Source organism: Enterococcus sp. AMC1623, assembly GCF_058216495.1.
The window spans coordinates 245,687-476,372 of record NZ_CM177096.1 but is presented as its reverse complement, the minus strand read 5'-3'; the positions used below and the strand labels follow the sequence as shown (position 1 = coordinate 476,372).

The following is a 230,686-nucleotide window of genomic DNA, read 5'->3' as shown; positions in this document are numbered from 1 at the left end:
GACTTTCCAATCGACCCTTCCAAATTCCGTTGTTGCTTTATGCAAATGTTCTTTTATTCTCCGTTGGTTACTATCTCTACCTATACTACACTGACTTCTATTTATATTTAACAGGCGTTCGTAGTGGGATTTTAGTATTTATTATTTGTATGAGCATCATTTGGATTCCTTCCATTAAGCGTGATGAATTTGCTTTTTCTCGTAGTTTTATGGTCTTTGTAAAGGCTCAATTTGTAGCCATACTCTTTTCACTCGTTTTAATGCTTGGGCTGTACGCAATTGTTGGCGCATATAGCTTTCTGATTCAAACAGTTGATTACACTATTTACGCCCACATTGGTGCACTGACATGGTTTGGTTTCTTCACATTGTATTTCTTATCGTTAATTCCCCATTTTCCAACTAATATTGAATCAGCTGATGATAATTATTTACGAGCAGCTATGGTTCCAAGATTCTTAGAAATTCTGCTTTCTTATATTGTCATCCCAATTATTATCGCATATACCTTGATTCTATTGCTTTATATTATACAAAATATCACCGGAGATTTTTGGAATAACAGTCTCTTAGAACCGCTTTTAGTTAGTTATGTTGTAGCTGGTTGGTTTACTTTATTCTTAATTGATACTCTCGAAAACAAAACGGTACGATTATTTAAGAAATTATTCCCGCCTCTGCTATTTATCGTAACAGCTTTACAAGGAGCCTCTTCATTTATTAAGTTCCAGCAACTAGGTATTACGGATGGTCGCTATTTTATTTTATTGTTCGTTATTTTTTCAACACTTTCAAGTTTGATTTATTTATTTTGGCATAGAAAAATGTCATGGATTCCTGGTCTATTGATTTTTTTATCCATCATTTCAATTTTACCGTACATCGATGCTGTTTCGATTGGAACGTATAGTCAAACTCAACAACTCGAAACAACACTCAATCGAAATGATATGTTAGCAAATAATACGATTCAACCCAATAGCAAGTTATCAACAGCTGATAAAAAACGAATTGTTGAAAGTTATAACTATTTACAAAAAGTTGACGAGTTAGATAAATTACCTTATTTTGATACAAATTATTTAAGTAGTCGTGAATTCGCAGAAGTTTTTGGATTTGATCGTTATTCTTTAGATACCCCTACACCTAACCAAGGTTATCCGCAAGCAAAAAATGTTTATATCGATATGGATCAAGAACAAGGTCTGCAATTGGATGTATCAAACGCTAATTTATTTTTACCATTCTCTGTTTACGATGGTAAAATTGCACAAGCAGGTGATACCAATGAGTTGACGATCACCTATCAAGATCAAGAGTATCAATTAGTTTGGGAAGAAGATGCCGAGAAGAAATTAACCTTGGTACTTAAAGATCAAGAACAAACATTAGCTTCTTATGATTTGCGCTTCTTACGTGAAATCGAAAAATTGAATGTTTCCAATGAAAATGTCACCTTGCCACCAGAAGAATTAACGTTCAGTGAACAATTTGATAATTTGACATTAACCTTATATGTAACCCGTTTATTTGTAGAAGAAGAACGAAATATTGACGGTGATTTTTATCTACTACTTTCGTTTACTCAATAAAGATAACTTCGCAAGAACTCTTTCTTGCGAAGTTTTTCTATTTCAAAAGGAGAGGAACTATGTTTAACATTGCTCGTATTTTTGAACGTCATCAGTTGTTCATCACTGACTATTATGAAATTTCCTCAGGCTTCTCAAACACAAAAAAATATCTATTAACTAGTGGGGATAAAAAATATTTATTAAAAATTTATCCTCTAGCTAAATTTGAACGTTTGCAACAGCAACAAGTTTTCTTGAAACAACATCAAAAAAATCATGTACATTGTCAGACACCTATTTTTTGCGATACGTTTGAACGTGAACAACTCTGTTACTTCATTTTCAACTATCTTTCGGGAATTACGTTAGCAGAACTTCTTCCGACAGTCACTCGAACGAAACAATATGAATTAGGTATTCAAGCAGGTCGAGAACTAAAGAAAATTCATTTACTCCCCTCGCCTGAATTTGATTGGTATCAAACACGTTACCAAAAATATCAACTGAAGAAAAAGCAATGCGCGGCATTAAATTTACATTTTTATCATCAAAAAGAAATCGAAACCTTTATCGAAGAAAATTTTTATTTGTTAAAAAATAGCACGATATGTTTTCAACACGATGATTTCCACCCACAAAATTTGCTTTATCATCAACAAAAAGTTTTTGTTCTAGATTTTGATTCATTCGATTGGGGTGATCCATGGGAAGAATTTTTTAAGCTTCCCAAATATACAACGCCGGTTAGCGTTGCCTTTGCTACAGGACAACTCATAGGCTATTTCGATGGACACATTCCACAAAACTTTTGGAAAAAATATCACTTATTTGTAGCATTAAATTGTCACGCCAGTCAGCTTGGTGGGTATCACTTTGGAAATTGTGTCGCCGTCCAAGAGCGAACCAAATACATTATCCAAACACATTCTTTTTCTGATGATCCTCCTGCATGGTTTCAACGAAACAACACCAATTAGTTTCTACTAATTGGTGTTGTTTTATTTTATCCATTTTTTTGTTACAAAATATGCCCAAACAATTTGACCGATTAATGAAAAAATAAAAGATACCCCCACAATGATTAATACAATTTCTTTTATTTCTTCCGTTAACGTAAGTTCAATTCCTTCTAGTTTTTGTATTTCTAGAAAGAAAACACTTAAAACCAAACTGACCAATACAATACAAACAATAATAAAAAGCGCTCCCATTCCACTCCTCCCTTCATTTCTTTTATTCTAACAAGTTTTCTAACAAGAAGAAATAAAAAAAATGAAAAATACCGATTCAATTAAAATCTTATTTTTTTGCTTTTTCTTCTTTACAAACCGAACAAATATTCGTATAATATAAATACAAACATTCGTTCGTATTTATTGAAGAGGTGAGAAAAAAATGAAAGCAATCCGTCGTTTTGGTTTAATGTTAACAATTCTCTTAATTGGTATTATTATTGGTAATTTTGGTATGTTAACAGCAATTTTAATTGTATGTCCTCTCTTTACTTTTTGGTTAATTCTTTGGGATGATAAAAAATTCCGTCAAGCTGAACGCAAACACTATCAAGAGCAAGAAGAATACTATTCTTCTGAATATTATCATTATGAATAAAAATAGCGTAAGAGCATCTCTTACGCTATTTTTATTAGTATTCCATTAATGTTAAAATGTCATAACCTTCAATTTTATCGCGCCCATGTAAATCCATCAACTCAATTAAGAACGCACAACCAACTACTACGCCTCCTAATTTTTCGATTAATTCAATCGTTGCTTTAATTGTTCCACCAGTTGCTAAAAGATCATCGCAAATCAAGACACGTTGTCCAGGTTTGATTGCATCTGCATGTAGCGTTAAAGTATCGCTACCATATTCTAAATCGTAGGACACTTCAATCGTTTCGCGAGGCAATTTCCCAGGTTTACGTACTGGAGCAAAACCGACACCTAATTCATAAGCTACCGGACAACCGACGATAAATCCACGGGCTTCTGGTCCTACGACCATGTCAATTTGTTGCTCTTTTGCATAGTCAACAATTTCTTTAGTCGCTGCTCGATAGGCATCTCCATCAGCCATTAAGGGTGAGATATCTCGGAAAATAATTCCTTTTGATGGATAGTCTGGAATGCTGGCAATGTAATCTTTTAAATTCATATTTTTTCCTCCTAGATTGATAGCCAATCTTTTAATGTTGTTAAATCACTCAATAATAAAAATTCTTCTATTTTAATTTGTTTGGCTCGTTCTTGATAGATAAGACTTTCTGTCAATGCGTGATTGACAGGATGATCAACTTTACGCATAACGCCATCCGTTATTGCAACAAAACCCAATTCAGAAAACACTTGAATCATAAAAACAAGTAATTTTTGAGGGATTTTTAAATAATCGGCTACAATTGACAATTTGTAACGAACATCCACTTTATCTTGCGCTGCAATAAACTTGAATAGCCGAGCATACTGATCACGTGAGCCTAAGCCATCTAAATATGCTTCATCTTCTGCTTGACACAAAATATACACTCGAGAGACTTGTAGGTCATTCACCGTTTCTTTCATCAGAGGTAATTCAGTTGGACAATCTAAAAAAACGACTTGTTCCACTTCAGATTGAACAGGTGTGTCATCAGTAATGACGGTTACACTTTGATGAAGTTTCTTTTCCCATTTTTTAGCTGTCTTTTCAGAAAAGCTAATAAACAAAGTAGGTTCAGTAAACTGTAATGCTTGTTGATATTTTTTGGCACGATAATCAAATACTTGTAAGGCATTAATTTGATAGTCTTCTAACATTAATTGAGGAATTCGTTTACCATTCCACTCATTAATCGATAGTTGCCCCACTACGTTTAAATCATCGCTTCGAAATTCTAATGCTTGTGCTCCGAAGCCAAAACCAACACCATCTAACTGATTAATTGTATCTGTTAAAGTAAATTTTAAATGCTGGTTATTAGCACCAATTGTTCGACTATTGCTAACTGCAACTTTTTCAAATAAGAAATTCGGCAGTGGATTATCCATTCCAAAAGGCGCTAATAATTTCAATGATTCAATAAACTCAACAGAAACTTCTTCAACTGCCAATTTAGAATCAATTGTCAAACTCACGCCACCTGTTAATTGATGTTCCTCCATATAGCGATTCATTTGTTCTTGTAAAATTGCAATATTATCAATTTCTAAGCTCAATCCAACCGCTGCATGATGCCCACCAAAACTAGTCATCCATTGACGCATCCCATTAAGCATTTCATATAGATTTACTGATTCCACGCTACGTCCAGAACCTTTAGCAATACCGTCTTCTTTTTTTGTTAAGACAATTGTTGGTTTTCCAGTTGCTCGTAAAATTTTCCCAGCAACAATTCCCAATACACCCTCATGCCAATTTTCCCCAGCAATTAGGTGAAGCTTATCTTCTGGTCGTATCATAGCCATTGCTTCTTCTGTAATGACTTCTACTAAATCTTTCCGACGTGTATTAATTCGATCTAGACGCCCTGCTAATTCTTCCGCTTCCTCATCATCAAACGTGGTCATTAAAGTTACGGCAGGATTAGGGTCTTCTAAGCGACCAATGGCATTCAATCTGGGACCAATTGAAAAACCAATGCTCGTCTCATCTAATTTATCGGCTGAAACACCACTGATCTCTAATAGTTTCTCTAACCCAATCCGTTCAGTCTGTCTCATAGATTGCAAACCAAATGAAACCAATGTACGATTTTCATCAGTCAAAGAAACCATATCAGCAATTGTCCCAATCGACACTAAATCTAAAAATTCAATGGGAACTTCTTCTAATAATGCACAGGCAACTTTAAATGAGACACCGACACCCGCTAAATCACCAAATGGGTAAGCGCCTTCTGGATGTCGTGGATGAATAACGGCATAAGCTTCGGGCAACTCATCCGGTAATTCATGATGATCCGTCACGATAACATCTACTCCTTGGCTGTTTGCATAAGCAATTGCTTCGTGTCCAGAAACGCCATTATCCACTGTAACAATCAATTGGATACCCTCTGCTATTTTTTGTTCATAAACTGCTTGATTTGGTCCATAACCATCCTTGAATCGATTTGGTAAATAAAACTCAACGTCAGCACCTAAATTTTCTAACGTCTCTTTCATAATTGTCGTACTAGTAATTCCATCTGCATCATAATCGCCATAGACTAGAATACGTTCTTCATTGACAATCGCTTGCTGAATTCGTTCAACTGCCTTTTCCATCTCATAAAAAAGAAATGGATCATGCAATTGTTCTAAGGAAGGCGTTAAAAATGTTTCTAAGGATTCAGCAGTTTGCAAACCACGATTCCAAAAAAGTTGTCCCAACGAACGAGGGATTTTCTTTTCTTCTAATACTTGGATAAATGTTTCGGGCAATGCTTTTTCTGAAGGTAATTGCCATTGAAAACTTGCTTGTTTCACCTAATCACTCCTAACCAAGTTATAATATCACACGCTAATAACAAAAAGAAGTACTATGCTGTAAATAAAGGGCTTTGTTTAACTTTTTTAATTTAAAAAGTACCAAGAAAAAACAAAAAATACCACTGATATAGTATTCAATTGGTACTCAAAATTAGGCAAGCATACATAAGTTTTTTAGAGTAAAAAAACGTATCTTAATGGTTAAATAAACTTTTAAACAACATAAAAATCAACTGATTTGATTGGCTATTTTATAATATTGTCAGATCGTAATGGTAAGTTACATTACCGTGAAGTGCTGTCTCTCCTACTACAAATTTTCTGTTTTCTCTCTTACATAATTTTTATTTATATAGGTGATGATCATTTTTTTATATCCAATGATACCAACAACTATTGTTATAGTGGGAAAAATAAGATCATATATAGTTGTTTCATTAAATCTTAGTACTGGTGAAATGACTAATAAAATTATATTTCTTTAAAATAAGAATCCAATTTTATAACCTTAATAAATTTCAGTATTCCTTATTAAGTTATTAATTTAGAAGCAGAAAAAGGTTTGGATAAATAAAACCCTTGTTGTAAACAAATTACATTATCTAGTAAATATTTATGAATGTTAATATTCTCTACACCTTCAACAACAAAATCTATTCCTAATTTATTCGCAATTTCACTCCAGAAATTAATCAAACAGGATATATCCTTTTGAGGTAATTTTTCCAATGAAATATATGAAAATTTAATCATATCTATTTTATCTAATAGTGGTCGAATATTCTTAAATGAATAGATTCCTGTACTAACATCATCCAATGCAACCGAAAACTGCATTTTTTTTATTTCTATAATTTTATCTGTCAAAAATATATCCAGTTTACACGCAATAGAAGGCTTCGTATCGTCTTCTGTAATCTCAATCAGGATACGATTACTATAATGTTGTAAATTCTTAAACATTAAGAATGTTTCCGTATAAAACAATTGCTGAGGATGAATATTGATACTAATACTTATTTCGCTGTTTAATTCAAGTAATGACAAAATTTTATTTTTGTACCATTGTAGTAACTGAGTATGCTGTTTTTTACATTTAATAATTTGATGGAAAATTTCTATGGGGAAAGTATTTTTTTCTGTACTTCTTAATAATAATTCATAACAAACAACTTTTCGATTTTCTTTCTCAATTTTAAATATTGGTTGCATATCAAAGTATAATATAGAAAATATCGACGATAAATTTTTGTCTTTTAAATTAGTCATTCCATCTTCTCCTCTATGTTTTCTTATAATTTTTGCAACAAATCTATTTTAACATTAAAATAATTACATACTTGTCATAAATAACAAGAAAAAAATACTAGAAAGAGTGATACTATGTTTTTACATCTTTTTTATGTAGCAATTTATTCGATATTAGTTATAAGTTTACTAATATCATACGATATCTTTATAAAAAATTTTAAAAAATTAAACTTATATTTTACCTTTAAAGTTCTTATTGGAAGTGTACTTTTTATTTCTCAAGTGTATTTTATTATATCCTTCTCGCTCAATAGCATAGGTTATATCGCATATGAATATTCAATCCCAATATTTATTTATTATTTTGGTTCATTAAAAGAAAAATTCTTTTTAATTGTACTAGTTCCAATTATTTTAATTACTTTCTTTTACTTAATAGATATTAATAATCTAACGGCTACTCTGTATGTTATCGGTTTAAATAGTTTAATTTTAACCATTGTATATCTTTTAAAAAATTATTTTCACAAAAAAAATAATCATAATTTATTTTATATATTTTCTGTTCTGATAACCCTTTTATCCCCAATCATCAACTCTCTTATATTTTTCAAACGAGAAGTAAGTATTGGAGATTCTATATCCTTAAGTGTAGGTGCAGTAGCTATTATTGTTCTTTGGAAATATTATATTCATAATCAAACAAAATTTTTAGAAAATATTAATACAAAAATCATTGAACGAAACTACGATGAATTAACTCAATTGAAAAATCTTAGAAGTCTCAATGAAGATATCTTAAAACTGGCTTCTAATGAAAATCAAGATTTAGTATTCGCTATGATTGATATAGATTATTTCAAAAAAATAAATGATCAATATGGGCATCAGATAGGTAATAAATCGTTGATTTTCTTTTCAAATAAACTCATTTCCTTCCTTTACCAGCATATGAATTCTTATTTAGTTGAAGTTTATCGTTACGGAGGAGAAGAATTTTTAGTTATCTTTAAGGAAAATAATGTAGATTCTGTAAAAGAAGTTTTAGAAGACTTTCAGTTAGTTTTAGGTGAAGAAAATATGTATTTAGAAAATGCAAAGAAACTCATATTTTCTTTTTCAGCAGGAATATCAGAAGTTAAACTAAGCTCAGATATTTCAGAAGTAATTAATCAAGCTGATAAAGCTCTTTACAAAGCAAAACAAGAAGGTCGAGGACGGGTTTTCGTTTATTGAAATTTAAACTGTCGTGTAAAATTTTTTAATGCTAAGTATCCTATGCTGATACTTTAAATATGCAATTAGTAAAAATAACTGTATATATCTGCAATGGTTAAATAACAAGATTAATTGATATGGGGATATGATATAAATAATAATAGTTTTACATTATAAAAGATTACATGAAACTTGTTAGCCAAGAAAACCTAATTCAAAAGTTTAACCAACTAAAACTATACTTTTGTAATAATAATAACCTCCTATTTGCAAGAGGTAAAAAAAGAAAGTTCTAGATAAACAACGGGGGACTGCACTAAATTTATATCTAGGCTCTTTTTTGCACAGTATGATATTATTACATCGTATTTTTTTATGATTTAGCAACTTATATATTTTTATTTAGTTTCGAAAATAAAACAATACCAAAATAGTATATCCGTAATTTATTAGGTTAATTTGTAAATATAAGTAATAAGATTTATTACGTTTAGGACAAAATTGGTGATAGCGTAAAATATCTTGTGTAAATAGATATTTAGGGTAGAAAAAAAGAAAGTCCATTCTGTAAAATTAAAGTTACCACAACCGAAATTTTATAGGAGGACTTTCTCATGCCCAATTTTACTACAGAAATTATGGAAACACTAATCAATAAAGGTGATTTAGATGAATTATTTCGATGTCATTTAGAATTAGCTGTTAATTCATTATTGCAGGCTGAATTAACAGCTTTTCTTGATTATGAAAAATATGATCGTGCTGGGTTCAATTCAGGTAATTCCCGTAATGGGAATTATTCACGTTCATTCAGAACAGAGTATGGAGAATTAAATTTGGTGATTCCTAGAGATAGAAATGGTAAGTTTTCTCAACAAACTTTACCTGCTTATAAAAGAACCAATGACTCTTTAGAAACCACTATTATTCAGCTATTTCAAAAAGGAATTACTATGTCTGAAATCTCTGAATTGATTGAAAAAATGTACGGGCATCACTATACGCCACAAACCATTTCAAATATGACTAAAATAGTTTCTGAAGATATTATTGCCTTTAAAGAAAGGTCCCTAGAATCCAGATACTCTGTCATTTTTATGGATGCTACTCACATTCCTTTAAAAAGACAAACTGTTTCAAAAGAAGCAGTTTATATTGTAATTGGCATTCGATTAGATGGAACCAAAGAGGTTCTTGGGTTTAGTCTTGCTCCAACTGAATCTGCTTATGTTTGGAAAGAGATTCTTCAAGACCTAAAATACCGTGGTTTAAAAGAGGTTTTATTAGTCGTAACTGATGGTTTAAGTGGCATTAACGATAGTATTCATAGTGTTTATCCAAATGCTCAATTTCAACAATGTTGTGTCCATATATCTAGAAATATCGCTCATAAGGTTCGTGTTAGTGATCGACAAGAAATTTGTAGCGATTTCAAATTAGTTTATCAAGCAAGTTCAAAAGAAGAAGCAAATAATCAAATAAGGTTTATGATAGATAAATGGAAAAAGCAGTATCCACGAGTGGTTAAATTGCTCATGAATCCTGCTATATTAACCTTTTATAATTTTCCTCCGTCAATCAGAAGAACTATTTATTCAACTAATTTGATTGAAGGTTTTAACAAACAATTAAAGAAATATACCAAAAGAAAAGAGCAATTTCCTAATGAAGAATCTCTGGAGAGATTTCTAGTATCTCAATTCAACAACTATAATCAAAAGTTTCTATGCCGAGTTCATAAAGGTTTTAAAGAAATACATGATACATTAGAATCAATGTTTTAACTTGATCAACAGAATGGGCTTTTCCATTTACACATAATTCTTGACGCAACCAAATTGGTTTTTATTCTATTAATTAATATATAATTATTTTGTTAAAAAATAGTGTAATCAAAGTATCTATAGCCCACATTTGTTTTGAAACATATGATTGCTTAGCTTGATATTATTTTCTAACTATTTTTTATTTAAGGAATTTTTTATGAAGAAGACAGTTATTATATTATTGTCCATCGCAGAGACTGGCACTTCTTTGCAACCAAGTACCAATAATGTTATTACAAGTGGAAAAATGTCGCTTCTAAGATGATTAACAGCAAGATATATAAATCAATATATGTTTAAAACTGAAACAGGAAACGTTGATCTTATGGTTATAACTCATTTTTCAAGATCTACAGGACAAGGACCTGTCACTGTAAATAAAGTAGAAGTTAAGTATACAAATACTTCGAATGGAACACCTTATTTTTCATCTCTTTTCTTAGACAAAAGAGATGGTAGTAAAATGGTAGTCACTTAAAAAAAAAATTAAACTACTGATGTATCAACATCGCCCACAACCAAGTTATTCTATAATACAACAACGCTAGTAAAAAAAAGTTATCATATTCAAAAAGGTTGCGTATCTACAACTCTTAAAATAATTAACAATACTTACATTTTATAGTTCAGGTCTTAGTTATTCGAATGATATGACTTCATAATAACTGTATGTTACACTGATAAAAATGTTTATTTTATGTATGAAGGGAGATTTTTAATGAGCATTGACATTAAAATGTTGGCAATGATTTTTGCAATCAATTTTGTCTATGTCACATTAAGTACAATTCGCTTACTACTAACAATGAAAGGCTATCGCTTCATTGCCCCTGTCGTAAGTATGTTTGAAATTATTATTTATGTGGTGGGTTTATCTCTAGTATTAGATAGTTTAGACAATCCGATTAATTTAATTGTCTATGCGTTAGGTTTTGCAATTGGGATTGGCGTAGGGATTAAGATTGAAGATAAAATGGCATTGGGCTACACGATGGTCACTGCTATTTTACCAAGCACTTCAAAGGAAGAAGATACCTTACCAAGTATTTTACGAAGCGAAGGATACGGTGTGACAGTTAGTTATGGGGAAGGTTTGGAAGGTCCCCGAATGGTCTTAGAAATTCTTTCTCCGCGTAATAAAGAGAAACAACTTTATCAAAAAATTAAAGAAGTTGAAAGTCGCGCCTTCATTATCAGCTATGAACCAAAACAAATTTCTGGTGGTTTTTGGACAAAAAAAGTGCATCGCCGCATGAAAAAATCACCTCAAAAAAACAATCCCCTTTAATAAAAAGAGGGTTGTTTTTTTTATTGGTTTTGTGATTCTTGCGTTTCTTCTGGTAAGGTCGGTTCGACTTCATTTGGATAAACCGTTTGTGTTGCTTCAAATTCAGCTAATTTATTATTATACTCACGTTCAAGTTCTTCTTTTTTTTGTGCAGTTTTTGCTTCGATATTTTTATTCAAATCGTCAATTTCGTGTTTTAATTGCTTAATCTCACGGCGCTGTTGCCACATAGTTCCAGTTGTAACTAAAGAGATAATAATTGCGCCTAAAAAAGCTGAACCGATAATCACAATAATTAAGGGTGCCGATAAAGTAGAGAAACCAAAATTTATCGGTACTGGCATATTATTTAATACTGCAAAAATGACAATAACTAAAGTTAAGATTAAACCAATAATAATGCGCCACTGATTTTTCATATGTTTCCCTCCTTATTTCTTATTAAACAAGCCACCTGCTAAATAGTCTCCCACATGAGGAAACAGTTGATAAAAGCGTGCTGCAACTTCCATTGCTACAGGACGATTGATTTCGCGTTTTGGTCGTAGCATTTGTTTAACAATAGTTTTGGCTAATTTTTGGGCATCTAAAATCATGGAACTAACATTTTCTAAATAATCGCCTGATGGATCGGCTTTATCAAAAAATTCGGTTGCAATCGGTCCTGGATTCACTGTCGTTACAAAAATATTAAAAGGTTTTAATTCCAAACGCAGGGCATTTGAAAACCCTAATACTGCAAACTTTGTTGCGGAATAAACTGCTGATTTAGGCGTTGCCATCTTTCCTGCCATAGAAGCGATGTTGATAATATGTCCGGATTGTTGGTCTAACATTTCAATGGCGATTTTTTGCGTCAATAACATCATGCCTAAAACATTTACTTCAAACATATTTCGTGTAACTTCCATATCAAAAGAAACAAACTCTTCAAATTGGCCAAAACCAGCATTATTAACTAGAACATCAACGGTACCGACCTCTTCTTTTAGTTTTTCCATCAAACTTTCGATGTTATCCGGATTGGCAACATCTACTTGAAAAGCATAGGCTTCTTTTTGACTAATTTCCATACAGCGTTCTTTCACTTGCCCAATTAAATTAATGCGACGAGCACAAACAACAACAATAGCTCCTTGTTTAGCTGCCTCGTAACAAATTTGCTCTCCTAAGCCTGTAGATGCCCCTGTTACTAAAACGACTTTATTCTCTAAACTCATGATTACGCCTCTCTTTCTTTAAAAGGAATTGGCAAAATATAAAAATCTTTCGCTACTCGGACATGCGGGAAAATTTCTTCTGCTTCTGCTTTTAAATCCAACACATCATTTGCTAAGTAGCGTGCGCTAATATGCGTTAACATTAATTTGCCAACATTTGCTTCTTTGGCAACTGTTGCCGCTTGTTGGGTTGTAGAATGATAGTGCGCTTTCGCCATATTCATTTCATCTTTTTTATACGTACTTTCATGAACAAGCACATCTGCCTCTCGTGCTAACTCAATGGAATGTTGCGTGAAACGTGTATCCCCTAAAATTGTTACAACACGACCTTTTTTAGGCTCCCCCACAAATTGTTTGCCATCAAGAATCGTGCCATCTGGTAACGTAACTACTTCACCACGTTTGATTTTCCCATAAATTGGCCCAGGTTTAATACCTAAATCATTTAATTTATCGACTTGTAATTCTCCTTGATGATCAGCTTCCACCATTCGAAAACCGTAACTATCGATACCATGATCTAATTTTTTACAAGAAACTTCAAACTGATCATCTTTAAACACAATACCTTCTTTCACCTCAATAAAATGAAGCGGATAACCTAAACGTGTTTTAGAAATTTTTAATGCCGTTCTTACAAACTGCTCGGTTCCTTCTGGTCCATAAATTTCCAATGGACTTAATGGCTCATCGCCTCCTTGAAATGAACGACTACTAATTAAGCCAGGTAGCCCAAAAATATGATCTCCATGTAAATGCGTAATAAAAATTTTTTTGATTTTTCGAGGGCGAATCGTTGTATGCAGAATTTGCATTTGAGTACCTTCACCACAGTCAAATAACCACACTTCATTCCGCTCTTCCAGTAATTTTAAAGCAATACTTGTTACATTTCGGTGCTTTGCTGGCACACCAGCACCAGTTCCTAAAAATTCTAGTTCCATAGTTACCCTTACTTTCTTTTGTTTTCTCGCTCAACTGGAACGAATTAGTCATTGGAATGTTTTTCTTCCCAAATTTTTTGAGCGTTTTCTTTTGTTGCTGCTGCTTCTACTTCTTGCGCCTTTTTAATTTCCATTTCTACTTCATCTAAATCAAATCGTGAAATTTCACCGCTTAATTCATACATCACAATGTTATTTAATGGACGATTGTCTTCTTCATCGGCAATTAAAATTAATCCGGTATCCCCTTCGCCAATCTTATTGCCAACAAATTCAAAGATAGTCTGCGCGACACGAATTTCTTGCGCATCTTTAGAAGCACCAAAGAGACTACCACCAAACCAGCCCAACATCATTCCCAATGGACCACCTAAAATACCAACTAACATTCCAATTAGTCCTCCTTTAGATGTTTTATTTGTACCTGTGAAATCTAGAAAATCCTCTACTTTAAATTGATGGTCGCCCTCACTTGAATGGGTAATAACCGCCATTTGCTCACCTACAATTTCTTTCCCAAGATGTAATTTTTTGATTTCTGAAAAAGCTTGATATGCTTGTGAACTGATTTCAAAATTTAATACAATCACTCGTTTTGTCATGATGATTTCCTCACTTTCTATTTTTATTAATTGTATCAATAATTTAAACGTTTGGAAACGAATTATACCTTGAATCCTAAAAAAAGAAACTAGCTGAAAAAGCTAGTTTCCATTGTTTTATTCCACAAATTCGAATTCAAATTCACCAATACGAACAATATCACCATCTTTGGCTCCACGTGCACGCAACGCTTCATCAACGCCCATACCACGTAATTGACGTGCAAAACGCATAACTGTTTCATCATGATCGAAGTTAGTCATCTTGAATAGTTTTTCTAATTTCTCACCAGACAAGACCCAAGTTGCATCGGCATCACGATCAATTGAAAAGGCTGGTTCATCTGAAACAAATCCATATTGCACCACATCTTCTTCAATTTCTTCTTCATATAACGGAAACTCAGGTGTAACGTCTAGTAAATCTGCAGTAGCACTTAATAAAGGTTCTAAGCCTTGACGAGTGACCCCAGAAATTGGAAAGACGGGAATTGGATCAGCAAATTCATCTTCTTGTTCCTTCGCTAATTCTGCTTTGAATTTTTTCAAATTCTCTTCTGCATCAGGCATATCCATTTTATTAGCGACGATAATTTGCGGACGTTCTAATAAACGTAAGTTATGAGACGCTAATTCGTTATTAATCGCCACATAATCTTCATAGGGATCTCTGCCTTCCATACCACTCATATCAATCACATGCAAAATAACACGTGTACGCTCAATATGACGTAAGAATTGCGTGCCTAATCCCACACCTTGAGAAGCACCTTCAATTAAACCTGGCAAGTCTGCCGCAACAAAACTGCGACCATCAGGCATATTTACCATCCCTAAATTAGGAACTAAAGTGGTGAAATGATACGCACCGATTTTAGGACGTGCAGCTGAAATAACAGAAAGTAAGGTAGATTTACCGACAGACGGAAAACCAACTAATCCAACATCTGCTAAAACTTTCAACTCTAATTCAATCTTGCGTTCTTGTCCGGGTTCACCATTTTCAGCCATTTCTGGCGCTGGATTGCGCGGTGTTGCAAAACGAGTATTTCCGCGACCGCCACGACCACCATGAGCGACTACTAAGGTTTGTCCATGTTCTAACAAATCTCCTAATAATGCGCCTGTCTCAGCATCGCGAACGGTTGTCCCTTCAGGAACTTTTACATACATATCTTCTGAACCGCGACCGTGCATGCCTTTACTCATTCCATTTTCACCAGGTTGTGCTTTAAAATGACGATTAAAACGAAAATCCATTAATGTACGTAATCCTTCATCAACTACTAATACAACATTTCCTCCGCGTCCACCATCACCGCCGGCAGGTCCACCATCTGGAACATATTTCTCTCTTCTAAATGCAACCATTCCGTCTCCACCTTTACCAGCTTTTACGTCGATGGTTACTTGATCTAAAAACATGGACATGTAATTTTGTCCTCCATTCTATTTACTCATACTCTTGTGTATCAAAGCCTTTATTATTGTACCTAGCTAACAGCCGTTTGTCTATCTTTTCGCTACGTTTCTTTCGTTTCATTCATTTTTTTCTAAAAAATCATGAACTTTCTCTTTATATAACTTTTTATTGGTAGAAAATGCTTTAGCATGACCAGCATCAGGAACAATCCATTTTTCTTTTGGTGCATTGGTTGCTTGATAGACGGTATCTAACATTGAAAATGGTACAAATTTATCGGCGTCACCGTGAATAAATAAAATTGGACGAGTATTTTTCGCCAATTGTTTGGTAGCATCGCCTTCACCAAAGAAATAGCCTGCTCTCATCTTCGTCATTAAGCTTGTTGCCGGTATTAATGGGAATGCAGGCAAATTGAACATATCTTTTAATTGATACGCTAATTCGGCATTAATTGATGAATAACCGCAATCTTCAATAATCGATACGACATTTTTAGGTAATTCTTCTCCACTGACCATCATCACCGTAGCAGCGCCCATACTTAATCCATAGAGCGTAATGGTTTCATCCTCGCCATTTTCTGCAAGAACGCGATCAATCCATTGTAAATAATCTTTTCTTTCGTGCCAGCCAAAGCCAATGTAATGACCTTCGCTTTCTCCATGACCACGTGCATCAGGAACTAATACATTGTACCCAAAGTCGTGATACATTTTAGCATATTCACTCATTGTCTCTGCATTGCCCATATAACCATGAGCAATAATCGCTGTCTTATGGTTATTTTTTTCAGCAGGAATATAAATAGCAGATAATTTCAAGCCATCTTGTGCATCCAGTGACCAACGTGTTCGATTTTTTTCATCAGAATACCAGCGTTTCGCTTCTTCCGTTTCCACTTTACTTGTTCCAGGTGTTTCATTATCTAAAAAATCTTTTTCTGAAGGAACAACTGCATAATTGTAAAAATAATTTGCTGCCCAACCCAAACCAACAACTGCTACTATTGCAAGTATTCCCGCTATCCATACAAAAATTTTCATACCTGACCTCCTCTATCCTACAAGAGTACAGTATAAAGAAAAAGACGCATTTCAACAACCATTTACATATTGCTTGAACTCTGTTATTTTTCTATAAAAAAAATCTCGCAAAAATGCGAGATTTAACGATTTATTTTACTTCGCTTAATTTAAAGTTTGACCATGGTTTCAAGAAATCCAACAAGAACAACTCATCTTCTGAAATATGACCAACCACATTGACGCGTCCATCATTTTTCATTTCTTTCAATGCAATTTGTGTTTCGCCTTTATATTGTCCATATTTTTCATTATCAATTAAAACATCGCCACGAACGATATCGCGTGTCGTGTGTGCTGGAAATTCCTTATCTTTATAATAAACACGTGTCATAGTTGAACGTAACATATATTCTGAACGATCGCCACGATAACTGTGTAAATTATCAAATAAACAAATGCGTTCATTTTCAGTAATCTCGTCTTCAACAACCACTTTTAATGTTGGATATGGAGCATAAAAAGCATCTGCCATCGCTTTTAACTCACCTTCTGAAGCATACGCATTCCCTACTAAAATATCATCTATTAAACCAGTTAACATTAAATGTTTCACTTGAGTTGCAATTTCTAATTCACGATGGTCTTCTAATGAGCATAACCCATCTTGTGTCGGCCAAGGACCAAACGTTGCTGCACTTGAATTGACAAACGCCATTGTATTTAAGTTATATTGACGAAATTGTTCAGAGCATGCAACAAAATGATTGTAACCTAATCCTGAATAGCGATGTGGATAAAAATTATGTGAACCTAATAAATTTTCTATGTTTGGTGAGTAAGACATAATGTTATCTACATATTTTGTCCCCCCACTCATATTAATTTCAATTTTAATATTATAAGGATTACGTGTCATACGTGCTTCTTCGGCTCCTGTAAAGCCAATATCTAAACGTACGCCATACGCACCCATTTCATGGAAAAATGATAGGTCATCATACGAAATTTCTAGTTGCTCAAATAAGCTAGGGTTAATATCAACCATGACTTCCATCTCTAAGCTATTTGCATAATCGACAACTTTTTTAAATTCTGCGAGTACTTTTTCTTTGTCGTCCGTAATTTGTAGCAAACTTGTAAATACACGTTTAAAGCCATATTTATGTGCTAAATCTAAATATGCTTGATCTTTCTCAAATGTTGAACGTTCTGGATAAATCGAAACACCTAACTTTCCCATTATTGAAAATCCTCCTAAAAATAAAAAACATTTTTTGTATCCTCTAACATTATAATTGCTCTAGACCAAAAATGCAAACCCTTTCTCGTTCTTCTATTTTTAAATTTACTATAGAAAAACTAGGAAAAAAAATAGTTATTTGTTATGATAAACAAGACGTTATAAGAAAGGAATTCCACTATGAAAAATAAAAAACGTGTACTTTTATTTACAACATTCGCTAGCATCGCTTTATTAGCAGCTTGCAATAGTACTACCGCAACAAAAGACTCGACAGCTGCATCTTCCACAACAACGGAAACATCCGTTGATTTGAATCAATTAGATTTACCGCAATTAGATAAAGAAGTCAAAGAAAATGAAGACTTGGTTGAATTAGTCACTACAGAAGGAAAAATAAAAATTAAATTATTCCCTGAATATGCACCAAAAGCAGTTGAGAACTTTATGACTCATGCCAAAGATGGTTACTACGACGGAACTGTCTTCCATCGTGTCATGGAAGACTTCATGATTCAAGGTGGCGACCCTGAAGGTACAGGTATGGGTGGTGAAAGTATCTGGGGAGACGGTTTTGAAGTAGAAATTTCTCCTAACCTTTACCATATTCGTGGCGCCTTATCTATGGCCCGAGCACAAGCACTAGATAGCCAAGGCAGTCAATTCTTTATCGTACAAAATGATCAAGATATGTCTGATGGCCTAGCTATTCAATTTACGCCAGAAAAAATCATAGATGCTTATAAAAACGGAGGGACTCCTAGCTTAGACAGCAACTATACAGTTTTTGGTCAAGTCATTGATGGCATGGATGTTGTTGATAAAATTGCCAAGGCAGAAGTTGAAGCCGGTGAAACAGGTGAAGAATCTACTCCGGTCAAACCAGTCAAAGTTGAAAAAATTAATATCTTACAAGAAGCAAAATAAAAAAATAGAGAAATTCCATTGACGGAATTTCTCTATTTTTATTTTATTGGCGTTGTTCTCCAACTATGAAAGTAAATTCACATTCAGCAACTTTCTTGCCTTCTACTGTAGCAATCGCATCTGCGGTACCTACTGAACCTTTTACTTTAGTAATTTCAAAAGATAATTTAATCGTATCTCCTGGAACAACTTTTTGGCGGAATTTCGCTTTGTTAATGCCTCCAATGTAAGCTGTACGTCCTAAAAACTCTTCTGATTTCAAAATTAAAATTGAACCAGCTTGAGCTAAAGTTTCTAAAATCAATGCGCCAGGCATTACAGGATTACCAGGAAAATGTCCTTGGAAGAAATCTTCGTTAATGGTTACATTTTTTGTAGCAATAATTTTTTTACCAGGATCAATTGAATCTACATAGTCTATATAAATAATTGGATAACGATTAGGAATTAACTCCATCACTTCTACTTCAGTTAATAATTTTTCCATTTTGAGTCCTCATTTCCTTTTTTCAAAATTTTAGTTATTTTGATTATCAAAGTATCATATTTTCAGTAATTTGGCAACTTTAGAATTAATTCAGTAAATTTAGTTTGACAATCAAACAATTTTATCTAATAATAAGTAATCATGGTGTAATGATGCCATGAATTGAAATGGAATGTATTTATTATGTATTTATTATAAGGAGTGGAATTATGAGTTTCTTAACTGGTAAAAAAATTGTCGTAATGGGCGTCGCAAATAAACGTAGTATCGCTTGGGGTTGTGCTCAAGCATTACGTGACCAAGGTGCAGAAGTAATCTACACTTATCAAAACGACCGTATGAAAAAACCTTTGGAAAAATTATTAGAAGGCGGCGAATTTCTAGTTGAATTAGATGTTGCCAGTGATGAAAGTATCGCTAAGGCATTTGATGAAATTAAAGAATATGCTGGCGAAATCCACGGTGTTGTTCATGCAGTTGCGTATGCTAACAAAGAAGATTTACAAGGTGATGTAACAGATATCTCCCGTCAAGGTTATTCTTTAGCACAAGATATCAGCAGCTATTCATTAATCGCTGTTACTCACTACGCAAAACCAATTTTAGCTGAAAATAGCGGAATCGTTACCTTAACTTATTTAGGTGCTGAACGTGCAGTACCAAATTACAACATGATGGGTATTGCTAAGGCAGCTTTAGAAGCAGCTGTTCGTTATTTAGCTGCTGAGCTTTCACCACAAAAAATTCGTGTGAATGCTATTTCTGCAGGTGCAATTAAAACATTAGCAGTAACAGGCGTTAAAGATTATCAAAAACTAATCCAATTATCTGAAGACCGCACACCCGATCATGTAGGTGTAACGATTGAAGAAGTTGGAAATGTTTGTGCCTTTTTAGTGAGTCCTCTATCTGCTGGAATTATTGGTGAAACAATTTTCGTTGATAAAGGCGTGCATTTATCTTAATTTTTTATTTATCCTAAATTAATTCATTCCTTTTTTGACTATCCCTTGTTACAATAAAGAACAGTAACATTGGAGGGATGCTCGTGTATTTTCTTTTAGGAACCGTTGGGACAGCAGATTCAACGGTAGATTCATCTGATATAAGTATCATTGAACCTGCTGCTCAACAATTAAATGCAATTCAACGGTGGTGGCTCAGTCTTAATTGGGAAGCTATTACAGGACTAATCATTCAAAAAGCAATTACCATTCTTTTTATTATTGTCTTGTTTAGTATTTTAGTTCGTGTAGCTGACTTTTTAGTTGACCGTACCTTCACCTCTTACAGTAAAAAGAAAACTAATGAAGTTCGAATGACGACGTTACATACTTTGATTCGAAACGTTATTCATTACACATTAGGTTTCTTCTTTATTTATGCGCTATTATCGACCATCGGTATTCCAGTTGGTTCATTGCTCGCTGGGGCCGGAATTGCTGGTTTGGCAATTGGTCTTGGTGCACAAGGTTTTATGAATGATATTATCACAGGTTTTTTCATTATTACCGAACAACAAATTGATGTTGGTGATTATATTAAGTTAAATGATTTAGCAATCGAAGGAACAGTTACCTCTGTTGGTCTACGTACATTACAGTTGCAATCTTCAGACGGGACGGTTCATTTTGTTCCCAACCGTAACATAACAACCATCAGCAATACGTCTCGTGCAAATATGCGCGTATTAGTAGATGTACGGATTGATCCATCAGAAGATATAGTTGGTATCCAAGCTGCAATCGAACGCGCCAATCAACAAATTGTTCAAAAATATACAGAAGTTATTCAAACACCTCCTGTGATTTTTGGTATTGTTGATTTAGGCAACAGCAACTATGCCATTCGTACAACAATGTATGTCAGCAATGGTCGTCAACATAAAATTCAAGAAGAGTTATTAAGTGCTTCTATTCATGAAGTATCACAAGCGGGATTTACGATTCCAAATTCACCAGTAGTTGCAGCTAAATAAAAAAGAGAGAAAAGGTACCGACCCCCGAAAGTTAGAGTAATAAATCTAACTTTCGGGGGTATTTTTATGGCTAAATATAGTGAAGAATTTAAAATAAAGCTTGTTACGGAGTATTTGGATGGAAATATTGGTTATAAATTATTGGCGAAGAAATACAATATGCCTTCTGCAACACCATTACAAAATTGGGTAAGAGCTTATAAAACACAAGGGATGGAGGGATTAAAACGAAGAAAAAGGAAGGAAGTATATCCTGTTCAATTTAAATTAAATACGATACAATTTATGTTAGACACAGGTGCTTCTTATCAGGAAACGACTGAACAATTCGGATTAAATAATCCTTCATTAATTTATCGTTGGATGAAAGATTTTAATTCTCAAGGGATAGAAGGCTTGAAACCAAAATCAAAGGAGCGACCTTCTATGACTAAGAAACTAAATAAACAAACGAAAAAGGAAGAAAACAAGTTCACACGTGAAACGGAGTTAGAACGAGAGAATGAACTACTGAGATTAGAAATTGCCTATTTAAAAAAGCTGAGAGCTTTTCGGGAAAATCCGAATGTCTTACTCGAAAAGCGCAAGCAAAATGGGCATTCGAACTTAAAGAAGAAGGGTTCCGATTAAAGGATATTATCCTAGTTGTGGGAATTCCCGAAGCAACCTATCACTATCATGTCAAGAACTTCGGAAAAGAAGATCTGGATATCGAACTAAAAGAACGCATTACTCACCTATTTAAGGCGTTTTATGAACGTTATGGATATAAACGGATTACAGACGAGTTAAAGAAATTAGGATACTGTATTAATCATAAAAAGGTGTATCGCATTATGCGAGAGCTAGGATTAAAGTGTGTAAAATTCATGCGAAAATCCCGTAAATACAATTCATATAAAGGAACTACTGGAAAAATAGTGAAGAATCGATTGTCACGTCGGTTTAGTACACCTATCCCATTTCAGAAACTAGTAACTGACATTACGGAATTCAAATGTCTAGGGGAAGAAAAGTTGTATTTAAACCCTATTCTTGACCTATATAATGGAGAAGTGATTGCGTTTGGAATTAAGAAACGCCCAACATTAGATTTAGTCATGGAGCCACTAAATGAAACAATAGAGATAATAAAGAATCACGCAACCTACCGTACAACTATCCATTCGGATCAAGGTTGGCATTACCAACATAATAAATGGGTAAAAACATTAAATAAAAACAATGTATTCCAGAGTATGTCACGTAAAGCAACGTGTGCAGACAATGCTTCGATGGAGAATTTCTTTGGCATATTAAAACAAGAAATGTATTATGGAGAGAAACTAGTCAGTTATGAAGAATTAAAACGACGAATTAAAGAATACATCTACTGGTATAACCACGTACGATCAAAAGTAAAATTGGCTGGACTGAGTCCGGTCGAATACCGAATTCAATCCAGCCAATCAGCTGCATAATAAAAACTCTAACTTTTAGGGGTCGCCACCAAATCAACAATGATTTTCTCTCTTTTTTTAACTAATTAATTTTTCTTTTACAGTTTCTTTCATACTAACTGTGTATCGTTTTTCTAATTCATGAACTAAATGATTCACGGCTTTTAAGATTTCTTTTCTAGTTATAATTCCTTCAAACACGTTGTCTTCACTCACAACAGGCAAAAAAGAACCTTGTACTAGTAAATGTAAAATATCTTCTAAATCATCTTTATTTTGAATTCTAGGCACATTTACTTCCATGACATCTGCCACAGTTAACCCTTCTAATTGATCTGTGTCGAATCCTGTTAATCCCATCATTTTGTCTATTATGTTTGCTAAACTGATTAAGCCAACTAAATGATCTTCTGAATCCAAGACTGGAATCTTTGCATAACCGACTTTAGATAACACTAGTAATGCGTGTTCTAAAGGATGGCTATATAATACGGTCGCTACATTATCAGCAGGCACAAGAAAAGTTTCTTGATTCTCCATCAACAAAGCTTCAGTGTATTTACCAATCAAATGAATACCTCCATTTCGCTATTACATTACTCCTTATTTTACCTCAAAATACAAAAAGAAAGCGAGAAAATCGCTTTCTTTAAAAATTTATAACTTTTATTTTTTAAAGACAAAAGATAGTTCTGAAACAGCTTGAAATTCACGGTCATAATATTGAACGTAATAGGCTTCAGGCGTACTATCGATAATCGCATAACTTTTTACTTGAATCGGTCCTCGAGGTTGTGAAATGCTTCCAGGATTTAAAAATAGACGTTGCCCTACTTTTTCACAACCAATTTGGTGCGTATGCCCAAACAAAACGACTGATGCATCGACTGCTTGTGCTTCTAAGCCTAAATGAGTAATACCAAAACGCACATCTGATAAATGACCATGTGTCATATATACTCGATCAACACCTGTATCTACTAGTTGGCTTTTTTTATACTTAGGGTCATAGTCACAATTACCAGTAACTACATAAGCCTGCTGCCATAATTCATCATCTACGGGTAACTCAGAATCGCCACAATGGAATATATAATCTACTTTTCCCTGGTAATGGGCAAAGAGATCTGCTAAAATTTTACGATCTCCATGGTTATCACTAACTACTAAATATTTCAAATTAACCCTCTCCTTCTAACCATTCTTTCCATTGCAACTGTAATTTTTCAATTGCTTGTCCACGATGACTATTTTTATTTTTTTCTTCACTAGAAATTTCAGCAGCTGTTTTATCAGTTTTATCAACAATAAATAATGGGTCATAGCCAAAACCATTTTCGCCTCTAGGAATACGGCCAATTCGACCTGGCCATTCAGCTTCAACAACTAGGCTCTCTCTTTTAGGTGCCGCTAATACTAACGTACAATGAAATTGTGCTGTTCGTTCTTCATCAGGAATATCGGTTAATTCATATAATAATTTAGCATTATTTGACGCATCGCTTTTGTGTTCACCAGCAAAGCGTGCAGAATAGATCCCTGGCATCCCTCCTAAAGCATCAACTTTCAAACCAGAATCATCTGCTAAAACTGGACATTGTAAAATATTCGCAATTGTTTCAGCTTTCAACCGGGCGTTTTCTTCAAAGGTACTCCCTGTTTCCGCAACGTCTGGTAAGTCTGGAAAATCTTTTAGCGTTTTAATTTGATAACCTTCTTTAGCAAACATTTCAGCAAATTCTTTCGCTTTCCCTAAATTGCCTGTCGCAATCATAATCGTTTTGTCTACAATTCGAGCGCGATTTTCTTCGTTTGCATAAAGAGTATTTTTTTGTGCAGCAATCAATTCTTCAATTGCGGTTTTTCCATAAACCAGCATCTCATTTAATTGTTCACCATCGAAAGTAGCTTCTTCACCTGTTCCTTGGATTTCAACAAAACGGCCAGATTCTGTCATGACTAAATTCATATCCACTTGTGCAGCACTATCTTCTACATAATCTAAGTCCACTGCGCAAGTTTCATCAGGTAAAATTCCGACACTAATTGCGGCTAGATGTTCTTTAATCGGGTCTTCTTTTAAAGCGTTTGTTTGTAATAATTTATTAACAGCTAAACGTAATGCCACAAAAGCACCTGTAATGCTTGCTGTTCGGGTTCCTCCATCCGCTTGCACAACGTCACAATCGACTACAATGCTACGTTCTCCCAATTTTTCTAAATCGATGACAGCACGTAATGAACGTCCAATAAGACGTTGAATTTCCATCGTACGTCCAGTTAACTTTCCTTTTGAACTTTCACGACGATTTCTTGAATTCGTTGCACGTGGCAACATACTATATTCTGCTGTTACCCAACCTGTTCCTGTATTTCGTAAAAATGGTGGTACCGATTCTTCAATTGTTGCTGAGCAGATTACTTCTGTATCACCAAACGAAATGACTACAGAACCTTCTGGATGTTTGTAAACATGCGTTTTAATTGTAATAGGACGCAAACGTTGCGGTCCTCTGCCATCGTGTCGCATTTATTCTGTTCCTCCTAATTCAATATGTTGTGAATAAACATTTGCTGATTTTAACCATTCTTTAGCAATACCATCAAACATGATTGTAGAACCTGTTGTATAAAATGAAAATTCGGGTTGTGAATTGACATTGGTATTTGCAATATCAAAATAATCTAATAACATACTTACTTCACCAATCGTTTCTGCCCCTGAATCAATCAGTTTGACATTACTGCCCATAATATTTTGAATAATTGGACGTAGTAAAGGATAATGTGTACAGCCTAAAATCAATGTATCTAATTTTTTATGGTGTAAAGGCAGTAGCGTCTCTGCGACAATTTTTTTAGCTACCGAAGATTGAAATTGATTGCTTTCAACAATCGGTACAAATTTAGGACAAGCGAGGCTAGTAACTGATGCTTCTGGAACTTTCGTTTTAATGGCTTGTTCATAAGAACTACTTTTAATAGTTCCCACTGTTCCAATAATCCCAATGTTACGATTTTTTGTTGCTTTTACAGCTGCTCTTGTCCCCGGTAAAATAACGCCCACTACCGGAATATCCAATTGCGCTTTAATCTCTTCTAAAGCAACAGCGGTTGCCGTATTACATGCAATAACAAGCATTTTTATATTTTTTTCCAATAAAAATTTAGTCATTTGCCATGTATATTCTACGACTTGTTTTGCAGGACGAGGACCATACGGACAACGAGCAGTATCTCCTAGATAAATAATATTCTCATTTGGTAACTGCTTCATTGCTTCTTTGACGACTGTTAATCCTCCAACGCCCGAGTCAATAAAGCCAATAGGTTGTGTATTTGTCATTTCTTTCCATCCTTTGTTTCTCTTAGACAGAGTCTGTTTCTTTATTTTGTACTTTTTTGACTTTTTTTTCAAGTTTTCTCTTCGAAAAGCAAAAATAACCCGCCCAATGAGCGGATTATTTTTTAATAGTTATATTTTCTAGTTTCCAAATATTTAGATAACAAGGACAATACATAACAAATAGCAAAATAGCTTAAAGTCATTGCCACAAACATTGGAATAACATAATTCGTATTTTGTCCATAAATGATTCGTGCGTGATGTGTCAATTCAGGAAGTGAAATAATGACAGCTAAAGATGTATCTTTCACTAATGAAATTAATTGACTCACGATTGCTGGAATCATTGAACGAAAAGCTTGTGGTAATACAATGGTACGCATCGTTTCAACATAAGTTAAGCCTGTTGAAAGCCCCGCTTCCATTTGGCCTTTTGGTACTGCATTTAGCCCTGCACGGAAAATTTCTGATAACATTGCTGATTCAAAAATCGTTAAAGCAACGACAGCTGACCAAAAAATGTTAAAGCGAATCCCAATTTGTGGTAAAGCAAAATACGTAAAGAAGATAATTAACAGTAATGGTAAATTACGAATAATGTCCACAAGTACACCTAAAACTCTGGAAAAGAATGGGATATTGGCAAAACGCAATGTCCCCATTAACCCACCAATTAAAAAACTAAACACAATCGATAGCACGGAAACCGCAACGGTAATCTGTAAGCCATCTAATAAAAATCGTAAATTTACGAATGAAAATGCACCGATAAAATCCATTGTTGTCTCCTTTCTATCCTCTTACTGCCCAGCGTTTTTCTAAATAAGCCATTAAATATGATAGTGGCAATGTTAAAATCAAATAAAAAATCCCTACAATAATATATGTTTCAAACGTAATAAAGGTGGCATTGGCTACTAAATCTCCTTGATACATCAAGTCTAAGCCCGCTACCATTGCTAGAATAGAAGAATTTTTTATTAAATTGATAAATTGACCACCTAATGGAGGAATAACAATCTTGAAGGCTTGTGGCAATACGATATAACGCATCGTTTCACTGTAAGTAAAACCAGATGATAAACCTGCTTCCATTTGGCCTTTTGGTACGGTTTGGATTCCGGAACGAACCGTTTCAGCAATAAAGGCTGACGTATAAATCGTTAAACCAATGGTACCTGCTTGAAAACCATCAAATGGCATGCCGTATAATGGCAGCACTACATAGAAAAACATCACAATAATTAATAATGGAATATTTCTAAAAAACTCAACATAAGCTTTTGCTAAATTGCGAATAATTTTATTTTCAGATAACTGAAAAATCGCCATTAATGTTCCGATTATTAAACTAAAAATTAACGCGAGTACACTAGAAAGGATCGTATATTTAAATCCTTCAAAAAACAAATCTGCATTTGCTTGAAACAACTCAATCATCGTATCCCCTCCTATTTCACTTTTCCAGTATCGTCATTTGGGAACCATTTTTCATAAATTTCATCATATGTTCCGTCTTCATGCATTTCTTCTAAGGCATCGTTCACTGCTTGAAGGAAATTTTCTTGTCCTTTGTTAATGGCAATTCCGTAAGGTTCTTCTGTAAATGTTCCACCAACTAATTCATAATCAGGATTTTCACTGGACATCCCTAACAAAATCGCATTGTCTGTTGTCATGGCATCGCCTTGACCAGCTTGTAATGCGGTAAATGCTTCAGCATAGTTTTCTAATTCTAAAATATTGGCATTCGGTGAAGCTTTGCGAATATTCACCGCCGAAGTTGATCCTTTCACTGCTAATACCGTAGTTGTTTCATCTAAAGAATCCACACTGGTAATAGAGCTACCTTTTTTGACCAATAATGATTGGCCGGCATCAAAATAAACATCTGAAAAGTCTACTTGTTTTTTACGTTCTTCTGAAATTGTCATTGTTGCGATAATGGCGTCTATATTCCCATTTTTTAATAACGGAATTCGTGTTTTAGAGGTTACTTCAACAAAAGTTGCACGACCATCACGACCTAAAATCTTATCCGTAATTGCTTTAGCAATATCAATATCAAAACCTTTCACTTCACGAGAAGGAATATCCATTAAACCAAATAAGCGAGTATCATTTTTTACGCCCCAAATAATTTCATTTGATTCTTTACTTGTTTCCAAAATATCCAAGTCGGCAACATTCCCTGACTTACAGCCAGATAAACTAAAGACTGCCGCTACTAGAACTAGTAAGGAAAAAAAAGTTTTTTTAATCATCGCTTTTCCTCCTAATGGTTAATTACTTTACTAATAAATTGTTGCGCACGTTCCTCTTGTGGATTTTCAAAGAATTCTTTGACATTACGACTATCCTCTAACACTTGTCCGTCAGCCATAAAAATAACACGATCTGCTACTTCTCGCGCAAAGCCCATCTCATGTGTAACAACGATCATTGACATGCCTTCATGTGCAATTTTTTTCATAACATCCAATACATCTCCAATCATTTCTGGGTCAAGTGCGGATGTAGGTTCATCAAATAGCAACATTTCAGGTTGCATCGCTAATCCTCGTGCAATTGCTACACGTTGCTGTTGTCCTCCTGAAAGCATTGATGGATAGGAATCTTTTTTATCTAACATCCCTACACGATCTAAGATTTTTTCAGCACGCTCTGTTGCTTCAGTTTCATGTAACTTTAAGACTTTAATTGGTGCCAACGTAATATTTTCTAACACCGTTTTATTAGGATAAAGATTAAAATGTTGGAAAACCATTCCAATGTTACGACGAATTTCAGTTAATTTTGTTTCTTTACTACGAATATCTTTATCATTAATTAAAAGATTTCCCGAAGAAATTGTTTCTAAGCCATTAATTGTACGTAACATCGTGCTTTTTCCAGAGCCTGATGGTCCGATAACTACGACAACTTCCCCTTTTTCGAATTCCAAATTAATGTTTTTCAACGCATGAAATTTTCCGTAGTATTTCTCAACGTTTTTAAATTCAATCATTGACATTCTTTCACGCTCCTATATTTAGTATGATGAGCCTACTTTAATTATGGGCTAATAAATATTATAAGCTTGAAATTTCAATTTTGTAAAGTTTTTTATAAGAAAAGCATGGATCTTTGTAAAATTCAGGATTTTTCTTACATTGACATGTGAGAAAAATCCAATAAAATCCTAAAGATTCTCGTCATAAATCATTGTTTATTTTCTCGAAAAAAGGTAAGATGACTTAGAGACTATAAAAAGAAAAGGTGAAGAATTTGAATACTATCCTTACAGGGGATCGCCCAACTGGTCGTTTACATCTTGGACATTATGTTGGTTCATTAAAAACGCGCGTTGAGATGCAAGCTGATCCAACCAATAAATTATATGTAATGATTGCAGACGTTCAAGCATTAACGGATAATGCAAAAACACCCGAAAAAGTATCTTCAAATATTTTAGAAGTTGCTTTAGACTATCTAGCAGTTGGTTTAGATCCAGCGAAAACAACACTTTTTATCCAATCACAAATCCCACAAATTGCTGAATTAACCATGTTTTATTTGAATTTGGTAAGTGTTGCTCGTGTACGACGTAACCCAACAGTCAAAACAGAAATCGAGCAAAAAAACTTTGGTGAAGGTGTTCCAACTGGCTTTTTTATCTATCCAGTATCTCAAGCAGCAGATATTACGGCTTTTAAAGCAAATTTAGTTCCTGTTGGTGAAGACCAAAAACCAATGTTAGAACAAACGCAAGAAATTGTGCATAGTTTTAACTCTACTTATAGTGATGTTTTAGTTCAACCAAAAGGTGTCTTCCCACCAAAAGGTATGGGGCGTTTACCTGGGATTGATGGAAACGGAAAAATGAGTAAGTCTTTAGGTAACGGGATTTATTTATCTGATACAGCTGATGTTGTTCAAAAGAAAGTGATGAGTATGTACACTGATCCAAATCATATTCACGTACAAGACCCTGGTCAAGTGGAAGGAAACATGGTGTTTACTTATCTAGATGTTTTTGGTAAGGATAAAGAATATATCCAAGAATTAAAAGACCATTACCGTCGTGGTGGTTTAGGTGATGTCAAAATTAAACGTTACTTAATCGAGGTTTTAGAAGAAGAATTAGCACCCATTCGTGCACGTCGCGAAGAGTTTGCTAAGGATCCTGCCGCTGTCATGGAAATTCTACGACAAGGTAGCGCTCAAGCAGAACAAGTTGCTGCTCAAACATTAGCAGAAGTAAAAACTGCTATGGGTATTAATTACTTTGGTTAACTCAAAAAAGGAAACGACACAAACGGTCGTTTCCTTTTTATTTGGATTCAATCCCCTTATCTAAGGTAACAATTTCATCTACTAATGCTAAATCATTGTCCTTGTGGGTAACCATTATGACAATTTTTTGAGGGAATAATGTCTTGACTTCATTCATTAGCAGTTTCTCTGTTTGACTATCTAAGGCAGAAGTTGCTTCATCTAATAAAATAACCTCGACGTTTGAAAAAAACAAACGAGCAAATGCTAGTCGTTGCTTTTCTCCACCAGATAAATTTATCCCATTAGCACCAATTTTTGTCGTTAATTTATCTGGCAGCTTTTGATAGAACGCTGTCAATTGACATTTTGCTAAAACGTCTTCAATTTCTTGTTCATCAACTAGCCGATCTAATACAATATTTTCTCGTAACGTTCCTTCAAAAATTGGTGCTTCTTGCGATAAATAAAAAACTCGCTCATAAATAGAAGCGATATTGCATTTGGCTAGCACCCAATGATTAATTTTTACCATCCCTTCTGTTGGTTGAAATAAACCTAATAATAGTTTAAGAACGGTAGACTTTCCTGAGCCACTCTTTCCAATCAATCCATAGATTTTATTTTTTTCAAATCGCATTGAAATATCTGACAGCAAGCTTTTTTCGCCAATTGAGAAAGAAACATTTTCCAAAGAAAGAGCGTGAATTTCTTCCTGCCAAACGTCTGCCTTTGTTAATTTTGGATCATCTTTCTCTCTCAGAATTGCAAGTAAGCGAGAATAAGCTAATTTATCCAAGCGATATTGTACAAACAACACATTAAAAATCGCAATCGGTTGATAAATTTTATCCATATAAGCTAATAAAGCAATAAAACTCCCCATCGTTAACGATAGTTTTTGGGTAAAAAACAAAACAACCACCACTATTTTTAGCAACACCACACTGATTGCAAAACACGTAAAAAAAGATTCGTGGATTAATGCCATTTTAGTTGTGACATTGGTTGCTTTTTCAGCGGTTTCCTTATAAGCTGCTATTTCTTTAGGGTACTTTCGATTGATTCGAAAGACTAACAAATCAGTGATACCTCTGACTAACTTCGTATTCAATTCCTCTTCAAATGTTAGAGTTGATTCTTTTAAAGCTTGGAGTAATTTTAACAATAGTTTGGTAAATAAAAAGATCACCAGATATCCTAATAAAATAAAAGGAATTAATTTTTTATCAATAAAGGTGATAAAAAATAGGGTAAATACAATTTCTGGTAACAATTCTCTAAATAACTGACAATAAAATTGTAAATAAATCGTGCGTCCTGCCGTGGCTCCGACCTCGATTTTTTGTAGTAATTCTCCAGAACTATATTGTAAATACGTTAAATAATCGATGATAGACATTTTTTCCAAAGCTTGTTGCTTTAAAAAATAGAAAATCCCTTGCTGCAATTGATTAAACGGATATTCCGAAAGATAAGCCATTAATGGACTCAAAAATAATGTACTTGCATAACCGACCATTAACAACAATGGCTGTGCTAATACTCGATCAACTAATTGTTGTAGAAAATAGACATTACTTGCTTGGCAGAAAGCCACACCAATGCCTAACAGAATATACAAACTGAATTTTTTTTGAAATGTTTTAATAATTTTTTTATTCACAGCGATATCTCCTCATTATTAAAATTCATAATGACGATATAGCTGAAATACGATAGGAAAGCATACTCGATATAGGGCCTATCAAATCAGCTATATCGAGTAGTTACCTCGGAACTTTCTCATCGGATTCACTTCCTTATGTTTACTTATTAAACAAATCATACCATATTGCATTCTTTAAATAAAAAAATCAGCAATCTGGATAAGAATGCTGATTTTTAATAATTAGCGAATTACCGCTTCAAATTTTTCTGTTAAAGCTTTTGTTACTTTTTCCATTGCTCGATTAATTTCTTCATCAGTTAATGTCGCTTCTGGATTCACAAAAGTTAAGCTATATGCCAATGATTTGTGACCTGCTTCAATATTTTTTCCTTGATAAACGTCGAAAAGTTCCACATTTGTTAAGAACTTACCAGCAGCTTGATTGATTTCTTGAACAATTTCTTGATTAGAAATTTCTTCTTTCACTAATAGCGCAATATCTCTAGAAACTGCTGGGAATTTAGATACTGGTTGATAAATTAATTTGCCTGCATCATTTGCTAATAACGCTTCTAAATTTAATTCAGCAACATAGGTTTCTGGAACATCATAGGCTTTTGCCACAGAAGGATGAACTTGACCGATAAAACCGATTTTTGCTTCACCCAAATAAATTGTAGCTGTGCGACCTGGATGCATCTCTTTCATGGCACTTGTTTTTTCATATCTGATAACATCTTCTACTGATAACATTGCAAATAGATTATCTAACACACCTTTTGCATGATAAAAATCAACTTTTTCGCCTTTTCCTTGCCAATCTTTCGTTGTCCATTCACCAGATAAAGCAAAAGCGATATGTGTTTCTTCAATCGGTAAAGCTGTTGTCGTATCTTCATTTCGATAGAAAACGTGACCTACCTCGTATAGAGCCAATTGCGTATTTTTACGTGCCACATTATATGCAACATCATCTAATAAACCGCTAATTAGATTTAAGCGTAATACAGAACGATCCTCTGTCATTGGCCAATCCAAGCGAGTTGGTTGACTTTCTTTTAACATAAATTGCTTTGATTTTGTTTCTGTAGTTAATGCATAGCTGATTGCTTCACTTAAACCGTTACCTTCAAATAAACTACGAACCTTACGCGTTAAACGTTGCTCACGTGTCAACGCCCCTGCAACAGTTTCACCACTTGGTAACGTTGATGGTAAATTATTGTAGCCATAGATACGCGCTACTTCTTCAATAATATCCGCTTCAATTGAAATATCCCAACGACGTGGAGGAACAACAACAATATAATTCTCATCCTTTTCGCTATAGGCAAAACCTAATGCTTCAAAAATATCACTTACTTGAGCGACTGTTAGCTTAGTCCCCAAGTAGTTGTTAATGCGTGATAATGTGATTGCCACTTCCACATCCTCAGCGATTACTTCAGAACCCTTCACTGCACCATTTAATACTTCTCCACCAGCAAGACTCGCAATCATTGCGGCTGCTACATCACAGGCTTGGTCAACAGTTGCTTTGTTGATACCTTTTTCAAAACGTGAAGAAGACTCGCTACGCAAATTAAATTGTTTTGATGTACGACGAACAGATAATGGATCAAATAAAGCCGCTTCTAATGCCACTGTCGTTGTTTGATTGTCAATTTCTGAATCTAATCCACCCATCACACCAGCTAAAGCTACTGGCACTTGACCATTTGTAATAACAATGTTTTCTTTGGTTAATTGCCGAGTAACGCCATCTAATGTTACCAATTCTTCTTTTTCATGCGCACGGCGAACAAGAATTTCTTGACTCCCTAATTTAGCGTAATCAAATGCATGTAATGGTTGACCAAATAATAACAAGATATAGTTTGTTACATCAACAACGTTATTGATTGGGCGAATACCCGCGTTCATCAATACATTTTGTAGCCATTGTGGACTTGGAGCAATTTTTACATTTTCAATAACACGAATTTGATAAGACGGCGCATCTGTTGTGTCTTCAACTTTAACAGAAATTTTTTCGTGAGCTGGTTGTGCGACTTCATGTAACTCTTCATCTTTGAAGTTTGGCACTTGATTGTAAATCGCTCCAACTTCATAAGCAACACCACGCATACTTAACGCATCTGCACGGTTTGGTGTAATAGATAATTCAATAATCGCATCATCCATATTTAAATATGGAAAGACCTCTTCACCAGGAATTGCATCTTCTGGTAAATATTGAATCCCTTCTGAATATTCTTTAGGAATGACACTATCCGAATAACCAATTTCTTCTAATGAACAAATCATGCCATTAGATACTTGGCCACGCATTTTTCCTTTTTTAATTTTTACATTGCCAGCAATACGTGAATTTGGTAAAGCAACAATTACTTTAATGCCTGCTTTAACATTTGGTGCACCACACACAATTTGTGAGAGCTCCTCTTCGCCGATATTGACTTGACAGATGTGTAAATGATCGGAGTCTGGGTGATCGACACATTCTACTACTTCACCAACAACGATTTTTTTTAATCCTTCTGCTGGCACTTCTACTGCTTCAACTTCGATTCCGGTTACAGACATTTTATCTGCTAGTTCTTGTGCTGAAACCATTGATAAATCGAGATATTCATTTAACCATTTATATGAAACTAACATTTGTTTTATTCCCCCTTGAACTGACGAATGAATCGCGTATCATTTTGATAGAAGTTACGAATATCATTGACACCATAACGTAACATTGCAATTCGATCAGGCCCTAATCCAAAAGCAAAACCTGAATATTTTTCTGAATCAATGCCAGACATTTCTAGAACGTTCGGATGTACCATACCAGCACCTAATATTTCAATCCAGCCAGTATGTTTGCAGACATTACAGCCTTTACCACCACATTTAAAACAACTTACATCTACTTCAACAGAAGGTTCTGTAAATGGGAAGTAGCTTGGACGTAAGCGAATTTCGCGTTCTGCACCAAACATTCTTTGCATCAAGGCTTCTAATGTTCCTTTTAAATCTCCCATTGTTACATGTTCATCAATGACTAATCCTTCAATTTGATGGAACTGATGACTATGTGTGGCATCATCTGTATCACGACGGAAAACTTTCCCTGGTGAAATCATGCGTAATGGACCTTTTGAAAAATCATGTTGTTCCATGGTACGTGCTTGCACAGGTGAAGTATGCGTACGAATTAAAATTTCATCAGTAATATAAAACGTATCTTGCATATCACGAGCTGGATGATCTTTTGGTAAATTCATTCGCTCAAAATTATAATGGTCCTGCTCGACTTCAAATCCTTCAATCACTTGATAACCCATTCCTACAAAGATATCTTCAATTTCTTCCATAATTTGCGTTAACACATGACGCGTCCCTTGTACCATTTGTTTTCCTGGTAAAGTCACGTCAATGCTTTCTTCTGCTAAAGCTCTATTCATAGCAGCTTCTTCAAGGGCAACTTTTTTCTCTTCAATTTTGCCAGTTAATGCATCACGAATTTCGTTTGCAAAACTCCCGATTTTTGGGCGTTCTTCAGCCGAAAGATCTTTCATTCCACGTAGAACTTCTGTAATGGGGCCTTTTTTCCCCAATGTTTCCACTCGAATTTGATTTAAATGATTTAAATCTTCTACTGCTTCAATTTTTTCAATTGTTGCTGTTTTTAATGCTTCCAGTTTTTCCTGTAAAGACATTTTATTGCCTCCTTTAAATATAGTAATTCAAGAAATTTGGTGTCGTTACGAGCGAACAAAAAGAGACCTCGCTCCCAAAAAAGGAACGAGGTCTCGTGTTACCATCCTACTTCGCGTAAAATAACGCGCACTCAATTCATTAACGATAATGACTACCGGCTTAGTTTTTTCACTAAGCAAGCTCCGGAAGTGAATTTCATTTTTCGAATACAGTCATTGCTTTCAGTCTATGGCAAATCTCCCTGGTCTGTTTCATCCAAATTACTCGTTTCCATCTTCGCTTATTACGTATCCAATTGTTTTTTAGTTTACTAGATATTGAAATAGAAATCAACTACATTCTTCTTCAGTTACCCAATCATGGCTCCAATGTTTTACGGATTCCAAGGCATTTGCTAAGGCAACACCTTTTTCGGTTAATTGGTATAAGCTGTCCGCTTTATCTACAATACATTCTCGTTCCAATTCTCGCAAACGCTCTGTTAAGACACGATCGCTTAACATTGGAATTTTTTTTGCAAGATCGACAAATCGTTGTTCACCATCTTGAAGTAACACATCAATGATTAAGCCATTCCACTTTTTCCCTAGAATTGAAAAAGCTTTTTCAAATTTTGGACAAAGTGTATAGTTTGTTTTACTTGTTTCCATCATTGGCACTCACCTCTTCTCAACATATTATACCACAATGCAGGTGATTTTTACTGTTTCCAGAACTTATAAGTTTTTCATAGGCAAAATTGTTTGACCATTTAACAATACCAGATAGGTTTCAGTAACAGGTTTTTTTAGCGATTGTTGTAATGCTTCTTTATATAATCGTAATTGTCCTTGATATTGCTGTTGAATTTTCTCTTCATTATTTGCGTACACTGCATCTGTTTTGAAATCGTACAATATAATATAATCGTCTAATTCAATGTACCCATCAATGATCCCATGTACCAATAGTTCAGCACCGGGTTCTTCAAAATCTAAAAATACTGTCTGAGCATCTTTTAACATCGAAAATGGTTGTTCGCGATGAACGTTGTTAGCATGCTGAACTAAAGACTTTCCTAAATTAGTTTGATAAAACCAGACAATAGCATCAATATCAATTTTTTCTGCCACAGCTTTTTCTAAATAATTGTTTGTCACTAATTCAGTCAACTTATCTTGAATGCTCTCTTTGGTTGGTATTGCTGTTAAAGGTAATAGCTGCAGTAGCGTATGCGTCGCACTGCCAATTGCTGTTGGTTCAATTTTTTCTTTTTGCAAAAATTTGGGCTTAGCTAGTTCATCCGAAGCATAGCGGAAATGTTGTTTACGGCTTTGTTCAAACGTACTCTCCCAATCTAATTTGGCAATATCCTGTTCATCGGGATCATTATAGATTCGCTTCATCTCAGATACAGATTGATAGCTTGTTGTCATTGTTGATTTTTCTAAAGGATACGTAAATGCGAGACGACGTTGAAATTCGGCTGTTTCTTCACTCGCTTGTATCGCTAATTGCTCTGGTTTAATTGGTTCTGCCAAAACTTTGGGTAGTTGCTCCAAAAGCTCTGCTTGGTTCCACCAGTGAATTTGGAAGTTCGCATCATGACGGACAGTTCGAACGGCATCAATGTTGTCATAAACTTTTTGCATATCAGGATGCCGCATTAAGGTTAAGCCAATCCAGTTCATCAAGTTGCCTTTCCCACTTAAACGTAAAGATGAATCAAGAACTAGATTTTCTTGGGTTAAGGCTCGACTCCAATTCTTAAAAGCATCTTCTTTCGTTTTATAAGAACCAACTAGATACAATTTTTGCTCCGCACGAGTAAAGGCAACATACAATTTACGCATTTCTTCTGACAATGCTTTTTGAATTCGTACTTGCTTAATTGCTTGGTAAGGTAACGTATCAAAACGAATCCGTTCTTCATTGATAAACTGAATACCTGCACCTAATCGTTCCTCAAAAATATACCAGGAATTAAAATCTTGATAATTAAATTGCTTCGTTGTATCCAATAAGAAAACAATCGGAAACTCTAATCCTTTACTGGCATGAACCGTCATTACTCTCACAGCATCTTCAGTTGAAATAGCTAAAGGTTCTGCTAAATCTTTGTCTTTTTCCTGCATTTTTTCAATAAATCGGATAAATTGATATAACCCTCTGAAACTACTTTGTTCATAACTTTCTGCGCGGTTAGCTAAAGCAACTAAATTAGCATAACGTTGACGTCCAGATGGCAATCCAATCACATAATCCAGATAGGCCGTCTCTTCATAAATTGACCAAATAAGTTCTGAAAGTGAACGGCGACGTGCCATTTCACGCCAGACATCCAATTGTGCAAGAAATTTTTGGACTTGTTGCGCTAATTCAGTGTCTTTTACTGCATACAATTGCACAGCTTCTAGATAGTCTCCATTTTTTTTCATTAAACGGATTTCCGCTAATTCTTCTTCATTTAAACCTACAATTGGCGACCTTAAAACAGCGACTAGCGGAATATCTTGATACGGATTGTCAATAATTTGCAAAAGGGCAATCATTGTTTGGACTTCCGTCGCTTGAAAATAATTTTGAGCATCATTTACTTCTAATGGAATATCAAATTTTTTAAAAATATCCATGATAACTAAATTATTTTTACGAGTTGGGGTTAACAATACAATATCCTTATAGCTAACAGGGCGCTTAGCTTTCATTTTTTTATCGTAAATTTCAAATTGTTGCTGAATTAATTCTTTGACTTTTAAGGCAACAAGATGTAATTCACCTTCTGTTTTATCATCCACAACATCTGCGTCTTCTTCAACACCTTTTTCAAATAACAACAGCTCTGTTTGAAATTGGTTGCTTTCTGGAAACGCTGGGAAACCAGGAATCAATTTTGCCGCATCATCATAAGGAATTTGTCCTACTTCTTCATCCATTAATTGTTGGAAAACTAAATTTGTAAACTGCAACACCTCTGAACGTGAGCGGAAATTTTCAGCTAAAATGATACGACGTCCACCCTCGGCTTTTTCAAAAGCCAAATATTTATCAATAAATAAAGTTGGATCAGCTAAGCGAAAAGCATAGATGGATTGTTTGACATCCCCTACCATGAACATATTTCCTTGAGTATCGTCAGGTTCACGTACCCAGTATAAAATAGCTTCTTGTAGACGATTGACATCTTGGTATTCATCTACTAATACTTCTTCAAATTTTTGTCGATAATAAGCTGATGCCTCGCTACCTTGGCCTTCACCTCGTAAAATCGCCAAAGTAAAATGCTCTAAATCATTAAAATCTAATACACCTTTATCCAATTTTCTTTGCTGGAAATTTTCCATAAAACGTTGAGTTAAATTGCCCATTTCTTCCACAATTGGACGTGCTTGTTCCATTAATGCCAACATTTCTTCTGGCGCATACGCAAAAAATTGTTTAACCGATTCTACTAATTCTTTGGCTGTTTGTCGTTGAATTTTTACTGGTTCTGATAATTCTTTTTGTTCTTCTTTACGAAACGCAGGATAACGCCCAAACGACAAGCCTTCAATTTGTGCATAGGCTAAATCTAAGGTATCTTCTTGAAAATAACTTAATAACCGTTGTGCTTGTGCTAATTCATCAGCTACTAATGTTGCAGCTTTTTCAATAAGTGCATCAATTTGCGCAAGTTGTAACCCAATTTCTAAACGCTGAATTGCCGCTTCTAAAGTATGAATAATCGCAGGTTTTAATTGACTTTTATACAGCTGATTTTGTGTTAAACCATCTTCTGTTTGATAATTGTCTGCTAAATTTGTCAACCATTTTGTTGGATTTGGGTTTGCACGAGCAAATGTATAGAGTGACATCACTAGATCAGTCACACCTTCATCTGAACGATCACTTGAAAAGTTTTCCGTCAACCGATAAAATGATTCATCTTTTGCTTCATAACAAGCATCACGCAATTCTTCCCATACCTCTTCTTTTAATAAAATGCTTTCCGTTTCATCTGTCAACATTCGAAACACTGGATCTAAATCAATTAAAAAATAAAAACGGCGAATAACCGTTAAACAAAATGCATGTAACGTAGAAATATTCGCCATAGGTAACAGTGTCAATTGTCTGACAAAATGTTTTCTTTTTTCGCTGTCACTTTCTTTATTTACAGCGTCTTGTAAGGCTACTTGAATACGTTCTTTCATTTCTCTAGCAGCTGCTTCAGTAAAAGTAACAATCAATAACTCATCGATATTGCTCCCGCTTTTTAATTTTTCAATCACTCGGCGAACTAACACAGTGGTTTTACCTGACCCTGCTGAAGCAGAAATCAATAGATTATCCCCTTTATCAAAAATGGATTGCCATTGCGTATCGGTAAAAGTTTCGTTGCTAGGTTTCAAAGGGATCTTAATCATTTTCTTCCTCCCTCATTCGTTCAATAATTTCTTCTTTTGACAATTGTTTCATACGATGATACTCATTTTCTTGTAACATCACATCAAACGTGCAAATACTGCGAAACGGGCAATGCTGACATGCACGTTTTTTATCTTTCATTTTATAAGATGGATTTAACGCAATTTCTCCTGAAAGAATTCGATTACCACCATCAATCATTTTTTTTCGATTATGTTGAATCAGATAATTGATTTCTTCTTCTGTATAAAATTTGTCTTTACTTTGAGTAATTTTTTGGATTGTTTCATTTTTATCTTTACGAATTGGAAATAATGCTGAGTTTTTTGATTTCGTTAATGTCTCATCATAGATTGGAAAAACTTCTGCATCGTCAACAAATAAGCCATCATATTTGTATTGCTTTAATCGTTCGTCATCGGTAGCTTTTTGATGATCCATGACTGGATTATGCACATGGAAATAATAGGCTCCGGCAATTTTAGCGTCGTCTCTACCAATTAATTCTACCGCATCAGTTAAAGCAACATCTAAATACGTCACTAATTGCATCGCCAATCCATAATATGCTTCCGTTAAATCAAATTCACGACTGCTAGATTTATAATCCACAACAGATAACCATGGTTGTCCGTCAACAATCGCTGTATCAATTCGATCAATTTTTCCTCGTAAATGTAATTGTCCGCCAGAATTCAACGGTAATTGTAACCCAGGAATTCCACGTTTCCCTGCAATTTGACCAAATAATACTTCGGTTTGTACAGGAGACAATTGTGTTTTTTCTCCCTGCTTATGCAACGCCCAGGTCACACGTTGAATTGTTTTGCTTAATTGATGACGAATAAAATTCATTCGTGCAGAACGATTCAACAAATTGTAACGAATTTCTCCAAAAATTTCTTTTAACACATGATCCACAAAATGATCCCGTTCTGTGGCAGTCAGTTGACTTAGTGAAATATTTTCTTCAATTAAAACAGTTAAAAAACGATCTAATGCATCATGGAAAAATTCTCCTGTAATAGCCGGATTTAATCCGTAAATATCTCGTTCATTCAAACGTAAACCATAATCAACAAAATAGCGATATTCACATTGATAAAAAGTCTCCATGCGTGAAATTGAACTATGAATTTCTGTCCCATACAAAGCAAGTGCCGTTTCTTGCGGTAAAGAAACTGGGACATTGCGATGACTTTGACTAGCAAATACCCGTTCTGCTAATTGTTTATTCTCACCACGTAATTGTTTTTCCATCCAACGCCAAACATTTGGTAAATTGATTTTTACGTCTTGCGTTTGACGATATAAGCTATTTAATTGGCGAATTAAACTTCGATACGTTCCAACATAATACGCTGGATTGCTTTCTAACGTTAAACTTTGTCGGTTTTGTAACTCAATTCCTGTCCCCTCAACTAAACGAACCAAATAAGGAGACATTTTAATATTCTGTTGCGTATCATGATTAGCTGCGTACGTCATATAGAGCTTATCAGAAGCCGATAACAATACATTATATGCAACAAAAGGTTCATTTCGTAACGTCTCACCTACATGGTCGCGTAAATATTGATCTTCTTTTAACACAGCATTTAGCTGAGCCCGTTCTTCGCTCGAAAGTAAGGTTTTATTTTCAATTTTTCTAGGAAACGTAGTCTCATCCAGACCGATGGCAAACGTAATTTTAGCTTGCATGGGTCTTGCCAAATCTAACGGATTAATTTTTACTTGATCAATCGCTGTAGGAATTTTACCAAATGTCAAATTAGCTAATCCACTAGATAAAATTTCTTCAAACAAGTCAAAATTAAACGCATCTTCACCATAAATTTCAGAGAATTCATCTAATAAATCCATTAAAGATGACCATGTTTGCTCATGATTACGAGCTTGTTCAAGGTGACCCCGTTCAATTTCTTGATTGCGCCAATGGATGAGTTGTTCCTCAATCCCCTGTTGAATTAAAAATTGATAAAAAATCTCAAGCGCTTCATATGTTGTTTTAGCAGCTTTAATTTTTTTAAAGAAAGCTGCAATATCACGACGAAAAGCTCGGCGAATTTGATTTGTTTGCTCTTCAACCGAGACTGTGTCTGCTAATTGTTTCTCTTCAAAATTGTATTCAATTAACTGCCAGTCCTCCGCTTTCAACCAATCATTCCCTTGGAAGTGATGGGATAACGCCTTATTTTCAGTAATGTCTACAGCATGACGAAATTGGTTTCGTGCTTGCTGCCAGTCTTCACTTCCTACTCGCATCTCTTGAGGAATATACAGTTCTGTTCGTAAAAATCGAAAAATATCAGACAAACGATAATAATACTTATCCAAAGCAAACAATGCATGAATAAACTCTACTAAGGGATGTTGCTCCATTTTACGGTCTTCATCTAAATAATACGGTATTGCTAATTCATCAAAAACAATAGGAATTAATGAATAATAAATCTCTGGGTTTAATGTGACTAATTGGATATCACGATAACGAATCGGTTGAGGACTCTCTGCTGAAGCAGCAACTAATCGGCGAATCTCCACTCCGATTTGGCGCAGTTCTTCTTCAGGCGTTTCTGCTTTCCAAATTTCTAAAAAACTTTTTAAAGTTTTTTTGCTTGTAATAATTATTTCATTTGTTCGCCAATAATTTTCTATTACTGAGTAACCAGTCGCTTCTTCTAATAAAGTAGCTTTTTTATCAAACAGCACTGGTATTTGATACATTTGAGCAAAGTTTTTTAAAAGACTATACGTTTGTTGTGCTTCAAAAAACAAGTCCATTGCGTCTGATTCTTTATGGACATTATCAATATATATATCTACACAAAGATGACTTTGTTGCATTAACACTTGTAATAATGCTTGTTCTTGTGCTGAAAAATTTGCAAAGCCACTAACGATAAAAAGACTTTTCTTTAAATTAGGCAAGTCTGTATTTGAAGAGAATTCACCACTATGAGTTAAATAGCGTGTTAACATCGGTATCGGCTGTTCAATTTGTAGTTGGCGCTGAAGCAATTCTTCTTCATAAACAGTAAAAATTAATTGAACTTCTTTCATTTTCAATTCAAAATCTGTATTCTCACTACCAAATTGTAACTCTTCTGCATGAATATTCCCTAATTGAAATTCTTTATATAACTCAATTAATTGCGAAATAAATCCAGACTTATTAATTTCCCCTCGAAAAATCGTCAATTGCTCTGTCAATGATTCTAATACCTTCCGCATAATCATTGCAGAGCCAACTTCAGAAATCATTGTCCCACCAAACTGACCAGTCCGTTGTAAGAAATACCATGCTAATCGATTAAAACTATAGACTTGTCCACGAATAGAAGTAAATTCTTCTACATGTTGTTGTCTCTTCAATTGTGAAAGTAATTCTTGTTCACGTTCAAATTTATTATAGTTAGGCACTAGAAAAAAAACATCTTGTTGCGGATTAGCTAACCATTCACTTGCAATATCAATAATTGCTTGCTGATGATTGGTATTGCCACCGCCTGTTATAAATTGCAAGCTCAAGTGAGTCCCTCCTTTGTTCTATTGATAGTATTGTAACTATTGTAACAATTATTCTTAAGATATTGTATATAAACAAACTTGTTTCTCATTAAATTATACTTTATCATATTTTAACATACATCTCTTTTTAATCAAACATACGTTCGCTAATATACTAATAAATAAATTTTTTTATAAAAAGTTTAAGCAAATTTATTTACTAACTTTTAGTAAGATGATATAGTAACTCTTGTAATTAAGAAAACAAAGGTGGAATATAACATGACAAACTTTTTAAACGCATTACAAAATCGTCGTTCAATCTATGCAATCGGACGTAACGTTTCTTTATCTGAAACAGAAATTGAAGAATTAATCAAAGACGCTGTAAAAGCTAGCCCAAGTGCTTTTAACGCTCAATCAACACGTGCAGTTATTTTATTTGGTGACGCACATGAAAAATTATGGGATTTAACAGAAGCTGCTTTAGAACCATTAACTCCAGCAGAAGCTTTTGAAGGAACAAAACAAAAATTAGCTAGCTTCAAAGCTGGTTTCGGTACAGTTTTATTCTTCTACAATCAAGATACAGTAACAAACTTACAAGAACAATTTGCTTTATATGCTGATAACTTCCCAGTATGGGCAGAACAATCAAACGGAATTGCTACTGCAAATACTTGGACAGCATTAGCAGAAGCTGGTATTGGCGCTAGTCTTCAACATTACAATCCAGTAATTGATGAAGCTGTTGCAAAAGAATGGAACATTCCTGCTAACTGGAAATTACGTTCTCAATTAGTATTCGGTTCAAAAGAAGCTGAAGCTGGTGAAAAAGAATATTTAGCTGACGAAGAACGTTTCCGCGTTTTTAAATAATAATAAAAAGAGCTAGTGGTGATAGACCGCTAGCTCTTTTCATCTTGCGTAATAACGTCAATAGGTGTCCCCTCTTTTAAATTCTTCTTTAAAAAATTCGCAATTTCTTCGATTGAAGCACTAAATTTCATTAAAGGTCCTCGTAATCCTCGCTTAAAAAAATTAATCCGTACCACTTTTTCTTTAGTATCTTGAAATAAAACAACCCGATCAATTTCTGTAAATTTAATTCCTCGATTATCTAGTGAGTGAGTAACAAAACGATCTTCTGTCATTCCGCGTCCATTAATCAAATAACTCAAAATCAATAAAGCAGCAAATAACCCTCTAATTTTTTCGTCAAGTGTTTCTGCAAAAAATTGCGAAACAGCAATAAATCCTGCAACTGCTAATGGTGCCACAATTGAAAATATGGACTTACGCTTTGCTACAAATACTAATTCTTTTTTCAATAAAAATAAATAAGCATATAATATTATGGTAAAAGCACCAAATAATCCTGTAAATATATCCATTATATTCTCCTAGTCTTTTCTTTTAGTTTAACAGAGGTTAAGAAACTCTACCAAATGAATTTCCTTAATTTTAGCAAATAATTTTCTATTTTAACAAAACTTCGCTAAAATAAAGAAAACAAAGAAAATGAGGTGGCATTATGAATAAAATTATTCAACAGTTTCAAAGATATGCCTTATTACGTAGCGTGCTTTATATTTTAACGGGTGGATTCGCCATTATGTATCCAAAGCAATTCACTCAAGGCATCATTTATTTAGTCGCGGGTTATATCGCAATTTTAGGAATAAGTAATCTTTGGAATGCCTATCAAGAAAAACGACGTTCAGGATATGTTGGTTTTGAGATGATTGTTGGCGTGTTGTTTTTAGTAGCCGCAGCAGCTGTATTGGCTCTTGCTAAACCAATTTTTACCATTCTGACTGTTTTCTTAGGAATTTTGATAGTTCTAAACGGTCTTTTACGAATTGTTCAAGGATTTAATTTGAAAAGTCTAAACCAAGGTTACTGGCCATGGCTCTTATATGGTGCATTGTTAGTCGTGGGTGGATTATTATTAATGTTTAATGCAGTTGCTAGCATTATGACTCTTTTTGGCAGCCTGTTAATTTTTATGGGTATCTCCGAAATTATTGGTTATATCCAGATCAAACGGAATCTATCTTAAAAACAACATTGAAATAATGTGGAAATTTTCTAATAAATATAGTATATTTAGCTTACATCATAAACACAGGAGGTTATTTCATGAAAAAAATTTATCAAGAACAATCACATCCTAATGATGTCCCTGTGATTTTTTCTTATGATGCTGCTGGCCAAATCACTGGTAAACTTTCAGTGAATGAATGGAAAAAGCAAAAACAACAGGCAAAATTACTTGAAGAATTAGAAATTAAACTGTATCGTGAAGCTATTACGTATTATAGCAATAATGAGCTAGAAAAAGCTGAAGATTTATTGCTGTATTTAATTGCTTGTACAGATTACACTCATTATGAATACGTTGAACGATTAGCTAATATTTACCGTAAGCAACAACGCTTTACTAAAGAAAAAGATTTGTTAATTATTACGCGTAAAAATCTTGGTTCTGTTGAATTTTCTGAAGGTATTGTCCGACGAATCAATAAACGTATGAAAAAATTAGATGAAACTTCTTTTTCTGGATTACCTATTTTTAACTAAACGAGAAACACATATCTCTATGGTATGTGTTTTTTTACGCTTTTTTTTAAAAAAATACCTTATTTGTTTATTAAAGAAAGCGTTTTATGTTAAGATTTAAGTAACTTATTTACATGTCACATTTTAGGAGGGAGACGATGAAGAAAAAAGTAACTGGCGGCTTTTCATTAAGCCCCCCATTAAAAGCATTGAAAAAGAAATTAGAAATCCAGCAACAAACTGTTTCTGTCTTTGAACCCAATATGGTTTTTATACCTCTATCTCAACATATTGGTGCCCCTGCTCAACCAATTGTTAGCCCTGGCGATTACGTTAAACAAGGGCAAGTCATTGGTGAATCTGATGCGTTTGTATCTGCAAAGGTTCATGCTAGTATATCTGGTACAGTCTTAGATATTACCGAATGGCCGAATCAAAATAACCAGACCACGCAAACCATTGTCATTGAAAATGATTTTAACTATGACAATGATTTCCTTTCAACCCCTTTTTCTTGGGAAGAAGCTTCGAATGATTTAATTAAGAAAAAAATTCAACAAGCTGGCATCGCAGGTAAAGGCGGTGCAACGTTCCCAACACATGTCAAATTTGCAATCGATGATAACAAAAAAATTGATACATTAATTTTAAATGGTGCAGAATGTGAGCCCTTTTTAAGTAGCGATGCTTTATTAATGGAACAAGCTGCTTCAAAAATTATTGAAGGTGCTCTAATTGCCCGTAAATTACTTCATGATCCTTTAATTATTATTGGAATTGAAGACGATAAACCTCTTGCTATTGCTGCTATGAAAAAAACAACCACCTCTTATCCTTTTATTCAAGTCAAAGTATTACCAACTGTTTATCCAACAGGAGGAGAAAAACAATTAGTCGAAGTTCTTTTAGACAGAGAAGTCCCTTTAGGAAAATTAACTGCTGACATTGGCGTCGTCTTAATGAACGTTGCCACTAGCTTTGCACTATATGAGGCAGTTTGCTGGAATAAACCGTTAATTAACCGCTACACTACGGTGACTGGAGACGTTCAACAGCCACAGGTTATTCAAAGTCCAATTGGCACCTTAACTGGTGAATTAATTGATTTTGCAGGTGGCTTCCAAGGCGCACCTAGTAAAGTTATTCTAGGTGGACCAATGATGGGTAGAACAGTGACTACTTTACGCGTGCCAACAACCAAGGGGAGCAACGGCATTTTGGTTTTTAATGAAGACAATGACTGGTTATTCACTGAAAACCCTTGTATTCGTTGTAACAAATGCGTGGAGGCTTGTCCGATGCGCCTGATGCCTTTGAGTATTGATCAATATTTTAGAGCCGGTGACTATGACAAATGTGATGAATTATTAGCAGAAGCCTGCATCAGTTGTGGCGCCTGTACGTTTGTTTGTCCTGCTAGGCGTAACTTGGCGGCTACTATTACTGAAGCAAAAAATAAAGTTAGCGCCTTGAAAAAGGAGGCGTTGCAAAATGCCTGATTATTATCAAGAATCTGAAAGTGAAAAGCTTTTTCAACAAACATCAAAATTTCCAAAAACCCAACCAAATCCGCATATCCGCGGAAATCAAGAAACTCAAACTATCATGTTAATGGTTATTTTAGCTCTATTGCCCGCTATCTTGTTCTCTGGATATCTTTTTGGTTGGACTGTCTATTTAAATTATTTACTCGCCATGTTGACAGGTATTTGTGTCGAATTTCTTTGGTTTAAATGGATTAAGCGTAGGTATCAATGGGATTATAGTGCCGTTTTAACAGCTTTATTACTCGGAATGAATTTGCCCCCTTCTGCTCCATGGTATTTTCCAATCATTGGCACGACTTTTGCCATTATCGTTATTAAAGAATTTTTTGGAGGATTAGGGTACAACTTTATCAACCCAGCATTAGGAGGACGAGCTTTTTTAGTGGCTCTTTTCTATCAACAAATGTTCACAATTAGTTGGCCTGATCCGCCGTTTAATAAACTTTCACCACAACCATTCGATCCCACAATTGATACCTTGTCAGGAGCAACTCCTTTAGCCGTTATGCGAGCTGGGGAAACCCTTTCTTTAGACGAACTAAATGCAGCCTTCTTTGGTTTTATCGGAGGCCGCGCAGGAGAAACAAGTGCATTTCTTCTTTTATTAGGTGGCATTTTTCTAATATACAAAAAAATTATTGGTTTTCACATTCCATTGATTGTTTTAGGGACGATTGGACTTGGCGCATTTATTTTAGGGCCTACTGGTTTATTTACTGGTTCTTGGCAAAATATCATCGGACATATCATCAGTGGTGGCGCCATTTTAGGAGCATTTTTTATGGCAACCGACTATGCTTCGACCCCATCAACCAAAATGGGCGAAATAATCTTTGCTTTTGGCGTAGGTCTCCTAGTAGTTGTTTTCAGATTCTTTGGATTGACGAATGAAGGCGTCAGTTATGGTATCTTAATTATGAACTGTTTTACGCCAGCAATTGATCGCCTACTGCGTTTACGTGTATTAGGTGAAGGAAAACAAAGTCCCTTTAATTTAAAAATAAATGCGTAAGGAGGGTTGTTAGATGATTATTGCTAACCGTTTAGTTTTTTTTCTTGCAGTGTTAATCACTTTTTATGTTTGTGAAAAATATCCATCAACTATGCAAAAGAAACAGCCTCTTATTATTAAGCGTATCCTTTACATCGCAAGTTTAATTAGTTTCAGCTATATAATTAGTGGTATTCTTTTTGAGACCTTCATTCCTTATATACACTATGGTAATACACCAATTACACAGTCAATTACTGTCGCAAGCTTTAGTTTAATCATCACCTATCTAAGCTTTTTTGCCCCTAAACATCAAAAATTTTTGAATACTGAGTTAAAGAAAATGATGATTGTTGTGCAACTATTATTATCCCTTTCAACCTTTACACTCATCGATCCACACTATTTAATTAAGGAAGTCATTATTTACGGCTGTATGTATTTGTTTTTTGTTGTTTGTTTTGCAGGTGTTAAAGATCGAATGAGTATTGCGCCTATTCCGGAATTTATTAAAGGATTACCGCTTGATTTGTTGACCCTCTTTTTATTTTTATTAAGTTTTTCATTCCTAAATGGAGTCTTTTTCGATCAACTATTTTAAAAAAAAGGAACGTCAATAGCTGACGTTCCTTTTCGTTTATTTTATAAATGCACGTACGATATAAAAAATTCCAGTTAACATTAAGTAGAAACCTACTAAAAATGATAAAGTTAGCATTGAAACAATTGGATCAAAAAATAAAGAAATTCCAATAAAAATTCCAATAATATTTAAAATCAGAGAAAACCAATAATAAGCCGTACTTACTAAACGCACTTCATTTAATGTGACTAAATTACGTATTGAATCAATCACAAACCATAACGCAAAGACGTAAGCAAGAGCCATTACTCCTACATACAGGTTAAACATTAAAACAATTCCCAAAATCACCTCTAAAATTCCTAAAGTTAATAAAGCTGTTGCCTTAAACCCTGTGAATTGTTTTACTCTGTTGCGGATAAAAATGCTAGTAAGACCATTAATAATTGCTGTAATAGCTAAATAAATAACAAGTGCTTTTAGGCTACTACCTGGGTTTTGGAAAGCCATTAATGAGACAATAACAAATATAATCCCTAAAATTAAGCTACTCCAATCAAAATGTTTTTCTTCATACATCATGCTTCGCTCCTTAAAATTAATAGTTAAAAAGAAGAATCTCTCTCCTTTTCTATCCTACTATTTTTTTGTTTTTTTGGTCAAAGCATATCCAAAGAAGTTAAAATGCTATAAGATTTTAATTCGCTTTTCTAATAATAAGGTAGTTTAAAAAAAACGATTAATCACTGGAAATGTCCATTTTTTGGTAAATGTTTGCGGTACATACTGGGTTTCATAGCTTCCTTCTTGATTTTCCGCATATAAGGTTTGACTTGCTAGATAATGGCTGACGGTTCCTTGATAAATTAATTGAGGGTTTAAAGAAGCAACTAAATCATCTGGTGTAACGAGATAAATTGGTTTATGAAATTCTACCCTGCCACTCTCTTGTAAAATATAGGCTAAAAATTGTGAACAAAAAAAGGCGTTCTCGCGTTCCCACTCTTGACGTAACGCAATTCCTATTAAACCTATAAAATTATAACGATAATCAGTTCGGTTTAGTTCAAATTCCGTGATCTTTTCTTGCATCCGTTCAAAGTGTTCTTCAGACATTTCTAAATGATACACCTGACAACGGGAACGTAAGAAAAAATCCTGATATAAATTTTCCTTAACAAAACCACCCTTAAATGGATTATTAACTTTTTCACGACCAAAACTGTAAACATTATCTAATTGTTTATCTAAAGCAATAGATGAATGATTGTAATTTTTTCTAGTAAATATTTTAATGCAGTTAGTCAATACTGTTCCAGTATCTGTTAATACAATATATACACTTTTCATTTCGTTTCTCCTTCTCAACAAAAAAAGGCTTGTGCCCTTCTGCACTTCATTATAGCACATAAAAACAGCTTTTCTCATACTTTTCTCATAAGACTAAAGACTGATTTTAAAGAAAAAAGAGACTGTGACATCAGCCTCTTTCATAGTATCTATAGATGACTCTGCAATCCCGTAGGTTCTCGGCGTAAATCCATCGTCACTCAGTTGATATAGTTCAGATATTTTTTACTTGTGTCATTCCTCTTTTGAAAGGTTTATTCAATTTCCATGCCAAGGACTTTATTAATTCTTTCTCATTTTCAGTGATTTTTTCATTGCTATAAATCGATTGTTCATAATGAGAAGTTAATAATACGAATTCACCATTTAAGCCTGAGAATGCTTCTTCGGCTTGTTCTGCATATTGTTGCAATGGTTGTTCTTTAGGACGTGGAAGTTGTCTCTCTAATTTAGCTAATAGTAATGGGTACGTTTTTAAAAGCGGTTGCTTACTTATCCTCAATAATAATAAGATAAGTACATAAAAATGCCAATACCAAATCGTAATCAACACGATAGCTAACAATAACCATTTTAGCCAATTCCAAATCGGTCCAAAACGAAATGCTTGGTTATTTTGTTCAGCTTCGACAGACTCTACAGTCGTTTCTTGTTCGCTACTTGTAGAAATGCTTGTTGAAGACTCACTTGTTTCTATACTTTCTGAACTCGTCGTTTCAGTTGTTTCTACCAATTCTTCTGTCAAAGGCTGACTAAAAGAAGGCGTGGGTTCAAATGGTAACCAGCCATAACCTTCGAAATACACTTCTACCCAAGAATGAGCATCTTGATTTCGAACAGTATAGGTCTGGTAAGTTTCATTGGTTTCTGTTACGGTTCCTGGAGCGAATCCTTTCACCCAACGAGTAGGAATTCCCACGCTTCTCAGTAAAACAGACATTGCTGTTGAAAAGTTATCACAATAACCAACTTGCGAGTCAAATAAGAAATGATCCACATAATCTTGATTTTCTGGTGGGACCTTTGCATCTAATTTTGAATATCGGAAGTCAGACGAGGTTTTTAAATACTCTTGAACAGCCATTACTTTGTCAAACATCGTTTCTTGATTAGCAACCAACTCATTCGCTAAATCACGAACTCTTTGGGGTAACTGTTCGGGTAATTGCAAATAGTCAATCGTATTCGTTGGTAAACTTATGGAAACTTCAGATAACTCTGCTGCAGAGTAATTTAAATCTTGCCAATCAATACGTACACTGTTACCTAATAAATCGACACGATCACTTTCCTCATACAGATAAAAAGTTGTTTGCCCTGAAGTTAATTGAATTTGTTTTTCTCCATAAGGTAACGGCAAATATTGATTATTATTACGATTCTGAAAAGTTAGATTAATCGTTTCATTTTCAGCCAATTCTCCTTGATAATCACGTGCCGAGACGGCTATTTCGGAAGCATATAATAAACTTTGACGAGTTACGTTTTCTTCAGATGGCTCCCAGCCTTTTCCTGTATAGATATTTTTACTATCTACTCGCCAATAATGTGCCTGCTGTTGATCTGCTTCAAATAAAATCGTTCGATCATCTAGTAAGGGACCGCCTAATGACGTGTCATCTTCACTAAATCCAGTCCGTGATAAACCATTTCCCGGACCATTTCCTTGTCCATTTTGTTCAAAATAACGATAAAATCCTTGCTCATTCAATTGATTTCTAATGGAAGAACTCACTTCTAGCAAACGATTCTCTAATTGAGTTTTAGGAAGCGTTACAGCACTCAAAAATAGAAGACCAATCACCATTGTTCCAAGAATGATTGCTTGACGGTCTTTTAAATAAACAACAAGCCGAAAGAATAATGCGTTACATAAAACGAACAAAATAACTAGACTTAAATCTAAATGATTGTAGATAACTAAGAGTAATAAATACCCTACGACAATTAGCGTACTCAAATAAATACGCATATACTCAATTTGCAATTCAATTAGTAAAATCATCAATAATAAAATGATGGTTAATGCAATGGCTGGTGGAATAAAAGAAATTTCACCGCTAGAAAATCCCAAATAATTTTCTTTTAAGGTTTGTACAAAAAGGCTAACCCATTCTTTAGAAAAAGTCTGTCCAAGTGGCATAAAAAGATATGCTGCACCACTTCCAGCTAGACAATACACAGGAAACTTTAACCAACGATAAGGAATAATTCCCGCAATCAAACAAAACAGTCCTACTATCATGCCCGCTAATGGATAATTACCTAAGCGATAAATCGATAAGAACTGAATAAAAAAAAGAAAAAAAGTAATAAATGTTAGCAACATGGGGACCAGTTTTTCTTTTAGCTGCTGAATCATAAGGCCACCTCAATTCCTAACGTTTTCATTAACTCTTTATAAGTATAGACAGTAACTTGATTATCTTGTTGCAAGGAAGCAATTTGTTGTTCTAAATCCTCAGAATATTTGGGTGTAAAAAGAAAAATTCTCTTTTGATGAAAATCTGGCAAAGATTGAGATGCTTTTAACGGCTGAATCAGTGCATATTGCCTTAAGTCATTTTCAGCAAAAGCATCTGATTTTTTTCCTAACAATACGGCTGGTATTTGAGGAAATTGTCGCTGCAAGGAATAGAATACACTCAACATCTCTTCAAAATAAAAACTATCTTGTCCATAAAAGATAAAAATCCATTCAGAAGTTTGAAATTGTTGATATTCTCGATAAATTAATTCCTGTTGACGGCTTGATGCCTTCCAATCAATTTGTTTCAAAGCATCTCCTGCTCTATAAGGACGATAATTTTTCACCGTAAAACTTGGTTCACCATAAGAACTCCGTTGCAATATCTGTTGGAAATAAGAAATGGCTGTTTCGGCTGAATTTGAAAACTCTGGTAACACAAAACTTGTCATGTTCAATTCGAGAGTTTTCTTTTTTTGAAACCAACCAAAAAAATCTCGACTGATTACTTGAACAGGCAGTTTTTGATAATATCCTCGTTGTTCAGGTGACCAACTAACCTGCACGTTTTTTTGAGTATTAAAAAAATAAAAGAAAATAGACTGTTTAAAAAAGACACTAGATATTTCGGTTTGAAATAAAATTAATGGATATTGTCTTCGTTTGGTGATTTCTAACGTAAGTTCTGCCTGTTCTCCTAGATGTATCATAAGTTGTTCACTAGTAGTTAATTGTAACCTTCGTAAAGAGCCTAATATGCTTATCAATTCAATAAGGATAAGTAAGCTAGCAAATAACAACAAAGTCCAGCCCGTTTCATTGGTAAAAATCAACGCATAAATCACAATGAAAAAATAAGCCAAACTTAACATCAACGCATTACCCCAGTTTTTGATTTGTTTCATTCACTCACCTCCGAATAGGTACCGGAACACGTTCAATAATTTGCTGTAATATCGCGATTCTTTCTTCTTCACTGTTTCGATTTTTTAATTGAATGCGATGACCAAAAACAGCTGGTAAAATCTTTTGCAAGTCTTCAGGAATGACATATTGCCGGCCTTCCGTTAAGGCATATGCTTTCGCTCCACGAATAAAAGCGACACTTCCTCGCGGGCTAACTCCTAATGTCACACCTTGATGATTACGACTCGCTTGAATTAATTGCAACGCATATTTTGCAACATTTTCTTGAATGAAAACAGTATCGACTAATGCTTTCAAGTCATCCACTTCTTGTTCTGTCAAAATACGACGGATATTCGGCTCTTGCTGTTTACCAGTCATTAAAGTTAACTCATCTTGAAAAGACGGATAACCTATTTTTAAACGAAATAAAAAGCGATCAAGTTGCGCTTCGGGTAATGGATAAGTTCCCTCATATTCAATCGGATTTTGAGTCGCTAAAACAAAAAAATGGGGCGACAAAGTATACGTTTGATTATCAATGGTCACTTTTCCTTCTGACATTGCTTCTAATAAAGCGGCTTGTGTACGTGGACTGGTGCGATTAATTTCATCAGCTAACAAAACTGTAGTAAAAATAGGGCCTTGGCGAAACTCAAACTGATTGGTTTGGCTATTAAAAATAGAGACCCCTAAAATATCACTGGGAAATAAATCAGGAGTAAATTGAATTCGAGAAAATTTCCCATGAATAGCCTGAGCTAAGGTTTTAATCATTAATGTTTTTCCTACTCCTGGAATATCTTCAAATAAAACATGTCCACCAGCTAATAAAGAAGCGATGGTTAATTGGATAACTTCTCGTTTCCCTAAGATAACCTTTTCAACCTCGGCAATTAATTCAGGTATTTTTTTCGTTAATTCTTCGCTCATCTTCTTCCTCCTTTTAACTAAACTTAATGATTTCTGAATTTTCTTGCTATTTTTTATAAAAAATGAGAGAAAAATCAGGACGATTTCTCTCTCGTTTTTTTACAAACCGATTTCGCTGCGTACAATATCCGCAATCTTATCGACATAATAATTTACTTTTTCATCTGTTGGCGCTTCAGCCATGACACGCAATAATGGTTCTGTTCCTGAAGGTCGAACCAAAATACGACCTTCGCCATTCATTTCTGCTTCGGCTTCATCAATGACTGCTTTGATTGCAGGGACGTCCATCGCACCATTTTTATTTGAGACACGAATATTCACTAATTTTTGTGGATAAATGGTGACTTCATCAGCTAATTCTGATAGTTTTTTGCCTGTTTGTTTCATGATACTCAATAATTGAATCCCAGATAACATCCCATCACCTGTCGTATTAAAGTCCAAGAAGACCATATGTCCAGATTGTTCGCCACCGAAGTTGTAATCATTTTTACGCATTTCTTCGACAACATAACGATCTCCAACTTGTGTAATGACATCTTTTAAGCCGATTTCTTCGACTGCTTTATGGAAACCTAAGTTACTCATGACAGTTGTGACAATCGTGTCTTGTTTTAATCGTTTTTGTTGTGCCAAATATTTCGCACAAATATACATGATTTTATCTCCGTCTACGATTTGGCCACGTTCATCTACTGCAATGATGCGATCACCGTCACCGTCAAATGCTAAACCAGCATCTGCGCCTTTTTCCACAACAAATTCTGCAAGTTTCTCTGGATGCGTAGAGCCAACGCCATCATTGATATTTAATCCATTTGGTGATGTGCCCATTGTATAGAAATCTGTTTCTAAATCAGCGAACAAACGGTTGACAGAAGTTGCAGTTGCTCCGTTAGCCGCATCGATACAAACAGTTAAGCCAGATAAATCGCCACTAATTGTTTGTTGCAAAAATTGTGAATATTTCAATAAGCCTTCTGGAAATTCTTCTACCGTTCCTAAGCCTTCTGCTGAAGGACGTGGTAAAGTGTCTTCCGCTGCATCTAACAACGCTTCAATTTCCGCTTCTTGTTCATCGACTAATTTAAACCCGTCATTTCCAAAGAATTTAATCCCATTGTCTTGTGCTGGATTGTGGGAAGCTGAAATCATAACTCCGGCACTAGCTTTTTGAATACGAGTTAAATACGCTACGCCTGGTGTTGAAATAACTCCCAATTGGAATACTTCAATCCCAACTGACAAGAGTCCTGCCACTAAAGCACTCTCTAATAGTTGTCCAGAAATACGCGTGTCACGTCCTACAAGAACACGAGGACGTTGATCACCTGTTTCGTGTTGACTTAATACATAACCGCCACAACGTCCTAATTTAAATGCTAACTCTGGTGTTAATTCTTTATTGGCTTCGCCGCGAACACCATCCGTACCAAAATATTTTCCCATAATTATTGTTCCTCTCCCATTGTCTCTTGTTCTTCAATTACTGAAGATGATTCTCGAGTACTTTCTTCTATTGTTTCTTCACTAAAATTTGAAGTCATTTCCGGTTCGTTTGAAGAAATTATTGCTTCAGTAGATGGCACTGATTCATCAGAAGTTTGCGGTACAGACTGTTCCACTTCTGTAGTTTCTTCTTGGCTATCTTCAGTTTCTGTAGTGACACTCGATGAATTTGTTGAACTACTTTCTTCTGTAAATACCGGTGAGATTTCTACCGTCACTTGTTTCGGTGTTGCTACAACGCCTTCTTCAGTTGGAATAGTCACTACTTTCTTTGTACTTTTTTCCACATCAGATACATCTACAGGAACACCAATACTTTCAATTGTATCTAACAGCTCTTGTGATCCAGAAATTATTGCTTGTGTAGGGTTTACTAAAAAATCAAAATGTGAAATGCCTGTTGGTGGCGTTCCTTGTTGGGCAGCATATAAACTAACCGATTTTTCTGGCACAGATACTTGTAAACTAACATCTACTGTTTGAGGGTTAATCTCTGTTTGTAAAATTTCACCATTCTTATCTACAGCATAAACTGCCGCTTGAATAGTTTGATTATTCGTTGCATCTTCTAACGCATCTACATCAGCTACAATTTTGGCAATATCTTTCAGTGTTTGTTCACCCGTCGTTACAGTTACTTCACTTGGCTCAGAAACTATTTTATCTAATTGAAAGCCATCTTGCAAATTTTCTTCTGAATAATTGATTTCAACAGGAAATTTTTTCGTGACTTTCTTTTCGATTGTGACTGTAAAAATTCTAGATTCAATTTTACCTGTCACACTATTACTCATATCTTGGATTTCCAATAAGACATCATGTGTTCCAACATCTAAATCTGTTAAGTCAGCTACTACGCGAAAATTTCGTGTATCATCGTTTTTTTCAGCATTGAGTTGTACGCGATTCACACTAGACAGTTTCACATCGACAGTTGGCTGATATCCTTGAATAAAATATTTGTCTGAATCATAGATTGTTTGGATTGGTACATCAGTCACCGTCTCTTCATAAGCGCTAGGTGTAATTAAACTGCTTTGAAGGCTCGATCCATTAGCATTAAAAAATAATACTAAGCTAAACAACAAAGCTAACAACCCATACATGATGTTGCTTTTTCTCTGCTTAGTAAACATCACTTGCCTCCTTTATTCAATCTGTTCAATTCATCTAAAATTGTCTGAAAAATATTTTTCTTTTCTTTTGGTTTTTCTTCCAAGATAAAAGCTTCATTTAACATTTTTAAATAGTCTTCTTGACTTAAATCTGAATATAGTCGGTTATTCAAAGTAATACTCACATTTCCAGTCTCTTCCGAAACAATAATTGTTAACGCATCACTGACTTCAGAAACACCCAATGCTGCTCGATGTCTTGTACCAAATTCTTTTGGCAATAATACACTGTCTGACAGTGGCAAATACGCACATGAAACAGAAATTTTCCCATCACGTATAATGACCGCCCCATCATGCAGAGGTGTATTCGGGATAAAAATATTTATCAATAATTCACCTGTAATATCTGCATCTAACGGAATTCCCGTTTCGATATATTCTTCTAATCCTGTATTACGTTCAATCGTAATTAATGCCCCAATTTTTCGTTTTGACATATACTGAATTGCTTTATCAAAAGCTTTAATCATCTCTTCATCTTTATTGCTTTCATTTTTTGAAGGTGTAAAGAAAGTCGTCCGACCTAAATGTTCCAATCCTCGTCGAATTTCTGGTTGAAAAATAACAATTGCCGCAATCACTCCATAAGTGATTACTTGATCCATCAACCACGACAACGTGTGTAATCCAATCAATTCAGCTAAGAACCGAATTGCGATAAACATCGCTACTCCTTTAAATAATTGAATAGCTTTCGTCCCACGCACCAGTTGGATTAATTTATATACAATATACCAAACAACAATAATGTCTAATACATTTATTAAAAAAGGTAATGAAAATACATCAATAGATAACAATTGTCTCCAATATTCTAAGTTAAATAATTCGCCAATATTAAGTTTCATACTAACAGCCTTCCTTTATTCTAAGACTCGTTCTTCTATTAGTATAGCATAGGTTTTTTTCTGGTGGCGACAAAAAAAGCTCTTCTTTGAAAATTTTTGAAAACTTTCCGAGTAAATTCAAAACAGACGACTTTTCAATCACACAAAAATTCGTTACACTATACTTCAAAGGGAGGAATTTCCATGGATATTTCAGTGATTAAAGCGAATAAAACCAACAAAGACAATGGTATTTTTATTGGTGATTTGGCACCTAAACAATTATTAGAATTTATTAATGTTCGTTGCCCGTATTGTAAAAAATGGTTTGAAGAATCTCGTGAACTTTTAAATGAAGCAGTGAATGCCAACAAAATACAACGGATTATTAAATTAATCGACCGACCAAAAGAATCACTTCAACGAGGAAATGTGATGCATCGTTTCGTAACAACAGACCATGCGCAACAAACGCTGGCAGATTTAACGAAAATTTTTGCTACCCAAGCACAATGGGGAAATTTATCTTTAGAAGAAGTTGCTGAATTTGCTAAAAATGAGCTTCATTTATCCGAACATAATCATTTAGAATATGCTCAAAAATTAGTTGAAGAAACAGAACAAGCAACGATCAAATTTGTTCCTACAATTGTTATCGGCGACCATATTTTTGATGAAAATATTGATCAAGAGACCCTAATAGGTTATATCGATTAAATAGTTTAACTAACTGAAACGCCCCTCAAAATTAACTTTTGAGGGGCGTTTCAAAGCTACTTCATTCTTTTAATTTGTATCCTCACGTAAGCGATCCGCAAATTCATTAATTTTACGAATCCGATGATTAATGCCAGATTTAGAAATCACACCTGAAGGAATCATCTCACCTAATTCTTTAAGGCTCACTTCAGGGTGTTCCAAACGTAGTTCAGCAATTTCTTGCAATTTTTCCGGTAACGATTGTAATCCAACACGATCCTCAATATATTGAATATTTTCGATTTGTTTTGATGCCGCATCAATAGTTTTGTTCATATTTGCTGTCTCACAATTCACTAACCGATTGACTGAATTACGCATATCTCTAACAATACGAACATCTTCAAATTTTAGCATCGAATTTGTAGCACCAATTAATGTTAAGAAATCAGCAATATGTTCGGCTCCTTTCAGATACGAAATATATCCATTACGTCTTTCTAGCGTACGTGCATTTAAACCATAATAATTTAACATACTACAAATATCTTGATTGTGTTCTTCATAAATCGAATAAATCTCTAAATGGTAACGACTTGTCTCTGGATTATTAATAGAACCAGACGCCATAAATGCGCCCCTTAAATATGAGCGCATTTTTTGAGCATTCCCCATAATTTCTCCTGAAACATGACTATGAAACATTAATCCGTCCATTATTCCTAAATCATCTAAAACAGCTCTTGTTTCTTGTTTCAAACGAACGATATAGACGTTATTTTTCTTTAATTTCATTTTTCGACGAACCAATAACTCACTACGCACATCATAGTGATCTTTGAGTAGAGAATAAATTCGACGAGCAATCGCAGCATTTTCTGTTTGAACATTCAAAATAATTTGTTGGTTTGATAAACTAATCGAACCATTCATACGAATCAACGCTGCTAATTCAGCTCTTGCATGTTCGCGATGAACTTCTAAACTCGTCAGTTCTTTTTTTACATCTGCTGCAAAAGACATCTTATCCTTCTCCTCTCTCTAATTTTTTATTTTTGCGCCATACACAATTCGCAGTAGCTCTTGTACGACTTTTTCTCCATCATGAAATACACCATTATCTCTTAATTCTAAAAAATCAGTAGAGACAACACGGCAATTTTCTTCGCGTAGCCCATTAAAATCATGCTTCACTTGTACTAAATACTCATCGTACGTTTCTGTATCCATGTATCCTTCTGGTACAGGCTCGGTATTTACTAGGACAGTATCAACAAAAGGAGCTTTTAAATGTTGATGCAACACTCGCACGTGATCGGCATCTGTAAAATGTTCTGTCTCTCCTTTTTGCGTCATGATATTACAAATATAGACCGTCTCCGCAGTCGTTTTAAGAATAGCTCGGCCGATTTCAGAAATCATTAAATTCGGTAAAATACTGGTAAACAAACTACCTGGACCTAACACAATCATATCCGCTTCCAAGATAGATGTAACAACTTTACGTGCTGCTTTAGGTTCATCATCATTTGCATGATTACGAACATAAACATGGTCGATTGTTTTACGATCTACAGCAATCTTAGATTCACCTACAGCAGTGGTACCATCTTTAAACACAGCATGTAAGACAAGCGGTTCATCAGAAGAAGGATAAACTCGCGCATCAACATGCATCATTTTCGTTAATAGTTGAACGGCTTCATACGTACTGCCACGCATTTCAGACATTGCGGCTATAATCAAATTTCCCAAAGCGTGATTGGCCAGAAATTTATCTTCTTTGTTAAAACGATATTGAAAAATATCCGAATATAGTTTGGGCATGTCTGATAAAGCTACCAAAACGTTTCGTAAATCGCCCGGTGGTGTCATGGTAGTTACTGAATCACGTAATTGGCCACTACTTCCACCATCATCAGCTACAGTCACAACTGCTGTAATATCTACACCTTGATTGCGCAAACTCTTTAAGATTACCGGTAAACCAGTACCACCACCAACTACAACAATCTTCGGTTTTCTGATACGGTAAGTTTTCATTTTCATGAGCGATTCACCGTTTCTTTTCGTTTATCTTTATCGCGATGCGTGATATTTACTTTATATTCTTCAGATAGAGCTTTTCCAACACGTTCGGTTAAAGCTACAGAACGATGTTGTCCTCCTGTACAGCCAATAGCAATCGTTAAACTGCTTTTTCCTTCTTTCACATATCCAGGCATAATAGTTTTCAATAAACTCAAAAATTGTTGATAAAACGCTTCTGTTTCATCAAAAGACATTACATATTCATACACTGGTGTATCCATTCCTGTTAATGGGCGTAACTCACTAATGTAATGCGGGTTAGGTAGAAAACGGACATCCATCGCGATATCAGCATCGATTGGTAAGCCATATTTAAACCCAAACGAAACCATTTCAATCCGGAACCCATGATCTTGAGAATGACGAAATTCTTGATTGATTTTCTCACGTAATTGACGTGGTGTTAAATTTGTTGTATCGATAACAATAGAGGCGCGTGTCTTTAGATCCTCTAAGATGGCACGTTCTTTACGAATACCTTCTGTAACTAAACCATCCATCGCAAGTGGATGCGTACGTCGGGTTTCTTTATAACGTGAGACTAATTCATTATCTGAAGCATCTAAAAATAATACGCGCGTATCAATAAAAGCGGTATTTTCAATATCTATTAACATACTTTGAATTTCTTCAAAGAATGAACGTGAGCGTAAATCAACAACTAAAGCAATTTTCGTCACTTTTCCAGATTCTTTAATTAATTCCCAGAATTTAGGGATTAAGCTTGGAGGCATATTATCAATACAGAAATACCCCATATCTTCGAAACTTTGGATTGCGACGGTTTTTCCAGCACCACTCATTCCTGTAATAATAACTAATTCTAAACTTTCTACCATCGTTTTTTGCTCCTCTCATCTATTGCATATATGTGCAATTCAATGTTTACATTCCATTATATCATTCCGGGCGTATCATTGCGAATTTTTATTATTTTATTCACAGAAAAAAAGCCATCTAGAATTTCTTCTGATCGCTTTTTTTCTATTTGAACGGATAGAACTTATAGGTGGAATTTCATTAAGAAGATTCCAACTGTCTTTAATTCTAACCAACCTCTACTACTGTAGCAAGCTTTTTATTAGAATTTTCTATAAATTTAACCTTTTTCTAAAACCGTCTGCAAATATTTTCCTGTATAGCTTTCTTTCACTTGGGCAATTTCTTCAGGTGTTCCTGTTGCTAAAATGGTTCCTCCACCCTCACCACCTTCTGGACCTAAATCAATGACATGGTCCGCAGACTTAATAACATCCAAGTTGTGTTCAATGACTAAAATAGTATTTCCTGCATCTACTAAGCGTTCTAATACTTTTAATAGACGAGCAATATCATCAGAATGGAGACCAGTTGTTGGTTCATCTAAGATATAAAAACTCTTGCCACTTGATTTCTTATGAAGTTCACTGGCCAATTTCATTCGTTGGGCTTCACCACCAGATAAAGTGGTGGCGGGTTGTCCTAAAGTCACATAACCTAAACCAACATCAACAATGGTTTGAAGTTTACGATGAATTTTTGGAATGTGCTTGAAGAATTCAACTGCATCTTCCACCGTCATATCTAAGATTTCAGAAATATTTTTTCCTTTATAATGGACTTCTAGTGTTTCTGAATTATAACGTTTCCCATGGCATACTTCACATGGAACGTATACATCAGGTAAGAAATGCATTTCAATCTTGATAATTCCATCACCTTTACAAGCTTCACAGCGACCACCTTTTACATTAAAACTAAAGCGTCCTTTTTTATAACCACGAATCTTGGCTTCGTTAGTTTGTGCAAATAAATCACGGATATCATCAAATACACTTGTATATGTTGCAGGATTACTACGTGGCGTACGACCAATCGGACTTTGGTCAATATCAATAATCTTTTCAATACTTTCATAACCAGTCATTTTCTTGAATTTACCTGGTTTATTTGAATTTCGATTAATTTTTTGTGCAAGTGCTTTTTTCAAAATTTCATTGACTAAAGTCGATTTTCCCGAACCAGAAACACCGGTCACAGCGACAAATTGACCCAATGGAAATTCAACAGACACATTTTTAAGATTATTTTCTGAAGCGCCTGTAATTTTAATAGCTTGGCCGTTCGATGGACGACGCTCTGCTGGAACAGGAATTTTTCTATCTCCAGATAAATATTGTCCAGTCAGTGAATTAGGATTAGCCGCAACTTCTGCAGGGGTACCTGCTGCGACAATTTCTCCACCTGCATGACCAGCTCCAGGTCCGACATCAATTAAGTAATCAGCGGCCCGCATTGTATCCTCATCATGTTCTACGACAATTAATGTATTCCCTAAATCACGCATTTTTCTTAAAGAATCTAATAAACGATCATTATCACGTTGATGCAATCCAATGGAAGGTTCATCAAGAATGTATAAAACACCTGATAGATTAGAGCCAATTTGCGTAGCTAAACGAATCCGTTGCGCTTCTCCCCCAGACAACGTTCCTGCCGAGCGACTTAAGGTTAAATAATCCAACCCGACATTTTGGAGAAAGCTTAAACGATCATCAATCTCTTTAACAATTGGACGGGCAATCATCGATTCTTGCGTACTTAACTCCAGCCCTTCCACAAAAGACACAGCTTTATTAATTGCTAATTCGCTAATTTCACCAATATGCTTTCCATTTACTTTAACTGATAATGCCTGTGGATTTAAACGATACCCTTGACATGATTTACACGTAAGCTCGGTCATATATAAGCGCATCTGATCTCGAGTAAAATCACTATTTGTTTCATGATAACGGCGTTTGATATTCGTTAAGACCCCTTCAAAGGGAACTTCGACATCGCGAACACCGCCAAAATCATTTTCATAATGGAAATGAAATAATTCTCCGTTTGAACCATTTAAAATAATATCACGCTGTTCTTCAGGTAATTCTTCAAACGGTGTATCCATATCAATGGAAAATTCTAAACAAGCCTGTTCTAGCATTTGTGGATAATATTGCGAACTAATTGGGTTCCAAGGGACTAATGCACCTTCGCGTAATGTCTTTGTCTGATCAGGAACAACTAGATCAATATCCACTTCCAACTTAATTCCTAGCCCATCACATTCGGCACATGCGCCAAATGGAGCATTGAATGAGAACAAGCGTGGTTCTAATTCCCCCACTGTAAATCCGCAATAAGGACAAGAATAGTGCTCACTAAATAATAATTCCTCGTGCCCGATAACATCGACAATTGCATAGCCTTCTGCCAGACGTAATGCGGCTTCAAAAGAATCGAATAAACGCGAGCGAATGCCTTCTTTCACTACAATTCGGTCAATAATAATCGCAATATCATGTTTTTTATTTTTTTCAAGTTCAGGTGCTTCAGAAATATCATACACTTCGCCATCGACACGAATACGTACATACCCTTCGCGTTGAATCGTCTCAAATACGCGTTTATGTTGCCCTTTTTTTTGAGTAATGATTGGTGCTAAAATTTGAATTTTACTGCGATCAGGTAACTCCAAAACTTGATCCACCATTTGTTCAACAGATTGACTGGTAATCTCTGTGTGATCATTCGGACAAATTGGATGCCCAATTCGTGCATATAAAAGACGTAAATAATCATTAATTTCGGTCACCGTTCCGACGGTAGAACGAGGATTTTTACTGGTCGTTTTTTGATCAATTGAAATTGCTGGACTTAAGCCATCAATGCTATCCACATCTGGTTTATCCATTTGACCTAAAAATTGACGCGCATAAGCAGAAAGGCTTTCAACATAACGTCGTTGACCTTCTGCATAAAGCGTATCAAATGCTAAAGAACTTTTCCCAGAACCTGATAATCCAGTTACTACAACTAATTGGTCACGTGGAATAGTGACATCAATATTTTTTAAATTATGCGCACGTGCGCCATGAATCACGATTTTATCGTTCGCCATAACTTGCCTCCTGTTAAACTAAGCTTTCAACTCTAATATAGTATCGCGTAAAGTCGCGGCTTTTTCAAAGTCCAACGCTTTCGCAGCTTCTTTCATTTCTTTTTCTAATTTCAATAATAATAATTCTTTTTCTTCTTTTGATAAGTCTTCATATGAATTCACATCATAATCGGCGACTTCTTCAGCAACTTTCGAAATAGAAATCAAATCGCGAATTTCTTTAATAATCGTTTTTGGTACAATTCCATGTTCAACATTGTATGCTTCTTGAATGCTTCGACGACGAGATGTCTCATCAATTGCTCGTTGCATTGAATCAGTCATCTTATCTGCATACATAATTACTTTCCCTTCTGCATTTCTTGCCGCACGCCCAATGGTTTGAACTAATGAACGCTCGCTTCGTAGAAATCCTTCTTTGTCTGCGTCCAAAATGGCTACTAACGAAACCTCTGGAACATCCAAACCTTCACGTAGTAAGTTAATGCCAACTAAGACATCAAATTCTCCCAAACGCAAGTCACGGATAATTTCTGTACGTTCTAATGTTTTAATATCGCTATGCAGATATTTAACCTTAATGCCTAATTCTTTGAAATAGTCTGTTAAATCTTCAGACATTTTCTTCGTTAAAGTTGTGACAAACACCCGTTCATTTTTTTCTACACGTTCATTAATTTCACCAACCAAATCATCAATTTGTCCCATAATTGGTCGAACTTCAATGACGGGATCTAATAAACCAGTAGGACGAATAATTTGTTGAACAACACTATCTGTCTGTTCATGCTCGTAAGGTCCTGGAGTTGCTGAAACATAAATAATTTGATTGACATGTTTTTCAAATTCTTCTAGGCGCAACGGACGGTTATCCAAAGCCGATGGCAAACGAAAACCGTAATCCACCAACATTTGCTTTCTGGCACGGTCGCCATTGTACATGCCCCTAATTTGCGGCATTGTTACATGCGATTCGTCAATCACAATAAGATAATCATCAGGGAAGAAATCGATTAATGTGTACGGTGGTTCGCCTTCTTTTCGTCCATCCATATGGCGAGAATAGTTTTCAATTCCTGAAGTATAGCCCATTTCTCGCAACATCTCTATGTCGTAATTTGTTCGTTGTTCTAAACGTTGTGCTTCTAACAGCTGATTATTTTCTTTTAAAATTGCCAATCTCATATCTAATTCTTTTTGAATAGACGCAATGGCATGTTCCATATGTTCGCTGTCAGTTAAAAAGTGTGTTGCTGGGAAAATCGATACATGTTCAGTTTCTCCTAAAATTTCTCCAGTTAAAGCATCTACTTCACGGATCCGATCAATTTCATCTCCAAAAAATTCTACACGTAATGCTCGTTCATCACGTGATGCTGGGAAAATTTCCACGACATCTCCTCTTACACGAAAACGACCACGTTGAAAATCGATATCATTTCTTTCAAATTGAATATCAATTAGCGAACGTAAGATTTCATCACGACTAACTTCCATCCCCACACGTAAAGAAACGACTTGTTTTTGATATTCCATAGGTGAACCCAAACCAAAAATACACGACACTGAAGCAACAACTATCACATCATTGCGTTCTAATAATGCACTCGTTGCAGAATGTCGTAATTTATCTATTTCATCATTAATACTTGAATCTTTTTCGATATAAGTGTCACTTGAAGGAACATACGCTTCTGGTTGATAATAATCATAGTAACTAACAAAATATTCTACTGCATTGTTTGGAAAAAATTCCTTAAACTCTCCATATAATTGTCCTGCTAAAGTTTTATTGTGAGCAATAATCAAAGTAGGTTTATTGACATTTTGAATAACATTCGAAATGGTGTATGTTTTTCCTGTACCAGTCGCACCTAACAAAATTTGTGCTTTTTTATTTGCTTGTACCCCTTCTGTCAATTCTCTAATTGCTTCTGGCTGATCTCCTGCAGGTTGATATTTGGAGACTAATTCAAAATGATGAGTAGTATCTCTTTCAATCATAAAATGCATGCCCTCTTTCTTCTTTAAAGGGTCTTAAATATAAAGACCGTCTACTTTTATTATTTTAACACAGCGAACATACTTTCGCTATTTTTTATAACTTTTCAATAAAAAAAGAATGATATGCGATTATTTCTAACATTGTGTGTTAGAAGAAAAGATTTTTTTCGCAAATTTCGGCTATTTTCTTGCCTACTATAAAAGCTTTGATATATAATTTTGTAATATCTGACACTTAGGAGGAATTATTTAATATGAAAAGAAAAACTCTATTCATTTCATTATTTTCGTTTATGATGACGTTATTCTTTTTTTCAAGCGCGACAACACTCGCTGCTGAAAAAACTTATAAAATAGGGACGGATGTCACATTTGCACCTTTTGAATTTCAAAACGAAAAAAATGAATACGTTGGGATCGACATCGATTTGTTGAACGCTATCGCTGATGATCAAGATTTTGACGTTGACTTGCGCCCTCTTGGGTTCGATTCATCTGTACAAGGAGTTCAATCAAATCAACTGGATGCCATGATTGCTGGAATGAGTATTACCGACGAACGCAAAAAAAGTTTTGATTTCTCAGATCCATATTTTGACAGTGGAATCCAAATGGCTGTAAAAGCTGATGACGACGAAACCACTTCTTTGGATGATTTAAAAGGTAAAACGGTCGGTGCCAAAGTTGGGACAGAAAGTGCAACTTTTTTAGAAGACAACAAAGATAAATATGAGTTTGATGTCAAAAACTAGGATGATGCAACTGGTTTATATGGTGCTGTTAAAAATGGAACTGTCGTGGCAATCTTTGATGACTTTCCTGTTTTAGGATATGCAATCAATCAAGGGGAACAACTAAAATTAGTTGGTGAACCCCAAAAAGGAAATTCTTACGGTTTTGCTGTTAAAAAAGGTGAAAATAAAGAATTGCTAGAAAAATTCAATGCTGGTTTAAAGAAAATGAAAGAATCTGGTGAATACGACAAAATTGTCGCTAAATACATCACTTCTGGTAGCGAAGAAACAGATGCTGGTGAGATGAAAAAAGTCGAACCTAAAAAAGATTTATATGTCATTGCGAGTGATTCAGCCTTTGCTCCATTTGAATTCCAAGATGAAAATAATCAATACATTGGAATCGATGTTGATTTATTAAATCGCGCTGCTGAATTGCAAGGATTTAACATTCGTTTTAACCACATCGGTTTCTCTGGAGCTGTCCAGGCAGTCGAAGGTAATCAAGCTGACGCCATGATTGCTGGCATGTCTATCACAGAGCAACGAAAAGAATCATTTGATTTCTCAGAGCCTTACTTTGAAAGTGGTATTCAATTAGCGGTTAAAACCGGAACAACAGATATTACTGCTTATGAAGATTTAGATGGCAAAACGGTTGGTGCTAAAGTTGGTACGGAAAGTGCTGATTTCTTAGAAAAAAATAAAGATAAATACGGCTATAATCTTAAATATTACGATGCCGCAGACCAATTATATGACGCTGTTCGTGTAGGTGCAATTGACGCTTTGATGGATGATTACCCAGTAATTGGTTACGCCATTGCTCAAGGACAAGAATTAGAAACGCCAATTGATCGTGAATCTGGTGGTGAATATGGATTTGCAGTTAAAAAGGGACAAAATCCTGAATTATTAGAAATGTTCAACGAGGCCTTAGCTGAAATGAAACGTACCGGCGAATATGATGAAATTGTTTCTCGCTACATTCAAGATGGCAAAAAAGCTGAAAGTAGTGTGAACGAATCAACATTCACTGGTTTAATTAAAAACAACTATAAAGTCTTACTAACAGGACTTGGCAAAACAATTGCTTTAGCATTGATTTCTTTTGCTTTAGCATTAGTCGTAGGTGTAATTTTTGGACTATTTAGTGTAGCACCAATTAAAGGTCTACGTGTCTTCGCTTCAATCTATGTCGATATTATTCGTGGTATTCCAATGATGGTATTAGCATTCTTTATCTTCTTTGGATTATCTGATGCAATTGGCGTTACAATTCCCGACTTTGCAGCGGGAGTAATTACCTTAACGCTCAATGCAAGTGCCTATATTGCCGAAATTGTTCGTGGTGGTATTAATGCCGTGCCTAAAGGGCAAATGGAAGCTTCCCGAAGCTTAGGACTTTCTTATCTACGTACGATGCAAAAAATAATTTTACCACAAGCAATTCACATTATGATTCCTTCTTTCGTGAACCAATTTGTTATCTCATTAAAAGATACGACAATCATTTCTGTTATCGGTGTGGTGGAATTATTACAAACGGGTAAAATTATTGTGGCAAGAACTATGCAAAGTACGTATGTTTACTTAATTATTGCTATTATGTACTTGATTGTGATTACTGCTTTAACGAAATTTGCCAAAGTGTTAGAAAAGAAGGTGAACTAAGATGAAAGAAAAAATTCTTGTTGAAAATCTCGTAAAAAAATATGGAGATAATACTGTTTTAAATAATGTCAGCACTTCAATTAAAGAGGGTGACGTCGTTTGTATCATCGGTCCTTCTGGTTCTGGTAAATCTACATTCTTACGTTGTTTAAACCGCTTAGAAGAGCCTACAAGCGGCGATATCATCATTGATGGTGCACATTTAATGGATAAAACAACTAATATTAACCAAGTACGTCAACATATCGGAATGGTATTCCAACATTTTAACTTATTTCCTCATCTTTCTGTCCTAGAAAATATTGTTTTAGCTCCTATGGATTTGAAAGGCGCTTCAAAAAAAGAAGCGGAAGAACAAGCTACTAAATTACTCGAAACAGTGGGCTTAGCAGATAAGAAAAATATGTATCCAGATAATTTATCAGGTGGTCAAAAACAACGTGTGGCGATTGCTCGTGCATTGGCAATGAATCCTGATATTATGTTGTTTGATGAACCAACTTCAGCACTTGATCCAGAAATGGTTGGCGATGTACTAAACGTTATGAAAAAATTAGCCAAACAAGGAATGACGATGGTCATCGTTACGCATGAAATGGGATTTGCTAAAGAAGTAGCCAATCGAGTAATGTTTATTGATGGCGGTAACTTCCTAGAAGATGGTTCTCCAGAACAACTCTTCAATCATCCTCAACATGAACGTACCAAAGATTTCTTAGATAAAGTATTAAACATCTAAAAAAAGAGACTGTAATATAAAGAAAACAAGATAAAAATATCCGAATGATATAGAAAATACACTGCCTGTTAAAAGGTTAGTAATTCACTCTATATCATTCGGATATTTTACTGTTAATGAGTCTTATATTATTGTCTCTTTTTTTCTATCTTAAAATCTCGATTAAATCTTTTTTAGCAGCTTCAGAAGCAGGCATTACAGAAAAAACAATACCTATTCCACTAGACACCCCTACAGCTAACGCTATTGTAAAGAAATCAATGGAAACTGAAACATCGATTAAAGAACCAATCAGATAGGCACAAGCAATACCAATGACATATCCAATAATTCCGCCTACTAAGGTCAAAGTTACTCCTTCTAGAAGAAACTGCAAACGAATAGAATTGCGAGTCGCTCCTAAAGCTCGTCGAATACCAATTTCTTTGGTTCGTTCAGAAACTGAAATATACATCATATTCATTACTCCTACACCAGCAATTAATAACGATATCCCTGCTACACAGGAAATAAATAAAGTAATCGTTCCTAATATTTGGCTGATACCATCCGTTAACATAGCAGTATCAAAAACTATATATTCCCCAAAGTCTTTCATCGTCCCTTTTTCTTCTAAGCGTTTAATTACATCAGTGGTTACAGTTGCTGGTGTAGCATCTTGTTCTAAAGTAACTACTAAGGTTGAACTAGAAGAATCATTTGCAAAGTAACGTTCATAAACTTTCTCTGGAATAGAAATATTACTCTCAGGCATCGAAAACATACTTTCCATTTCGTTTCCTTGATAAATTCCTACAATTTGAAATAAATGGCCTTCAATTTCAAATCCACGTTCTAATGCATTTTCAACTGTTTGATATAAATCTTTAGCGGTTACTGAATCAATAACTACCACATTATTTTCTATATCATTATCATAAGTAGTTAACGCTCTTCCAATAAGTATTTCCTGTACCGATTTTTTTACTAAAGAAATTTGCTTGGTTTGTTTTTTATCTGCAATACTGATTTCTTTATAAATTGTCCCCTCAGTTTTAGGATAAGTAACCGTCTTGACTCCAGTTACTTGGCCAATAACTTCTCGGTCTGTATCGTTAAAAAAATTAACGTTACTTGTATATAAACTTTCATTTTTTGGAGTAAAATTCACTTGAATTTCAATTGCATCAGAATCTCCACTATTTAAATTTTTAATCGTATCTTTCTCAAAGCCACGACCGATTGCTAAAATGGTAATGACTGCAGCGATACCGATAATAATTCCAAACATTGTTAGTAGGCTGCGTTTACGATTTTTAAAAACAGAACGAATCGATGTCCGCCAATTCACATAAATATTCATCGATTCAACTCCTTATCTTCCATAATGGCACCATCTCGAATTTGAATTAAACGTGTGCAGTACGGAATCATCTCTGGATCATGCGTAACTAAAATAATCGTAGCCTTTTTTTCTTGATTTAGTTGGACAAAAAGTTTCATAATTTCTTCTGAAGTATGTGTATCTAAAGCCCCAGTTGGTTCGTCAGCAATAATAAATTTAGGTTCATTAATTACCGCACGAGCAATTGCCACTCGTTGTTGTTGTCCCCCTGATAATTGCTTAGGATATTTAGTTGCTTTGTCTGTTAATCCTACCATTTCCAAGGCTGCTAAAACTTTTTGTTTTGTTTGATGGAAACTATAACCATTATAAAGCAATGGTAATTCGACATTTTCATATACCGTATTATTTTCAATCAAACTAAAGTTTTGAAAGACAAAGCCTACTGTTTGGTTACGTATTTTTGAAAGAGCGTCATCTGACCAAGTAATAAAAGATTCTCCTTCAAATAAATACTCTCCTTCGAAAGATTTATCGATAAAGCCCAATAAGTTAATCAATGTGGATTTTCCTGAACCAGAAGGTCCCATAATCGCAATCATTTCACCTGATTCAATGCGTAAATTAATATCTTTAAGAACTTGTAGACTCTCTTCTTCACTTTGATAATATTTATTGATATGCTGTAAGTCAATCATCTATTTCACCGTCACTTCTTGACCATCACTTAGTTTATTATCAGGATTTTCAATAATTTTTTCTTTTTCAGATAACCCTTTCTTTACAACGACAAAACTATCTTTTTTTTCGATTGAAACGGGGGTCTTATGTGCTTTACCGTGTTTAACAACAAAAACGGATACTTGTTCTTCATCGGTTACTAAAGCACTTTCGGGAATACGCAATTCATCTATCGGCAATATAATTTGGCAATTATACCCATATTGAATATTTTCAGCTGGTTTGACAGTAAAAGTATATGTCGCAATACTCGTCTGAGTTGCTTCAGATGAATCAGGTAGAGGATTAATTTTTGTAATTGTTCCATCAATTTTTGTATTGTCATTTGTTAATTGGATTGTGATTGGTGTATCTTTTTGCAAACGATTATAGTCATATTCTGTAACTTTGGCCTCAACAACCGTCTCTTTACTAATCACTTGTATCAACGGAACAGCAGGATTCGCCTCTCCTTTCATGTCTATCGTCACAATTCCATCACCTTTAGCAAAAACATTAGTAATCATCTTATTTTGGGTACTTTCAATACTTTCATTCGCACTATTCGCATCTAAATAAGCAGAATCCAATGCTTGTTGTGCTTGTAAAATAACATCATCTTGTGCCGATAAAGCTTCCGTATATTGCTCTTTTTTTACTTGTTCTTCTTGACGAATTGCTTGTCCTTCAGGTGTACTGTTATCAGCATTGTCAAACTGTGTAGAAGCCGTATATAGCTTGTCTTGAATTTCTTGTTTTTTCACATAGGCATTATCCAAATTTTGCTGTGCCGTTTGGATAGAAAAGTTTAATTTTTCTAAACTTTGTTCTTGTTCATCAATCTGCTCTTGAACAGCTTTATTTTCATATGCCATAACAGCCGTATTGGCTTTAATTTCTTGACCATTTTGGACTAAAATATCTGATATATCACCTTTTGATTGATCATAATAAAAAGCCTCTGTGGTGGCAGGTGTAACAACACCTTTAAAGATTAGTGGATTAGCCTTTGCAAGAGTTACAACTTGATATGAATCTTCTTTTGCTTGTGTTGGACGACTATAGATATATGCCATAACAATGACTAAAATCGCAACGATAGCTGCTGCTATGCTTACTATAATTTGTTTCTTTTTACTTAATTTTTTACGTTTTTCCTTCTTCATATTTCCTCCTCGGTGTCTGCTTTAAATAAATAAATCAAGGTTAAAATTGCTGGTAAAGCTAGCAAAATTTGAACGACTAAGGTTATGATAGTCATCATTTGAGTCATTTCACCTAAATCAACTGAAGGAGTAAATAACAGAGAATAAACAATGCCCACTACAGCCCAACCTAGATATAAATAATACGGTGTTTTAGATGCTAAAGTTCTTCTTTTTAACTTCTGATTATTTAAAAAAAGTAACACGACAATAGCAATTGAAATCACTACATCAATCGATGCATACACTTTAGATTGCAAACTATTAGCTTGTTCATATAGTTGTGACGCTTGTGGACCTAGTAGTTGTTCATTATATAATGAGGGATCGGGATTTAAAGCTGTAGGTAAACTAAACAAAGTAATGATTAAAAAAATACTACATAACACTAATAAGACCATATTCCAAGTTTTAGCCTTTTTTAAATTTCTAACAGTTTCCATAAATTTGCTCCTTTTAATTTATTTGATAGAGAACAATTGTAAGTTAAAAAAATCACAATTATAACTAATTATTCTTTTATCTTTAATTATAGTGTACCACATTACTTTATTTATCAACCTTTCAAAAATGTTAGTTTGTTTAAAAAAATATTCTAAGCGTTATAAAAAACTTGAAATGACGCTCACTTCATCAATCAAATCATATAGATTAATTTCAGATTAGCTACAGAGACTTTTTCTCTATAAAAAATAGTAGAAAATCTATTTTTAAGATAGATTTTCTACTACTAAAATTATTTATTTTTTCTTTCCAAACGCATCTTTCATTTTATCAAAAAAGCCTTCTGGTTGTTGTTCTGTTGTTTTTTGACCACTTACTTCAGCGAATTGACGTAACGCGTCTTTTTGACTTTCATTTAAGTTTCTCGGCGTAATCAATTTCACTGTTACTTGTTGGTCACCATTGCCATTACCACGTAGACGTGGAGCACCTTTACCGCGTAGACGGAATTTAGTACCTGTTTGTGTACCAGCAGGAATTTTTAGTTTAACTTCGCCATGAACAGTTGGTACGTTAACTTCGTCACCTAATGCAGCTTGGACAAAGTTTAGCGGTAATTCATAATAAATTTCCGCACCATCACGATCAAAAATATCACTTTCTTCTACATAGAAAATAACATATAAATCACCGTAAGGACCACCATTTGTACCAGCTTCACCTTGACCAGCTAAACGCATTTGTTGCCCATTTTCTACTCCAGCAGGAACATTTACTTTCACACTGTGCGTTTTCTTTTCATGTCCAGTGCCATGACAAGTTTCACAAACATCTTTGATTTCTTTACCAGTACCATGACAAACATCACAGGTTTGACGACTCATTACTCGACCAAGTGGTGTTTGACGTTCCACATTGATTGTACCTGAGCCATGACATTTATGACATGTTTCAGGTTGGGTTCCTGGTTTCGCGCCATTTCCACCACATGTATGACATGTTTCATCACGTTTGTATTGAATATCTTTTTCTACGCCGAAGATTGCTTCTTCAAAGCTTAGGTTAATTGAATATTGTAAATCTTCTCCTTGTCGAGGGGCATTAGGATTTACTGTACGGCCTCCTCCACCAAAAAATGATTCAAATATATCTTCAAAACCACCAAATCCACCAGCACTTGAGAAGCCGCCATTAAATCCGCCGAAACCACCAGCTCCACCACCATAGTTTGGATCTGTACCGGCATGTCCATATTGATCATAGGCTGCACGTTTTTGTGGGTCGCTTAAAATTTCATATGCTTCTGAAACTTCTTTAAATTTCGTTTCTGCATCTGCTTCTTTATTAATATCTGGATGGTATTTTTTGGAAAGCTTACGATACGCTTTTTTAATTTCGTCGTCCGAAGCCCCTTTTTGTAAACCTAAGACTTCGTAATAATCACGTTTTGTTGCCATTGGCTTCCCTCCGTTTTCTTGCTTTTAACAGTCTTTCGTATTTTATCATAAATCCGAAAGAAGGAACATCCTTTTGAAAAAATCCTTTGAAAAAATGTTTATTTTCATCTCTTCAATCCAGAAGAAAAAGCCAAAGCGGATGACTTTGGCTTTTCACAAGTAACGAGGTTAGTCGTTATCTACTTCTTCAAAATCGGCATCAACCACATCATCTGCGCCACCTTGAGCAGCATTAGGATCTTGTTGTGCTTGTTGTTGAGCGGCTTGTTCATACAATTTAACTGTTAAGTTTTGTACGATTTCATTCAACGCATCACGTTTTGTTTTCATTTCTTCAATGTTGTTCGCTTCAACAGCTGCTTTTAATTCATCACGTGCATCTTCAGCTTTTTTCACTTCGTCGGCATCTACTTTACCTTCTAGCTCTTTCAATGTTTTATCAACAGTGAATAGTAAAGCATCTACATCATTACGTAAATCAACTTCTTCTTTACGAGCTTTATCTGCTTCTGCATTTGCTTCTGCATCTTTCACCATACGTTCGATTTCATCATCTGATAAACCTGAAGAAGATTTAATCGTAATAGTTTGTTCTTTTTGAGTTCCTAAATCTTTCGCAGAAACATTTACAATACCGTTTTTGTCGATATCAAAAGTTACTTCGATTTGAGGAATTCCACGTGGTGCTGGTGGAATATCCGTTAATTGGAATCTTCCAAGTGTTTTGTTATCTGCAGCCATTGGACGTTCACCTTGTAATACATGAATGTCTACGGCTGGTTGATTATCAGCTGCTGTTGAGAATACTTGAGATTTGCTTGTTGGGATTGTTGTATTACGATCAATTAATTTTGTAAATACGCCACCCATTGTTTCAATACCTAATGAAAGTGGTGTTACATCAAGTAATACGACATCTTTAACATCACCAGTGATAACCCCACCTTGAATCGCAGCACCCATTGCTACTACTTCATCAGGGTTTACTGATTTGTTAGGTTCTTTGCTAGTTTCTTTACGGACAGCTTCTACAACTGCAGGAATACGTGTAGAACCACCAACCAAGATAACTTCATCAATTTCAGATTGAGAAATACCAGCATCTTTTAATGCTTGACGTACAGGAACTTTTGTACGTTCTACTAAATCTGCAGTTAATTCATCAAATTTTGCACGAGTTAATGTTAATTCTAAGTGTAATGGACCAGCATCGCCAGCTGTAATAAATGGTAAGCTAATTTGTGTACTTGTTACACCTGATAAATCTTTTTTCGCTTTTTCAGCGGCATCTTTCAAACGTTGAACAGCCATTTTATCTTTACTTAAGTCAATGCCGTTTTCTTTTTTGAATTCTGCTACCATATAATCGATGATTTTGTTATCAAAGTCATCTCCACCTAGGTTATTATCACCAGCTGTTGATAATACATCAAAGACACCGTCGCCTAATTCAAGGATAGATACGTCAAATGTACCACCACCAAGGTCAAATACTAATACCTTTTCGTCACGGTCAGTTTTATCTAAACCATAAGCTAAGGCTGCTGCAGTTGGTTCGTTAACAATACGTTCAACTTCTAAACCAGCAATTTTACCAGCGTCTTTAGTTGCTTGACGTTGTGAGTCATTGAAGTAAGCAGGTACAGTGATAACTGCTTTTTCAACTTTTTCACCTAAATAATCTTCTGCAAAACCTTTGATGTATTGTAAGATCATTGCTGAGATTTCTTGTGGTGTATATGTTTTACCTTCTACTTCTACTTTATAACCAGCTTCACCAATATGACGTTTGATTGATGAAATTGTGTTAGGATTTGTCACTGCTTGACGTTTAGCTACTTCACCGACTTGAATTTCACCATTTTTGAAAGAGACTACAGATGGTGTTGTACGATTACCTTCTGGATTTGTAATAATTTTAGCTTCTCCGCCTTCTAATACAGAAACAGCTGAGTTTGTTGTACCTAAGTCAATACCAATAATTTTGCTCATATTAAAGATCTCCTTTGTGTATTCAATTCAATTAAATTATCAAATTTTATTATTGTGCCACAACAACCATACTTGCACGTAAAACGCGATCATGTAGTTTATAGCCTTTTTGTAAGACTTCTACAATCGTATCTGACGGATAGTCATCTGATGCAGGCACAGTTTGTACAGCTTGATGTAGATTTGGATCAAAAGCAACTCCAGTAGCTGGAATTTCTTCAATACCTTCTTCTTTCAAAGCTTGGCGTAAACTTTCTAATACCATTTCCACACCTTTTTTCAAACTGATACTTTGTTCATCAGTTACTTCCGCGTTCATCGCACGTTCTAGATTGTCAATGGCAGGTAATAATTTTTTACCTAAATCTTGTGAACGATATTTTTGTAACAATTCTCTTTCGTTGCGATTACGGTTCGTAATATTTGCGATTTCAGCGCGCGCACGTAAGAATTTGTCTTCAGTTTCTTCTAATTGTTTTTTCAGTTCATCGGCTTCAGAAACAACTTCTGTTTCCTCTGTCGATTCTTCTTCGTTTGTTTCCATTACTTCTTCAATAATTTCTTCAGAAGTTTTTTCTTGTTCTGACAATGGACTAACTTCCCTTCTATTTGAAATCATGCTATTGATTAACTAGCTAATTATCCGAATCTAACGACCGGTAATAATTAACCAACGTTAAAGCTAATTCCTGGCGAAATACATCGACTAAACCAAACATTTTCGAATAAGGCATACTCGTAGGCCCTAATAAAGCAATGGTTCCTTTTCCGTGTCCTTCAATGTCATAACTTGCCTGAATCATACTCATATTATTCAATAGGTTGTCCCCAAGTTCGGAGCCAATTCGAATTTGAATGGCGCCATCGCGTGGTGCTAACAATTGGTTTAAGTTTTCTGAATTCTTCATAAATGAATACATTGACTTAAATTGTTCCACGTCTTGGTTGTGTTCGAAGTTCAATAAATTCATCCGTCCACCGACAAAAACCTTCTCTTCAAAAATATGATTTAACATGCCATCAAATAAATCCAGAACACCATCAGTCGTTTGAAAATATTTATGCAGAATCATCGGAATTTCAGTTCGTAAACGATGATAAACATTCATCAGGGGTTGCCCAATCAATTTATCATTAATGATACGAACCATTTTTTCAAGGTCATCACTACTTAAATTTTTCGGAATTGAAAAGACTTGACTTTCCACATTTCCTTTGTCTGTGACAATAATTGCAATGACTTGGCGATTGTTTAAAGGAACAATTCGAAAACCCGTTAGCCTTCGATCCTTTACATCTGGTCCAAGCGACAATGCCGTATAACTTGTCAAGGTAGATAAAATATTGGCAGACTGTTGAATAATTTCATTAATCTCGTGAAATTCTTTGCCAAAAGACTGCCTAATCAGTGCAACATCTTCGTTACCTACTTTCGAAGGTGTCAATAGGTGATCGACATAATACCGATAACCAGTCATCGAAGGAACTCGACCAGAAGAAGAATGTGTTTTAGCAAGTAATCCATAATCTTCAAGCGTCTTCATCTCATTACGAATCGTCGCTGAACTTGCTTCGATGCCATCCTCCATTAATTTTTTCGAGCCAACTGGCTGGCCTAAATTTGTATAATTTTGGATGATCAGACGCAAGATATTTTCTTGTCTTTCTGTTAACAAATTTATCACCTCTTGATTAGCACTCTTGTCTATCAAGTGCTAACTACATGTATAAATATATCATATTTAAAATAGAAGTCAAGAAGAAACTCTCAAAAATTAGCACTCTTCTAGACAGAGTGCTAATTTTCTTTTTGACTAAATTAAAGACTTCTACATATCGCCTCTTATATAAAATATGGTACACTGTTTTTCGAATACAATCGATCACAGAACCTGTGATACTGGAGGAAACACATTTATGTTTGAAGAAACACCCCAAGTTAAAAATACATCGGCATATATCCATATTCCCTTTTGCGAACACATTTGCTACTATTGTGATTTCAATAAAGTTTTTTTAGAAGGGCAACCTGTGGACGAATACATTCAACTACTTTTAAAAGAAATTGAACTAACGTTGCAAGTCCATCCTACCGATCAATCTGAAACAATTTACATTGGAGGTGGGACGCCCACTTCTTTATCTGCCACACAATTAGATGTTTTATTAACCGGTATTCATCACTTGTTGCCAACCAACACAACGAAAGAGTTTACGGTTGAAGCTAATCCAGGTGATTTAACTGAAGAAAAATTACAAGTCATGAAACATCATGGTGTCAATCGTTTATCTATGGGTGTGCAGACCTTTAACAATCGTTTATTAAAAAAGATTGGTCGTAAACATACGGCAGAAGATGTGTATGAAACAATTCGCGTTCTTGAAAAAAATCAGTTTGATAATGTCAGCATTGATTTGATCTACGCTTTACCTGGACAAACGTTGGAAGATTTTCGCGATACGCTACATCGCGCCATTGAATTGGGTTTGCCTCACTACTCAATGTATTCATTGATTTTAGAAAATAAAACTCAATTTATGAACTGGGTACGACAAGGCCGCTTAGAACTCCCTTCACAAGAAGTTGAAAGTCAAATGTTTGAAGAAGCGATCGAAGCCATGGAAAAATCTGGTCATCGTCAATATGAAGTCAGTAACTTTGCTGCTGTAGGCAAAGAATCACAGCATAATCTCGTGTATTGGAATAATGAAAATTATTATGGTTTCGGTGCAGGTGCCAGTGGCTATTTGAAAAATGAGCGCTATAAAAACTTTGGACCGATTCAACATTATTTACGCCCTTTACGCGACAACCAATTACCAATTGTTGAAACAGAGCTGTTAACTAAAGAAAATCAAATTGAAGAAGAGATGTTTTTGGGACTGAGAAAATTAGAAGGTATTTCTCAAAAATATTTTGCTGAGAAATTTAATGTTTCATTTATGGATGTCTACGGTAAAATTTTACCTGAATTAATAGAAAAAAATTGGCTGGTGGTCAATAATGATCGCATACAATTGACGCAGCAAGGCCTTTTCATTGGAAATGAAGTTTTTGAAAAATTTTTACTACCTAAGTAACTGACTGAAAAAAGGATTTCTTTTTCAATTAATTTTTGCTAGAATGTAGCTTATCATGGCTCTACAAAGGGGAAAACAGATGATTACAACTATTTTTTTTGATTTAGATGATACATTATTGTGGGATAAACAAAGTATTAAAACTGCCTTTCAAGAAACTTGTAAAACAGTTGCCACAATTGATTCAAAAGTATTAGAGAACGCGGTTAGAGAAGAAGCAACAAAATTATATCAAAGCTACCCTACGTATGCTTTCACGCAAATGATTGGTATTAATCCTTTTGAAGGGTTATGGGGAACCTTCGATGATCCTGGAGAAGAATTTCAACAAATGCATCAATTAATCCATACCTATCAAGTGGACGCTTGGACAAATGGTTTAAAAGCTTGTGGTATTGAGGATTTAGCTTTAGGAAAACAATTGGCGCAACAATTTATTGTAGAGCGTAAAAAACATCCGTTCGTCTATTCAGATACTTTTACGGTATTAGACCAATTAAAAGAGAAATACCAACTTGTATTAGTGACAAATGGCTCACCTTCTTTGCAACGAACAAAGCTAGCAATTACACCCGAAATTGCGCCTTATTTTGCGCATATTATTATTTCAGGTGAAGTTGGGGTTGGTAAACCCGATCCTAAAATTTTTGAATTTGCACTTGAGACAGCCAATGCATCCCCAGAGCAATCAATTATGATAGGCGATAATTTAATGACAGATATTTTAGGCTCGAATCGTGCGAACATGTCAAATATTTGGATTAATCATCACCAACAAACACCAGCTGCTGTGCAACCTACTTATGAAGTTACTTCATTAAAAGAAATTTTACCGATAATTGAACAAGTGTAACATAAATAAAAACAAGAGAAAAATATCCGAACGATTTAGAATGAGTAGCGCTAATCCTGCTAGACTACAGGAGCACACTCTCTCGTTCGGATATTTTATTGTTAAATAGACCAATTTCATCACTTTTTTTGCTTATACTATAAAAAAGAATTAAGAAAAAGCATCTCTTAGGCTCCCAATTTATCTAATTGCTTAATTATCCAGTATAGTATACTTAGTAGGAGGTGTTTTTTATCTTAAAACGAACTTTTTATTTTCTCTGTATAGTCGCTTTATTGTTTTTTACACGGGCTTTTTGGTTTGAGTTGTTTACGGAAGGAACACAGCTTGTGCAACATTCTGTTTCTCAATTGATAACAAATGAGGAATCAACACCCCCACCTTTAGAATTATCCCAACCCGAATCTCAAACTTTTTCAGTTGGTAATATTGAAATTGGAGACAGCCAACAAGAGGTCGAAGCCATGTACGGTACTGCTCTTAATCAAACACAAAATGAATATGGCACCCAATGGGCAAGCTATCATCAAAATTATCAAAATTTTATGATGGTTGCATATGACCAAGACAATATTGTTCGAGGGTTGTTTACCAATCAAGAATTACTTGCTTCCACTCTGGATATTCAAATGGGGACTACTAAACAAACCATCCGTGATTTGCTGGGAGAACCAGAAGAGTCTATTCGTAAAGGACTCTATAATTATCTAATCAACAGTGAAGGTGAATATGATGTGTATCAAATAGACAATAATTTCATTACCTTCTTTTATGATTTGCATGATGGTGACAAACTCACTGCTATTCAAATTATTGAACAGCAATTAGAATTAAATAAAAATTATCTTTATGCAAGTCAAACAACTGAACTACAAACTGGTTTCGAGAGACAATTATTTGATTTGACGAATGCTTCTCGTGTTAAACGAGGATTATCTGTTTTAAATTGGTCGGATCAAGCGCAAGAAACTGGACGCAAACATAGCAAAGACATGGCTGATAATAATTATTTTGACCATATGAATCTACAAGGACAATCTCCCTTCGATCGTATGAATGAGGATCAAATTTCTTATACATTAGCTGGCGAAAATCTGGCGTATGGTCAAGCAAGCAGTATCTTTGCGCATCAAGGCTTATTAAATTCAGAAGGTCATCGTAAAAATATTTTAAATAATGGCTTTGAAAAGCTAGGCATTGGCGTTTCTTTTAACGAAGAGAATCAGCCTTATTTTACAGAATTGTTCTACAAATAAAAAAACAAGTCTTTTACTTTATTCAAAGTAAAGGCTTATTTTTTTGAGTTAGCTGATTTAGCGCATTATTACACTTCGTAAAATTCTGCAATTCTTTTATTTTCAGAATTTTCTATATTATTAATGTTCATTTTTTGTTATGATAATTAATAGTTATAGGAGGTGGGGGAAATTGAAAACGTTTTGGTTAGGTATAAATATTTTATGGTCTATTCTATTTGTTGTTGCAATTGGATATATTTTCTTTCAAAAAACAGACACTTTTGATACAATCCAAACAATTGAACTTCGACTAATTTCGTTCATTCTTATTTTTGTCCTCTTTCTGTTTGTTTTTCTTTGCCAACTTACTTGGGGGGTCAGTCTTAAAAAACAACAGAAAAAACGAAAGAAGGATTGATACGCTGTAATTAGCAATCAATCCTTCTTCTTAATTTAAGTCAAAATAAGTGCGTGTGTCGCATTCATCTTGTTTTAATTGTTTAATTAAATTTTCAGCTCCATCAAAAGCAACTTGGCCTCGTAAAAAATGATTCCAACGCACAGAGACTTGTTCACCGTAGATATCTTCTTTAAAGTCTAAAATGTATACTTCAACTGTTAATTGTCGCCCTTTTTCAAAGGTATCATTATGTCCGATTGAGCCCATTGATGGATACCAGGTATCACCAACTTTCAATTCCGTTACATAAACACCTTCTTTAGGTAAACGAGTGGTACTTTTGGTTTTAATATTAGCAGTTGGAAAACCCAATGTTCGTCCACGGGCATCACCATGTACAACGGTTCCATCAATTTCATAGACATAACCTAATAATTCTGTCACTTCTTCCATATGTCCAGCGTCTAAGTTTTCACGAATACGTGTTGAACTAATTTTACGATCCGCTAAACTCTCTTTAGGAACTGTTAGAATCTCAAAGCGTCCTTTAGCATAATCTGCTAAACAAGACATATTCGCAACATCTTTTGGTCCGTACGTATAATCAAACCCCGCAACAACACAAGCAGCATTTAAGTCAACCATATATTGGTCCACGAAATCTTGTGGTTTTAAATTAGCAAATGCTGAAGTAAACTCCACAATATACAAATAATCGACTTGTTGTTGTTCCATTAGTCGTTTCTTTTGATCCAAGCTTGTTAAGTAACGCATTAATTCTGGTTGGACTTTTTGAAAAACAATAGATGGATGTTGGTTGAAGGTCATTACGGCTAATTTTAAGCCTTTTTCATCGGCAATTTTTTTTCCTTCTTGAATAACTTTTTGATGACCTTGATGAACACCGTCAAAAAAGCCCATGACTAAAACTACATCATCTTTTGGAATCATCGCTTTTTCATAAGGATGACGAATTTCAATTACTTTCATTCTGCTTTTGCTCCTCACTCTGTTTGTAATACTTTTAATGGTTTCACAATTCCTTTTTGCTTTTCATGCGGCTGATATAAGCAAACCACTTTGGCATGATAAAAAACTGCGAAAGGTTCCTTAGGCAAGTCAGTAAAGCCAAATTCTTGGTACGGCAAACGCATCCCATTTTTGACTTTATTCCATAACTCTTCCGTAATATCAATCCGTTGAAAATCTTTCACACCAAATTCAATTGGCAATAAAATTTGTTCGATGCTTTCGTTTTCCATCGCCTCTGCTACTTGTGCTAAGGTGACAGCCTGCTCTTTGGTAAAACCACCACTGGCTGTACGCGTCAAATCAGACATATGGGCAGGCACGCCTAATGCTTTTCCAGTATCTACTGCTAACGTGCGGACATAGGTTCCCTTACCACAAACTACACGGAACCGCCAAGATTGCGTTTTTTCAACTTCATCCCATATAGGTTCAGTTGTCCGTTCAAAAAGATCGATTTGAGCTTTACGTTTGGGACGTTCGACTGTTTCCCCATTTCTTGCATATTCATATAATCGTTTCCCATTAACTTTCACTGCTGAATACATCGGTGGGATTTGCGTAATCTCTCCAGTCAATTGTTGCATTGCTTTGTCAATTTGTTCATTAGAAAAAGGCACATCAACCGCTTGTTTTTCAACAATTTCACCAGAAACATCTTCTGTCGTTGTACTATATCCAAGCGTAATTTCACCTTCATAAATTTTTCCTGAATCACTGAGAAATTCAATAACTTTGGTCCCTTTGCCAATACAAATTGGCAAAACACCATCTACATCTGGGTCTAATGTTCCACCATGTCCTACTTTTTTTGTATGTAAAATTTTTCTTAATTTAAATACACAGTCATGACTTGTCATACCGCGTTCTTTCCATAGGGGTAAAATGCCGTTCATGGATACACCTCAATTTATTTTTTAGCCTCAATTATTATAACATATCGTTCTTCACTTGCGCATTATACAATTTCTTTCAAACAAAAAACGGAAACGAAACAATCCTGTCTCGTTTCCGTTTCGACTAGTCTTTGTTTAAATTACGAATCATTTCGTCAATTTTATTGCCATACACGACAGATTCATCTAATTCAAAGATTAATTCAGGTGTTTTATAAAGCGACAACTCATGACCTAATTCACGACGAATTAAACCTGTTGCTTTTTCTAAACCACTTTGCGCTTTTTGCTTATCTGAAGCTAAGTCAGATAAAATACTGTAATAAATCGTTGCTTGTTGTAAGTCTCCGGTCACATGAACATCTGTAATAGTGACGTCTTGCACACGAGGATCACGAACTTTTCTTCTCAAGATTTGATTAACTTCTTTCAAAATTTCTTGAGCAACTCTACGATCACGATAATTGGCCATTGAGAGACCTCCTATTTTCTAACGTAATTAATTATTTTGCTTTAATTTCTTCCATAACGAATCCTTCGATTACGTCATCTACTTTGATGTCGTTGAATTTATCAATCATCGCTCCACATTCAAAGCCTAATTTTACTTCTTTGGCATCATCTTTAAAACGTTTCAAGCTAGCTAGTTCACCTTCGTAGATAACAATATTATCACGAATCACACGAACACCACTATCACGACGGATAAAGCCTTCTGTTACGTAACAACCAGCAATTGTACCAATTTTAGAAACTTTATACGTTTCACGAACGACCATTTGACCTGTAATTTTTTCTTCAAATTCAGGATCAAGCATCCCTTTCATCGCTGTTTCAATTTCTTCAATTGCTTTGTAAATAATACGGTGTAAGCGAATGTCTACTGATTCCGCATCAGCTTGTTGTTTCGCTTGTGGCGTTGGACGTACATTAAATCCAATGATAATCGCATTACTTGCTGCAGCTAAAGTGACATCACTTTCATTCACCGCACCAACTGCTGAATGGACAATATTTACACGAACGCCTTCCACATCAATTTTCTTCAATGAAGCAGCTAAAGCTTCGGCAGAACCTTGAACGTCAGCTTTAATAATAACATTCACGTCTTTTAATTCGCCTTCTTTTAGGCTTTCAAATAAATTGTCTAATGTGACACGAGAACTTGATGCACGTTGTTCCACTAACGCACGTTTCGCACGTTCTTCACCGGCTGCACGAGCTGTTTTCTCATCTTCAAAGACAACAAAACGGTCACCTGCTTGAGGTACATCATTTAATCCTGTAATTTCAACTGGAGTTGCTGGACCAGCAGTTTTATCACGACGGCCTAAGTCATTCGTCATCACACGGACACGACCATACGTATTACCGACAACGATAGGATCTCCTACGTGTAGCGTACCTTGTTGTACTAATAAAGTCGCTACAGGACCTTTTCCTTTGTCTAAACGAGCTTCGATTACTGTACCGATTGCGCGTTGAGTTGGATCAGCTTTCAAATCTTCTACTTCCGCAACTAATAGAATCATTTCTAATAATTCTTCAATATTTTGTCCAAATTTTGCTGAGATTTCAACAAAAATTGTATCGCCACCCCATGCTTCAGGAATTAATTCATATTCACTTAATTCTTGCATCACATGTTGTGGATTAGCTGCTGGCTTATCGATTTTATTTACAGCAACAATAATTGGAACGTTCGCTGCTTTCGCATGGTTAATTGCTTCAATTGTTTGAGGCATTACACCATCATCTGCTGCGACAACTAAAATCGTAATATCTGTAATACTTGCTCCACGTGCACGCATGCTTGTAAACGCCGCATGTCCTGGAGTATCCAAGAAAGTAATTGGTTTATTATCAATATCAATTTGGTACGCACCGATATGTTGGGTAATACCGCCTGCTTCGCCACTTGTTACACTAACACGTGAATGACGTAATGTATCAAGTAATGTTGTTTTACCATGGTCAACGTGCCCCATGATGGTTACAACTGGTGGACGAGACACAAGATTTTCTTCTTTTAACTCTTCTGGTTCAAAGAATTTATCGATATCTGCAATATCCACTTGAACTTTTTCTTGTGGGTCAATGCCGTAATCTGTCGCTAACAACTCAATTGTATCTTTATCTAATGGTTGGTTTTGGTTAACCATAACGCCCATCATAAAGAGTTTTTTGATAATTTCAGCTGGTTCACGATAGATTTTTTTCGCAATATCTGCTACGTTCATGCCATCTGTATATTCTAAAACTTCTGGTAATTCACGGAACTTACGTGCCGGCACTGCAGGTTTATTGGATTGAGGATGTTGTTTTCCTTTTTTCCCTTTTTTATTAAATTTATTACGGTTTTGATTGCCACCAAAACTGTTACGATTATTGAAGTTATTGTTACGGTTACGATTTTGGTTATTGTTTTGCCCTTGTCCTGTATTTGAACGGTTTTGATTATTGCTTTGTCCTTGTGCAGTAGTTGAGCGATTTTGATGATTATTTTGACCTTGTGCTGGACGAGTTTGGTTGTTTTGGCCTTGAGTTGGACGGTTTTGATTTTGTCCTTGTGTCGGGCGATTTTGATTTTGTCCTTGTGTCGGACGGTTTTGATTGTTAGTGCGTTGCCCTTGATTATTTGAACGATTTTGGTTTCCACTTTGATTTTGACGGTTTTGGAAGTTAGGATTATTTCTTTGCGATTGGAATTTCTTATCGCCTTGTGCGTTATTTTGTTGGTTTACTGGTTTTTGGGATGCTGGTTTATTTGGTCTTGCTGCACCTCCGCCTAATGTTTGACGTAATTTTTTCTCCTCACTATCTGAGATTACTCCCATGTGATTTTTCACGTCAAAGCCTAGTGATTGTGCTTTATCGACAATCTCTTTACTTGATTTGTTAATTTCTTTTGCAAGTTCGTATACTCTTTTTTTCCCCATGCAATCACCTTCCTAACCTAATATTAATTCCTCGATTCTCTTGGCAAATCCACTATCCAGAATGCCAACCACCATACGGTCTTTACCGATAGCTTGGCTCAGTTCATTTGAGTTGAAATGGTCAAGACAAGGAACTTGATAAAAAGAACTTTTGTCCTTTACTTTCTTCTGTGTATTCTTACCAGCATCATGGGCGATTAAAACAAGTTTCGCTTTTTGCGATTTCACTTCTGTAATCGTCATTTCTTCACCGGTTACCAGTTTACCAGCACGCATTGCTAGTCCTAACATATTGAGCGCTTTTTGTCTATTCATTGCCAAACAACTCTCGACGCGCTTTTTGGTGTGTTACATAATCTAATAATTCTTGATAAAATTCATCCGTCAGTTTGGCTTCTAACACACGGTCTAAAATGCGTTTATCCCATGCAAGTTGCGCTTCACTTGGTTCAATGGCAATATACGCACCACGACCTGGTTTTTTACCAGTTGGATCAATTGAAACTTCGCCTTCTTTTGAGCGGGCAATTCGCAACAATTCTTTTTTGGGAAACATATCACCTGATACAACTGATTTTCTCAAAGGAATTTTTCTTTTTTTCATTAGAATCCCTCCAGATGTTATTCGTCTACTGATGTTGCGTCGTCATTTAAAATAACTTCTGCTTCATCAATAGTTGCATCAATTTCTTCTACAATTTCTTCATTGTCTAGTTGTGCATAAAAATCTTTCATGTCTGATTCTGACTTAATGTCAATTTTATAGCCAGTTAATTTAGCAGCTAAACGTGCATTTTGTCCACGTTTACCAATTGCTAACGATAATTGATAATCTGGCACTACAACGGTACATGCTTTTGGATTTTCTGCATCAAAAATAACATCACTTACTTCTGCTGGATTTAACGCATTTGCAATGAAAACAGCTGGATCTTCATTCCATTCTACGATATCCATATTTTCGCCTTTTAATTCGTTAACAAGGGCTTGTACACGTTGTCCTTTGGGTCCCACACAAGTACCTACTGGATCAATATTTGCATCATGTGAACGAACAGCAATTTTTGAACGATCGCCTGCTTCACGAGCAATGCTGACAATCTCTACAATACCATCATACACTTCTGGCACTTCTTGTTCAAATAAACGACGTAATAAATCTGGATGACTACGACTTACAAAGACTTGTGGACCTTTTGAAGTATTTTCAACACGTGAAACGTAGACTTTGATACGATCATGTGGTTGATAAAATTCATTAACCATTTGATCTTGTTTTGATAAAACAGCTTCAATTTTTCCAAGATTTACATAAATATAACGATTGTCTTGGCGTTCAACAATTCCTTGCATAATGTCTTTTTCATATGCACTGAATTCAGTGTAGATGATGTTACGTTCTGCTTCACGTACACGTTGTAAAATAACTTGTTTTGCTGTTTGTGCGGCAATACGTCCAAAGTCTTTTGGTGTTACTTCAAAACGGATTCTGTCACCGATTTCGTAAGCAGGATTAATTGTGATGGCTTCTTTTAAAGAGACTTCTAATTGAGAGTCCATAACTTCTTCAGAAACTTCTTTGACCGCATAGACGTGAATATTTCCCTTTTTTTGGTCAAATTCCACTTCTACATTTTGTGATTGTCCGTAATGACGTTTATAAGCAGAAATCAATGCTGCTTCTAATGCTTCAATAACAATTTCTTTAGAAACTCCCTTTTCAGCTTCTAAAGCATCTAATGCGTTCAACATTTCTTTACTCATTGTCTTTGATTCCTCCGTGTTTAAAATTGAATAGCTAGACGAGCTTTCGCAATATTTTTGCGATCAACAGTAATTTCTTTTTCTCTTGTTTTAATTCTAATTTTTAGAATAAGTTCAGCATTATCATAGGATTGTAAAAATCCTTCATATTGTTTTTCTCCATCTAATGGTTGGTAAAGAGAGAGATGGATGTATTCACCCAATGCTCGTTGATAATCTGCTTCTTTCTTCAATGGACGTTCTGCTCCTGGAGAAGAAACTTCTAAAAAGTATGCTTGAGGAATAGGATCAGGATCAATGCTGTCTAACTTTTCGCTCAAATGCTCACTGACAAAGGCACACTCTTCAATATCGATGCCACCTTCTTTGTCAATGAAGACACGAAGAAACCAATTCTTGCCTTCTTTCACAAATTCTACTTCTACTAACTCAAAATTTTGTTCCTCTAAAATAGGGGTTACTAACTCGGTTACAGTTTCCACCACAGTACTCAAAATTTATCGCCTCCTTTATTTCAATGAATGAAATTTGCTTCATTCCATAAAAAGAGTGAGGGAAAAAATCGCCCTCACTCACCTCTACTATCATTACGTTTATGAATATAACATAACTTTGGTATAAATTCAAGTTTCGCGCGCTATAGTAGTCATTTGTTCCCATAGCGTAGCGAATAGTCTTGGTATCCATGCTTGTGTTTCAAAATCCATCGGTGCTTGATTTGGAAAAAATTGCAGCATTCGATAAATATATACACCTACAATTAAGCTAAGGACACTACTCCAAAATAATTTAGAATGATATATTTTTGAAATCAATGAATACTTTTGAAAGATGACGATTCCAAAAACGATCGGAACTAACCAGAATAGCGGATGATAATAAAAAGCTTCTTCAAAATTTCCTGAAAGAACGTGTAGACATGCTCGTGTCATCCCACAACCTGGACAAGGCAATCCTGTCATCCATTTAAAAATACACATTAATAATCGGTCCATTCGTCATCTGAAGACTGAAAAGGTGTTTCTTCTATTGGAGGTTCTTCTGCAACTTCTGCACGCTCCCATAAAAGATTTAAATCAGATTGAATAATCGCCATATTAATGATACTAAAACCAACAACACTACATAATAGAAATAGCCATTTGTTATCAGCCATTACTTGATACCCTGTTTCATGTTGAGCGGTCATCATTAAATTATTGATGCGATACCACCAATAAAGCGTGTAAAAACCACATGTTAATAATGTAAAAACCACAGCTAATCCTGGACTTAAACGATAATCCTCTGTATATTCTGTTAATTCTTTGGTTACTTGATACATCCATACAAAGAAATAAATACCGCATGTGATTAAAGTTAATACAACTACCAGTAATACTGAACGCTCGCGTCCAAGAAGACGTCTATTTTGCATAATTTCTCTCCTTTGTTTGTCTCAACTTAGTATACAATGAAATAAACAAATTGATAAGAAAATATGGGGATTTTTAAATAAAATTAGTTTTATTTAACCATTCAGAACCATTTTTCATCATTCTCTTTTTAAAAGCAAAAAATTTCTATGCTCTATAAACTACTAGTTATTGAAGCAACTTCATTATTCCTTCTTTTATTACTGAAAAATCTTTTTCAGTTAAATTAGCATTTATTAACATACCTTTTTGGGTGGTTTCCGTAGACAACGTAATATCCGCAATTTTTTCCTCAGAAACAAAAACAATCTGTGCCATATTCAACATTTTATGTTCAATCGTCTTTTTCATTAACTGAATCTCTATTTTTGGCAAACTAGACTTTAAATACATTTGGATAATTGGAAAAAGTTTTTCTTTTGAAGCATATTGCAATGTCCATTCTAAAAAAATTTGCTTGTATTTCTTAGTATCTAATAGAGTATATTGAGAAACAAATGCTTCCCACATTTTTTCAAACTCAATCCAAAAATAAGGATAGATTTCTTGCACTTTCGCTTCATCAAAGATTGAAAAAACGGCTTTTACTTTTTCAGAAGTCGGAACAATTTGATCGAGTATAGATAATTTATACATTTGCAAATAGAGATTTTCCTTTTCTTTCGGCATCATTTGTCGAACACGATTTTCATAAAAAAGAAGCCATTTTCGAGCACTATCAGAAAAAGAATTTTGATGTATCTTTTCAAAATTTAATTCTGGTTCAAATTCAACTAAATCTAATACATACATAACAATCAATATAAACTCCCAAGTATCCAAAGACAATTCACTATCGGGTAAGACAATTGAAGTAAAGTTTTCAGACACGTTTGATTCAATCGGTTTTCCTAATTGATCAGATTGTTGATTGATGAACAGCCAGATACCCAGAATTTCCATATGTTCATTGTCGGTAAAAATATAGAAAGCTTCACAAATTTGCTGACCTAATTTCAGATATTTTTCTGAATCAATCCATTGTATAGAAGATAATTTTCGATGAACAGTATAAAGAAACATAAAAAAGAAGACGCGAATTTGCTTTTCATTACCGACAACGGTAACTTTTGTGCCAATTTTCAAATGAATTTGATAATCAGTCAATGCATCATTTATTTTCTTAATTATGCGACGTAAAGTAGACATGCTAACTGCATGTCTTTGGCAGAAGTCTGACGTAAGGAACGAACGGTGCAAAATTAATTGTTGATAGATATGATACACAATATTTTTAGTATAAAGTTCTTCAAAATAACAATCAAAATTGGTTCCTTTTCGTAATAAATAACTTCCATAACGAGTGCCTATATTTAATTGCATTTGTTCTGGCGAATAGAGTTCTGAAATACTTTCAGCAATTTCTTTTAGATATTTTCGAACCGTTTGACTAGTTAGTGATTGTATATAATCTGAAATATCTTTACTTGACACGCCTTCTTCTTGTTTGTCTAGAAAATAGAGTAATTCTTTTTTTAAAAGTATTTCCTTAGAGAATCCAAACATACACTTCCTCCTCAGTTTGTGTATTCCGTAAGTTAATCTTAGCGAAACCAAACATAAATTTCCTCCTCAATTTTCAGCATTCTATAAATCAATTTATGACTAATTTGAAATACTCGTATCTTTCAGTTATGTCTTAATAACATTTATCCCATAGAAACGACTACTCACTCTTGGAGCTTGGATTATTTTTCAACTTAAATCTATAAATCTGATGTGCAATCATGCCTATACTAACTATTAGAAAAATACCAATTCCTACGGCTATGATAATTTGCTCCCAAAATCGTTGACGATTTCCTGCTTCTTGTTCTTTTTGAACGTTTGCTGTATAAGGAACACGCTCACCAGTGACTAACAAACGATGTGAATTAATCATGTAGGGCGTACAGGTTACTAAAGTTACTAAGTCTTTCTCAGCAACTAGTTGTAGTAAAGAGGTTTCATGCGGTTCCACTACTTGAATATCCCTCACCTCATAAGCTAATGTTTGATTTAAAATGTCTATTAAAAAGAGGTCGCCCTTTTTTAATTTAGGAAGATTGGTGAATAGTTCTCTTTCCGGCAATCCTCGATGAGCAGTAATGACTGCGTGGGTTCCATCTCCACCCACAGGATAACTCGTCCCATCTAATACAGTGGCACCTTTTTCCAACAATAATGGCGTGGTTGTATCAAATAAAGACAATTCAACGGCCAATTTTGGAATGTTAATTTTTCCGATAAAATGTTGCTGATAATATTGCTCATCTGCTTTTTGGGAAGGAGATTCACTAAAAGGATCGGCACCTGGTGCAAGGCCTTCCGTTTTCAAACGCTCGTTTTCGACTTCTAGTCGTTGGCGTTCTGCTGCCACATTTTTTTCTTTTGTTAAATAATATGTCATTTGTTGTTGGTCTAAAAAATTGTTTAATGCGTTAACATAAAATGGATAGGTCATAACCATGACTCCCGTACAAAATAAGCAGATAACAGCAATACGAGAAAACAACTGTCGCTTTGATTTTTTCATTTTCGTTTTCCTTCCTCTATCCAATAGCAAGTAGTATCAGCTCGCTTATCCTTTCGAATAATCGAACGACTTCTCAATAGGAATTGCTTCTCTTTTAAACGAAATATATACCCTTTAATTTTGGGCTGCTCTCGGTTTGCAGGCGTTACCCAATAGCAACCGCCACGAATTTGAGAAAAACATACCTTGCCATCTTGATTACTGGTTGTTATGGCAATCTGTTTGTGTCGTTTCGATAAAATAAATCGTTGTCCCACCAATGGTTCTCCATTTTTAAGGTAGATAAATTGAAAATCATAACGATATTTTCCGCTTTGATAATAAACAAATTTGCGCCACATCCAATAAGCAATGGAAACTAAAACTACTGGAATAGCCAACATGAATAACCAAAATCGCTGATAGTGGTACTTTTCTGTTTGCTCTTTTTCTTTTTCCATGACTTCTTCTATATAAGGAATCCGATGAGCCGTGACTAATAAGCGATGCGTATTCACCATATAAGGTGTGCAAGTCACCAACGTTACTAAATCTTTCCCTTCCTTAATTTTCAAATCCTCTAATTCATGTGGTAGTACTGTGTTAAACTGCTCAATTTGATAGGCTAATTTTTCTCCAGCAACGTCAAGATAGAACACATCATCTTGTTGTAACTTTTCTAAATCAGTAAATAATAATTTATTGGGTAAACCGCTATGACCAGTAATTACCGAGTGGGTATCACTTCCACCAATTGGTAAAGAAGTTCCTTGTAAAACTGTCGCTCCTTTTTCTAACAACAGTGAATTGGTTTCATCAAACAACGGGAGACTAACATGGATTTTAGGAATATAGATGGCGCCAATTGTATGGTCTGAAAAATATTGGCGATCAGGATTCGGCGTATTGCCAATAGATTCTTCAAAAGGATCCTCCACTAAGCCCATTCCTGGAATATTGGTCGTTTGTTTATTAGTCCGAAGTACGTCATTTTGTTGCTTCATTTTCGATAAATGTTCTTCTCGTTCAGTCAGTAATTGTTCTTGATTTTCGCGATGCATTTTTTCAATCGTCTTCTGGTCATAATAGTTATTAATAGCGTCTACTACGAAGGGATAACTAAAAGTCACTGCACCAGTTAGAAATAATAACGCCATCAGTAGTTTCAATAAAAGATTTATTCGTTCGTTTTTCAAGTTTTGATCCATCATTAGCTCCTTTTCTCTAAATAAAAAGGTAACTCCGAAAAGGTACCGACCCCCGAAAGTTAGAGTAATAAATCTAACTTTCGGGGGTATTTTTATGGCTAAATATAGTGAAGAATTTAAAATAAAGCTTGTTACGGAGTATTTGGATGGAAATATTGGTTATAAATTATTGGCGAAGAAATACAATATGCCTTCTGCAACACCATTACAAAATTGGGTAAGAGCTTATAAAACACAAGGGATGGAGGGATTAAAACGAAGAAAAAGGAAGGAAGTATATCCTGTTCAATTTAAATTAAATACGATACAATTTATGTTAGACACAGGTGCTTCTTATCAGGAAACGACTGAACAATTCGGATTAAATAATCCTTCATTAATTTATCGTTGGATGAAAGATTTTAATTCTCAAGGGATAGAAGGCTTGAAACCAAAATCAAAGGAGCGACCTTCTATGACTAAGAAACTAAATAAACAAACGAAAAAGGAAGAAAACAAGTTCACACGTGAAACGGAGTTAGAACGAGAGAATGAACTACTGAGATTAGAAATTGCCTATTTAAAAAAGCTGAGAGCTTTTCGGGAAAATCCGAATGTCTTACTCGAAAAGCGCAAGCAAAATGGGCATTCGAACTTAAAGAAGAAGGGTTCCGATTAAAGGATATTATCCTAGTTGTGGGAATTCCCGAAGCAACCTATCACTATCATGTCAAGAACTTCGGAAAAGAAGATCTGGATATCGAACTAAAAGAACGCATTACTCACCTATTTAAGGCGTTTTATGAACGTTATGGATATAAACGGATTACAGACGAGTTAAAGAAATTAGGATACTGTATTAATCATAAAAAGGTGTATCGCATTATGCGAGAGCTAGGATTAAAGTGTGTAAAATTCATGCGAAAATCCCGTAAATACAATTCATATAAAGGAACTACTGGAAAAATAGTGAAGAATCGATTGTCACGTCGGTTTAGTACACCTATCCCATTTCAGAAACTAGTAACTGACATTACGGAATTCAAATGTCTAGGGGAAGAAAAGTTGTATTTAAACCCTATTCTTGACCTATATAATGGAGAAGTGATTGCGTTTGGAATTAAGAAACGCCCAACATTAGATTTAGTCATGGAGCCACTAAATGAAACAATAGAGATAATAAAGAATCACGCAACCTACCGTACAACTATCCATTCGGATCAAGGTTGGCATTACCAACATAATAAATGGGTAAAAACATTAAATAAAAACAATGTATTCCAGAGTATGTCACGTAAAGCAACGTGTGCAGACAATGCTTCGATGGAGAATTTCTTTGGCATATTAAAACAAGAAATGTATTATGGAGAGAAACTAGTCAGTTATGAAGAATTAAAACGACGAATTAAAGAATACATCTACTGGTATAACCACGTACGATCAAAAGTAAAATTGGCTGGACTGAGTCCGGTCGAATACCGAATTCAATCCAGCCAATCAGCTGCATAATAAAAACTCTAACTTTTAGGGGTCGCCACCCTTCGATGTATTCTTTTTCTGCTTTGGGTATTTCAATCGGCTTTCTTCCACAACGTTTTTTATTTTTCTTATACTGTTCGAGGTATTCGAGAGCCGTTTTTCCTTGTTTAAGAAAATGATAAACATTGTAAATGGCCTGTCTACCACGCTTAAGTTTCTTGGCAACGAAAGCAACGGGTGTTTCTTGATGAAAATATGCCTCTATAATTACGAGTTCATTTGGTGTAAGATGGGTATAGGTCATTTATGTTCACTCTCCCTGTATTCTTTCGACGGAATTACAATTTGAGTGTAACATAAATGATTTTTTTATTTGTCTCGCTTAATTTTACAATCGGCGCGATATTGAATCATAAAAAAAACCTTCAATATAATATTTTTGCACAATCGTGTGCTCCTTCATTATATTGGAGGTATTGTTGATTTAATTATATATTTTACCGAATGGTAACTTCAATGTCACTGAGTGGTAAGTTCTGTGTCACTGACTGGTAATAACTATGTCACTAGTGGTAATTTTGGCTGGCGGATATCATGATACCTTAAAAATATAAGAAACATAGAAGGTTCTCTTAAACGAGAACGCTCTCCTCATAGGATTTTTGTTCAATATCTTTTTTTATATGCTGCTAACAAGGGCACCAAAATCGGCTCCAGAATCAGATAGAATCCGGCATTCCCCAGTCCGTGAAGGAGATCGAAAGGAATGCCGGCGATGTAATAGGCCCAAAAACTATTGATACCCATCAATTTTACGGAAATGACAGAGATGACGAATCCGTACAGCAGTCCTCCGAAAAAGGCAAACAGTGCAAATAGGATTCTGTGGATCTTTTTTTGATTTGTGCAGTAGAACGGCTTGACGAACACACCCGTGACCACGATCAGAAAGCCGAAACCGGCGATCTGTGCAATCGTCCACGGTCCCATTCCCAGCAGGAAGTTGGTCAAAACAATCGACAGGATGGCTACAATAAACCCATCCGCCATGCCCAATGTAAGTGTCAGGATGATCAGCACGGCTGTCACCGGCTGCACATTCGGGATGAACTGGAACACCATCCTCCCGACGTAGCACAAAGCCGTCAAAATCGACAACAGTGCTAGCCGCCTCACCCCGAAACCCACAGTCTTCTTTACATTTCTGTCAGGTTCCATACGATTACGTCTCCTTCTTGGAGCGCCACATCAGCGGCTCCGACCATCGAAGACTCGCCATTTACATCAAACAACCAATATTTGGCTTTTGTTTCGGCTGTCTCTTCCACTTGTGTATGGCCGTCGATGGCAGTGATAAAGCCATCAGCTTCTTCGATTGCATAATTTTCTCTCATGACAGCCAACAGGTTCGCGCCCGCTTCGACCTCAACCGTTTTTTCAGATCCTACGATGACTGTGCCGCCATCCGTCAATGAGATTGTAACACTAACTGTCTCCGCTGCTTCCGAGCTGACTTCCTCGGATAAAACGAGTTCTTCAGACGATGTGTCGAATGTCTCTGTTGTTGAACAGCCGTACAAAACAAAGCTTAAAGATAATACAAGTAATAATTTTTTCATATTTTACACCCCTATTATTTTCCCATACTGCCAAATTTTAGCTCTGACAAATGTCTATTAGTATTTTTTTATTCCTATAAAAGAATTATCGAAAAAATAACTTGCCACCTTTAGTTTTTGAACAATAAAATCGAAATCCTTTTTCCAATCTACATAAACGTAATGTTAATTAAAAAATATTATTAAAAACTACAGCTGCAGTCATTCCTCCAATGACAGGGCCGATTACTGGAATCCAAGCATACCCCCACTCTGAATCTCCTTTACCACGTATAGGTACAATATAGTGTGCCAGACGAGGACCAAAATCTCTGGCTGGATTTATTGCATAACCTGTAGTTCCCCCTAAAGAAATTCCTATTGACCAGACGATAAGACCCGAAGCCACAGGTGCTAGTCCATTGACCATAGGTGTATTATTAAGACCTAACGAAGCAAAAACTAATAAAAATGTACCAATAAATTCGCTGAAGAAATTTGATGATGTATCATTGATTGCCGGTCCTGTACAGAATACAGCAAGTTTTTCACTCTGATTATCGCCTTCATTAAAATGATTTTTATAGAATAACCAAACTATTAATGCTCCTAAAAATCCACCTACAAGCTGAGCGGCGATATACCCAGGAACACTGCTCCAAGGGAATTTCCCTATCGTTGCAAGCCCAAGTGTTACAGCTGGATTAATATGAGCTCCACTGATAGGACCAAATATAAAAACTGCTATAGTAACACCTAAACCCCATCCTGTTGTAATTACAATCCACCCGGAATTTTGCCCTTTTGTTTTATCTAATAATACGTTAGCAACTACTCCATCTCCTAGGATTATTAGAACCATAGTTCCTAACATTTCCGCTAGATATTTTGACATCCTTATCATCCTTTCAATTCTGAGGTAAATATTAATTTTCTTCTTAGCACAACTTTTGCAGCTGAGAATATAAGCTACCTCGTTGCTGTATTTGATTCTCTGAATGTGTGATCTACAAAATATGTGCAAAAAGACACCTCTCTTTAAATAAATGTAATCATTACATAAGAATTGTTAAGGAGAGATGCGCTGTGGCCACTATATTTACAAAATAATCATACAAATCAGGAATTGAGTTCTTCTGCGATTCATTTTTTTGAGCAGATATTTGGTATTTTACTAAGTCAGTCAAATTTTCATAATGGTATCGGGATTTCGCACGATATGTTATGATTGACATCCGTATTAGCGAAAATAACGATTCTCCGATATTCTACTGTATTGTAATTAACTGGAAAACATTCTTTTCGCATAAAAAACCTTGCTAGTGTTGGATTGGCGGAAACTAACCCTTACGGCTTATCCAACCGCTTCAAAAAAAATGGTCGATTCGTTTTTTTGAATGCAAACGTGAATTTTTAATATTAAAACTGTTTTTCAAAAACCTCTATAGCGGCCTTTGCTATCGCCATATCTTCTTGAACGGTTCCACCACTTACTCCAACTGCACCTACAACTTGTCCATCAACTATTATTGGAAGGCCTCCACCAAACGGTACTATTTTGCAGTTATTTGTTAACTGCAGCCCATAAAGACTTTCTCCTGGTTGAATGTCTGGAGTCACTTCATGCGTTCCTTTTTTTAAGGCCGCTGAAGTAAACGCTTTATTTATAGCTATTTCTGTACTTGTTATAAAGGCATCATCCATCCTATGCATAAGCATTAAGTTAGCACCTACATCTACTGCCGCAAATACTACTTGTACATTTATGTCACCTGCTTTTGCTTCTGCTGCTGCAGCCATCTCCTTCACAATCTCCAAGCTTAATTGTTTCATTTCTCTTAACTTTTTCATGACTCTTATCCTCTCATAAACAGATTTTTACTTTTCTTCTTCAAATCTGGCCATAGCATATAAGGCATCTGTCAGGCGATTTACATATTTTTTTATTTCTTCTCTTACCTGATTTTCTCTGTTCAAGGTTATTATTGCTCTCTCTGCCCTTCTTGCAACAGTTCTTGCTACATGGAGCATTGCTGATGCGGTACTCTTACCAGGAGTTACAAATCCTTTAAAAAGCCCTGCTTTCTCCATATATTTATCTATAATTTTTTCTAACTCATCTATATCGTTCTGCTGAATTATTTCCTTTAGATTCTTTAGACCTTTTTCATCACTAGCGAGTTCTGCACCTAATACGAATAACTGCTTTTGGATATACGCTATTTCATTTTTAAGTTCTTCATCCTGTATAAAGGAATAGGCAACTCCCATGGAAGAGATAACTTCATCTATAGTTCCGTAGGCTTCTACCCTTAAATTATCTTTTTCTACTCGACTACCTCCAAATAATGCTGTCGTACCCTTATCTCCAGTTCTAGTATAAATCCGACTCATACAATCCCTCCTGAAATTTATTTAAACGATATCCCCTTAACCAACCTTCCTGCATTCGCACCTAAATTTCTCAGAATGTTTTCTCCAGAGTTCAGATGTGCGCTAAATAAAGGTTCGTCCTTTTTCAGCTTATTAAAAGTTAATGCTATTTCTCCACTTTTATGGATTCCTATGCCAACAGCTAACCTTGACTCTTGTGCAGCTCGATAGCTTAACTCAGAGGCATCCGACTCTTTTTTCCTTTTAATTTCATACGGAATACCTTCTTCTTCTATACCAAAGAACAAATCACTAAAATTTGATATGTCCTTGATTTCCGAAGAGCAAAAAATACATATACTTGGTTTCTCGTACTTATTATTTTTCATCAGCTTTCTGCCTACTTCCGTTTAACGCTAAAACAAGTCCTGTTGCTACAGCATTTCTTGGCCCCTCTATTCCTCTTATGTTGCCTCTTCCCGCTACTATTCCATACTGAGAGAGGGCATCGGTAACTAGATGAGGCACCTCAAAATCTAGAGAAGATCCTCCTACCAATACTACAAACTCTATATCTCTTATATTTCCAGTCGGAGACACTATATTTAGTGCTCTGATACAATTCTCAACAAATACTTTCTCTTTGGCTGATTTTCTTATGGTTCTTATTTTTTCTAAAGAGCTCTGTCCATCTATTGGAATCAGCATGCCATCTTTTAATATAACAACTTTTGCAAATTCAGAAGGCTTTAGGGGATTTTCAAAGAACTCTACAGTACCATCTTCATGCCTTATATGGAACAAACTTTCTACCTTTGCTAGCGGATATTTCTTAATATCTTCTGCTAAGTCAAAATCTTCTAACCCTAATTCGGATTTGATCAGCATTGTTACCATATTACCAGCACCAGCCAAATGGATAGAAGATATTTCTCCTTGTTTATTTATGACAGATGCATCTGTAGAACCTGCTCCCATATCAAGGATTGCAAGGGGGGAGCTACTTCCTGGTGTAGTGAGAGCTCCTCTTATGGCCATGTCCGCTTCCACTCCTCCAACTTCTACAGCAACCTTTAATTTATCCTGGAGTTTGTCCGCAATCATCTGCATCTGAAGCTTATCAGCCTTAACCATAGCAGCTATCCCTACTGCATTTTCCATAGAGAACTCTTCTGCTAGGCCGCCCTTTATTTTCTGAGGTATGAAAGTATCTACGGCTAAAAGATCCTGAATTTTTATATCCGCTATTTTCTGATTTGTTAGCCCAGCCATCACTTGTCTTACTCTCTCAAGCATGCCGCCAGCATTTGTACCAGCTTCACCCTTTATATCTTGCACAGGAGCACATAATTTAACTGATTCCATTATTTTTGAAGCTCCATCTTGCACATCTGCCATTTCTTTACGCCTTAATCCGTCTATATGGATTTTACCTGCCGGAATTCTCTTTTCCTGTACATCTCCTTTGGGAGTCCTTATAACCACTGCAGATCTGTTTCCAATTAGAGCTCTAGATACAGGAACTATAAGCTTTGTTTGTTCTGATGATAGTCCGAAGACGGTAGCAATACCATAAGGATTTGATAAAGTTTCTACTACGCCTCCTTGATCTGCTACCTCTACTGCTGCTTTCATTGCTATTGGAACTCTTTCTAATAACGTCACTTCGTCAACAATAGGTATTTTTCTTTCTAATCTATTACTTATTAAAACCCCGTCATCTTTCTGAACTACAGCTGCTGTTATATTTATTCCTCTTTTTACGCCTGCATTTATCCGTGCAGCAGCCTCTAGAAAATTTATATCCTTCAATATCAAAACTATAAATTGATCATCTTTAGTGAGATTTTCTACCTGAATTGAGTCTAAATCTTCTATGTATATAGTATTCCCTATTCCAAGGCCTACTCCCCCTGGTGTAGAAGGATTATGCCCTATCATAGTAGATTCAGTTATTATCGTTTCAGTTATAGTTTCCATTGCTACATCCCCAATAACCGGAGCAGCTTCATTGACTCGCACTAGATCAAGATCTTTAAGCTCCATGGAAACTTTCTTTAAAGCCTGCTCTAAGGAATTGAAAACTCCTTGTGTATTTTCTTCTGTACCCTTTATTCCTGTTGTTGGAACTATTCCACTAGAAAGGAATTCTATCTTGCCATTATCCAATTTAGACAATGCAACTTCTGTTGTAGCATTCCCAATATCAACTCCTGCAATAATTTCCACATGTTTCTCCTTCCCTTAAAGCTTGCTTACTCTTGTCGTAGCTTTCCTCTTTGTTCATAAACCTCTGCCGCTTCTCTTACGAAATGTGCATTCACTTTTGCGTTGTATATATTTTCAAGTTCTTCTGCTATAACCAAAAGTTCTTCTTTTGTAGAACGATATGGCCTTAAGCAGTTGTATATCACCAATAACCTTTCATCTGGAACCGTTATCAGCTCTGATGCTCTTCTGAAGTTTCTAGCTACAGCATCTCTATTCATTGATTCAGCAATCTGTGCTTGCATTTCTAATGTTTCCTGAGATATTCTCACGTCTTCAGGTTTAATTTCTCCATTTATCACCTGTTCCAGCGTTATGTCTTCCAATTTCTTTCCAGTTGGCGTTTTTATAAATTGAGGACTTTTAGTCGCTAAAGGATAGTCTTGCGAATTCATATTTCTTTTTTCCATTAAATTTTTCCTCCTTCCAATTTAAAATTTAACTTCTATTTCTATAGGTTTTCTGCCCACCATTACGTGCTTGGTTTCTTTTATATGAAGCAATGCTGCTTTTGCCATAAACTTAGGTCTTGCCATTTGATCGTTTACAATTGGAACTGGGGTTGGTGATTCACCTTTAGCATATTTTGCTGCATTTTTTCCTATCAACCTATAAGTCTCAAGTGTTATCAATGGGGCCTGTGAAAAAAGCTCCAGATTATTTAAAGGAAGTAAGTCTTTGTGGTGTATAACCGTAGTTCCTTTTGATTGAATCCCTATGCCTATTCCTGATCCACTTAATTTGGCTGCATCATTAGCTATAAATGACACATCCGATGTTCTAATTATTCTGACTACACGAGCATTTAATCCTTCTTCCTCAATTCCTGCTATAATTTCTTTCAGTACATCGCTGTGAGGGATACTAACTATCGTTTTATTCTGGAACTTATGGAAAGCTGGAGCAAGTCCTATAACAACCTCACTTTCTTTTGTACCAGCTTTTGCTTCTCCTACTTCTAAGAGCTCAAGCTCTGGTATAGCATATTTATTTTCTGTATTGTTCATAATTTTCACCTCCATTACTTACTCAATATCTTCTGGTCTTATTATGTTGGGAATGTTTTTAATCTCTTCCCATCTCTCTTCACTGATTCTATACCCCGTTCCAGGTCCCATATAATTATTTATATCGTTAACTGCGCTTATAACATCAAAATTTTTATCCAATATTGCAGATGTCTGCAAATAGTCTCCAGTCACTCTCTGCTTAAGCATATTTAATACGTTATTTGCTACATCATCAAATCCATTTCTACTTAATGCTTTAACTATATCCAGACCAGTAATTCTCTTTTTAAGCATCTCTTCTGCAGCTTTCAAATCTTCAACTACATTTCTAGCCGGCATATCTTTACTGCCATGAGCGTACGTTGCTGCTTCTACCTCTTCATCAGTAATAGCTGGGAACCCAAGGTCCATAAATACTGCTTGTATTGCTTTTGCAGCTTTATTCCTTATTGCAATAGTTTCTTCTTCTGAAACTGGTCTTAATCCGCCATCTACCTTTAAATCTCTTTGGAGCACATTATAATCATCAAAATCCTCTGCATCAAAATTTGACCCAGCGAACATATTGTCGTAGTTTGGAACTGCACTGTATCCAGAGAATATAAAATCTGTCCCTGGAAGCATCTGCATAAGCGACCTGGCAGTTCTCCTTATATCTGAATGCGAGAAAGTTTGGTCATTTGCTGAAGCTACTTCTAAATCAAGCATAGTAGTTATAAGGTTTTCGGCAAGTACTGCTCTTATTCCAGATGGAACTGCACCTGTCATTCCTATACAGCTGACTGCACCATTTTGAAGCCCCTGAACGCCAGCTCCTTTTGTTAAATATATACACCTTGCTTCCAAGTAAAGCATTGACTTTCCTTCTGAATATCCCATTAGTGCTTCTGAACCTGTCCCTGATGTAAATCGCATTTTAAGTCCTCTTGAAGCATAGGCTGATGCTAAAAATGCTTTTGACCACGGAGTGTCGTCTCCATCTGTAAATGCTTCTTCAACTCCGTATACTGAAACGGTTTCTGCGTAACTTGTAAGCCCTCTCATGCCAAGATCAAGCTCTGTAGCTTCTTCTACAGAACATTGGGTTAGAATCCCTCCACGTCCTACTTGAGAACCTACAAGAAGCGCTAATGCATTAAATGGCGCATATCTTACTATCCCAACTGTCGTTTCCTGTTCTGAGAATCCTCTGATGCCTGCTTCTGCTGCATCTGCTGCAATCTGCACTGGGTTATCCTTTAAATTTGTAACGTGACACTGATTTGATGGAGTTTTTCTAGCCCTCATTTTTTGAAGAGCCATCATCATTTCTACTACATTCATGTGTGATACAACTTCTACTATTTTAGCTGGAGTTATAGATGTTGTTATTTTTATAATTTCAGCTCTACCAACATTTATATCTACAAGCATCTGCGCTATTTTAAGCGATTCTAAGCTCATAGACTTCTCAGCATCTTTTAGATTAATTGCATAGTCAGCTATAAATCTGTCTATGATATCGAAGTCTTCTCTTTTTTTTCCATCAAGTTCAACTATTACTCCATTTTCAATCTTTATAGATGCGTCAGGATCGTTTGGGCTTCCCATAGCTATTAAGCCCTCTTCTGACCATTCACCTATAAGACCATCTTGATTTACAGGCCGCTGAGCCAACATTTCAAATCGCTTTGATTTCATCATTATTCCCCCTTTTTCTAAAAACTGCTTTTTGTCTATTGTTAAATCATAGTCATGCACTGACGGTAAGCAGAAGATGCTATCTCTTCATAATTATTTTCAATCTCACTAAGATAGCTTTTTTTACAATAAATTAAAACCCACGATACTCTTAATAAATACCTACTGAATAATTTTAAAACCCTATCGTAATAGTTTTTTATTTATTTTTATATAGAAACTTGAAACAGATCAGAAAGCTACACTATGAAAAAATATGATCCATAATTATTGGCCCCATCACTTTTGTCCGTTGTGTGGGAATTTTTATACTTGCCCTCACACATTGGGCTTCAGAAATAAAATTTCTACATGATACCGAACTATTGTATTAAATGAATACAATAAAATTTGAAATGTATTCAATGGCATTGATTACTAAAAATATACTATGCTTCTTCTGCTTTAAATTTTTGTATTACTTCGTTAAATATAACCCCGATAGCAGTAGCTCCAGCATCCGGAAAATTAATGCTTCGCTCACCGACATAAGTGGCCCTACCTTTAGAAGCTATCATTTCTTTTGTTTTTTCAGCACCCTTTACAGCTTCTTCTGCACTATTTCTAGCCGCCTCTACGAAAGGCTCTCCCTTTTCAGCACTCAGTTTCAAGGACTCAGTTGCTGGAATTAAAGCATCAAGCAACGTCTTGTCACCAAGCTTGGCTCCTCCACGTTTCTGTATTCCCTCCACAGCACACTGGAAAAGTTCTGCAATCTCTTTTAAATTTAATTCTGTTTTACCCTTTGCATATTTTGCTGCACTTCTAAAAGCCGAACCCCATATAGGACCGGAAGCACCTCCGCAGTGCTCGGTGATAATCATTCCACACGCTTTAAGAAATGCCCCAATATCTTCCTTAGGAAGCTCTTCCCATTCGTTCTTTAATACTTTGAATCCCTTAGCAACAGACATCCCGAAATCGCCATCTCCTGCAATCGAATCCAATTCACAGAAATAAACTTCATTTTCAATAATTACATCGCTCATATAATCCACAATTTTCACTACATTTGATACTGATAAATTTTCCACTATATATTCCTCCAAAGAAGTTGAACTATCTTTATTTAATTATCACTCACGAATATCTCACCTAAGCATCTATACCTTAAAAGCAGGAGCATCCGATGGATAATCCAATAACTCTTTCAGCTCTTCATCTAATTTCATAAGGGAGATTGATGCGCCACTCATATCAATTGCTGTCATATAATTGCCCACAAAAGTTTTGTACACATTTATATTCTTATTTTCCAAAATTTTGTTAACCGAATTATTTAAAAGATATAATTCTTGTAATGGAGTCGATCCAAATCCGTTTACCATCAGCGCTATGTCGTCGCCAGATTCATAAGGCAGATCTACAATAATTCGATTAAGCATTTTTTCCGCAAGTTCATCTGCTGATACTATTTTTTCACGCGCTATACCAGGCTCCCCATGAATTCCTACACCAAATTCCATTTCATCGTCACCAAGGGTGAATGTAGGTGATCCTTTTGCTGGAACAGTGCATGAGGTAAAAGCAAATCCGATGGATCTTACATTTTGTATCGCTTTTTCAGCTGCAGTTTTGACTTTTAAAAGTTCATGTCCCTTTTCAGCAGCTGCACCTGCTATTTTATGAACAAATACAGTGCCTGCAACACCTCTTCTTCCAATGGTATAAAGGCTGTCTTTTACTGCTACATCATCGTTTACATAAACCTTTTCAACCTTTATATCATCATCTTCAGCCATTTCTGCAGCTCCATCAAAGTTCATGCAGTCTCCAGAGTAGTTCTTTATAATCAAAAGTGTTCCTTTATTTGATTCGGTTTCTGTAATTGCATTATAAACCTGTATCGTTGAAGGAGAGGCAAACACATCTCCACAAACTGCAGCGTCCAGCATACCTTTACCCACAAATCCACCATGAGCTGGTTCATGACCACTACCACCACCGCTAATCAAACTTACTTTATTTTTATTTAACTCTTTTCTTGTTATAAGTTTATATTTTTTGTTGAAACTTAATTGTTCTGGGTGTGCTTTAGCCATACCTTCACACATTTCTATTACAATATCTTCAACTTTATTAATGATTTTTTTCATTATTCGCTCTCTTTTCCTTTTAATTCTTATTTCGTTTATCTGATATTTCTTAAAAAATTGTTGGAAATGACATAGCATAAATAGATTCTATTTGAATGCGTACTTGATTAATAACTCCCTTTTTTGTAAAAATAATTAAAAAAAACAACAAGAATGAAAGTCTTTGAACTCGTATTACTTAATATACTGAATAAAATTATAGGTAAAAATAAATATAAAAGGAGGCTAGGATGATTGTATTCCAGCCTCCTTTCATACATTTATTTCAGCCTGATACCTGAAATAAGTTAACCTTTACGCATCGTAGGCTTGTTGGTACAATTTAATAATATCCTCTTTTGTACCGACCCTAGGATTAGAAAATGCATTCCCATCTTTCAAAGCATTTTCTGCCATCATATCAAAATCTTTAGGTAATGCACCCAGAGATTTAATGTTCGTTGGAATACCGACATCTTCGGAAATACGAACCATTGCTTGGATAGCTTTCTCAGCAGCTTCCATCACTGTTAACCCCTCGATATTTTCACCTAAGAATTGAGCAATATCAGCAAACCGTTGCGGATTACTGATAATATTCCATCTTTCAACAGTCGGCATTAAAACGGCACAACAAACACCATGAGGAGCATCATACTGACCACCTAATTGATGAGCCATTGCATGAACATAACCTAAGTCTGCATTATTAAAGGCCATTCCAGCCAAAATTGAAGCATACGCCATATTTGTTCTTGCTTCTATGTCATGTCCATTAGCTACTGCACGTCTCAAATACTTAGCAATTAATTTTATCCCTTGAATTGCTTGAGCATCAGTAATAGGATTTCGATTCACAGATACATAAGACTCCACACAGTGCGTCAGTGCGTCCATACCTGTTGCAGCTGTCAAAGCTGTCGGGACATCTAGCATTAGCATTGGATCATTAAATGATACCAGGGGAACATTGCGCCAGGAGACAACAACGAATTTTAGGTGCGTCTTTTCATTTGTAATTACAGCATGTCGCGTAATTTCTGAAGCTGTTCCAGCCGTAGTATTTACAGCCATCAATGGTGGTAAAGGATATTCCAATGTTTCAATCCCTGCACATGCAGCTAGGTCGTCTCCATTTGACAAGACAATACCGATTCCTTTTCCACAGTCATGAGCTGACCCCCCACCGATTGTAATAATTGAATCACATTGATTTTTAAGATATAGTTTCTTTCCATCCTCAACATTTCGGATTTTTGGATTTGGTTCTACACCATCAAAAATCACATAGTCAACATTGGCTGCTTTAAGAGAGTCTTCTGCCTGCTTAACGGGACCATTAGCCAATTCTCTCAAAAATTTATCTGTAACAATTAACACTTTGTTCATATTCAACATTTTTGCTCTTTCTCCGACCTTTTTAACTACCCCAGGTCCAAAGAAATTCACATTAGGCATCATAAAATCATAGTTTTCTTTTGTCATATTTATTCCTCAGTTCTGTAAAATTCTTTTTTACTTATTAATATATAATTCTTTTAATTGTTGTTCGATAACATTGTTAGCCACATTTGCCTGCAAAAGTGCTGCTGCAGTGTATGAACCTTCAACTATTGGTACATCGTAAATTGTAATCGACTTTTCACTGAGCTCTCTCGCCATTTCCAAATTCATCTTCGCACTGCCTAGATCATAAAATGCCAATAAATTATCAGACGGATGTTGCTCAATCAATTGAAGAATATTATCAAAACTAGTACCAATTTCAACTTCAGATATGCCACCAACCACTTCAATATTGACATCACTGGCGACTTCTTGAAGTAATCGATTGATTCCTTTTGCGATTTCATAAACGTGAGAGACAATAATAATTCCTGTTGTCATCATTCGGCCTCCGCTTCTAACATAGCGTGAAATAGCAATGCAGAGGAATATGCCCCTGGATCGATATGTCCAATGGAACGTTCACCGACATATGAAGCACGACCTTTTTTAGCCTTTAGAGGTTTTGTTGCTTCAACTGCCTCATCAATAACCTCATCTGTTAATCCATCATTTTCTAATGCCAAAACAACTGGTGCCCAAACATCGATCATTGTTTTATCCCCAACTTCGGCTTTCCCACGTTTTTGAATGCTTTCTAAGCCACCCTGTAATATTTTTCTCCATGATGATTCACCTTCTTGATATGTTTTCAACATACCCATAAATGCTGAACCATATAATGGACCTGACGCACCCCCGACCTTGCTTAGTAAATTAGCCGTAACTATCTTCAAAAGCGCTTCTAGTGAATCGGGAGATTGTGTATCGATTGCTTCAACAACGTAGGTCATACCTCGTGACATGTTATTCCCATGATCGCTATCCCCAATTGGTGTATCAAGCTGGGTTAGATAGTCTTTTTCTTGTTGAATTTTCTCATTAAATAATTTCATCCAACGAATTCCTGTTTGTATATCCATTATGGGTTCGGACCCCTTTCGTATAACCTATAATCTGATATAATATTTACCAACTTATAGTCGTAACTGGTGCTTTTAATGCTTCAATATAAAAATCATTTTCCAAATAGAGTAAAGTTAAGGACAACCCTTGCATTTCAAGCGATGTCATAAAGTTGCCTACCTTGTAAAAGTCAACAGATAATTCACGATTACTCAAAAGCTGTTGGACATCATTTGTAAAGACATATTGTTCCATTAATGGCGTTCCACCTAGCCCGTTGACTATCACTGCAAAACGGCCTTTTTCCTTCGCACCAAATTCATTTACTAATTTCGTTAATAGTTCATTTGCAAGATTCTGAGATGTTTGTAATTTTTCTCTGCGATATCCAGGCTCACCGTGAATTCCTACTCCGTATTCAATCTCATCTTCGGCCAATACAAAGCTTGGCTGATTGCTTCCTGGTGTAGTTACACCAGTCAGTGCGAGTCCAATCGATTTGATATTCGGAATTAAATTCTTGGATAATTCTTTGATTTCTGTGATCGACTTTCCTTGCTGAGCTGCGTAACCTAATATTTTATGAACGAGAATCGTTCCGGCTACTCCCCGTTTTCCTTGGGTATATAAGCTATCTTCAACAGCGATATCATCATCTACAACTACACTCGCTACTTCGATACCTTCCATTTCAGCTAGTTCTTGAGCCATTTCAAAATTCATAATATCTCCAGAATAATTCTTGATCACCAAGAAGACACCAGCACCTTCATCTGATACCTTGATCGCCTCTAAAATTTGATCTGGCGTTGGGGAAGTAAATACTTCACCACAGATTGCAGCAGATAACATGCCTTTGCCGACGAATCCAGCATGAGCCGGTTCGTGTCCGCTTCCGCCTCCAGAAATAATAGCCACTTTTCCATTTTTTTCCTCTTTACGTTGGATAATCCCAGTCTCAGGTATCCTTTGGATTAAGTCAGGGTGGCTCACAATCATACCTTGTAACATTTCATCAACAATATTACTGGGATTGTTCATGATTTTCTTCATCTATTTCCATCCTTTGATCCATATTTTTAGAATTATTTTTATTTTGCTTGTTTGCGTAGTTTATAATTGCGTCCCAGTGCGTCAGCTGCCATGATGGCTGCTTTTACTTGTTCAACATCAACTGTAAATGGCATAGAATGAATTGATTCTTCTGGAATGCAAGATTTCTCTGCTACTTCAGTTAATTGCTCATCAGTGATGCTCTTAACTCCGATGTCTTCTAGACAAACTGGTAATCCAATCGATAACGAGAAGTCTAATACTTCGTACAACTCTTTCGATGGTGCGTTTTCAAGAATCAATTGGCAAATCACACCAAAAGCAACCTTCTCACCATGAGTAGCTCCATGAGCATCATGTAGAATGGTAAGTCCATCATGAATCGCGTGAATGGCAGCTAAACCGCCACTTTCGAATCCAAGCCCGGACAATAAAATATTTGCTTCAATAATATTTTCTAGTGCAGGTGTAACGACATTTAGATCTGAAGATTCTTTTGCTTTATAACCATCCTCTAATAAGGTTTCATAGCATAATTTAGCAAGGGCTAAAGCTGTATTTGTACTTTTAGCAGGCGGACATACACCTTCTCGTGCACCACAGGGTAGTCCCGCGTTTACATTTGCGAATGCTCTGCTTGTTGCTCTAGCTTCAAAGTAGGTAGAGAGTGCGTCTCCCATACCAGAAACCAAAAATCGTGTAGGTGCTTGGGCAATAATAGTCGTATCGATCAAAACAACTGAAGGACTTTGCATAAAATATGCATAATCATCAAATTCACCAGCTTCTGTGTAGAGTACTGCAGAGTGACTGGTAGGTGCATCTGTCGCTACAATAGTCGGCACGATAATCAAGTTCTTCCCTTCAGCTACAACCTTAGAAGTGTCAATAGCTTTGCCTCCACCAAGACCGATAATACAGTCACATGACTCTTTCTTAGCTAGCTCTTGCAAACGAGAAGCCTCCACCCGAGAAGCCTCGCCGTGAAAATTAGTTTCGATAAATTCGACACCAAATTTTGCTGCCGTCTTTTCTAGTTTTTCTCGTACGCGGTTTACATCGTCTTGATTAGCAATCAACAAAGCTTTTTCCCCAAATGTCTTTACAAAGTAACCTAAATTCAATAACTCATTTTCCCCTTGGACATATTTTGTTGGACTAATTAACGCTTTTCTCATTTTTATTCCTCCTAATTTTTGTTGAAATACAATAACTCATTGAATTACTAACTAAGGAACCCCTTACATAATTCAGATGATTCCCTTCCTTGAAACTAGAGTCATCTTAACAAGTAAGCGCTATCAACTCAACAGACAAACAACATCATTTGTCCGATTCAATTGTTTTAAGGATGATGTATAATGAAAAATAATATAATATGATAGTTAATACGTTTTCGAAGGGGCCACAAAGTATGAACCGACAAAACGCAACGAAGGAAATCATTGCTTATTCCTTCAAATATCTCGCACGTGAAAAGGATATTGATAAAATATCAATTACAGATATAATGGACCAGACAGATTTCCGCCGTCAGACTTTTTATGATCATTTTGATGACAAGTACGATTTAATTACTTGGATTTTTTCATATGAAACCTCTAAATTAATTCAATCACTTACGGTTTGGGAAAAGTGGCAAGAAGGATTACTCTATCTATTGAATTATCTTGAAGAAAACAGTAATTATTATAAGAAGGTTTTCTCAAACATGAAGTTCGATTCATTTAAGGAGTATTTTGCGTATTATATTAGGCAAATTGTTAAAAAAGTCGTGAATGACTATTTTCGAATACACGTTATTTCTAATAAGAACCAAGCTATTATTGAGACAACAACTGACTTTTATGCTTATGGATTGTCAGAAATGCTATATCGCTGGGTTCTCGGAGGCTGCGAGCTTAATAGTGAAATATATCACAAAATAATTATCCAAGTGATTGGCTATAGAACTCAGCCTTAAATTGCTTTGTTATTATGTATATAACTTACAACATATTAAGGAAAAATATTGACTATGCACTGCTTACGAAGGAAGTGATTGGTTATGCAAGAATATATTTTAGCTATTGATCAAGGAACATCAACAACTCGTGCAATTATTATTGACCGCCAAGGAAATTATATTGGCACTGCATCTCAAAAATTTGAACAACTTGTTCCACAATCTGGCTGGGTGGAACAAGATCCGAATGTGATTTGGCAATCAGTCTGTACTGTGATTCATAAAGTTATGGAGGGGTCTTGTATATCATTCCATCAAATTAAAGCGCTTGGAATTACAAATCAACGCGAAACATCTATTGTATGGGATCGACAGACTGGGCAACCAATTTACAATGCCATTGTGTGGAGCTCTAATCAATCACTAGATATCATTAACAAATTTAAACAAGATGACGTTGAAAATTACATACATGAAAAAACTGGATTAGTGCTTAGTCCCTACTTCTCTGCTAGTAAAATTCGCTGGATCCTCGATCATAAATTAGGTTCACAAGAAAGAGCAGAACGTGGAGAGTTAGCTTTTGGAACAGTTGATAGTTGGCTTATTTGGAAACTTACAAATGGTAAATTACACTGCACCGATCACACAAATGCATCACGGACGATGTTATTTAATATTCACACCTTGGAATGGGATGATTACTTACTAAATCTATTTAATATTCCAAAAAATATGTTGCCGGAAACTTATCCAAGCTCTTATGTTTATGGACTGACCGATTCAGATATTTTTGATGGAGTGAACATTCCAATTGCTGGCGTTGTGGGAAATCAGCAAGCAGCGTTATTCGGTCAATTAGCCTTTCATCCTGGCCAAGTAAAAAGCACTTATGGTCAAGGAACTTTTATTGTCATGAATACCGGATCTGAACCGAAAATGTCTAAACACAGGTTACTCACCACAATTGGTTATTCGATTGACAATCAAATAACTTATGCACTTGAAGGATCTGCTCTTATTTCAGGTAGTGCAATTGAATGGTTGAAAGAAGGCTTGAATTTATTTGAATCAATAGCGGATTCAGAAATTTTTGCACTTGAAGCTGAAACTAATTCCGGAGTTTACGTTGTCCCTTCCTTTCGAGGAATAGGTGCTCCATATTGGGATTCAAGCGCACGAGGATCTATTCTGGGAATCAATGAATTCACAAGTCGACGAGAATTGATTCGAGCAACTTTGGAATCCCTTGCCTATCAAGTCAGTGATATTATTGAATTAATGGAATTAGATACTGATATCGTAATAGATATCCTTTACGTTGATGGTGGATCTGCACAAAATAATCTATTAGTACAGTTTCAAGCAGACATTCTCGGAAAAACAGTCGAGCGTACCGAACGCTTAGAGACCACTGGATTAGGGGCTGCTTACCTTGCTGGTTTAGCAGTTGGTTATTGGCGTAATCAAAACGAACTTGCTGCTTTAGTATCTGCAAACGAACAGTTTAAGCCTAATATGAGTATTAAAGAACGTCAAGAACGACTGCACGGTTGGCATAGTGCTGTTAAAGCAACACTCTATTATGCTAAGTTATTACACAAATAATTATTTTCATAGAAAAGTTATATACTCTCGCTGAGTACTTTTAAATACGGATTTACCGGCACACTTTAGTTTCAGTTCGCACTCACAAAGCGTAATCAAGCAGGCTGGGTCATAACTAGCTGAAAAAAGGTTCCAATCAGCTGCATAATAAAAACTCTAACTTTTAGGGGTCGCCACCAAATGAAGTTACCTTTTTATTCAAGTGACCTTTGATAGAGAAAATCTAATTTCCCGCTAAGCTTCTGCTTGCGCTTTAGATTTTCTAAACCAACTATATGCACCTAACATGAGAGCTGCTCCAATTACTAGGTAAATATAAATTCCGCTACCCCCTGTTGATGGTAATAAGCCTTTAGGTGTATTGGGTACGGTAATTACTTGTGCTTCTTCATACGTTCCTACTTTGACTTCAAATTTAATGGTACCGTCAGGAATTTTCACATATTTATCAGAAGGCGCTTTGGTTTCATTTAATGTATATTCTCCATCTTTTAAACCGATAACATTGACAGAACCATTCGCTAATGAAGTAATCGTACTTTTACTAGTTGCTGTATCTACCCAACCAATTAAAGCATACGCTGTACCGGCAGTGTTTAATTCAAATTCGCCGTATTGACCCGCTTGATTAATCACTACAAATTCTGCACCTGCTAACGTTTTATCAGTATGCGCATCTTTTTTTACAATTTTCTTCCCGCCAGTTTGGAATTTTTCTTTTGGTGTTACTTCTGGTTGCGGAGTATCACCAATTTTGACATTTGCTTTGTTTCCTTCAATTGCATCCGGAACCAAATCTTTTGTTAATTCCATTTGGTAATCAATGATAAGTGTGCTACCTGCTAATGCTTGAACAGTTGCTGAATTGGAGTTTAATGCTAGTGTGAAACCACCATCTCCATTGGCAGTAATTGTATAATCGCTCCCTGCAGTTAATCCGTCAGCAATCAAAGAATCTGCAATAAATTGCAAGCCCTCTGTTGGTGTATCCGTTACAGAATAGGTAACATCTGCAATGTCGCTAGGAATATTTAATGTTAAGCGGAAGGCAATCTTCTGTCCTCTTTCCATATTATAACGAGTGCCATCTTCAGTAATCATGTCAAATTCATCGATATTTTGAACAGTTTTTGTATCTTTTGATGTGATATTTTTAGGGTATAAATGCACATGATCTAATTTTTCATCTGTGAATTTTTCTGTGCTCGCATCAAAAGCATATGCTGGTAATGCTAATACAATTGGAGCCGCTTTTTGAGTGACTGTCACGTTCCCAGGTGTTTTAGTTTCAACAAATAAATAGACTGCATCTAATCCACCACTTTTTTCTGGTAAATTGAAAGTTGCTGCTCCCAGTTCATTGGTCGTAACACTAGTTAAACCAGTGAAACTATTAGGATTAGCCGTATAAGCAGCAATAACTGCAGCTTGTGCGGTTGCTTGGTCTGCATTTTCAACCGCTGCATGATATTGTGTGGTCACATCATAAACAGTGAAAACTGCTCCAGGTAAAGCTTCTCCACCAAAATCAGTCATTTCCTTCCCTGTATTTTGACGAGGATACCCTTCTGGATACTCATCATTAAAAATCACTTTGTGTAATGTCACCGGAACTTTCGCATCATCTGCATAAGCTGTTGCAGAACCAAAAATCCCCACCAATAGTGGTAATACCAATAAAGACATAAAAATACTTTTTACAACCTTTTTCATTTAATTTCCTCCTAAATGCTTATTAATAATTTTGGATACTATGTTTTGAAAATTGGGGAATTCACTAATAACTTTTTTATTTCATCTGATTATTTACTTGTTTTCGATAAAGCAAAAACGCAAGCGTCAATAAAGCAATACCTAAGATACTAATCATTGACTTTGCTTCTCCAGTAATTGGCAACGATGGTTTCCCAGGTTTGCTGGGTTTTTCCGGTGTCGGTTGCTCAGGTTTTGGTGGTTCTGGTTTTTTAGGAAGCTCAACACCACTATTCTTAGGATATAAATGAATTGTTGAAAGATAACTTCCAGATACTGATGGATTTTCAATTGGCAATACTACCAGCATTGGTGCTGCTAATTCACGGATTTCTTGTCCCTCTATTGCGGGTGCTTTTGTTTCTAAAAATAGATACGCACTATTATTAATAGCAGGCGTTACGTTTACAATAGCTACTCCATCTTCATTTGCTACAGTAGTTGTCACCACTTCTTGAAGCAACGGATTATTTACATCACTAGAAAATTTTCCTCTTAATTCTTGCATCGGTGTATTCATTACTTTAGTCATTAAAGTTTCTAATGATTGTGTTTGCAATTCTTCTGCAACCCAATCTGTAACCTCATAGACTTCAAAAGTAACATTATTTAACCCATACGTTTCTCCATCGTTACTATCCATTTCCAGACCGGTATTTTGTGTATAATCTGGCGTAGCATTGAAATCTTTGAACATTTTTTTGTGTAAAACAAATTCAATGGCGGATTCTTTTTCTTCCGCATGAATAGACGTCGGATAAATAGTTGACGCAAAAGAAATAACGAGCAGGATTATGACAGTTGAAAAAATTTTTTTCATCTTACTCTAGCTCCTTTCGATTGCGATAAACATAATATCCGCCAAGAACAATTCCGATACCAACTACCAATAATGAACTAATAACAAATACCTTTCTCCCTTGACCACCCGTTGCTGGTAACAATCCTTTTGGCGTATTGGCAATGGTGACTTCAATTGTATTGTTGCTTTCATCTTTTAAAACAACTTCAATTGCTTCTTCATTCATTGCTTGATTTCCATAATTAACAGTGACTATGCCTGTGTCAGAAATAACTACTTTAAAGATCTCTTCAAGCACCACAAAGCCTTCTGGAGCAGCTACTTCTTTGATTAAGTAAGTCCCTGGTTTAAATAAGAATAGGTCATCCGAATCATCCGCAATAAATTTCCCAGTACCTTCACTGTTGGTAGTTAGTTTGGCAAGAAGCTGATCTTCACCTTGTTTTCGAACCTCAAAGACCGCTCCCGCAAGTTTTTGATTTGTCTGAGCATCTTTTTTCAGAATTGAAAATTCAAATTGGCGTAATTGATTGTATTTAGCAAAGACAAATACTTTTTTATTATTGTCATTACTTAGATACCAACCATCTGATGAAGGGAGTGTATCCCTTTGAATTATCGTCCCTTGTTCATCTTTTAAATTCCCTTCAATATCTACTTGAAATTTAAAGATGGTATCATCGACTTGATAACCAGTAGGTGTAACGGTTTCTTGAAGACTATAAAACCCAGGTGTAAGAGACTTAGTTGAAGTGACATCATTGGCAATCAAATCATCAGGTTCGCCTACAATTGTACCAGTACCATTCCAACTGTCTTCGTACTTTCTTAAAGTTAAACGCGCGCCATTTAACTGCTCATTATTTTCTTTGGAATATTTTTCAGTTGCTATTAATAACTTTTTAAATTGATTCTCAATAGTATAGTGAATGGTATTTCCTTCAATTGTAATACCGTCTTTTTTATTATTAATCGTGACTACGCCTGTATCACTTACTTTAATAATCCATTGATCATTAGATAGTGCGTGACCATTTGGCGCTTGGATTTCTGTTAAAGTATATTCACTATTCAATTCTAGTTTCGTCTCTTCTAATTGATACGTACCATCCTGTTTATCGGTTAACAGCACGCCTTCATTTGGAAGATTTCCACCGGTTAATTTAAATTGAGCACCTGTCAACGGTTGAGATTCTTGGTCAGAAATTTTAACTATTTTTAGACCTAATGGAGTGAAAATTTTTCTGTTGGTCCAAGTCGTTCCGTCTTCATTAGAAGTTGCTTCATAGCCATCGGGCACATTTAATTCAGAAAATTTATAAATAAAATCGTTGCCTTGATTATTAAATTTAGGCAACCACAATGTTTCTTGACCACCTTGTGTTTTAGAAATTTTTTCAATATTTTGTCTTTCCCACGTATCGGACTCAGAAGACACTAGGCGAAGATACCCCGTTTTCCACGCTTCATTAGTAATCGTTTTACTACGTTCAACAGAAAAATCTAAATAATCTGGACGATGGGAGGTATCTTTATCGTATTCCTCCCAAATCTTTTTCAAGTTCAACTTGATACCAGGAGCTTTGGCAGATGGTATACCAAAATCTATTTGATTATTTGGGTTATTTCCATCTGGTGTTAATTTAGTTGGACCATTCATTGGGTACCATTTTTCAGGAGTAAAATCCTCATCTTCCGTATTAATACGTACTTGATAGTGAAATTGAACTTCTTGTCCTTTTCCTAAATTCAACTCTGTTACATCTAATTTTCCATTAGAAATTGTTGCAGTAGGTAAATTTGAGATATTGGTACTTCCAACACTACGAACTGTGACATCAGTTGAATCATAAGAAAACTGGGTACCAATTGGATCAATAATCGAACCATCCACAATCGTATTAAACGAAGCGACTACATTTTGAGCTTGTTCTAATAAATAATCAGTCACTTCTGCCGTTGTTTCTGCATCTCGATATAATCCAGGTGATGCAAGTAAACTAGCTCTTGCTCTTACTTGTGCTTCAGTTAAATAATTTTGATCGGCTCCTAACTGAATTCCTAATGTATGAAGAATAGAGCCACTATTCTGGGCTATTTTGGCCGCACCTAATGTAGCTGCCCAAGTATTCCAAATTCTAATGCCATTAGTTGTATCATAATATCTTCCATTACCACTATTAGGCGGTATGATATTTGGGTCGCTGTTGCTACTAGTCCCCGCAGTATAGTTTGACCAAGAATTAAACGCCCCACTTCGTAAGCCAGATGTATTCCCTGGCTGATCTTGATGTGAATTATGAAAACTTGTCCCATAAACGGTACCATTTTCCATAACTGCTTGTGTCACTCTTTTTGAAAAGGTAGGAACGCCATCCGTCAGTAAAATCATCATTTTGTTACTGTTGGTACTGGATAAAAGCATATCATTGCCTTTTTCAATTCCATTTTGAGTGAATGTGCCACCATTAAACGTTTGACTCAATGCATTATTAATATTTGTTACATGTTGAGTATCGGATACAGGTTTAATTGGTTGCTGAATTAAATCAACATACCCAGGACTCGAATAACCTACAAACCCAACATTTACGTAATTGCCAATGCCCGCTTGATTAATCAGCTGAAAAAATTCTTTTACACCTGCACGAACTGCTCCAGCTCGGTCATTCCAGCCATTACTGCTACTAGGCTCCATGCTTCCAGACATATCAACAACCAGCACAATATCTACCGGTTCAATATTCTCTTTCTGATTTCCACGTACATTCAAATAGACATCATATAATCCTGGAGTACTGGTTTCTTTGGCATATTTACGAATAGCAAAGTCAGCATCTTGTCCAGTACCACCATATTCGATATAAGAATCTGTTACATTGTTAGAATTTCCATCCCAACTATTGTTTCCATCCCAACCACTTGCTCCGAATTTTTTTCCTTGATGATTTCTAACAGTTTGGTTATTTGTTGGATTCCAGTAATGTTTTGGATAAGTACCATTTTCGTTCGTTGTATATTCTGGATTGATTGCTGGATAATTCGTTAAACTATCAAGCGAACTCGCAATACTGAAATTTCCATTAGGTTCAAATGTATCGCTATTGGCATCTAAATTTTCTTCTGTTGTTTCTTTTTCAGAACTTGTCGTTGTTTGGGACGGTTCTGTGCTGTCCAATGATTCTTGTTCACTTTCCGTACGAGCTGTTGAATTCGGTTTGTCATCTGTAACAGCTTCTTCTTGCTGTGTATTCGTCATTTCTATTTCAGAGCTTTCAATCGTGGTTGACTCAACAGGGATTTCGTTTTTTGGGTTCACAACTGGCAGACGTAATTGATGTGGTCCTTCTATCTCGGATGTAAAAACATCTGTTGTAATTGTTTCAGTCTCGGATAATTCATCTGCTTGTATTCTCAGCATGACATTTGTAACTGAAAGCTCAGTTACTAGCTCCACTGTACCAGTAGCTGTTTCTGAAAATTCATCTTGAACAAACCAATTATTCTCATAGTTCCAGCCATCAACTGATTGAAAAGGAATACTTTTTCCATCGGCAATTAACTCCAACTTTAGCTTTTGTTGCGTATTGGCAGTTTTCTGATACGAATAATTAAATTTCCAATTAATTTTCTCGTTCGTTTCACTTGAAACATAGTTAATTTTTAATTCAGGTGTATCAATTATTTTTTCAGAAATAGTTTCTTTTTCATCACCAAAAACTTGATATGCTTGGGTTAGTGGTAATAAAAAATTGATAATTAATACGAGTAAAACAAATCCTATAAAGTGCTTCTTTCTCATTCTCCTCCCCCTTTCTCGCCTTTATCTTATAACAATTAAATTGGGGAATATATTTCATAATCAACCCCTCAGAAAAGCTAAAAAGAGACATTTTTATAAAAAATATCCCTTTTTTATAATTTTATATTAATTATTAAACGTTATAATTAGCTACTTCAAAGCATTATCATAATCTAATGTCTTAAAAACCCTCCAACATAAATTCCTCACATCTGAAAAATCTCGTTTTTGCACCTTTAGATGTTTCATTTTAGAACATATTGTATATAAAAAAATAAGTTATCATTAAAATAGTATTTTTTTCACAAAGGGGAGGGTAAAGCATGCTCGGTTTTGATTCATCTGTGTGGATTATGTTTGATATTATTCAACTGTTAGATAATCAAACAGATTATATTTCAAGTGAAAATCTATTATTTTTACTTGGTTATTCTAATATTACACAGGTAAAAAAATTATGTAAAAAACTGCAAGATGATATAAAAAAGTGTTATACAGAGAAAGAAATGACTCTAGTTATTAACAAACGACATGGGATTCGGTTATTACGGCATCCAACTTGTAGTTTTCAGGACTTATTTAACTTGATATTATCTGAGGATATTGCCTATTGTATTTTTAAAGAGGTACTTATTCAACGAGTTGTTTCAGTTAAAGAATTACGCGATCATTATTTTGTCAGCTTCTCAACCATTAAAAGAAAAGTGAAAGAAATCAATAACACGATAAACAATTACGATTTGCATATTACAGTTTCACATCAATTAAAAATCCGTGGGAAAGAATCAACTATTCGTTGTTTTTCTTTTTTTATCTTATTTATGATGCATCGGCAATTATCAAATATTCCCTGGATAGAAAATAAAGAAAAATATTTTAATCTAGCAAAGCAAATCAGCCACTCACTAAATTTAAACTTTACTTTTGTACAAGAAGAAATTTTAGGCCTACAATTGTTTATCTGTTGTTCAGCAATTGAAAGAAATTATTCCTTCTATTTTAAGGAAATGAAATTTCCTTTTATTAAAGATATAGATTTTCCAGCTAAACCTGATTTTCTTACTGATTGGAACAATGAAGAATGGTATTTCCTTTTGCTAATGGTTCACAACTCAAATTTATCGAACTATACAATTCCTTTAGGTTTCGATAATCTGTATACGCCAGAATTGGAGCACGACTACAAACTTTGGATAGCTCTTTTTGAAAAACATGTCGCTCCTTTTGACGATACTCAGGCTGAATTCATTTATCAAAATTTTATTCGACTATACTTAGGAAGTTTCTTTTTTAAAATAGATCAAAAACTACTTCTCTCATTTCCAGGTATTGGCTTTAAAATCAAAGAGCATGCGCAGCCCTACTTCTTTACCCAAGTTCAAAAACTATGGTATGACTTTTCCGAACAATGTGGGACATGGGCGCACAATCATTTTGAAATGCAAAGTTTATTCTTATGTCAATATTTATTATCTGCTAAAAGACTTTTACCTAAAATCAATATCTATCTATATACTGATTTATTTTTAGAACACATCAAAAATGGTATAAAATCTTATTTTGCCAGTAAATATAATATTGTTTTTGTGAATAATGCTGAAGAAAGTCATTTAATCGTAGGTACAACTAAATATCCCCAAACGGCAAGTTCTATGTATCAGCATCAAATACTCATTCAAGGATTACTAACGCAACAAGACTATCAACATCTTGTAGAAATAATAAAAGAGCTACTAATTCATACTAAAGAATCAAATTTATAATAAGCAAAACTCTCTAAATTTTTTATAACTGTTTTAAAAATATAAATTTCACACTAAAAAGACTGCAATACAAGTCATTTTAACAAAAAAATACCCGAACAATAGCGAGACTTCTTTAAGGAGATTCTCTTATATCGTTCGGGTATTTTAATTTTGTTTGTATTTGTACCGTCGTCTCTTTACATTTGTTATTAACGGCTAAAATTATTCACATCAGCAACAATTGCTTCCACAAATTCTGGCAATAATTGAACGGCAGTTTCTTTACTACCGTAACGACGGATATTTACGGTACCATCATTTACTTCTTGATCCCCTACAACAATTTGGTAAGGAATTTTTTGTGTTTGTGAGGCACGAATTTTGTAACCCATTTTTTCATTACGGTCGTCTACTTCTACACGGATACCTTTTGTTTGCAACATTTCTTTGACTTCATAAGCGTAATCGCTATGTGCTTCAACAGAAACAGGAATAATTGTTGCTTGGATTGGTGCTAGCCAAGTTGGGAAAGCGCCTTTGTACATCTCTGTTAGGTAAGCAACAAAACGTTCCATTGTCGAAACAATCCCGCGATGAATAACTACTGGGCGATGCGTATTTTCACCATCTTCACCAACGTATGTTAAATCAAAACGTTCTGGTAATAAGAAGTCTAATTGAATAGTTGATAATGTTTCTTCCATTCCTAATGCAGTTTTCACTTGAACGTCAAGTTTAGGTCCGTAAAAGGCTGCTTCACCTTCTGCTTCAAAATAATCCAATTCTAACTCGTCCATCGCTTCTTTTAACACTGCTTGCGCATGGTTCCACATAGCATCATCATCAAAATATTTTTCAGTATTTTTTGGGTCACGATAACTTAAACGGAAACGATAATCTGTTAAATTGAAATCCGCATAGACAGATGTCATCAAATCTAATGTACGTTTGAATTCGTCTTTGATTTGGTCTGGTCGAACAAAGGTATGTCCATCATTTAAAGTCATCTCACGTACACGTTGTAAACCAGATAATGCTCCAGATTTTTCATAACGATGCATCATCCCTAATTCTGCAATACGGATTGGTAATTCACGATAAGAATGAATATCGTTTTTATAGACCATCATATGATGTGGACAGTTCATTGGGCGTAAAACTAACATTTCACCATCGCCCATGTCCATTGGTGGGAACATATCTTCGTGGTAGTGATCCCAGTGACCAGAACGTTTGTAAAATTCTACATTTGCCATAACTGGTGTGTATACATGTTGGTACCCTAAGCTAATTTCTTTATCAGTAATGTAGCGCTCGATTGTACGACGAATAGTTGCGCCTTTTGGTAACCAGAATGGTAATCCAGAACCAACTTCAGGTGATAACATAAATAAATCTAATTCTTTCCCTAATTTACGATGATCACGTTCTTTGGCTTCTTCACGCATACGGATAAATTCTTTTAAATCTTTTTTATCAAAGAAGGCAGTTCCATAAACACGTTGCATCATATGGTTATCAGAATTCCCACGCCAGTATGCACCTGCGACTGAAAGTAATTTGAAAATTTGGATACGACCAGTTGATGGTACATGAGGTCCACGACATAAATCAACAAAATCACCTTGTTCATAAGCTGTGATGATTTCATCTTCGGGTAGTTCATTAATTAATTCTTCTTTATAAGGATCGCCAGCAAATAATCCTAGCGCTTCTTCTTTGGTTAAAACAAGGCGAGTGATCGGGTTGTTTTCTTTTACAATTTTCATCATTTCAGCTTCAATTGCCGGTAAATCTTCGGCCGTTACTGGTTGTTCACCATTATCAGTGTCATAATAAAATCCAGAATCAATGGCTGGACCTACCCCAAAATGAATGCTTGGATATAATCGACGCATGGCATTCGCCATTAAATGTGCAGTTGAGTGACGTAATAAAGCTAAGGCTTCTTCATGATCTGGTGTTACGATTTCAATTGAACCGTCTTCTTCAATCGTACGATCTAAGTCAATTAATTCTCCATTGAATTTTCCGGCTAAAGCTTTTTTAGCTAAACTTTTAGAAATGCTTTCGGCGATTTCTTTCGTTGTAATTCCAGATTCAAATTCTTTTACGGCACCATCTGGAAAAGTGATTTTTAACATGCTATTTCCTCCTTCAATTGCTGATTGATAAGAAAATCAACCACGTTACAAGTTCCTGTTTCATCTATTTAAAGATGACTTGCAACAAAAAAGTCCTAGTATCGCTATGCGATACTAGGACGAATACTTTCGTGGTTCCACCTAATTTTAAACACGATAAATAAGCGTGTTCCTCAAACGTGATAACGGTACGACCGCTTTTGCTTCAACAAAAGTTTCGAAAGTGGTCATTCCCTGGTTTTCTTCTAGAAAAGTTTCAGCCTAGCTTTTCCTCTCTTATTGAAGACTCTCAAGTGCAGTTGTCTTTCTCATCAATCAATTATGGTCTTATTTAACCACTTCTTACAGAAAATTGCAAGTAAGAAATAAAATTATTTCCAAGCTCCATTATTTCCATAAGTTCCTTTTTTCATTTCATTAATGATGACATGAATATTTTCTTTTGGTGCTCCGCTTGTTTTATGAACTGCATCCGTTACTTCTTTCATCATTGCTTCTAATTGCTCAGGTGTTCTTCCTTCTAATAATTCAATATGGACAAATGGCATGGTTCTTCCTCCTTTATAAGCATGCCTTTATTATACTATTTTTTTAGCTGTTCTTGTAAAAATTCAAGCAAAACTTGTGCTTGATTATATTGAGGATTTTTTGCACTATAAATCAACGTAACATTCTGATTTTCCAGCCATTTTTTGATAGTAGTTACGAACTCAGATGTATAGGAATTTTCTGCCAATTCTTCAAGATACTGTTTTGTAAACCATTGAAATTTTTCCGGCTCATGGTTAAATTCTTGTCGAAGCTCTTTAGTTGGTGCAATTTGTTTTGCCCATAAATCTAGTTGTAATTTTTCTTTTTTTATTCCTCTTGGCCAAATTCTATCCACTAAAATTCGCTTACCATCAACTGATTGGACTGTGTCATATGCTCGTTTAATCGTTAAATTTCCCATAAAATCACCTACTCCTCTATAGTATACTGCAATCGAATGATAGAATAAAGTATCATAACTATTCGGAGGTGTACGATGGACTATTTAGCAATTTATAAGCGATTATTTGCGATTGCTGAGGCAGGCTTAGTCTACGGAAAAGATGCATTTGATCAAGAACGCTATACAGAATTACGACAACTTTCTTTACAACTCATTCAGCAGTTAGGTAACGAACCATTCGAAGTTATAGAAGAATTATTTGCTCATGAAATTGGTTATCAAACACCTAAAATAGATGTTCGTGCTTTTATCACCAAACAAGATAAGGTGTTACTAGTTCAAGATACAAAAACGAAAGAATGGTCCTTGCCGGGCGGATACGGTGATGTTGGCTTATCGCCAAAAGAAAATATCATCAAAGAAGTCCAAGAGGAAACAAATTTACTAGTTACTCCAAGTAAATTGTTAGCCGTTTTTGATACCAATCTACGAAACGATATTCCACAAATCTTTCAATATTATAAACTCGTCTTTGCTTGCCAAGTTGTATCTAATTCTCAAGCATTCGAAAAAAATATTGAAACTTCACAAATGGCATATTTTGGCTTAAACGAGTTACCCTCACTTTCCAAGAAACGTACAACCAAAGAACAGCTAATCCAATTATTTTCACAGTATGAGACCTGCTATTTTGAATAAAAACAATCCATCAAAAATCCCCAAACTGCCTAGTCTAGTTTGGGGATTTCACTTATTTTATTTTTTCTGCTAATGATTCTGAAGCTAGCTTGCCTGAAGTCAACGCCCAAGCATTATTTGCCCCAGATGGAGAATCATCTCCCATCACGCCACCAACAATTTCACCTGCTGCGTACAAGCCTAGAATAATTTCTCCTTCTTTATTGATTACTTGTAATTGTTCATTAGCAACTAAACCACCCATCGTTGTAGCAAAACGTGGTTTTTGTTCAACAAGATAATACGGTCCTTCACCAATTTTTTTCGGCATAAATTCAACTGGCCGTTGGAAATCTTTATCTTCTTTTACTTCAACGTATCCATTATACGTCTCAATTGTACGATTCAAAGTAGTCGCATCAATAGCTGCAGCTTCTGCTAGTTCATTTATCGTGTCACCATGGAAGAAATAAGGTGTGGTTGAACCATTATTCTCTAACCATTTTTCAATATCATTTTCACTAATTCCCGCTTCTGCAACAGCTGGTTTAAATAAATCAAATGCTTCTTGATCCATTAATAAATAAAGCATTTGTTCTGGCTGAGCTAATTCGACTTCCAAAATTTCTCGATTACTTGCACGTTCATTAACCACACGCTTGCCGTTCGCATTAATTAAAATAGCATTTTGTTTAAACACTGCAATATTACCAGCTATTGTAGACTTGGCTTTTCCTTTTGACACTTCGACACCGTTTGGATAGGTTTTTCCATACTCCATCAAACGTGTAGCTGCATTAATTTCATCAGTTTCAGTTAAAATAATGCCATCGCCTGTGGAAGATTCTGGTCCGTAATACAATACATTTTTCAAATTATCTGTTAATAATTCTTGATTATTTCCATAGCCACCAGAAGCAATAATTACTGATTTAGCTTTTACTTGATAGGTTGTACCATCAGTCGCTTGAGCAACAAAGCCATTGACTGCTCCATTATCATCGACCGTCAATTCATTGACTTGCGTCTCTAAATGAACATCAATCTTGGTTTTTTCAATCTTTTCACGCGCTGTTTTAGCAAAACCAGGACCACCATCTGTGTATGCTAGTTCTCTATCGTAGCTGTATTCTGCCAGTTTGTGTAAATCTGGTTCATATTGAATACCCACATATTCATGTAACCAATCAGTCGTAGAACCTACATTTTCTGCATAAAGGTTTAATAATTCAGGAACATTTTTTTCATCGCCATTTTTCATAAAATCGTTGACCATACTATCAACATTATCTTGCTTGACTCCAGCTTCTTCTTGAAGTTTTGATCCCATAACGACTTGATTCCCACCACTAATGGAAATAGCGCCACCCAAGTAACTCATTTTTTCAAATAAAACTGTTTTTAAGCCTAACTCATCTGCACGTAATGCAGCAGACATCCCGGCAGCACCACCACCTATAATCGCAACATCTGAAGTTAATTCGATGACCTCATTTGATTGTTCTTTTTCAACGACTACTTCTTTTAAAGCTTCTGTGTCTCCACCAGCTTTTTCAATAGCTTCACTGATTGCAGCCAAAACTGCTTCATTCGTCAAAGAAGCACCACTTACTGTATCAACACCCAAAGATTGGTATTCAACGACGGATTCGGGAATTTCTTGAAGTGATTTATCACTCAAGCCTTCTGTTTCATGGTGTTCAATTACTTCAATCTTTTCTATTTTGTCAGTAGTAAACGTCACCTCGACGACAATTGGACCATTCTTACCTTCCCCTTGTCCCTCAAATGTTCCCGCTTTATATGTTCCTTGTTCTTCTATTTTTGTTTCATTGTTTGTACACGCAGAGATTGATACAAAAATCACAAACAAAAAGAAAAGCATACCAACAATCTTTCCTATTTTTTTCATATAACCACCCCTATTGTTTATTTATTCACTAATAAAGTATAAAACGCATTCAATGAAAAGGCAAGCGGATTTTATAATTAATTCACAATCTCACAAAAAAAAGCAGATAGTATTAACTATCTGCTCGAAATTCTAATGCTAAACGGATTGTTTCGTCCACCAATTCAGACTGTGCATCAACAATCGGATGCGTTTCATCTTGGGTCGCTTCTTGCATTAAAGAAAGTTCTGTACACCCTAATAAGACGACATCACACTGTTGCTCGTCAATCATTTGATTTAAAATAGAGAAATACAATTCTTCATTTAAAAAATTCTGTTCTTTAATGTCACGATAAATCAGATTCGTTACTTGTTGTTGAATTCCTTGCTGAGGTATGATTGTCTCAATATTCTCAAAAGCATTCAATTCATTCTCATAGACTTTTGATTGAATTGTACCTTCAGTTGCTAAGACACCCACACGAATTGGGCGGTTTAAATTAGAAAATTTCTTTAAAATCGCTTGAACCGCTAGACGTGGCATATGCAATAAGGGAATAGTCGTTTCATTTACTAATTCATCATAAAAATGATGCGCTGTATTACACGTGAGCACAAAAAAGCGTGGTTCCAAAGCTGAATATTGACGAATATCTTCTTTTAAAGCAGCAACTGGACTTTCTTCTGATTTTCCTAAAATAAAAGCTGTTCGATCAGGTACGGTTGCATGATTAATCAATACATAGTTCAAATAATCTTGATCTGAATGATTGGGCGTACGCTCATTTAACACATGGACAAAGCTTTCTGTTGCTAATGTCCCCATTCCACCTAAAATTGCAAAAAAATTTTTCATACACATCTATTTCTTTCTAAAGTATTCTTTGTATCGTCCATAATACGAGTAAAATATATGTTGTACAAGTAAGTAGCGTTTGATACTCATGTCTTCTTTGTAAAAAATGGTTGAACCATATTGCTTATTCTTTAAATATTTCATTGCTTCGTCTTTATCAGGACCTTCAGCAATATATTTTTTCAATATACGTTTTGGTACACCAATCCATAATTTATCGCCTTTACCGTAAACAGTTTCTGTAAAAGGCGTCTCCAAAATATAATCTTCTACTAAATATTTTGCTAAATTATATCCGCCTAAAGTCACAAAGAAACTACTACGCCCTTGACGCAAATTAATTTCAAATAATTTATATTCGCCATCACGTTCATCATATTTCATATCGAAGTTTGCAAAACCAGAATACTTAATTTCTTCTAAAAAGGATTTGATTTTCTTACAAATATCTTCATTGTAATCCGGCATGATTGCAACATAGTTCCCAACTGATTGTGGTGTTGGATCCTCTAACAACGGATGTCCCAAACACATCATGCGAACGTTATGTTGTTGATCCACATAGGCGTTTAACACACGCATACGTGAATCATCTCCAGGAATAAAATCTTGGCAAATCATTTCTGAAGTATATCCTGCACGATAAATTTTAGCCAATACGTCATCGAGTTCTTTTTGGGTATCAATAATAAAAGCTTTTTTACGACCTTCGAAATCAATATCTAAATATTCCACACTGTTTGCTGGTTTTAAAGCTACTGGAAATTCAAATGGTAAGCTTACTGATGGTGTTTCTTTGAAAAGTTCTTTGGTAATGATTAGTGTTTTTGGATAGGGCAAGCCATATGTTTCACACGTCTCATAAAAAGAAACTTTATTTGATAACACTTCTTGCGTTTTTGCATCTACTGTTGGACAAATAAATCGTTGAGATAATTCGTCTTTAAAATGAGTTACTAACTCAGTGTAGACATCCCCACAAGGAACTAATAACAATTTACGTGAATCATTCGCATATTGCTTCATCAATTCTCGCATTGTTTGAATAAATCCTTCTGGTTCACTGAAACCTTGGTGCGCATGTACGTTTACGATTTTACTGTACTTTGTTGCAGAAAGGAAAGCAGCACTATGGGCTTCTGAGACAATTCCATACTCTTCATAGAAGGAACGCGCCATCCCATAAACATTGATATCGCTACCTAATAAAATAGGTTGAAATTGTTCCTTAATCTTTTCATTCACTGTTAAAATCACATTCTTTCGTTCATTCATTCTTGAATTAGATACTTCAAAATTTCCCAAGCTGATTCATGTTGTTTATCGCTATGATTGCGTCGATTGTAAGTACAATCAGCATAATATCTTCATCAGTATAACACAAATCAAGAAATACAAGACAATCTCTTTCTTATTTTTCGTCAATAAAATAGACTTTATACCAAACTAAGAAAGAATAAATTGTCCAAATTTTACGACGTGCATCAATTTCCTGCGTATAATTTTTATCTAACATATCAAGAATTTTTTCTTGATTGAAAAATTCAGGAACAAAATCTGCTTCGAATACGCCACGCACTTCTTTGTAGAATTTTTCCTCATGTAACCAATCTTTAATTGGTACAGGGAAACCTAGTTTTTCACGGTCTGCCCATTCATCTGGCAAATGACGATTCGCCGCTTTTCTAAAAGCATATTTCGTATTTTCAGCATTCAATAGATATTTCACAGGAATACGTTCTGCTAATTCCATCATACGAATGTCTAATAATGGCGTACGTGCTTCTAAAGAATGTGCCATCGTCATTTTATCTGCTTTTAATAAAATATCTTTCGGCATCCACTGATGAATATCTAAATACTGCATTTTCTTCACTTCTGGTAAATCCGGTACTTTATCGTATTGTCTTTGAGCAATTTCACGTACCGTCTCACTTTTACGGAAATTCGGTTGCAAGTAGATATCCGCTTCTTCTTCTTCAAAAACGAAGGCTTGTCCAATAAAGAAATCTTCTGCTGGAGCTAAAGATTTATATAAATGTAAGCTTCCTTTGAAGTTTGGCATTTTTTTAATGGTACGTGCTAAACGGTAACGTGATTTCTTCGGTAATTTTTTCAATTTTTCGGCAAAGACACGCACTGATTTTGCTTTTGTAGCAAACCCATAATCTGTATATCCAGCAAACAATTCATCGGCACCTTCTCCTGAAAGTACAACAGTTACTTGTTCACGAGCTAATTTTGCTAAGAAATACAATGGGACACATGAAGGATTTGATGCTGGTTCGTCCAAATGATATTGAATATTTGGAAAAGCTGCGAAAGCTTCTTCACTAGTAACTAATTTTGAAAAATTACGTAACCCTAAACGCTCCGTTAATTTTTTTGCTTCATGTGATTCATTGTAACTCTTATCACCGAAACCAATCGAAAATGTATAGTTTGGTTTACTTACAGACGTCACAAAACTTGAGTCTACACCACTTGATAAGAATGTACCCAATTTTACGTCACTAATTGAATGTGCCGCAACAGATTCTTGAACGGCTTCATCAATTAAATCAATTGCTTGTTCTAGTGTCATATCTTCTTCTGAGAATTTCGCGTCCCAGTATTGTGTCATTTCTAATTCGCCATTGCGCACAAAGAAATAGTGCCCTTCTGGAATACGGTACACATTTTTGAAAAAGGTTTCATCAATAGCCGAATATTGAAATGTCATATAAGGCTTCAAAGCTCTAGGATTGATTTCTTTTACAAAATCAGGATGATCTAAGAAACTTTTAATTTCAGAACCAAACATAAATGTCTCATTACCTTGATAATAGTAATAAGGTTTAATGCCAAAGTGATCACGGGCACCAAATAATTCTTGTTTTTCACGATCCCAAATGGCAAAAGCAAACATCCCACGTAATTTTTTAACGATATCTGTCCCAAACTCTTCATATCCGTGTAAAATTACTTCAGTATCTGCTTTTGTAGTAAAAATGTGTCCTTTTGCCTCTAATTCTTTTCTTAATTCTTGAAAGTTATAGATTTCTCCGTTAAAAATAATCGCTTTTGTTCTATCTTCATTAAAAATAGGTTGATCGCCACTTTTTAAATCAATGATACTTAAACGTCTAAAACCTAGCGCTACGTGTTCATCTACAAATTCACCGGAACTATCTGGTCCACGATGGATAATTCGATCCATCATTTGGCTAATTTGTTCTTTTTTTTCTTCTATTGAGTATTTGCTCGTCACAAAACCAACGATTCCGCACATATAAATCCACCTATCTAAATATTTAATTATCTATCTCATAATCAATTTCCCGCTTTGACCACAATAATAGTCTAGTATAGTATAGAATACCTAATCAAGATAGTCTAGGAGTATACAAAAAATTTGGGTTTTTTTAAACAAAAAATGAAAATTTCATGAATATGCGACAGAAACAGTCACATAAATAAAAAAAGGACAATCTCCTTGTCCTTTTAAACCGTTATCCAATATCGTCTTATTAGCATCTGATCAGAACTATCTATTACTTTCTCAGCTAAAACACCTTGATTGGCCTCAATAATTTTAGCAGACGCATAATTTATATCGTTACAGGTCACAAGCACTGTATCAATCTCACGTGTTTTCGCTTGCTTCAGTGTCTCGTTTAAAATGATTTTTCCGTACCCTTTTTTTCGTTCGCTTGGTCGTACGGAATAACCAATATGGCCACCGAAATTTTTTAAATAGGCATTACTTAATTCAAACCGTAGATTACTCATTCCTACTAAGCAATCATCTGTTTGACGAATGACTAACCAAGTCTCAGATAGCGCATAATTCTCCGGAACCGTAGCTTTTGAACGAAATAATTCCAACAAATTTAGCCATTGCTCAATCGAAGGCATGTGTTCTAAAAAAGAACTCCCGTCGATGGTATCCTTACTTCTTTGAAATTCTTGTTTGTACTGTTCAATTTGACTAGCATACTCCATAGAAGGTTGTTTAAAAATTAACATTCGTTCACTCCTTTTCATTGCAAGTTATTTTTCGTATAGTCCATCACATTTTCTGCCGTTTTTTTATCATAATAAAAGGTGGTTTTTTCCGCATATCCTTGCGCTTGTTCATGAAAAAAAGCTTGCGTTAATAAAAGCGACTCTGTAATTGTGGAAGCATTTGAAAAATCCAGTAGCGATTGAAATCGTTCTTGGTCAGCTTTTGCTAAATGAGTAAACAAATATTTATAATTTTTCCCAATATTCAGCGCACCCTTTTCCAAAACAACTTGCCAACTTAATAATCGCAGCAATTCTTGTTGACAAATCCCATACAAATGATCGATTGCATACACTTCTTCTTGACGCGCTACTCCTTTAACTACATAAGTCGATACCCACCAGAACTCATTACAACAGTCTTGAAACATCGCCTCATCAGGTGCTTTTATCCAATAGACTGCATCACTTAGCTTTGGTACAGGAAGTAACACATTTTCTGGGTCAGAAATTATTTGGAAAAGTGGTTCTTCTCTCATCCATTGTGTGACGGAGGAAAGAGGACATAAGGTTAAATCGATTCGATTGCCATCTTTGAATAACATTAAGAAAGTAAATCGTTCCCCTAAGGTTGGTGGGAACAAGGTCATTTCTTCGGGTGTCTGCATGATTAACAATTCACCAAAAGAAGCCAACCAGCCTCTGTCTTCTAATAATTCGTCTTTATTTTCTACCACATAAACAATATCATAATCTTGAAATGAATCACGAGGTACTTTAGGATTGGCACGTGATCCGCTAAGTGCAACGGCCTTTACGCCTAATTTTTTTGCAACTGTTAAAAGCAATGTCATCATTTCTTTTTCGTTTCGCAAGTAACCCTCTCCTTTTCTTCTCATTTTAACACGTTTTGGTCCCATTGATAGTCGTTATATGCTATACTTTTATGGCTATATTTTTTAGGAGGTTGTCTGTATGAACGAACGTTTACTAGAACAACAACAGGTCGAATCTACCATTAAAGTGATTCACAATGAGCAAGAAATGATCAAAAAGCAACAAGAAACGTTAGAAGATTCTTTAAACTCACAGTTAAAAGAAATTTCCGATAAAAAAATCAATATTGGTTCCGAAGAAGCCTTTTATGAATCAGTGTTAGAGTACCAACAACATGAGCAAGAACTAATGCTCCGCTATAAAACAGCAGAATCACAAGAAAAACGACTTAAAACATTAACCACTATGGCAAACAGTCCTTATTTTGCGCGGATTGATTTCACAGAAGGTAACGAAGCCAAAGAAACCTTGTATTTAGGGATTGCTTCTTTGCGAGACAACAAAGAAAATACTATTGTCATCGATTGGCGTGCGCCTATTGCTAATTTGTATTATGAAGGCGAGCTTGGAACCACTTTTTACCAAACAGACACGGATGAATTTGAAGTCAATTTATTATTAAAACGTCAATTTAAAATTCAAGACGGACACTTGCTTTCAATGGTTGATACGTCTGAAGTCATTAATGATGAATTTTTATTAGAAATTCTAGATGAAGCTTCTTCTTCACAAATGAAAAATATCGTGTCAACCATTCAAAAAGCGCAAAATCAAATTATTCGTGATACTACGAATAAAGTTATCTTAATTGAAGGGATTGCAGGTAGCGGGAAAACATCTGCTTTATTACAACGGATTGCTTTTATCCTTTATCGTAATCGTAGATGGTTGGATGATCAACAGGTCTTATTATTTTCACCAAACCATCTTTTTTCTGATTATATTGCGATGGTCTTACCTTCTTTAGGTGAAAGTGAAGTACCAACAAGAACTTTCCGTTCCTTTTTACAAAATTTATTGCCTAATTATGAAATTGTTCAAGAAGAACAACAAGAAGAACAATTTTTAACTGGTGCAAATGATCGTGTCGAAAAATTAAAAAATGGCTTGACTCTAGTGCAACAAATTCCACGTTACGTCGAGGGGATTACCCCTTTTGGTCCATTGTTCCGTGACTTAAAAATCAAAGGTGAAACATATATTACCAAAGAACAATTACGTCAATGGTATCAACAAACAAATGACCAATTGCCACTTTATCAACGTACACAATTATTACAAACAAAAGTTTTGAAAAAAATCGGTGGGTTAGAAAAAGATGAGGCAAAAAAAGATTGGGTCAAAGAAGCGACACGAGAAAAAGTGCAAGAGATTTTTGAAAATGATCCCAATTTGGAAGATTCCGAAGAAAAAGAACGTCAACTGTTTAACAAAGTCCGTCGTCAAATCGTACGTAAAAAATTCCGTGCATTAACTCGTGGAGTAGAACGTTTCCAATTTATTAATTTTCCTAAACAATATTTGCATTTTCTAAAACAAATTCAACCAAAATTATTAGAAAAAGCCGCTATTTCTAGTGAAGATTGGGTCCTGGCAAGCAACCAAACGCGTCAACATTTGAAAAATAAGCAACTTACACAAGAAGATGCTTTATTATTTATTTTGCTACTACGTCGTTTGTATCCTGTACATGTCGAACAAAAAGCTCGCTTCATTTTCATTGATGAAATGCAAGACTTTCCACCTGCACAGGTTGCTTTATTACGCGAACTATATCCTCGCGCAGGTATGACATTATGTGGTGACTTGAATCAAAAAGTTTTTGGAAATGAAACTATCGTACATTCATTAGATCAGCTCTTCCCTGAACAATCAGTTACTCGTTATCAATTAACGACAAGTTATCGTTCAACAGAAGAAATCACACAATTTGCTAATCAATTCTTATCTCAAGAAGATCAAGTAAAAACAACCGCTAGAAGAGGACCTTTACCGCGCCTCGTAAAAAAAGTAACAAATGCAGAAAGTCTTGCTTGGTTGTCTAATGAATTACAAGATACAGATAAAAATCAGCGCTGGCGTACGGCAATTATTTGTAAAACAACAGAAGAATGTGAGGCTTTATACGCTGAACTTTCAGAAGAAATGCAAACAAAAGTTCAATTAATTATTTCTGAAGAAGATTTTATGAAACGTTCAATTATGATTATTCCAGCCTTCTTAGCAAAGGGATTAGAATTTGACCGCGTTTTTGCTTGGAATATTGGAAAAAATTTCCAAACAACACAAGACCAATTAGTTTTATATACCATTGCTACACGTGCCATGCATGAATTATCTCTCCTGACTATTGGACAAGACAGTCCTTTACTAGCTAATGCAAGTTCAGCCACTTATCAGTTGATTTAAAAAAACACTCAAGTTCATTTGCTGAACTTGAGTGTTTTTTTTTACATTAATGGTGCAAAAACTTTTAACATCCATCCTAAAACTTTGATAGACCTTTTTTCTTTTAACGCATCTTGCATAGTTACCTCTTGAGATTGAATTAAAGTTTCTTGAAAATCCTGTTCAATATCGGCTAATGTCTCAACATCTTCCATATATAATCCACATTCAAAATGATGGTAAAAACTGCGATAATCTAGATTAACTGTCCCTACAGTAGCTTTTCTGTCATCACTAACAAAAACTTTTGCATGAATAAATCCTGGCGTAAATTCATAAATTTTAACACCAGCTTGTAATAAACTTTTATAATGGCTTTTTGCTAATGCAAAGGCATATTTTTTATCTGGGATGTGTGGCAAGATAATTTTAACATCTACCCCTCGTTTGGCTGCTAAACGCAATGCTGTCTCCATTTCACCATCTAAAATTAGATACGGTGTCATAATATGCACATATTCTGTTGCTTTATTTAAAATATCAAAATAAATAAATTCTCCCACACGATCATCGTCTAACGGCGCATCACCATATGGAATAACATACCCTGATTTTTCAATTTCTGGCTGAGGTCTCTGTAACCAATGCTCAAAATCTAACACACCATCATCCATTGCCCACATTTGTAAAAACATCAATGTAAAACTCTCTACTGCTTCGCCTTTTACTTTAATCGCCGTATCTTTCCAATAACCAAAACGTTCGACCTCATTAATATATTCATCTGCTAAATTAATGCCTCCAGTATACGCAACCTTTCCATCAATCACACAGATTTTGCGATGGTCTCTGAAATTATAAACCGTTGATACAAAAGGATACAGCGGTGCAAAGACTTTACATTTGATTCCTAATTTAGCTAATTTTTTGGGGTAACTATGTGGCAATAAAGAAAACTCATTAAATCCATCATATAAAAAGCGAACTTCCACACCTGCAGCTGCTTTTTCAATCAGGACTTCGAGAATCTTTCCCCACATCTTCCCTTCACCAACAATAAAATATTCTAAAAAGATAAATGATTCAGCTTTTTTTAATTCCTCTAATAAATCGTAAAATTTATCTTCTCCTGTTGAGAAATACACTAATTCAGAATTCTCATAGACTGGGTATGAACCTGTTCCCGATAAGAAAGTCGCAACACCCAACAAGTCTTTCTCCGTTTTGATTTTTTCTTTGACCGTTGAACTAGTTTGAATAAGATTATTACTTTCATTTTTCAAACGAATCAAGCGACGTTTTTCTAAACGATGTCCTAATTCTAAGCGCATATAAAAATAAAAAAAGATACCAATAATCGGAAGCACCGTAAACAAGATCATCCAAGTTAATTTGACACTGCCATCACTTGAACTATTCAATAAAAACATGTATCCAAAAATAGTTACGACAATTGCACCACCATAAAAAACATGTACATAATTGGTGGAAACGTACTGAAAAAATGCTAGTAGCATCAAAATTTGCAAAAGCAAAACAACAATGACAATTCCCACTCGGCTAAATACCAGTTGCAACAAGCCCTTTTTCCCTTTTTTCAATAAATAAATCGGCTCGTCCGACTCGTTCATTTTTTCTCCCTCCTTTTATTACGCAAAGAAAAAAGCTGAACATATTCAGCTTCTCTTTACACAAATAGCATTGTCTTCGGATATTTTAATTTTACTATCTTTAAAATCATTTGTAGTTCTGATAATTGTTCAGGATTACTTGGGTCAAATGACCGACTATGACGACCGATTCTATCACTATTGATTAAACTATAAATTCGATTCCAACCTTCAAATTCATCTGCTGAACGGAAATGACTTAATGGGAAACCAGCACCTTCTATAATTTCGTAAAGACGAAACGCAATATACGAGCTATCTACTACCCAATAAAGAATTTCTTTTTCTTTCTCTTTATCATAATCAATTAACGCTTTCTGTGGTCGATGCTCAACCAACCAATCCAGCAAGGCAAAGAATCCTTCCATACGATAAGGCGCATCAAAAAGTGCTTCTGACTCTTTAGAAGAGCGAAAAATCAACGGAATCAAATATTTATTTTTATAAATCAGTGTCGGCACACGATCAACAGAACAATGTAAATAATAATTTAAATAGCTTGCTCCCTGATAACTCCATACCCGATACCCTTGAACTCCTAATGACTCATATTTTCGATAAAGCTTTCCACAATCTTCAATTGAGACAGCAACCTCAGATAAACGATCATAGCCACTTAAAATCCGATCAAAGGGTTGTAACACAATTTTGTCCTCCACTGCTCATCCCCCTGTTACATAAATAGAACATATTTTCCTTATCATACCATATAATGCGAACATCAAACTACTGTATTTTCAAAATTCACTTATAAAAGGATGAGGTTTTTACGCCTCATCCTCATTAACTAATTATTTTTTCCTTAATTCTCGAATTGCTCCCATTAAAAATCCTCTGCTACGATTTCGAGCTTGTTTTTCTTTATCAGTCAGCTTTTTTTTACCAAATGGGCTCTCTTTTTTCTTGCCTGTTCGTAAATTTTTAGAAGCTTCCATCCAGTTTTTTGCATATCGATTTGGCATCTAATCACGTCCTTTTTATTATTATAACAAACAATCAAAATAAACGCATTTCTTGCCTATTTCAGCTAAATTTCTTTGTAAAGTAGCCGATAACAGTAATAACTATAAAAAAGGAGTGTGAGTTATTTTGAAAATTTCTAATCATATCCCAAATATCCAAGCGCAATCATCCGTTTCCCAACAGACAGAAACCGAAACTGTCATGAAAAAAGCCGAAGCTTCTACACAATCTACTCCAAAGAAACAGGTAAGACCAGAACCTAAAATTCCCATTGATAGTTTTAAATGGGTAGAACATGTTCGTATTCATCAACCAGAAAAATTCATTGAATCCATCACTTTAAATAAAGAAAAAAGTTTAAAAGGTTACCCAGATGTAACTATTTTACCTCATGGTTTATCCGTCAAAGAATATTATGCTGCCGAAGCTCTTAAAGCAGAGCAGAATTTAGAATAAAAAAGAAGTTGTTGAAGAGCTTACTTCAACAACTTCTTTTTTTATTCGCCTAAATCAACGTTGTGGAAGATTTTTTGAACATCTTCTAAATCATCCAATACATCAATCATTTTTTCAAATTTCTCTAAGTCTTCCCCAGTTAACATTACTTCATTTTGTGGAATCATTTCCATTTCAGCAATGTTAAATTCTTCGATACCTTTTTCTTTTAAAGCTTCTTGAATAGCATGGAAGTCTTCTGGTTCTCCATGAACCATAATTTGTCCATCATCTTCTTCCACATCACGAACATCAATGTCTTTATCCATTAGATATTCTAAAATTTCATCTGCATCCGTTCCTTCAAAACCAAATAACGCTGTGTTATCAAACATATACGAAACGGCACCAGAGACACCCATATTTCCGCCATTTTTACCAAAAGCAGCACGTACATCTGCAGCAGTTCGGTTTACGTTATTTGTCAACGTATCAACAATCACCATTGAACCGTTTGGCCCAAAGCCTTCATAACGTAATTCAGAAAATTGTTCATCTCCTGAACCTTTTGCTTTCTCAATTGCACGATCAATAATATGTTTTGGTACATTATATGTCTTTGCACGATCGATAACAAATTTTAATTTTTGGTTTGAGTGAGGATCAGGATCACCTGATTTCGCTGCTGCATAAATCTCAATCCCAAATTTAGCGTAAACTTTACTATTGTTTGCATCTTTCGCAGTCTTTTTAGCTACGATATTTGCCCATTTACGACCCATAATCTCACTTCGCTTTCTATTTTTTCATTTCATCATATATTTGATGAAATTTATCCTTTATCATTATACTTGGCAGAAGCGATTCTGTGAAGTACTTTCTTACATAGGATTATTACGAATTGGAAATTTACCAAAATTTTGTTCTAATACATCTGAATTTGCCATTTGATAGACTTTATCACTACGAACGGTTAATTTGTACGCTTGCTCTTCTTTTTTTCCAATTTTAGAAAGCACTGGGTAGTCTATCACCGCTTTTTTCTCTTTTAGATAACGTTGCCCATTTTCAGTGAAACCTAACACATATAAATAGTTACTTTCCCATGCTTCTTTAATATCGCTCGTTTTAATATTTAGCAAAACATAACATAATAAACGTTGGATTCGCGTTTGAGTATAACGCTTCGTTTTTACTGCTTGAACAAATTCCTCAAAAGAGTTTGCTTCATAAATTAACGATTTCAAACGGTATTCCAATCCTTCAACCATTTGATAAATCTCTCTTAGCTCATCAACCGAACTGATTATAATCCGATATTTAAGAAATTCCCAATAATTATTCCAAGTCATTTGATACGCCTGCAAATCACTCGCTGTTTGTTGTGGGACCACTTGTTCAACCGACAGGCCCTCAATTATCGCTTTACGAATTGCTGTAGCACTTGCAATTTCATTGTGAATTTCTTTTGAATGATAGCTTGCCCCAATTCTGGGTAAAGGAATACTTTTCATTGGATTCGTATACTGTGCATTTTCTTGAGCATAAGTTAATCCTAAAACATGATTCGGTTGCTCTCCTGTTAATAATAATTGCGGATAAAGCTCTCGATAAACTTCCGTCATCGTTTGTGCATAGGTCATTGTTGGGTTGCTTAACTGCTGAAAAGTTTGATTAATGGTTTTCTGATTTTCCTTTACAAATTTCCCAAATGCTTGATAATCAAATTCACTAGCTGCATCTGTACCAAAGCAATAACTTTCACATTTTAACGCTTGCAACAGTAAAATACCCCCACGCGCAAAATAATCAGCTGACTGCAACGACCATTGAATGGGCAATTCCACTACCAAATCCACGCCATTTTGTAAGGCTTCATTGGCACGCATCCACTTATCAATAACCGCTGGCTCTCCACGTTGTAAAAAATTACCACTCATTACTGCAACGACAACATCAGCTTTTGATAGTTCTCGAGCCTTTTTTGCATGGTAATTATGTCCATTATGAAAAGGATTGTATTCAACAATAATGCCACATGCTTTCATTCTTTCGCCTCTTTTTCTACCAAAAAATGTTGTTCAAGCTGATGAATGACTTTCAATTCTGATTGAAGGTCTCCTTGATTTAATGCCGTCCATTTTTTTTGCTTAATTTCTTTCATCATCGCCTGCGCAGCGTAATCATCTTTCAGAACATATTTTGTATACACAGCTTTCAATCGTTGATGACTAATAGATGGTTGTCTCAACGTTTGTTTTAGTTGCTTATCATTCCATAAAACAGTGATTCGTTCATCATCTGGATTAGTTAAGCATAATGCAAAAAGCAATTCTTTCTTCAATTCCAGTCGATAAGGTAAAATAAGATCCTCCTGATTTTGCCAAATGCATTCCAAGGACTGACGATATTCTTCCCATTCACCATAAATTAAATAACGTCCAGCAACTAAAAATGTCTGCCAATCATTAAAATATGTATGCTTCGGATTACTAGCAATAGGTTGAAAGTAATCTTCAGGTAATTCATCATATGCATATCCTAAAGAAGTCAGATAATTCACTTGCAATTGAAGATATAATAAATCCCTTTGCTCTTTGCTAGAATTTGCTAAGCGGTAACTCATACCATCATTAAAACTTGTAGGAATTAAATTTGTTACTGCCATAAAAACACCAACTAAACTAAAAAATAAAGCATACGAATTATGAACACCCAAAATAAGCAAAGCTAGCAGGCTCATTGATAAATTGCCTAATCCTCCACCCAATAAATATAATTTAAACACAAATTTTTCTTGTTTTGGCGGAATCATCAAACATTGCCCTAAAGTTCCTGGAACGTTAAAACGATGAAAAGAAAATTTTCCGTCTTTGTTTTTAGTTAACACCATAGAAAAAAAACGAATACTACTAAATTGATAACCCGATAACTTTCCAAAAACTAAATGTCCCACCTCATGAATAACAAGATGAATGACAAAAAAGAAGCAAACCGCAAACATCAGTACTAAATACTGAAATATTCCCCATTGCTGATAGATAATCGTATACCAAACAAAAAACAAACCAATTGTTCCTCCGAAGATAAGTGATGCAAGTGTGGAGAAAATTTTTTTCATAATGTTCCTCCTATTTTAACTATTTTTCTCTATACAAATAAACTCCTTGTTACATCATAAGGAGTTTAAAATATGCTACTACTAATTTAATGCCGTTTTCAGATTACTCACTGAGTCTGACAAAAATACCTATCGCATTTTTCATGTGCAGATTATATATTTTAGCAATGAAAATTTAATACAAACATAAGACATCGCATTTACATAGTTCATCATACAATCATGAAGACTGCAACGTAGGAGGTGTGGTATGCAAAAATTTATAGAAGTATTTCAATCCATGCAGTCATGAAGACTGTAACGACAACAGGAATATTTAATTCTATATTTCTGTTCACACCTTATAAAATTTGTAACATACACCTAGTAGAAGCTTTTCAAACTCGTTATTTTAATCCAACTCATTGTATAGAATATAATCATTATTTTAGCATATAAACAACAGCGATAAAACAATTTATATTGTTATACTCTAACTCATCCTTCAAATTCTGTGAGCAATTTATATAGGATACACATAGTTCATTAAAATCATTTACATTTTTATGTTGCAATTTTTGAATGACCCCTAAATAAGTCTTATTATTGATTTTCAAACTACCGTTTATGCTGGTGGAAGACTGCAACAGTGGTCAACGTGATGGTGATCCATACTACCATGATTTCAATCCATGCAGTCATGAAGACTGCAACGCAGAGGGCTATTACCCTCAAATGGATTTAGAAATTTCAATCCATGCAGTCATGAAGACTGCAACATCAACTATTACTGGTTTCTTTCGTGCTTTCATGATTTCAATCCATGCAGTCATGAAGACTGCAACTGCGTTATAATGTAATTAAGATAAAGAGAGGGAGATTTCAATCCATGCAGTCATGAAGACTGCAACGCAAATACTACGATTGTACATAAACATTAAGGGATTTCAATCCATGCAGTCATGAAGACTGCAACAAAGGACGATGACGAACTAGAAGAACTTGTTGATATTTCAATCCATGCAGTCATGAAGACTGCAACCATAAGTTTTCTTTTGTTCCTGACATGTCAGATATTTCAATCCATGCAGTCATGAAGACTGCAACCATAAGTTTTCTTTTGTTCCTGACATGTCAGATATTTCAATCCATGCAGTCATGAAGACTGCAACGGCGATTTATGGAGAAAATGGTCTGAAGAGGACACATTTTCTGATGAGTATCGCCCAATTATATATATTTTTTGGTAAAATTGAATATAATCGTATTTATTTCCTCATCATTTTATCATTTAATGACATTTTAGTGGTGCGAATCTCCTAGGGAATTTATGGGAGCTTAGGATTCGCACTCATTACCTTATTATTTTTTTATTACTTTATTTTATCATGAAAAAGAACAAAAAGATCCAAGAACAACTAAAAATTGTCCTTGAATCTTTTTATTCAGTAACTAATGCTTTCTTTTCTAATAGCTGATTAACCTCGGTAGATAATTGTAGAAACAATTCGTGATTATCATTTTCTAAGGCTTGATCGATTTGTCTATATAAATCTGCAATTTTCATCTCTACATCTTCTGTGAAAAAATATTCTTCTAGTTTTGACACCACATCAGCGTCTAATGTTTCATTCCAACGATGATACGGATTGTCTTCTAAAACAGCTAAAAAGAATTCATTTTCCCATGAACGATTAAAGCGGCATTCTAAATATAGTGGATGCTTCCAATTCAACCGGATTTCATGAAAAATTTGATCACTATCTGTAAAGACTTTATCTTTTAAAAATAATGATATTGGCTCACCTTCTAGGGTAGTTGCTTGAACACAAATCCCACGAGGTGTTTTATCTGCATGTTCAACAAAATGAACATTTTTCAATATTGTTTCATGATTTGTTAAATAATTCAAAATCCAAGAAACTTCTCGACGTGAAAAAGACTCATGTGACACCAACCAATTTAAAAAACGTTTTTTATCTGCAACATTGATGGTCATTTTTTTCACCCTATCTTTCTGATAAATCGTCTAAAATAGACTGTACCTCCAAATCACCTGGTTCATGAGCTAAATAATGAGACAACAGATGACGCGCTTCCTCTAAGCGCCCTTCTTCACGTAAGAAAATACCATATTCTTTCATAAATTCAGGCTCATGGTTTAAGGCAATATTTGCCTCTTCATAATATTTTGTAGCAGAATCGAATTCTTCCAATTCGTTGTAAGCATGGGCTAGATTCCATAAAGCATACGGATTATCTTGATCCTCCATACGACTAATGGCATCAATCACTTCATCAAACATTTCTTCATTTAAGTACAAATTACTTAATGTTAATAATGTCTCATCTGCTTTTTCGCCAGTTTCTAACGCTTTTACTAGGTAATCTTCTGCTTTTTTTACATCATGTAATCGATAGCTATTTTCAGAAGCGAAATGATAAAAATCAACTTGGTAAGGATTTTCTTGAATCCCTTCTTCAATTACTGCCTGTGCTTCTTCTAATAACTCTTCTTCTTGTAATGCTTCTGCTAGATATAAATATAATGCTTGATACTGCGGATTCATCGCACGTAATTGTTGTAAATAATAAATAGCTTTCTCATTTTCTTTCAATTGTAAATAGACAAAAGCCGTCTGAAATAAACGATCATCTGTTTGTTCGTCTTCCAATGCTTCTTCTAGAAATAAGACTGCTTCTTCAAATTTCCCTTGCATACTTAACGATGATCCAATTCTTTCGACAAGTGAGATTCCTGTGACATCTAAAGTCTCATCTTGTAACAGTTTCCGATAGATTTGTTCTGCTTCAACAAACTTATCCATTGAAAAATATAATTCCGCTAAAGCAAATTGAATTAAATTCTCTTCTGGCAATAATTGAGCCGCTTCTTTTAATTTTGCTTCGCTCACTTCAGGAATTCCTAACACTTGATACAAATCAGCTGTAATCAATAAGGCTTGCGGATATGTCTCGCTTGATTTAGAAATGGCTTCTAAATATTCAAACGCTTCTTCCATCTCGTTATTCTCAATTGCAATTTCTGCAAGTGGTAAATTATAGGCATCTTCGCTTGGTTGACGCTCTGTTAATGTAATAAAAACTGCTTTGGCTTCTTCTAAAAAACCAATAGCTAATAATTCTTCTCCTAATTCTGCCAAAATAGCATCATCATCTTTTTTTAATGCTTCTTCTAAAGATAATTGTGCTTCAGCTAAATCTTCATTTTGTAACGCTTGAAGCATTTTTTCACTGTATGTCATTTTCTTCCCTCAAATCTCGGCAATCATTTTTTGATAATGTTCCATCGATTGTATTAACTGATTTTCAGTTATTGATTGCTCTCTTCCTATTGTACCAATTTCTGACAAAACCACCAACTGTGGGTACTTTTTCTGTAAATGTAACACATTTTGCAAGTATTCAGCAACCGAAATCTGCTCTGGGAAAACAATCGGAAAACCTAAATGCTTTAACCAAATCATAAAGTTTTTAATTCGAAAAGTTGTTTCTATAATTTCTAAATTCCAAAATAAATGCAATACCATTCCTAAAAATCGTTTCATATTTTCTGAGAGCAAATGGCCATTTTCTGTATGATAAAATGCCTCTTCGAATATTTTACCGAATCCTTCAATTTCTTTTGAAGCTTGCTGATAACTCTCTATGACTTGTGACACAAAGGCTATAAAAGAAGTTGATTGCACTTGTTTTCTATTAGGGAAATTTTTAAATAGTGTTTGTAGAAATGCATAATTATAAACTAGTCCTACACGAATAAATGCTTGTAAATCCACTAATTTCCCATCATTTTGTCCAGCAACAATGGTTTGATCTAAAAAAATTTTTTCTGGTAAATTCTTTTCTGTTAACAGCATTTCCATCGATTGCTTACAAATAAACCGTTCTTCAACAAGAGCTGCTACGAATGAACGCAAGGTGGTAGGCAAGACCCAAAAATCACCTGATAAAATAGTAATCTTTTGAATAAAACCAGTCAACTGAATGACACCTTCGTTTCCAAAAGCAACAAATAAATACTCTTTGTTTGGAGAAAATTGACCTAAAAAGTCTAATACATCCATTAATTCCCGAACATGATTTCCATAAATCAAGTTACTACAAACATACCAATCAATTGCTTGTGGAGAAAATATGTGTTGAATTTTTTCAAAAAAATGATCGTAATAGCGTTGATTTGTTAAAACAATAATATGTTTATTTGCAAACATTTCTGGATGAATACTTGAAGATAAAATTTCACCATAAACAATAGCTGTTGTTGCATTATTTTTTTGATAATTTAACTGCATCTTTCTCCCTCCTTGTTATGTATTATAACACGTTTATTTAAAGAACAGAAAAAAGCAAAATCCCGAAAGATTTTGCTTTTTTCATTAGACTAATAAGGTGAATAACGATTGGTTTTCACTCAAATCAATATAGGCAGGATCAAACTCAGCAATGCGTTCAAATAAACTTGGAACATCTTCACGTGTTTTTGATAACACACCTAAGACAACCGGCCCTGATCCACGATTGATTTTTTTCGTATATTCAAAACGAGTAATATCATCATCTGGACCTAACACTTCACTAACAAATTCTTTCAATGCTCCTGGGCGTTGAGGAAAATTGATAACAAAGTAATTCATCAATCCTTGATATATCAATGAACGTTCTTCAATTTCGGCCATACGATTAATGTCGTTGTTACCGCCACTAATAATACAAATAACCGTTTTCCCTTTAATTTCAGCTTGCATCGACTCTAATGCTGCCACACTTAATGCACCCGCAGGTTCTGCGACAATTGCTTGTTTACTATACAATTCTAAAATTGTAGAACAAACTAAGCCTTCATCTACAGTCATCAGCTGATCAACATATTCTTTCGCATGTTGATAGGTAAGTTGTCCGACTTCTTTTACAGCTGCTCCATCTACGAATTTATCGAGTTGTTTCAAGGCAACAGGTGCGCCGTAATCAAAAGCCTCTTGCATAGAAGGGGCTCCTTTTGGCTCCACTCCAATAATCTTAGTTACTGGACTAACATCTTTAACATACGTGCTAACACCACTGATTAGACCACCACCGCCAATTGCTGCAAATACATAGTCAGGCTGATAGCTTTCTGCTAATGCATCTGCCATCATTTCAACTGCTAACGTTCCTTGACCAGCAATAATTGCTGGATCATCAAAAGGATCGATAAATGCCATTCCTTTTTCTTTTGCAAAAGCTTTAGCTGCTGCTGCCGAAGCATCGAAGGTATCTCCTACTAATTCAATCGTGACATTATTGCCACCGAAGAAAGAAACTTGTGATACTTTTTGTTGTGGGGTTGTACTTGGCATAAAGATGACTGCTTGTACTCCGATTTCTCGACAAGTATAAGCAACTCCTTGCGCATGATTTCCGGCACTCGCACACACAACACCTGATTCTAATTCACTTTGCGGACGCTTTTTAATCGCATAATAAGCGCCACGCAATTTGAATGAACGTACTTTTTGTAAGTCTTCTCGTTTTAGTAGGATTGTTGCTTGATATTTTTCTGATAGATATCGATCATATTGTAATGGTGTATGAGCAACAGCCGATTTGAGTAGCTGATACGCTTGGTCTACATCATTTCTTGTTACTAACCCCAAATTATTCACACCCCTACTTATGTCTTAGTCGATTGTTTTTACGAATGGCATCATTTTTCTTAATTCAGCACCAACAGCTTCGATTTGGTGTCCAGCACGTTCTGCGCGCATTTTCTTGAATTCTGGGAAACCATTTTCGTTATCTTTTACAAAGTTGTTTGCAAATGTACCATTTTGGATGTCTGTTAAGACTTCTTTCATGTTTGCTTTAGCAACTTCTGTGATAACACGTGGTCCAGAAACGTAGTCACCATATTCGGCAGTGTTTGAAATAGAATTACGCATTTTAGCGAATCCACCTTCATAAATTAAGTCGATGATTAATTTCATTTCATGACATACTTCAAAGTAAGCTAATTCTGGTTGGTAACCAGCTTCTACTAATGTTTCAAAACCTGCTTCAATCAAGCTAGTTAAGCCACCACATAGAACTGCTTGTTCACCGAATAAGTCAGTTTCAGTCTCTTCTTTAAATGTTGTTTCTAAAACACCTACACGAGTTGCACCAATTCCTTTAGCGTAAGATAATGCTGTTTCTTTCGCTTTGCCAGTAGCATCTTGGTATACCGCAAATAATGCTGGTACAGCAAATCCATCAGTAAATGTACGACGAACTAGATGGCCTGGTCCTTTTGGTGCAACTAAAAATACGTCAACATCTGCTGGAGGAGTGATAACATCAAAGTGAATGTTAAATCCATGCGCAAATACTAATGAATTTCCTGCTTCTAAGTTAGGTGCGATTTCTTTTTCATAAAGTGAACCTTGAATTTCATCTGGTGCTAAAATCATGATTACTTCTGCTTGTTTTGCTGCTTCACTTACTTCAAAAACATCAAAGCCATCTTCACGGGCTGCTTCTGCTGATTTACCTTCACGAATTCCGATGATAACTTGGTGGCCATTATCTCTTAAGTTTTGTGCATGGGCATGTCCTTGAGAACCGTATCCCACAACCGCAATTGTTTTTCCTTCTAGTGCATTTTCTACTACTGCATCTTCATAATAAACTTTTACCATAAATCTATTCCCTCCAAAGTTATAATCTTCTTTTATTTTATATATATTAAAAGCATTTTAATGCGTTTAACCTCTTTTTATTCCGGTAATACCGGTTCTTGCCAATTGTTTGATACCATATGGACGTAACACATCAATAAATGCGTTAATTTTGTCATGAGTACCTGCCACTTGGACAATAATAGTTTTTTGTGCCACATCAACGATATCAGCACGAAATGGTGCAATAACTGCTTGAATCTCAGAACGAACACTCATTGGTGCATTTACTTGAATTAAAGCTAATTCTCTTTCGATGTGTGGATCATCCGTAATATCTGATACCTTCACAACTTCGATTTGTTTGTTTAATTGTTTTGTTACTTGCTCTGCTTCTGACAAAGTGTTCACATTAATAACAATTGTCATCCGAGAAATTTCTGCTTCAACTACGCCGACTGAAATACTTTCGATATTTACTTGTCGACGATTTAATACACTCGTAATTCGACTAAGTACACCAGATTTATTATACACGATTGCTGTTATAATTCGTCTCATTTCACTCCACCCCTATCATCTTATCATTAGGAACTCCCGCAGGAACCATTGGCGTAACGTGTTCCGAATTTGAAACAATTACTTCAATCAACATTGGCCCTTCTTTTGCAAAGGCTGCTTCTAGTTCACTATCGACAGTGGCAGGATTCATGATACGTACAGCATCAATGCCATAAGCCTCTGCTAATTTAATGAAGTCTGGCTGTCCATCAAAAACAGAAGAAGAACGTCTTTCATTATGGAATCGTTCTTGCCATTGACGAACCATTCCTAAAGAACCATTGTTAATTAATACAAATTTAACGTTCAAACCATTTTCATTTAAAATAGCAAATTCTTGGTTAGTCATTTGGAAACCACCATCACCAACGAAAACAATTACAGGACGATCACGATAAGCAAATTGTGCTCCAATTCCAGCTGGTATTCCAAAGCCCATCGTTCCAAGTCCACCACTTGTAATTAATTGATTTGGAAAATTGAATGGATAATATTGTGCAACCCACATTTGATGTTGACCAACGTCAGTTGAGACAAAAGATTGTCCTTTTGTAATTTCTCCAATTTTTTCAATAACACGTTGTGGCTTAATCTCATCTTTGTTTTCACGATCATATTTAAATGGGTATTTTTGTTTGCGTTCTATGCAAAGTTCTTGCCATGCTTGACTATCCACTTCAAAAGGTTCAAAAGCTAATAATTTTTCTAAAGCATTTTTTGCATCTCCCACAATCGGAATATCTGTTGGAATGATTTTTCCAATTTCAGCTGGATCAATATCAATATGCGCAATCACTGCTCCTGTTGCAAATTGACTTGGACACGTAGCCAAACGATCATCAAAACGACTACCTATATTAATGAGTAGGTCACATTCAGCTAACGCCATGTTGGAAGCATAACTTCCGTGCATTCCGCCCATACCTAAAAAGTACGGACAATCTGCTGGCAATGTTCCTAAACCAAGTAAAGTTGTGACAGTCGGTAATTTGTAACGTTCAACAAACTCTTGTAACTCTTTTGCCGCATTTGCAGCCGTAATCCCCGCACCAGCTAATACAATTGGTTTTTTCGCTTTTTTGAGTTGCTCCATCAAGCGAGTTATTTGTAATTGTGAAGGATTGGTTGTTGGCTGATAGCTAATCAAATTGACTGGTTTCGTCCGTTGCGTATAGGTGCCCTCAATAATTGAAATATCTTTTGGTAAATCAATAACAACAGGTCCTTTACGACCAGTTGTTGCAATATGAAAAGCTTCATCAATGGTTTTTTCTAATTCTTCCACATCACGAACTTGGTAATTATGTTTTGTGATGGGTAGTGTAATTCCTAAAATATCTGCTTCTTGAAAAGCGTCTTTCCCAATACCAGGTGTTGCAACTTGTCCTGTAATAACAATTAGAGGAACAGAATCGCCCATCGCATCTGCAATCCCCGTCACAACGTTTGTTGCTCCAGGACCACTTGTTACAATTACTACACCAGGTTTGCCTGTTGCTTTGGCATATCCTTCTGCCGCATGTACTGCACCTTGTTCATGTCTTGTTAGGATATTGGGAATTTCTGCATCGTATAAAGCATCATATAATGGAAGAACCGCACCACCAGGATACCCAAAAACTAATTCAACATCATGTTTTTGCAAGCTTTTTAATAAAAGCTGTGCTCCTGACATTTTTTGAGCTATTTCTTGATCTTGATTCTTCATTAATTTTCCTCCTAGTCTTTTGGTACTCGCATAATTCCACCTGTATGGGCAGATGTTACTAATGCTGTATAGCCACTAACCAACCATGTTTTAATTTGAAACATGTCTGTTCACGTTCAGCTATTTCTTCATTAGATATTTCAATATTTACTTTTATTTGGTCACTTCTAATCGTACCACTCCTAGTTCCTTATGCCAGATTTTTCTGAAAAAAAGAGCATCCTTCTAACAAAGTAGAATGGGATGCTCTTTTGTAAGAATCCCATTCACTAACACAAATAGGACTCAAACAACCGGATTTTTTTCCGTGTTCTAAGTCCACTTACCTAATAATGACCAATAAGTATTGTCTTTCTTTGTGCATGTGAATCGTCTCCTTACAAGTTGAAAAATCTATTTTTATCTCTGGTTTATTTTGTTGATTTTTTACAATATAACGTTAATCAAAATAAAAGTCAATAAGTTTTCTGAATTTTTTTTATTTTCTGCACAAATGGTAAATTTTACTACACCGTGGATTTCAAAATGAAAAATGAATTAGAATTTAATAACTTTTTACCATTGTACATGAAAAACAAATGAATGTTAAGTAAATGTATTCTAAAAAAAGGAATGCGACAAAATTGTCGCACTCCTTTTTATGCAAATAACGATTCAATTAATTCTTGTGTCTGATCTACGCCATCTTGTTCTAAAGTTTGTACAATACAACTTCCAATAATGACACCATCGCAATAATTGTTAAATGTTTGAACGTGCTCTGGTTTCGACACACCAAATCCTGCTAAGACTGGAATTGGGCTTTTTTCGGTAATTTTTTGCAAATGTTGATAAAGGTTATCCTGATAGTTTCGATTAACACCGGTTGTTCCGTTAATTGTTACTGCGTAAATAAATCCATCCGCATCACTAACTAATTGTTCGATTCGTTCATCGGAACTAGTTAAAGTCACCAGTTGTATAAACGCAATATCACTATCTTTTGCTGGTTCTAAAAACATTTCTCGATGCTCATAAGGTAAATCCGGAATAATTATTCCTTTGACATCTGTCGAACTTAAATCTTCTACTAATTTGTCTAAACCATAATGAAAAAAAGAATTAAAATAGCCCATCAAAATCAAAGGAACTGGCGAATTAAATTCATTTAAAAAAGTAATAATCTTCTTTAAAGTTGTTCCACGTTCGCGCGAATGAATCCCTGCTAGTTGGATAACAGGTCCATCAGCTACTGGATCAGAAAAAGGCACGCCTAATTCAATTGCGCTTGCTCCACTGTCAGCTAACATTTCAATTTCATCAGCCAAACGTTCTAAGCCATTTGCACCAGCCATAATATACGGAATAAATAATTTATTTCCATTGTCTTTTTTTTGTTGTAATACATGTGTTAATGATTTCATTCCTGTGCCATCCTTTCTTTGATTTGTTGCACATCTTTATCCCCACGACCAGATAAACAAATTAAAATGCTTTCTTCTGACGACATTTCTTTCGCTAATTTCATTGCATAGGCAATTGCATGTGAACTCTCTAATGCTGGTATGATACCTTCTGTGCGTGATAACAAATGGAAACCTTCAAGTGCTTCTTCATCAGTAATTGTTTTGTATTCTGCTCTTCCAGAAGTATACAAGTGCGAGTGTTCTGGTCCTATGCCAGGGTAATCTAAACCAGCTGAAATAGAAAAGGCTTCTAATACTTGTCCATCATCATCTTGTAAAAGGTGCATTTTACTTCCGTGTAACACACCAACATCACCTTTTGTGATTGAAGCAGCATGTTCTTCAGTGTCCAAACCTTTTCCAGCTGCTTCCACCCCAATTAATCGGACATCATCATTGATAAATGGATAGAACAAACCAATTGAATTGCTTCCGCCACCGACGCATGCTAATGCTACTTCAGGTAATTTTCCTTCGACTTCTAAATATTGGCGCTTTGCTTCAGTCCCAATCACACTTTGGAAGTCACGAACGATTTCTGGGAATGGATGTGGACCCAAGGCTGAGCCTAATACATAGTGCGTATCTTCTACCGTTGCCACCCAGTAACGTAACGCTTCATTTACAGCATCTTTTAATGTACGGCTACCTGAAAGGACGCTTTCTACTTTTGCTCCTAACAATTCCATCCGAAAAACGTTTAACTCTTGGCGCTTCACATCTACTTCACCCATGAAAATAATACATTCCATGCCGAAGAGTGCTGCGGCAGTTGCAGTAGCTACGCCATGTTGACCAGCACCTGTTTCGGCAACAATTTTATTTTTTCCCATACGTTTTGCTAACAATACTTGACCAATCGCATTATTGATTTTGTGCGCTCCGGTATGATTCAAATCTTCACGTTTTAAATAAATTTTAGCTCCACCAAGATGTTTGGTTAAATTATCAGCATAATACAAAGGCGTTTCACGACCAACATATTGTTTTAAATAGTAGTCCAATGTTGTTTGGAATTCTGGATCATTTTTTGCTTCTTCATAAATTTGTGTTAATTCTTTCACGGCATACATCAAAGTTTCAGGCACAAATTGCCCACCAAAATCACCGTAAAATCCTTTATTATCTGGTTGTTGATACATGGTCATACTCCTTTACTTGATTAATAAATGCTTGAATTTTCGCTAAATCCTTCACACCATTTGTCTCGACACCACTAGATACATCGACGCCAAATGGTTGAAAATAGGTAATTGCTTGTTGAACATTTTCTGCTGTCAATCCACCAGCAATGAACAATTTTTCTTGAGGCAATAAGTTCAGTTGAACAGCTTCCCATGAAAAGGGTTCGCCATTTCCTCCATAAAACTCTTTCGGTGGTGCGTCTAATAGTAAAAAATCAGCGGTTGTCTTAAATTCTTTTTCGTTTCCAGTTACACTTTTCGCTTGAATCATAGGAACACCACATGACCCGTTAGGAAAGTCTCCATGAATTTGAACCAAGTCTAATCCAGCTTCTTGAACGGTTTGTTGTAACTGTTCAATAGTTGGAGACACAAATACTCCCACTTTTTGAATTGTCACGGGTACATCAGTCGTCATTAATCGTACTTGGTTAGATATCACCTCGCGTTTGCTTTTTGCAAAGACAAACCCCAGATAATCTGCTCCCAAACGACATACTTCATCTACTGTATGTTTATCCATCAAGCCACAAATTTTAATTTTCGTCATGACGACTCACTCGCAATTCTGCAATTTTTGCTTTTGGATTTTCTGCACGCATCAACGTCTCTCCAACTAAAATAACATGATAATCTTTTGCTACTCGTTTGGCATCTTCACCGGTAACAAAGCCAGATTCACTAATGTAGATTGGACCATCATCAGGCTGAGCTAAATCTAAGCTGTGCTGAATATCTACAATAAATGTTTTTAAATTACGATTGTTTACACCAATGATTTTAGCATCAATTGCGTGTGCCTTTTCCATTTCTTCAGTATCATGTGTTTCAACTAAAACCTCTAAATCAAGAGATATTGCTTTTTCATGCAATTCTTTTAGTTTATTGAAAGGTAATGCTGCAACAATTAACAAGACCATGCTTGCTCCTGCGTTTTTTGCACGGAATAACTGTTTTTCGTCGATAATAAAATCTTTACACAAAACAGGTACTTGAACATTTTTAGCAACTGTTTGTAAATCTGTCATATTTCCTTTAAAAAATACTTCATCGGTTAAAACTGAAATTGCTGAAACACCCGCTTGTTCATAAGATTTTGCTTGTGCGACAATATCAACATCGACATTGATTTCTCCTTTTGAAGGAGAAGCCCGCTTAATTTCTCCAATTACATGAAGTTTTTCTGGATGTTCTTTTACTTGCTGGTAAAAAGGATAGGCTTTTGCTTGATTTTTTCGTTCAACAATTGGTAATTGCGCGACTTCTTTACGTTTTTCAATTAAAATTTTCTCTAAAAAATCCATTACTGGACCTCCTTTTGTTTCTCAATTAATTGTGCTAATTTTTCGCGAGCAGCCCCAGAAGCAATGATTTTTCTCGCTTCTTCTACGCCTTCTTTTACGCTATTCACCTTTCCATTTGCATAAAAACCTAATCCTGCGTTCAATAAAACGGTATCTAGAAAAGGTGATGGTTGATTCTCTAAAACTGAAACAAGAATTTCTGCATTACGTTTAGAATCTCCGCCAACTATTGCTTCTAAAGGATATTCTGGTAATCCCGCATCCGCAGCAGAAATCGTGAATTCTTCAACCTTACCATTTTCTAGTAATGCAAATTTTGTATCTCCAGCTAAATTAGCTTCGTCCATCCCATATGCTCCTTGCAAAACAATCGCTCGTTTACGTCCAAGCTTACCAAGCGTTTCTGCCGTTTCTTTGAGTAAGCTTTCCGCAAAAGTTCCCATTAGCTGTGTTTCCAAGTTTACTGGATTGGTTAGTGGACCAATTAAATTTAAAATAGTTGGCGTTGCTAGTTCACGGCGAACATTAATGACATAACGCATGCTAGGATGCATTGCTTGTGCGAATAAGAAGGCAATTCCAATTTCATTTAATAGTTGGCTAATTTGCTCTTGTGATGTCGTCAGTTTCACGCCTAGTTCCTCTAAAACATCGGCACTACCAGAACGACTAGAGATACTACGATTCCCATGTTTTGCCATTGGTATCCCACCTGCTGCTAAAACAAAAGCAGTTGTTGTACTCACATTAAAACTGTTCGAATGATCGCCACCAGTTCCGCAATTATCCATTGCATTAGTTGGTGCATTTTCAATTGTTAAAGCATTTTTTTGCATAACTTTGGCAATTGCAGCCATTTCTGTTGATGTAATGCCCTTCATTTTTAAAGCAATCAATGCAGCAGAAATTTGTGTATCTTTTAATTCACCTGTAAAAATCATTTCTGCTAATTGGGTCATTTCTGATTCAGTTAAATCATTTCCTTGATATAATTTTTCAAATATTTCTTTCATTTATTTATCCTCCACTACCTCTAGGAATGTATCAATCATTGTCTGACCCTCTGTTGTACCAATTGATTCTGGATGGAATTGTAATCCATAAACAGGGTATTCTTTATGCTTAATCGCCATAATTTCATCATCTGCATACCCATATACTTCAAAAACTTCCGGTAATGTATCTGGTTCAATAATTAATGAGTGATAACGCATGATATCTGTATCTAAAGTTACATCACGAAACAATCCTTGTTGCTCATGCTTTAATTCAGAAACTTTCCCATGCATAATTTTTGTAGCAATACTAATTTTTCCGCCGAAAACCTCTCCTAATGCTTGATGCCCTAAGCAAATACCTAGCATCGGTTTTTCTTTGTAAAAACGACGAATGATTTCTTCCATTAAACCAGCTTCATCTGGTCTTCCTGGCCCAGGTGAAAAGACAATTGCGGATGCTTTTTTAGCTGTTTCAATTAATGCAGGATCATCATTTCGTAAAATGACAAGTTCTGCATTAAATTGATGTGCCAAATTGTGTGTAAACGAATCATAATTATCAACTAATAAAATCATCTTCCCACCTCCAAAAGGGCTTTAGCTTTTTGTAATGTCTCATAATATTCAGCTGTTGGATCTGAATCTGCCACTATGCCTGCACCTGCTTGAATATAAGCTTTTTTATCTTTAATTAGCATGGTACGAATGGCTATTGCAAAGTCGGCTTGATTATCCATAGAATAATATCCCACAGCCCCAGCATACATGCCTCGTTTGACTGGTTCTAATTCATAGATACGAGTCATAGCACGAATTTTCGGAGCCCCACTTACAGTACCTGCTGGTAAGGTTGCTCTTAATGCATCCATTGGTGTTAAATCTTCTTTTAGCTCTCCAGTTACTAGAGAAACAATGTGCATGACATAACGATACTTTTCAATGGTCATATTTATTGGTAATCGTACAGTCCCACGTTTAGCAATTTGTCCAATGTCATTTCTTCCTAAATCGATTAACATCATATGTTCTGCACGTTCTTTTTCATCTGCTAATAATTCTTCTGCTAACGCCACATCTTCTTCAACTGTTGCGCCTCGCTTTCTAGTACCAGCAATCGGATTAGTTGTCACAAGTCCATTCTTTACACTAACAAGACTTTCTGGTGAACAACCTACCACTTGTAATTCTTCAAAATTGAGGAAATACATATACGAAGACGGATTGGAGAGACGTAAGTAGCGATAATAATCAAATGGATCTAACTCAAATTCTGCTTGTAGCCGTTGTGATAAAACAATTTGGAATAAATCACCTTCTTCAATTAATTTTTTCGCTTTACGAACACGATTTTCAAATTCTTCTTGACTAACATTACTGGTGAATGGTAAATTGATGTCTTTTTTCTCTATTAATTCTTTTGATGTTGGTGTTTGTAAAAAGCCAACAATCTCTTGAATACGCGTTTCCATTTCAACGACTGTTTTTTTGCTGTAGGCATTTGAATGAACGATAGTCACTATTTCAGTACGATGATCGTATACAACAAAAGTTTCAAAAACGTAGAAATAGATATCTGGTACATCTAATTTATCTTTTGGAATTTGTCCGATATTTTCATAACAAGCAGCTACATCATAACCCACGTACCCAATCGCTCCACCTTGGAATGGAATTTCAGGAATTATTTCTTCGTCATGAAGGATGTGCTTCTCCAATTCTTTTAGTGGATCGGAACAAGGAAAACTTTCGCCATTTACTGAAAAAATCCCTTCTTGATAACGTAATACTTTAACAGGATCAAGTGCAACAATTGAATATCTTGCCCCTTCTTCAGCTTCACGAGGGTTGCTTTCTAATAAAAATTTTTTATCATGTTGAATTCTTAAAAAAATAGATACCGGCGTTAAATAATCCCCTTGTATTTGTCGAGTAATTTTCATTTTATTCATCCTTTCATGACTGCTAAATACAAAAAAGCCCTCAGACTCGCTAAAAGCAAGTCTGAGGGCGAATAAATTCACGGTGCCACCTCAATTAATTTGAATAATTTTATTCAAATTCTCGTTATCAATCGTCTATCAACAATTTTCCTCTATAACGGGAGTTCCCGGAGCCACCTACTTCAGTTCAATGCCTCAGCGCAAAAGCCCATTCACTCTTTTTAACTTACTGACTCGCACCCTCCGTCAGCTCCCTGTAAAGTATCAAAAAAGTTACTCTTCTTTTGTCCGCTTAATATTTAATCAGAATATTACATTCTTCTCATCTAATTGTCAACATATTTTTATTATTTTATTAAAAATTATTTTTTAAGGATATCTATAACAAAAACAGTTCTCGTATTTTACAGCTAATACGAGAACTATTTTTTGAAAATTTTTAGTAAAAATAAATATTCATGATACCCTTCTTAATCGAATTGTAAGAGATCTACTCTACAGGGTTATGACAATTGCAACGAGTTAGTGACAAATCACCTAGAATATTTTAGAAAATTTCAATCTATGAAGTTGTGAATACTGCAACCAAAAGAAGCGTAGCGTGAGTATGCCTCAACTTGTGATTTCAATCCATGCAGTCATGAAGACTGCAACTGGTATATTTTCAGGGTCATCCCATCCCAAAAAATATTTCAATCCATGCAGTCATGAAGACTGCAACTCAATGTAGGTGTAGATAAGCCTAAAGTTTCTATTATTTCAATCCATGCAGTCATGAAGACTGCAACCAAGACACCCGAACCTTAAACTCTACGAACAATTTGAATTTCAATCCATGCAGTCATGAAGACTGCAACACGAGGTTCCACGGACTACATCGTTTACTCGTATAAATTTCAATCCATGCAGTCATGAAGACTGCAACATTTAAATAATATTAAATATGCTTCCCAAGTTGATTTCAATCCATGCAGTCATGAAGACTGCAACCTTAATTATATATATTAAAAATAGATAAAATACAAAATTTCAATCCATGCAGTCATGAAGACTGCAACTTGGAAACCGAACAAACGTCACTCCAGGAGCGATTATTTCAATCCATGCAGTCATGAAGACTGCAACTGTTTAGCGAAAATTATGGGCAAATTGAATCATTCATTTCAATCCATGCAGTCATGAAGACTGCAACTCTACCATGCGACTATTGGGAGCAAATGGGCCTATTTCAATCCATGCAGTCATGAAGACTGCAACCTAAGTCATCCGACCATTATTGGGCGACAATCCGAATTTCAATCCATGCAGTCATGAAGACTGCAACGCGGTCACTTTATCGCACCAATTGTAGATGGCGAAATTTCAATCCATGCAGTCATAAAGACTGCAACTATAACACCGTGAGTAAACCATAAATGGTTTAAATTTCAATCCATGCAGTCATGAAGACTGCAACATTCCGCAGTCATTTCAAACGTATTTCTTTTACCACATTTCAATCCATGCAGTCATGAAGACTGCAACTCTACCATGCGACTATTGGGAGCAAATGGGCCTATTTCAATCCATGCAGTCATGAAGACTGCAACCCAACAAGGATTTACAGTTGTCAATACTTTGGCAAATTTCAATCCATGCAGTCATGAAGACTGCAACTTATACAGATGATGACAATGTTTTAATGAGCCGAATTTCAATCCATGCAGTCATGAAGACTGCAACGGTCAAGCAGATGGTCTAGGGTACAACGTATATGGATTTCAATCCATGCAGTCATGAAGACTGCAACTCCTCAAAGTCTCCGTAACCTTGAGCATACGTCCAATTTCAATCCATGCAGTCATGAAGACTGCAACGGTCGGACTTTAAAATGTCATCAATGACTTTACCGATTTCAATCCATGCAGTCATGAAGACTGCAACCCAAGTTTTATTACTAGGTACCATTTTTGATTTATTTCAATCCATGCAGTCATGAAGACTGCAACATATTGATAACTGTATTAACAGTACAATAGGTAGAATTTCAATCCATGCAGTCATGAAGACTGCAACGGCGATTGTTAGTAAAAATAAGACAAAAACGCGTTACTTTTGATGAATATCGCCCGATTATAATTATTTTTTGTCTCAAAATAGGATATAATCGTATTTATTTCTCATCATTTTCTCACTTTCGTTCATTTTATTGGTGCGAATCTCCTAGGGATTTTATGGGAGCTTACTATTCGCACTAATTTCTTATTGAGAAAATTACTAGTTACTTTAACTAAGTATACCACGCTTCAATTTAAACAACTATTTTCAAAATAAAAAAGACTGAGTTTTTCCTCAGTCTTCTTACTATTTATGGCAAACAAAAAACCAACGACGACTTTTTTCATTCGGTTCACTATCAATGAAATCAGCATATGATTCAACATGACTAAAGCCAGCATTTTCTAGCAACATTAGATAGGTATCTAATGAATACGTTCTTTCTTGATGCAATTCATCTTCACGAATAAAATGACCATCTTCATCTTGGACAAAAAATGTCAAGAAATGCTCAATACTATGGGGTTCTTCGCCTTGATAGCTGTCCCATAAAAAAGCAAACTCTTCCGTTTGATAATGATAACTATATGAAGGAAACACTTCATCAATCTGATAGGTTGAATGTACATCGAAAATAAAAATCCCATCATTTTCAAGGGTTTGATATACGCCATCAAAAACTTGTTGAACATCCATTTCATTTTGCATATAACAAATAGAATCAGAAAAACAAGTAATTGCTTGATAAGTACCGACATCAGATAAATCTAACATATCTCCTTCAACAAATTGAATAGCTACTTCTGCTTCTTGTGCGCGTCCACTTGCGATCATCAACATTTCTTCTGATAAATCTAAGGCAGTCACATCAAAACCACCTTTTGCAAATTCAACTGCTAATGCGCCTGTACCACAAGCTAACTCCAAAATTTGTTTGCGCTCGCCAAGATGACGTAATGAAAAATCTAGCCAACGTTTATATAAATCAGTATCCATTACCTCATCGTAAACGAATGCAAAAGTTTCATAAGCCATGATTACTCAACGACCCATTCATTGATATCAACTAATGGTGCATCTGACCAAAGTTTTTCAAGATTGTAAAAATCACGCTCAGAATTGCTGAATACATGGATAATAACGTCGCTTAAATCGATTAATACCCATTTGCCACCATCTTTACCTTCTACGCGTTTCACTTCTACTTGTTGTTTTTCTACTTGTTCAATAATTTCATCAACAATCGCATTAATTTGACGCTCACTGTTTCCTGAACAAATTACAAAATAATCTGCTAATAATGAAATTTCATGTACGTCTAATGCCATAATGTCTTCTGCATGTTTAGAATCAGCTGCACGAACAGCGATTTCTAAAATTTGTTTACTATCTATGATAATTCCCTCCTTGGTTACTTTTTTGCAACCCATTTGTTATATGTTTCAATTGTTTTTGGATAAATTGGTACTTCTTTACTTACAAGATGTAATAGTGTATGTTTCGTTTCATAAGCAACTGCATTATCTAAGTTTCTCAAGGCAATTTCTCGCGCCTCTTCTACCCCAGGAAAATTACGACTAGGTTCAATATAATCTGCCACATAGATAATTTTATCTAATAACGACATTTCGGCAGCTCCGGTTGTATGCACACGGATAGCTTGTAGAATTTCTTCATCATCTATTTCTAGCTCACGTTGAACAAAATTAGCACCTACTAACCCATGCCAAATCTCATTTCCCCAATTTAACAAATCTAAATCAAAATTATCACGGCGAATAACTAATTTAAATTCATCGTCAGAACGTTCTTTGGCATAATCATGCGTCAATGCAGCGATACTTGCTTTTTCAAGAGAAGCACCATATCGTCCTGCTAAAGCAATTGCGGTTTCTTCCACACCTAAAACATGTCGGAAACGTTTTTCACTCATTTGCATTTGCACGCGTTGCATCAATAATTCTCGTTCTAATTGGGTATAATTTCCACTATATTTCATCTAGGTACAGCCCCTTTTCTTGAATATAGTTTACCACATTTGGCGGAACGAGGTAATTTACAGAACAACCTTGTGCAATTTTTTTACGCAATTGAGTAGAACTAACATCCATCAGTGGTACGTCAATCCAAATAATTGGATATTCTGTTTCAGTCGGATAATTAGGTCGACGAACACCGACAAAATTCACCATTTGCATTAACTCATCTATTTTATACCATTTGGGTAGATACTCCACCATATCACCACCAATTATGAAATAATAATCGGTATCTGGATTTTGTTCTGTCAATAACTTCATAGTATCGTACGTATAGCTTTTACCTGCACGTTGTAATTCAATCGGTTCAATGGATAGTAGCGGATTATCAACAATCGCTAATTCCAACATTTGCAAACGATGAACTGCATCAATCGTCTTTTTTTCATCTTGATGTGGGGGCTGGTTCGAAGGCATTAACGCCACAGTTTCTAAACCTAAAGCTTTTCCCACTTGATCGGCCGTAATGAGATGAGCGATATGGACGGGATTAAATGTCCCGCCAAGAATCCCTACTTGCTTTCGCGGTGAGGTACGAATTGGTTCCATTTTTGTAAATGTTTGTACACGACTAAAAGTTTCACCTTGCAACTCAAAAGACCTCCTTCATTAAATTGAACGAACACGTGATGAAATTTTTTGATATTTTTCTTTTGATGATGGTTTAAATACCACTAAGACGCGTCCAATAATTTGAACAATATCACAGTGTAAAGCAGCTTCTAATTCAGCTGCTACATCTTCAGCAATTTCATCGGTATTTTGTAGCAAGGATACTTTGATTAGTTCACGTTTTTCTAACGCTTCGCCAATTTGAGTAATCATTGCATCATTTAAGCCACCTTTTCCTACTTGAAAAATTGGTTGTAAATGGTGTGCTTCACTGCGTAAAAAACGCTTTTGTTTTCCTCTTAATTCCATGTTTTTCTCCTTATATCAATGCTTTTCTTTTTAGAACGTCGACCCCTTTTGGAGCCCAACCTGCAACAACACCAGGTTTTGTTACAGTAATCCAACCAAGTCCAGCAAAAACAATATCTGTTTTTTCTTTCACTGAAAATTCAAAGCGAACAAGTTCTGGAAACTCAGAAACTTCTTCTGCACGCGGTGGTTGTAAAAGTCCTCCTACATGTTTGTTATAAAATTCATCTGCTTTTGCCAATTTTGTTCGATGAATTTCTACATCATTTGAAACATATGCAATAAATGAACTACGCTCACCTTGGATAAAATCAAAGCGTGCCAATCCACCTAAAAATAATGTTTGTTCAGCATTTAATTGGTAAGATTTTGGTTTAATTTCCTTGTGTGGTGCAACAATTTTTAAATCTTTTTTCCCTAAATAATGAGCCATTTGATGTCGATGAATAATCCCTGGTGTATCAATTAAAAACTGACCATCTTCTAAAGGAATTTCAATCTTATCTAATGTTGTTCCTGGAAAACGGGAAGTAGTAATTAATTCTTGGACACCGGCTGATTGACGAATAATTTGATTAATCAACGTTGATTTTCCAACATTCGTTACTCCCACAACATAGACATCTTGTCCTTCACGATATTCTTCAATCGCATCCAATAACGTCGATAATTCATGTGGCTTTTTCGCACTCGTCAACAAAACATCCACTGGGCGTAAACCAGCTTCATGGGCCCGTTCACGCATCCATTGTGTTAATTTTGATTTTTTTAATGATTTAGGTAAGATATCCACCTTGTTCCCTACTAATAACACTGGATTATTTCCTACAAAACGGTGCAATCCTGGAATAAGGGAGCCATTGAAATCGAATATATCCACCACATTGACAATTAATGCGTCCTTTTGCCCTAATTCATTTAATAGACGTAAAAAATCATCATCTGTTAAAGAAACATCTTGAATTTCGTTATAATGACGCAATCTAAAACAGCGTTGGCAATAAACGTCTCCTGTTTCTAACCCTTTTTCTAATGCGGCATTAGGTGTATAGCCTAATTCGTCTTTATTCTCAGTTTGGATAGTTACCCCACAACCGATACATTGAATTGTTTCTGTCATTATATTTCACCTTGCCATTTCATTTCTGGATGTTTGTTTAAAAGATAGTTCATAATTTTTTTTTCCATTTTACGGTTTAATTGTGTTTTCCAGCTATCTGTATCAATAACCGGACGTACCAAAATACTCTTCACACCAGCACGATTAGCTGCCCGGATATCAGTCATTATTTGATCGCCTACCATTACAATGGCATCTTTTTCTACGCCAAGATCCTTACATGCTTTATTAATTCCTTTCGCAAAAGGTTTTAATGCACGTGCAACAAAATCAAGTTCAAAAGCTTGAAGTGCTCGTCCGACACGTTCAGCATTATTGTTTGACACCACAATGACAGGAATTTCAGCTTTTTTCATGGATTCAAGCCATATACGTAATTCTTCTGTACCATCGGGATTATTCCAAGCAATTAAAGTATTGTCTAAATCAGTCAACACAGCTTTGATACCATGCTTATTTAATTGTTCAGGTGTCACTTTATAAATCGCATCTACCATCCAAGTTGGTTTGTAATTTGAAAACATATTTTCTCCTCGTAGTCAAAAAATGAAGGAGTACTCCGATGTACTCCTCAACCGTTGATTATACAATAAAATGTTACAAAATAAAAGTTATCTACTTAAAACTTTCATTATCTGCGATAAATTTTAGGAAGTTTAAACTGTTGGTTCTCTTCAAAGGCCCAACCGATTTGTAAAAGTAAATCTTCTCGTCCTTTAGATGCCATAAATTGAATGCCTAATGGTAATCCTTCGTTTGTGACAAAAGTTGGTAAGCTAATGGCTGGTTGTCCTGTTAAATTAGCTAGTTGCGTGTATGGCGACAATGCTAAGCTTGCTTCAAACATATCATACACGACTTGAGCTGCTTCATTTGCTGAGAGCTCTGCTGCATTTGCTAAGCGTGTACGAATCTCATCACTTTGTAAATCCGTAGCTATTTTAGGTGCGGGATATGCAGTAGTTGGTGTCAAAAATAAATCATATGTTTCAAAAAGGGTCTCCATCTGGTATGCTGCTTCATCCCACGATTGCAACGAATGGACGTAGCTTGCTGCCGATAATTTGGTGCCATATTGATAAATCCCCCAAGTCATCAACTCCATGTCTTCTTTGGTAACTTCACGCTGTAATCCATGCGAAATCTCTTCAAACATAGCCGCTGTTTCCGCCCCATTCATTTGATAATAATCACGAATCAATCGTGGTCCGTCAACTGGATAAGAAATGTCTGTCACTTCATGTCCTTGACTTTCTAAAAAGTCAATCGCTTCTTTCACCGCCTGAATCGCCTCTTCAGAAACTGTTGTACCTACTGGAGAAATTGTTGAAAAAGCTATCCGCAATGATTTTTTTTGCGTAGCTTGTTGATGTTGCCACTCTACTTGGGGCGCGTGATATGGTGCAGCAAGCTCTGTTCCTCTCATCCCATAAAACAGTGCTTGTGTATCACGCATCGAAACAGTCAATCCAAAAGAAATGGAAGCTCCTTGCCAGCCACGCCAGCCTGTAGGTCCTACTGGTATCGTTCCTCTCGTTGGTTTTAACCCAATTAATCCATTAAAAGAAGCTGGAATACGAATGGAACCACCTCCATCACTAGCAGCAGCAATCGGAAAAATCCCAGCAGCTACAACAGCAGCAGCTCCTCCACTTGAACCGCCTGCTGAATATGATAAGTTCCAGGGATTTCTTGTATCGCCATAAATATTAGCATCCGTTACATTTTTAAAACCAAATTCTGGTGCAGCGGTTTGTCCTAAAGGAATGAAACCATTTTTTTCTAATGAATGAACAAAATGACTCGTATAGGATGCACGTTGGTTAATAAATAAACGACTGCCAGATGTCGTTAACCAATCTTTTTTAGATTGTCCTAACATCTTTAATGGAATCGGTAATCCTGCAAAAGGGGTCTCTTGAATATTTTTTGTTTCATTATATTGCTTCAATGCTGACTCTTTATCAAATGTGACTAAGGCATTTAACAGTGGGTTTTCTTTTAAGACCTTACGTTCAATTTCTTCTACATATTCTTGAAAAGATATTTGTTTTGTTTTTAACTGTTCTGCCCAAAATAATCCATCTTTCATCATCTACTTCACCTCCCTTTCTTTTTAACATAAATTAATAAAATTTCATAATTTTTTTGCATATTTTGATTTCTAAATTATTTATAAATGTATATTTACCCTTTTTATTTACATATATTGAATATTTATTCTCTTTTCTATTGCCTATTAGAATATTTTCTGATACTATAACGTCATCACATTAAAAGCGAGGTATTATATAAATATGAAAGAAAAGGTTATTTTAGCTTACTCTGGAGGATTAGACACCTCTGTTTCTGTAAAATGGTTGGTTGACGAAGGTTACGATGTTATTGCTTGTTGTTTAGACGTTGGTGAAGGTCGAGATACAGAATCGATTCGTCAAAAAGCCTTAACAGTTGGCGCTAGCGCGTCTTATGCAATTGATGCTCGTGAAGAATTTGCACAAGATTTCGCCTTAATTGCTTTACAAGGAAATACTTTTTATGAGAATTCTTATCCTTTAGTTTCTGCTTTATCACGTCCATTAATTTCAAAAAAATTAGTTGAATTAGCACATGAAACAAATGCTACAACTATTGCACATGGTTGTACTGGTAAGGGAAATGACCAAGTTCGTTTTGAAGTGGCTATTGCAGCTTTAGACCCTTCTTTAAAAGTCATTGCTCCTGTTCGTGAATGGAAATGGTCACGTGAAGAAGAAATTGCTTATGCACAAGAAAAAGGTGTGCCAATCCCTGCAGACTTGGATAATCCTTATTCAATTGACCAAAACTTATGGGGCCGTGCATGTGAATGTGGTGTATTAGAAGACCCATGGGCAACTCCTCCTAAAGGGGCTTATGAGCTAACAAAAGAATTAGAAGACACACCAGATCAAGCAGATATTGTACAAATTACATTCAAAAAAGGTGTACCAGTAGCATTAGATGGGAAAGAAATGAATTTATCTTCTCTTGTAGCAGAATTAAATCAATTAGCTGGAAATCATGGAGTTGGTCGTATTGACCACATTGAAAACCGTTTAGTTGGGATTAAGTCCAGAGAAGTTTATGAATGTCCTGGCGCGATGACGTTGATGGCAGCTCATAAAGAATTAGAAGATTTAGTATTCGTTCGCGAATTAGCTCACTTTAAACCCATGATTGAACATCAACTAGCTCAAGTAATTTATAATGGTTTATGGTTTAATCCTTTAACTGATGCATTAATTGCTTTCTTAAAGAGCACACAAGAATATGTGAATGGTGTAGTTCGTGTCAAACTGTTCAAAGGCAATATTATTTGCGAAGGTAGAAAATCAGAAAACAGCTTATATGATGAAAACTTAGCAACTTACACTTCTGCAGATACATTTGACCAAGATGCAGCCGTTGGTTTCATTAAACTTTGGGGCTTACCAAGTAAAGTACATGCAGAAATTCAAGCAAAACAAAACAATGCATAACGGAGGTTCACTACATGAAGAAACTTTGGGGTGGTCGCTTTGATGGAAAAAATGAAGATTGGATAGATGCGTTTGGCGCATCTATCTTCTTTGACCAAGCATTAGCAAAACAAGACATTTTAGGTAGTTTAGCACATGTCAAAATGCTTGTTCATACGAAGATACTTTCTCAAGAAGAAGGCCAACAAATTATTGATGGATTAACTATCATTCAGCAAAAAGTTGCCAATGACGAATTGGATTATACTGTACAAAATGAAGATATCCACTTAAATATTGAATCTTTTTTACATGAAGAAATTGGACCCGTAGCTGGTAAATTACATACCGCTCGTTCTAGAAATGACCAAGTTGCAACAGATATGCATCTTTATTTAAAAGAAAAGGTGCAAGATATTTTAGAAAAAATTCACGACTTACGTAAAGTATTGGTCACTAAAGCAGAAGAAAATATTGAAACAATCATGCCTGGTTATACGCATCTTCAGCATGCACAGCCAATTTCATTTGCACATCATTTATTGGCGTATTACCAAATGCTCACACGCGATCAAGAACGCTTATCGGAAAATCTAAAAAGAATTGATTGTTCGCCATTAGGAGCAGCTGCTTTAGCTGGAACCACTTTCCCTATCGATCGTGAATTCGCAGCTAAAGAATTAGGGTTTGGTTCAGTCTATGCTAATAGTTTAGATGCGGTCAGTGATCGTGATTTTATCTTAGAATTTTTAAGCAATTCTTCAATTTTAATGATGCACCTTTCTCGTTTTTGCGAAGAAATTATCTTATGGTGTAGTCACGAATTTCAATTTGTTCAATTATCAGATACATTTTCGACAGGTAGTTCGATTATGCCTCAGAAAAAAAATCCAGATATGGCCGAACTAATTCGTGGGAAAACAGGACGCGTCTATGGTGATTTATTTGGTCTATTAACGGTGATGAAAGGCTTACCTCTTGCATACAACAAAGATTTTCAAGAAGACAAAGAAGGGATGTTTGACACAGTAGAAACCGTTGAAAAAAGTTTGACTATTATGTCAGGAATGATTGCTTCGATGCAAGTTAATCAAAAACATATGTTAGAATCTACGGAAAAAGATTTTTCCAATGCTACCGAATTAGCCGACTACCTCGCAAATAAAGGGATTCCCTTTAGAGAAGCACATGAAATTGTTGGTAAGTTAGTTTTTTCTTGTATTCAAAAAGGTATTTATCTTCAAGATATTTCTCTTGAAGAATATCAATCTATTGTTCCTACTATCGAAGAAGATTTATATGATAAATTAAGTTCTTATACAGCTGTCAAAAATCGTAACTCATTAGGTGGTACCGGTTTTGCACAAATTGAAAAACAAATTGAACAAGCCAAACAACACTTATAAAATAAACGAACGCTAGACAGTTATGTTCTAACGTTCGTCTCAATAGTTACACCAAACCCCGACCGAAGAAATTTGGTCGGGGTTTATGCAATTCGTCGTTCATGGGATTGAACTGAACGACAGCCAAGTTTCGTTTGGATTCGTTAATGATTGTAGCAAGAAATCCATTTGATAGATACTGCTGATAACTTTTCTGTAGCGAGCCATTTAATGGTTAGGATGAACCGTTCGATGTCTTCTTTATAAATTAGCTATCCAATTATATCTATCAGCTGTTTTTTCTAAATTTAAATAAACATTACTTAATTTTTAAACAAAAATCCCTCTATGCAAGTGAATACTCACATAGAGGGATTGCTTGTTGTAATAAAATTATCGGCGATAGCCTTTGCCTAATTTTTTCTCCCATATCTTCAAAATTTGTGAAGTAGTGAAAGTTAAAATGAAATAAATAGATGCCGCAACATACAGTGGTTTCATTGGAATAAAGGACGAAGTAATCACAATTTGAGCACTATTCATCAGTTCATAAATACCAATTGTCGAAAGTAACGATGAATCTTTAATTAAGACAATGAACTCATTTCCTAATGGCGGTAAAATATTACGCATTGCTTGTGGCAAGATAACGTAACGCATGGTTTGAGCTGGTCGTAATCCTAACGATCCTGCTGCTTCTGATTGTCCAACTTCTACTGCATTAATTCCTGCCCGAACAATCTCAGCAACGTAAGCACCAGAGTTCAAAGACAGTGCGATAATCCCTGGTAATAAGCGACCAAAGTCAATATCCAACACGCCAATTGGAATTGTTGGCAAATTAAAAACTTTATGCAGCAATCCAATACTAATCAAAATTTGTACTAACATTGGGGTTCCACGAAAAACTTCAATATAAATATTTGCAAGCCAACGGAAAGGACGTACAGACGACAATTTCATTAAAGCAAAGATAACGCCCAATATCGTACCTAAGATAATCGTGATAAATGAAATAATCAAGGTCACGAGTGTGCCAGAAATAAAATAATTATAATACGTAGATAAAAAAGAGTAATCCATAATATTCTCCCCTTCTACTTAGAGGCATTCTCATTTGCTAAATCGGTATTTTTTTGGACAAAATCAGCAATTTCCCCGTCATCAATTAATTTTTGTAGCGCCTCATTTAATGCTTCTTGTAATTCAGTGCTACCTTTTGGCAAAGCAATTGCGTATGCTTCATCTTCCGCTGTTTCTAAAGCTACATCAGCGATTGCGATATCATCATTTTGTCCAACATATGATTCGGCAACGGCACTTTCTGCAACTAAAGCGTCAATAGAACCTTGTTTTAATTCAAGAACTAGACTAGGTACTTTTGGAACAGAAACAATCTGAGAATCTGGTAGTTGATCTTTTACAATTGATTCTTGAATCGAACCTTTTTGTGCGCCCACTTTTTTACCACTTAAATCACTAACTTCTTTATATTTATCTAAGTTATCTTTATGCACGATTACTTTTTGTTCAGGTAAGAAATAATTCATTGTAAAATCAATTGATTTCTTACGTTCTTCTGTCGCAGAAATACCAGAGACAGCAATATCCACTTGACCTTGTTCCAAAGCAGCTAAAACGGCATTGAATTCCATATCAGAAAATTCAACTTTAGGAATACCTAGTTCTTTCGCTAAAGCATTCACCATATCAATATCAGCACCAACAATGGTATCTTTGCCATCAATCATTGCATGAAACTCAAAAGGTGCAAAATCCGCAGATGTTCCCACTTTAAGCACGCCTGCTTCTTTAATTTCTTCTAATTGATTAGTTGCTTCAGAAGCTTTACTAGAACCTGAACCAGCTGTTTCACCACCACCACAAGCTGCTAAAGCAAATAAACCTATTACGATACTCGTTAAACCAATTATTTTTTTCATATTAATTGCCCCTTTTAATATTTATACATAAACATTTCTTTTTTTAACTATATATGCACTTTATCATATAATTAATAAAAAATAAACAACAAATATGCATTATTTGTTGTTTTCGTATATATTCTTGCAAATTTTAGCTTTTCAAACGATAATAAAGAAAAGGATTGGAGGAATTTATATGTCTACAATGGTATTTGTCAATTTCCCCGTAAAAGATGTTGCTGCTTCTACAGCTTTTTATGAAAAGTTGGGTTTCAAAAAAAATGAGGAGTTTTCAACTGAACAAACAAGTTCAATGGTTTGGGATGATAATTTCTGGATTATGTTATTAGATCATTCATTTTATCAATTATTCATCAAAGATCGTACAATTGCAGATACAAAAACACAAAGTGCAACGTTAATTGCTTTTTCATTGAATAGTGCCGAAGAAGTTAAAAACTTTGGCAAAATTGCTGAAGAAAATGGTGGTAGTGTTTATAAAGTAGATATGGGCATTCCTGAAGATCAAATGTATGGATTAGAAGTAATCGATTTAGATGGAAATACACTTGAACCAACCTGGATGCAAGTATAAAAATAAGCCGAAATTCAAAATTGTTGAATTTCGGCTTTTCTTATTCTGACCATGGTAAATCAATTGATAATTTAGCAGCGAATTCTTTATACGCGCTACGTTCTTCTAAGCGACTAGCTCGACGTTTTTCGTAGCCACCACAAACCAATTGTTCTTCCTCGGTTTCAGGAATTACTTTTGGAACAGTGAATTCCGTTTCTTCATTCATATGCGAAGGTACTGCAACAAACGTTGTAAAACACGTTGCTGCTAGATAACGTTCACCAGTCACCAAGTCTTCGCCAATTACTTTGACAAATACTTCCATTGATCGATTATGTGCTCCAGACACATACGATTCGATACATACAGAGTGGTTATTATGTAATGGCTTTAAAAAATTCAACTGGTCTAACGATGCCGTTACCGCGCCTCTTCGACAATGTCTTGTAACTGAAATGGAGGCTGCATCATCAATCAAAGTCATTAGTTTTCCACCAAATAAAAAACCAAACGGATTCAAATCAAATGGAAAAATACGATGCGTTTGAATAACTTTCGATAATCGACAATAAGTTTCTTGCAAATAAATCACCTCAGCTGTAGTTTAGCACAAATTTTATTATAAGAACCAAAATTATAACATACATCTATTAACAATAAAATATCCGAACTACAGAGAGTGTGCCGCCTGCTACCTAGCAGGTTCTCGTCGCAAATTCAAAAGAGAATTAACGTCTCACACTCCATTTAGTTCGGATGTTATCGTTTGTTTAATATTTTCTAAAACGTTGATAACGTGCTTCTAACAATTCTGGTAAATCTTTTGCTGATAATTCCTTTAGCTTTCGAATCAAATCTGATTTCATTCGCTTCACTATCGCAGCTTCTGACAAAGGCTCACCACGAAATGTTTCCGGAATCACACGTTCAACAATACCTAATTCTTTTAATTCCTGTGCAGTGATTTTCATTAAATCAGCTGCTTCTTTGGCACGACTACCATCTTTCCAAAGAATTGAAGCAAATCCCTCTGGAGATAACACGGCATAAATTGAATGTTCCATCATCCAAACTTCATCGCCTAAGGCTAATGCTAAGGCACCACCACTACCACCTTCACCTATGATAATGGCAATAATTGGGACACTTAAATCTGACATTTCTAATAAATTACGAGCAATTGCTTCGCCTTCACCACGTTCTTCTGCGCCAATTCCACAAAATGCACCTGCTGTATTTACAAAAGTAATAACCGGTCGATTAAATTTTTCTGCTTGTTTCATCAAGCGCAATGCTTTACGGTAACCTTCAGGGTGTGGTGAACCAAAATTACGTTTCAAGTTTTCAGGTAGATTACGTCCTTTTTGAATACCAATAACAGTGACAGGTTTGTCATCTAATAAAGCGACACCACCGACAACTGCTTCGTCATCTGCAAATAAACGGTCTCCATGAAATTCTTGATAATTGTCAAAGATGCGTTCAAAGTAGTCCAATGCAGTCAAGCGCTCTTTTGCGCGCGCTAATTGAACAATTTCATGTGCTGGTCTACCCATTATTCACGCCATCCTTTCATCGTATGCATTTTTACCAAAGAATGAATGCGATCACGTAGTTCTGTACGTTGCACAATTTGGTCAACAAAGCCATGTTCTAATAAGAATTCAGCTTTCTGGAAATCCTCTGGTAATTCTTGCTTAATTGTTTGCTCAATCACGCGACGACCTGCAAAACCAATCAAAGCTTGTGGTTCAGCTAAAATAATATCGCCTTCCATCGCAAAGCTTGCAGTTACACCACCCGTCGTAGGGTCAGTCAAAATCGTTAGATAAAATAAGCCTTTGTTACTGTGGCGTTTAACCGCAGCCGAGATTTTTGCCATTTGCATTAATGAAAAAATACCTTCTTGCATTCTTGCACCACCAGAAGCAGTGAACAAAACAACGGGTAAATTTAATTCAGTTGCTTTTTCAAATAAACGGGTAATTTTTTCACCTACAACCGTTCCCATACTTCCCATGATAAAATGAGAATCCATGATTCCTAAAGCAACTTCTTCACCTAAAACAACTGCTTTGCCGGTTAATACAGCTTCATGTAAATGCGTTTTTTCACGCATTTGTTGAATTTTTTCTTTGTAATTTGGAAAGTTTAACGGATCAGTTGTTTCAATGTCCGTATCCCATTCTTCAAAACTTTTTTCGTCAATCGTCAAAGCAATTCGTTCCCAAGCTGTAATACGGAAATTATAACCACAATTAGGGCAGACTTTTTCTGCCCCAATTTCTTTGGTATAAAGGGTATGTTTACAACTTGGACATTTCGCCCACATATTATCTGGCACAGAAGGTTCATTGATTGGCGTTGTGTCTCGATTTGGATTAATCCGAATATAATCCTTTTTCTTCTTGAATAATGCCATAGATTTCCCTCCTAAACTTCAGGCGTCCAATTTGGTAAAAATTCTTCTTGTAAGAATGCTGTACTATAATCGCCAGCAATTACTTTGGGATGACTAATTAAATCCAATTGAAATTCTGCATTAGTCACAACACCATCTGTAACTAACTCACTTAGAGCACGTTGCATTTTCATCAACGCTTCAAAACGATTATCTCCATAAACAATGACTTTTGCAATCATTGAATCATAGTATGGTGGAATCGTATAACCTGAATACATCGCACTGTCAACGCGTAAGCCCATCCCACCACTTGGTAGCAATAAGTTATGAATTTTACCAGGCGATGGTGCAAAGTTAAATGCAGGGTTTTCGGCATTAATACGGCATTCAATCGCATGGCCTTTTAACACAATATCCTCTTGTTTTAAGCCTAGCTCTTCACCACTAGCAATTTCCAATTGTTTTTTTACTAGATCCACACCAGTAACCATCTCCGTAATAGGATGTTCTACTTGAATTCGTGTATTCATTTCCATAAAGTAAAATGAACCGGCTTCATCCATTAAAAATTCAATGGTACCTGCATTTTGATAATCTACAGCTTGAGCTGCTCGAACTGCCGCCATCCCAATTTCTTGACGCTTTTCAGCAGAAATAACTACAGAAGGTGATTCTTCTAAAACTTTTTGATTGTTACGTTGCAATGAACAATCACGTTCGCCCAAATGAATGATATTTCCAAAGTTATCACCTAAAATTTGTACTTCAATATGACGAGCTGGATATACGATTTTTTCAATATACATATCGTCATTACCAAAGGCCGCTTTAGCTTCTTGTTGTGCAGATGAGAAATGTTGAGGTAATTCTTCTTTTGTTAAAACTTTACGAATTCCTTTACCTCCACCGCCTGCTGCAGCTTTTAACATTACAGGATAGCCAATTTCTTCAGCAATCGTCAATGCTTCTTCCACATCCTCAACAGCGCCATCACTACCTGGAATGACTGGTACATTAGCTTCAATCATCAAACGACGTGCATTGATTTTATTTCCCATATCATCAATTGTTTTGCTTTTCGGTCCAATAAAAACAATATTGCACTCTTCACACATTGAGGCAAAACGACTATTTTCGGAAAGAAATCCAAAACCAGGATGAATTGCTTCAGCTTTTGTTACAATAGCTGCGCTTAAAATTTGTTGCACGTTCAAATAAGAATCGGAAGCTTTAGCAGGGCCAATACAAATGGCTTCATCTGCTAATTCAGCATGTAATGCATTTTTGTCTGCTTCTGAGTAAACTGCGACTGTTCGTACGCCTAATTCACGACAAGCACGAATGATACGTACCGCAATTTCTCCACGATTTGCAATTAATATCTTTGAAAACATAAGTCACCTATCCAATCATGAAGGTTAATTCAGCTTCGGCAACTTTTTTGCCATCCACTTTCGCTACACCTTTACCAATTCCAGCAGAAGCTTTTACTTTGATAATTTCCACTTCTAGAATTAGTGTATCTCCTGGTGTTACTTTTTTACGGAATTTTGCTTTATCAATCCCACCGAAATAAGCTGTTTTACCACGAAATTGCTCTAATGATAACAATGCTACTGCGCCAGCTTGGGCCATCGCTTCAACAATTAAGACACCAGGCATTACTGGTTCGTGAGGAAAATGACCTTGGAAAAATGGTTCATTGATTGTTACGTTTTTCTTAGCAACAACACGTTCGCCGTCTACTAATTCTTCTACGCGATCGATCAATAACATCGGATAACGATGAGGGATAATCTCTTTGATTTCTTGAATATTCAATACAGTCATAATTAACCTTCTTTCACACGGAACAGCGGTTGGTTAAATTCAACCACTTGTTCGTTTTCTACTAAAACTTCTACAACTTCACCCGAAATATCACTTGTAATTTCATTCATGACTTTCATTGCTTCAACAATACAAACAACTTCGCCTTTTTGGACACGATCGCCAACTTGTTTGAAGTTTGGTTTGTCTGGGCTTGGTTTTAAGTATACTACACCTACTAGGGGTGAAACAATTTCTGTTCCCGCAATTACTTCTGGCACTGGTTGTGCTGGTGTAGCTTGAACCGGTACAGAAGCTGGTTGAACGGCTGCTTCAGTTACTTGAGGTTGTTGTACTGATGCTGATTGTACTACCGGCACAGTATTTTGTGTGCGTGATACGCTATTTTTATTTAAATATAATTCGAAGTTTCCATCTTTTAGATTAAATTCAGTTAATGTGGATTGATCAAAAAGAGAAAGTAAGTCCTTTAACTCATTCAGTTCCATCCTTATGCCTCCCAACGTTTCATCAAAATAACTGCATTATGACCACCAAAACCAAGTGAATTGCTCATCGCATAGGTTAATTCTGCAGGTTTGCTTTCATTAATCACAACGTTTAAGTCAATTTCTGGATCTTGTTCTGTCACATTAATATTGGGTGGAATAAATTGATGTTGTAACGCTAATAATGTCGCAACGGCTTCCACTCCACCAGCTGCTCCTAATAAGTGACCAGTCATAGATTTCGTACTACTTACATACGTCTCTTTATAACTATCTCCTAATCCATAATGAATAGCAGTTGCTTCTGATACATCATTAGCTGGTGTACTTGTACCATGAGCATTGATATAACCAACTTCTGAAGGTTCAATCCCTGCCTCTGACATGGCTAATTTCATCGCTTTACCTGCACCTGAACCATCAGGATTTGGAGCAGTCATATGATACGCATCACAGTTTGCACCATAGCCTACAACTTCACCTAAAATATTTGCACCACGCGCTAGAGCATGTTCTAACGATTCTAATAGTAGAACCCCAGCTCCTTCACCCATAACAAAACCACTACGGTCTTTATCAAATGGCGTGGATGCTTTATTCGGATCAGATTCAGTTGTTAAAGCTGTTAAGGAAGCAAATCCAGCAATACCGATTTCACAAATCGTTGCTTCTGAACCGCCTGCAAGCATAACGTCTGCATAACCATGTTTGATATTACGGAACGCTTCTCCGACAGAATGTGTACCTGACGCACATGCAGTTACTGTCGTAGTACAAATTCCTCTAGCACCTACACGTAATGCGATGTTTCCAGCAACCATATTTACGATTGACATTGGTACAAACATAGGTGAGACACGTTTAGGGCCTTTCGCATTCATTCGTGTTACTTGATCTTGAATTGTTGGTAAGCCACCGATGCCTGAACCAACCATCACGCCAAAACGATCTGCATCAATCGCTTTCGTATCTAGTTGTGCCATTTCAATGGCATCTAAAGCTGCGTGAATACCGAAAAGTGAAAATTCATCCATACGTTTCGTATCTTTTTTAACAAAATATTTTTCTAATGGAAAATCTTTGACTTCACCTGCAACAGAAATTCCTGTTGCTTCTGCATCAAATTTTGTAATTGGACCAATTCCATTGGTACCTTCTTTTAAACTTGTTAAGAATGTTTCTGGGTCATTTCCGATTGGTGAAACGACACCATAACCTGTAATTACTACTCGATTCATAAATTTTCTCCTCTCTTAACCGTGCATGACCAATCCACCGTCAACATTTAAGACTTGACCAGTGATATATGGACTTTTTGCTAAGAAAATAGCAGTTTGAGCAACATCATCTACGTTTCCAAAACGTTGTAATGGAATCGTTTGTGTTACTTGTTCTTTCACTTTATCAGATAAAACATCTGTCATGTCTGTTTGGATAAATCCAGGAGCAATCGCATTACAAGTAATACCTCGTGGCGCTACTTCTCTGGCTACTGATTTAGTAAAACCAACAACACCTGCTTTACTTGCTGCATAATTTGCTTGGCCTGCATTTCCCATCAATCCTGAAACACTTGAAAGATTAATGATTACGCCTTCACGTTGTTTCAACATTTTTTTCATGACTTGTTGGGTCATGTTAAATGTACCTGTCAAATTAATTTTCAAGACTTGTTCGAAATCTTCTTCTGTCATACGAAGCAACAACTTATCATTAGTGATGCCTGCATTATTGACTAAGACATTTACTGCCCCTAATTTTTCTTCTGCTTCTTTAATCATTTCGCCTGCATTTTTAAAGTCTGAAATATCGCCAGAAACGCCCACACATTTCACACCAAATTCTTCAATAGAAGCAATTAGTTCTTCTGAAATATCACGACGACCATTTAAGACAATATTTGCCCCTTCTTTGGCAAATGCTTTTGCGATGGCTAAACCAATGCCTCGCGTACTACCTGTAACAAAAACCGTTTTATCTTTTAATTCCATTTTTTCCTCCTAGGATAATAATGCCTCTGTCTCTTGTAGCGTCTTATCATCTTCTACACGAGACATCACTAATGTTTTGTCAATTTTTTTGATAAAACCTGAAAGAACTTTTCCTGGACCAATCTCAATCACACGTTCAATTCCCAATTCTTTTAACGTTGCTACGCTTTCAAAAAAACGAACTGGTGACATCACTTGACGTTCCAATAACTCTTTAATTTCGTTTTGTTGCATTACTTGAGCAGTAGTGTTACTAATAACCGGCACAGCCATTTCATTAAAAGAAACCTCTTCTAAGGCAATTTTCAACTTGTCTGCGGCGGGCTTCAATAAAGCTGTATGGAATGGACCACTAACGTTTAATGGAATCATTCGTTTCACACCGGCTTCTTTTAACAACTCAAGTGCTTGATCTACTGCTGCAACTTCTCCACCAATGACAATTTGTTGTGGTGTATTGTAGTTAGCTGGTGACACAATTCCTTGTTCACTCGCTTGTTTGCACGCTTCTTCAATCGTTTCAATAGGTGCATTCATAATCGCTACCATTTTACCTGTTCCTTGTGGTGCTGCAGTTGCCATGTATGAACCGCGTTTGGCAACTAATGCAACTGCTGTTTTAAAGTCTAATGCGCCACTGGCTACTAAAGCAGTATATTCACCTAAACTTAATCCAGCAACAGCATCTGCATGATAACCTTTTGCTTCTAATACACGCCAAAAAGCCACACTAACCGTTAGAATCGCTGGTTGAGTATATTCTGTTTGATTTAATCGTTCATTTTCTGTAAAACATAATTCTGCCATATCGTAGCCTAAGACTTCACTCGCCTCAGCAAATGTTTGACGAACAATTTCTTCCTGATCGAATAATTCTTGTCCCATGCCAACATATTGTGCACCTTGACCACTAAATAAAAAAGCTGTCTTCATGTTTCTCTCCTTTAAATTCCCGTTGATATTTGAGGATAAGTATTCGATTCATATCTACTCAACGTTGGATTTTCTATATAAAAGGAAAGGCTAGGCTTTTGGCCCAGCCTTAAAAATTAAGCTTGTTGTTGTTCTACGTATTTCACTAAATCTTCAACAGTTTTGATGCCGTCTTCAACTTCAATTTTCACGTCAAATTCGTCTTCAATTTCGTTGATGATTTGGAATAAATCTAAGCTATCTGCTTCTAAATCTTCTTGGATGTTTGTAGTTAATTTGATTTCTTCTTTATCTTTACCTAATTCTTCTGCTACGATTTCTTGAATTTTTTCGAATACCATGTTTATATTCCTCCAATTGTTTTGTACATTTTTAATTTTATATGACTACAGGTTTACAAAGTCAGCAACACGGTTCCCCATGTTAACCCACCACCAAAACCTGAAAGTACCACTTTTTGGTTGCTACCTAATGTTAAGACTCCTGAGGCAATGGATTCATCTAATAACAACGGAATTGTTGCTCCAGATGTGTTTCCATATTTATCCATATTTTGTAAGAATTTCTCTCTAGGAACTTTAATTTTCCGCGCAATTTTATCTAAAATACGCGAATTTGCTTGATGAAGTAAGAAATAATCAATTTCTTCTTTCTCTTCACTAATAAGCTCATCAATTGCCTTTGCTACGTCACGTGTCGCAAAATCAAAGATGTCTCGTCCAGCCATTGTTAAACAAGAACTCTGACTAGTATTCACTGATCCATAAGGACTATTAATCGCACGATAACCAGAAGTCAATGACATGCCTCTTGTACCATCTGCACGTAAGCTTTCTTTTAAGAGGTGTTGTTGTTCTGTTGCTTCTAATAAAACACCACCTGCTCCGTCACCAAACAATACCGCTGTTGAGCGATCTTGCCAGTCTAAAACTTTCGAAAGTACTTCGCCGCCAATAATTAATCCTTTTTTTGAACCTGTACGAATCATTTTTTCACCCATCGACAACGCATAGACAAAGCCGGCACACGCTGCACTTAAATCAAACGCTAACGCATTTGTCGCACCGATTGCCCCTTGCACCATACATGCCACAGAAGGTGAATTGTAATCTGGGGACATTGTTGCAACAAGAATAAAATCCAATTCCTCTGGAGCTGTACCGCTTTTTTGTACTAATTGCTTAGCAACATGGATACATAGATCAGAAGTATTCTCGTCTGTCGCAATATGTCGTGTTTTTATTCCTGTGCGAGAATAAATCCATTCATCGCTTGTGTCCATGATTTCTGCCAACTGATCGTTCGTTACAATTTTTTCAGGCACGTAACTGGCTGTTGCAGTAATCTGTCCAAAATTTGTCATATACATACGCTCACTTATATTCTTGTAAGAATTGATGAAGATTATCCAACGCTTTTAATAAAGCATGTTGTTCCTCTTCTTCCATGTTCACCAAAATTTCTTTAATCATTTGACTATGAAAATGTTGATGCACACGATACAATAATTTCCCTTTTTTTGTCAACGATAATTTGACAACTCGTCGATCATCTTCGCTACGAATTCTTTCAACGTAACCTTTTTTCACTAATCGGTTAATCGCGATGGTCAATGTACCCACTGTAATTGAAAGCTCTTTTGCAACTTCAGAAGTTGTCTTTTTTTTGTACATACCAATCGCTTCGATTGTGTGCATTTCGGTAATCGAAAGGTCATTGAATCGTGATTTTTTCAATTCTGATTCTTCGATTACTAAAATGTCATTAAAGACATCCACTAGTAAGCTATTAATTCTTTCAAAATCTGGTTTCATTGCTTCACCATCCGAATACTTTGATTATCAAATCATTTGACAATCAAACTATAATTCATATTTTTTAGAAAAGCAAGAGTATTTTCAGTTTTTTTTAAATTTCCATCTTATTTTCTGTAAATAAAAAAAAATATTCCCCTTTCAAATACTTTGATTTTCAAAACAATTTTACCATATTTATTAAAAAAATACCTTAATAACTTTATTTTTACTTGTTTTAGTTTGAATTTTCTGCTATCTTCGAGTCAAATCTCCTTATAGAAATGGCGTGAAATCAACTATTGGCTAATTTAAAAGAAAAAGTAAAGATTTTACCAACCACACCTGGAATTTATCTCATGAAAGACCAATATGATGAGATTATTTACGTTGGAAAAGCCAAAAATTTAAAACAGCGTGTCCGCTCTTACTTTCAAAAAAATAGCCAGCACTCAAAAAAAGTGCTGCGCATGATTTTTAATATTCATGATTTTGATATTATCCAAGTGGATACCGAACTTGATGCCTTATTACTCGAGTGCCAATTAATTCAAACGTATCATCCATTGTATAACCAACAAATGAATCATTCGTTACGTTATAGTTATGTGACAGTTTCTCCAAAAGGTATTGAAATCAATTCAATGGTTTCTTCAAATAGTCTAGGCCCTTTTCGGCAATATAAAAAAATTCCGATAGTAAGTCAAGTTTTGAGTGAAATTTATCAAATGCCTTGGGTCAACCACATTACAATGCATGCTTTGATTAAACAATTACCTGAAATGCAAAAAATCCCATTAAATCAACGGTTAAATGAAATTACCGCTTTTTTTCAAGGGACTGAGCAAAGCTATCTTCCTTGGATGGAACAACGAATTTCTTATTTATCTGAACACTTACACTTTGAACTCGCTCAAGCTCTAACCGAACAGCTTAACATATTAAACTATTTTTTCTTACAAAACAAAGAACTCGTGCGTTTTTCACAACAAAAAAAACTTATTTTTTCACTACCGTTAACTGAAACAACAAATAAATATTATCAAATTTCTTTTGGTCAAATCATTCATACGCAAATTCTCTCATTAAATGAAGCATTTCAACCAATTGAAAGCAGAGTAAAACCTTTCAGCTTAACGAAAACAACCATTGACCCCTTACTAATTTTAATGAATTATATGAAAAAGACATCTAAAAAGGGCTAGCATTTCGCTTTTTCCTTTTTAGACGTCTTTTTACTATTGAATTAAATCGTAAATTTCCATTGCAACAATATCAACATTATCAAATTGATACGGCTGATTAGATTCAGCTTCCGTTAATTCAAAGGTCTCTGTCGAGTTGTCATAAGTGACGATACATTTTTCAACGCCTTCTTTTTCAAAACGACGAACTTGTACCTCACTGTCTTGCGCTTCAATCATAGCTTCAAGACGTTTGATGATAGCGACTAATTGCGAACTTTTCATTCGTAGTCCCTCCCTTTTTTCATTTCTGTTACATTGTATCAAATGACTGGGTTACGTGCATTGTTTTTGCAAAATTTTTTTAAATTTTAAGATTTTTTCCCATCTTGCCACCAAAGTTTAATTAATGCTTGTGTCCCATCGTCTCCATAACCAGCCTTTTCTAGTTTTTCATAGAGTTGTTCAGCCAAAGTTGTACTTGGCAAGTCGATTCCCATGTTATTTGCTTCATCTAAAGCAATTTTCAAATCTTTAACAAAATGTTTTACAAAAAAGCCTGGGGAATAATTTTCTGCCAAAATGCGTGGGCTATAATTAATCATTGACCAGTTAGCTGCACTTCCACCAGCTAAGGTATCCAATATTTTAGACAAGTCCAATCCTGCTTGATTTGCATAAACAAGCATCTCTGTCATCCCGGTCATAGTACCAGCAATCATAATTTGATTGGCCATTTTAGCATGCTGCCCCTTTCCAGAGCCTCCATGCAACATACATGTTTTACCAAATTGTTCAAAAACAGGTAGGACATTTTGATAAGCGGCTTCTGAACCGCCAGCCATAATTGTTAGTGTTCCATTTTTTGCGCCTAAATCGCCACCAGATACTGGTGCATCTAAACTTTCTGCCCCGTTTTCATTTGCAGTTTGGGCAATTTTAACAGCTAAAGAAGGTGTACTTGTTGTTAAATCAACTAAAATTTTTCCCTTCACATCGGTGGCAAAAATCCCTGTGGCAGCATGATAATAGGTTTCTTCAACATCATGTGGATAGCCTACCATCGTGAAAATCAATTCACTTCCTTCTGTTACTGCTTTTGGTGAATCTTGCCACGTAGCACCTTTTGCTATTAGATCATCAGTTTTACTTTTTGTTCGATTGTAGACAGTTATATCATGACCTGCCGCTATTAAATGTTCTACAATCGCATGTCCCATGACACCTGTTCCGATAAATCCAATTTTCATGTCGATTCCCCCTCAAAAAAAGTTCACGTTTTTAGTATACGCTAAAAACGTGAACTTGAATATAATTTATTCTGAAGTTCCTTTAAATGATCGTAAACGTGTTTTTAATTTATCCATCGTTTCCGTCAATTCATTTTCTGAATGATTTTCTTCATAAAAAGTAATCATATCGTTATAAAATTCAATTATAGCTTTTCCAAAATATTCGGCAGAAATTTCATACATTTTTTGATCTAATATTTCTTGATTTTTCTGAATACCCGCTTGAACATACTCAATAAAACAAGAAGCAAAATCTTCATCTTTTTCAAATGTGACACCAAATGAGGCATCGCTAATTAATGTGTTCAAATAATCATTACCTTCAACAACCATTTGTGTCCCTGCTGCCATTGCTTCAGTATAGGTCAATCCTTGTGTTTCTGAGGTTGATGCACTAACGAAATAATTTGCAGCTTGATAATATAAGGCCACTTCATCATTTGGTACCTCACCAACAAATTGAACATATTCCATTAAACCTTTTTCGGTAACTAGTTCTTCTAATTCTTCTTTATACGGACCTTTTCCTACAATAACCATTCGAACATTTGGCAAAACAGCGAGTACTTCTGGTAAACCTTGAATAATTGCTTGAATATTTTTTTCATAAGATATACGGCTTAACGATAATACCATCAATTCTTTTTCTGTAATGCCCAATGCTGTACGCAAGTCTTGTTTCATTTCTTCTGTAATATCAGGTCGTTTAAACTTCTCAATTTCAATCCCTGTCGGAATAATCCGCATTGGTGCTACGACGCCATAGCTTTCTAGCTTTTCAATTACACGTTCGCTTGGACAAACTACACCAGTTGAGTGATTGGCAAATAATCGAGAAAAATATTTTACATGGACTGGACGAACAACTTTTCCCTTTGCAATATAATGTAGATAATCTTCATACATAGTGTGATACGTATGAATAACTGGTATACGCATTTTTTTACCCACCATCTTACCTAAAAGACCGGCACCGAACTCTGTGTGGGTATGAATTAAATCCAACTCTAATTCTTTGGCAATCAAATAGGCATACCACATGCCACGTACAACAATTCGGCGATCTTTAAATGAAATAAAGGGTACACTAGGCATTCGAATAATTCCTTCTTCAAATTCCGGTGCATTAGGATCCGTGGTCGTAAAAATAAATACCTCGTGTCCCATTTTTTCCAATTCATCTTTTAGTGTCCGAATAGATGTAGCAACACCACTTACTTGAGGCAAGTAAGTGTCTGTAAAGAACCCAATCTTCACGACATTCCCTCCAAACTCCGACTGTCTACTGCACTCCCCTTCAGCACAGTTTCATAGACTTTTTTTAATTCTGTTCCTATTTGCTGAATACTTTTTGATTGTGCTGTTTCATAGCCAGCTTTCGTTAAATCTGGCACTTGTTTCTCAACAATTTCTTCAATTTTTTGACAAAATTCTGCATTCGTTGTTCCCATATAAGCATTATAATCTTTTTTTAACCAACCTTCATATACAGGGATATCTCGAACAAGCACATTTTGATGACTTGCTAATGCTTCTAATACTACAATTCCTTCTGTCTCTTCATAGGAAGGAAAGAAAAATAAATCAGCATTGGAATACGCCCCTTCAATAATTTCTCCCTTAATATATCCTGGAAAAATTACATTGTCAGGGTGATTTCCTTTAACAATCTCCCGAATATCTTTTGGAATGGTATACATTGGAGTATGCCCAAACCAAATAAAGGTATATTGAGGCAACTGTTTAGCAATTTCGATAAAATCAGTCAAGCCTTTGCGATGGAAATATAAACCTACAGAAATAATCACTTTTTGTTCTGGAGCCAATTGAAAGAATGCTCGAAACTTTTCTTCTTTCTTTTTACTTACTTGATATTTATCTAAATCAATGCCGTTAGAAACCACACTAATTGGTCGACGAATACCATAGCCTTCTAAAATTTTTTTAGCATAAACAGTTGGTGTAATTAAATGGTCACTATGAGAATACAAATAAATTAAATATTTTTTATATAATGAAGCCACTTGATTTGACCCAATAAACGAATTTCGAAAATCTTCAGCATTTGAATGTGCGTGATACACGACTTTTTTACCATTTTTTTTAGTACGACGAATCATCTGACGACTTTTAAAGCCATACGTATTAATGTGTAAAATATCATAATCATCGTTAGCATTTATTGTATAATCGACGCCTGCACATGTTAATGCTTTTTTTTGATGTTCAAAGGCGCGACCGATACCAGATTTTTCCAGCATTCGTTCTCCTTCAAAATAAAGAAGTACTTTCAAAAAAGTCTCCTCCCTTGTTATGTTTATTATTCAGTATATCATAGCCCCACCTTAGAATACTCCAACTATAGTCTTAGTTTCCAGACTATTTTTACACTTTACTTTCAAAATACTGTCAATTCAAGCTTTTTATTTTTAGTATTACAAAACTGTTCGTTTATTTTCATGAATTTTTATAAAAATAACTAGTTTATTTTAACAATTCATGATACGGTGAATATACATTTTGGAGGTGTTTTACTTGAAAGTTATCGATATGCACTGCGATACAATTATGCGAATTTTCACTTCAACTGCCAATTTAGCTGAAAATAATTTACAAATTGATTTAGAAAAAATGAGACAAGGTGATTATTTATTACAAAATTTTGCTATTTTTTTAGACAAAGAAGCTGAAGACTCTCCCTATCAAACAGCTAAAGCAATGATTAATTGCTTTTATCAGCAAATGGAACAATATTCTCAAATCATTCGACCTGTGACTCGTTATGAAGAAATCATTCAGAACAATCAGCAGCATATCTTAAGTGCCTTATTAACAATGGAAGAAGGTGCACCTCTTGAAGGCAATGTCGAAAAGTTAGCTGAATTTTATCAATTAGGTGTCCGCATGCTGACTTTAACTTGGAACTATACCAATGAGATTGGTTTTCCTAACGCACGTTATTGGAATTCTGAAACACAGACACTTTCATCCCAACAAGGATTAACCAAAAGAGGCATTGAGATTGCACAGGCAATGAACGAATTAGGTATGATTATTGACGTTTCACATGGATCGGATCAATTAGTTGAAGACGTTCTGACACATACCTCCGCACCTTTTGTAGCCAGTCATTCTAACGCTCGAGCATGTTTCCCGCACTTTCGTAATTTACCTGATTCGCTAATCAAAAAAATTGCTGACCGTGGTGGTGTGATTGGCTTGAATTTTTCTGAAGATTTTTTAAGAACCCGACAACAAAAATTACCACTTATTAATCAGTTAGTGACACATGCTATTCATATGAAGAATATTGGTGGAATTGATGTTATTGGTTTTGGTTCTGATTTTGATGGGATTCCAGTTAGCCATGAATTACCTGATGCAACCATTTTCCCTACTATTTATGATGCTTTTCAAAAAGCTGGATTTACTACCTCAGAAATTGAAAAGATTTTTCATCAAAATGTGTTGCGTTTATATAAAGAACTATTAATTTAACACTTTCTTATGCAAAAAGAGTCTAACGGCAATTTCATTAGATTCTTTTTGCAATTTCAATACAAATTATTGGTCACTCCATACTTCGCTAATCCTTATAACAAAAAAGTGATAGACCTAAAATAAGACCTATCACTCTTTCATATTTAAAATTCACTCCAGCTATCATCATCTGTTTTGTCAGAAATATTTTTCTTTTTATCTTCTCTTTTCTTTTTCTTTAATTCTACTATTAAAGAATAGATGGCAACAGCAGCTAATACAATTAATAATATTCTAAAAATAAAGAAAAACATATCTACTCACCATCTGTCACAACAGCATTCGCACCATTGACTGTAACCCAGCCATGTTCTTTGCGAGCTTGTGCTTCTTCATATTTAATTAGATTTTCAGTTACAGATTCAGCAATTTTCTTATTTGCTTCTGCCTCGGCTTCGGCTTGTTTAGTAATTTCATAAGCTTTAGCATCTGCTTGAGTTTTCTTTGTTTCAGCATCTAATTTAGCTTTTTCGTTTTCTTGCCCAGATAATACAATCGCATCAATTGATTTTTGTGTTTCTGCATCAATTTCAGGAACCCCTACCGTTACATCTTCCACAACAAATCCTTTTGTTTCAACTGACTTAGAAAAATTCGCTAATAAATTTCCTTCTGCTTCAGAAGATTTACCAGATAAAATATCTAAAATAGTATATTGAGAATAAACTTCTCTTGCTTCTTTTTGTAATTTTGATTTTAACCAGCCTTCTTCAATATCTTCTGAAGTAATGTTACCAAATTCTTTATACATTGCTGATGTTTTAGTCGGATCGATTTTATAATCATATTTAATATTTACAGAGGTCTTTTTACCATCTGATGTGGCAATTGAAACACTTTCTGCTTGAATTGTTTGTAAGCGAATTGGATATTGTGTTACTTTATCCAATCCTACAAATTTAATTCCTTGTCCTAAGGTTTCGTCACGTACACCACCATTAATAGAATAACGCACCCCAACATAACCGTTTTCAATCTTTTCAAAAAAAACAAAAGCCCCTGCAATCACCGCTCCTAATACCACAACTGCCGTCAGACTTGTTTTAATAGCTTTGTTTGTACCAGTTTTATTTATTCCAGCTTTTTTCATCTTATTATCCACTCTTTCTTATTTAGTTGTTGTTTTAATTATTACATGTTTTTTTATTTCTATCAATTGATTATTTAAAAACCAGTCTAAAGGCTGAGAAATAAAAAAACATCCCATCTCTAAAGACAGGATGTTTAAAATTAATTTTTTAATGCTTATTCAGCAACGTATTCTTCAACTAAAGCAACGACTTCTTCCATTGTGTCGCAATCTTTAAGCGCACGATTTGCAAGTTCTTGCATTTTAGTAGTGTCTAAACGTTTCAATTGTTTTTTTACTATAATATTCCATTTCATAATGTTAATATATCAGCTTTTTTATAGAAAAAAAGCTTAAGTCGTTCAACTAAATTAAATAGAATTAAAATCAAATGGCATTTAATATGGCGTAAAATACTTATATATAATAGGAAGAGAAAATAAAACGTGTGGGGCGTTGATTTACATAAATGAGGGGTAGCTTTATTTATTAGTATATGTATTTTTTGAAAAATTACACATAAAAAGTATGACGTTCAGGCATGAATTTACGACGTTTGGGGTAAAAATGGTTTTCGTTATTTATTCTATGCTATCTTCTAAATCTAGTGATAAATATTTAAGTAAAACTAAGGAGGAATTATATGTTTAAAAAGAAAAGATTTACAGAAATTTTTTTATTAGGAATTATTGTGTTACAAGTCTTGGTACAACCTTTTTCGGTAGTTCATGCTGAAGAGATAATTGAAGATGCTAGTTCTAAGATTGATATTCAAAACTCTAATGAGAAAGAAAAAGAAGCTATCCTTTCTGCTATTGATGAAGAGGTGTCTAAGCAAACTGATTTTTCAGAAGAAGAAAAGGCAAACTATCGTCAGATTTTGATTAACTTTTATGATTCATCTTCTGAAAATTATGGTGATTTAGACTCTGTTGTCTTTACCGATAACTCAGAAAAAACGATGTTTAGAGCAGCTAAAGCTTCTCATGGGCTTCTTTCTGTTAGAGCGTTAGGTTCAATTATCAATGTGGCTATTGCAGCTGTAACTGGAGGTTCAATATCTGCTTATGTAAGAAAACATGGCTTTAAAGCATTGGCGGTAGCACTACAGAGTAGATTAGCTGCAACAATTCAATTAAAATACGCTTCAGTGGTAATAAAAGGTCTTACAAGTGCTGCTATTAAGTTATCTGATCCAGGTCTTTATTTGGCTCAATTAGTTGATAAAAAAGATAAAATAAGAAATAATGGTTACATTGAATTGTGGTAAAGAAGGGATTTATATGGATTTTTTATTAGAATATTTAAGTGGATTTGTAATTTTTGCTGATGAGCTCATTTCACCTGATTTAGAAACAAAAAAGAATAAACGAATCGCTTTTTTTCTCTCTCTTTTTTCTTTTCTTATATTTTTGTCTTTTACTTTATTTTTAGTTTTTTTGACATTTGGACTATTAAATCTATTAATTAATGATTTTGATGTGATACTTGCTTTGTTAGCTGTACTCTTTTTTTTATGTGACTGTTTTTTTATATATAAAAGCTTCACATATTCATTTGGAATTATAGGCAATGTTAAATCATTTACGAAAAAAATCTAATATCAATTAAAATAAAGAAACGGAGTGGCTAATATAGCTGCTCCGTTTTTATATAGTTATATTTCATCTACAAAAATAATGTTGTCTAAATTTGGAACACTATGTATAACATTGGAACATTTCGAGATTTTTAGGATTTTTGTTGGTATAATAAATACATTATTTATCGAAAGGTGTTTGATGTCGTGGATGTAACTTTGAAATCAATCGATTTTGGAAAAACAGATGGTAAATCCGAAGCTGAAAAAGATAATTTTCTATCTCTTTTTTATAATGGAAATAATCACTATAATAAATTAGATGAGGAAAACTGCTTTATAATCAGTGGATATAAAGGTACAGGGAAAACCATTTTAGCTAATTATTTTTTAAAGAAAAAAAGTTTAGAGAAAAAAGCATTCACTAGAAGTTTGAACTCTACAGATTTTATTCAAGAAAAACTACTGTCTTTTAGTAAATCTACTGTCACAAAAGAAGAATTAGTAATTTTTTGGAAATACGTATATTTAAGAGAATTTAGGTTTTTTGATTATGGATAGGTCTCAAAAATCATTTTTGTTTAGAATTATGAACAGAAAAAAACTTAAACAATTAGATATTTTACTGAATGAAGCTCAAATGATAATAAACAATTCTGAGGAAATCAAACAAAATACCGCGCGGATAAAAGGAGAAACAGGTATTAAAACAGGGCTTACGGAACAATTAGGTATAACTTTAAATTCTTCGTTATTAAATGAATCAGAATTACTAAATAGCGAAAGAATACAACGAATAAGAGCTCAATATACAGAAATTGTACGCAAACTTGAAAATGCGGTACTTTCCTTAGTTAAACCCCACCATGAATACTACCTACTATATGATGATATGGATCAATTAGATGAAATTGTTAATCGAGAAGAGTTTATACAATTGATGAAACAAATGTTGTATGCTGCAGACTCGTTAAATCAAAAGTTTAGAGAAAATAAATATAAATGTCGAGTAATACATGCAATTCGTAGTGATGTACTTTCTTTATTAGTAAATGATTCGTACAATTTATTTAAAACAATAACTGATTTTGGCACTGAAATAGATTGGTACGCAGATAAACAACGAAGACCTGAAAAACATCCTTTGATGCGAATGATACTGCATAAAGTTAAATCAAGTAATTCATATTATTCTTCTCTAAGTGATAAAGAAATTTATAATAATATTTTTGATCGTCATGAGAATGTCCTTGATTTTGTTTTACAGCATAGTTTAGGACGTCCACGAGAATTAGTAAAATATCTTTCTATTGTACAAGAAACTAATCCTAAAGAAACTAAAATAACGGTTGAAATGTTGCGTAATTGCCTCCCGTTATATTCAAAATGGTTTTATGATTCTTTAATGAGTGAAGTTAGCTTGGCATCGAATATAGACGATATCCAACAACTCTTTACTATAATTCGATTACGCGGAGTAAAAAGACTTACTGTAAACAAATTAATTAGTTTCGCTAAAAACAAATCATTAGAATACCCTAGTGATACACTAAGTATTTTAAAAAATATGTATGAAATGGGAATAATTGGAATCATACATGGAAATGGAAATATTCAATTCCATTATAGAAGCAACGCTCCTACAGTTCCAAATGAAAGCACTAAATTTGTTGTTCACTTTGGATTATTAAAATATTTGAATATAAAATAGGGGAAGCTAGCATAAAAATGCTAGCCTCCCCTAAGACTTTATCGTCCACCTTGTTTTCAACAATAGTAGTTATTAAAAACAGGTTTTTAATGAATTGTTATATTCTCAAGAGTATTCTAGCACCTTTTATCGAATTTGAAAAGTATTTCCCTTCATTTTAAGTATTAACTTTGAATGTGCTACGTTAATACTTTACAATAATTGATTCACACGGATTTGAATTGTAGTCGGGTCATAACCTGCAGCTTTTAACTTGCTCGTTCGAGTTGTACCATTACCCCACTTACCATTGATAACCTCTCTTGCGATTGTATCAATAGATTTGTTGCGACTAGATGCTAAAGCATCGACACGAGCTTGCACCGCTGTGTAATTACTGCCTAATGATTTTTTACGAACATCACCATTACCATGCAAGCCTTGTAACACTTCTTGTGCCAATTGGTCAATTGTCTTAGTAGTAGTTGACGATGACTTGTTATCTTTTTGACGGTAAACGTACCAACCCATATTGTAAGGACAAGTAGTTGATTCATTGTCTACATAAACGCCATTGGCATTTGCTGATTTGTACGTACAGTGGATAATTTGTGTATTGCTAATGAAAATTACAACGTGACCTGCTGCGCCTCCACTTTGACCTTTAAGACCAAAGATGACAATATCACCACGGTGGGCTGTCCATTCTTTATTTTGGGCAATCAATTCAAAGCTGTTTTTAACTAGCCAATCATGCATGCTATCTGTGTTTAGCACCCATCCAGCATTAGTTGCTCCAGCATTACGCAATCCTTGGTAAATCGTACCAGAACAATCGCCTGTGCCATCTGCTCCCGTACGGCTTCCAGTCATACTGTATCTGATACCACGTGATTTTAAATCGTACATATACTTAATTGTTGTTTCGATATTTACTGACATGTTATTTCCTCCTAATTAAAAAAGGACTAGCAAGCGCTAATCCTCTTTATCACCTTTATCTCCGTCTTTTAAATAAGTAATTTGTTTGTAAATTTGATTACCTAAGACGGCTGCTCCTGTAACTAAAATCGCCTGTACAATGTTATTTGCATTAAATCCAGTCATTAGCAGCGGTGTTAAAATAAGGCTGATTCCCAACAAAATAAACGGAATCAGTTCATTTTTAATGTAATTTGTTTCTTTGATAAAAATCCCCAAAATGATTAAAACGGGAATCATCACCAATCCATCGCTACTGATAAAATCTAAAATTTGTTCCATACTTTTCACTCTCCTAATTAGGTTTATTGGGTAATTCTTTTACTTTTTTGTAAATTGTTTCCCCTGTTCCGTTCCCACCTAAATTTTTGTAGGCATTAAATAGATATTCCAAATCATCTAAATCATCAATAGTAATAAAATTAGCATCTAAATGCTCCGCACATTGACGATAGATTTTGTTGTGCAAAATAGCTAAATTAGCATACTCTACTGATTTCAAACGTTTGTCTACCAATTCTTTTTCTTGTTTTCGGATGGTATTTTTTTCTTGCAATTGATTGGTAAACAATTTTAAAAAGTAAGAAACTCCTCCACCAAAAACAAGTAGTAACCATCCATCAACCTGTTTGATTAATTCCATAAATTCTGACATTTGACACCTCCATCATAAAATTAAAAAGGACATCATAGAAATAATGTCCTTTCACTTACTAAATCCAACTAGAAATTTTTGTTCGGGCTAACGTATCAAAATCTGATTTACGTAAATCATCTAGTTCTTCGCCTGTTTGTAAATCCTCTTTAGCAATTTCAACGCTGGCCATAAAGCTATTTTCTCCGTAAAAACCTTTTTGTTGATACCCAACAAGTACCCCTACTGTATTTCCGTTCTCGTCCAATTTGTATTTGTAGCTATTCATTACGATTTCCATATTTGTTTCCTCCTAATATTTTTTTATAAATTAAAAAGCTAACGATTATTTTTCGTCAGCTTCTTTTTCCATTTCGTCTAATAAGCGATCATAAATTTCTGCTTGTGCACCCGATAGTTCGCCTTCATATTCATTTAAAATACGTGGCATTTCGTCAAAGTTCTTGGCAAAAACGCCACCTTCGATAACAACTTCTTCGTCATACAAAACTTTTTGTTCCTTTTGAAATTCTTTAACTACTTCTTTATCTTGTTCTTCAGCAGGAAGCAATTCTTTGTTTTCATCCAATAAATCGAATTCACCCATTAATACTTTTTCAGCCTCCACTAGCCCATCGAATGCACCTTGTAATTGTTTAACTAACTTCGTACGATGACGACTGTCTTTACCTTTAATACTCATATTTTGCAAAAAGTCAATTGCTGGAATTAATTCGTTGTTTTTTAAAGTGATTTTCATGTGTTTTCCTCCTAAAAAATCCCTACGCTGTTTGGCGTAAGGATTCTATTTCCATATTTAATTTTTGGATTTCAAATTTAAGTTTCTGAATCTCAAAGTCACGGTTAAAGTTTTCTTGTTTGATTGCTTGAATTTCTGATTCATGTTCTTTAAGAATAACGTTGTGATACATACTGATACGGTCATATGCTAATGACTCTACTTGACCATGATCTCCGTAGATTACTACCTCCGAAAGACCGAGCGCATCAAATTCATCCGCAATAAAACCATAGTGACGTTTGGTAGCTACACCATCAGCCAATTCACCTTTATCTAGCCAAGATTTAGGTTGTAATTGTATAACTTTTTTAGCTTTACTCATTACATCATTAGCTGTTCGTACATCATCTTTATACTTGAGAGCGGATGTAGAACGACCAAGAACACCTTCTGGAGTAATAATCATATTAGCAGCACCAGAGTACGTTCTATTGTAAATAGCATTCGATGCGACCACACGTCCACCATTTATATTTGAACCATCTCTACCAATCCTAAAATCAGCCGCTATGGTTCTGGTTTCGTTAAAATAAATATTTTGTTCACCGAAAACTACATCTGCTAAAGCTCTATTTTGATTAATAGTAAGAGAATTATAATTGTCCGGGGCATTAATACGACCCACAATTAAGCCATTATTGTCTGGCGCAGCTACATAAATCCCTGCATTAAAACTTACACTTCCTGAGAAATATGCCGTGCCATCTGCGTTGATTCGAGCTCTTGTTGCCCAGTCACGGTCGCCTATAACAATAGCATCTGACGTTATATCAACGTGGTTTAATAAAGTGGTCATGGACGAACTTGAATATTGACGTAACTTGAGGTAATCAGGGCCATAAAATGATTCGGTATGATACCTGTAAGCACCTCGTGTATCGCTTGATGTCACATCATAAACCTGTGATTTAAACATCAAATATCGGTGTGACATACGTAAGTCTCCATCAAACCAACGTGGATTATACGCTCCACCGTAAGAGTCACCAAAGTTATACGACCCACGCAACCCTCTATTTTCTGTGCTAAAATCTAGCCATCCAGTAACTTCTAGTGCTCCAGTTTGAGAGCTAATTGACCTTAAATCATTAGCGCTAATTTTATTCGCATCTAAACTGATTATCTTAGCACTACTAATGGAAGCGTCTTGAATCTTAGCATCATTAATTGCTCCGTTCGCAATCTTAGCATTAACAATTGCTGCATCTCCAATTTTTGCACTGGTAATAGCGGCATCTGCTATTTTAGCGTTAGATACAGCTAAATTAGCTATTTTAGCATTGCTTACAGCCAAATCTTTGATGTGTCCAGTATCAACCGCTAGACTAGCTATTTTCGCCTCATCTACTGCTAAGTTTGCTATTTTGGCATTAGAAATAGCCGCATCTGCTACTTTTAAAGTAGTGATTGCAGCAGTTGCTATCTTGGCTTCTCCTATAGCTCCATTGCCAATCTTAGCGTTAGTAACTGCTAAATCAGCAATATGAGCATTTTTTATAGTTGCATCTTGAATATAAGTTGTAGTTGGTGTAACCATCAATACATTGTCAGACTGACGAATAATAGTTTTTCCAGCTCTGACATTAATTTCCCCAATTAAACCAGCTTTAGTTACACGCAAATCAATCTGATCAGATAGTTGTGTGATTTGACTTTTAGCACCACTTAGCCCTGCCATAACACCACGTTCTGTAGCTGTGAATGTAGTGCCTGATGGTAAAGATTCGAGAAATGCTTGGTTGTCGTAAAAGTTTAAAACACTATCTCCTTGTGCGATTTTGTTAAATGGACTTATTTTAAATTGCAAATAAGTATTGTTAATTCTCATATAATAATTGACAGTAACACTTGTTGTGCTGTTTTGAACAACTACTGCTTTAAAATCATCTGCTGTAATAGCACTAACACTTGCGTTTGACAATGCTATTTCAACTAAGGTCGAGCCGCCTACATCATCTTGCTGTTTGTGTCTGATAAATAACTCTGCAGAATAAACAAAAGAATTTCCAGTTCCCCTGCCAATCAAGTCAAATCCACATTGAACATCTGCGTATTTGGTTGACAATTTTGTTTGCGCGAACAATGTCCACTTACCACTGTTAGAATTAGATGTACTTGATGTGAAGAATGACTCATCCGTTATTTTCTTTGATACATCACTAACTACACTGGAAATTTGCCCTGATAACTGAGTAATCTGTGACTTATCCGCTTTATCAGCAACTGTAGACTGTAATCCAGTTACTTTTTGTTCTACAGTGGATACTCTACCTTGCGCATCTGTAGCTGTTGCCTTAGCTCCATCCGCAGTTTGCTGAGCAGTAGTGATTCTTCCATCATGAGCTTGTATAGTTTGAGTTGTACCTGCAACAGTAGATTTAATAGAATTAAACGCTTCTGAAGTTACTCCTGTAGCTGATTCATACACATAAAGTTCATGTATTCGTAAAGATTGATTGTCTGGAATCCAAAAGCATAATGCAATATTAATATTTGTTTTAATAGTTCCTGTAACCCACTTAGTTGAGCCATCCATTCTTTCTACAATATTCTCTCCGCCACTAGTACCAATTTCCAAATCCCATACTGATGCCCCAGAATTAACTTTGGCTTTAATAGAATAGTATTTTCCTCCCTCTAATAGGATTGATTTAGATGGGACGTTAAAATAAAACCTATTTCTTGCACCAGTTTTATTTGTCCAAACTCTTCCAGCACCAGTAGTGTTATTTGTCGTCCAGCCACTACTATTGCCATCAGCGCCATCATGTGTAATAGTGGTGAAAGTAGGATCTTTAAATAAATTGACAATATCTTTTGTCTGAGTAATCAAACTTGTAATTTGTCCGGACATTGTAGATTGCTGAGTTGTTAAACCACTCAGACTGTTATTAACTGTAGTCGTAAATCCTTCTACAGTCTGCTTAAAGTCAGAGAACTGTTTGATTTTTGTATAATCTGACAATGCAAGTTGATGTGGTTTCGCTTTAACTCCTTTGACAACCATAATATCTTTAATTCTGATAGCATAAGTTGTTCCAGAAAGTGCCATGATAGAGACAGAAGGTGAATTAGTAACCATTTTTATATTATCGAGATAGTAGGTTGTTGGGGAATCAGTTAAGGTAACAGTTTCATTATCAAAGTAACTTCCAATACTAATCTTCCTACCACTTGTTAGAGCGTATCCTGTAAAACTGATTGAAAATGCTTCTCCCACAGATACAGTAGCAAGTACATTATTAATCATTGCTCTGGTGTCTTTTGAAGTTGGATTCATAAATTGAATATTAAGATAATCCCCAACCGTACTTAAATTGGTATTACTGGTAGACCACTGTGCTAGATTATCTGAATAATCACTGAATGGCATTAAATTAAGGTCAGAAAAGTCTAAGCCACCTATCTCTGTCTCTATATTACTTACAGTAGACTGCAAACCTGAATAACTAGTTTTAAGAGTACCAATTTCCGTAGAGTTATTGGTAACTTTACTATTAGTAGTAGTGATAGCCCCTTCAGCAATACCAACTCTAGATTCTAAGGAAGAAATCTTACCACCTTGTGTGGACGTTGTGTTAACTACTGCGGCTATGCTGTTTTCCGTATCTGTGATACGTTGGTTAATATCATTGGTTTTTGTAGTTACTTCTGCCACTGTAGCAGTATCTTCTGGTGCTGGTGTCCAGTCGGTCGCTATGTTGCCTTTTTCGAGTTTAGGAAAAGCATCCATAGGGTATGACACTTGAATATAATAAGCATTGCTGGGAACAACCCATTGAAACTCATTCGAGTTATTAGCCGCTCTTGCTATATAAACTTCGTTTTCATCAAACCATCGCCATCGCCAGTATCCTCCGTCTGGAGCCTTTGACGAGTCTTTTTTAGTGAAAGTGAGTGTTTGGTTTGGGGGAACATCAATGTAGTTTTTCATAACTGCTGTTCCGCTACCTGAAGTAATATTTCCACTTCCATCTATCCACTGTCCTTCTAACTCATTAGTTCTTACAACTAAGTTTCGTCCGCCAATTGAAATCCCATCCACAGTTGCTGTAACAGTCTGTAATTGGCTAGTATGCTCATTTAATTTACTGTTGATTGTAGAAACTTGGCTGTTAACGCTAGTTTGTGTTGCATAACCTTTTCCATTGACCAATGATTCTACTTGAGCAGACGTTAAGCGTTGCGCAATCTGTCCTGCTTGGGCGCTAATCTGACCTTCAGCAGTGGAAACTCTACCTGTAAGAGTGTTCACAGTGGATTGATTAGCTTTAAGTGTAATATCAGATTTATTTTGATTAATCTGAGTACCTTGACTGCTCACAGTTTCTTGTAGAGTATTAAATGTTGTTTGGCTGACTTTTTGAGATAGTTCTCCGTTGATGCTTGTAATTTGAGTCTGAACATCTTCTGGTGCTGGTGTCCAAGGTGTCGCAACATTTCCCATTTCCCACTGAATATTAGTTATTTCTAAGCTAACAGTTGTCGGAATGTTATCTCCACGGAATTGTACGCCTCTGATTAAATCATTCATAAATGAATCAGTTAATTGATAAACATTTCTAATTTTGATTGTCTCTTCTTTTACAATATTTTGGGTACCACTGATATTCACCCATACTCCACTAACAGTTTGAAATTTGAAATCTCCACTAAAGCCACTGCCTGTAATTTTCACATCTGCACTAAAAACAATGAAATCACCTACAGAAGCAAAAGCATTCAAAGGTGATTTAGAAAAATATAAAGGTGGAAGAGTTTGATTAGTTTTATTTTCTCCAGTAAGAGATAGAGATTTCCCAGTATCTAATAACCAGTTACGCCCTCCAACTTCCATATTGTTGTACGCATCTAGCGATGCTTTGGCATCAGTGACAGCAGTTCCAGCCTGACCAATTGCATTTAGAGCATCTTGTTTAGCCTGATTGGCAGTAGTCACTGCATTAGACACAGCGCTTGAAGCACTTTCTGCAATTTGTTTGGCTGTTGCAGATTGACTAATAGCATTTAAAGCATCTTGTTTGGCTGCATCTGCTAGTTGTTTTGCATCTTGTGCTTGTGTCTTACTGAAACCAGCATCCTCAACTGCTTGATTGGCTTTATTTACAGCATTATTTGCGTTGTTAATTGCAGTAGCAGATTCTGCTTTAGCTTGTCCAGCTAATGACTCTGCACGTTGACCTGCTGCTTTAGCTTCTTCTCCAGCTTGTCTAGCTAACTCTGCTTCTGCCTTGGCTTCCGCTCCTACTTGTTTGGCTTCTTCGCCCACTTGCTTAGCTTCGTTGCCTAGTTGTTCTGCTCGTTCGCCAGCTTCCTTAGCCTCTTCTCCTGCTTGTTTTGCAGCATTAGAAGCATCGATAGCTTCTTGTATAGCATCCAATAGTTCTTGATTTGGCGCAGAAGAAATTTCTAATTCCCATTTGGCCACGCCATCAACTAACCGATAAATCCAAATTTCATTATCAGCGCCGTTTTTCTTAAACCACAAATCACCAATTTTAGGGTTAGGCGGTTCGGTTTCGGAATCATAATAGTTACCATTCCAACCATTGGCACCTTCTAAAACTCCTTTAATCTCCTCGATTTGTTGTTTCAAGGTACCTCTATAACGATAAGTTACTTCGGAATTAGAAGTGGTTGTTGCTTTAGAATCCGCCCGCAATCCGCCATTGTAATTAAAACTATACGATAAGTTGGGAACCGAATAACGATTGCCTTCTAAATCAATAACGTACATCCAATCTCCAGCTTCAAGGTTAGGATTACCCACCCATTTCAATTCAAACGGGAAATAACTAATATCCTTTACATTTGCCCAAATACTATTTAGCAAAGCTTGCGTCATGACTTTATTTTCAAGTTCGACTATATTTCCTTTATTACTGCCAACCGTTAAAACATTTGACTCTTCATCTCCAGTGATAACTTTTATACCATTAATACGATATGTGGATTCGTTTTTAGTGAATCCTTTCAGCATATAATGGTCACCGGTCAACGTAAAATCAGTTGGTGCTAATCGTATGACTTGTAACTTACCATCACGACTAAAATTAGCAAAGCCGCCAATAAATTGGGCGATTAATCCAATTGCTTGGCGATAAGTATAGCCTTCCATTTTTTTGATTGTTGCAGTTGGTAAAGTAGAAAAAGACACTTGATCAATCTCCACACCAGCCAAATTAGCTATCTCCAGAGCAACATCTCGAATCCTTGCTGGATATGTTAGTTTAGATACGTACTGACCTTCCAACAAACACATCTTGTCAACAGCTGTTAAAGTTGTCTTTTTATCGTTATGACTCCTATTAAATTCGGACACAATGAACGTTCCGATTTTTGAGTAATGAAAATTACCATTTACCAATATTCCAAGTTCAATGGTTAACTCTAAGTCTCGTTCAATTGTTTGGATAATGCCGGGAAATTCAAGTCCAATCTGATTCATATAAGCCGAACCTATTTGAAAAGACTCACCGACAATGCTTCCTGAATCAAAAGAAAGAGAAGTAACTGACTCTCGGTCAAATACTTCTCCTGCTATATTTATTTTGATGTTTAATTCTCTGCTTGGGGCTAACCAAGCATCATTTATTTCTTTCACAGCACTTAACATTTCAACACCTACCTTTCAATGAAGTTCACAGTTAAGCCAGCCCACGGTAAGAATTTTGGATTCCATGAATAGGCCGGTACTGATTTACTTCCGGCGTAGAAAGTTTTGGTAACCATACCACCTTCTAGCGCATCATAATAGGTCGCTTGGAAGAATGATTGCTTAATTGCCTTCAAAATGGTAGAAGCTTCGGCATTTGTCAACGGACCCCACTCTACATTTAATTTGACTTTGCTTGCAACAACATCACGCATCATATCGCCTTTAGCGTTACGTCCTGATTCATTGTCGATGTCTTCAAAATCAATTTGATAAACTTTAGGGGTCTTCAAAGCGACCCCATTTACACTTAAGTAATAATTTGCCAATTTTTAGACCCCCTTAAATTTCTAGTGTATTGTAGCCAAGTTGTCGATGGTACTTATTTATTTCTTCTATAGTTATACGGGCAAGTTCTCTACCACCAAGATTAATGATGATATCTCCGTTACTAGCTCGTTGAGGTTGCCCACCTATACTAGTAATGGCCATCATAATGCCATTAATTATCGTTTCAAAACTTTGTTGCATTCCTCCGCCTTGATAGTTCATTTGTTCGTTGTTACTAAAGGTGTTATTACTTGGCGTAAACGTTGGCTGTTGGAACATTTCAGGTAATGTAATGCTTGAACCAAACATATCTAACCCGAGATATTCGATTGCTTGCTGAATCAATTCCGCTGCACGTTGTGGACGCTCCAAAGGAATGACCATTTCTTTCTTATTCCCTTCACCCATTCGATAAATACCATCTTGAGTTACTAAACCGCCGTTTTCATAACCTTTCAATTGGTTGTAATATTTATAAGCAGAATTGTAACGTCTATCAAGATGTTCAACACCTGCCCGTTCAAAGTTTTTCAAAAAGGCATAAGTTGCTTTCGGAACACTTGTTGTCTTTTTAAAAGCTGCAATTGATCTAGGGTCTACTTGACCAATCCATTGGCCATTTCGCATATGCCATAATAACAACTTAGTTTGGGCTTCCGCAGTACGGTAATCTCCTTTGATACCAGCTCGTTTCATTAGACTTTGAACATAAGCACGCCCGCTTTGAGAGCGATAAGGTGAAGTCCATTGAACAATACCATAACCTGGTCCGTATAATTCGTCTAAATCTGGATTCATACTTGATTCAGCTTCTACGTTACCTAAAATCCCTGCCGCTGCTTGCTTAGAATAATTATTTCTAGTCAATCCGTTCCAGATTGTACGAGCTACTGCATTGGCATTGTTTCCTTTGACGGATTCAAATGCCTTCTGTTGGGTTGTAGCGATATCTTTAGAACTTAACAAACCATTGATGTGAACATGGTCGTAGTGGTCGTTATCTGGCCAACGTACCCAACTTCCGCTAGTACCTTGTCCGCTAAATCCAGAACGGTCACGAACTTGACCGTTTGTAATTACATACGCAACTTGATTTCTATAAGTATCAAAAACCCAGTTTGCGATTTGTTTGTTAAGATTAGAACCGTTCATATTGGCAGGTAGTGCAATATCTACCGCTTGTCGTCTCCCGTGGTAGTATGGATCGTTATCACGTAGACCACTGGTAATACGCAATCCATTTCCAAACTTAGAAATAGTTTTATCTGCAATGGTCCGTAGATAGCTAAATATTCCCCAACCTTTATCGATAGAACCATCGTGACCAATACTAGAAGCTTCTTGTTCCGCTTTATACTTCTCATGACCTATGTTGAACTTATCAGTAACAAAACTCTTTGCACCGTCAATCATCTTACCGACTGCACCTTTAGCAATAGTAAGGGTTGGGTCAACAACATTGCCTAATTTAACGTATTTAGAAACAGCAGCAGTCAACAATTTGCTTGGGTCTTTAGCATAGGACCAAATATTAGAAGCAATTTCTTTCGTTTTGCTCCAAGTCTCTTTAAACCAATTACCAACCCCGTTTTTGTAAGCTGGCAACCCTTGCAACATTTGAGCTGTACGTGGACCGCTTAAAACAGAAGAACCTTTAGGCAAGTCAACGAGCATGTTTCTTTGTTGAGGGAATAACCCCATTCTGCCATCTGGAGTTTGGAAAGCTTCTTGATAATTAGAACCACTTCCATCATTTACCCATGCATATCCACCAGGGTGATATCCAGTACCTGTTGCATACTTCGGATATTTAGGAACAGTAAATTTCCCTAATTCTTTAGCTGCACTTCCTGCTCCAACTTTTTCTAACACCCATTTAATACCACTAATTACACCGTTAACTGCACCGCCAAGGACTCCTGTTAATCCATCACCGATTTTTCCAGCGGCTTTTTTAATTGCACTAACACCACTAGTAAGACCTTTGGCTATTTTCCCAGGTAATTCTGATGCCCACTTTCCGATATTATCAAATACAGATTTCACTGTATTTTTCATACCATTAACGGAATCGCTGATACCTTTACGTAAGCTTCGGAAAGCTGAAGAACTTCTTGCATTCGAATTATTAGATTGATTGGTAATCTTAGAATAAATATTATCAAAATTTGACCTAGCACTAGACCAAGTTTCACCAAATCTATTTCTCAAATTATTTTTCAAATCATTGATTCGGTTGGATCCATTGTCTTTGGCTTTACGAGTAGTATCTGTAATTTTATTGGTAAAATCATCCCACGTTTTCCTTGTATTTTTACCAATATCAGACCAACGGTTTTTCGTATTATCCCAAATAGATTTTGCATTATCTGTGACAGATTTTTTAGCCGAGTTCCATTTTTCAGATGACCACTTAGATACGTTGCCCCAAGTGTTTGATGTCGTTTTTGAAATTCCTTGCCATTTGTCAGATACCCATTTCCCAGTATTTGTTGCAGCATCCACAACAGATTTCTTAGTAGTTCCCCATGTTTTAGATGTCCAATCAGAAACTTTTGTCCAAGTTTGTTTTGTAGTATTCCACGCATCACCAAATTTTTCGGAGACACCATCTTTAATTTTCCCAGTGAACCCGCCAATCGTATCTTTGGTTTTACCCCACAATTCTTTGGATTTATCAAAAATTTCTGTCGTTTTATCAGAAATTTTAGTTTTCATATCTCCAAATAATGTACCTATCAACTCGACAGGTTTAGAAATCAAATCTTTAATTCCTTTGTACAATCCCTCGATTAAAAATTGACCAAATTCAGCAAATACTTTTGAAGGAGAATTTATACGGAATAATTTTTTGACTGCATTAACAACTGGAGTGAAGACATTCTCTTGCATCCATTCATAAACATTTTTTATGTCACCAAGTATGCCTTTTAAAAATCCTTTAATGATGTTTCCGCCGATTTCAATGAAATCATCCACAAATTTTCGAAAACCTTCAAAGTTACTGTATAGAGTGACAAAAATAGCAATCAGCCCTGCTACTGCTGCAACTACCCAAGTAATCGGGCTTGTTAAAACTGCAATAGCTATGCCAACAACTTTAGCTGCTAACCATACTCCACCTAGAACAGTTGCTACAGTTCCTAGAATCTTGAATAATGCTTCAAACGCTGGACGATTGTCATCTATCCATTGAGATAGTCCCTTCAATCCACCGATAATTTTATTTAATACTTTAACGATAATTCCACCAGACCATTTCGCTAATGGTTGTAGAAAATTTTTCCAAATCCAATCAAATGCTGGTTTTGCTGCTTCAATAATTGCATTGATTACCTCGAGTGCAGCGCCTAGTATACGGAAGAATCTCGGAAGAACATCTTGGATTACAAATCCTGCTAATGGCAACAAAATGTTTTCGTATGCCCAAGCAATTCCATCAAATATATTCTTAGTTAACGGTTCTATAGATTTTAGTAATTCGTCAATCGAAACTAATAGCGGCGTGAAATCTAATTTATCCGCCCATTCCGCTGTCTTCCGTGTCATACGTTCGATAGCAGATAACAAATCATTAACAATCGTTAAAATAGTAGAAAAGATGGATTGACCAACATTTCCTTGTGTCCAAGCTTCTTTTAATCCATCAGCAATGTTAGTAATAGTGTTAAATACGTTCGTAAGAATATCCAGGATATTCCCAATGATAGAACGTCCTAGACCGTTATCATTCCATGCGTTACGGAATGCCTCAGCTACTTCATGAAGAAGTTCTAATACTGCATTCATTGCATCAAAAATTGATTGAATCAATTTTGTACCACGATTATTGTCTTGCCATGCTTCACGAAAAGCTCGTGCAATGTCTCCAATAATGTAGAGCACATCTGCTAACAAAATAAGAATATTCTCTATAAATCTTTGACCAGTTCCATTGGACCAAACTTCCATAAAGGATTTTCCAATTGCTGAAGCTAAGCCGATAATTTCTCCCAAGGCATATTTCCAAGCATCAATCACTCGTTGTCCTTGGTTTTTCCATGCATCTTGAAACGGCTTAAAGAAATCTTTCAGGATTTTTTGAATATCTGTCATCCATTTTGGTGTGCCGTAAGATCCCATTGCTGATCCAAAATCTACACCTGGTGTCTTTCCAGCATCAGAATCTAATTTATCATCATCAGTTGAGACAGTTAGATTATTTATTTCATCAAAACCCATTAATGATTTCTGTAATTTTTTAACTTTTTCGTGAGCTTTGCTTGCCGAAGAACCTGTTTCATTTAACGCTTGAACATTATCGTAAAGACCACTAGCACCTTGTTTTGCAGCTTGATAGGTCGTGCCGAAAATCATTGCAATAAACGAAGCAAGTTGACCCGTCAGTTGAGCTAATCCACTCATAAAGGCGTTTATAGCTGGCAAAATTGCTGTATAAATTGGGTAAAAAGCAGTTAGTAAATTAACTTTTATTTGATTTAAAGAACTGGCAAACTCATCGTTCGTTTTAAGTGCAGACATCATTCCAGATGCCATTTTGCTAATTGCGCCACCGATTAATTGGTACACAACTAATGATGGTAATAGATATTTCATTGACTGACCAAACGCACCTGTTCCTTTTGTCATTTGAGCAGTTCCACGAGTTACTCTATTGGACGTACTAGAAAATAGACTTCCGAACTTTCCAATAAATCCAAGTGAATTCCTTAATCCATTTCCAACATTTCCAGCACCGTGTGCAATAGCATTAGACATACGGTTAAACACACCACCGTACCTAGAAACTGCTCTTTCAGATTGTTTCAATCCCGAACCAGTCATATTTGCACCGTTAACGGCTGAACCTGTCTGAATTGAAGATTGCCCCAAAGCATTATTAACACGCAATAAAGCTTTTCGAAGCATTTCTGCACGGTCTTCTGTTTGTGCATATTCCTTTTGCAAACGGTCATTATCACTAATTAACTTATCCATTTTTACAGATTGCTTTTGAATCTCGCTGGACGTTTTTAATGATTGAGGTGTGTCTTCATAATTTTTGAAACCAGAACTAAAGCTTCCTGTTGGCACACGCTGGTCGTTGTATTCTGCTTTTAGGGTCCTGATACGTTTTCTCATTTGTTCAATTTGCGCCTCATTACGACTCATACCTTTTGTAATGTTATCCAATGAAGAAGGAACTGAATCAAGTTCACGTTTAATTGTATTCCCCAATCCTTTTGCTTGATCTTGAAATTTTGTCATCTGGGATTGCGCACGTGCAATTTGTTCGTCATATTTCACAACTTGACCTGTATCGCCTTTGCTAGAAGCTGATTGTCGCTGTGATTTAAGATATGCAACCTTTTCCTGTGCTGCCTTTGCTTGTCCCATTTTTGCATTGATTTCATTGACCATTGCATCTATTTCTTTCGTTACTTTTGGGCGGGCTTTACGAACACCTGTAGCTAAATTAGCACCAACCGCTTCCGACGTTTGCTTGGTAGATTTTTCAAAATTCGCCATTGTCTTTTCAAGCGTTTGATTCATTTTCTCCAATTGTTTCGTAAAATTGGACGCTCCTTTGTCAATATCCATATGTTTTTCGGTCTTATCCATCGAACTACCTGACATACGCTCAATACGACTCATTGCATTTTCGATTTGCGGAAGAACTTTTTCTAAGGATTGCATCACGCGTTCGGTATTGATATCCAAAAGAACCTCAAGTGTTTCTAATTCCATGCTTTTCACCTACCTTTCTTCTTGTAATTTTTTTCTTTCTCTCGAAGCTTTGATTGCTTCTGCTCGTGCCAAAAAGATTTCTTGGTCACGTTTCATTGCCTCTTGCTTCAATTCTTCCTCAGACTTTGCTTGTGATTTAGCGTCTTCAACAGCCCTTTCTATTTCTTTGATAAAAGGATAAGCTTCTTCAAATTTAGGAAACTTTTTAGGATCATTGAAAGCAAAAATTGCAAGGCGTTGTTGCGAATAGTCCAACATCGCCTTTTCTTTCAATTCGTTTTGTTTTATTTTCTTATTTGCTTGAATTTGAATCATGATTTCTTCAAGAGTCATTCCCCAATACTCTGTCGCTGGAATTCCTGTTTCGACTGCAAGAGGATACATGTGTTCAAGCATTTCGGATATCGTGTTGAAACTTTCTACAGAAGACTGTCTTCCATCGTTTCTGGTTCCAAAAATTCCCCATCGATCGCTTCTGTTTTCGTTTCTTTCTTTCCGAAAAAACCAGCTTCATCCAAGAATTCATTCACTTCACCGAATAGATCCATAGTCGTTTTCCCAGAATCAATATACTGATCAAACGCTTCTGACATCATTTTGCCTGTAACACCGCTCGTTTGGTTTGCACCTTGAAGAATAATTAATAAGCTATCAGCAGGCGGAATCTTAACTTCACCTTGTTTTTTAACGAAAAGCCCCATAATGCCTTCGTCTAAACGGTTTTCAATTTTTCGAATTGCCGTTCCAGATAGACGCAATTGTAAATTTAAGTTTCCTAGTTGAAATTCTTTTGTGCTTGGTAATTGAACTACGTTATTTTTTGCCATTGTTGTTTTCCTCCTAAATTTAAAAGAGACTAAGGATTTCCCCTTAGTCCCATGCATGATATTTTTATTAGACGCTCTTATGGATTAGTTGGTGCCGGAGCTGGTGTCATATCGGGACCATCACTAACTACAATACCTAAGTTAAAACCAATTGCTTGGTTAACTTCTGCTCCGTCAAATTTGTAATATGGCTCGCCTTTGAATTCAGCTTTCAATCCATCTGGATAAGTAATTGTCCACTCAACAGATTTATTTTGTTGCACCAATGTATGAATATCGCGGAAGTTATCGCCTTGATATACAATTGGAAATTCTAGATTATCGACATCTTCAATTCCTTTAATATAGGCTTTTTTATCCGAACCTAAATGTGTGACATCCACTTTTTCTGGATCACTTCCTAATGCTGGTAGTGATTTAACTGCTGCAATTGTTTTGGTTGTTGAACCGTCTTTATACTGTAAAACAGAACCTTTTGATAATAATCCTGCAAAATCCATATTTTATTCCTCCTATTTTTTAAATACATATTTTGTAATATTGTCTACTACAGCTGATACCTCGATGATTATACGCTTTAAGTCTGCAGTATTGGCATCTTTAGTGGTACCAAAAAAACCAATACCACGAAAAGTATCTAATACACTCCCTGCAATATTGGTTAAACTTGTTGTTCCGTAAATTTCAATGGTAATTGTCCATTGCGTTTGCAACTCGTTGCCCAAAGCATCTAGTTGATGTGGTTGATTTGTCGTACGATAAATTGCTATTGGAAAAGTATTCCATGTTGCTGGATAATCAGTCGCTATTTTTTTGATTGTAGTAACAGATTGCAAAACTTCAACAGTCACTTGCTTCATATTGACCTTTTCCATCATCTCAACTCCCTCAAGCGCTTCTGAACGTGTTTTTTATAAATTTCTGGAGCTTGTTCTGTCAATTCTTTGAGCGAAGGATAAAGGAATGGGCGTGCAGGCTGTCCTTTTGTAATGTAAAAATCTTTCCCTTGGATAGACACACGCGGTATACCGTAAACAGCTTCTAGGTCAATATCCACTTCGGTTGCTGGAATAAACCATGCTGTCTGTGAATAAACGGGCGTAACTCCTTCGGGCAGGTCTTTAGAACTAGCTTCACCAACAGGCCCAGTTCCGAATTCGCGATAAATCGCATGCTCTTTGTCTGACCACACACGGCCAACGATATTTCCTTGAGCGTTAACTACCACTTCATTTTTTAAACTACCTAATAATTCACCACTTGAATATTTCATACTAGAAGCTAATCGCATTTCAGCTGCCTGTTGAATCAATTCAGTAATTTCATACGTCGCATCCCACATCGCATCATCTAATATTTGAGGCAAAGCTTTTACTTTGCGCTTCAAGCTTTGAAGACCTTTGATTTCAACTCCCATGGGCATCCATCCTTTCTAGCATGATATTTTTGTGCGTTGAAAAAGTTTGGATCGATACAATTTTGAAGTCTGGATTCTCTTCTTTATCAACGTACACACAAATACCGTCTAGTTCGTTCTCAGCTTCGTTTATCAAATCGCCCTGGTATTTACAGGCTTTCATCGTTTGAAGCTTATTACCGTAAATTTGGGCGTTCACCGTACCACTTGCTGATTGAACGTTCATTCTTAATTCGATAGGTTCTTCTGGATAAGAAATAATCTCAGTTGCTTCATCATCCAGTTCGACTTTTCGTTTTTTTAGATAAACAACTTGTAAATCACGTTCTCTAAGCCTCATCATCAAAATGACCTCACTTTTGCCACTCTGTAACGATTGAGTTTCGATTTAATCTTTGCAGGAACACCAACTTCAAACGATTGAGAAACGCCACCTTCAGCTCGACCGACTTCGCCTTCGTTGCCTTCTGTGTTTCTACGAAAAATATATAAGTCTTTAACTGCAGACGACATATTCCCAATAAGCACATCTCGATTACAATAATCTAACGCATCGTACATTGCATCTTTGATATCATCTTTTAATACTTCGACCGCCGTTGAATCGATTATGTTAAACTTACGCCCTAGTTCGATAGCAAGCTTATCTAGGACGACTTGGTTTTGTTCTTTCATAAGCTATCACCTCTTATAAAGTTACTTTATTTTCATTCATTAGCTGAATCAACGCATCCCGATCGGCTTCTTCAGGGATATCAATTTTTGCAGTTTCAAGCGCTTTGCGTAAAGTAGCTTCTTTGACTCCCTTAAAAGGCACATTTTCAATTTCTTCGATTTTATCAAACAAATCATCATTCATATGATCGCTTTCGATAATTAGTTCTTTACCAGAAACATAACGTTTCCCCGCATAAAATACGGGGATATCTTTTACTTTAACTTTGAACATTGTTTTTCCTCCTATGCGATTGGTTGTGCTTGAAACACTTCATCAGCAGCTGCAAATGAAGGTAGTGCAGTTGCAACAGCTTTCGTCCAAGTTCCAACAGGATCACGCGTTTCATCGTAAACAGATGCCAATACATTACTGACAAGTGTAGTATCAACAGCTGGATCACGAGTCAAACGTGTTTCTTCTGCAGTAGGACCATACAACGTTTCTCCTAACAAATCATCGTTGAACATTGCGAATTTGTTTTCAGGGAAGTATTTCTTAGTAGTGTATGTTCCATTAGCTTCCTGTACTTTGTATTTTTCATCGTACGTACGAATCACAGGATAACCATGAGTTTCCATGAACGCGTCCAAATCAGATTGAGAAACCACACGACCAGAATCTTTACCGAAGATTGCAGCAATAATTTTAGGATGAGTTGCAAGTGAACGATAGATTTTGCGTGAAGTCAACGCACGAGTAGGTTTTGTATCCAACGCATCAATCCAACGTTCAATATCTGCTAAAGGATTAGAATTTTCATTCGTCCATACATTTGTACCAGTCAACGCTTCTTTGTGATTATCTGGTACATGATAATCCAGCGTGAAATTCAAGCCGTTTTCATTAACGGTAACTTTCCCCGAAGCCAATACTTCCATACGCATTGCTTCCACACGAGCACGAACACCAGCTACTAATGAATCGATATCATTGTATACTTGGCCAACAAGATAATCTTGTTCTGCTTGCGTACGAGGGTTTTCTAATGCAATAATGTCTGTTTCTTTCAATTGAATTTTGCGTTTAATCAAGCTAAGTTCTAATTCTTGCTTGTTCGCAATACGACTACCGATTTCCGCCTCTGTATCAAAATCATGAATAGATGCAGCAATTGGAATACGGCTCCCACCACTTAATTGTTCTAATTTTAAAGATGGTTGTTTTCGTTCAGGAAAAAGAGTTTCACCTAGTAAAGGTTTGTACTCACGGTCGCGAACATAATTCAACACTTCATTTTGTGTAAATAATTCCATAATTGTTGGCATGTTTGTTTCCTCCTACTTTCTTTTTATTGTCCGCCACCAGTGGCTACTTTTGGCTTTTTGTCAGCATCTAAGAACGTGATATTCTTCAATGCAGTAATTGCAGCATCTGTGGGCGCTTCCGGTAAACGATCAGCTAAAACATATCCACCTACAAGAATAGCCACAGGTTGAGGTCCAGTTTCAGTATCAACAGTTACTGAATTGAACACGATACCTAAAGCTGTACCGTCATTGGCTGGATAGATTTCACCTGCTTTAAATGATTTGTTAGCTTGATAGGTAAAGTTTTGATACTTTGCACTAGCTAAGAAATTTAATTGCTCAACTGTTTTAATTGGTTTTACATACATGTGTGATTCCTCCTATTTCTTATTTCCAAAAATTATCGTTTTCGACTTTTGTTCGACTGTTTGCATTTTTAGCAAATTGACTACCGATTGATTCTTTACCAGAACCACCGCCATTACCTGCTGGGTTATCAGCTGATCCCGCAAGGCGAATATTTACTGCTTGTTCAACCGCGTCACGAAAAGCCTTAGATACATTGCCATAAGCTTCATTCAGGTTCTTTTCGTCACCACCGAATAAAGGCGTTAACACAGTTGAGAGAGAGTCAGGTAACTTGTCAGCAGAAAAGCGTTTGATTACACTCGTTTCATCCTTATCACGCTTTAAAGCAATTCGGTCAGCCTCTAACTGTTCACGCTCTTGCTGCAACTCGTATTGCGCCTTTTCTTCAGCGGACATTTGTCCTTTTTTCTCGGCATCTTTGATTTTTTTATCTGCTTCTTCTTGCCATTTCGCTTGAGCAGTTTCAAGCGACTTAGATAGTTTCGTATCAAACCAAGAATCTAACTCCGACTGATTAGCAAAAGAAATCGGCTTACCTTCTCCATCACCTGAATCACCACCTTGACCACCGTCTGCACCGTCGCCCTCGCCACCTTCAGCAAAAAATTGCAGATTCATTTTCATCAACCGTTTGTCATATATTTGTCTTACAAATTGGTTCATTAACAATTTATTCTCTTTCATAGCTTTCTCCTTTACCCATGCACACTCAAAACAGGCATAACAAAAAGCACCCCATCCACGCTCTCGCCCAGACACAGTGCCTTACCTTTGATATTCTATTTTGAACCCACATACGTTATTAGATTTCACTTAGCTTTTAACGCCGTCAAAGTGTTGGGCAAAATAAAAAGGCTAGTAGATACTAACCTTCAATACATTTTCGAATTTTTAATACCTTTCTAAATTTTCCTGAATTTCTCGTGCTATAAGTTCGATTTGGTTGGCTGTTTTGTTCGGATAATATCGTCTTATAGTTTGTTTACTATCATCCGTCAAACCAGACATTTTATCGTATGATACAGGAAATTCCCCTCTCCCTTCCATACCTTGGTATCCTACTTTAAAATTTAAAGTTCCGTCTAGATTTTCAAAGGGGTCCTTTCTATTAATTCCGTCGTACGTATATTTATTTTGATGTGGTCTCATATTATCATCCTCCTTTCGCGATATATTATCACTAAAACCCTTTTAAACGATAATGTCAATACCTTTTACTTTGATTTTAGGTACAAAAATAGCACTTACCAACAGTTGTCAGTGAGTGCTATTCTTCAATAACTTCAATACTTTTGTAGTCTGATTCAGCGTAAATTCTTGAACCAATCACAATTTCTTCTTCCTCAGAGATTGAAGTATAATCATCAGTCCAATCTCTCACTTCGCCTTCAACTACTTTATCGTTATTTAAAACTAATCTAACTTTTTTACCAACTAATTCCCATAACTTCATGATTATTTTCCCTCCTTAGGATACATCGGAACAATGTGTGTCCGTTGTTTTGAAATATGAATTTTAAAACGATTTGTTGGTACTGGATTCATACCATTTCTATCATAGGCAACTCCGAAATCATGCTGATTTAATTCAATTTTAGATGCATATTGACCAGCATTCCGTCTAGTTATATTTCCCTTCAAGTAATTGTCATTGATGACCTTTTGAAGAGTATTTGTGTCGGTAACGAAATAACTTGGCGTAGGTTTCCCTTTTGACAAGTTTTTCTTAACATATTCAGCATACTTCGGACTAGAAAAATCATGTGGCAATTGCTTATCCTGGTTTATTTCTAAAGAAAGATAACCTTTATTGATGAGTTTTTGCATGTTGTATTTCAATTTAATTTGTTCCCAATCATCACCATCATTATACTTGATATTCTGGTATTCATCCAACGTTTTAGGAACATTTTCTTTCCCTATAGTATCTTTCAGTAACCGATAATCCGCATTATCCTTCTGAATGTTTTTGATTTTCTTTGTCTGAAGAAGAATTTCATCATCTGAATACTTCTCTTTCAGCTTATCCATCCATTCGTTATAGGTAGTACTGCGGTCAATCTTCATGGCTTTGCCACTAATTGGGTCAACAGCAACACGAGAGCCTTGTATTTTACCAAAATAAGCAACAGCGATTGTGCGACACCAGGGGTGAAATGGTGGATAATTCCCATCTTTACCGTTTACGACTGCCTTTGATACATAGTAAATCTTGCCGTCTTTTTTACGACAAATTTTAGATGTGCGTAAATCCAATACCGCAACAAGCATGTACTGTTTGACGCCTCTATCTTGCCACGCTTTGAGCTTTGCTTGGTTAGCCATGTAATTGGCTTCCGTTCGTATCAAACGCCTAGCAACGCCAATTGAACGGTCAAATTCTTTAGCAATTGCACGTGCCATATCCTGTTCAGACATGCCGGTCATTGATTCAACCGTGAACAACTCTTCTAATCGTTTTGCTAATGCATTCGTATCTAACCAAATACGCTTGGAATAATTGGACCCATGCCAATGGCTATCCAAGATATTTTTCGTATATCTGGTAGACAACTCTTTAAACTCATAGTCCTTCTTATTCCAAACCTCAATGACAACACCATTTTTTGAGTTGGCTTGTGCTTGACGAATAACCGCCTCCGCAGAAGCTTCTTTATACGAATCGTGAATGGTATCAATGTAAAATTCGGTAGATTTATCCAGCTGAACATCGGCTGCTTGCTTAGATACAATATAAGATTTTGCTTTTAAATCATCAGCACGAGTAATACGTTTCTTAAAAGCTAATGCGTTTAATTTTTTTTGCGCCTGCTCTCGTATCTCAGGATTAGAAATATCTTTGGCCATCTGTCCTAATTCGGTAAGTTCGGAAACTGGCGTTTGACGATTAAGGACTGTTTTAAGCTCATTTTTATCCATTCCCGAACGACTTGTTGCACGATTGAATAACTTACGAGCCTTATTGGTTAGATACTCTTGTGCTTGACGATAAGCGCTGACTACAACCTTTTCAACTTGTTTCGCACCGTCATTTACTTTTTGTTCAGCGGCAATGGAACGTTTATCCCAATAGGATAGCTCTGTTTGCTTTCTTTTAATCATTAGAACTGTCCTCCTCGAAAATAAAAAAAGGACGTATAGTCCTCATTTATGTTGAAACATATTCTTTTATTTCGTTACTATCCATTCCCTCTTCCAAAAGTTGTTTTACTAATCTAAGAAAAGCTAACGGAGAGTTTTCACTACGCAATAAATCGGATTTTATAGTAGAAATCAACTCCAATACTTCATAAGGCTCTAATGGAAATTCAAAAGTCATGTCTAAAACTTTTCTAATTTGTACATTTATAAATTCCACTTTTTTTATTTTCATAATTTGGTAAAGAGTATAATAGTATCTCATTGATTGATCTAAATTAAGTTGAAAAGCTAACTTTATGATGTTGATTTCTTCAACAGCTGCTCTTATATCTTCAATATCCATACCTCTTACTGCGAGATAACGAACTACTTCACTTTTTTCAAGAATACTTAAATTCTCTCCCTTAGCTTCATTTACTAGTTTTTCAAGCTCCTTTTTATCAACATTAATATATCCACTAGCTTGAATTAATATCGATTCACGCCTGCTAGCGATTTTTATCGAAGATACCAACCCTACAATAACTATATAAGAAGTATAGAGAGCAAAAAAGATAACTTTGTATCCTGGATTTTCATTCCAATCAATAGAAAAGATTGTTAATAGGCTCACCATGAAAGTAATAGTAACTCCGCTGCTGTCTTTAGAATACATAATAATAGATGATAATAAGATTAAAATAGATATACTAATCATAAAAAAGTTACTTGATAACGTGAAAAATAACCACGCTACATTAATTCCTATAGCAAACACAAATATTAATAAACTAGGAAATTTTTGGATCAATGAATTACAAACTATAACAAAAGCTTCCCAAACACTTTTAAACGATTTACTCATAATATCCCTCTCTTTCATAGAAATATTATACATCAAGTATTATCGTTTTTACTGATAATTATAACTAAGGTTTACTTATTCTCACTCTTTTGCTATCTCATCATCCAAATCCGAATGACTATCTTCAGCTTGAACACCTAACGCTTTTGCTTGCAACTTCATATTTTCCTCTTTTTGTTGATTCAACATCTCAATCACTTCTTGAGGATTATCAATATCATCTAACCAACCCAGACTAACTAATAATGGAATAAATTCTTGTGATTCCTTTATTTGATTAATGATGTCAGAACGATTGATAGGAAGATTCGGTTTGAACTTAATCGTAGTGCCTTCAACATCCACATTATGGCCTTTCACATTCAAAATATTTTGCAGCAACTCCAAACGTTGCATGATTCCATCTTCTAAGTAACCAATCTTGATTGAGAGAGCAAGAAGTAAACCAAACAATTTGTATTTCATGGCTTCACCGGATTGTGTTCCTGCGAAATTTTCATCATTCAAATTAGGAACATAGGTCGTTTTATGGAAATCATCTAACAATGAATCGGCTAGTACTTGAACTTGTGACTCATCAAATGTATTGGTCGCATACTGGAAATCACCACCATCTTGTTTTGATGGAGCTTCAACAGCTACTGTTCCATTTATTTCAGATGGTTTTTCATCAGGCAGACCAAAGCCAAACATAATCATAAATGCTTTGACGAAATTTTTCTTATCTTTGATACGATCTGTTTGAAGAATATTGTACCCATCAATCTGTGATAGTTGCTGCTCGTAATCGCCTTGTTTTTCTTCGTTATTCCTAAATTCAACAACAGGCACATCCTTGTAGTAATGTGGCTTCACTTTAGGGTTCTGCGATTTGTTAATCAAACTTGTAGGCTCTAATCGCTTAGTTTTAGATAGATAAGTGATTACCCATTTCTGAGTATATACAGTTATCTCCCAATATGTTCTGCGTTTTAAATCACGCTTCTTAACCATTCGAACGGCAAATAGTTTCGTTCGGTCGATAGTATCATCAACCACCAGAAACATTCCACGCGGGTCAATCCATGTAATTTTAGGAACAGTTTCGGGAATATCATTTAGTTCAGTACCTGACTTAATAGCAAGATAATGCAACTCAAGGCCCATCCCCATTACTGACAAGCCTTTTTCCAATTCCTTATCATGTTTCTTGATTTTCATTTTTTCTAGTGCATCCGTTACTGGAGTAATATCTTTATCTTTTGCTCCAGCGTATGAGATAGGAGCACCTACTGTAAATCCCACCATCATATCTGTTACATACTTTGCATTATTAACGAAAATTTCATCCATATCATGTGGCGTACGAATCTTAGTTTTACCAAGCTTGTGTGGTTTACCTTCATAATAATCAAAAAGCATATCTAACCTGGGTATTTCTTTCTTATGCTCATCCATACAGAAGTTTATTACTTCCATACTTGGGTTATTGATATCGCCTGCTAATTCACGATCAATAGCGATTGCCATATGTGCCCTCCTCTCTAATTCATCCAGTTTGGTTTATTGGTTATTTTTGCAACGTTGCCTTGTTTAACTTCATGGGTATATATCGCATAACGCAAACTGTCTAAAACATCGTCATACTGTTTTATCGGCTCGCCTTTGAGTTTATCCCATACATATTGATATATTTCATCTCGAAAACGCGAAACTTTATCACGACAAATAAAAAGCTTGTCCGTCTTAAAGCGTTTAGCTACTGCTTCCACGCCTGACAAACGAGCCTTATCAGCTTTGATAGAGTTCAAACCATCTTTTTTAAATCTCTTTAAGTATTCTGGGCGTGCATGGTCACAATAAAATGGAATCCGTTTGCCATATCTTTGTTGTATATTTTTACCAATATCCACCCAATAATCTATTTCTTCATGCTGTGTAGCATATTCCTCAATTAAGTAGGTTGTTCCATCCGTTGTCTCTCCTATTACTACAATACTCCCCCAGTGCTCGTAACCCCAGTCAACACCACAATAAAAGGTTGTCAGATTGGGAATATCGTTACTATTGATATAATGCTTATTGCTATCAAAGTCACGATAAACAACACCTTCAGCTGATACCCACAACCCTAAAATGTCACGATCCCAAAACATGCCACTAGGTGTGGTAGCTTTGATGTTTTCCCGATACGATTCGCTTAAAAAAGTATTGTCATCTAAAGCAAAATGAAATTCTCTTATTTTTTCGGTTGGATTGTCGATGTATTCCTTTTTCAACCAATGCTCTGGGTTATCTGGGTTGGTATCTCCTAAGATTCTCGCACCCGTCGCACTGCATCGTGAAACAATTTCAGCAAAAACTTCTTGTACTGCAAGAGATGCTTCATTTATGTAAGCTCCATATGCAGTCATACCACGAACGGAACGGACACCAGCAATATTCCCTGTATATGCTTGCACCACTTTAACTCCAAACAACTTGAAATTGCCATGCTTATCAAATTTGGGATCTATATGATACATGTTGTAAAGCTCTTGTAATATATTTTTTTGGATGGTTGCACTAGATACACCAGCTAAGATATACATTGGCTCTTTTATGCCTTCTACGTCTGCTATTTTCCTAACGCGTCGCAACTCAAATAGAAATAAGTCATTATTTATTTTTGTTTTCCCTGAACGTTTCGCTCCGTGTAACAAGCTGATAAACCAATCGCCTTTTACAGTTTCTTTTAGCACTGATACTTGCTTATCTGTATATACATCAGTTAGAACCATCAAGTTCACCTTCAATCTTGCTGAGCAATTCATCAAGTTTATCTTCTGTGGTTTGTTCGTTTGCGTCAGCTTGATTCATTTTAGAGATTTGAGCATTGCGTAACTCGTCGCCACCAAGATACTTCATGAGTTCCGACATTGCCTTTTGCTTGTCGTAAAGTTTGACCGACACACCATCTTTGCCTTTTTTAACTTCTTGTATCATAGTTCCGTCTACTTCTTTAGAATCCTTGAGATTAACAAACGAATATTCAAATTCTACTTGCTTCTTCTCGTTTTCCATGATTGGCATGCCATTTTCATCTATTTCCTCGGAAGCCACCATATTTTCAGTAACGACTGTTTCAATCTCTTTTTTCGTTCCAAAATCGACGTAATCTGTTATATCGGCAAATGCCTGTTTGATATATTCCATCATTAGGTCTTTTACATCCACAAACAAGTCTTGTTGTAACTCTGCCTTTAAACGGTGCAATTCTTGTTTTATGTGAACATTTGTCAACAATCTATTACCTGCCGTTTTAGCTGATTGATAATCACATCCATACGCCTGCTGATACGCTTTGGTCGCATTAAATGATTGCAAATAATAAAGACAGAACAACTTTTGCTGCTCTGTCAGTTCGTCATTTTCTATTACTAGCTTTGGTGGGTCATTCACCGTAACGGAGCGTTCCTTTTTAATCGGAGCGCTCTCTTTGGAATCGGAACGCTCCCAATTGTCTTGTGATTTCCACTTACGGACAGTAGAGGCAGAGACACCTAATTCTTCAGCAATATCTTTAAGGGGCCTCTTTTTATCAGATTCTATCCACATACGGTATGCCTCATCCCGCATTGGATTCCTTTGTCTAGCCATCCATTCACCACCACCTCACAATCTGTGTTGTTTTGTAAATTTGGGGAAAAGAAAAAGACACCCGATCGGATGCCTTTTTATCTTTACCAATTTTTATTATTATATAGATCCTTAGCCATTTTTCCTTTTAGACTCAAATAATCTGCATATTTTTCTTGATTTTCAAAACCAATCAATTGATACAAGTTGCCAGAAACTGTCATTACCTTCTCTTTTTCATAATCAAAAATAATTTCAGCCTTAACTATTCCATTAACATCGTAAACTTCTTTTACTCCCACACTTGGAATTCGTTCCCAGTTCGCATTTATAATATTCACACTATCACCTCCATTCCAATAAATAGTACCTATTATTGAAAACGAAAGCAATAACAAAAAGACGCCCAAGCAGACGTCTTAAGCTCTAGGATTTTTTATATATGAATCATATTCATTTTTACAATTTGGACAATAGAAATTATACGTTGAATGATATAAAACTGACCTTTTACTCATGACTACTAATTTCCTATCTACATCAAAACATTTTGTACAATATGGTATTTGATCACTCTCTTTTTTAAAATAAGCATTATTTTTGTAGATAAGATTATCTTGAATTAGTTTTTCATTTTTCAACTCTTTAATTTCATCAAGAAGATTTCTATTTTCTTCCAGTAAATCATATACTTCGAGTTGAATATCTTTTAGCAAATTAACTGTTTGAATATCGTTCGCACCGGTAGCAATATTCCTGGCATCTTTAAGCATTTCTTTGATATCAGAATATCCCATGTAATCACTCCTTATACATAAGATAATATCATCTTAAATAGAAATGACAACAAAAAATGACCGCCAATATGACGATCATTTTTCAAATGGAAGATGCCCTTACTTGTTCTAATTTCACACTATCATAATACCACAGAAATAGTGTTTATTTTTTCAACGTTTTTTCAACATTAACGAAAGTCGATTGCATCTATACCAAACAATAGAACGGACATATCTTTAATCGCTAATTTTGTATCACGGTAAACAGTTCCTTGTTCAACATGTAAATCTTCGCAAATTTCCTTCACGTTCAACTTGTCATCAATTAAATATCTATATTTCAATATTAAGAAACGTCGATGCTCTTCTACAGAACCTTTACTACAATTCCATTCATAAGCGATTAGCATTTTATCAACATGATTCATCATCTTGAATGTTTTCTTTTTGTAGATACTCAAACTTTCCAGTGTTAGATTTTCTAAATTGAAATCAGGATAATCAGTTGGAATTTCCTCTTGAATGGTTTCGTCACACAAATCTTTCAGTTTGGTGTAATTTTTCAAAAGTAATTCTGTATTACGTAAATTCCGACTCTTGACTTCTTGTTGCATTTTTTGATGTCTTTTCTCATATGCTTTTACAGCTTCTACTGATGCAGCATTGGCAATAATTTCCAATTGATGTTTGGTTAGATTACTTTTTGACATCTACTTCCCTCCACTCACTTTTTTGCGATTATCATCCTGAAATTCAATCAACGAAGAAAGAAATTTGATTACTAATGGATGATTGTTATATTTGTTGCCTAACTGCCCTGTAGAATGAATAACCCATTCCCAATATTCATCAGTAGTAATTGGAAATTGTTGGGACTTTTCATTTGAATCTTGCATCCATTGGTGAATATCCGAAAATACTAATTTCCAATCCATAACGATTATCTCCTTTCATTTCGATAATCAAAACTACAACTCCTTTACGCAAATATAAATACCAGGAACCTCCGCCCAAAATTTTTCTACAATCAGACTGGCTACATACGAATCATCTTTCCAAAAACCAAGCTTCGTCATACAATCCTGTAAAATTTTATTGCTATTGTCTAAATCTGGCTTCGTCCATTTGTACTCCCCGTTTTTATGGCCATTCACAATCGGGAAACACCATTTGACAATCAGTTGTACCGGTCCGATAAACTTCTCTTCAGGAACATACTTGGCTAAATGCGCTGTTAGTTTTTCGCGTGCTTTTTTTACATCTGATGGATCGTAAAATACCGGCTTACCATTTACAACTGATACTTTCTTCTGCTGCGCTGTTGTTTCTGGTGGAATGATTGGCATGAAAAATTCTATCATCACTCTTCCGCCTCCTTGTCCATAAGCATCTTATTCTGGCTCTCGAGAAAATTATTTTGGCCACGCAACTCACGATTTTTTTCGTTTAAAAATGCATGGATTTTTTGCTGTTCTTTCAATTCATTTTTGTAAACAATAATTTCCAACTGCTGACGTTGGTTAACTTCCGCTATCTCATTTGTTTGGATAATCAATCTCACATGACTAAACGCCATCATCACAGCTAAAATTATTGTTAGTAAGAGTAATCCGATATTTATTTTATTTGCCATCACTCGCTCCACTCCTTTTTAATAATCTCCAAAATCAGCGCCATCTTATGCCAAATTACTGCGTCACTCATGAAAACACCTCATTTTTGTTATTTTATTTTTCTAATTGAATTCTAATTTTATTTTTCTTAGGCTATTTTTTGTCTCTAGTCTTACCCTCGTCTATAGCTTACCTACAAGGTAGCTATAGACGGGTAGAGTAGACACTGGTGTATCAACGTTTTCATTGATTCGTCTATTGTATTAAGCTAATAGATTACGAACGGATACTATATTATTCATAAGCCAATAGCTTACGACTAGCCTACGACTCTTGAATTGATTCTTCTTTTTTTACATAGCCATCTTCTATTTTGTATCCACCGTGTTTTTTTACTTTCGGATAAACAGAACGTTTTTCAATATCTAAATACTCCGCTATGTCATTTACATCCACTGGTTCACCGTCCATGGACAATGCACTAAAAGCCGTATCTAATTCTTGGTTCGATTTTTCGCTTCGGGATTGATTAGCTTTTTTTACACCTTTCTGCCACTTACCTTGTGAAGAATCATCCTCCAAAGAAATATCTTTGAGCGAATCATCCAGTACATGAATCGGATATCTGAACCAGGCATTTATGGGGTCGAATTTGGGGAATTCTCGCAACGTTCCATCAATACGCCATGCAGTCGCTTGTCTTGCTGCACGAATTGCTTGTTGTTTATTTTCTTCTATCTGTTGCAAAATTGGCTGTGACTTAATCGCACACATTAAATGGTAGCTCATTTGTTTTGGACTGAATTGGTCATCTAAGCCAATATCTGAATAACTAGGATTGTATTTCTTGATGGCATCGTTGTAGGTTTGGCAGACTGCTTCATTTTCCAATGCCATATATCTATCTTCTGTAACTGGTAATTCGATTAAGTCCAAGATTGCGTCAGGGTCTCGAGCAAATACACCTGAACCACTCGAACGGTCAATGGAGTTTTTCCCGCCTTGCGACCCCTTTGAATGATGGTGACAGTAGATAACTGCACAATTTAATTCAGTGGCTATTTTGTCAAACTGATTGGTAAACTTGGCCATTTCATGAGCACTATTCTCGTCTCCAGTAAGTACTTTGTAAATCGGATCAATGATGACCGCCATATAGTTGGACTTCTGTGCACGTCTGATTAATTTAGGTGCTAGCTTATCCATTGGACTCGTCTTACCACGTAAATTCCATATATCGATATTGGAGACATTTGCATGTCCTTGACCCAATCGTTCATAAATATCTACAAAACGGACTTTTGCAGAACGTTCATCTAATTCCAAATTGACGTACAGAACTTTACCTTTTTCACAATCGAAACCAAACCACTGACGTCCTTCTGCGATAGCTATGGCCAACTGGATTAATGAAAATGATTTACCAGCTTTTGATGGTCCAGCAATCAACATTTTATGTCCTTGACGTAACATCCCTTTGATTAGTTCGGGTGCTAGCTCGATTGGTTTCGTAAATAAATCTTCTAAACTTTCAGGGTCAGGTAAATCATCATTGACACTTTCAATCCATTCTTTCCATTCGTCCCATGTTGATTTCCCAATATTGGTATCAATAATAAATTGCTTGTTCTCTCCACGAACAACACCAGGCATACGGCTTAATCGTGACGGGTTCCTGTTTTGGTTATCATTTGTCAGACCATTCTTTTTACAAACGTCATAAAGATAATCCACCCGTTTTCGATATTCAGCATAATTATCGGCATCAATGCGTACAATGGCATGAATAGATTTTTTCCCGCTATATAGCATTGCAGCAATTGGTAATTCCAATTCACGCATGATGGCATTTTGCTTTTCTAAACTCATGTTGTCAGACTCCACTAGTGCGTAACGGAATTCTGTCACATTATCATTTTTCACGCCTTTACCATCTAATGGATTGAAACGAATCCATGCACCTGCTTCTGGATTGTAGTCGCCTAATACTGATCCAATGTCATCCCCACAATGCGTGAGTGCTTCTATCAACTGTCCTGCTGTCCGGTCATAAGCACCTTTGTTCGAGGGCTTCCACTTGCCGTCTTCATCCTGCCATGCCTGCATGTTGTAGGCGACTGTTTCAGATGGTTCAAACAAAGCCTCAAGGTATTGGATAATTTGTCGAGCTGGTTCCCATTTTGTTGGTTCATTAATTTCTTTTCCTTCAATCCAGTTGCGGTCAATGATGACTAAATCGTCTTTTTGAAGTGTGTCATTCCAATCTAATTCGTGCCCTCCATCATCTGATTTGAATGGAGACATCCAACCGTTATCTTTAGCTAGTTGCGTAATAGTAGCACCAGTTACTGGCTGTCCATTACCTTTAAACGTATCCCATTTCTTAAAGCATTCTCCCGAATGGTAACGAGAAGAATCTCGTTGACTCCATTGGTCCCAATCTAATGCCGTATAGCCTTCATGCTTTAACGCCATTCCGACATTCGTCCATTCCTGATAAGATAGAAACGATGGATCTACATATTCGAGTAAAGCAATTAAATCTATTTTATTTTCCAAGTGGTATCACCTACTTTCTTTGATATAATAGTAGAAAAATGAAAAGAGGTATTCGTATGTTAAAAGAAGTAAAAGTTAATTTCCCTAATGGCCAAGGCCAATTAAGTGGAAAATTTAATTTTTCTGATACTTGTCCGCATTGCAAAAAACCTATTGAACCTATTGTCAAATCTGTTCATGCGAACACAATATTTGTAAGTAATTCTTCATTGAAAGCCGCTGCCTTATTACAATGCCCATCTTCTGTTTGTTCGCAGTTTTTTATAGACTGGTTTCAAGTTTCAATTGGTAATTATTCTTCTATCCACAAAACTACTCGTTTAGAATATGTTTATAAACCAATATTAAAAAATGATTTACCAATAGAAGTAAATGAGAAATTCCCGGAATTTAATACAATTTATAGTCAATCGTTACAAGCCGAATCATATGGACTTGAGCAAATTGCCGGTGTCGGATATAGAAAGTCGCTTGAATTTCTTATTAAACAATATGCTATCCATTTATTTCCTGGTGAAGAAGAGAAGATAAAAAGAGAAACATTGAATAATACTATAATGAATCGACTAGGAACATTCCCTAAAATACAGAGTTTAGCTAAAGCAGCAACATGGATAGGGAATGACGAAACCCATTTTGTAAGAAAGCATGAAGATAAAGATATTACAAGTATGAAAAAGTTTATTAAATCGGCTGCCACCTTTATATCAGCTGATTTAGATGCTGACGATGCCCTAGCTTTTACTCAGCGGAATTAATTTTTTTGCTCTTTAAGTAATCTATCAATATCCTATTTGTCTCAATAGCTTTTTCTAAACCACGAGAGTTAAGCTCTAACAATGCTTCTAGAAACACAATTTTTTCTTTTAACTCTTTTATTTCTTGTTCCATTTCGTTTCACCCTTTCTAATTCGGCACATATTCCGCCGGTCTCACACCTGCTGGCAATCGCCAGCCATTAGCTGCAATACGGTTAATCATCTTGCTAGCATTGTCAAATGACCATGTACCAACTGATTTAAAACCACGTTGTTCTAATAATCGAATCTGTTTAGGTGTAGCTAGCCCTGCTTCTTTCCGTTTTTGTAAGCGGTCAAGCATGAGGCTAGCTTTTCCTGCGTTGTCAATAGCATCTGGAAGAATACCAAGTTTTTCCAATGCACTAACTTGTTGGCTTGATGGCGGACCCATTTCCCAACCAAATGATGGAACATAGCCAGTCAAATCTTCGTCTTGTATCGACATTTCAAATTGCAATGGGTCTACTAGCTTGCGTTTTCGTTTCCGCATTTCTTCCAATTGTTTGGCTAGTGCTTCTTCGCGTTCAGCTATAACATCTTTTTCCGCTTGTGATTCTGCTTCTTCTATATCGACTGCAAAACCTTGCTCGCCTGCTTCTTTGATATTTTCCGTCATCTTATTAGCAACATCATCACTACTAGCAATTAAATGAGCTGGATGGCATAACTCATGGCGTTCTGTATGCCACAAGAAATCTAATAGTAAAAGCTCTTCTTTACCTGGAAACAATCTTGTGCCACGTCCCACCATTTGACTGTATAGACTGCGAACCTTTGTAGGCCTGAGAACAACAATACAATCGACCGATGGGCAATCCCACCCTTCAGTGAGCAACATAGAATTACATAAAACGTTGTATTTATTGCTGTCAAAATCCTCTAAAATTTCTTGTCGGTCTTTAGATTCACCGTTGACTTCTGCAGCTTTGAAACCTTTTTCGTTTAGAATGTCACGGAATTTCTTGGATGTTTTGACTAATGGAAGAAAGATAACTGTTTTCCTGTCTAAACAGTGTTTTACCATTTCGTCTGCTATTTGATATAAGTATGGATCTAATGCCGTACCCAAATCCCTTGTTTTAAAATCTCCGCCTTGTTGCCCGACAGAGGATAAATCTAATTTCAATGGAATAGTCAATGCCTTAATTGGTGACAAATAACCAGATTTGATTGCTTCGGGTAGTGTATATTCATAAGCGAGTGATTCGAAGTAAGAACCAAGGTTCCGCATATCTCCCCTGTCTGGTGTTGCTGTAACACCCAAGACGTTTGATTCTTCAAAGTGATTCAGCACAAATTGGTAACCAGCTGATATACAATGATGGGCTTCATCTACGACTATTGTGTCAAAAAAGTCTGATGGGAATTGTCGTAACCTTTTCTCACGCTGCATTGTTTGAACTGAACCAACAACCACACGAAAGAAGCTACCAACACTTGTTTGTTCCGCTTTTTCTGTTGCTGTTTTTAGTCCTGTAGATTTTTCTAATTTTTCGGATGCTTGGTCTAGTAATTCACCTCGATGGGCTAGGACGAGCACACGCTCGCCCATTCTCACCCTATCTTCGATTACCTTGCTAAATACAATAGTTTTCCCACATCCTGTCGGAAGGACAAGTAATGTTTTCTTACGCCCTTCTTGCCATTCCTTTTGAATTGCAGTCCGTGCTTCTTGTTGATATGGACGTAATTCCATCTAATCCCTCCTAAGCTAAAATCGTGATTCTTGATTCAGGTTGTCTTGATAGTTCATCAGCTAATTGTTCTTTCAAATACTCACGAATATTAACGATTGCTTGATTTCTCCAAGCGCCTCCGTCGGCTTCAAAAATTGCAGCACGTGGACCATCTTTCATACGAAAAACAAATTGACTAACTGGTTGTTCTACTTCTAAAAATGTTCTATATGGTGCCAATTCAACTGGATTTGGTACAAGAGCATCCATACTTTGAACACCTTGTTTAATGGTAATTGCTTGACTATATCCATTATCCCCAGTATTTTTTACATTTTCTTCTTGTACGTTCCCGACTACTTTTAATAAAATTGCACGATCATCATCGTTTTCAATGCCTACATCAATAATATTTCTCAAATCAACAAACTTTGATTGCAAGGCAATATTGAAATTTTCCATGTCATAGAATTGTCCAAATTCAAAACGCGGTACGATAGCAGAAGTAGTAGCTAATACTTCACGACTACCATCAATTTCTAACGTGCCCATTAATTGAATATTGCGTTCATCTTCAATATGAAGAATTAAATGCATGTTTTCACGTTCTACATTTGCTTTGATATAATTTACTAATCCAGTTAATGTATTTAATTTAATTGGATTTTTAGCAATAAATACACGAGGTAAAATTTCTGTAGCATTTCCATTGTTATCGATATTAATCCAACGACTATCATCAAAATTTACTAAGCGATCATCGGGTGTAATTCCTTGTTCCATCAAATATTGAAGTGCTTCTTTTGTCATTGTCATAATTGGTTATCCTCTTTTCTTTTGTAGGTTAATAATTTGCTGTTCTTGCATCATCTTTTTTGCTTCTTCCTGTTCAACAATGTCTATTGGTGTCCCTGTATCAGTTTTAGCTTGCCCACTTTCGGGATCAATATATGTCTGTCCTGGTGCATTAGATTTTAATTCACGTGCTGCAATTGTTCCGTTTGAAAGGTTTTTGTCTGTCAAAATCGTGGTATCAAAATCACGAACAGGTGCTAATTTTGTATTGAAGCTACTATTTAGATTAATCACTTGGCGATTATCATCCGGTGCAAATTCTAGCTTAATTGTTATGGCACGCTTGTCTTTCGCTTTTGTATTTGGATCGTGAATATTATTAAAGATTTTTTCTAGCTCGCCATTCAACTTTTGCTGAATGGCGCCATTTGCTAATTGCGATAAATTCAATTCAATTTCTTTACTCATATTATTTCCCTCCTAAAATGCACCTGGTTGGTAGCCTTGTGTCGGTTGCGTTGGTTGTTGTGCTTGAGAAAATCCTTGTTGCGGTGCTTGATAGCTTTGAGCTGGTTGTTGTAACTGCTTAACAACTTCTGGTGCTTCTTTAGTCGTGTAGTAGCTAGCATCTAATGGATAGAAACGGTCAACATCGTTGTAGATATTGTCTTTGTAAGTCCGATTCTTAATTTTGACTGCGCCTTTCGCACCAGTTACTAAATTCCAATTCATTTGTAACGGTGCACCTTTCACTTTTTGACCAATTGAAGCAAAAAACGCTGATAGTAACCCTTCTGTTGACGTATGCAAATACAAATTGTTGAAGACAATCGCCGTACCTTGGTCAGATTGAATTTTTAATTCCAATTTAGCCATATTACATGCTGGTAATTTACTTGTAGGACTAGGCGTGTATCGTGCGCGTTCAAACTTAACGACTTCAAAAATATAATCGCCTGGTGTTAAAACAATCCCGCCTTCGCTATCTTGTGTAATCGTGTCATCCCATCCTAATTCGCGTTCTTGTTGATATTGTTGTGTCATTTATTTTTCCTCCTAAAATGTTTGTTGGTTTCTAATTTCTTGAATCATTGCAAAAACTTGGTCCCATGCAGCGACTAACACCCCATCAATGTATCCTGGATCATAATTCTGAATTGGTGTCCCTGCTGGGTAGTAGCCTTTTGATTCTGTTGCTGCCATAATTTCTGCTGGTAATACATTGTTTGCTTGCATTAAATCTACTAGATTTTGTGGAATTCCTGTGTAATCGACAGATTCACGCTCAAATGATTGCGTTGGCTCTGTTTGTGATACTGATTCAACTGGTGGCGTCGCTGGAACACTCTCTACCGGTTGTTGAGAATCATTCATCGATGACTTTGATTTCGGTTGGGTATTTCCGAAAATAGTAGAAATGTTGGCGTAAGTCATATCCACTTCGTCTGGTAATCCAAAACGATTTTTTGCATCCCAAGCTGGATGATGTGTGGTATAGATGACACGTTTGCCACCTTGTCCTTTGAATTTCTTTCCTTTATCATCTGTTGCGATAGACATTGTTTTATAGTTACAAAATAGAACGGCATCGGCCCACTCTTTTACTAATGGGGCTGTTTGGGAAGTTGTTTTTTTGCCTAACTTTAATTCCCAGCGATCATATGCCCCCATTTCATCTGGTTGTTCGAACTTTCTAATTTGGGCATGGGCTGTTAAAACAACATTTATCCCACTATCCACTAAATCTTGTAGTCGATTCAAAAATTTACCGAATTCTTCTGCTACATACGTATAGCCATTCCCATAACCAAAACTTTCGATACCTGTTTTTCCATGAGTAGAACAGACGTGCTCGATACAAAGTCGTTCCGCCCAATCAATGGTATCGATGACTAAAGTCGCACAAGGTTTATTAATTTTTACCCAATCAACCTGTTGTAATAACATGGACCAACTAGTTGGTTTATCTAAACGTTTGACATCCATATTATTTGTACTACCTTCTGTATCGATAAATAATGGGTCTGGACTTTGCGCTGCTAGAGTCGTTTTTCCAACTCCCTCGGGACCGTATTCCACTACTTTTTGTGCCTTAGCGACAATGCCACTTGTAATATTCATATTTAAAATGCTCCTTTCGTCCACGTTGGTGTTGTATTAGTCGTTGCTTGTTGAGGTGGTGTTCCGCCCTCAAGTAATTTATTTTCAGTTACATAACCATCTTCAATGATAATGCTACATTCATCTCCCGTTGATACACGTGTAGCAATGGCTTGCAGTCCTTCCTGCTGTAACCATTGAGCAAAATCTCGTAGAGTAATCATGTCCATTTGCTCCAATTTATCCAGTAGGACAAAGCCACATTCTGGTTTCAATTTACGAACAATTGCTGTAGATACTTTCAGCTGGTCAGAACCACTCATGTTATCCCATTGTTGGCCGTTGTAGATAAGTTCTCCTTCTGCTACAGATAGTCCAGGTAATGGTAATTGAGCGTTGTCTAATAGCTTCATACGTTCTTCACGAATTGCATTAATATCTGCTGTAAGTGCGTTGTATTGATCAGCATAATCAGAAGCTTCCTGTTCGGCTTTTTCTTTGTCAAAATTAGCACGTACTTTCACATTAATTTGTTCCACATTTTGAAGGTTTTGTTCTAATTCCGCAGTCGATTGATCTTGTAAGTCCTTAGCAGACGTTTGTGCAATGGATAAATCATTGGAAGTTACTTGATGTGCTTCTTCCATTTGTGTTAACTGTTGGCGTAGTTGTTCAATTTGTTGTGCCTCATAATCAAATTTATTTTGCAGACGTTGAACATTTTCACGCTTACGTTGATTTTCTCCATTAATAGCTAGAATCTGCTGTTGCTGTTGAATTAAATCCATAGTAGAAATTAATTCCTTAGGCGCATCAGCATAGTGCGGTTGTTCCTCAGCAAACTTTTTCTTTTGATCGGCAATCCGTCCGACTTGATAACGTTCGTTGTAGATGGATTTCTCTTCCATTTCCAATTTTGCCAACTGATCACCAATACCAATAATTTGTAGTAAGATATTTGCCTTATCTTTGGAAGAAGATTCCATAAACTTTGGTAAGTCAATGGCTAGCTCTTCTACAAAGCTATTTAGAAGCTGTTGACTGCCTTTGTTACCTTGAGGGTCAATGACCTTCAAATTTGAATTCTTGCCTTTACGTTCAACAATCAGACCGTTATTCATGGTAATTTTTAGATTAGGTGGTGTGACAGAACCTTCACGTTGAGGATTGGAAGGTTTGTATTTATTTCCACCTAGCCCCCAAGCAATTGCATCTAATACACTAGTCTTCCCTTGGTTATTATTCCCACCTAGAATAGTTAAGCCGTTCTCTGTAGGCTGAATGACTACTGCTTTTACACGCTTGATGTTCTCGACTTCTAAACTATTGATTTTTACTGACATACGTTATACACTCCTCTTAGATAGTATTTTTTTATTTGCTTATCTCGTTTGCAGACGAGGTAGGCTTTTTTCTGCTTCTAGCTTAACGGCTATCAATCTGTTTCCTTTGCTTGCATTAAATCTTTTTAAAGCTGTCG

General features: G+C 35.6%; 222 protein-coding genes, 2 pseudogenes, 2 CRISPR repeat arrays and 2 other annotated features (2 of these 228 cut by a window edge). Of the genes and pseudogenes, 43 read left to right on the top strand and 181 right to left on the bottom strand.

Features of this window, described 5'->3' with window-relative positions; translation table 11 throughout:
• Both AC4BC7_RS02380 and AC4BC7_RS02375 read left to right on the top strand, forming a co-directional pair.
• Positions 1-1,592, top strand: partial view of a DUF4153 domain-containing protein gene (locus AC4BC7_RS02380; RefSeq protein ID WP_490503720.1) — the 3' portion only. The gene continues 202 nt to the left of window position 1, outside the view; only the last 1,592 of its 1,794 coding nucleotides appear in the window; its start codon lies beyond the left edge, outside the window; its stop codon occupies positions 1,590-1,592.
• 59 nt (positions 1,593-1,651) lie between these two features.
• Positions 1,652-2,551, top strand: coding sequence for an aminoglycoside phosphotransferase family protein (locus AC4BC7_RS02375; protein WP_490503719.1), 900 nt, complete (start codon positions 1,652-1,654; stop codon positions 2,549-2,551).
• 21 nt (positions 2,552-2,572) lie between these two features.
• Here AC4BC7_RS02375 and AC4BC7_RS02370 read toward each other — a convergent pair whose 3' ends face one another.
• Positions 2,573-2,785: a hypothetical protein gene (locus AC4BC7_RS02370; RefSeq protein ID WP_207940321.1), complete on the bottom strand. Its 213-nt coding sequence runs from the start codon at positions 2,783-2,785 to the stop codon at positions 2,573-2,575.
• 184 nt (positions 2,786-2,969) lie between these two features.
• Here AC4BC7_RS02370 and AC4BC7_RS02365 point away from each other — a divergent pair, with 184 nt between their 5' ends.
• Positions 2,970-3,185, top strand: a complete 216-nt coding sequence (locus tag AC4BC7_RS02365; RefSeq protein WP_490503718.1) for a hypothetical protein — start codon at positions 2,970-2,972, stop codon at positions 3,183-3,185.
• 34 nt (positions 3,186-3,219) lie between these two features.
• Here AC4BC7_RS02365 and AC4BC7_RS02360 read toward each other — a convergent pair whose 3' ends face one another.
• From AC4BC7_RS02360 to AC4BC7_RS02350, 3 genes are all read right to left on the bottom strand, one after another.
• Positions 3,220-3,732 carry an adenine phosphoribosyltransferase gene (locus AC4BC7_RS02360; RefSeq protein WP_207940319.1) on the bottom strand — a complete coding sequence of 171 codons (513 nt, stop codon included), beginning with the start codon at positions 3,730-3,732 and terminating at the stop codon, positions 3,220-3,222.
• Positions 3,733-3,743: 11 nt separating this feature from the next.
• Positions 3,744-6,023, bottom strand: a complete 2,280-nt coding sequence (gene recJ / locus AC4BC7_RS02355) for a single-stranded-DNA-specific exonuclease RecJ (protein ID WP_490503716.1) — start codon at positions 6,021-6,023, stop codon at positions 3,744-3,746.
• 534 nt (positions 6,024-6,557) lie between these two features.
• On the bottom strand, positions 6,558-7,295 hold the full coding sequence (locus AC4BC7_RS02350; RefSeq protein ID WP_490503715.1) for an EAL domain-containing protein: 738 nt from the start codon (positions 7,293-7,295) through the stop codon (positions 6,558-6,560).
• Between the two features lie 114 nt (positions 7,296-7,409).
• Here AC4BC7_RS02350 and AC4BC7_RS02345 point away from each other — a divergent pair, with 114 nt between their 5' ends.
• From AC4BC7_RS02345 to AC4BC7_RS02335, 3 genes are all read left to right on the top strand, one after another.
• The gene (locus AC4BC7_RS02345; protein ID WP_490503714.1) at positions 7,410-8,513 is read left to right on the top strand and encodes a GGDEF domain-containing protein; all 1,104 of its coding nucleotides are present in this window, start codon (positions 7,410-7,412) and stop codon (positions 8,511-8,513) included.
• 596 nt (positions 8,514-9,109) lie between these two features.
• Entirely contained in the window at positions 9,110-10,279 is a 1,170-nt protein-coding gene (locus AC4BC7_RS02340) for an IS256 family transposase (protein ID WP_176244453.1), read from the top strand.
• A gap of 760 nt (positions 10,280-11,039) precedes the next feature.
• Positions 11,040-11,609 carry a DUF2179 domain-containing protein gene (locus AC4BC7_RS02335; RefSeq protein ID WP_490503713.1) on the top strand — a complete coding sequence of 190 codons (570 nt, stop codon included), beginning with the start codon at positions 11,040-11,042 and terminating at the stop codon, positions 11,607-11,609.
• Positions 11,610-11,629: 20 nt separating this feature from the next.
• On the opposite strand, the gene AC4BC7_RS02330 is transcribed toward AC4BC7_RS02335, so the two are convergent.
• The 7 genes from AC4BC7_RS02330 to AC4BC7_RS02300 form a co-directional block, all read right to left on the bottom strand.
• On the bottom strand, positions 11,630-12,028 hold the full coding sequence (locus AC4BC7_RS02330; RefSeq protein WP_207940314.1) for a LapA family protein: 399 nt from the start codon (positions 12,026-12,028) through the stop codon (positions 11,630-11,632).
• A 12-nt stretch (positions 12,029-12,040) separates the two neighbouring features.
• The gene (locus tag AC4BC7_RS02325; RefSeq protein ID WP_490503712.1) at positions 12,041-12,829 is read right to left on the bottom strand and encodes an SDR family NAD(P)-dependent oxidoreductase; all 789 of its coding nucleotides are present in this window, start codon (positions 12,827-12,829) and stop codon (positions 12,041-12,043) included.
• Between the two features lie 2 nt (positions 12,830-12,831).
• Entirely contained in the window at positions 12,832-13,776 is a 945-nt protein-coding gene (gene rnz / locus AC4BC7_RS02320; protein WP_207940312.1) for a ribonuclease Z, read from the bottom strand.
• Positions 13,777-13,820: 44 nt separating this feature from the next.
• A complete protein-coding gene (locus AC4BC7_RS02315) occupies positions 13,821-14,378 on the bottom strand; it encodes a DUF4564 domain-containing protein (RefSeq protein WP_207940311.1) in 558 nt (185 codons plus the stop codon).
• Between the two features lie 117 nt (positions 14,379-14,495).
• On the bottom strand, positions 14,496-15,809 hold the full coding sequence (gene obgE, locus AC4BC7_RS02310) for a GTPase ObgE (RefSeq protein WP_243430415.1): 1,314 nt from the start codon (positions 15,807-15,809) through the stop codon (positions 14,496-14,498).
• A 108-nt stretch (positions 15,810-15,917) separates the two neighbouring features.
• The gene (locus AC4BC7_RS02305; RefSeq protein ID WP_490503711.1) at positions 15,918-16,847 is read right to left on the bottom strand and encodes an alpha/beta hydrolase; all 930 of its coding nucleotides are present in this window, start codon (positions 16,845-16,847) and stop codon (positions 15,918-15,920) included.
• 130 nt (positions 16,848-16,977) lie between these two features.
• Positions 16,978-18,069, bottom strand: a complete 1,092-nt coding sequence (locus tag AC4BC7_RS02300) for a DUF871 domain-containing protein (protein ID WP_490503710.1) — start codon at positions 18,067-18,069, stop codon at positions 16,978-16,980.
• Between the two features lie 180 nt (positions 18,070-18,249).
• Here AC4BC7_RS02300 and AC4BC7_RS02295 point away from each other — a divergent pair, with 180 nt between their 5' ends.
• Positions 18,250-18,996, top strand: a complete 747-nt coding sequence (locus tag AC4BC7_RS02295; RefSeq protein WP_490503709.1) for a peptidylprolyl isomerase — start codon at positions 18,250-18,252, stop codon at positions 18,994-18,996.
• A gap of 43 nt (positions 18,997-19,039) precedes the next feature.
• Here the strand turns inward: AC4BC7_RS02295 and fabZ (AC4BC7_RS02290) are convergent, their stop codons facing one another.
• Positions 19,040-19,483, bottom strand: a complete 444-nt coding sequence (fabZ, locus tag AC4BC7_RS02290; protein WP_207940307.1) for a 3-hydroxyacyl-ACP dehydratase FabZ — start codon at positions 19,481-19,483, stop codon at positions 19,040-19,042.
• Positions 19,484-19,692: 209 nt separating this feature from the next.
• Here fabZ (AC4BC7_RS02290) and fabI point away from each other — a divergent pair, with 209 nt between their 5' ends.
• From fabI to AC4BC7_RS02270, 4 genes are all read left to right on the top strand, one after another.
• Complete coding sequence (gene fabI / locus AC4BC7_RS02285; protein WP_207940306.1) at positions 19,693-20,448, top strand: enoyl-ACP reductase FabI; 756 nt, start codon at positions 19,693-19,695, stop codon at positions 20,446-20,448.
• Positions 20,449-20,531: 83 nt separating this feature from the next.
• Entirely contained in the window at positions 20,532-21,461 is a 930-nt protein-coding gene (locus AC4BC7_RS02280; RefSeq protein ID WP_422389682.1) for a mechanosensitive ion channel family protein, read from the top strand.
• 66 nt (positions 21,462-21,527) lie between these two features.
• Positions 21,528-22,091, top strand: coding sequence for a helix-turn-helix domain-containing protein (locus AC4BC7_RS02275; protein WP_311055572.1), 564 nt, complete (start codon positions 21,528-21,530; stop codon positions 22,089-22,091).
• Positions 21,977-22,921: an IS3 family transposase gene (locus AC4BC7_RS02270; RefSeq protein WP_490504395.1), complete on the top strand. Its 945-nt coding sequence runs from the start codon at positions 21,977-21,979 to the stop codon at positions 22,919-22,921. The genes AC4BC7_RS02275 and AC4BC7_RS02270 overlap by 115 nt, the downstream gene beginning before the upstream one ends.
• A 57-nt stretch (positions 22,922-22,978) precedes the next feature.
• Here AC4BC7_RS02270 and cbpB read toward each other — a convergent pair whose 3' ends face one another.
• From cbpB to AC4BC7_RS02230, 8 genes are all read right to left on the bottom strand, one after another.
• The gene (cbpB, locus tag AC4BC7_RS02265) at positions 22,979-23,470 is read right to left on the bottom strand and encodes a cyclic-di-AMP-binding protein CbpB (protein WP_490503708.1); all 492 of its coding nucleotides are present in this window, start codon (positions 23,468-23,470) and stop codon (positions 22,979-22,981) included.
• Between the two features lie 96 nt (positions 23,471-23,566).
• Entirely contained in the window at positions 23,567-24,079 is a 513-nt protein-coding gene (locus AC4BC7_RS02260) for a metallophosphoesterase (protein WP_207940303.1), read from the bottom strand.
• Position 24,080: 1 nt separating this feature from the next.
• Complete coding sequence (gene rph / locus AC4BC7_RS02255; protein ID WP_490503707.1) at positions 24,081-25,430, bottom strand: ribonuclease PH; 1,350 nt, start codon at positions 25,428-25,430, stop codon at positions 24,081-24,083.
• Positions 25,431-26,246: a glutamate racemase gene (racE, locus tag AC4BC7_RS02250; protein ID WP_207940301.1), complete on the bottom strand. Its 816-nt coding sequence runs from the start codon at positions 26,244-26,246 to the stop codon at positions 25,431-25,433.
• A 122-nt stretch (positions 26,247-26,368) separates the two neighbouring features.
• Positions 26,369-27,025 carry an amino acid ABC transporter permease gene (locus AC4BC7_RS02245; RefSeq protein ID WP_490503706.1) on the bottom strand — a complete coding sequence of 219 codons (657 nt, stop codon included), beginning with the start codon at positions 27,023-27,025 and terminating at the stop codon, positions 26,369-26,371.
• Positions 27,026-27,038: 13 nt separating this feature from the next.
• A complete protein-coding gene (locus AC4BC7_RS02240) occupies positions 27,039-27,686 on the bottom strand; it encodes an amino acid ABC transporter permease (RefSeq protein WP_207940299.1) in 648 nt (215 codons plus the stop codon).
• An 11-nt stretch (positions 27,687-27,697) separates the two neighbouring features.
• Positions 27,698-28,510: a transporter substrate-binding domain-containing protein gene (locus tag AC4BC7_RS02235; RefSeq protein ID WP_207940298.1), complete on the bottom strand. Its 813-nt coding sequence runs from the start codon at positions 28,508-28,510 to the stop codon at positions 27,698-27,700.
• Positions 28,511-28,521: 11 nt separating this feature from the next.
• Positions 28,522-29,259 (bottom strand): amino acid ABC transporter ATP-binding protein, encoded by a 738-nt coding sequence (locus AC4BC7_RS02230; protein WP_490503705.1) that lies wholly within the window; start codon positions 29,257-29,259, stop codon positions 28,522-28,524.
• Positions 29,260-29,513: 254 nt separating this feature from the next.
• Here AC4BC7_RS02230 and trpS point away from each other — a divergent pair, with 254 nt between their 5' ends.
• Positions 29,514-30,521, top strand: coding sequence for a tryptophan--tRNA ligase (gene trpS, locus AC4BC7_RS02225; RefSeq protein WP_243430413.1), 1,008 nt, complete (start codon positions 29,514-29,516; stop codon positions 30,519-30,521).
• Positions 30,522-30,558: 37 nt separating this feature from the next.
• Here trpS and AC4BC7_RS02220 read toward each other — a convergent pair whose 3' ends face one another.
• The 6 genes from AC4BC7_RS02220 to AC4BC7_RS02195 form a co-directional block, all read right to left on the bottom strand.
• The gene (locus AC4BC7_RS02220) at positions 30,559-32,166 is read right to left on the bottom strand and encodes an ATP-binding cassette domain-containing protein (RefSeq protein WP_490503704.1); all 1,608 of its coding nucleotides are present in this window, start codon (positions 32,164-32,166) and stop codon (positions 30,559-30,561) included.
• 225 nt (positions 32,167-32,391) lie between these two features.
• Entirely contained in the window at positions 32,392-34,812 is a 2,421-nt protein-coding gene (gene pheT, locus AC4BC7_RS02215; protein WP_490503703.1) for a phenylalanine--tRNA ligase subunit beta, read from the bottom strand.
• Positions 34,813-34,817: 5 nt separating this feature from the next.
• On the bottom strand, positions 34,818-35,861 hold the full coding sequence (pheS, locus tag AC4BC7_RS02210; protein ID WP_207940293.1) for a phenylalanine--tRNA ligase subunit alpha: 1,044 nt from the start codon (positions 35,859-35,861) through the stop codon (positions 34,818-34,820).
• Between the two features lie 78 nt (positions 35,862-35,939).
• Positions 35,940-36,148 (bottom strand) — a binding site (T-box leader).
• 43 nt (positions 36,149-36,191) lie between these two features.
• Entirely contained in the window at positions 36,192-36,512 is a 321-nt protein-coding gene (locus tag AC4BC7_RS02205) for a winged helix-turn-helix transcriptional regulator (RefSeq protein WP_207940637.1), read from the bottom strand.
• A gap of 66 nt (positions 36,513-36,578) precedes the next feature.
• Positions 36,579-40,247 carry a helicase-exonuclease AddAB subunit AddA gene (addA, locus tag AC4BC7_RS02200; protein ID WP_490503701.1) on the bottom strand — a complete coding sequence of 1,223 codons (3,669 nt, stop codon included), beginning with the start codon at positions 40,245-40,247 and terminating at the stop codon, positions 36,579-36,581.
• Positions 40,240-43,779 carry a PD-(D/E)XK nuclease family protein gene (locus AC4BC7_RS02195; protein WP_490503700.1) on the bottom strand — a complete coding sequence of 1,180 codons (3,540 nt, stop codon included), beginning with the start codon at positions 43,777-43,779 and terminating at the stop codon, positions 40,240-40,242. Before AC4BC7_RS02195 ends, addA begins: the two co-directional genes overlap by 8 nt.
• Positions 43,780-44,040: 261 nt before the next feature.
• Between AC4BC7_RS02195 and AC4BC7_RS02190 the strand changes: the two genes are divergently transcribed.
• Complete coding sequence (locus AC4BC7_RS02190) at positions 44,041-44,637, top strand: nitroreductase family protein (protein WP_490503699.1); 597 nt, start codon at positions 44,041-44,043, stop codon at positions 44,635-44,637.
• A 29-nt stretch (positions 44,638-44,666) separates the two neighbouring features.
• On the opposite strand, the gene AC4BC7_RS02185 is transcribed toward AC4BC7_RS02190, so the two are convergent.
• The gene (locus AC4BC7_RS02185) at positions 44,667-45,152 is read right to left on the bottom strand and encodes a hypothetical protein (protein WP_207940289.1); all 486 of its coding nucleotides are present in this window, start codon (positions 45,150-45,152) and stop codon (positions 44,667-44,669) included.
• Positions 45,153-45,292: 140 nt separating this feature from the next.
• Between AC4BC7_RS02185 and AC4BC7_RS02180 the strand changes: the two genes are divergently transcribed.
• The 5 genes from AC4BC7_RS02180 (at position 45,293) to AC4BC7_RS02160 (ending at position 49,459) form a co-directional block, all read left to right on the top strand.
• Positions 45,293-45,820: an HdeD family acid-resistance protein gene (locus AC4BC7_RS02180; protein ID WP_207940288.1), complete on the top strand. Its 528-nt coding sequence runs from the start codon at positions 45,293-45,295 to the stop codon at positions 45,818-45,820.
• 80 nt (positions 45,821-45,900) lie between these two features.
• Positions 45,901-46,341 (top strand): hypothetical protein, encoded by a 441-nt coding sequence (locus AC4BC7_RS02175; RefSeq protein WP_490503698.1) that lies wholly within the window; start codon positions 45,901-45,903, stop codon positions 46,339-46,341.
• A 137-nt stretch (positions 46,342-46,478) separates the two neighbouring features.
• On the top strand, positions 46,479-47,819 hold the full coding sequence (gene rsxC, locus AC4BC7_RS02170) for an electron transport complex subunit RsxC (RefSeq protein ID WP_490503697.1): 1,341 nt from the start codon (positions 46,479-46,481) through the stop codon (positions 47,817-47,819).
• Positions 47,812-48,879, top strand: coding sequence for an RnfABCDGE type electron transport complex subunit D (locus AC4BC7_RS02165; protein ID WP_490503696.1), 1,068 nt, complete (start codon positions 47,812-47,814; stop codon positions 48,877-48,879). Before rsxC ends, AC4BC7_RS02165 begins: the two co-directional genes overlap by 8 nt.
• A 13-nt stretch (positions 48,880-48,892) precedes the next feature.
• On the top strand, positions 48,893-49,459 hold the full coding sequence (locus AC4BC7_RS02160) for a hypothetical protein (RefSeq protein WP_490503694.1): 567 nt from the start codon (positions 48,893-48,895) through the stop codon (positions 49,457-49,459).
• Between the two features lie 36 nt (positions 49,460-49,495).
• Here the strand turns inward: AC4BC7_RS02160 and AC4BC7_RS02155 are convergent, their stop codons facing one another.
• The 8 genes from AC4BC7_RS02155 to cdaA form a co-directional block, all read right to left on the bottom strand.
• Positions 49,496-50,020 carry an HdeD family acid-resistance protein gene (locus AC4BC7_RS02155; protein WP_490504400.1) on the bottom strand — a complete coding sequence of 175 codons (525 nt, stop codon included), beginning with the start codon at positions 50,018-50,020 and terminating at the stop codon, positions 49,496-49,498.
• Between the two features lie 147 nt (positions 50,021-50,167).
• Positions 50,168-50,791 (bottom strand): hypothetical protein, encoded by a 624-nt coding sequence (locus tag AC4BC7_RS02150; protein WP_207940282.1) that lies wholly within the window; start codon positions 50,789-50,791, stop codon positions 50,168-50,170.
• 214 nt (positions 50,792-51,005) lie between these two features.
• Positions 51,006-53,153: a DUF4129 domain-containing transglutaminase family protein gene (locus AC4BC7_RS02145; RefSeq protein ID WP_490503693.1), complete on the bottom strand. Its 2,148-nt coding sequence runs from the start codon at positions 53,151-53,153 to the stop codon at positions 51,006-51,008.
• Complete coding sequence (locus AC4BC7_RS02140) at positions 53,150-54,163, bottom strand: DUF58 domain-containing protein (protein WP_207940280.1); 1,014 nt, start codon at positions 54,161-54,163, stop codon at positions 53,150-53,152. Before AC4BC7_RS02140 ends, AC4BC7_RS02145 begins: the two co-directional genes overlap by 4 nt.
• Before the next feature lie 4 nt (positions 54,164-54,167).
• The gene (locus tag AC4BC7_RS02135; RefSeq protein WP_207940279.1) at positions 54,168-55,097 is read right to left on the bottom strand and encodes an AAA family ATPase; all 930 of its coding nucleotides are present in this window, start codon (positions 55,095-55,097) and stop codon (positions 54,168-54,170) included.
• 99 nt (positions 55,098-55,196) lie between these two features.
• The gene (gene glmM / locus AC4BC7_RS02130; protein ID WP_207940278.1) at positions 55,197-56,549 is read right to left on the bottom strand and encodes a phosphoglucosamine mutase; all 1,353 of its coding nucleotides are present in this window, start codon (positions 56,547-56,549) and stop codon (positions 55,197-55,199) included.
• Between the two features lie 2 nt (positions 56,550-56,551).
• Positions 56,552-57,745, bottom strand: a complete 1,194-nt coding sequence (locus tag AC4BC7_RS02125) for a CdaR family protein (protein ID WP_207940277.1) — start codon at positions 57,743-57,745, stop codon at positions 56,552-56,554.
• On the bottom strand, positions 57,745-58,635 hold the full coding sequence (gene cdaA, locus AC4BC7_RS02120) for a diadenylate cyclase CdaA (protein ID WP_207940276.1): 891 nt from the start codon (positions 58,633-58,635) through the stop codon (positions 57,745-57,747). The genes AC4BC7_RS02125 and cdaA overlap by 1 nt, the downstream gene beginning before the upstream one ends.
• Positions 58,636-58,818: 183 nt before the next feature.
• On the opposite strand from cdaA, the gene AC4BC7_RS02115 reads away from it, so the two are divergent.
• On the top strand, positions 58,819-59,331 hold the full coding sequence (locus AC4BC7_RS02115) for a thioredoxin domain-containing protein (protein WP_490503691.1): 513 nt from the start codon (positions 58,819-58,821) through the stop codon (positions 59,329-59,331).
• A gap of 69 nt (positions 59,332-59,400) precedes the next feature.
• Here AC4BC7_RS02115 and whiA read toward each other — a convergent pair whose 3' ends face one another.
• From whiA to uvrB, 5 genes are all read right to left on the bottom strand, one after another.
• Positions 59,401-60,336 carry a DNA-binding protein WhiA gene (gene whiA / locus AC4BC7_RS02110; RefSeq protein WP_207940274.1) on the bottom strand — a complete coding sequence of 312 codons (936 nt, stop codon included), beginning with the start codon at positions 60,334-60,336 and terminating at the stop codon, positions 59,401-59,403.
• Positions 60,337-60,354: 18 nt separating this feature from the next.
• On the bottom strand, positions 60,355-61,362 hold the full coding sequence (locus tag AC4BC7_RS02105) for a gluconeogenesis factor YvcK family protein (RefSeq protein WP_207940273.1): 1,008 nt from the start codon (positions 61,360-61,362) through the stop codon (positions 60,355-60,357).
• The gene (gene rapZ / locus AC4BC7_RS02100) at positions 61,359-62,243 is read right to left on the bottom strand and encodes an RNase adapter RapZ (RefSeq protein WP_490503690.1); all 885 of its coding nucleotides are present in this window, start codon (positions 62,241-62,243) and stop codon (positions 61,359-61,361) included. Before rapZ ends, AC4BC7_RS02105 begins: the two co-directional genes overlap by 4 nt.
• 260 nt (positions 62,244-62,503) lie before the next feature.
• Positions 62,504-65,329, bottom strand: a complete 2,826-nt coding sequence (gene uvrA / locus AC4BC7_RS02095; RefSeq protein WP_490503689.1) for an excinuclease ABC subunit UvrA — start codon at positions 65,327-65,329, stop codon at positions 62,504-62,506.
• Between the two features lie 18 nt (positions 65,330-65,347).
• Positions 65,348-67,333 carry an excinuclease ABC subunit UvrB gene (uvrB, locus tag AC4BC7_RS02090; RefSeq protein WP_207940270.1) on the bottom strand — a complete coding sequence of 662 codons (1,986 nt, stop codon included), beginning with the start codon at positions 67,331-67,333 and terminating at the stop codon, positions 65,348-65,350.
• Between the two features lie 254 nt (positions 67,334-67,587).
• On the opposite strand from uvrB, the pseudogene AC4BC7_RS02085 reads away from it, so the two are divergent.
• Together AC4BC7_RS02085 and AC4BC7_RS02080 are read left to right on the top strand one after the other, a co-directional pair.
• Positions 67,588-69,741: pseudogene (locus AC4BC7_RS02085) on the top strand (amino acid ABC transporter substrate-binding protein/permease).
• Position 69,742: 1 nt separating this feature from the next.
• Positions 69,743-70,480: an amino acid ABC transporter ATP-binding protein gene (locus AC4BC7_RS02080; RefSeq protein WP_490503687.1), complete on the top strand. Its 738-nt coding sequence runs from the start codon at positions 69,743-69,745 to the stop codon at positions 70,478-70,480.
• Positions 70,481-70,625: 145 nt separating this feature from the next.
• On the opposite strand, the gene AC4BC7_RS02075 is transcribed toward AC4BC7_RS02080, so the two are convergent.
• From AC4BC7_RS02075 to hrcA, 8 genes are all read right to left on the bottom strand, one after another.
• Positions 70,626-71,822 carry an ABC transporter permease gene (locus AC4BC7_RS02075; RefSeq protein ID WP_490503686.1) on the bottom strand — a complete coding sequence of 399 codons (1,197 nt, stop codon included), beginning with the start codon at positions 71,820-71,822 and terminating at the stop codon, positions 70,626-70,628.
• The gene (locus tag AC4BC7_RS02070) at positions 71,819-72,502 is read right to left on the bottom strand and encodes an ABC transporter ATP-binding protein (RefSeq protein WP_490503685.1); all 684 of its coding nucleotides are present in this window, start codon (positions 72,500-72,502) and stop codon (positions 71,819-71,821) included. Before AC4BC7_RS02070 ends, AC4BC7_RS02075 begins: the two co-directional genes overlap by 4 nt.
• Entirely contained in the window at positions 72,503-73,690 is a 1,188-nt protein-coding gene (locus tag AC4BC7_RS02065) for an efflux RND transporter periplasmic adaptor subunit (RefSeq protein WP_207940265.1), read from the bottom strand. It abuts the gene before it with no gap.
• Positions 73,687-74,172 carry a hypothetical protein gene (locus AC4BC7_RS02060; RefSeq protein WP_490503684.1) on the bottom strand — a complete coding sequence of 162 codons (486 nt, stop codon included), beginning with the start codon at positions 74,170-74,172 and terminating at the stop codon, positions 73,687-73,689. Before AC4BC7_RS02060 ends, AC4BC7_RS02065 begins: the two co-directional genes overlap by 4 nt.
• Positions 74,173-74,469: 297 nt before the next feature.
• On the bottom strand, positions 74,470-75,630 hold the full coding sequence (dnaJ, locus tag AC4BC7_RS02055) for a molecular chaperone DnaJ (RefSeq protein ID WP_207940263.1): 1,161 nt from the start codon (positions 75,628-75,630) through the stop codon (positions 74,470-74,472).
• A 168-nt stretch (positions 75,631-75,798) separates the two neighbouring features.
• Positions 75,799-77,622: a molecular chaperone DnaK gene (dnaK, locus tag AC4BC7_RS02050; protein WP_207940262.1), complete on the bottom strand. Its 1,824-nt coding sequence runs from the start codon at positions 77,620-77,622 to the stop codon at positions 75,799-75,801.
• A 49-nt stretch (positions 77,623-77,671) separates the two neighbouring features.
• Positions 77,672-78,241, bottom strand: a complete 570-nt coding sequence (grpE, locus tag AC4BC7_RS02045; protein WP_207940261.1) for a nucleotide exchange factor GrpE — start codon at positions 78,239-78,241, stop codon at positions 77,672-77,674.
• A gap of 16 nt (positions 78,242-78,257) precedes the next feature.
• Positions 78,258-79,298, bottom strand: a complete 1,041-nt coding sequence (gene hrcA / locus AC4BC7_RS02040; RefSeq protein ID WP_490503683.1) for a heat-inducible transcriptional repressor HrcA — start codon at positions 79,296-79,298, stop codon at positions 78,258-78,260.
• 241 nt (positions 79,299-79,539) lie between these two features.
• Between hrcA and hemW the strand changes: the two genes are divergently transcribed.
• The 4 genes from hemW (at position 79,540) to AC4BC7_RS02020 (ending at position 83,212) form a co-directional block, all read left to right on the top strand.
• Positions 79,540-80,703, top strand: a complete 1,164-nt coding sequence (gene hemW / locus AC4BC7_RS02035; protein WP_207940259.1) for a radical SAM family heme chaperone HemW — start codon at positions 79,540-79,542, stop codon at positions 80,701-80,703.
• Positions 80,704-80,782: 79 nt separating this feature from the next.
• Entirely contained in the window at positions 80,783-81,556 is a 774-nt protein-coding gene (locus tag AC4BC7_RS02030) for an HAD family hydrolase (RefSeq protein ID WP_490503682.1), read from the top strand.
• 329 nt (positions 81,557-81,885) lie between these two features.
• Positions 81,886-82,812 (top strand): CAP domain-containing protein, encoded by a 927-nt coding sequence (locus tag AC4BC7_RS02025; RefSeq protein WP_490503681.1) that lies wholly within the window; start codon positions 81,886-81,888, stop codon positions 82,810-82,812.
• 139 nt (positions 82,813-82,951) lie between these two features.
• On the top strand, positions 82,952-83,212 hold the full coding sequence (locus AC4BC7_RS02020; RefSeq protein WP_490503680.1) for a DUF3923 family protein: 261 nt from the start codon (positions 82,952-82,954) through the stop codon (positions 83,210-83,212).
• Positions 83,213-83,242: 30 nt separating this feature from the next.
• Here the strand turns inward: AC4BC7_RS02020 and ribF are convergent, their stop codons facing one another.
• The 13 genes from ribF to AC4BC7_RS01955 all read right to left on the bottom strand — a co-directional run bounded on the left by ribF (position 83,243) and on the right by AC4BC7_RS01955 (position 94,978).
• Positions 83,243-84,184, bottom strand: a complete 942-nt coding sequence (ribF, locus tag AC4BC7_RS02015) for a riboflavin biosynthesis protein RibF (protein ID WP_490503679.1) — start codon at positions 84,182-84,184, stop codon at positions 83,243-83,245.
• Positions 84,185-84,198: 14 nt separating this feature from the next.
• On the bottom strand, positions 84,199-85,119 hold the full coding sequence (truB, locus tag AC4BC7_RS02010; RefSeq protein WP_490503678.1) for a tRNA pseudouridine(55) synthase TruB: 921 nt from the start codon (positions 85,117-85,119) through the stop codon (positions 84,199-84,201).
• 124 nt (positions 85,120-85,243) lie between these two features.
• Positions 85,244-85,591, bottom strand: coding sequence for a 30S ribosome-binding factor RbfA (gene rbfA, locus AC4BC7_RS02005; RefSeq protein ID WP_207940253.1), 348 nt, complete (start codon positions 85,589-85,591; stop codon positions 85,244-85,246).
• 31 nt (positions 85,592-85,622) lie between these two features.
• On the bottom strand, positions 85,623-88,058 hold the full coding sequence (infB, locus tag AC4BC7_RS02000) for a translation initiation factor IF-2 (RefSeq protein WP_490503676.1): 2,436 nt from the start codon (positions 88,056-88,058) through the stop codon (positions 85,623-85,625).
• A 12-nt stretch (positions 88,059-88,070) separates the two neighbouring features.
• Positions 88,071-88,373 carry a YlxQ-related RNA-binding protein gene (locus tag AC4BC7_RS01995; RefSeq protein ID WP_490503675.1) on the bottom strand — a complete coding sequence of 101 codons (303 nt, stop codon included), beginning with the start codon at positions 88,371-88,373 and terminating at the stop codon, positions 88,071-88,073.
• Positions 88,366-88,662 carry an RNase P modulator RnpM gene (gene rnpM, locus AC4BC7_RS01990; protein WP_207940250.1) on the bottom strand — a complete coding sequence of 99 codons (297 nt, stop codon included), beginning with the start codon at positions 88,660-88,662 and terminating at the stop codon, positions 88,366-88,368. Before rnpM ends, AC4BC7_RS01995 begins: the two co-directional genes overlap by 8 nt.
• Before the next feature lie 17 nt (positions 88,663-88,679).
• Complete coding sequence (gene nusA / locus AC4BC7_RS01985) at positions 88,680-89,822, bottom strand: transcription termination factor NusA (RefSeq protein ID WP_207940249.1); 1,143 nt, start codon at positions 89,820-89,822, stop codon at positions 88,680-88,682.
• A gap of 20 nt (positions 89,823-89,842) precedes the next feature.
• Positions 89,843-90,316, bottom strand: a complete 474-nt coding sequence (gene rimP / locus AC4BC7_RS01980) for a ribosome maturation factor RimP (RefSeq protein ID WP_207940248.1) — start codon at positions 90,314-90,316, stop codon at positions 89,843-89,845.
• A gap of 129 nt (positions 90,317-90,445) precedes the next feature.
• Entirely contained in the window at positions 90,446-90,817 is a 372-nt protein-coding gene (locus AC4BC7_RS01975) for a DUF2752 domain-containing protein (RefSeq protein ID WP_207940247.1), read from the bottom strand.
• Entirely contained in the window at positions 90,802-91,239 is a 438-nt protein-coding gene (locus AC4BC7_RS01970; RefSeq protein WP_207940246.1) for a DUF4234 domain-containing protein, read from the bottom strand. Before AC4BC7_RS01970 ends, AC4BC7_RS01975 begins: the two co-directional genes overlap by 16 nt.
• Positions 91,240-91,405: 166 nt before the next feature.
• The gene (locus AC4BC7_RS01965; protein ID WP_490503674.1) at positions 91,406-92,782 is read right to left on the bottom strand and encodes a helix-turn-helix domain-containing protein; all 1,377 of its coding nucleotides are present in this window, start codon (positions 92,780-92,782) and stop codon (positions 91,406-91,408) included.
• A 160-nt stretch (positions 92,783-92,942) separates the two neighbouring features.
• Positions 92,943-93,791: a class C sortase gene (locus AC4BC7_RS01960; RefSeq protein ID WP_207940244.1), complete on the bottom strand. Its 849-nt coding sequence runs from the start codon at positions 93,789-93,791 to the stop codon at positions 92,943-92,945.
• Positions 93,788-94,978 (bottom strand): class C sortase, encoded by a 1,191-nt coding sequence (locus AC4BC7_RS01955; RefSeq protein ID WP_207940243.1) that lies wholly within the window; start codon positions 94,976-94,978, stop codon positions 93,788-93,790. Before AC4BC7_RS01955 ends, AC4BC7_RS01960 begins: the two co-directional genes overlap by 4 nt.
• 94 nt (positions 94,979-95,072) lie before the next feature.
• On the opposite strand from AC4BC7_RS01955, the gene AC4BC7_RS01950 reads away from it, so the two are divergent.
• A complete protein-coding gene (locus AC4BC7_RS01950; protein WP_311055572.1) occupies positions 95,073-95,636 on the top strand; it encodes a helix-turn-helix domain-containing protein in 564 nt (187 codons plus the stop codon).
• Positions 95,522-96,466 (top strand): IS3 family transposase, encoded by a 945-nt coding sequence (locus AC4BC7_RS01945; protein ID WP_490504395.1) that lies wholly within the window; start codon positions 95,522-95,524, stop codon positions 96,464-96,466. Before AC4BC7_RS01950 ends, AC4BC7_RS01945 begins: the two co-directional genes overlap by 115 nt.
• A gap of 19 nt (positions 96,467-96,485) precedes the next feature.
• On the opposite strand, the pseudogene AC4BC7_RS01940 reads toward AC4BC7_RS01945, so the two are convergent.
• The 18 genes and pseudogenes from AC4BC7_RS01940 to AC4BC7_RS01855 form a co-directional block, all read right to left on the bottom strand.
• Positions 96,486-96,740, bottom strand: a pseudogene (locus AC4BC7_RS01940) (IS30 family transposase); the annotation flags it as partial.
• A 362-nt stretch (positions 96,741-97,102) separates the two neighbouring features.
• A complete protein-coding gene (locus AC4BC7_RS01935; protein WP_490503673.1) occupies positions 97,103-97,654 on the bottom strand; it encodes an ECF transporter S component in 552 nt (183 codons plus the stop codon).
• The gene (locus AC4BC7_RS01930) at positions 97,633-98,055 is read right to left on the bottom strand and encodes a DUF4430 domain-containing protein (protein WP_490503672.1); all 423 of its coding nucleotides are present in this window, start codon (positions 98,053-98,055) and stop codon (positions 97,633-97,635) included. Before AC4BC7_RS01930 ends, AC4BC7_RS01935 begins: the two co-directional genes overlap by 22 nt.
• Before the next feature lie 169 nt (positions 98,056-98,224).
• The gene (locus AC4BC7_RS01925) at positions 98,225-98,929 is read right to left on the bottom strand and encodes an MIP/aquaporin family protein (protein ID WP_490503671.1); all 705 of its coding nucleotides are present in this window, start codon (positions 98,927-98,929) and stop codon (positions 98,225-98,227) included.
• 524 nt (positions 98,930-99,453) lie between these two features.
• A complete protein-coding gene (locus AC4BC7_RS01920) occupies positions 99,454-99,885 on the bottom strand; it encodes a GlcG/HbpS family heme-binding protein (protein WP_490503670.1) in 432 nt (143 codons plus the stop codon).
• Between the two features lie 27 nt (positions 99,886-99,912).
• The gene (locus tag AC4BC7_RS01915) at positions 99,913-100,428 is read right to left on the bottom strand and encodes a cob(I)yrinic acid a,c-diamide adenosyltransferase (RefSeq protein ID WP_068561802.1); all 516 of its coding nucleotides are present in this window, start codon (positions 100,426-100,428) and stop codon (positions 99,913-99,915) included.
• 17 nt (positions 100,429-100,445) lie between these two features.
• Positions 100,446-100,796, bottom strand: coding sequence for a glycerol dehydratase reactivase beta/small subunit family protein (locus AC4BC7_RS01910; RefSeq protein WP_068561800.1), 351 nt, complete (start codon positions 100,794-100,796; stop codon positions 100,446-100,448).
• The gene (locus AC4BC7_RS01905) at positions 100,786-102,636 is read right to left on the bottom strand and encodes a diol dehydratase reactivase subunit alpha (RefSeq protein ID WP_490503668.1); all 1,851 of its coding nucleotides are present in this window, start codon (positions 102,634-102,636) and stop codon (positions 100,786-100,788) included. The genes AC4BC7_RS01910 and AC4BC7_RS01905 overlap by 11 nt, the downstream gene beginning before the upstream one ends.
• 26 nt (positions 102,637-102,662) lie before the next feature.
• On the bottom strand, positions 102,663-103,085 hold the full coding sequence (locus tag AC4BC7_RS01900) for a diol dehydratase small subunit (protein ID WP_490503667.1): 423 nt from the start codon (positions 103,083-103,085) through the stop codon (positions 102,663-102,665).
• 21 nt (positions 103,086-103,106) lie between these two features.
• Positions 103,107-103,682, bottom strand: coding sequence for a propanediol/glycerol family dehydratase medium subunit (locus tag AC4BC7_RS01895; RefSeq protein ID WP_068561795.1), 576 nt, complete (start codon positions 103,680-103,682; stop codon positions 103,107-103,109).
• An 18-nt stretch (positions 103,683-103,700) separates the two neighbouring features.
• Positions 103,701-105,365: a propanediol/glycerol family dehydratase large subunit gene (locus AC4BC7_RS01890; RefSeq protein WP_490503666.1), complete on the bottom strand. Its 1,665-nt coding sequence runs from the start codon at positions 105,363-105,365 to the stop codon at positions 103,701-103,703.
• Positions 105,366-105,793: 428 nt separating this feature from the next.
• The gene (dhaL, locus tag AC4BC7_RS01885) at positions 105,794-106,438 is read right to left on the bottom strand and encodes a dihydroxyacetone kinase subunit DhaL (RefSeq protein WP_072763841.1); all 645 of its coding nucleotides are present in this window, start codon (positions 106,436-106,438) and stop codon (positions 105,794-105,796) included.
• 69 nt (positions 106,439-106,507) lie between these two features.
• On the bottom strand, positions 106,508-107,500 hold the full coding sequence (gene dhaK, locus AC4BC7_RS01880; protein WP_490503665.1) for a dihydroxyacetone kinase subunit DhaK: 993 nt from the start codon (positions 107,498-107,500) through the stop codon (positions 106,508-106,510).
• 294 nt (positions 107,501-107,794) lie between these two features.
• Positions 107,795-108,964: an iron-containing alcohol dehydrogenase gene (locus AC4BC7_RS01875; RefSeq protein ID WP_141426427.1), complete on the bottom strand. Its 1,170-nt coding sequence runs from the start codon at positions 108,962-108,964 to the stop codon at positions 107,795-107,797.
• A gap of 30 nt (positions 108,965-108,994) precedes the next feature.
• On the bottom strand, positions 108,995-109,369 hold the full coding sequence (gene dhaM, locus AC4BC7_RS01870; RefSeq protein WP_069027568.1) for a dihydroxyacetone kinase phosphoryl donor subunit DhaM: 375 nt from the start codon (positions 109,367-109,369) through the stop codon (positions 108,995-108,997).
• Positions 109,366-109,947 carry a dihydroxyacetone kinase subunit DhaL gene (gene dhaL, locus AC4BC7_RS01865; RefSeq protein WP_490503664.1) on the bottom strand — a complete coding sequence of 194 codons (582 nt, stop codon included), beginning with the start codon at positions 109,945-109,947 and terminating at the stop codon, positions 109,366-109,368. The genes dhaM and dhaL (AC4BC7_RS01865) overlap by 4 nt, the downstream gene beginning before the upstream one ends.
• A 46-nt stretch (positions 109,948-109,993) precedes the next feature.
• The gene (gene dhaK / locus AC4BC7_RS01860; protein ID WP_069027566.1) at positions 109,994-110,983 is read right to left on the bottom strand and encodes a dihydroxyacetone kinase subunit DhaK; all 990 of its coding nucleotides are present in this window, start codon (positions 110,981-110,983) and stop codon (positions 109,994-109,996) included.
• Positions 110,984-111,021: 38 nt separating this feature from the next.
• Positions 111,022-112,161 (bottom strand): glycerol dehydrogenase, encoded by a 1,140-nt coding sequence (locus AC4BC7_RS01855; protein ID WP_490503663.1) that lies wholly within the window; start codon positions 112,159-112,161, stop codon positions 111,022-111,024.
• Between the two features lie 236 nt (positions 112,162-112,397).
• On the opposite strand from AC4BC7_RS01855, the gene AC4BC7_RS01850 reads away from it, so the two are divergent.
• Together AC4BC7_RS01850 and glpK are read left to right on the top strand one after the other, a co-directional pair.
• Positions 112,398-112,946 carry a TetR/AcrR family transcriptional regulator C-terminal domain-containing protein gene (locus AC4BC7_RS01850; RefSeq protein ID WP_069027564.1) on the top strand — a complete coding sequence of 183 codons (549 nt, stop codon included), beginning with the start codon at positions 112,398-112,400 and terminating at the stop codon, positions 112,944-112,946.
• Between the two features lie 84 nt (positions 112,947-113,030).
• Entirely contained in the window at positions 113,031-114,536 is a 1,506-nt protein-coding gene (gene glpK, locus AC4BC7_RS01845) for a glycerol kinase GlpK (RefSeq protein WP_258529770.1), read from the top strand.
• A gap of 234 nt (positions 114,537-114,770) precedes the next feature.
• Here the strand turns inward: glpK and AC4BC7_RS01840 are convergent, their stop codons facing one another.
• The 3 genes from AC4BC7_RS01840 to AC4BC7_RS01830 all read right to left on the bottom strand — a co-directional run bounded on the left by AC4BC7_RS01840 (position 114,771) and on the right by AC4BC7_RS01830 (position 120,892).
• On the bottom strand, positions 114,771-116,249 hold the full coding sequence (locus AC4BC7_RS01840) for a SpaH/EbpB family LPXTG-anchored major pilin (protein ID WP_207940242.1): 1,479 nt from the start codon (positions 116,247-116,249) through the stop codon (positions 114,771-114,773).
• 76 nt (positions 116,250-116,325) lie between these two features.
• Complete coding sequence (locus AC4BC7_RS01835; RefSeq protein ID WP_490503661.1) at positions 116,326-117,108, bottom strand: pilin N-terminal domain-containing protein; 783 nt, start codon at positions 117,106-117,108, stop codon at positions 116,326-116,328.
• Between the two features lies 1 nt (position 117,109).
• Positions 117,110-120,892, bottom strand: coding sequence for a SpaA isopeptide-forming pilin-related protein (locus AC4BC7_RS01830; protein WP_490503659.1), 3,783 nt, complete (start codon positions 120,890-120,892; stop codon positions 117,110-117,112).
• 323 nt (positions 120,893-121,215) lie between these two features.
• On the opposite strand from AC4BC7_RS01830, the gene AC4BC7_RS01825 reads away from it, so the two are divergent.
• Positions 121,216-122,655, top strand: coding sequence for a helix-turn-helix domain-containing protein (locus tag AC4BC7_RS01825; RefSeq protein ID WP_490503658.1), 1,440 nt, complete (start codon positions 121,216-121,218; stop codon positions 122,653-122,655).
• Positions 122,656-122,846: 191 nt separating this feature from the next.
• Here the strand turns inward: AC4BC7_RS01825 and thrS are convergent, their stop codons facing one another.
• From thrS to AC4BC7_RS01810, 3 genes are all read right to left on the bottom strand, one after another.
• Positions 122,847-124,781 carry a threonine--tRNA ligase gene (gene thrS, locus AC4BC7_RS01820; protein ID WP_490503657.1) on the bottom strand — a complete coding sequence of 645 codons (1,935 nt, stop codon included), beginning with the start codon at positions 124,779-124,781 and terminating at the stop codon, positions 122,847-122,849.
• 371 nt (positions 124,782-125,152) lie between these two features.
• Positions 125,153-125,329 (bottom strand): 2-hydroxymuconate tautomerase, encoded by a 177-nt coding sequence (gene thmT / locus AC4BC7_RS01815; protein ID WP_016175323.1) that lies wholly within the window; start codon positions 125,327-125,329, stop codon positions 125,153-125,155.
• 35 nt (positions 125,330-125,364) lie between these two features.
• A complete protein-coding gene (locus tag AC4BC7_RS01810; protein ID WP_207940237.1) occupies positions 125,365-125,733 on the bottom strand; it encodes a DUF488 domain-containing protein in 369 nt (122 codons plus the stop codon).
• 75 nt (positions 125,734-125,808) lie between these two features.
• Here AC4BC7_RS01810 and AC4BC7_RS01805 point away from each other — a divergent pair, with 75 nt between their 5' ends.
• Positions 125,809-126,414: an NUDIX hydrolase N-terminal domain-containing protein gene (locus tag AC4BC7_RS01805; RefSeq protein ID WP_490503656.1), complete on the top strand. Its 606-nt coding sequence runs from the start codon at positions 125,809-125,811 to the stop codon at positions 126,412-126,414.
• Positions 126,415-126,466: 52 nt separating this feature from the next.
• On the opposite strand, the gene AC4BC7_RS01800 is transcribed toward AC4BC7_RS01805, so the two are convergent.
• From AC4BC7_RS01800 to AC4BC7_RS01775, 6 genes are all read right to left on the bottom strand, one after another.
• Positions 126,467-128,305, bottom strand: a complete 1,839-nt coding sequence (locus tag AC4BC7_RS01800; RefSeq protein ID WP_490503655.1) for an FAD-binding protein — start codon at positions 128,303-128,305, stop codon at positions 126,467-126,469.
• 112 nt (positions 128,306-128,417) lie between these two features.
• The gene (locus tag AC4BC7_RS01795; protein WP_490503654.1) at positions 128,418-129,143 is read right to left on the bottom strand and encodes an aspartate/glutamate racemase family protein; all 726 of its coding nucleotides are present in this window, start codon (positions 129,141-129,143) and stop codon (positions 128,418-128,420) included.
• A 6-nt stretch (positions 129,144-129,149) separates the two neighbouring features.
• Positions 129,150-130,418 carry a carboxylate--amine ligase gene (locus AC4BC7_RS01790; RefSeq protein ID WP_207940233.1) on the bottom strand — a complete coding sequence of 423 codons (1,269 nt, stop codon included), beginning with the start codon at positions 130,416-130,418 and terminating at the stop codon, positions 129,150-129,152.
• A 136-nt stretch (positions 130,419-130,554) separates the two neighbouring features.
• Entirely contained in the window at positions 130,555-132,414 is a 1,860-nt protein-coding gene (gene asnB, locus AC4BC7_RS01785) for an asparagine synthase (glutamine-hydrolyzing) (RefSeq protein ID WP_490503652.1), read from the bottom strand.
• Positions 132,415-132,626: 212 nt separating this feature from the next.
• Positions 132,627-133,151: a GNAT family N-acetyltransferase gene (locus AC4BC7_RS01780; protein ID WP_490503651.1), complete on the bottom strand. Its 525-nt coding sequence runs from the start codon at positions 133,149-133,151 to the stop codon at positions 132,627-132,629.
• Positions 133,152-133,165: 14 nt separating this feature from the next.
• Positions 133,166-134,005 carry an aminoglycoside 6-adenylyltransferase gene (locus AC4BC7_RS01775; RefSeq protein WP_207940230.1) on the bottom strand — a complete coding sequence of 280 codons (840 nt, stop codon included), beginning with the start codon at positions 134,003-134,005 and terminating at the stop codon, positions 133,166-133,168.
• 100 nt (positions 134,006-134,105) lie between these two features.
• Between AC4BC7_RS01775 and helD the strand changes: the two genes are divergently transcribed.
• Positions 134,106-136,376, top strand: a complete 2,271-nt coding sequence (gene helD, locus AC4BC7_RS01770; protein ID WP_490503650.1) for an RNA polymerase recycling motor HelD — start codon at positions 134,106-134,108, stop codon at positions 136,374-136,376.
• A 41-nt stretch (positions 136,377-136,417) separates the two neighbouring features.
• Here the strand turns inward: helD and cls are convergent, their stop codons facing one another.
• The 3 genes from cls to AC4BC7_RS01755 all read right to left on the bottom strand — a co-directional run bounded on the left by cls (position 136,418) and on the right by AC4BC7_RS01755 (position 138,987).
• Positions 136,418-137,986, bottom strand: coding sequence for a cardiolipin synthase (gene cls, locus AC4BC7_RS01765; protein WP_490503649.1), 1,569 nt, complete (start codon positions 137,984-137,986; stop codon positions 136,418-136,420).
• A 56-nt stretch (positions 137,987-138,042) separates the two neighbouring features.
• Positions 138,043-138,684, bottom strand: a complete 642-nt coding sequence (locus AC4BC7_RS01760) for a hypothetical protein (RefSeq protein WP_207940228.1) — start codon at positions 138,682-138,684, stop codon at positions 138,043-138,045.
• A 132-nt stretch (positions 138,685-138,816) separates the two neighbouring features.
• Positions 138,817-138,987, bottom strand: coding sequence for a hypothetical protein (locus tag AC4BC7_RS01755; protein WP_207940227.1), 171 nt, complete (start codon positions 138,985-138,987; stop codon positions 138,817-138,819).
• A 127-nt stretch (positions 138,988-139,114) separates the two neighbouring features.
• On the opposite strand from AC4BC7_RS01755, the gene AC4BC7_RS01750 reads away from it, so the two are divergent.
• Entirely contained in the window at positions 139,115-139,444 is a 330-nt protein-coding gene (locus AC4BC7_RS01750) for a hypothetical protein (RefSeq protein WP_490503648.1), read from the top strand.
• A 41-nt stretch (positions 139,445-139,485) separates the two neighbouring features.
• Here AC4BC7_RS01750 and AC4BC7_RS01745 read toward each other — a convergent pair whose 3' ends face one another.
• The 25 genes from AC4BC7_RS01745 to AC4BC7_RS01625 all read right to left on the bottom strand — a co-directional run bounded on the left by AC4BC7_RS01745 (position 139,486) and on the right by AC4BC7_RS01625 (position 166,528).
• The gene (locus AC4BC7_RS01745) at positions 139,486-140,205 is read right to left on the bottom strand and encodes a YebC/PmpR family DNA-binding transcriptional regulator (RefSeq protein ID WP_207940225.1); all 720 of its coding nucleotides are present in this window, start codon (positions 140,203-140,205) and stop codon (positions 139,486-139,488) included.
• Between the two features lie 99 nt (positions 140,206-140,304).
• Positions 140,305-141,471, bottom strand: coding sequence for a nucleotidyltransferase (locus AC4BC7_RS01740; protein ID WP_490503647.1), 1,167 nt, complete (start codon positions 141,469-141,471; stop codon positions 140,305-140,307).
• Positions 141,468-142,544: a hypothetical protein gene (locus tag AC4BC7_RS01735; RefSeq protein ID WP_490503646.1), complete on the bottom strand. Its 1,077-nt coding sequence runs from the start codon at positions 142,542-142,544 to the stop codon at positions 141,468-141,470. Before AC4BC7_RS01735 ends, AC4BC7_RS01740 begins: the two co-directional genes overlap by 4 nt.
• 661 nt (positions 142,545-143,205) lie before the next feature.
• Positions 143,206-143,695: direct repeats of the CRISPR family, unit length 32 nt; unit sequence ATTTCAATCCATGCAGTCATGAAGACTGCAAC.
• 269 nt (positions 143,696-143,964) lie between these two features.
• Positions 143,965-144,522 carry a YpiB family protein gene (locus tag AC4BC7_RS01730; RefSeq protein WP_207940222.1) on the bottom strand — a complete coding sequence of 186 codons (558 nt, stop codon included), beginning with the start codon at positions 144,520-144,522 and terminating at the stop codon, positions 143,965-143,967.
• A gap of 10 nt (positions 144,523-144,532) precedes the next feature.
• Positions 144,533-145,789, bottom strand: a complete 1,257-nt coding sequence (locus AC4BC7_RS01725; RefSeq protein WP_490503645.1) for a tetratricopeptide repeat protein — start codon at positions 145,787-145,789, stop codon at positions 144,533-144,535.
• Positions 145,790-145,798: 9 nt separating this feature from the next.
• The gene (locus AC4BC7_RS01720; protein WP_490503644.1) at positions 145,799-146,839 is read right to left on the bottom strand and encodes a hypothetical protein; all 1,041 of its coding nucleotides are present in this window, start codon (positions 146,837-146,839) and stop codon (positions 145,799-145,801) included.
• An 84-nt stretch (positions 146,840-146,923) separates the two neighbouring features.
• Positions 146,924-148,180: a threonine ammonia-lyase IlvA gene (gene ilvA, locus AC4BC7_RS01715; protein WP_207940219.1), complete on the bottom strand. Its 1,257-nt coding sequence runs from the start codon at positions 148,178-148,180 to the stop codon at positions 146,924-146,926.
• Positions 148,181-148,204: 24 nt separating this feature from the next.
• Complete coding sequence (gene ilvC / locus AC4BC7_RS01710) at positions 148,205-149,200, bottom strand: ketol-acid reductoisomerase (RefSeq protein WP_207940218.1); 996 nt, start codon at positions 149,198-149,200, stop codon at positions 148,205-148,207.
• A 66-nt stretch (positions 149,201-149,266) separates the two neighbouring features.
• Positions 149,267-149,740 (bottom strand): acetolactate synthase small subunit, encoded by a 474-nt coding sequence (gene ilvN, locus AC4BC7_RS01705; protein WP_207940217.1) that lies wholly within the window; start codon positions 149,738-149,740, stop codon positions 149,267-149,269.
• A gap of 1 nt (position 149,741) precedes the next feature.
• Complete coding sequence (gene ilvB, locus AC4BC7_RS01700; RefSeq protein ID WP_490503643.1) at positions 149,742-151,448, bottom strand: biosynthetic-type acetolactate synthase large subunit; 1,707 nt, start codon at positions 151,446-151,448, stop codon at positions 149,742-149,744.
• A 638-nt stretch (positions 151,449-152,086) separates the two neighbouring features.
• A complete protein-coding gene (gene trpA, locus AC4BC7_RS01695; protein WP_490503642.1) occupies positions 152,087-152,851 on the bottom strand; it encodes a tryptophan synthase subunit alpha in 765 nt (254 codons plus the stop codon).
• The gene (gene trpB, locus AC4BC7_RS01690; protein ID WP_490503641.1) at positions 152,848-154,035 is read right to left on the bottom strand and encodes a tryptophan synthase subunit beta; all 1,188 of its coding nucleotides are present in this window, start codon (positions 154,033-154,035) and stop codon (positions 152,848-152,850) included. The genes trpA and trpB overlap by 4 nt, the downstream gene beginning before the upstream one ends.
• On the bottom strand, positions 154,016-154,627 hold the full coding sequence (locus AC4BC7_RS01685; RefSeq protein WP_490503640.1) for a phosphoribosylanthranilate isomerase: 612 nt from the start codon (positions 154,625-154,627) through the stop codon (positions 154,016-154,018). The genes trpB and AC4BC7_RS01685 overlap by 20 nt, the downstream gene beginning before the upstream one ends.
• Positions 154,614-155,381 (bottom strand): indole-3-glycerol phosphate synthase TrpC, encoded by a 768-nt coding sequence (gene trpC, locus AC4BC7_RS01680; RefSeq protein WP_490503639.1) that lies wholly within the window; start codon positions 155,379-155,381, stop codon positions 154,614-154,616. The genes AC4BC7_RS01685 and trpC overlap by 14 nt, the downstream gene beginning before the upstream one ends.
• On the bottom strand, positions 155,381-156,394 hold the full coding sequence (gene trpD, locus AC4BC7_RS01675) for an anthranilate phosphoribosyltransferase (protein ID WP_207940211.1): 1,014 nt from the start codon (positions 156,392-156,394) through the stop codon (positions 155,381-155,383). Before trpD ends, trpC begins: the two co-directional genes overlap by 1 nt.
• The gene (locus tag AC4BC7_RS01670; protein ID WP_490503638.1) at positions 156,395-156,955 is read right to left on the bottom strand and encodes an aminodeoxychorismate/anthranilate synthase component II; all 561 of its coding nucleotides are present in this window, start codon (positions 156,953-156,955) and stop codon (positions 156,395-156,397) included.
• Entirely contained in the window at positions 156,952-158,319 is a 1,368-nt protein-coding gene (trpE, locus tag AC4BC7_RS01665) for an anthranilate synthase component I (RefSeq protein WP_490503636.1), read from the bottom strand. The genes AC4BC7_RS01670 and trpE overlap by 4 nt, the downstream gene beginning before the upstream one ends.
• 60 nt (positions 158,320-158,379) lie before the next feature.
• Positions 158,380-158,617, bottom strand: a binding site (T-box leader).
• Between the two features lie 256 nt (positions 158,618-158,873).
• Positions 158,874-160,374: direct repeats of the CRISPR family, unit length 32 nt; unit sequence ATTTCAATCCATGCAGTCATGAAGACTGCAAC.
• Positions 160,375-160,662: 288 nt separating this feature from the next.
• Positions 160,663-161,391, bottom strand: a complete 729-nt coding sequence (locus AC4BC7_RS01660) for a class I SAM-dependent DNA methyltransferase (RefSeq protein WP_490503635.1) — start codon at positions 161,389-161,391, stop codon at positions 160,663-160,665.
• 2 nt (positions 161,392-161,393) lie between these two features.
• The gene (gene rsfS, locus AC4BC7_RS01655; protein ID WP_207940634.1) at positions 161,394-161,735 is read right to left on the bottom strand and encodes a ribosome silencing factor; all 342 of its coding nucleotides are present in this window, start codon (positions 161,733-161,735) and stop codon (positions 161,394-161,396) included.
• 32 nt (positions 161,736-161,767) lie between these two features.
• On the bottom strand, positions 161,768-162,355 hold the full coding sequence (gene yqeK, locus AC4BC7_RS01650) for a bis(5'-nucleosyl)-tetraphosphatase (symmetrical) YqeK (protein WP_490503634.1): 588 nt from the start codon (positions 162,353-162,355) through the stop codon (positions 161,768-161,770).
• Positions 162,345-162,944 (bottom strand): nicotinate-nucleotide adenylyltransferase, encoded by a 600-nt coding sequence (locus tag AC4BC7_RS01645; RefSeq protein ID WP_243430471.1) that lies wholly within the window; start codon positions 162,942-162,944, stop codon positions 162,345-162,347. The genes yqeK and AC4BC7_RS01645 overlap by 11 nt, the downstream gene beginning before the upstream one ends.
• A gap of 60 nt (positions 162,945-163,004) precedes the next feature.
• Positions 163,005-163,316, bottom strand: coding sequence for a ribosome assembly RNA-binding protein YhbY (yhbY, locus tag AC4BC7_RS01640; RefSeq protein ID WP_207940205.1), 312 nt, complete (start codon positions 163,314-163,316; stop codon positions 163,005-163,007).
• A gap of 10 nt (positions 163,317-163,326) precedes the next feature.
• On the bottom strand, positions 163,327-164,436 hold the full coding sequence (gene yqeH / locus AC4BC7_RS01635) for a ribosome biogenesis GTPase YqeH (protein ID WP_207940204.1): 1,110 nt from the start codon (positions 164,434-164,436) through the stop codon (positions 163,327-163,329).
• Positions 164,436-164,960, bottom strand: a complete 525-nt coding sequence (locus tag AC4BC7_RS01630) for a YqeG family HAD IIIA-type phosphatase (RefSeq protein ID WP_207940203.1) — start codon at positions 164,958-164,960, stop codon at positions 164,436-164,438. Before AC4BC7_RS01630 ends, yqeH begins: the two co-directional genes overlap by 1 nt.
• A gap of 107 nt (positions 164,961-165,067) precedes the next feature.
• Positions 165,068-166,528 carry an amidase gene (locus AC4BC7_RS01625; protein WP_490504399.1) on the bottom strand — a complete coding sequence of 487 codons (1,461 nt, stop codon included), beginning with the start codon at positions 166,526-166,528 and terminating at the stop codon, positions 165,068-165,070.
• 205 nt (positions 166,529-166,733) lie between these two features.
• On the opposite strand from AC4BC7_RS01625, the gene AC4BC7_RS01620 reads away from it, so the two are divergent.
• Both AC4BC7_RS01620 and argH read left to right on the top strand, forming a co-directional pair.
• Positions 166,734-167,936, top strand: a complete 1,203-nt coding sequence (locus AC4BC7_RS01620; protein WP_490503633.1) for an argininosuccinate synthase — start codon at positions 166,734-166,736, stop codon at positions 167,934-167,936.
• 14 nt (positions 167,937-167,950) lie between these two features.
• Complete coding sequence (gene argH, locus AC4BC7_RS01615; RefSeq protein WP_490503632.1) at positions 167,951-169,321, top strand: argininosuccinate lyase; 1,371 nt, start codon at positions 167,951-167,953, stop codon at positions 169,319-169,321.
• Between the two features lie 372 nt (positions 169,322-169,693).
• On the opposite strand, the gene AC4BC7_RS01610 is transcribed toward argH, so the two are convergent.
• Positions 169,694-170,383 carry an amino acid ABC transporter permease gene (locus tag AC4BC7_RS01610; RefSeq protein ID WP_207940200.1) on the bottom strand — a complete coding sequence of 230 codons (690 nt, stop codon included), beginning with the start codon at positions 170,381-170,383 and terminating at the stop codon, positions 169,694-169,696.
• Between the two features lie 14 nt (positions 170,384-170,397).
• Positions 170,398-171,243 (bottom strand): transporter substrate-binding domain-containing protein, encoded by an 846-nt coding sequence (locus tag AC4BC7_RS01605; RefSeq protein WP_490503631.1) that lies wholly within the window; start codon positions 171,241-171,243, stop codon positions 170,398-170,400.
• A gap of 178 nt (positions 171,244-171,421) precedes the next feature.
• Here AC4BC7_RS01605 and AC4BC7_RS01600 point away from each other — a divergent pair, with 178 nt between their 5' ends.
• Complete coding sequence (locus tag AC4BC7_RS01600; protein ID WP_207940198.1) at positions 171,422-171,820, top strand: VOC family protein; 399 nt, start codon at positions 171,422-171,424, stop codon at positions 171,818-171,820.
• A gap of 40 nt (positions 171,821-171,860) precedes the next feature.
• Here the strand turns inward: AC4BC7_RS01600 and AC4BC7_RS01595 are convergent, their stop codons facing one another.
• The 12 genes from AC4BC7_RS01595 to fabT form a co-directional block, all read right to left on the bottom strand.
• Positions 171,861-172,385 (bottom strand): acyl-CoA thioesterase, encoded by a 525-nt coding sequence (locus tag AC4BC7_RS01595; protein ID WP_207940197.1) that lies wholly within the window; start codon positions 172,383-172,385, stop codon positions 171,861-171,863.
• Positions 172,386-172,572: 187 nt separating this feature from the next.
• The gene (locus AC4BC7_RS01590; RefSeq protein ID WP_207940196.1) at positions 172,573-173,358 is read right to left on the bottom strand and encodes an acetyl-CoA carboxylase carboxyl transferase subunit alpha; all 786 of its coding nucleotides are present in this window, start codon (positions 173,356-173,358) and stop codon (positions 172,573-172,575) included.
• Entirely contained in the window at positions 173,358-174,224 is an 867-nt protein-coding gene (gene accD, locus AC4BC7_RS01585) for an acetyl-CoA carboxylase, carboxyltransferase subunit beta (protein WP_207940195.1), read from the bottom strand. Before accD ends, AC4BC7_RS01590 begins: the two co-directional genes overlap by 1 nt.
• 11 nt (positions 174,225-174,235) lie before the next feature.
• On the bottom strand, positions 174,236-175,600 hold the full coding sequence (locus AC4BC7_RS01580; protein ID WP_490503629.1) for an acetyl-CoA carboxylase biotin carboxylase subunit: 1,365 nt from the start codon (positions 175,598-175,600) through the stop codon (positions 174,236-174,238).
• Positions 175,601-175,607: 7 nt separating this feature from the next.
• Complete coding sequence (gene fabZ, locus AC4BC7_RS01575) at positions 175,608-176,027, bottom strand: 3-hydroxyacyl-ACP dehydratase FabZ (RefSeq protein WP_207940632.1); 420 nt, start codon at positions 176,025-176,027, stop codon at positions 175,608-175,610.
• An 11-nt stretch (positions 176,028-176,038) separates the two neighbouring features.
• Positions 176,039-176,524, bottom strand: coding sequence for an acetyl-CoA carboxylase biotin carboxyl carrier protein (gene accB, locus AC4BC7_RS01570; RefSeq protein ID WP_490503628.1), 486 nt, complete (start codon positions 176,522-176,524; stop codon positions 176,039-176,041).
• A gap of 2 nt (positions 176,525-176,526) precedes the next feature.
• Entirely contained in the window at positions 176,527-177,762 is a 1,236-nt protein-coding gene (gene fabF, locus AC4BC7_RS01565; RefSeq protein WP_490503627.1) for a beta-ketoacyl-ACP synthase II, read from the bottom strand.
• 15 nt (positions 177,763-177,777) lie between these two features.
• Positions 177,778-178,515, bottom strand: coding sequence for a 3-oxoacyl-[acyl-carrier-protein] reductase (fabG, locus tag AC4BC7_RS01560; protein WP_207940191.1), 738 nt, complete (start codon positions 178,513-178,515; stop codon positions 177,778-177,780).
• A 9-nt stretch (positions 178,516-178,524) separates the two neighbouring features.
• Positions 178,525-179,448: an ACP S-malonyltransferase gene (fabD, locus tag AC4BC7_RS01555; protein WP_490503626.1), complete on the bottom strand. Its 924-nt coding sequence runs from the start codon at positions 179,446-179,448 to the stop codon at positions 178,525-178,527.
• Between the two features lie 116 nt (positions 179,449-179,564).
• A complete protein-coding gene (locus tag AC4BC7_RS01550) occupies positions 179,565-179,789 on the bottom strand; it encodes an acyl carrier protein (protein ID WP_207940189.1) in 225 nt (74 codons plus the stop codon).
• Positions 179,790-179,842: 53 nt separating this feature from the next.
• Positions 179,843-180,811 (bottom strand): beta-ketoacyl-ACP synthase III, encoded by a 969-nt coding sequence (locus tag AC4BC7_RS01545; protein ID WP_490503625.1) that lies wholly within the window; start codon positions 180,809-180,811, stop codon positions 179,843-179,845.
• A gap of 10 nt (positions 180,812-180,821) precedes the next feature.
• Positions 180,822-181,262 (bottom strand): fatty acid biosynthesis transcriptional regulator FabT, encoded by a 441-nt coding sequence (gene fabT / locus AC4BC7_RS01540; protein ID WP_207940187.1) that lies wholly within the window; start codon positions 181,260-181,262, stop codon positions 180,822-180,824.
• A gap of 281 nt (positions 181,263-181,543) precedes the next feature.
• Here fabT and AC4BC7_RS01535 point away from each other — a divergent pair, with 281 nt between their 5' ends.
• Positions 181,544-182,446, top strand: a complete 903-nt coding sequence (locus tag AC4BC7_RS01535; protein WP_490503624.1) for a GIY-YIG nuclease family protein — start codon at positions 181,544-181,546, stop codon at positions 182,444-182,446.
• Between the two features lie 33 nt (positions 182,447-182,479).
• Here the strand turns inward: AC4BC7_RS01535 and AC4BC7_RS01530 are convergent, their stop codons facing one another.
• The 4 genes from AC4BC7_RS01530 to AC4BC7_RS01515 all read right to left on the bottom strand — a co-directional run bounded on the left by AC4BC7_RS01530 (position 182,480) and on the right by AC4BC7_RS01515 (position 186,011).
• Positions 182,480-182,710, bottom strand: a complete 231-nt coding sequence (locus AC4BC7_RS01530; protein ID WP_016175387.1) for a YkuJ family protein — start codon at positions 182,708-182,710, stop codon at positions 182,480-182,482.
• Positions 182,711-182,796: 86 nt separating this feature from the next.
• Complete coding sequence (locus tag AC4BC7_RS01525) at positions 182,797-183,675, bottom strand: NAD(P)-dependent oxidoreductase (RefSeq protein WP_490503623.1); 879 nt, start codon at positions 183,673-183,675, stop codon at positions 182,797-182,799.
• 66 nt (positions 183,676-183,741) lie between these two features.
• The gene (locus AC4BC7_RS01520; protein ID WP_207940184.1) at positions 183,742-184,974 is read right to left on the bottom strand and encodes a glycosyltransferase; all 1,233 of its coding nucleotides are present in this window, start codon (positions 184,972-184,974) and stop codon (positions 183,742-183,744) included.
• Complete coding sequence (locus AC4BC7_RS01515; RefSeq protein ID WP_490503622.1) at positions 184,971-186,011, bottom strand: LTA glycolipid anchor biosynthesis glycosyltransferase, IagA/BgsA family; 1,041 nt, start codon at positions 186,009-186,011, stop codon at positions 184,971-184,973. The genes AC4BC7_RS01520 and AC4BC7_RS01515 overlap by 4 nt, the downstream gene beginning before the upstream one ends.
• Positions 186,012-186,243: 232 nt before the next feature.
• On the opposite strand from AC4BC7_RS01515, the gene AC4BC7_RS01510 reads away from it, so the two are divergent.
• Entirely contained in the window at positions 186,244-187,215 is a 972-nt protein-coding gene (locus tag AC4BC7_RS01510; RefSeq protein WP_490504398.1) for a dipeptidase, read from the top strand.
• Positions 187,216-187,361: 146 nt separating this feature from the next.
• On the opposite strand, the gene AC4BC7_RS01505 is transcribed toward AC4BC7_RS01510, so the two are convergent.
• The 3 genes from AC4BC7_RS01505 to AC4BC7_RS01495 all read right to left on the bottom strand — a co-directional run bounded on the left by AC4BC7_RS01505 (position 187,362) and on the right by AC4BC7_RS01495 (position 188,643).
• On the bottom strand, positions 187,362-187,511 hold the full coding sequence (locus AC4BC7_RS01505; protein WP_207940181.1) for a hypothetical protein: 150 nt from the start codon (positions 187,509-187,511) through the stop codon (positions 187,362-187,364).
• Positions 187,512-187,513: 2 nt separating this feature from the next.
• Positions 187,514-188,347, bottom strand: coding sequence for an SPFH domain-containing protein (locus AC4BC7_RS01500; protein ID WP_490503621.1), 834 nt, complete (start codon positions 188,345-188,347; stop codon positions 187,514-187,516).
• A 155-nt stretch (positions 188,348-188,502) separates the two neighbouring features.
• Entirely contained in the window at positions 188,503-188,643 is a 141-nt protein-coding gene (locus tag AC4BC7_RS01495; protein ID WP_490504452.1) for a hypothetical protein, read from the bottom strand.
• A 326-nt stretch (positions 188,644-188,969) separates the two neighbouring features.
• Here AC4BC7_RS01495 and AC4BC7_RS01490 point away from each other — a divergent pair, with 326 nt between their 5' ends.
• From AC4BC7_RS01490 to AC4BC7_RS01475, 4 genes are all read left to right on the top strand, one after another.
• On the top strand, positions 188,970-189,596 hold the full coding sequence (locus tag AC4BC7_RS01490) for a hypothetical protein (RefSeq protein WP_490503620.1): 627 nt from the start codon (positions 188,970-188,972) through the stop codon (positions 189,594-189,596).
• A gap of 13 nt (positions 189,597-189,609) precedes the next feature.
• Positions 189,610-189,927 carry a hypothetical protein gene (locus tag AC4BC7_RS01485; protein ID WP_490503619.1) on the top strand — a complete coding sequence of 106 codons (318 nt, stop codon included), beginning with the start codon at positions 189,610-189,612 and terminating at the stop codon, positions 189,925-189,927.
• Positions 189,928-190,112: 185 nt separating this feature from the next.
• Positions 190,113-190,466 carry a hypothetical protein gene (locus tag AC4BC7_RS01480; RefSeq protein ID WP_490503618.1) on the top strand — a complete coding sequence of 118 codons (354 nt, stop codon included), beginning with the start codon at positions 190,113-190,115 and terminating at the stop codon, positions 190,464-190,466.
• Positions 190,459-191,616, top strand: a complete 1,158-nt coding sequence (locus AC4BC7_RS01475) for a P-loop ATPase, Sll1717 family (RefSeq protein ID WP_490503617.1) — start codon at positions 190,459-190,461, stop codon at positions 191,614-191,616. The genes AC4BC7_RS01480 and AC4BC7_RS01475 overlap by 8 nt, the downstream gene beginning before the upstream one ends.
• Before the next feature lie 192 nt (positions 191,617-191,808).
• On the opposite strand, the gene AC4BC7_RS01470 is transcribed toward AC4BC7_RS01475, so the two are convergent.
• The 33 genes from AC4BC7_RS01470 to AC4BC7_RS01310 all read right to left on the bottom strand — a co-directional run bounded on the left by AC4BC7_RS01470 (position 191,809) and on the right by AC4BC7_RS01310 (position 223,835).
• On the bottom strand, positions 191,809-192,537 hold the full coding sequence (locus tag AC4BC7_RS01470; protein WP_490503616.1) for a peptidoglycan amidohydrolase family protein: 729 nt from the start codon (positions 192,535-192,537) through the stop codon (positions 191,809-191,811).
• Positions 192,538-192,573: 36 nt separating this feature from the next.
• Entirely contained in the window at positions 192,574-192,858 is a 285-nt protein-coding gene (locus tag AC4BC7_RS01465) for a phage holin family protein (protein ID WP_490503615.1), read from the bottom strand.
• A 13-nt stretch (positions 192,859-192,871) separates the two neighbouring features.
• The gene (locus AC4BC7_RS01460) at positions 192,872-193,231 is read right to left on the bottom strand and encodes a hypothetical protein (RefSeq protein ID WP_490503614.1); all 360 of its coding nucleotides are present in this window, start codon (positions 193,229-193,231) and stop codon (positions 192,872-192,874) included.
• Positions 193,232-193,289: 58 nt separating this feature from the next.
• Positions 193,290-193,511 (bottom strand): hypothetical protein, encoded by a 222-nt coding sequence (locus tag AC4BC7_RS01455; RefSeq protein WP_490503613.1) that lies wholly within the window; start codon positions 193,509-193,511, stop codon positions 193,290-193,292.
• Between the two features lie 45 nt (positions 193,512-193,556).
• Positions 193,557-193,970, bottom strand: a complete 414-nt coding sequence (locus AC4BC7_RS01450) for a DUF1617 family protein (protein WP_490503612.1) — start codon at positions 193,968-193,970, stop codon at positions 193,557-193,559.
• 22 nt (positions 193,971-193,992) lie between these two features.
• Complete coding sequence (locus AC4BC7_RS01445) at positions 193,993-200,193, bottom strand: hypothetical protein (protein ID WP_490503611.1); 6,201 nt, start codon at positions 200,191-200,193, stop codon at positions 193,993-193,995.
• Positions 200,194-200,636: 443 nt separating this feature from the next.
• The gene (locus AC4BC7_RS01440; protein WP_490503610.1) at positions 200,637-200,996 is read right to left on the bottom strand and encodes a DUF6711 family protein; all 360 of its coding nucleotides are present in this window, start codon (positions 200,994-200,996) and stop codon (positions 200,637-200,639) included.
• 13 nt (positions 200,997-201,009) lie between these two features.
• On the bottom strand, positions 201,010-206,724 hold the full coding sequence (locus tag AC4BC7_RS01435; RefSeq protein ID WP_490503609.1) for a phage tail tip lysozyme: 5,715 nt from the start codon (positions 206,722-206,724) through the stop codon (positions 201,010-201,012).
• Between the two features lie 9 nt (positions 206,725-206,733).
• Positions 206,734-207,120 (bottom strand): hypothetical protein, encoded by a 387-nt coding sequence (locus tag AC4BC7_RS01430; RefSeq protein ID WP_490503608.1) that lies wholly within the window; start codon positions 207,118-207,120, stop codon positions 206,734-206,736.
• A gap of 23 nt (positions 207,121-207,143) precedes the next feature.
• On the bottom strand, positions 207,144-207,551 hold the full coding sequence (locus AC4BC7_RS01425; protein WP_490503607.1) for a DUF6096 family protein: 408 nt from the start codon (positions 207,549-207,551) through the stop codon (positions 207,144-207,146).
• A 77-nt stretch (positions 207,552-207,628) separates the two neighbouring features.
• Positions 207,629-208,051: a phage tail protein gene (locus AC4BC7_RS01420; protein ID WP_490503606.1), complete on the bottom strand. Its 423-nt coding sequence runs from the start codon at positions 208,049-208,051 to the stop codon at positions 207,629-207,631.
• Between the two features lie 12 nt (positions 208,052-208,063).
• Positions 208,064-208,426 carry a hypothetical protein gene (locus AC4BC7_RS01415; RefSeq protein ID WP_490503605.1) on the bottom strand — a complete coding sequence of 121 codons (363 nt, stop codon included), beginning with the start codon at positions 208,424-208,426 and terminating at the stop codon, positions 208,064-208,066.
• Positions 208,426-208,974, bottom strand: a complete 549-nt coding sequence (locus tag AC4BC7_RS01410) for an HK97 gp10 family phage protein (RefSeq protein WP_490503604.1) — start codon at positions 208,972-208,974, stop codon at positions 208,426-208,428. The genes AC4BC7_RS01415 and AC4BC7_RS01410 overlap by 1 nt, the downstream gene beginning before the upstream one ends.
• Positions 208,958-209,308 carry a hypothetical protein gene (locus tag AC4BC7_RS01405; RefSeq protein ID WP_490504397.1) on the bottom strand — a complete coding sequence of 117 codons (351 nt, stop codon included), beginning with the start codon at positions 209,306-209,308 and terminating at the stop codon, positions 208,958-208,960. The genes AC4BC7_RS01410 and AC4BC7_RS01405 overlap by 17 nt, the downstream gene beginning before the upstream one ends.
• A gap of 2 nt (positions 209,309-209,310) precedes the next feature.
• Positions 209,311-209,643 carry a phage head-tail connector protein gene (locus tag AC4BC7_RS01400; protein ID WP_490503603.1) on the bottom strand — a complete coding sequence of 111 codons (333 nt, stop codon included), beginning with the start codon at positions 209,641-209,643 and terminating at the stop codon, positions 209,311-209,313.
• A 13-nt stretch (positions 209,644-209,656) separates the two neighbouring features.
• Positions 209,657-209,917 (bottom strand): conjugal transfer protein, encoded by a 261-nt coding sequence (locus AC4BC7_RS01395; protein ID WP_490503602.1) that lies wholly within the window; start codon positions 209,915-209,917, stop codon positions 209,657-209,659.
• A gap of 11 nt (positions 209,918-209,928) precedes the next feature.
• Positions 209,929-210,951, bottom strand: coding sequence for a major capsid protein (locus tag AC4BC7_RS01390; RefSeq protein ID WP_490503601.1), 1,023 nt, complete (start codon positions 210,949-210,951; stop codon positions 209,929-209,931).
• Between the two features lie 23 nt (positions 210,952-210,974).
• Positions 210,975-211,301 (bottom strand): hypothetical protein, encoded by a 327-nt coding sequence (locus tag AC4BC7_RS01385; protein WP_490503600.1) that lies wholly within the window; start codon positions 211,299-211,301, stop codon positions 210,975-210,977.
• 19 nt (positions 211,302-211,320) lie between these two features.
• Positions 211,321-211,986: a DUF4355 domain-containing protein gene (locus AC4BC7_RS01380; RefSeq protein ID WP_490503599.1), complete on the bottom strand. Its 666-nt coding sequence runs from the start codon at positions 211,984-211,986 to the stop codon at positions 211,321-211,323.
• Positions 211,987-212,193: 207 nt separating this feature from the next.
• The gene (locus AC4BC7_RS01375; RefSeq protein WP_490503598.1) at positions 212,194-212,451 is read right to left on the bottom strand and encodes a hypothetical protein; all 258 of its coding nucleotides are present in this window, start codon (positions 212,449-212,451) and stop codon (positions 212,194-212,196) included.
• Positions 212,452-212,569: 118 nt separating this feature from the next.
• Positions 212,570-212,755, bottom strand: a complete 186-nt coding sequence (locus tag AC4BC7_RS01370; RefSeq protein ID WP_490503597.1) for a 4-hydroxy-3-methylbut-2-enyl diphosphate reductase — start codon at positions 212,753-212,755, stop codon at positions 212,570-212,572.
• Positions 212,756-212,757: 2 nt separating this feature from the next.
• Complete coding sequence (locus tag AC4BC7_RS01365) at positions 212,758-214,404, bottom strand: minor capsid protein (RefSeq protein WP_490503596.1); 1,647 nt, start codon at positions 214,402-214,404, stop codon at positions 212,758-212,760.
• A gap of 46 nt (positions 214,405-214,450) precedes the next feature.
• On the bottom strand, positions 214,451-215,287 hold the full coding sequence (locus AC4BC7_RS01360; protein WP_490503595.1) for a hypothetical protein: 837 nt from the start codon (positions 215,285-215,287) through the stop codon (positions 214,451-214,453).
• Positions 215,288-215,368: 81 nt separating this feature from the next.
• Positions 215,369-216,796, bottom strand: coding sequence for a phage portal protein (locus tag AC4BC7_RS01355; RefSeq protein WP_490503594.1), 1,428 nt, complete (start codon positions 216,794-216,796; stop codon positions 215,369-215,371).
• Positions 216,797-216,810: 14 nt separating this feature from the next.
• Positions 216,811-218,046, bottom strand: coding sequence for a PBSX family phage terminase large subunit (locus tag AC4BC7_RS01350; RefSeq protein WP_490503593.1), 1,236 nt, complete (start codon positions 218,044-218,046; stop codon positions 216,811-216,813).
• Positions 218,033-218,905, bottom strand: coding sequence for a terminase small subunit (locus AC4BC7_RS01345; protein WP_490503592.1), 873 nt, complete (start codon positions 218,903-218,905; stop codon positions 218,033-218,035). Before AC4BC7_RS01345 ends, AC4BC7_RS01350 begins: the two co-directional genes overlap by 14 nt.
• A gap of 83 nt (positions 218,906-218,988) precedes the next feature.
• A complete protein-coding gene (locus AC4BC7_RS01340; RefSeq protein ID WP_490503591.1) occupies positions 218,989-219,225 on the bottom strand; it encodes a hypothetical protein in 237 nt (78 codons plus the stop codon).
• Positions 219,226-219,303: 78 nt separating this feature from the next.
• Positions 219,304-219,681 carry a hypothetical protein gene (locus AC4BC7_RS01335; RefSeq protein WP_490503590.1) on the bottom strand — a complete coding sequence of 126 codons (378 nt, stop codon included), beginning with the start codon at positions 219,679-219,681 and terminating at the stop codon, positions 219,304-219,306.
• Positions 219,682-219,851: 170 nt separating this feature from the next.
• Positions 219,852-220,373: a helix-turn-helix domain-containing protein gene (locus AC4BC7_RS01330; RefSeq protein ID WP_490503589.1), complete on the bottom strand. Its 522-nt coding sequence runs from the start codon at positions 220,371-220,373 to the stop codon at positions 219,852-219,854.
• Positions 220,374-220,598 (bottom strand): hypothetical protein, encoded by a 225-nt coding sequence (locus AC4BC7_RS01325; RefSeq protein ID WP_490503588.1) that lies wholly within the window; start codon positions 220,596-220,598, stop codon positions 220,374-220,376.
• A 33-nt stretch (positions 220,599-220,631) separates the two neighbouring features.
• A complete protein-coding gene (locus AC4BC7_RS01320; protein ID WP_490504396.1) occupies positions 220,632-221,024 on the bottom strand; it encodes a RusA family crossover junction endodeoxyribonuclease in 393 nt (130 codons plus the stop codon).
• Complete coding sequence (locus tag AC4BC7_RS01315; RefSeq protein ID WP_490503587.1) at positions 221,024-221,299, bottom strand: hypothetical protein; 276 nt, start codon at positions 221,297-221,299, stop codon at positions 221,024-221,026. Before AC4BC7_RS01315 ends, AC4BC7_RS01320 begins: the two co-directional genes overlap by 1 nt.
• Before the next feature lie 301 nt (positions 221,300-221,600).
• A complete protein-coding gene (locus tag AC4BC7_RS01310; protein WP_490503586.1) occupies positions 221,601-223,835 on the bottom strand; it encodes an AAA family ATPase in 2,235 nt (744 codons plus the stop codon).
• A 56-nt stretch (positions 223,836-223,891) separates the two neighbouring features.
• Between AC4BC7_RS01310 and AC4BC7_RS01305 the strand changes: the two genes are divergently transcribed.
• Positions 223,892-224,593 carry a hypothetical protein gene (locus tag AC4BC7_RS01305; protein ID WP_490503585.1) on the top strand — a complete coding sequence of 234 codons (702 nt, stop codon included), beginning with the start codon at positions 223,892-223,894 and terminating at the stop codon, positions 224,591-224,593.
• Here the strand turns inward: AC4BC7_RS01305 and AC4BC7_RS01300 are convergent.
• The 8 genes in view from AC4BC7_RS01300 to AC4BC7_RS01265 are tightly spaced (at most 39 nt apart) and all read right to left on the bottom strand, a layout consistent with a single transcriptional unit that may run on beyond the window.
• Entirely contained in the window at positions 224,577-224,726 is a 150-nt protein-coding gene (locus AC4BC7_RS01300; RefSeq protein ID WP_490503584.1) for a hypothetical protein, read from the bottom strand. The two genes, AC4BC7_RS01305 and AC4BC7_RS01300, sit on opposite strands and share 17 nt — an antisense overlap.
• Before the next feature lie 15 nt (positions 224,727-224,741).
• A complete protein-coding gene (locus AC4BC7_RS01295; protein WP_490503583.1) occupies positions 224,742-226,331 on the bottom strand; it encodes a DEAD/DEAH box helicase in 1,590 nt (529 codons plus the stop codon).
• A 10-nt stretch (positions 226,332-226,341) separates the two neighbouring features.
• A complete protein-coding gene (locus tag AC4BC7_RS01290; protein WP_490503582.1) occupies positions 226,342-227,127 on the bottom strand; it encodes a hypothetical protein in 786 nt (261 codons plus the stop codon).
• Positions 227,128-227,133: 6 nt separating this feature from the next.
• Positions 227,134-227,574, bottom strand: a complete 441-nt coding sequence (locus AC4BC7_RS01285; protein WP_490503581.1) for a replication terminator protein — start codon at positions 227,572-227,574, stop codon at positions 227,134-227,136.
• A 12-nt stretch (positions 227,575-227,586) separates the two neighbouring features.
• Entirely contained in the window at positions 227,587-228,150 is a 564-nt protein-coding gene (locus tag AC4BC7_RS01280) for a hypothetical protein (protein ID WP_490503580.1), read from the bottom strand.
• 12 nt (positions 228,151-228,162) lie between these two features.
• A complete protein-coding gene (locus AC4BC7_RS01275; protein WP_490503579.1) occupies positions 228,163-229,227 on the bottom strand; it encodes an ATP-binding protein in 1,065 nt (354 codons plus the stop codon).
• Between the two features lie 2 nt (positions 229,228-229,229).
• A complete protein-coding gene (locus AC4BC7_RS01270) occupies positions 229,230-230,549 on the bottom strand; it encodes an AAA family ATPase (protein WP_490503578.1) in 1,320 nt (439 codons plus the stop codon).
• Between the two features lie 39 nt (positions 230,550-230,588).
• Positions 230,589-230,686: the 3' portion of a hypothetical protein gene (locus AC4BC7_RS01265; RefSeq protein ID WP_490503577.1), read on the bottom strand. Its footprint extends 112 nt past the window's final position; the window shows 98 of its 210 coding nt (coding positions 113-210); its start codon lies off the right edge, out of view; the stop codon is at positions 230,589-230,591.

Bases quoted from the DNA above. Each gene is read 5' to 3' on its own strand.
- AC4BC7_RS02375 (WP_490503719.1), top strand. From the start codon at position 1,652: ATGTTTAACATTGCTCGTATTTTTGAACGTCATCAGTTGTTCATCACT.
- AC4BC7_RS02370 (WP_207940321.1), bottom strand. From the start codon at position 2,785: ATGGGAGCGCTTTTTATTATTGTTTGTATTGTATTGGTCAGTTTGGTT.
- AC4BC7_RS02365 (WP_490503718.1), top strand. From the start codon at position 2,970: ATGAAAGCAATCCGTCGTTTTGGTTTAATGTTAACAATTCTCTTAATT.
- AC4BC7_RS02360 (WP_207940319.1), bottom strand. From the start codon at position 3,732: ATGAATTTAAAAGATTACATTGCCAGCATTCCAGACTATCCATCAAAA.
- AC4BC7_RS02350 (WP_490503715.1), bottom strand. From the start codon at position 7,295: ATGACTAATTTAAAAGACAAAAATTTATCGTCGATATTTTCTATATTA.
- AC4BC7_RS02345 (WP_490503714.1), top strand. From the start codon at position 7,410: ATGTTTTTACATCTTTTTTATGTAGCAATTTATTCGATATTAGTTATA.
- AC4BC7_RS02340 (WP_176244453.1), top strand. From the start codon at position 9,110: ATGCCCAATTTTACTACAGAAATTATGGAAACACTAATCAATAAAGGT.
- AC4BC7_RS02335 (WP_490503713.1), top strand. From the start codon at position 11,040: ATGAGCATTGACATTAAAATGTTGGCAATGATTTTTGCAATCAATTTT.
- AC4BC7_RS02330 (WP_207940314.1), bottom strand. From the start codon at position 12,028: ATGAAAAATCAGTGGCGCATTATTATTGGTTTAATCTTAACTTTAGTT.
- AC4BC7_RS02325 (WP_490503712.1), bottom strand. From the start codon at position 12,829: ATGAGTTTAGAGAATAAAGTCGTTTTAGTAACAGGGGCATCTACAGGC.
- rnz (WP_207940312.1), bottom strand. From the start codon at position 13,776: ATGGAACTAGAATTTTTAGGAACTGGTGCTGGTGTGCCAGCAAAGCAC.
- AC4BC7_RS02315 (WP_207940311.1), bottom strand. From the start codon at position 14,378: ATGACAAAACGAGTGATTGTATTAAATTTTGAAATCAGTTCACAAGCA.
- obgE (WP_243430415.1), bottom strand. From the start codon at position 15,809: ATGTCCATGTTTTTAGATCAAGTAACCATCGACGTAAAAGCTGGTAAA.
- AC4BC7_RS02305 (WP_490503711.1), bottom strand. From the start codon at position 16,847: ATGAAAATTTTTGTATGGATAGCGGGAATACTTGCAATAGTAGCAGTT.
- AC4BC7_RS02300 (WP_490503710.1), bottom strand. From the start codon at position 18,069: ATGGGAAAGTTAGGTGTTTCGATTTATCCAGAACGTTCAACATTTGAG.
- AC4BC7_RS02295 (WP_490503709.1), top strand. From the start codon at position 18,250: ATGAAAAATAAAAAACGTGTACTTTTATTTACAACATTCGCTAGCATC.
- fabZ (WP_207940307.1), bottom strand. From the start codon at position 19,483: ATGGAAAAATTATTAACTGAAGTAGAAGTGATGGAGTTAATTCCTAAT.
- fabI (WP_207940306.1), top strand. From the start codon at position 19,693: ATGAGTTTCTTAACTGGTAAAAAAATTGTCGTAATGGGCGTCGCAAAT.
- AC4BC7_RS02275 (WP_311055572.1), top strand. From the start codon at position 21,528: ATGGCTAAATATAGTGAAGAATTTAAAATAAAGCTTGTTACGGAGTAT.
- rph (WP_490503707.1), bottom strand. From the start codon at position 25,430: ATGCGACACGATGGCAGAGGACCGCAACGTTTGCGTCCTATTACAATT.
- racE (WP_207940301.1), bottom strand. From the start codon at position 26,246: ATGACAAATACACAACCTATTGGCTTTATTGACTCGGGCGTTGGAGGA.
- AC4BC7_RS02245 (WP_490503706.1), bottom strand. From the start codon at position 27,025: ATGGATTTTATCGGTGCATTTTCATTCGTAAATTTACGATTTTTATTA.
- AC4BC7_RS02240 (WP_207940299.1), bottom strand. From the start codon at position 27,686: ATGATTGAGTTGTTTCAAGCAAATGCAGATTTGTTTTTTGAAGGATTT.
- AC4BC7_RS02235 (WP_207940298.1), bottom strand. From the start codon at position 28,510: ATGATTAAAAAAACTTTTTTTTCCTTACTAGTTCTAGTAGCGGCAGTC.
- AC4BC7_RS02230 (WP_490503705.1), bottom strand. From the start codon at position 29,259: ATGTCAATGATTGAATTTAAAAACGTTGAGAAATACTACGGAAAATTT.
- pheT (WP_490503703.1), bottom strand. From the start codon at position 34,812: ATGTTAGTTTCATATAAATGGTTAAATGAATATCTCGATTTATCAATG.
- pheS (WP_207940293.1), bottom strand. From the start codon at position 35,861: ATGTCTTTACAGGAAAAACTGGAAGCATTAAAAACAGCAACAATTGAA.
- AC4BC7_RS02205 (WP_207940637.1), bottom strand. From the start codon at position 36,512: ATGGAAACAAGTAAAACAAACTATACACTTTGTCCAAAATTTGAAAAA.
- addA (WP_490503701.1), bottom strand. From the start codon at position 40,247: ATGATTAAGATCCCTTTGAAACCTAGCAACGAAACTTTTACCGATACG.
- AC4BC7_RS02190 (WP_490503699.1), top strand. From the start codon at position 44,041: ATGACAAACTTTTTAAACGCATTACAAAATCGTCGTTCAATCTATGCA.
- AC4BC7_RS02185 (WP_207940289.1), bottom strand. From the start codon at position 45,152: ATGGATATATTTACAGGATTATTTGGTGCTTTTACCATAATATTATAT.
- AC4BC7_RS02180 (WP_207940288.1), top strand. From the start codon at position 45,293: ATGAATAAAATTATTCAACAGTTTCAAAGATATGCCTTATTACGTAGC.
- AC4BC7_RS02175 (WP_490503698.1), top strand. From the start codon at position 45,901: ATGAAAAAAATTTATCAAGAACAATCACATCCTAATGATGTCCCTGTG.
- rsxC (WP_490503697.1), top strand. From the start codon at position 46,479: ATGAAGAAAAAAGTAACTGGCGGCTTTTCATTAAGCCCCCCATTAAAA.
- AC4BC7_RS02165 (WP_490503696.1), top strand. From the start codon at position 47,812: ATGCCTGATTATTATCAAGAATCTGAAAGTGAAAAGCTTTTTCAACAA.
- AC4BC7_RS02160 (WP_490503694.1), top strand. From the start codon at position 48,893: ATGATTATTGCTAACCGTTTAGTTTTTTTTCTTGCAGTGTTAATCACT.
- AC4BC7_RS02155 (WP_490504400.1), bottom strand. From the start codon at position 50,020: ATGTATGAAGAAAAACATTTTGATTGGAGTAGCTTAATTTTAGGGATT.
- AC4BC7_RS02150 (WP_207940282.1), bottom strand. From the start codon at position 50,791: ATGAAAAGTGTATATATTGTATTAACAGATACTGGAACAGTATTGACT.
- AC4BC7_RS02145 (WP_490503693.1), bottom strand. From the start codon at position 53,153: ATGATTCAGCAGCTAAAAGAAAAACTGGTCCCCATGTTGCTAACATTT.
- AC4BC7_RS02140 (WP_207940280.1), bottom strand. From the start codon at position 54,163: ATGAAACAAATCAAAAACTGGGGTAATGCGTTGATGTTAAGTTTGGCT.
- AC4BC7_RS02135 (WP_207940279.1), bottom strand. From the start codon at position 55,097: ATGAGCGAAGAATTAACGAAAAAAATACCTGAATTAATTGCCGAGGTT.
- glmM (WP_207940278.1), bottom strand. From the start codon at position 56,549: ATGGGAAAATATTTTGGTACGGATGGTGTTCGCGGCGAAGCCAATAAA.
- AC4BC7_RS02125 (WP_207940277.1), bottom strand. From the start codon at position 57,745: ATGTTTACTAAGCAGAGAAAAAGCAACATCATGTATGGGTTGTTAGCT.
- cdaA (WP_207940276.1), bottom strand. From the start codon at position 58,635: ATGAAACTTAATATTGGCGAATTATTTAACTTAGAATATTGGAGACAA.
- AC4BC7_RS02115 (WP_490503691.1), top strand. From the start codon at position 58,819: ATGGATATTTCAGTGATTAAAGCGAATAAAACCAACAAAGACAATGGT.
- whiA (WP_207940274.1), bottom strand. From the start codon at position 60,336: ATGTCTTTTGCAGCAGATGTAAAAAAAGAACTGACGAGTTTAGAAGTT.
- AC4BC7_RS02105 (WP_207940273.1), bottom strand. From the start codon at position 61,362: ATGAAAATGAAAACTTACCGTATCAGAAAACCGAAGATTGTTGTAGTT.
- rapZ (WP_490503690.1), bottom strand. From the start codon at position 62,243: ATGGTAGAAAGTTTAGAATTAGTTATTATTACAGGAATGAGTGGTGCT.
- uvrA (WP_490503689.1), bottom strand. From the start codon at position 65,329: ATGGCGAACGATAAAATCGTGATTCATGGCGCACGTGCGCATAATTTA.
- uvrB (WP_207940270.1), bottom strand. From the start codon at position 67,333: ATGATTGAAAGAGATACTACTCATCATTTTGAATTAGTCTCCAAATAT.
- AC4BC7_RS02080 (WP_490503687.1), top strand. From the start codon at position 69,743: ATGAAAGAAAAAATTCTTGTTGAAAATCTCGTAAAAAAATATGGAGAT.
- AC4BC7_RS02075 (WP_490503686.1), bottom strand. From the start codon at position 71,822: ATGAATATTTATGTGAATTGGCGGACATCGATTCGTTCTGTTTTTAAA.
- AC4BC7_RS02070 (WP_490503685.1), bottom strand. From the start codon at position 72,502: ATGATTGACTTACAGCATATCAATAAATATTATCAAAGTGAAGAAGAG.
- AC4BC7_RS02065 (WP_207940265.1), bottom strand. From the start codon at position 73,690: ATGAAGAAGGAAAAACGTAAAAAATTAAGTAAAAAGAAACAAATTATA.
- AC4BC7_RS02060 (WP_490503684.1), bottom strand. From the start codon at position 74,172: ATGGAAACTGTTAGAAATTTAAAAAAGGCTAAAACTTGGAATATGGTC.
- dnaJ (WP_207940263.1), bottom strand. From the start codon at position 75,630: ATGGCAACAAAACGTGATTATTACGAAGTCTTAGGTTTACAAAAAGGG.
- dnaK (WP_207940262.1), bottom strand. From the start codon at position 77,622: ATGAGCAAAATTATTGGTATTGACTTAGGTACAACAAACTCAGCTGTT.
- grpE (WP_207940261.1), bottom strand. From the start codon at position 78,241: ATGATTTCAAATAGAAGGGAAGTTAGTCCATTGTCAGAACAAGAAAAA.
- hemW (WP_207940259.1), top strand. From the start codon at position 79,540: ATGTTTGAAGAAACACCCCAAGTTAAAAATACATCGGCATATATCCAT.
- AC4BC7_RS02030 (WP_490503682.1), top strand. From the start codon at position 80,783: ATGATTACAACTATTTTTTTTGATTTAGATGATACATTATTGTGGGAT.
- AC4BC7_RS02020 (WP_490503680.1), top strand. From the start codon at position 82,952: ATGATAATTAATAGTTATAGGAGGTGGGGGAAATTGAAAACGTTTTGG.
- ribF (WP_490503679.1), bottom strand. From the start codon at position 84,184: ATGAAAGTAATTGAAATTCGTCATCCTTATGAAAAAGCGATGATTCCA.
- truB (WP_490503678.1), bottom strand. From the start codon at position 85,119: ATGAACGGCATTTTACCCCTATGGAAAGAACGCGGTATGACAAGTCAT.
- rbfA (WP_207940253.1), bottom strand. From the start codon at position 85,591: ATGGCCAATTATCGTGATCGTAGAGTTGCTCAAGAAATTTTGAAAGAA.
- infB (WP_490503676.1), bottom strand. From the start codon at position 88,058: ATGGGGAAAAAAAGAGTATACGAACTTGCAAAAGAAATTAACAAATCA.
- AC4BC7_RS01995 (WP_490503675.1), bottom strand. From the start codon at position 88,373: ATGAATAGACAAAAAGCGCTCAATATGTTAGGACTAGCAATGCGTGCT.
- rnpM (WP_207940250.1), bottom strand. From the start codon at position 88,662: ATGAAAAAAAGAAAAATTCCTTTGAGAAAATCAGTTGTATCAGGTGAT.
- nusA (WP_207940249.1), bottom strand. From the start codon at position 89,822: ATGAGTAAAGAAATGTTGAACGCATTAGATGCTTTAGAAGCTGAAAAG.
- AC4BC7_RS01975 (WP_207940247.1), bottom strand. From the start codon at position 90,817: ATGGACCGATTATTAATGTGTATTTTTAAATGGATGACAGGATTGCCT.
- AC4BC7_RS01970 (WP_207940246.1), bottom strand. From the start codon at position 91,239: ATGCAAAATAGACGTCTTCTTGGACGCGAGCGTTCAGTATTACTGGTA.
- AC4BC7_RS01965 (WP_490503674.1), bottom strand. From the start codon at position 92,782: ATGTTTGGATTCTCTAAGGAAATACTTTTAAAAAAAGAATTACTCTAT.
- AC4BC7_RS01960 (WP_207940244.1), bottom strand. From the start codon at position 93,791: ATGAAAAAATCAAAGCGACAGTTGTTTTCTCGTATTGCTGTTATCTGC.
- AC4BC7_RS01955 (WP_207940243.1), bottom strand. From the start codon at position 94,978: ATGGATCAAAACTTGAAAAACGAACGAATAAATCTTTTATTGAAACTA.
- AC4BC7_RS01950 (WP_311055572.1), top strand. From the start codon at position 95,073: ATGGCTAAATATAGTGAAGAATTTAAAATAAAGCTTGTTACGGAGTAT.
- AC4BC7_RS01935 (WP_490503673.1), bottom strand. From the start codon at position 97,654: ATGGAACCTGACAGAAATGTAAAGAAGACTGTGGGTTTCGGGGTGAGG.
- AC4BC7_RS01930 (WP_490503672.1), bottom strand. From the start codon at position 98,055: ATGAAAAAATTATTACTTGTATTATCTTTAAGCTTTGTTTTGTACGGC.
- AC4BC7_RS01925 (WP_490503671.1), bottom strand. From the start codon at position 98,929: ATGTCAAAATATCTAGCGGAAATGTTAGGAACTATGGTTCTAATAATC.
- AC4BC7_RS01920 (WP_490503670.1), bottom strand. From the start codon at position 99,885: ATGAAAAAGTTAAGAGAAATGAAACAATTAAGCTTGGAGATTGTGAAG.
- AC4BC7_RS01915 (WP_068561802.1), bottom strand. From the start codon at position 100,428: ATGAGTCGGATTTATACTAGAACTGGAGATAAGGGTACGACAGCATTA.
- AC4BC7_RS01910 (WP_068561800.1), bottom strand. From the start codon at position 100,796: ATGAAAAATAATAAGTACGAGAAACCAAGTATATGTATTTTTTGCTCT.
- AC4BC7_RS01900 (WP_490503667.1), bottom strand. From the start codon at position 103,085: ATGGAAAAAAGAAATATGAATTCGCAAGACTATCCTTTAGCGACTAAA.
- AC4BC7_RS01895 (WP_068561795.1), bottom strand. From the start codon at position 103,682: ATGAACAATACAGAAAATAAATATGCTATACCAGAGCTTGAGCTCTTA.
- AC4BC7_RS01890 (WP_490503666.1), bottom strand. From the start codon at position 105,365: ATGAAATCAAAGCGATTTGAAATGTTGGCTCAGCGGCCTGTAAATCAA.
- dhaK (WP_490503665.1), bottom strand. From the start codon at position 107,500: ATGAAAAAAATCATTAATAAAGTTGAAGATATTGTAATAGAAATGTGT.
- AC4BC7_RS01875 (WP_141426427.1), bottom strand. From the start codon at position 108,964: ATGACAAAAGAAAACTATGATTTTATGATGCCTAATGTGAATTTCTTT.
- dhaM (WP_069027568.1), bottom strand. From the start codon at position 109,369: ATGATGACAACAGGAATTATTATTGTCTCTCACGTTTATGAAATCGCA.
- dhaL (WP_490503664.1), bottom strand. From the start codon at position 109,947: ATGGATATACAAACAGGAATTCGTTGGATGAAATTATTTAATGAGAAA.
- dhaK (WP_069027566.1), bottom strand. From the start codon at position 110,983: ATGAAGAAAATCATGAACAATCCCAGTAATATTGTTGATGAAATGTTA.
- AC4BC7_RS01855 (WP_490503663.1), bottom strand. From the start codon at position 112,161: ATGAGAAAAGCGTTAATTAGTCCAACAAAATATGTCCAAGGGGAAAAT.
- AC4BC7_RS01850 (WP_069027564.1), top strand. From the start codon at position 112,398: ATGAACCGACAAAACGCAACGAAGGAAATCATTGCTTATTCCTTCAAA.
- glpK (WP_258529770.1), top strand. From the start codon at position 113,031: ATGCAAGAATATATTTTAGCTATTGATCAAGGAACATCAACAACTCGT.
- AC4BC7_RS01840 (WP_207940242.1), bottom strand. From the start codon at position 116,249: ATGAAAAAGGTTGTAAAAAGTATTTTTATGTCTTTATTGGTATTACCA.
- AC4BC7_RS01835 (WP_490503661.1), bottom strand. From the start codon at position 117,108: ATGAAAAAAATTTTTTCAACTGTCATAATCCTGCTCGTTATTTCTTTT.
- AC4BC7_RS01830 (WP_490503659.1), bottom strand. From the start codon at position 120,892: ATGAGAAAGAAGCACTTTATAGGATTTGTTTTACTCGTATTAATTATC.
- AC4BC7_RS01825 (WP_490503658.1), top strand. From the start codon at position 121,216: ATGCTCGGTTTTGATTCATCTGTGTGGATTATGTTTGATATTATTCAA.
- thrS (WP_490503657.1), bottom strand. From the start codon at position 124,781: ATGTTAAAAATCACTTTTCCAGATGGTGCCGTAAAAGAATTTGAATCT.
- thmT (WP_016175323.1), bottom strand. From the start codon at position 125,329: ATGCCATTTGTCCATATTGAATTATTAGAAGGAAGAACACCTGAGCAA.
- AC4BC7_RS01810 (WP_207940237.1), bottom strand. From the start codon at position 125,733: ATGGGAAATTTAACGATTAAACGAGCATATGACACAGTCCAATCAGTT.
- AC4BC7_RS01805 (WP_490503656.1), top strand. From the start codon at position 125,809: ATGGACTATTTAGCAATTTATAAGCGATTATTTGCGATTGCTGAGGCA.
- AC4BC7_RS01800 (WP_490503655.1), bottom strand. From the start codon at position 128,305: ATGAAAAAAATAGGAAAGATTGTTGGTATGCTTTTCTTTTTGTTTGTG.
- AC4BC7_RS01795 (WP_490503654.1), bottom strand. From the start codon at position 129,143: ATGAAAAATTTTTTTGCAATTTTAGGTGGAATGGGGACATTAGCAACA.
- AC4BC7_RS01790 (WP_207940233.1), bottom strand. From the start codon at position 130,418: ATGAATGAACGAAAGAATGTGATTTTAACAGTGAATGAAAAGATTAAG.
- asnB (WP_490503652.1), bottom strand. From the start codon at position 132,414: ATGTGCGGAATCGTTGGTTTTGTGACGAGCAAATACTCAATAGAAGAA.
- AC4BC7_RS01780 (WP_490503651.1), bottom strand. From the start codon at position 133,151: ATGTTAATTTTTAAACAACCTTCTATGGAGTATGCTAGTCAAATTGAA.
- helD (WP_490503650.1), top strand. From the start codon at position 134,106: ATGAACGAACGTTTACTAGAACAACAACAGGTCGAATCTACCATTAAA.
- cls (WP_490503649.1), bottom strand. From the start codon at position 137,986: ATGAACGAGTCGGACGAGCCGATTTATTTATTGAAAAAAGGGAAAAAG.
- AC4BC7_RS01755 (WP_207940227.1), bottom strand. From the start codon at position 138,987: ATGCCAAATCGATATGCAAAAAACTGGATGGAAGCTTCTAAAAATTTA.
- AC4BC7_RS01745 (WP_207940225.1), bottom strand. From the start codon at position 140,205: ATGGGTCGTAAATGGGCAAATATCGTAGCTAAAAAGACTGCGAAAGAT.
- AC4BC7_RS01740 (WP_490503647.1), bottom strand. From the start codon at position 141,471: ATGAAAGCATGTGGCATTATTGTTGAATACAATCCTTTTCATAATGGA.
- AC4BC7_RS01735 (WP_490503646.1), bottom strand. From the start codon at position 142,544: ATGAAAAAAATTTTCTCCACACTTGCATCACTTATCTTCGGAGGAACA.
- AC4BC7_RS01730 (WP_207940222.1), bottom strand. From the start codon at position 144,522: ATGACCATCAATGTTGCAGATAAAAAACGTTTTTTAAATTGGTTGGTG.
- AC4BC7_RS01725 (WP_490503645.1), bottom strand. From the start codon at position 145,789: ATGACATACAGTGAAAAAATGCTTCAAGCGTTACAAAATGAAGATTTA.
- AC4BC7_RS01720 (WP_490503644.1), bottom strand. From the start codon at position 146,839: ATGCAGTTAAATTATCAAAAAAATAATGCAACAACAGCTATTGTTTAT.
- ilvC (WP_207940218.1), bottom strand. From the start codon at position 149,200: ATGGTAAAAGTTTATTATGAAGATGCAGTAGTAGAAAATGCACTAGAA.
- ilvN (WP_207940217.1), bottom strand. From the start codon at position 149,740: ATGAGACGAATTATAACAGCAATCGTGTATAATAAATCTGGTGTACTT.
- ilvB (WP_490503643.1), bottom strand. From the start codon at position 151,448: ATGAAGAATCAAGATCAAGAAATAGCTCAAAAAATGTCAGGAGCACAG.
- trpA (WP_490503642.1), bottom strand. From the start codon at position 152,851: ATGAAATCATTAACACATGTATTACAACAAAAAAAAGACAATGGAAAT.
- trpB (WP_490503641.1), bottom strand. From the start codon at position 154,035: ATGTATCAACAACCAGATAATAAAGGATTTTACGGTGATTTTGGTGGG.
- AC4BC7_RS01685 (WP_490503640.1), bottom strand. From the start codon at position 154,627: ATGACGAAAATTAAAATTTGTGGCTTGATGGATAAACATACAGTAGAT.
- trpC (WP_490503639.1), bottom strand. From the start codon at position 155,381: ATGGATTTTTTAGAGAAAATTTTAATTGAAAAACGTAAAGAAGTCGCG.
- trpD (WP_207940211.1), bottom strand. From the start codon at position 156,394: ATGAAAGAAATATTTGAAAAATTATATCAAGGAAATGATTTAACTGAA.
- AC4BC7_RS01670 (WP_490503638.1), bottom strand. From the start codon at position 156,955: ATGATTTTATTAGTTGATAATTATGATTCGTTTACACACAATTTGGCA.
- trpE (WP_490503636.1), bottom strand. From the start codon at position 158,319: ATGAAAATTACTCGACAAATACAAGGGGATTATTTAACGCCGGTATCT.
- AC4BC7_RS01660 (WP_490503635.1), bottom strand. From the start codon at position 161,391: ATGGCTTATGAAACTTTTGCATTCGTTTACGATGAGGTAATGGATACT.
- yqeK (WP_490503634.1), bottom strand. From the start codon at position 162,355: ATGAAATATAGTGGAAATTATACCCAATTAGAACGAGAATTATTGATG.
- AC4BC7_RS01645 (WP_243430471.1), bottom strand. From the start codon at position 162,944: ATGGAACCAATTCGTACCTCACCGCGAAAGCAAGTAGGGATTCTTGGC.
- yhbY (WP_207940205.1), bottom strand. From the start codon at position 163,316: ATGGAATTAAGAGGAAAACAAAAGCGTTTTTTACGCAGTGAAGCACAC.
- yqeH (WP_207940204.1), bottom strand. From the start codon at position 164,436: ATGACAGAAACAATTCAATGTATCGGTTGTGGGGTAACTATCCAAACT.
- AC4BC7_RS01630 (WP_207940203.1), bottom strand. From the start codon at position 164,960: ATGTTTTCAAATTACAAACCAACTTGGATGGTAGATGCGATTTATAAA.
- AC4BC7_RS01625 (WP_490504399.1), bottom strand. From the start codon at position 166,528: ATGAAAGATGGATTATTTTGGGCAGAACAGTTAAAAACAAAACAAATA.
- AC4BC7_RS01620 (WP_490503633.1), top strand. From the start codon at position 166,734: ATGAAAGAAAAGGTTATTTTAGCTTACTCTGGAGGATTAGACACCTCT.
- argH (WP_490503632.1), top strand. From the start codon at position 167,951: ATGAAGAAACTTTGGGGTGGTCGCTTTGATGGAAAAAATGAAGATTGG.
- AC4BC7_RS01610 (WP_207940200.1), bottom strand. From the start codon at position 170,383: ATGGATTACTCTTTTTTATCTACGTATTATAATTATTTTATTTCTGGC.
- AC4BC7_RS01605 (WP_490503631.1), bottom strand. From the start codon at position 171,243: ATGAAAAAAATAATTGGTTTAACGAGTATCGTAATAGGTTTATTTGCT.
- AC4BC7_RS01600 (WP_207940198.1), top strand. From the start codon at position 171,422: ATGTCTACAATGGTATTTGTCAATTTCCCCGTAAAAGATGTTGCTGCT.
- AC4BC7_RS01590 (WP_207940196.1), bottom strand. From the start codon at position 173,358: ATGGGTAGACCAGCACATGAAATTGTTCAATTAGCGCGCGCAAAAGAG.
- accD (WP_207940195.1), bottom strand. From the start codon at position 174,224: ATGGCATTATTCAAGAAGAAAAAGGATTATATTCGGATTAATCCAAAT.
- AC4BC7_RS01580 (WP_490503629.1), bottom strand. From the start codon at position 175,600: ATGTTTTCAAAGATATTAATTGCAAATCGTGGAGAAATTGCGGTACGT.
- accB (WP_490503628.1), bottom strand. From the start codon at position 176,524: ATGGAACTGAATGAGTTAAAGGACTTACTTTCTCTTTTTGATCAATCC.
- fabF (WP_490503627.1), bottom strand. From the start codon at position 177,762: ATGAATCGAGTAGTAATTACAGGTTATGGTGTCGTTTCACCAATCGGA.
- fabG (WP_207940191.1), bottom strand. From the start codon at position 178,515: ATGGAATTAAAAGATAAAACGGTTTTTGTTACAGGTAGTACGCGAGGC.
- fabD (WP_490503626.1), bottom strand. From the start codon at position 179,448: ATGAAGACAGCTTTTTTATTTAGTGGTCAAGGTGCACAATATGTTGGC.
- AC4BC7_RS01550 (WP_207940189.1), bottom strand. From the start codon at position 179,789: ATGGTATTCGAAAAAATTCAAGAAATCGTAGCAGAAGAATTAGGTAAA.
- AC4BC7_RS01545 (WP_490503625.1), bottom strand. From the start codon at position 180,811: ATGACAAATTTTGGACAGATTACTGCAACAGCCAGTTACGTGCCTGAA.
- fabT (WP_207940187.1), bottom strand. From the start codon at position 181,262: ATGAAACCAGATTTTGAAAGAATTAATAGCTTACTAGTGGATGTCTTT.
- AC4BC7_RS01530 (WP_016175387.1), bottom strand. From the start codon at position 182,710: ATGAAAAGTTCGCAATTAGTCGCTATCATCAAACGTCTTGAAGCTATG.
- AC4BC7_RS01525 (WP_490503623.1), bottom strand. From the start codon at position 183,675: ATGAAAATTGGATTTATCGGAACAGGTGTCATGGGACATGCGATTGTA.
- AC4BC7_RS01505 (WP_207940181.1), bottom strand. From the start codon at position 187,511: ATGTTTTTCTTTATTTTTAGAATATTATTAATTGTATTAGCTGCTGTT.
- AC4BC7_RS01500 (WP_490503621.1), bottom strand. From the start codon at position 188,347: ATGAAAAAAGCTGGAATAAATAAAACTGGTACAAACAAAGCTATTAAA.
- AC4BC7_RS01495 (WP_490504452.1), bottom strand. From the start codon at position 188,643: ATGAAATGGAATATTATAGTAAAAAAACAATTGAAACGTTTAGACACT.
- AC4BC7_RS01490 (WP_490503620.1), top strand. From the start codon at position 188,970: ATGTTTAAAAAGAAAAGATTTACAGAAATTTTTTTATTAGGAATTATT.
- AC4BC7_RS01485 (WP_490503619.1), top strand. From the start codon at position 189,610: ATGGATTTTTTATTAGAATATTTAAGTGGATTTGTAATTTTTGCTGAT.
- AC4BC7_RS01475 (WP_490503617.1), top strand. From the start codon at position 190,459: ATGGATAGGTCTCAAAAATCATTTTTGTTTAGAATTATGAACAGAAAA.
- AC4BC7_RS01470 (WP_490503616.1), bottom strand. From the start codon at position 192,537: ATGTCAGTAAATATCGAAACAACAATTAAGTATATGTACGATTTAAAA.
- AC4BC7_RS01465 (WP_490503615.1), bottom strand. From the start codon at position 192,858: ATGGAACAAATTTTAGATTTTATCAGTAGCGATGGATTGGTGATGATT.
- AC4BC7_RS01460 (WP_490503614.1), bottom strand. From the start codon at position 193,231: ATGTCAGAATTTATGGAATTAATCAAACAGGTTGATGGATGGTTACTA.
- AC4BC7_RS01455 (WP_490503613.1), bottom strand. From the start codon at position 193,511: ATGGAAATCGTAATGAATAGCTACAAATACAAATTGGACGAGAACGGA.
- AC4BC7_RS01450 (WP_490503612.1), bottom strand. From the start codon at position 193,970: ATGAAAATCACTTTAAAAAACAACGAATTAATTCCAGCAATTGACTTT.
- AC4BC7_RS01435 (WP_490503609.1), bottom strand. From the start codon at position 206,724: ATGGAATTAGAAACACTTGAGGTTCTTTTGGATATCAATACCGAACGC.
- AC4BC7_RS01430 (WP_490503608.1), bottom strand. From the start codon at position 207,120: ATGCTTGAACACATGTATCCTCTTGCAGTCGAAACAGGAATTCCAGCG.
- AC4BC7_RS01425 (WP_490503607.1), bottom strand. From the start codon at position 207,551: ATGGCAAAAAATAACGTAGTTCAATTACCAAGCACAAAAGAATTTCAA.
- AC4BC7_RS01420 (WP_490503606.1), bottom strand. From the start codon at position 208,051: ATGGATTTTGCAGGATTATTATCAAAAGGTTCTGTTTTACAGTATAAA.
- AC4BC7_RS01415 (WP_490503605.1), bottom strand. From the start codon at position 208,426: ATGGAAAAGGTCAATATGAAGCAAGTGACTGTTGAAGTTTTGCAATCT.
- AC4BC7_RS01410 (WP_490503604.1), bottom strand. From the start codon at position 208,974: ATGCCCATGGGAGTTGAAATCAAAGGTCTTCAAAGCTTGAAGCGCAAA.
- AC4BC7_RS01405 (WP_490504397.1), bottom strand. From the start codon at position 209,308: ATGAGGCTTAGAGAACGTGATTTACAAGTTGTTTATCTAAAAAAACGA.
- AC4BC7_RS01400 (WP_490503603.1), bottom strand. From the start codon at position 209,643: ATGAAAGAACAAAACCAAGTCGTCCTAGATAAGCTTGCTATCGAACTA.
- AC4BC7_RS01395 (WP_490503602.1), bottom strand. From the start codon at position 209,917: ATGTTCAAAGTTAAAGTAAAAGATATCCCCGTATTTTATGCGGGGAAA.
- AC4BC7_RS01390 (WP_490503601.1), bottom strand. From the start codon at position 210,951: ATGCCAACAATTATGGAATTATTTACACAAAATGAAGTGTTGAATTAT.
- AC4BC7_RS01385 (WP_490503600.1), bottom strand. From the start codon at position 211,301: ATGTATGTAAAACCAATTAAAACAGTTGAGCAATTAAATTTCTTAGCT.
- AC4BC7_RS01380 (WP_490503599.1), bottom strand. From the start codon at position 211,986: ATGAAAGAGAATAAATTGTTAATGAACCAATTTGTAAGACAAATATAT.
- AC4BC7_RS01375 (WP_490503598.1), bottom strand. From the start codon at position 212,451: ATGAGACCACATCAAAATAAATATACGTACGACGGAATTAATAGAAAG.
- AC4BC7_RS01370 (WP_490503597.1), bottom strand. From the start codon at position 212,755: ATGAAGTTATGGGAATTAGTTGGTAAAAAAGTTAGATTAGTTTTAAAT.
- AC4BC7_RS01365 (WP_490503596.1), bottom strand. From the start codon at position 214,404: ATGATTAAAAGAAAGCAAACAGAGCTATCCTATTGGGATAAACGTTCC.
- AC4BC7_RS01360 (WP_490503595.1), bottom strand. From the start codon at position 215,287: ATGAGTAAATCGTTTAAAAGTGTTTGGGAAGCTTTTGTTATAGTTTGT.
- AC4BC7_RS01355 (WP_490503594.1), bottom strand. From the start codon at position 216,796: ATGGCAATCGCTATTGATCGTGAATTAGCAGGCGATATCAATAACCCA.
- AC4BC7_RS01350 (WP_490503593.1), bottom strand. From the start codon at position 218,046: ATGGTTCTAACTGATGTATATACAGATAAGCAAGTATCAGTGCTAAAA.
- AC4BC7_RS01345 (WP_490503592.1), bottom strand. From the start codon at position 218,905: ATGGCTAGACAAAGGAATCCAATGCGGGATGAGGCATACCGTATGTGG.
- AC4BC7_RS01335 (WP_490503590.1), bottom strand. From the start codon at position 219,681: ATGGGATATTCTGATATCAAAGAAATGCTTAAAGATGCCAGGAATATT.
- AC4BC7_RS01330 (WP_490503589.1), bottom strand. From the start codon at position 220,373: ATGTCAAAAAGTAATCTAACCAAACATCAATTGGAAATTATTGCCAAT.
- AC4BC7_RS01325 (WP_490503588.1), bottom strand. From the start codon at position 220,598: ATGGATTGGAAATTAGTATTTTCGGATATTCACCAATGGATGCAAGAT.
- AC4BC7_RS01320 (WP_490504396.1), bottom strand. From the start codon at position 221,024: ATGATAGAATTTTTCATGCCAATCATTCCACCAGAAACAACAGCGCAG.
- AC4BC7_RS01305 (WP_490503585.1), top strand. From the start codon at position 223,892: ATGTTAAAAGAAGTAAAAGTTAATTTCCCTAATGGCCAAGGCCAATTA.
- AC4BC7_RS01300 (WP_490503584.1), bottom strand. From the start codon at position 224,726: ATGGAACAAGAAATAAAAGAGTTAAAAGAAAAAATTGTGTTTCTAGAA.
- AC4BC7_RS01295 (WP_490503583.1), bottom strand. From the start codon at position 226,331: ATGGAATTACGTCCATATCAACAAGAAGCACGGACTGCAATTCAAAAG.
- AC4BC7_RS01290 (WP_490503582.1), bottom strand. From the start codon at position 227,127: ATGACAATGACAAAAGAAGCACTTCAATATTTGATGGAACAAGGAATT.
- AC4BC7_RS01285 (WP_490503581.1), bottom strand. From the start codon at position 227,574: ATGAGTAAAGAAATTGAATTGAATTTATCGCAATTAGCAAATGGCGCC.
- AC4BC7_RS01280 (WP_490503580.1), bottom strand. From the start codon at position 228,150: ATGACACAACAATATCAACAAGAACGCGAATTAGGATGGGATGACACG.
- AC4BC7_RS01275 (WP_490503579.1), bottom strand. From the start codon at position 229,227: ATGAATATTACAAGTGGCATTGTCGCTAAGGCACAAAAAGTAGTGGAA.
- AC4BC7_RS01270 (WP_490503578.1), bottom strand. From the start codon at position 230,549: ATGTCAGTAAAAATCAATAGTTTAGAAGTCGAGAACATCAAGCGTGTA.